Genomic DNA, 227,418 nt, shown 5'->3' with positions numbered 1-227,418 from the left:
GGGAACCAGACGCCCCAGGAGTCCGGGGCCGAGCCGACCCGGATGCGGTCGAGAGGGTCGGTCATGGGGTCACGGCTTCCCTTCCGGACCGGTCGCGGCGGGTGCGGCGAGGTCTTCCTCTTCGGGGAGCTCCTCGGTGTCGACCCCGCGCACCTGGGACAGCTCGTGCTTGAGAGCCGCGAGCTCGGCGCCGCCGGCCATGTGGTTGGTGAGTTCCTCCAGGGTGATGGCGCTGCGTTCGGCGGAGAGTTCGAGGGTGCCGAGGCGCAGGACGCTGAAGTGGTCGCCGACCATGTAGGCGTGGTGCGGGTTGTGGGTGATGAAGATGACGCCGAGGCCGCGTTCGCGGGCGGCGGCGATGTACTTCAGGACCACGCCGGACTGCTTGACGCCGAGGGCGGCGGTCGGCTCGTCCAGGATGAGGACGCGGGCGCCGAAGTAGACGGCGCGGGCGATGGCCACGCACTGCCGCTGGCCGCCGGAGAGGGTGCCGATGGGCTGGTCGAGGTCGTCCAGGATGATGCCCATGTTGCGCAGTTCGCGGTCGGCGGTCTCCTTCATCCGCGCGATGTCGAGCCGGCGCACGGGCCAGGGGCCCTTGGTCATCTCGGAGCCGAGGAAGAAGTTCCGCCACACCGGCATCAGGGGGACGGTGGCGAGGTCCTGGTAGACGGTGGCGATGCCCTTGTCGAGGGCCTCGCGCGGGGTGGAGAAGCGGACCGGGGTGCCGTCGACGAGGAAGTCGCCCTCGGTGTGCTGGTGCAGCCCCGAGATGATCTTGATGAGGGTGGACTTGCCGGCGCCGTTGTCGCCGAGGACGCAGGTCACCTGGTTCGGGAAGACCTTGAGGTCGACGCCGTGCAGGGCGCGGATGTTGCCGTAGGACTTGCCCGCGCCGCGCAGTTCGACGATCGGGCCGCCGTCGGTGGGCGCCTCGTCCTGGAGGACGGCCCCGTGGGTTCCGGTGGTGTTGTCTGTCATCGGGTCACCTCCTGGTCGCGGTCCGCTGGACCCACAGGTTGATCATCACGGCGCCGAGCAGCATCACGCCGAGGAAGGCCTTGAACCAGTCGGGGTTCCAGCCCGCGTAGACGATGCCCTGCTGGACCATGCCGAACATGAAGGCGCCGAAGACCGGGCCGATCGCCGAACCGGCGCCGCCGGTGAGGAGGCAGCCGCCGATGACCGCGGCGGAGATGTAGATCAGCTCCTGGCCCACGCCCTCGCCGGACTGCACGGTGTTGAAGGAGAAGAGCTGGTGCATGCCGACGAACCAGGCGCCGAAGCCGACCAGCATGAACAGCGAGATCTTGGTGAAGTTCACCGGGACGCCGACCGCGCGGGCGCTCTCCTTGTTGCCGCCGACCGCGAAGATCCAGTTGCCGTACTTGGTGCGCAGCAGCACCCAGGTGGCGATGGCCGCGAAGAACAGCCACCAGAAGATGGTGATCTTCACCTGGACGCCGCCGATGTCGAAGGACGACGCGAAGACCGCCTTGACCTGGTTGAAGCCGTCCATGTTGCTGATGTCGTCGGTGGCGACGTTGCCGGTGACCAGCTTGGTCACCGCGAGGTTCACGCCCTGGAGGATCAGGAAGCTGCCCAGGGTGATGAGGAAGCTCGGCAGGCCGGTCTTGACCACCAGCCAGCCGTTCAGGAAGCCGATGCCCAGCGACACGAGGAGCGCGACGATGACACCCGCCCACACGTTGAGGGTCAGCTGGTAGCTGAGCATGGCGGCGGTGAGCGCCGAGCTGACCACCGCGACGCCGGCGGAGAGGTCGAACTCGCCGCCGATCATCAGGAGGGCCACCGGCAGCGCCATGATGCCGATGGTCGACGACTGGTAGAGGATGTTCGCCATCGAACTGGCCTCGCGCACCGGCGGTGCCGCGATCAGGAAGAAGACGTAGACCGCGACCGCGCCGAGGAAGACGCCGACGTCCGGCCGGGCCAGGATCCGCAGCGCCAGGGGGCGCTGTGCGGTCCGCCCGTCCTTCTCCTTGGGGCCGGGAGCCGGCGGTGTCGCCACCGCCGGCTGTGCCTGCTGACTCATACCGATCACCGGGTGCCCTTCGCGGCGAACGCGGCGACCTTGTCGACGTTGGACTTGTCGACGAAGGCCGGGCCGGTCAGCACCGGCTGCTCGCCGCCGCCCATGTAGTTGCCGTTGTTCTTGTAGAGCCACAGCGAGTCGACGGCCAGGTAGCCCTGGAGGTAGGGCTGCTGGTCCACCGCGAACTCGATGGTCCCCTTGCTGATGGCGCCGGTCAGGTCCTTGTTGAGGTCGAAGGTGGCGATCTTCGCCTTGCTGCCCGCGTCGGACACCGACTGCACGGCGATCAGCGCGATGGGGGCGCCGAGCGTGACCACGTGGTCGATCGCGCTGTCCTGCTTGAGCTTCGCGGTGATCGTCGACTTGACCGAGGTCGGGGACGTGCCGTCGACGTACAGGGTCTCCGTCGTGCCCGAGAACGTCTTCTTCACGCCGTCACAGCGCTGGGTGAGGCCGACGTTGCCCTGCTCCTGGATGACACAGACGACCTTCTTCGCGCCCTCCGTGTTCAGCCGGTTGCCGAGCGCCTCGCCGGCGACCGTCTCGTCCTGGCCGAAGAACTCCATCAGGCCGAGCTTCTTCCAGTCGCTGACACCGGAGTTGAGCCCGACGACCGGGATGTTCGCCGCGGTCGCCTTGGAGATGACGTCCTTCATGGCGTCCGGCTTGGCGAGGGTGACGGCTATCCCGTCGACCTTCTGGTCGATGGCGTTCTGCACCAGGTTGGCCTGGTTGCCCGCGTTCGGGTCGGCGGAGTAGACGAGCTTGACGTTGTCCTTGTCGGCGGCGGCCTGGGCGCCCTTGCGGACGATGTCCCAGAAGGTGTCGCCCGGCGACTGGTGGGTGACCAGCGCGACCGTCATGCGGGGGGTGGACGCCTTGCCCGCGGAGGCCGCCGCTCCTCCCTCTTCGGACTTCTTTCCTCCGGAGCTGCTGGAGCAGCCTGCGAGGGTCAGGGCTGCCGCCGCGGCGACGGCCACCACGGGGACCAGCCTGCGCGAACGGGAGTGGGAAGAGCGGTCCATCCTGCACCTCACTGTGCGACCGGGGAAAGGAAGGGATCCGGCGGATCCCCGTGCCCGGGCCGTCGGAAGTGGCCCGGGTCACTGCTGTGCGTTGGGACGGGATACAAGTCCCTGTGAGGCCCGCTGTCAATACTTTGTTAAGACATCATTTCACATTCAGGTCCGAATGTAAGTACAAACCATTGACAGCGCGACCTTCCCCGATCTACACCTGAGGGGCACTGCCCAACCCGCTCCGAAGGCGATCTCTACCCGCTCCCGTCGGGCGTACCCCTCACCCGGGCGGAGCGGGCCGCCGGCCCGACCCTCTCCACCACCCCGTCCGAATGAGGTCCCCATGAGCCAGCCGACCACCCGCCTGACCGTCGCCCAGGCGCTGGTGCGGTTCCTGTCCGCCCAGTACACCGAGCGCGACGGCGTCCGGCACCGGCTGATCGCCGGCACCTGGGGCATCTTCGGCCACGGCAACGTGGCGGGGATCGGCCAGGCACTCCTCGAGTACAGCGACGTCATGCCGTACCACCAGGGCCGCAACGAGCAGGCGATGGTGCACGCCGCGGTCGGGCACGCCCGCCAGCTGGACCGGCTCTCCGCGCAGGCGGTCACCACGTCCATCGGGCCGGGCGCCACCAACCTGGTGACCGGCGCCGCCCTCGCCACCATCAACCGGCTGCCGGTCCTGCTGCTCCCCGGCGACTACTTCGCCAGCCACGCGCCCGACCCGCTGCTGCAGCAGCTGGAGCACCCGACCGAGTTCGACGTGTCGGTGAACGACACCCTGCGCCCGGTCTCCCGCTACTTCGACCGGGTCACCCGCCCCGAGGCGCTGATCCCCTCCGCGCTGAACGCCATGCGGGTCCTCGCCGACCCGGCCGAGACCGGCGCGGTCACCCTGGCCCTCCCCCAGGACGTCCAGGCGGAGGCGTACGACTGGCCGGAGGAGTTCTTCGCGGAGCGCGTGTGGCGGGTCCGGCGGCCCGCCCCCGACCCCCTGGAGCTGGCGGACGCCGTGAGCGCCGTGCGGGCCGCTCGGCGGCCGTTGATCGTGGCGGGCGGCGGAGTCCACCACAGCCGCGCCGAAGGCGCTCTGAGGGCCCTTGTGGAGGCCACGGGCATCCCCGTCGCCTCGACCCAGGCGGGCAAGGGCTCGCTGCGCCACGACCATCCGGCCGACCTGGGCGGGATCGGGCACACCGGGACCGCCGTCGCCGACGACCTGGCCCGCACCGCGGACCTGGTCATCGGCGTCGGCACCCGGTACACGGACTTCACCACGGCCTCCGGCACCCTCTTCCGGAACCCGGACGTCCGCTTCCTGAACCTGAACATCACCGGCTTCGACGCCCACAAGCTGGCCGCGCGCACGGTCGTGGCGGACGCGCGGGCGGCCCTGGAGGCGCTGGCGGCGGCGCTGTCCGGGTACCGCGTGGACGGCGCCTACGAGGACGAGTACCGGGCCGGCAAGGAGCGCTGGGACGCGGTCGTCGAGGCCGCCTACCGTGCGGACGACGAGGACGCCGTGCCCACACAGACTCAAGTACTCGGGGCCCTTGACGCCGTCGTGGGCGATGACGACGTTGTCATCAACGCGGCCGGCTCGCTCCCCGGCGACCTCCACAAGCTGTGGCGGGCCCGCTCGCCGCGCCAGTACCACCTGGAGTACGGCTACTCCTGCATGGGCTACGAGATCCCGGCCGGCATCGGCGTCCAGCAGGCGGCCCCGGACACGGTGGTGTGGTCGCTGGTGGGCGACGGCACCTATCTGATGATGCCGACCGAGATCGTCACCGCGGTCCAGGAAGGGCTGCCCGTCAACCTGGTCCTCATCCAGAACCACGGGTACGCCTCCATCGGCGGCCTCTCCGAGACGGTCGGCGGCGAGCGGTTCGGCACCGCCTACCGCTTCCGCTCCGCCGACGGGACCTTCGGCGGGGCGCCGCTGCCGGTTGACCTCGCCGCCAACGCGGCCAGCCTCGGCATGGAGGTGCTGCGCGCCAAGACCGTGCGGGAGCTGCGCGAGGCGCTCGCCGCGGCCCGCGCGAGCGACCGGCCGACCTGTGTGTACGTGGAGACGGACCCGGCGCCGACCGCTCCCGGGGCGGAGGCCTGGTGGGACGTGCCGGTGGCCGAGACCGCCTCCCGCGAGTCCGCCGTACGCGCCCGCGAGGAGTACGACCGGCAGGTCGCCGACCGCCGCCGGCACCTGTGATCCCCCGAACCCCGGAAGGAGGTGTTCCGATGGCCCGTACCGGTGATTCCGCCCGCAGCGCGACCGCCTCGGCGCTCGACACCCTGGACTTCGCCCTGGACCGCGGCAGTCCGGTCCCGCTCTACTACCAGCTCGCCCAGCAGCTGGAGGAGGCCATAGAGCACGGGGTGCTCGCCCCGGGCAACCTCCTGGGCAACGAGATCGACCTGTCGGTGCGGCTCGGCCTGTCCCGTCCCACGGTCCGCCAGGCCATCCAGTCCCTGGTCGACAAGGGGCTGTTGGTGCGCCGCCGGGGCGTGGGCACCCAGGTGGTGCACAGCCAGGTCAAGCGGCCGCTGGAGCTGAGTAGCCTCTACGACGACCTGGAGTCGGCCGGGCAGGGCCCGACCACCCGGGTGCTGCGCAACGAGCGGATCCCGGCGACCGCCGAGGTGGCCGCCGCGCTCGGGATCGCGGAGGGCGCGGAGGTGGTCGTCCTGGAGCGGCTGCGCTGCACGCACGGCCAGCCGGTGGCGTTCCTGTGCAACTACCTGCCCGCCGCCCTGCTCGAACTCGACACGGAACGGCTGGAGTCGACCGGCCTGTACCGGATGATGCGCACGGCCGGCATCACCCTGCACAGCGCCCGGCAGACGGTGGGCGCCCGCAGCGCCACCGCCGAGGAGGCCGTCCGGCTCGACGAGAAGGAGGGCGCCGCCCTGCTCACCATGCAGCGCACCGCGTACGACGACACCGGGCGGCCGGTGGAGTACGGCAGCCACGTCTACCGGGCGTCCCGGTACGCCTTCGACTTCCAGCTGCTGGTACGGCCGTAGAACGTGCCGTGCCGGGCCGGTTGCTGCGGGTTTAACCGCTGGTCCCGCCACCCGAAACCAACACGCCCGCACACGAGCCCCCACGGAGTTTGTCCCGTGGGGGCTCCGTCGTACCGCTTTGTTCAACAAACCGGCAGGCGACCATGTCGATTACGTTTCGGGCAAGAGACGGGCGAGAGAGACGCAGGCTATTGACGCATGAGCGGACAACCGGCTGTTATTGCGCCCACGATGTTCGGCCGAGTTGGTTTCTGATCGGTTTCGGGACCTTTCGAAGATCAACTCTTCCCCTTGCCGAACCCTGTTACTCAGGAGCCGCCATGCGCATCTCCCCGTCCGGTCTTCACGTGCCGGGTCCGAGCCGCCGTAACGTCCTGCGCGGTGCCGGTTCGGCCGCCCTCCTCGCGGGCGCCGGCATACCCCTGCTGTCCGCCTGCGGCGGCAGCGGGTCCTCCTCCGACCCGAAGACCGTCAGCCTCGGCTCCAACTCGTCCGACGCCGTGCCGAAGAAGGCCTTCGCGGAGATCTACGCCGCCTTCACCAAGCAGTCCGGCATCAAGGTCGACGTCAACACGAAGGACCACAACACCTTCCAGGAGCAGATCAACTCCTACCTGCAGGGCACGCCGGACGACGTGTTCACCTGGTTCGCCGGCTACCGCATGCAGTTCTTCGCGGCCAAGAACCTGGCCTCGCCGATCGACGACGTGTGGGCGAAGATCGGGGACAACTTCCCCGACGCGATGAAGCAGCTCAGCAAGGGCGAGGACGGCAAGTACTACTTCGTCCCGCTGTACACGTACCCGTGGGCGATCTTCTACCGCAAGAGCGTCTTCCAGGCCAAGGGCTACGAGGTCCCCACCACCTGGGACGCGTTCGTCGCCCTGTGCAAGAAGATGAAGAACGACGGCCTGGTCCCGATCGCGTTCGGCGACAAGGACGCCTGGCCGGCGATGGGCACCTTCGACCAGATCAACTTCCGCCTCAACGGCTACGACTTCCACAAGTCCCTGATGGCGGGCAAGGAGGCGTGGACCGACCCCAAGGTCAAGGCCGTCTTCGACCACTGGGCCGAGATCCTCCCCTACCACCAGGACGGCTTCATGGGCCGCACCTGGCAGGACGCCGCACAGACCCTGGTGTCCAAGAAGGCCGGCATGTACGTCCTCGGCTCCTTCGTGGCCCAGCAGTTCACCAACAAGTCGGACCTGGACGACCTCGACTTCTTCGCCTTCCCGGAGATCAACTCCGCGTACGGCCAGGACACCGTCGAAGCGCCCACCGACGGCTTCATGGTCAGCAAGTCCCCCAAGAACCACGACGGCGTCGTCAAGCTCATGGAGTACCTGGGCACCCCCGAGGCCGAGCAGATCTACCTCAAGGCCGACTCCAGCGTGGTGGCCGCCTCCAGCAAGGCCGACACCTCGTCGTACACCGCGCTGCAGAAGAAGGCGTACACGATGATCAGCGGCGCCAAGAACCTCACCCAGTTCATGGACCGCGACTCCCGCCCGGACTTCACCTCCACGGTGATGCAGCCCGGTCTGCAGAAGTTCCTGCAGAACCCGAAGGGGATCGACAACCTGCTCTCGTCCATCGAGCGCCAGAAGAAGACGATCTTCGCGTCCCAGTGAGCTCCCGAATGTCGACTGACACCCCCACGAAGTCCCAGGAGGCGGCCGCCGTGCCGCCTCCTGGGCGCGCGTCCGAGAAGAAGCGGGTTCAGCAGGGCCACAAGCGCCTGCTGACCCGCCGTGACCGGATCACCCTCGCCTTCATGGCGGGCGTGCCGACGATCCTCCACGTACTCCTGGTCTGGGTGACCGCCCTGGCCTCGATCCTCCTGGCCTTCACCTCCTGGGACGGCATCGGCTTCGACTCCATCAAGTGGGTCGGGTTCGACAACTTCCATCAGCTCTTCACCGACAACCCGCAGTTCTGGCCGGCCGTCCAGCACAACGTCATCTGGTTCGTCGTCCTCATCCTGATCCCGACGCCGTTCGGCCTGTTCCTGGCCGTGCAGCTGGACAAGAAGATCAGGTTCAGCCGGGTCTACCAGACGGCGTTCTTCCTCCCGGTCGTCATCTCCCTGGCCTGCATCGGGTTCGTCTGGCAGCTGATCTACAACCCGGACACGGGCCTGATCAACAGCATCATCGGCGCCAACAAGCCGGGCCACTACATCGACTGGATCGGTGACCCGAACCTCAACCTGTGGGCGGTCCTGGTCGCCGCGTCCTGGCGGCACACCGGCTACATGATGATCCTTTACCTGGCCGGCCTCAAGAGTGTCGACCCGTCGCTGCGGGAGGCCTCGGCCCTCGACGGCGCGAACGAGTGGCAGACGTTCAAGAGCGTCATCTTCCCGACGCTGCGGCCGACCAACACCATCGTCCTGGTCGTGACCATCATCGAGGCGCTGCGCGCCTTCGACCTGGTCTTCGTCTTCAACAAGGGCGCCCAGGGCACCGAGTTGCTCTCCATCCTGGTGACCAACAACATCATCGGCGAGTCCAGCCGCATCGGTTACGGCTCGGCGATCGCGGTGGTGCTGCTGTTCATCTCCCTGATCGTGATCATTCCCTACCTGATCGCGACCTTCCGGAAGGAGCGGCGCGCATGAGCACCGTGAGCGCGCTGGCCAAGCAGCGCACCCCGATCCGTCCGGCCCGCGTCCTGCTGCACACGTTCCTGGCCCTGACGGCCCTGGCGTGGCTCGCCCCGCTGCTGTGGGCGATCTTCTCCGCCATGCGCCCGTACAGCGAGACCAGCGACCGCGGCTACGTGTCCTGGCCGCACACGCTGAACTTCGACAACTTCAAGAACGCGTTCACGCAGTCGGACATGACCCACTACTTCACGAACACGTTGATCATCGCGGTCCCGGCCGTGCTGCTCACGCTGTTCCTGTCGTCGATGGTCGCGTTCTACGTCGCCCGCTTCGACTTCCGGGTCAACCTGTTCCTGCTGCTGGTCTTCACGGCCGGCAACCTGCTGCCGCAGCAGGTCATCATCACCCCGCTGTACCGGATGTACCTTCTGACGAACCTGCCGGGCATCACCGCGAGCGGCAAGCTGTACGACTCGGCGCTCGGCCTGGTCCTGATCCACGTGGCGTTCCAGTCCGGGTTCTGCGCGTTCGTGCTGTCGAACTACATGCGCTCGCTGCCGCACGAGCTGACCGAGGCGGCGCTGGTGGACGGCGCGTCGGTGTGGCGGCTGTACTGGCAGATCACCCTGCCGCTGTGCCGGCCCGCGATGGCGGCCCTGGCGACCCTGCTGTCGATCTGGATCTACAACGACTTCTTCTGGGCGCTGGTGCTGATCTCGACCGGTGAGAACATGCCGATCACCTCGGCGCTGAACAACCTCTCCGGCCAGTACTTCACCGACCCGAACCTGGTCGCCGCCGGGTCCCTGCTCACCGCGATCCCGACGCTGGTCGTGTACTTCGCGCTGCAGAAGCAGTTCGTCAGCGGTCTGACCCTGGGCTCCGCCAAGGGCTGATCCGGCCCCGTCCGAAAGAGAACCTCGTGCACAACCCGTTCACCCCGGTCGCCTCCGTGCCCGTGGACACGCGCACCGCCCGTGTCCACGAGGAGGGCTGGCAGTCCTGGTCGCCCAGTGGCTCCTACGCCCTCGGCACGGCCCCGTACCGCCCGACGAACGCCAACTGGGCGACCGTGTGTTACCGGCCCGGCCGCAGGGTGCCCGCCGGGGCGTTCCAGGGCGAGGGCCTGCTGGCGGTCGACCCGGGCGACGGCTCCCCGGTCCGGCTCTGGGCGGCGGCCGACCCGCTGCACGAGGTTCCGTCGGTCCGGCTGACCGTCGCGGCCGGGGTCGCGGAGGTCGAGGCCGACGGCCCGGTCAAGGAGTGGACCGGCCCGGACATCCAGTCCGTGCTGGCCGACTGGGCCGGCGCCCTGGCCGTGCCCGCCCCCCGCCCGGCGCCCACCGTCTGGTGCTCCTGGTACGAGTACTTCACGGCCGTCACCGAGGACGACATCCACGAGAACCTGCGGGCGATGGACACCCTCGACCTGCCGATCGACGTGGTACAGATCGACGACGGCTACCAGAGCGCCCTGGGCGACTGGCTGACCCTCTCCGGCCGCTTCCGCTCACGGCGGGGCATCGCGGACGCCATCCGCGCCCGCGGCCGCCGGGCGGGCATCTGGACGGCGCCCTTCCTGGTCGACCCGGCGAGCGCGCTCGCCGAGACGTACCCGGACTGGCTGGTCCGCGACCCCGACGGCAACCCGCTGCACGCGGGCCGCAACTGGGGCCACGACCTGTACGTCCTGGACACCACCCACCCGGCCGCCGCGGCCTACCTGACCGACGTCTTCGCGACGCTGCGCGCGGAGGGCTACGACTACTTCAAGGTCGACTTCCTCTACGCGGGCGCGATGGACGGCGTACGGCACTCGGGCGCGGACGCGCTCACGGCGTACCGGCTGGGCATCGGCCTGATCCGGGAGGCGATCGGCGCGGACGCCTACCTGCTCGGCTGCGGCGCGCCGATGCTGCCCTCGATCGGCCTGTTCGACGCGATGCGGGTAAGCCCGGACACGGCTCCGCACCGGCGGCCCGAAGCCGACGACTTCAGCCAGCCGGGCCAGGATCCGGCCGAGTTCACCGGCGTCGGCCGCCAGTGGCAGCACGGCCGCCTCTGGGTCAACGACCCCGACTGCCTGATGGCCCGCCCCGCCGTGGAGACCCGTGCGCGCTGGGCGGCGCACGTGGAGGCCGTCGGCGGCCTGGTCGCCTCCAGCGACCGGCTGCTCTCCCTCGACCAGTGGGGCGTGGAGACCACCCGCCGCCTTCTCACCGGAGCCACCGGAGTCACCCGATGAACGACCGCACCCTCTCCGTCCCGGGCATCGCCTACGGCGGCGACTACAACCCCGAGCAGTGGCCCGAGGAGGTGTGGGACGAGGACGTCCGCCTGATGCGGGAGGCGGGCGTGAACATGGTCAGCGTCGGCATCTTCTCGTGGGCGCTCATGGAGCCGTCCGAGGGCGTCTACGACTTCTCGCGCATGGACCGGATCCTCGACCTGCTGCACGAGAACGGCATCGCCGCCGACCTCGCCACCCCGACGGCCGCCCCGCCGGCCTGGTTCTTCCGCGCCCACCCCGAGGCGCTCCCGGTGGACCACGACGGCCGCACCCTGTCGTACGGCAGCCGCCAGACCTTCTGCCCGAGCAGCCCCGCCTACCGCGAGGCCGCGCTCAGGATCGCGGGCGCGCTCGCCGACCGGTACGCGAGCCACCCGGCCGTCCGGATGTGGCACGTCCACAACGAGTACGGCTGCCACAACGCGGCCTGCTACTGCGACACCAGCGCGGAGTCCTTCCGCCGCTGGCTGCGGGCGAAGTACGCCGACGACCTGGCCGCCCTCAACGACGCCTGGGGCACCACCTTCTGGAGCCAGTGGTACTACGACTGGGACGAGATCCTGCCGCCCCGCGCGACCGGCGCCGTCCCCAACCCGACGCACCAGCTGGACTGGCGGCGGTTCTGCTCGGACGAACTGCTGTCGCTGTACAAGGCGGAGCGGGACGTCCTGCGGGAGGCGGCCCCAACGATCCCCGCCACCACCAACTTCATGGTGATGTACAACTTCGACGCCCTCGACTACTGGCGCTGGGCCCCGGAGCTGGACGTGGTGGCCAACGACCACTACCTGATGTCGGCCGACCCGGAGTCGCAGATCGACGTCGCGCTGAGCGGCGACCTGATGCGCTCGCTGGCGGGCGGGCCGTGGCTGCTGATGGAGCACTCGACGGGCGCGGTCAACTGGCAGCCCGTCAACCGGGCCAAGACCGCGGGTGAGTTGCGGCGCAACGCGCTCGCGCACGTGGCGCACGGCGCGGACGGCGTCTGCTACTTCCAGTGGCGGGCGGCGAAGGCGGGTGCCGAGCAGTGGCACTCGGCGATGCTGCCGCACGCCGGGACCGACAGCCAGATCTGGCGGGACGTCGTCCGGCTCGGCGCCGACCTCCGGGCAATCTCCGAGGTCCGCGGCAGCACCGGCACGGCCGAGCTGGCCGTCGTCTGGGACTGGGACGCCCGGTGGGCCGTGGAGCTGCCCTCGCAGCCGAGCGAGAAGCTGCGCTACCTGGACGTCGTCCGCGCCTGGTACGAGCCGCTGTGGCGGGCCGGCGTGGCGGTGGACTTCGTCCGGCCGGACGCGGACCTGTCGGCGTACAAGGTGGTGCTGGCCCCGAGCCTGTACCTGGTGGACGACGCGGGCGCGGCGAACCTGACCGCCTTCGCGGAGGGCGGCGGCACCCTGGCCGTCGGCTTCCACAGCGGTGCGGTGGACGAGAACTGCCATGTCCGGCTGGGTGGTTACCCGGGCGCCTTCCGGGAGCTGCTCGGCGTGTACACGGACGAACTGTTCCCGCTGCTGCCCGAGGAGCGGGTGACGCTCGGCGACGGCGGCACGGGCTCGCTCTGGTCCGAGCGGGTGCGGCTCGCGGGCGCGGCGGCGGTGACCTCGTACGCCGACGGACCGCTGGCCGGGGTGCCGGCGGTGACCCGGCACGGCTACGGCGCGGGCACCGCGTGGTACGTCGCGACGCTGCCGGACGCGGACACCCTGGCGGGGCTGCTCGGCCGGATCCGCGCCGAGGCGGGCGTGCCCGCGGGCCGCACCGTCCCGGCCGGTGTGGAGGTCACCGTGCGGCGCGGTGCGGACGCGGACTACGTCTTCGTGATCGACCACACCGGCGAGGGCGCCGAGGTCCCGGTCGCGGCCGGGTCGGTGGAGCTGCTGTCCGGCAAGCCCGCCGACGGCACGGTCGCCGTGGCGCCGGGCGAGGTCGCCGTCGTACGGGAGCCGCGCGGTCAGTGAGCCGCGTCCAGGCGGGCGCGCTGGCCGGGCGTCAGCTCCAGGTCCACGGCGGCGAGGTTCTCCTCCAGCTGGGCCACGGACGACACCCCGGCCAGCGGGACCACCGGCAGCGACCCGCCCAGCAGCCAGGCCAGCACCACCTGGTTGCGGGTCGCCCCGGTCTCCCGGGCCACCTCGTCCAGTGCGGCGAGGCGGGCCGGGGTGCCGGGGTGGTCGTGGTCGGCGGGGAGTGTCCTGCCCCGCTGGGTGTAGGCGCCCTTGAGGAGCGGTGAGTAGGCGACCAGGGTGAGGTCCGGCTCCGCGCGCAGATAGCTGCGGAGCTGGGCGTCCGTGCCGCCGAGGCTGCCGTCCGGGAACAGGTCGTCCGGGACGTCGGTGCGCGGGCGCAGGTAGCTGTGCTGGTACTGGAGCACCTCGTAGCCGGGCAGGCCCTCCGCGGCGGCGAGGGCGCGGGCGCGTTCCAGCCGCCAGACGGCGTGGTTGCTGGCGCCGAGCAGGCCGACGGTGCCCTCCGCGACGAGCGCGGCGAACCCCTCGACGGTCTCGCGGAGCGGGACGGCCGGGTCCTCTATGTGGGCGTACAGCAGGTCGAGCCTCTCGACGCCGAGGCGTTCGCGGCTGCGTTCGGCCGACTCCCGGATCACCTTCGCGGACAGGCCCTCCGGATGGTCGGTGTAGCCGGTGCCGGGGGCGAGGGGGCGGGCGCCGAGCTTGGTGGCGATGACGACCTCGTCGCCGATCCCGCGGCTGCGCCGCCAGCGGCCGAGCAGTTCCTCGCTCTGGCCGCCCTGGCTCCCGTCCTCCCAGAAGGCGTAGTTGTCGGACGTGTCGATGAAGTTGCCGCCGGCCTCGACATAGCGGTCGAGGACGGCGAAGGAGGTCTGCTCGTCGGTCCGGGACCCGAACAGCATGGCGCCGAGCGCGAGGACGCTCACCTCACGGCGGGTGCCCGGGTCGGTGCCGATGGTGCGGTACTTCATGCCGTCTCCTCCGTCCGCGCACCCGGGGGTTCGGGTGCACGGAGGCGAGTCTTCGGCTTGAAGTGCGCTTGAAGTCAAGGGTGCCGGGCGAACGGTCCGTCCAGGGCCGCCCACTGCAGCAGCATGATCGTCTTGGCGTCGGCGATCTCGCCCGTCCGGATCATCTCCAGGGCGCGCCGGAAGGGGAGTTCGAGGATCTCGATGTCCTCGCCCTCCTCGTCCAGGCCACCGCCCTCGTGGGTGCGCGTCGAGGGGCCGTAGGCGGCCGCGTAGAAGGAGATCCGTTCGGTGACCGAGCCCGGGCTCATGTAGACGTCGAAGACGTGCTCGACCTCGCCGACGGTGTGGCCGGTCTCCTCGACGACCTCCCGGCGGACCGCGTCCTCGGGGTGCTCGGCCTCGTCGTCCAGGAGCCCCGCCGGGGTCTCGACCAGCATGCCGTCGGGGTGGCCGTTGACGTACACCGGGAAGCGGAACTGGCGGGTGAGCAGGACCGTTTCGCGCCCGGCATCGTAGAGGAGGAGCGTGGCGCCGTTGCCCCGGTCGTGGGTCTCGCGTTCCTCGGTGTGCCAGGTGCCGTCGGCGTGCTGGAGGTCGAAGGTGGTGGCCCGCTCGACGTACCAGTGGCTGGACAGGAGTTTCACCTCCCGGACCTTCACGCGCGGGTTGCCGGTCAGCTCCAGACCGGTGCGGTCGAGTCCGGTACGGCCCCGGCGGTCGGGGGTGTCGATCCCGGCGGTCATCACAGACCGTCCGGGCGGGTGAGGGCGTTCAGGTGACTCATGGTCACCTGTCTACCACCCGCCCGCAACAGCGCCCCGAAGGGGCGCTGGGGGTACCCCCGGCCGAAGGCTGGGGGAGGGACTGCGCGACCAGCCACGACGGCGCCGCACCCAACCGACAACGCGCCCCCGGCTCCCCCAGCGAAGCGCCTAGTGCACTTCGGCAGGCCGCGGCCCCTCATCGAGGAACCCACCCGACTGGTGCTGCCACAGCTTGGCGTACGCGCCCTCCGCGGCGAGCAGTTCGTGGTGCGTGCCCTGCTCGACGATCCGGCCGCGGTCCAGGACCACCAGCCGGTCCATGGAGGCGACCGTGCTCAGGCGGTGCGCCACCACCAGCGCCGTGCGGCCCTCCATGAGCCGCCACAGCGCCTCCTGGACGAGGATCTCGCTCTCGGAGTCCAGCGCGCTGGTCGCCTCGTCCAGGAGCAGGATCGGGGCGTCCCGGAGGATCGCCCGGGCCAGCGCGACCCGCTGGCGCTGGCCGCCGGAGAGCTTGACGCCGCGCTCCCCCACCATCGTGTCGAACCCGTCCGGCAGCGCGTCGGCGAACTCCGTGACGTGCGCGGCCTCGGCGGCCAGCCGGATCTCGGCGTCGGTGGCGTCCGGCCGGGCGAAGGCGATGTTGTCCCGCAGGGTGCGGTGGAACATCGCCGGGTCCTGCGGGACGTAGGCGATCTGGCTGCGCAGGTCGGCCTGGCGCAGCCGGCTGATGTCCTGGCCACCGATCATGATCCGGCCGGCGTCGATGTCGGTCATGCGCAGCAGCAGCCGGGTCAGCGTGGTCTTGCCGCCGCCCGACCGCCCGACGAACCCGAACTTCGACCCGCTGGGCACGTCCAGCTCCAGCCCCTCGAACAGCGGTTTGGCGCCCGCGTGGGTGAAAGAGACCTTCTCGAAGCGGACGTCGGCGGCCCGGGGCGCGAGCGGCTCCGGGGCCGGGGGGTCGATGACGGTCGGCGGTTCGAGAAGCAGTTCGGTGAACTGGGCCGCCTCCGTCATCGAGCTCTCCATGCGCCGGTAGATCTGGTTGAACTCGAACATGATCCGGGTCGCGTTGGTGAAGTAGGTGAAGGCGACCACGACCGCCTCCACGCTGTGCCCGCCGCCCGCCAGCGTCACCGCGAGCAGCAGGCCCACCGCGTTGGTCGCCACGGACATCGGCGCGACGAACGTGTCGATGCGCAGGTTGCCGTAGTCCCAGGAGCGCAGGGTGCGCCGCCTCGACTCGGCGACCCGCGACCGGTGTTCGGCGGCCTCCCGCTTCTCGGCGGCGAACGCCCGGACGGTGTCCATGTTCATCAGACTGTCGGCGACGTGCCCCGACACCCGGGCGATCGCCTCCTCGCGCTGGTCGACCAGCCGCTGGCGGCGGCGGATCAGCGGGAACACGCACACCGCCGTCACCGCGATCATCGCGAGGAGCGCGACGACGAGCAGCGGCTCGTACCGCCACAGCACCACCGATCCGAACGCCAGCGGCACGAAGCTGCCGACGATGTTGAAGGTCAGCGTGTCGCCGAACTCCTCGAACCGGGTGGCGAAGCTCAGTACCCGCTTGGTGAGGGAACCCGCGAAGTTGTCGTGGAAGAACGCGGCGTCCTTCGCGAACAGTTCGTCCATGCCGATGACGTACAGGTGCTCGATGCCGAGGGCGTCCAGACGGTTCAGGCAGTGCAGACCGACCCGCCAGAACGCCTCCGCCAGCAGCAGGACACCGGCGAAGCCGAGGACGTACGGCAGTGCGGCGCGCAGGGCCAGGCCGTGGCCGTCGGCGATCCGGCCGATCAGCTTGGCCACGACCAGCGGGGCCAGGTAGTTGATTCCGATGTTGCCGAGCGCCGGCAGCAGCATCCCGGGCAGCGTGAGCCACCTGAGCCGGACCAGCTCCCGTCCGTAGTAGCGAAGCGCGAGCAGCACCGCGCCCTTGCGCGGTCCCGTCGCAGGTAAATCGACAGAGGATGTCATCTCAACCCTGTGTAGTCGTCGCGCGGCATGCCGAGTCGGCCGCCGCATGGTCCGCGGCGGCCTGGAATCGGCAGGTCAGGAAAGGGAAGTGTCCCGCGACGACGGTCGCCCGGTCCACGTGTTTTTTCGTCGGCGACTACGGAGCGAACACATGACCGACGGCACTGCCCGGCAGCGGCGATCCGGGCCCCGCGAAGTGGCCCGCTCGATGGGAAGGGAAATGGCCCAGGGCTGCGGGCCGGTTGCGTCGTAGGGTCGAGGGCGTGACGACGCGGGAGCCCGCGGGCTCCCCCCGGTCCGCCGCCGTCCGCGGTGGCAGGGCCCGACGCGGGGCGCTGAGATGGGTCACGACGGGCGGTGCCCGCTCGTCACCGCGACTCCCCCACTTCTCTGCGAGGAACCCTTCATGCCCCTCCCCGAGGAACCCCTCATGCAAGCAGTCACCGTCAGGGACCGGGACGCCGGGGTCGGCGGCCTCGCCCTCACCGAGCTGCCGCACCCGCACGCCGCGGAGAACGACGTGATCGTGCGCGTGCACGCCGCCGGGTTCACGCCCGGCGAGCTGACCTGGCCCGCCACCTGGACCGACCGGGCCGGCCGCGACCGCACGCCGAGCGTGCCCGGCCACGAGCTGTCCGGCGTGGTCACCGGGCTGGGCTACGGCACCACCGGACTGAGCGTCGGCCAGCGGGTGTTCGGGCTCGCCGACTGGGCCCGCGACGGCACGCTCGCCGAGTACACCGCCGTCGAGGCCCGCAACCTCGCCCCGCTCCCGGCCGACGTCGACCACGTCACGGCCGCCGCCCTGCCGGTCTCCGGGCTCACCGCCTGGCAGGGCCTCTTCGACCACGGCCGCCTCGCCACCGGGCAGACCGTGCTGGTCCACGGTGCCGCGGGCGGCGTCGGCTCCGTCGCCGTGCAGCTGGCCCGTGAGGCGGGCGCGCGGGTGATCGGCACCGGGCGGGCGGCCGACCGCGACCTCGCCCTCGACCTGGGGGTGACCGCCTTCGTGGACCTCCAGGCCGAGCGGCTGGAGGACATCGGCGAGGTCGACGTGGTGTTCGACGTGATCGGCGGCGAGATCCTCGACCGCTCCACGGCACTGGTGCGCCCCGGCGGCACGCTGGTCACCATCGCCCGTCCGGTCACCGTCCACCCCACGGACGGGCGGGCGGTCTTCTTCGTCGTCGAACCCGACCGCGCACGCCTCACCGACCTCGCCGCACGGCTGCGGGACGGGCGCCTCAGGCCGGTCGTCGGGGCGGTCCGGCCCCTGGCCGAGGCGATCGCCGCGTTCACCCCGGAGAAGCGCACACCCGGCCGGACGATCATCCGGGTGACGGAGGACTGAGGGCCGCCGGTACGAGGGCGGCCCGGCGCCTCGCTGGTTCCGTCGCCTCGACCGGCTAGCTTCGAACGGTCTCGGAGCCCTCCCGCCGCCAGTCCCGGTCCGGGAGTTCCAGCAGCCGGGCGATGTCCGCCGCCTCGGGCAGAGGTCCGTGATCCCCCGTCACCTTGAGCGCCGAGACGGCGGTGAGGTGCCCGAGCCGGAGGGCACGGGGCAGCGGCTCCGCGCGCAGCAGCCCGGCCAGGAAGCCCGCCGCGAACGCGTCGCCCGCCCCGACCGGTTCCACCACGGCCGTCCGCAGCGCGGGCACCGTACAGGCGCCGTTCGCGGTCAGGGCGGTCGCGGCCCGGGCGCCGTCCTTGACGACGACGATCCGCGGCCCGGGCAGCAGGTCCCGCAGACCGGCGACGGTCAGGTCGCCGCCCCACAGCTCCTGGGCCTCGTCCAGGCCCACGAAGACGATGTCGGCGCGGTCGGCGAGGGCGCGCAGCACCGTCGGGGCGGTGCCCTCCGGCCACAGCGCGGCACGGTGGTTGACGTCGAAGCTGACGGCGTACGGCCGTTCGGCGGCGGGCGGGTCGAGGGCCCGGGTCACCAGGGCGCGGCAGGAGGCGGAGAGGGCGGGGGTGATGCCGGTGAGGTGCAGGAGGGCGGCCGAGCCCAGGGGTTCGCCGTCGAGCAGGCCGGGGCCGAGGGCCGAGGCCGCCGAGCCGCTGCGGTAGTAGTGGACGCGGGTTCCGGCCGGGCCCGGGTTCTTGAGGAGGAGGCCGGTGGGCCGGTGCGAGTCGGTGCGCACGTGCGTCACGTCGACCCCGGCGGCGGCGACCGCGGCGCGCACCCGGCGGCCCAGCGGGTCGTCGCCGACGGCCGAGAGCCAGCGGGCCGGGACGCCGTGGTCCGCGAGGTACATGGCCACGTTCGACTCGGCTCCCGCGACGGAGAGCCGCAGTTGGCCGGCGTCCGCCAGTGGCCGGGGCGGGTCGGGGGCGAGGGCGGCCATGGTCTCGCCGAGGCAGACGACCGGTCCCGGGGCCGGACGCCAGGCGGCCGTCACGCGGGCCCCTCCTCCCGCACGGCGGCCCGGAACACGCGGGCCCGGTCGCGCAGGGCGGTGATGCTGCCGCCGTCCGCCGCGTCTCCGACGAGGGGGGAGCCGACGCCGACCGCGATGGCCCCGGCGGCCAGGTAGGCCCGCGCGGCCGGCACGTCGACGCCGCCGACCGGGACGAACGCCGCGTCGGGGAACGGCCCGCGCAGCGCCTTCAGATACGCCGCTCCCCCGGCCTCGGCGGCCGGGAAGAGCTTCAGGGCGGCCGCGTTTCGGGCCTGCGCCGCGATCACGTCGGTGGGGGTCAGCACACCCGCCAGGACCGGCATGCCGAGCTGCCGCGCGGTGTCGGCACCGGCACCGAGGCCGGGGGTGACGGCGAACGTGGCGCCCGCGCGGTGGGCGGCGTGCGCGTCGGCGGCGGTCAGCACCGTGCCTGCGCCCAGCGGACGGCCGGGCCCCAGCTCCTTGCGGGCCCGGGTGAGGACGGTCAGCGCGTCCGTGCCGCTCAGCGACACCTCGATCAGTTCGATGCCCTCCTCGGCCAGGGTCAGCACGGTGCGCAGGGCGGCGTCCGGGTCGCCGCCGCGCACGATGGCGAGCAGGCGACGGGCGGCGAGGGCGGCTCGCAGATCCACGAGCGGGGCTCCTTCCATGGTCAGTGGGGGCAGCGGCAGTCGGCGGTCACGGTGAGCCGCCAGCGGACCTCGCCCGAGGCGGGGACGCGGGCGGCGTCGTCCGGGCCCGCGTCGGCGAGGTCGAAGACGCGGCCGAGCATCGGCTCGACGCCGGTACTGCGGTAGGGCCGGCCGGCGGGGAAGCCGCCGAGGTTGCGCCACAGGGCGACGGACAGCGGCTGCCCCTCCGCCTCGACGGCCAGGGCGAGCCGGTCCGCGCCGTCGTGCACACAGCACCGGCTGCCCTCCACCACGGCCCCGACCGCCGTTCCGTCGTCCGGCCCGAAGCGGTCGAGCCGCAGCCCCCGGGGTGCCGGCCAGTCACCCTGCACCCAGGGGGCGCCGTCCGGCCAGGGGCGGCCCAGCAGGGGCGCCGCCTCCGGGAACAGCCGGGTGGGCGCCCCCTCCCGGGCCCGCACGACGGCCTCCGCGGAGAGGTCCAGCAGCGCGTGGGCGGCCCAGAGGAAGCGGAAACCGGGCTCGGCCGTGAGCACATAGGCCGCCTCCACACCGTCGTCCGTACCGCGCAGCGTGCGCGTCAGGGCGAAGCGGTCGCAGCGGACGGTCTCCCCGACGCCGTCCTCGGCGCGCGTCCATGGCCGGGACCAGACGTCCCCGTGGTCGGGGGTGCCGCGCACGGTCGGGACGCACTCCTCCAGTCCTCCCGCGTCCACGAACGTGTCGCCCGGTGCGGCACCATCGCGTTCGGGGCTCTCCCGCCGCCACAGCCATTCCCGGCCGCCGTGGCGCAGCGAGGTCCAGCGGCCGCCGTGCGCGAGGTCGGTCACGACGGCGAGGGGCAGTGGCATGGTCACCACTCCGCGAAGGAGCCGTCGGCGTGCCGCCACACCGGGTTGCGCCACCGGTGCCCGGCGCGGTCGGCCGCGCGGACGGCCGCCTCGTCGAGGGTGATGCCGAGCCCGGGGGCGTCACCGCGGTGCGCGTGCCCGTCCACGAAGCGGAAGGGTTCGGGGTCGACGAGGTAGGAGAGGAGGTCGGCGTCCTTGTTGTAGTGGATGCCCCGGCTCTGCTCCTGGATGAGGAAGTTCGGGGTGGCGAAGGCGACTTGGAGACTGGCGGCGAGGGCGATGGGGCCGAGCGGGCAGTGCGGGGCGAGCTGGGCGCCGTAGGTCTCGGCGAGCGAGGCGATGCGGTGCACCTCGGAGATGCCGCCGGCGTGGGAGAGGTCCGGCTGGGCGACCGCGATACCGGCGGCGAGGACGGGCAGGAACTCCGCGCGCGAGTACAGGCGTTCGCCAGTGGCCAGCGGCACCGGGCTCGCGGTGACCAGGCCGGGCAGCAGGTGGCCCTGCTCGGGGACGACGGGCTCCTCCACGAACAGCGGGTGCAGCGGGGCGAGTTCGGTGAGGACGCGGCGGGCGCTCGCGGCGGTGAAGCGGCCGTGGAAGTCGACGGCGACGTCCCGGTCCGGGCCGAGGGCGGCGCGGGCGGCGCTCACCCGGGCGACCACGGCCGCCGTCTCCGCGGCCGTCGCCACCGGCGAGGTGGCCCCGGCGGCGTTCATCTTCACCGCGGTGAAACCCGCCGCCACCTGCGCGGCTATCTGCTCGGTCAGCTGGGCGGGTTCGTCGCCGCCGACCCAGGCGTAGACCCGCACCCGGTCGCGCACCGCACCGCCCAGCAGGGCGTGCACGGGTGCGCCGTAGGTCTTGCCGGCGATGTCCCACAGGGCCTGGTCGAGGCCCGCGACGGCGCTCGACAGCACCGGGCCGCCACGGTAGAAGCCGCCCTTGGTGAGCACCTGCCAGTGGTCCTGGATACGCAGCGGGTCCTGCCCCACCAGGTACTCGGCGAGGACGTCGACGGCCGCGCGGACGACCTCGGCGCGCCCCTCGACGACGGGTTCGCCCCAGCCGACCACTCCGTCGTCGGTCTCGACGCGGCAGAACAGCCAGCGCGGCGGGACGAGGAAGGTCTCTATCCGCTCGATCTTCACCGGCCGCCGCTGCCTTCCGTGTCGTCGGCCCCGGCCGCCTCGTGCGAACCGGTCGTTTCCTCGGGGCTGTCGAGCCGTGCCAGGTCGCGGCCCGCCTGGTCGAGCAGGGCACGCATGGCCGTCTCGGCCGCCTGCGGGTCGCGGTCGCGTACGGCGTCCAGGACGGCGCGGTGGGCGGGGACGGGGTCCTCGCTGTGCGGGGAGCTGTGCACGATCCGGTCGCGGTGGGCGAGGCCCGACTCGATCACCATCTCCATGCGTTCGAGCAGTTCGTTGTGGGTGGCGGCGAGCAGGGCCCGGTGGAAGGCGAGGTCGGCGTCGACGGCGTGGCCCGGGTCCGCCTCCTCCCGGCCCATCGCCTCCACGGCCGTCTCCAGCAACAGCAGGTCGGACTCGGTGCGGCGCTCGGCGGCGAGCCGGACGGCGGCCGGCTCGATGATGGCGCGCACCTCGGCGAGGTTGCGCAGCAGCGACCGTTCCGCGCCGGTCGTCCCGCCGCCCTCGAACTGCCAGCGCAGCACGTCGGCGTCGAGCAGGTTCCAGTCCGCGCGGGCCCGTACGAAGGTGCCGCGTTTCTGGCGGGCGTCGACCATACCCTTGGCGGCGAGCACCTTGAGGGACTCGCGCAGTGCGGTGAGGCTGACGTCGAGCTCGCTCTGCAGCGCCACCAGGTCCAGCGTGGCCCCTTCCGGGATCTCGCCGCCCAGGATGCGGCGTGCCAGGGCCTCCACGGTCTGGCCGTGCACACCGCGGCGGGCGTAACGCGTCATGTCGTACAGCCTTTCTCTTCCACGCTGGGGTCCGCGTTCTGGTCCAAGGGCATCATGCGGAAGCCTTCACCACGCTCCAGCCGCCGTCCACGACGAGACTGGCCCCGGTGATGTAGGAGGCCTCGTCGGCGCAGAGGAACGCGATGGCGGCGGCCACCTCCTCGGGGGTGCCGAAGCGGCGGGCGGCCGTTCCTGCGACGCTGCGTTCCCGTTCCGCGGGCTCCACCCGGTCCCAGGCCGCGGTGAGGATCGGCCCGGGGAGCACCGCGTTGACGCGCACCTCGGGCCCGTACTCGACGGCGAGCTGCCCGCACAGGGACAGCAGGCCGCCCTTGGCCGCGGCGTAGGCGGGGTGGCCGGGGATGCCGGCACGGGCGTGCACCGACGAGGTGAGGACGACGGCCCCGTGGCGGGCGCGCAGGTCGGGCAGGACCGCGCGGACGCCGAGGAAGCCGCCGGTGAGGTTGACGGCGAGCTGCCGCTGCCAGGACGGCAGGGACATCTCGTGGGCCGGCACGACCTCGACGGTGTAGGCGTTGGCGACGAGCACGTCGACGGGGCCGAAGGCGTGGGCGGCGGTGACGATCCGCGCCCAGTCGTCCTCGGCGGCGACGTCCGCGTGCACGTACCGGGCCTGGCCGCCGTCCTTCTCGATCCCGTCCACCACCGCCTGGCCGCGTTCGTCGGCGATGTCGGCGAGCACGACGGCGGCGCCCTCTGCGGCGAGGCGTGCGGCGGTGGCGGCTCCGATGCCGGAGGCGGCGCCGGTCACCACGGCGGTGCGGCCGGTGAAGCGGGCACCGTACCGTCGTACGGACTGGTCCATCGGGCTCCTTAGAGGGTGAGCTGCTGGAAACATATGCGTCCTACCGGCGGCTCAGCACCACCAGGTCGGCATCGTGCTCGGCACTCCACGCGAACGGCAGGCCGTGGTGGAGCAGATGGGCACCGCTGTACGACGTTCCGGTGGCCGTGTCCCGGTAGCGCGCCGCCGGGTCCAGGCCGCGCAGCCGGAGCCGGTCGGGGCGGCCGGGCAGCAGCGGCGCGCCGTCGAGGCGGCCGGTGGAGAGCGCGGCGACGACGGTCCGGTCACCGGCGTCGTACTGCACGCCGCAGGTCGGGTCGTCCGGCGTCCCGAGCAGCCGGGCCTCGCCGTGGTGGACGACGTCCCGCACCTCCTTGTAGCGGGCGGTCCACCGGGCGGCCTCGGCCCGTTGCTCCGGGGTCCAGGCGCGCAGGTCGGCGCCGATCCCGAGGACTCCGCACATGGCGTTGACGAAGCGGAAGGCGAGGCTGCGCGGGCGCGGGTCGAAGAGGCCGGGGGCGTCGGTGACCCAGGAGCTCATGACGTGGGGCGCGTGGGCGTGCAGGAAGCCGTGCTGGATGCGCAGCCGGTCCATCGGCGCGGTGTTGTCGCTGGGCCAGACGACGTCGGTACGGGCGAGGGTGGCGTGCTCGATCCGTCCGCCGCCGCCGGCGCAGCCCTCGACGGTGACGTCGGGGTGGGCGGCGCGCAGGTGGTCGAGGACCCGCAGGTATCCGGCGACGTGCTCGGCGTCCAGGTCGGCCGGGGCGGCGGATCCGGTGCCGGGGCGGCCGCGTTCGGTGGGCGGGCGGTTCATGTCCCACTTCAGGTAGCCGATGCCGTAGGCGCCGAGCAGCCGGTCGAGGGTGCCGATGACGAAGTCCTGGACGTCGGTCCGGCCCAGGTCGAGGAGCAGCTGGTGGCGGACGAGCCGGGCCGGGCGGCCGTCGATGCGGTAGACCCACTCGGGGTGTTCGGCGTACAGCCGGCTGCCGGGGCTGACCGCCTCCGGCTCCACCCACAGGCCGAAGTCCAGGCCGAGCGCGCGGACTTCGTCGACGAACCGGCCGAAGCCCTGCGGGAACGCCGCCGGGTCCGGGTACCAGTCGCCGAGGCCGCCGGTGTCGTCGGCGCGGCCGGTGAACCAGCCGTCGTCGACGACGAACAGCTCGGCCCCGATGTCCGCGGCCGCCTTCGCCAGCTCCAGCTGGCCGACGGCGTCGACGTCGAAGCCGGTGGCCTCCCAGGAGTTGTAGAGGACCTTGCGGGTGCGGTGCAGCCGGTCGCCGGCGAGGCGGCGCTCGTAGCGGTGCCAGACCCGGGACAGACCGTCGAGGCCGTCCGGGCTGAAGGCACAGGCGAGGCGGGGGGTGGCAAGGGTTTCGCCCGCGGCCAGGAGTACGGCGCCCTCGTGCGGGACCCGCCCGGCGCGGACCCGTACGGCACCGCCCGGCTCGGCCTCCGCCGTGATGTGCCAGTTGCCGGGCCATTCGAGGGCGACGCCGTAGGTGGCGTCGCCGTCCTGCACGGCGAGCCAGGGCGCGTACGCGTGGCCGGGCGCACCCTGCAGGCTGCCGATCCGGAACGTGCCCCTGGAGAGGTCGAGCCGGGTGTGCTGGAACTCCTGCGACCACTGGCCGGAGAGATACGTCAGCCGGGCCGCGCCCCTGACGGGGACGGTGACGGCGGCCGAGTCGAGCCGTTCCAGGCGGAGTTCGGCCGTGGCGGTGAACTCGGCCCAGCGGAGGATCACGTCGGTGCCGGGGACGGTCCGGTAGCAGAGGACGGTACGCAGGCCGATCAGCTCGTCCGTGAAGGCGAGCCGAAGAGACCCTTCCGTCTCCTCCGCCCCGTCGAACTCCCACCACACGTAACGGCCTTCACCCGCCACCAGTTCGGATCCCGTGAACGGCCGCAGCCCGTAGGGCAGATACTCGGCCGGGGCCGCGTCGGCGGACGTGATGAAGTGGGTGCGGTGGGACCAGTCCAGGGCGGACGGGCCGTCCTCGACCCCCAGCGGTCCCCAGGCGTCCAGCTCCGCCCAGGGACCGTCCGGGGAGAGGCGGACGGTGTAGCTGGTGTGCTCCGTGCGCAAGGTCCAGCGCGGGTACGTCACTTGACCGCTCCCAGGTTGAGGCCCGCCACGAAGTGCCGCTGGAAGCGCAGGAAGACGGCGACCGTGGGGGCGGCGGCGATCACGGACCCGGCCGCGATCACGTTCCACATCGACACGTACTGGCCCTGGAGTCCGATGAGGGCGGCGGTGATCGGCATCTTGGTGTCACTGCGCAGGACGGTGATCGCCCAGAGCAGGTCGTTGAAGATCCAGGTGAAGGACAGCGCGCTGAGGGCGGCCAGGGCGGGGCGGGTCAGCGGGAGGATGATCCGCCAGAAGATCTGCCAGGGTCCGGCGCCGTCCACGACGGCCGCCTGCTGGATCTCCACCGGGATCGACCGCATGAACCCGTGCAGGACGAAGACGTAGAAGCCGACGCCGAAGCCGATCTGCACGCCGATGAGCGCGGGCAGGGTGTCGTAGACGCCCATCACTTCGCTGAGCTTGGACACCGGGATGAGCAGGATCTGGGGCGGGAGCAGGTTGCCGCCGAGCATGAGCAGCAACAGGGAGCGGCGGAAGGGGAGTTCGTAGCGGCTGAGGGCGAACGCGGCCATCGCGGCGAGGGCCAGGGTGACCAGGACGCAGGGGATGGTGACGAGCAGGCTGTTGATCAGGGCCTGCTGCTGGCCGCCGTCGGTCCAGGCCTGGCCGAAGTTGCCCAGGGTGAAGGAGTGGGGCCGGCTGCCCAGGCCGTGGGCGGCGATGTCGTCGAAGGAGCGCAGGCTGGTCACCACGACCAGGGCGATGGGCAGCAGCCACAGGACGGCCAGGGCGCCGGCGCCGAGGTGGAATCCGGCGGTGGCCGCTCTTCTGCGGCGCAGCGCCGTGGAGTCGGCGGACATCAGTCGGCCTCCCGGAAGGCGCGGACGAGGTAGGAGGCGATGACCCCGAAGGCGAGGACGAAGATGACGACGGCCAGGGCGGAGCCGTAGCCGAGGCGCAGGGACTGGAAGGCGGTCGAGTACATGTAGGTGCTCAGCAGCTCGGACGAGTGGTAGGGGCCGCCGCGGGTGAGGGACCAGACGACGTCGAAGGAGCGCAGCGAGTCGATGATGATGACCGACAGGACGACCGCGTTGACGCTGCGCAGTTGGGGCAGCGTGACGTGCCGGAAGCGCTGCCAGGCGCTCGCGCCGTCGACCTTGGCGGCCTCGTGGAGCGCCGGGTCGATGCCCTTGAGACCGGCCAGGTAGAGCACCATCACGTAGCCGATCTGGCGCCACAGCGCGGGCACGATCACCGCGTACAGGGCGGTGTCCTGGTCGGCGAGCCAGGCGTGCTGGAGGCTGCCGAGGCCCACCCCTTCCAGCACCCGGTTCAGGACGCCGTCGGGCTGGTAGACCGCCTGCCAGACAAGGGCGGTGGCGACCAGCGAGAAGACGACCGGCAGGAACAGGGCGGCCCGGTAGAAGCCGACCCCGCGCCGCTCCTGCTGGAGCAGCAGCGCGGCGGCGAGCCCCAGTACGGCGGACAGGCCGCCGAAGAGAACCAGCCACAGGACGGTGTGCCCGAGCGCGCTGCGGAAGACGTCGTCGTGGGCCATCTCCCGGAAGTTGTCCAGGCCGACGAACTGCGGCGGGGACACGCCGTCCCACTTGGTGAGGGCGAGGTAGAAGCCCTGGAGCGCGGGCCAGAACACCCACAGGGCCTCGGCGAGCAGCGGGACCAGGACGAAGGCGAGGACCAGCGGCGGGGTGCGCCGGGGGCCCCGGGGCCGCCTGCCGCTGACGGGCAGGCGGGCCGGGGACTTCCGGTCGGGGGCGGTCAGCACAGCCACGTCAGACGTTCCAGATCTTCTGGGCATCGCGCTGCCAGTCGGTCAGGATGCTGCCGATCTGCCTCGGCCTGGCCAGGAACTTGGTCAGGGCGGTGTCCGCGGTGGGCTGGAGGGCGTCGCTGGAGTCCCGGTTGAAGAACTGGGTGATCTCGGCGGCCTCCGCGACGTGCGCGCGGCCCTTCTTCACCAGCGCGGTCCCGGCGTCCTTGGCGTCCGGGTTGCAGGGCAGGACGGTGCCGGAGGAGCCCTTGATGTAGATCTCCTGGGCCTCGGCGGTGGCGAGGTACTTCATCAGGTCGATGACCTGGTCCCGGCGGCCGGTGCGGGCGCTGGCGAAGTAGCCGTCGACCGGCGCCTCCTCGGCGAGCGGGACCTTGGAGTCGATGACGGGGAAGCGGAAGAAGTCGATGTCGTCCAGGGCGCTCCTGGGTGCCGAGTCGGCGAAGAAGGTACCGATGAGCATCATGCCGGTCTTGCCGCCCAGCAGGGCGGTCGTGGCGTCCTGGAAGGCGAGGGCGGTGCCGTTCGGGTCGAAGTACGGCAGCACCTCCTGCCAGCGGTCGAAGATCTTGCGCACCTCGGGGTCGTCGAACCGGTGCTTCCCGGCGAGGAGTTCACGGTGGTACTGGGCGCCGTTGATCCGGATGTCGAGATAGTCGAACCAGGCCGACGCCACCCAGGGGGTGTTGCCGCCGGCGCCGAGCCCGATCGGGGCGACGCCCTTCTTCTTGAGCTTGTCGCACAGGTCGAGGAAGCCGTCCCAGCTGGTGGGCTCGCTCACGCCCCACTTGGCGAACTGGGACTTCCGGTAGAACATGCCCCACCAGTAGTAGGTGTTGGGCACGAAGACCTTCTTGCCGGAGCTCGCGGTGCAGAGCGTGTGCAGCGCCTTGGTGTACCGCTTGAGGTCGGGCGAGGAGCTCCACGCCTCGTCGAGGTCGAGCAGCAGGTTCTTCTTGGCATAGGCGTCCGCCACCGAGCCGGGGTACCAGGTGTACACGTCCGGCGGGTTGGCCGAGGTGAGGTAGGTCGGCAGCTGGGTGCGGAAGGTCTCGGCGGCGATGGTGTTGAGGCCGGCCTTGCCGGACCCCTTCTTGCCGTACGCCGCGACCAGGTCCTCCATGGCGGTCTTGGCCTGCGGGGCGGACAGGTTGGACTGGAGGGTCACCGCGCCTGTCGAGGAGCCCTTGCCGGAGGAGGTGGAGGTGACGCAGCCGCTGAGCAGCGCCGCGGTACCGGTGGCGCCGAGTCCGGCGAGGAACCGCCGTCTGCTGGTCTGGGGGTTGGCCATGGTGGATTCCTCGTTCACTTGAATCGGGTCCGGTACACGTGGCCGTCGACGCCGCGGAAGGCCGCGTCCACGGCTCCGTCCGGGCCGGCGACCGCGCCGAGCGCGCCGTCGAACGCGGCGCTCGGGAACTCCTGCCGCTTGCTCCAGCCCTGCCAGGCACCGTCGGCGTACCGCTGCTGCCAGAGCGTGTAGTCGGCGGCCCGCGCGTACAGCAGCACCGCGTCGCCGACGGCGACCAGCGTCGGGCTGCCGCTGACGGTCCCGCCGAGCGAGGTCCAGTCGGACCACTCCCCCGACGTGTCCCGGGTCCGCGTCCACATGTCGTCCGCGGCGGTGCGTACGGCGACGTGGACGCGTCCCTGGGCGTCGACGACGGCGGACGGACGGCCGTACACCGTCCGGCCCCCGGGTTCGCCGAGCGACGACCAGCCGGACGCCGGACCGCGCTGTACGACCGTGCCGTCGGCGCCGCGCGCGAACAGCGTCCAGTGGGCGGGATCGGTGAAGGCGACGGACGGCGCGTCGGTCAGCTGCCCGCCAAGGGACTGCCATTGACCCCAACGGCCGTCGGCGTAGACCCGCCGGTACGCCTGCGAGTCGGCGCCGCGCACGAAGACGTCGACCCGGCCGTCGGCGGAGGCGTACGCGGCGGGCTGGCCGAGGATCTTGCCCTGCGCGGGACCGCCGAGGTCCCGCGTCCTCCCGCCGGTGTTCTGGACGAGCGAGCCGTGCGGCCCCCGGAAGAACGTGGAGCCGTCGCCCGCCACGGCCGGGCTCGCGGTGGCCGTCACGCCCAGGTCCGTCCCCGGCAGCGCGTCGGCGCCGGTCAGCTTGAGGAAGGCGGTGCCGTGCGCGGGGACCTCGACGGTGTACGACCCGGTGTGCGTGCCCCGGTCGGCACGCGCGCGCAGGTCACGGACCTGGACCGGGCCGCCGAGACCGGTGTCGGCGAACTGCACGGTGCGCTCGGCCGGTTGGTCCGAGCGGTTGAGCAGGACGACCGCGCGCTGCCCGTGCCCTTGCAGGACCTTGCTGTAGACGTCGCCGACCGGGTCGGTCGCCACCCGTACGCCCTGGACCGCGAGGGGGTCCTGGTCGACGGCGATGATCTCGGGGTTGCGGAGCGTGGCGAGCATCGAGTCGGACAGCGTCCGCGGATCGGAGCCCAGCATCAGCGGCGAGCCCATCTCGGCCCACATCACGAACTGCGTGGTGGACTCCTCCTGGGTGAGCTCGTACGTCCCGTCGGTCATCTTCCGCATGGGGATGAGGTAGTCGGGGTCGTTGTAGTGGCCGGGGCCCTGTGCCTCGGGGTGCCAGGCGTTGGCGTCCATGTTGCGCAGGATGTTCGGCCACTCGCCGGGGCTGGGGGTGCCCCAGGCGATGTCGGTGCCGGTGCGCCAGGAGTCGGCGATCGCCGGGGCGTAGACGTAGGTGTTGTGGGCGTCCTGCTCGGGGGTGTGCGGCAGGCCCCAGTCGTCGGTGAGCGGGTTGCAGAGGTTGAGCAGCATCCTGCGGCCGGACTTGGCGACCGCGTCGCTGAACTCCTTGTAGGCGGGACCCGGATCGAGTTTCGCGCCGATCCCGCACAGGAAGTCGACCTTGATCGCGTCGATCTTCCAGCTCGCGAACTGCCGTGCGTCCTGGTCGTAGTACCCACGGCTGCCGAGACCGCAGCTCCGGCCGCCGTCGTAGGTACCGGCGTCGGTGTAGATGCCGGCCCGGAGTCCGCGTTTGTGCAGGTAGGAGACGAGGGCCGGGATACCGGAGGGGAAGCGGTCCGGGTTGGCCGTCAACCGGCCCCGGGCGTCCCGGGGGTTGTCGGCCTGCCAGCCGCCGTCCAGCCAGACGATGTCGTAGCCGGCGTCCCGCAGCCCGCTGCTGACCAGCCTGTCGGCGACGGAGCGCACCTCCTTCTCGGTGGGCGCGCCGAGCCCGTAGTAGGTGTTCCAGCCCATGTAGGGCGTGGGTGCGAGGCCGCTGTCGTAGGCGGCGGGCGCACCCTGGTCGGCTGCCGTCTGCGCGACGGCGGCGGGGGTCGCGGTGGCGGCCAGGACCACCGCGACGGCGGCCGCGAGGGCGGGCCGGGTGAGCCGGTGGTGCCGGGGTCCGGCTGCGGGCGGGTGCGAAGTCATCTGTGTCTCCCGGGGGTTGGGAAGCAGGAGAACGAGACGCGGGCCGCGCTGCCGGAGCGGGCCACGACGTCACGGCGACGACTGTGGCCCGTGGCCGAAACGGTGTCAAGATTAATTACTAATTTACTAGAAGCCGGATGAGGCTGCGGCGAGGAGAGCGCACACCACGAGTACCGGCGGGAGCACACCGGCCCAGCCCGACGCCGTCCGCAGTACCGCCATGCAGGCCGCCGCGCCCGCGAACAGGCCTGCCAGCCGGACGGGCACCCAGCGGTTCGGGCGCCCCGCCCCCACTCCCTTGACGATGAAGGTGGCCAGGGTGCCGGTCAGGTAGGTGGTCGGCGCCGCGGCCCGGCCGGCCGCGACCATGGCTCCCGACTGGATGCCCATCGTGAGCGCGGCCCCGAACTGCAGGACGTCCCGGGCCGTCCGCCCCGGCGCTCCGCCCAGGACCGCCCAGACCACCGCACCCGCGGCCAGCAGGAGTGCCTCGCCGGCGAGACAGAGCACCACCGGCCGCGGCCAGTGCCTGGCGGTGCCTTCGTACCCTCGGACGAAGCGGGCGGTGACGGCCGCACCCAGCCCGAACCCCGCCAGCGCCAGCACCGCCGCGGTCACGCCCGTGGCCTGGGCGCGGCCGACCGCCATGCCGAGCAGGGCCAGGTTGCTCGTCATGACTCCGGCGAAGACATGGTCCAACGCGGTGAAGGAGATGGTCTCCACCGCCCCCGAGGCCGCCACCAGAAGCACGACGGCGACGCGCAGCGCGGTCCCCGGTTCCGCCGGCGGCCGCCCGGGGGTCTCTGTCGCTTGCTTGCGCGGCTCATCACTCACAGTCCCCGAGCGTAACGCCGGGTGAGAGTTCGATCCCCGGCTACGCGGAGGCGGCGCGGACCAGGCCGTCCAGCCAGGCCTGGTGGCCGTTGAGCATGGGGTTCGGGCGCTCGTTCGCCAGGGCCGCGGCCGGTTCGCCGATCTGGGTCTCCTGGGTGAGGATGCGCACCCGGCCGCCCGGCAGGTCCTCCACCAGCCAGGCGTGCAGCACGTCCAGCCGTTCCGCGGGCCCGCCGTCCTGCTTCGCCGTCCAGGACAGCCGGCCCGGGACCGCCGCGGAGGGGGCCCGGAACTCGACGACATGGGCGTCCAGGGGCGGGAAGCCGAAGGTGCCGAAGCAGAAGACCTGGTCGTCCGTCAGCCGCGGGCCGCCGCCCTGGGGGAAGGAGATGTCGGCGACGTTGTCGTAGTAGCCCTCCCACTCGGAGGTGTCGGTCAGGTAGTGCCAGATCCGGGCGGCCGTGAGGCCCTTCACGATCACCTCGTTGGAGACGAAGTTGTCGCCGGTGCCGGGGAGGTACTTCTCGGGCCAGTTGATCGCGTTCTGCGTGGTCATGGAGGTGTCCTTACGGTGAAGTGCGTGGTCGGGAGAGCTTCGGCCACGACACGACCGTAGGCCCGCAGACCATCGGTCTGCCAATAGGAGACCCGATCTCTGCAATCGGAACTCCGATGCCTGGTCCGGATACGATGGCGGCGTGAAGAAACGGACGCCCGTCACCGTCGACGCCGTGGCCGGCCTCGGCGGGCAGCTGCCGGCGCACGCCGACCTGAACCTGCTGCGCACCTTCCTGGCCGTCTACCGCGCCGGTACGTTCACCGCCGCCGCGCCCGTGCTCGGGCTGTCCCAGCCCACGGTGACCGCGCAGATCCGCACCCTGGAGCAGCAGACCGGTCGCGAGCTGTTCACCCGGCTGCCCCGCGGTGTGCGGCCCACCGCCCTGGCCCACGAGCTGGCCGCCCGGATCGCGAGCCCGCTGGACGCGCTCGCCGCCCTGGAGAGCGGCTCCGTGGCCGACCACGCCCTGCCCGTGCACCTCGCCGGCCCGTCGGAACTGCTGTGCGTCCGTGTGCTGCCGGCCCTGAGTCCCCTCGTGGCGGACGGCATTCAGCTCCGGGTCGCCCAGGGACTGCCCGAACCGCTGCTGGAGGAGCTGCGGACGGGCCGCCACGACCTGGTGATCGCCACCCGGCGGCCCCGGGGTCGTGCCCTGGAGTCCGTGCCGCTCACCGACGAGGAGTACCTCCTCGTCGCCGCTCCCGCCTGGGCCGAGCGCATCGCCGCGCACGCGCCGCCGGACGACCCGTGCGGCCTGCACGCCGCCCTGCGCGAGGTCCCCCTGGTCACCTACGCCGACGACCTGCCGATCCTGCGGCGCTACTGGCGGACCGTCTTCGGCAAACAGCTCACCGGGCACGCCGCGGTCACCGTGCCCAACCTCTACGCGGTCCTCTCCGCGGTCAACGCCGGGGCCGGCGTCAGCGTGCTGCCCCGCTCGCTGTGCCAGGACCACCTCGACTCCGGCCGGCTGGTCCTGCTGCACGACCCGGAGGAACCTCCCCTGAACACCCTGTTCCTGGTCCAGCGGCCGGGCGCCGAGGCCAACCCCGGCGTGATCCGGGTGCGCGACACCCTGCGTCGGGCGGCCGGCGACTGGTAGCCGGACCCGCCCCCGGTCTCCGTGCGTGTCAGGGGCTCGCCGTCCGCCCCGGCCGGGGGTGTCGCCCGGTGCGGGCCCGGGTCGGCGGCGCCGTACGCCTCCCGGACGCGTCGGTCGCTGACGCGGAGCGCGAGGAGGGCGGCGCACAGGCACAGGGCCGCCAGGGTGAGGAAGGCGACCCGGTCGGCGAACGCGCTGCCGGCGCCGTCCGGCGGGGTGAGCGAGGCCGCCAGGGTGCCGGCCAGGGCCACTCCGAAGGCACCGGCGGTCTGCCGCTGCACGTTGAGGAGGGTGGTGGCGTCGGCCGTGCGGGAGGGCGGGATCGTGACGAAGGCGGCGTTCTGGGCGCTCGCGAAGAGGAGGCCCACGGATGAGCCGAGCAGGTACATCGCCGGGTACAGGGCGAGGGGATGCGGGGCGGCGGTGAGGACCGCCAGGAGGACGATGACCAGCACGGCTCCGGCGCCGCCGCCCACCGTCAGCCGGCGCGGGCCGACCCGGTCGTGGAGTCGGGGCACGACCTGGGAGGCGGTCAGCATGCCGAGCGCCTCCGGGAACGTGGCCAGGCCCGAGTGGAGGGCGTCGTACCTCAAGTCGGTCTGCAGGAACTGGGGGTAGAGGTACAGGACGCCCATGAAGGCGGCCCCGGTGGGCAGCAGGACCAGCTGTGTCGTGCGGAACAGCTGGTCCTCGACCACCCGGAGGTCGACCACGGATCTCCTGGTGCGCAGTTCCCACGGCACCAGCACGGCGAGGGCGAGCGCGCCTCCCACCAGCGCAACCAGTGTGCCCGCGCTTCCCCAGCCCCGGTCCGGCGCCCCGGTGAGGGCGTAGAGGACGGCTGCGAGACCGCCGCCCGCCACGACGAAGCCGGGCACGTCGAACCGGGGCGCTCCCGGCCCGGGGCAGTCGGGCAGCGCACTCAGCCCGAAGACCAGCGCGAGCACTCCGACGGGCATGTTGACCAGGAACACCCAGTGCCAGGACGCGGTGTCCACTGGCCAGCCGCCGAGGACCGGCCCCAGCGCGGGGGCCACGGCGGTCGGCAGCATGACGTACTGCTGTGCGCGCAGCCGCTCGGTCCCCGATCGCCGCCGGCAACACCGCCGTCCCCAAGCCGGCCGAGGACGCCCCGCTCACGGCGCTGTACCTGGCCCGGCTGGCACTGGAGGCGGGCATCCCGCCCGGCGTCCTCAACGTCGTCACCGGATACGGCGACGAAGCCGGCGCCGCGCTGCCCGCCCACCCGGGCATCCGCAAGATGAGCTTCACCGGCTCGCCCGCCACCGGCACCGCCGTCATGGAGGCCTGCGCCCGCAACCTCATCCCCCTGCAACTGGAGCTGGGCGGCAAGTCCCCGCAGCTCGTGCTGCCCGACGCGGACCTGGACCGGGCCGTACCGGCGATCGTGCGGAGCATCGTGATGAACAGCGGCCAGGTGTGCGCGGCCGGCTCCCGCGTCCTGGTGCACTCCTCGCGGCACGACCGGCTGGTGACGGCGCTCGCCGAGGAGTTCCGCACCGTGCGGGTCGGCCGCTGGGACGAACCGGTCGACATGGGCCCGCTGATCAACGCCCGGCGGGAGAAGCGGGTGCTGGACTACCTCGCGATCGGCAGGGAGGAAGGCGCCGAGGTCGTCGTGGGCGGCGGCAAGCTGAGCGAACCGCCGTACGCGGACGGCTACTTCGTCGAGCCGACCCTCTTCGACCGGGTCCGCCCGGGGATGCGGATCGCCCAGGAGGAGATCTTCGGTCCGGTGCTGTCGGTCCTCACCTACGAGGACGAGGAGGAGGCCGTCGAGATCGCCAACGGCACCCGCTACGGGCTGACCGCGACGGTCTGGACGCGGGACATCGGGCGTGCCGTACGGTTGGCCCGCCGCGTCCAGGCCGGTCAGATCGCCGTCAACACCCTGGGCGACGGCGGCCCGGCCGGTGCCATCGGCGCCCCCTTCGGCGGCTACAAGCACAGCGGCTTCGGCCGCTCGATGGGCCCCGACTACGTGGAGGACAGGACGCAGGTCAAGGCGGTGGTCATCAACGCCGGTTGATTCGGCAGCGCCCCCGAAGGGGCGCGAGGAACTGCGCGACCAGCCACGAAGGCGCCGCAGTCGGCAGACGGCAGACGGCAGACGCCACATCACGGCGCTCCCAGCGAAGCGCTCACGCGGTCTTCGCCGCCCGGGCCCGATGGGCCGCCACCGTCGTCCGACTCGCGCACGCATTGGAACAGAACCGGCGCGTCCGGTTCCGCGACTGGTCCACGAAGTAGTTTCCGCACCCGGCCGCGGCGCACCGCCCGAGCGTCACCGCCGGGTCCCCGGCCACGACCAGGGCGAGCTTGGCGGCGATCAGCTGGCCGGCCCAGCGCTCGGCCGGGGTGCCGTTGCGGCTGAAGTGGATGTGCCAGCCGAGGCCGTCATGGTCGGACAGGTGCATGTCCGGCGGATAGTCGCGCAGCAGACGGTGCACGGCTTCGGGGGCGGTGCCGTCGACCGACTGCGCAAGGGCCGCGCGCACCAGGACCGGCAGTTCGCCGTAGTCGCCGTCCGGCGGCGGAGTGACCTCGTGCTCCGCGAAGAACTCGGCGACCAGTTCGCCGTGCGGGTCGAGGGTCCCGGTGTTGGCCAGTTCGACGGCCAACCGCGTCACGTTCCCGATGTAGTCACCGTATTGCACTTGACCGCCTACATAGCCGCTTTTACTGTAGGCGCCATGCTAGCCGATGACACCTACATAGCCCGCCGTCTGCTGCTGCTCGGGGAGTGGGACGCAGCGCTCGCCGCCCTGGGCCCGGACGGCGAGCCGGAGTTGCGTGCGGAGATCGCCGTCGACCGCTGGTTCTTCAGGATCGACGGTCACGAGGAGGCCGAGAAGGCGGTCGCGGCGCTCGATCCCGCGTCGCCGACCGCCCATCTGCTCACAGCTCGACTCGCCTACAGCCGCCTGCTGTTCCGGCGCGCCCCCCGCGCCGACGACCGTGCCGTGGCCGAGTCCGGCTACCGCGCGGCGGCCAGGACCGGCGACGAGAAGCTGCGCGGCTGGGCCGAGTACCACTGGGCCGTCCTGCTGGACAACATCGACGAGGACCCGGCAGGCGCCGTCCCGCGCTACGAGACCGCACTGGAGATCGCCACCAGGACCGGCGACGGCTACTTCGAGTCCTACATCATCCGGCACCTCGCACCGCACAAGGAGCCCGCCGAGCGCATCGCGATGCTGCGCCGCTCACTCCACCTGCGCGCCGCACTCGGCGCCCGGCCCCAGACCGTGGCCGCGCAGGCCCTCCTCGCCGACAACCTCCCCGAGGACGACCCCGAACGGGCCGAACTCATGCGGACGTTCCGCCCGGGTGCGGAAGAACTGCGCATCGGCTGGCTCCTGTCCGGGAGCTGATGCGCCGGGCACCCGGCCCCGCGCAGAACACGGCGGGGTCGAGCCGGTCTCGGCCCGCCCGGAAACATCACCTGAGCGCTCCACCTGCACAGGGGTGCCCCGAGGACGCCGTCCCCGGTTGTCCGGGAGCGGACGGCGTGCTCCGGCTGCAGCCGACGGTGCCCCGCGGAGAGGCCGTCGTGACGGCCTCTCGGTATGACCCGCCCGCGGCCGCTCTCCTTCGGCGGACGCGAGTGGATCGTGTTCGCGAAGAAGGACGACCGTGAGCTGGTCGTCGCCAAGGACGACCTCACCGACGCCGCGTACAACAGCGCGTACAACCCGACCACGGGCCAGGCGCTCTACACCACCTGGGAGAACAGCGAACTCCGTTCCTACCTGAACGGCACGTTCTACGACACCTTCAGCGCCGACGACCAGTCGCAGGTCATCAGCACCCGGATCGGCAACTCGCCGAACACCGACTACAAGACGCTGGCCGGGAGCGACACGACGGACGACATCCTCCTGCTGTCACGGCAGGAGTACGAGACCTACATCGGCTCCGACCAGACGCTGGTCAGCGCCCTGAAGCATCTGGTGGAACGAGCCCACTCGTCAGCCTCAGCCCAGGGACTTCACCAGGCGTTCGATGCGGGCGGCGACCTTCTCGGCTGTGCCCTCGACGTAGAAGCCGTCGCGGGCCTCGTAGGTGTAGTGGTCGTAGTTCCAGCGGTCGGGCATGTTCTTGGCGCCGCCCTCGAACATCGACATGACGAACGTGCTGGGGAAGTGGGAGGCCTTGCGAATGGCCGTGGCGGTGCTGGTGGACAGCTCCGGCTCCACGCCGGCGAAGACGCCCTTGCCCACCTGGAAGACCCAGAGCGGGATGTCGACGCCGGTGGTCGGGGTGTAGGTCGCGGACTCGACCGGACCGGTGGGGCGGTCCGTGGTCATCTGGGTGGTGGTGACGGAGTCGGTCAGGAGGCGGACGGAGACGTTCTTGCCGCTCTCGTAGCGGCTGATGGCCTGGGCGACCCGCACGATCTCGTTGCCGAGACGCTCGCTCTGCGCGGTCAGCAGGGCGAACCCGGCATCCTGGAGGTCGACGCCGTACGTCCACCCCTTGTCCTTGTCGATGGTGTACCGCTTGGATCGATAGGCGGGGAACTGGTCACCGCAGGCGCCGACCAGCCAGAACCCGATCGCTCCGGAGTACTGCGCCTCCACATGGGCCATCGCCGCGCCGGCGAGGTCGGCGGTGATCGGCAGGTTGCCGTCGGCCATCTTGGAGTCCTGCATGACACAGGACTGCACGTTGTAGTTGGTGAGCACGGCGATCGGGTTGCCGTCGAGGTCGTTGAAGCGGGCCACGTACACGCCGTCGTCCGATTCGCCCTGCTCGTTGACGCCGAGCCAGTAGCCGTCCGCGGTGGAGACGTTGCGGTTGACGTTGACGTCGGCGGAACCGGAGCCGTAACCGACCTGGGCGTCCTGCAGGTTCTTGACGGCGGCGGCGACCGCGGTCCTGGTCGCGTCCGCGATCCCCTGCACGTAGGCGGCGGCTCCGGCCGACGAGGTGCTGTCGGCGACGTGCGGTGCGGAGAAGCAGTGCGTCACCGTGACCATGATGTCGGCGGAGGCGATCCCGGTGGCTGCCGCGATGGCCGTGCGCATCAGCGCGATCGCCTCCGCGCTGATCGAGGTCAGGTCCAGCACGGCCAGCGCGAAGCTGCGCGATCCGGACTCCACCAACAGCACGCGGACGTACAGGTCGTCGTGGACCGAGGTGAAGGTGTCCAGTGGAAGGACGGAGGCAGCCGGCGTGAACGCCGCCTTGCCCGCGCCGACTTTCAACGTGCTCGGCGCCTTGTCGGCGGCCCCGGCCGGGGCGGCGACACCCACGACCGCCGAGACCGCCGCCGCAGCGACCGCCGTCGTCGCCACGAAGGTGCGGCGGCTCACGTCGACCGCAGAGCCGGAAACCTCGATCTCACTGGCCTGTCCCTCAAGCATTGCAAACCTCCACAAGAAAAGTGGGTCGCGCGCCGTGATTTTCGCTGCCCGCACACGGTGAACGTCACGCCGGCAGCAGCGCCGTAACACTGACGAAGCATCACATCGGTTCAGGAAGGCAGCAATTCGCGGGCTGCAAACTGAGGTTTCATACGGTGTGTGTTGACGGTGAACAGTGCGGCGAGGACTCTTCTGGCCGCAGGACGGGAAATTCGAGATCCGATGATCAACACCCCTGGCGAATCACATGGATCTCACAGGCAATTCATCAGCGGTATTTCACAGCACTTTCATCGGTCACGGCCAGTCGTGTGCCAGAAATGCGGTGGACCATGACCCTGACTACGCCTTGGCCACCGATCATCACATCCGAGTCGCAAGGAGTCAGTCTTGACAAGCAGGCGTGCATTTATCGCGGGATCCGTCGGAACGGGACTCGCGGTCGTCGGCGGTGCGACCTTCCAGGCGTCCGCGGCCGGCGACCGGAACACGCTGGCCGCCGGCGGTTCGGGCCACGTCCGGAGCGTCACCGCGATCACCGAGGTGTACGGGGACGGGCAGAAGTTCGTGGCGGTGGCGCTGGAGTACGGCCACGACGTCGTAGACCGCCACCTGACCACGTCCACCTTCACCGTCAGCGGCCGCACGGTCACCGACGTGTACGCCAACCGCGCAGCCGAGCGGGCGACGCGCGGCGAGAACGGCCGGTTCGTGGTCGTCGAGCTGTCTCCCGACGACTCGGGCGCCGCCCTCTGGTCCACCGGTGGGGGTGGTGGGGGCGGCACGCCTCCCGGCTCCCCCGCCCCGACGGCCACCCCGACGGCCCCCCCTTCGGCGAGCGCTTCGGCCGGCGGGGCGGCGAGCGGCCCGACCATCCTCACGCCGTCGGCCACCGTGACGCAGGCCGGAACCGTCTACACCACCGCCGGCCGCCGTTACGAACCCGACGGAACCGCGCTGACCACCGACCGAGTGGTCAACCCCGTGGTGGACGACTTCGTCCAGCGCACCTTCGCCGATCCGGTGACCGGCGAGAGCCTGCCCTACAACCTCTTCGTCCCGCGCGACTACAACCCGCACAAGAAGTACCCGCTGGTGCTGTTCATGCACGACGCCAGCGTCGTCGGAGCTCCCGTGCTCGGACCACTGGTCCAGGGCCTGGGCGCGGTCTGCTGGGCGACGCCCGAGGACCAGGCCAGGCACGAGTGCTTCGTCCTGGCCCCGCAGTACCCGTCCGTGGTCGTCGAGGACGACTACAACCCGACGGCCCTGTTCGACACCACCATCAACCTGGTCGAGCACCTGACCGATGCCTACAGCATCGACCCCAAGCGCCGCTACACCACCGGCCAGTCGATGGGCGCGATGATGTCGCTGGGCTTCGGCATCCGCTACACCGACGTGTTCGCGGCCCTGTACATCGTGGCCGGCCAGTGGCCCGCGGCACAGGCCACGCCTCTGGCCTCGAAGAAGATGTGGGTCCACGTCTCGCAGGGTGACGCCAAGGCCTTTCCCGGCGAGAACGCCATCATGCAGGTCGTCGAGGCGGAAGGTACCGAGATCGCCACCGCGGCCGGCTGGGACGCCCAGTTCACCCAGGCCGAGTACGCCGCCGCCGTCCGAGCGATCGAGGCCCAGAAGGCACCGGTGCAGTACACCACCTACCTCGCGGGAACCGTCAGCGGAGCGGGTGCCGACGCCGGCGCCGAACACACGGGGACCTGGCGCTATGCGTACACCATTCCCGGAATTCGGGACTGGGTCTTCCGGCAGTCGCTGTAGGAGGCGCCGTCGCCGCAAAGGATGCCCGCGGTCCGTGCCCCTCGATGTCGCCCGGGGCACGGACCGCCCGTTCCGTCCGGAGCGGGATTTCCCGCAATCGGCGGCCCACCGTCGCATGATGGCGATTCCAGCCCGTCGTCTGTTTCGCCACCGTGTACACGACCCCGTCCCCAATGACGCAGTCCGGCGTATTTCCAGAGCGACATCGGCGAATTCGCGCCATGATTGGCGTTCCGGAGCACACCGTCCAAAGGACGTTCCGCAAACAGCCTTCTGGTTGATTCGGCCGCGGCGTGCCCGGTCATGGCCACCACCATGTGAACCGGCGCCGGACCGCGCCGGCGGGGATCGGCCGAGAACTACCCCCGAGGCACCGCGGCAACGCGCCCGTCGAGGTACATGAGGGCCAGCTTCGCGGCATCCGCGCCGGAGGTGACCGCGCCGTCCGCCCAGCCGATCCAGCGTCGTGACAGGTCTCCGCCGGCGAACGGCAGCAGGGGCTCATGGGACGACAGCTCCTGTCTCGCGGCGGCGCTGGACTTCCCTGAACTGCTTTGCTGAGGCCCGCGCGACGGGTTCCACATCCAGGCGGACGGCCGTAGCGCCTCCACACCCTCCGGGCGTGTGCCGCGCCCCCGCCCGGCGCACCCTGCTCACGGCAGCCGGTTCGCCCACGGCTGCCGTGAGCGAATCCCGCCCGCGCACGGCCCGTCACAGCGGCTTCAGGCGACAGTGACCGTCTCGGCCGCGGCCGAGGCGGCCCGCAGGGCGGCCGCGAGCTGTTCGAGGTACTCGCGCATCAGCCCGACGAGGTCGAGCGAGCCGCCGCTGAGCACCCACTGCAACTGCAGTCCGTCGCTCATCGCGATGTAGCGCCGCGCAACCGCCACGTAGTCGACGTCGTCGCGGAGGAACCCCTTGTCGGCAGAGATCCGGAACTCCTCGGCGACCGCCTGAACCACCTTGTCGTACTGGGTGGCGTACAGAGCGTGGGCGGGACCGGCGGGGTCGCACGGTCGGCTCGGCGACGCCCGCGGACGTCGCGAAGGCCACGGAGCGCGCGGCCCAGGCCCAGCGGGAGTGGGCCGCCAGGCCGTACACCGACCGTGCCGCGGTGCTGCGCCGTGCCGCGGCGCTGTTCGAGCGGCATCAGCAGGAGATCGAGACCTGGCTCGTGCGCGAATCCGGCGCCATCCGCCCGTTCGCCACGTTCCAGACCCTCGGCGGCGGCGCCGACGAGTGCCACGAGGCCGCCGCCCTGGCCGCCGCGCCCTACGGCGAAGTGCTGCGGACGGCACAGCGACGGCTGTCCTTCGCCCGCCGCGTGCCTGTCGGCGTCGTCGGCGTCATCGCCCCTTTCAACGCACCGCTCATTCTGGCGGTACGTGCCGTGGCCCCGGCGCTCGGGCTCGGCAACGCGGTGATACTGAAGCCGGATCCGCGGACCCCGGTCTCCGGCGGTGTCGTGTTCGCCCGCGTCTTCGAAGAGGCCGGGCTGCCCGACGGGTTGCTGCACGTCCTGCCCGGGGGTGCGGAGACCGGGGCGGCGCTGGTGGAGGACCCGCAGGTACCGGTCATCGCGTTCACCGGCTCCACCCGGGCCGGACGGGCGATCGCCGCGGCGGCGGCCGACCGGCTCAAGCGGGTGCATCTCGAACTCGGCGGGAACTCCGCGCTGGTCGTGTGCGCGGACGTGCTGGTGGAGATCCTCACCGCGCTGCCGCGGGACATCGTGATCGGCCGCGAAGTACCCATGCTCTCCGCGGCCGAGGCCGGAGAACCCACCCTGGTTCGGGTCCGTCGGCGCGTACGCGCGGTCCGCGACGTGCCGGCCGCCGCGGGCGTCGGACGACTCCCTCCCGGGAATGCGTAGCCGACCCGGTTTCGCCGCCCTCTCAACCGACTTCGAGGAGACGACGTGGCACCACCTTTCATGGACGTGTACGGGCCGTGGGCCGTCGTCGCCGGCGGATCCGACGGCGTCGGTTCCGCCTTCGCGCACAAGATCGCTGCCCGGGGCCCGGACGTCGTGCTCGTGGCCCGCCGCGTCCCCGTGCTGGAGGCGTCGGCCGCCGAGATCCGCGAGAAGTACGGTGTCCGGGTGCACACGGTCGCACTCGATCTCAGCGTCCCGGACGCCGCCGCGGACCTCGTCAAAGCCACCTCCGATCTTGAGATCGGACTCTTCGTCTTCAACGCGGGTGCCGACGACGCCGGCGTCCCGTTCCTGCACAAGAACGTCGAGACCCACGCCTTCCTGATCCGGCGCAACTGCAGCGCGGTGATGGAGACGGCCCACCACTTCGGCGCCCCCATGACGGCGCGGGGACACGGCGGACTGATCCTGGTGACGTCGGGCGCGGCCTGGGCGGGCGGCGCGACACTGTCCGTCTACGGAGCGACGAAGGCGTTCGACCTCCTCCTGGCCGAGGGCCTGTGGGCGGAGTGGCACGAAGCGGGCCTGCACGTCCTCGGCCTGGTGCTCGGCCGCACCGACACCCCTTCCCTGCGACGGACGCTGAAAGGCAAGGGTGAGGGCGTCCCCCAGCGAGCTCGCCGACCCGAACGACGTGGCGGAAGCGGCACTGGAGCACCTGGCCGACGGTCCGGTCTGGATCTACGGCAGCGCCGACCCAACCGGCGCCTCACCACTGGGCATGTTGAGCCGCCGTGACGCCGTACTGCTGATGAGTCGGTCCTGGTCGGCCAAGTCCAGCTGAGAGACCACCCGACTCCCGCAGCTGACGGCCTGGAAAATAGGGTGCGGTCGGCTGAACTGGGGTGGTAGGCACGAGATGTGACAGAGAGTCTTGAGTATTCCTCCCTGCTGCAACTGATCGACGAGCGGTCGGCCGCGTTCCGGAGTGCGGTTGCCGCCGCGCCCAGCGTGGACGCGCCGGTCCCGTCCTGCCCCGAGTGGACGTTGTTCGATCTGGTGCAGCACCTGGGTACGGGCCAGCGCTGGTGGGCCGCGATCGTCGCCGCGGGCCCGGCCGAGGCTCCGCCGGCCAAGGATGCCGCAGAGGTGCCGCGCGAGCTCGAGGCGCTGCTGGCCTGGTACGCCGAGTCGAACGAGCTGCTGCTGAGTGCGCTGCGCGAGGCCGGCCCGGAGCGCGCGTGCTGGGCGTGGTGGGGCGCCGGCGTGTCGCCGGCGAATGCCTGGGGCGTTGCCCGGCGCCGGGTGCACGAGGTGCTGGTGCACACCTACGACGCCCAGCTCGCCGCAGGCGCCGTGCAGCCGATGCCGGCGGACGTCGCGATCGACGGCGTGGCCGAGTTTCTCGACACCTGCAACTCCACCCCGGCGGCCTGGCCGCACGAGGCCGCCACCATCCACTACCACGCCACCGAGGGCCGCTCCTGGCTCCTCGCGCTGGACGGCACCGGCGCCTGGCCCGCACCCCTCACGGACGACGTCGCGCCCGCCTCCGCTTCGGCCACGGGCACGGCCGAGCAACTGCTCCTCTTCGTCTGGGGCCGCCTCACGCTGAGGGACCTGAAGATCGAGGGCGACCAGCAGGTGTTCGAGCAGCTGATCGCCTGGGAGCCCGAGGAGTAGCCAGCCAACACCGCCGGCGGACGACCTCGACCCACGCGCGCCGGCCCTGCCTCACTGGGAAACCCTCGTCGTACTGGCCGACGCGCTCGTGGCCGCTTCCCACGACCAGTACCGCGGGTGGGGAGACGTGCGGCGGCAGACCACCCCCGCGCCCGGCGGGCTGACCGACAAGGGCACCAAGGGCGAACGGGCCCGCAGGGTTCCAGTCCACGTGCACGTCCTGCGCAGGATCGCCGGCCACTGGTCACTGACCACCACCCAGCGCTACCTGCAGCCGGACGTACACAAGACGACCGCCGCCGGACCAGCACTCTCCGCGCACTTCAGCGTGCTTCGGGCGCCCCGTTCCCTGCCAGGCCTGATCGTCATGGCCCACTGACCCCGGTCAAGGGCGCTGGTCCCCAACTGGTCCCCGAGAATGATCAAAGGCCGGTTTCGGATCGCTCCGAAACCGGCCATGACCTGTGACTGTCTCCAGTCGGGACGACAGGATGTGAACCTGCGACCCCTTGACCCCCAGTTGGGTGGTCAGTGAGCGGCGTGCGACGGGTCGTTCTTCGAGGTCAGTGTTCAGCGTACTCGGCCGAGTAAAGGAGTCTGTGTTATCAGATATGCAGGTATACCGAAACAGTTGTCGGTCCGGCTGCCGACGGCCTGGCCGCGCCCCGCATCGGCACCCGTCAGCGTGGCGGACGTGGTCGACGGAGTCGTGACAGCCGTGACCGGGCGGCCGGTTGGCGTCTTTCGAGTCTTCGCAGGCACTTCGCCGGGGCTGTGCGGCGCGAGGGTGATGAGTCAGCCGCAGTGAGCCGCGCGAACGGTGGCGCAGCCGGCCCCGACGACTGGCCGGGCATGGTGCCCGACGACCCCCATGTTCCCAGCGGCACCCCCGCAGTCGGCCTGCGCACTGTGACGGGCCAGGGCGGGTGAAGGACGCGGAGCGCCCCCGTGCCGTGAGTCCGCGCGAACGGTACCCGGCTTCCGGAGCGGCATACATTCCAGATCTCACGAAGTACCGGGGAAATTGAGCGAATCGGTTCGACGTAAGCGCTTCGACGGGAGGTCACGACCGGTGATGCGTGGGGCCGATGGCATGCCGCGCGGCGAGTGCGGCGCCGACGTGACGGTCGACGTCCGACCGCTTCGGCCGGTGTCCCGCTAACCGGCGCTCGGTGGCCCGTCTGTTGGGCTGCATCCCCTGCTCAACCGCCTGATGGTGGGTCGGCCGAGCGATCCGGGCTAGGGCGCCGGGCACATCCGCGACTGCCTCATCGTTCGAGCGACAGGCGGCCACACCGTCGTACCGCTGCTGCCACACCGCAACTTTTCGAGCACGCAGAGAGCTTGCGCACCGCGGGAATCAGCAGTCGAATCGATTCCGCAACAGGGTTCGCAGCAGGGGGCTCCACACCCGTGACAGCCCCGCGAAACCGGGAGCACCGTCTCCCCCCGAAACCTCTCCGCAATCCCACTGCACCACGGCACGCTCAAGCGCTTCGGCATGTGTCAGCGCCGCCACCACGACCCGAGCGGGTTGCGCCGGCACGGTAGGGAGATCAGATGGGAACCACACGTACAACACGCCACCTGTCGTCCGGGCGTGGTGGCGTCGCGCGGTTACTCGCGACGGTACGACACCGTGGCGGGCCCGGGAACGCGCCGTCCCAGGCGCACGTTCCTTCGCCGGCCCGCTCCCGGTGGAAGTCGTTCGCCCGGGCGGGGGCCGCGGCCGCGCTCGTCGCGGGAGCTCTGGCCGGCGCCACCGCCACGGCCGGCACGGCCCGAGCCGCCACGTCCGGACCCTGCGACATCTATGCGACAGGCGGGACGCCCTGCGTGGCGGCGCACAGCACCACGCGAGCCCTGTACGCCTCGTACAACGGGCCGCTCTACCAGGTCCGCCGTGCCTCGGACAACACCACCCGCAACATCGGCGTCCTGAGCGCGGGCGGGTACGCCGACGCCGCCGCCCAGGACTCGTTCTGCTCGGGGACGACCTGCCTGATCACGATCATCTACGACCAGTCGGGCCGTGGGAACAACCTCACCCAGGCACCCGCCGGCGGCGCGGCGGGCGGCCCCGACAACCTCGCGAACGCGACCGCCGCACCCACCACGGTGGGCGGCCACAAGGCGTACGGCGTCTTCGTGGCACCCGGCACGGGCTACCGCAACAACCACACCACCGGCATCGCCACCGGGGACAACGCCGAGGGCATGTACGCGATCCTCGACGGCACGCACTACAACGGCGGCTGCTGCTTCGACTACGGCAACGCCGAGACGGACAGCAACGACGACGGCAACGGCACCATGGAGGCCATCTACTTCGGCAACATCAAGGTCTGGGGCTACGGCAGCGGCAACGGTCCATGGATCATGGCCGACCTGGAGAACGGCCTCTTCTCCGGGGTCAATCAGCGCTACAACGCGGGCGATCCGACCATCAACCACCGCTACACGACCGCCATCATCAAGGGCGGGGCGAACCACTGGGCGATCCGCGGCGGCAACGCGCAGTCCGGTGGCCTGTCCACCTTCTACGACGGTCCGCGTCCGAACGTCGCCGGCTACAACCCGATGCGCAAGCAGGGGGCCATCATCCTGGGCACCGGCGGCGACAACAGCAAGGGCGCCCAAGGCACCTTCTACGAAGGCGTGATGACCTCCGGATACCCGTCGGACGCCACCGAGAACGCCGTCCAGGCCAACATCACCGCGGCCGGATACAGCAACTCGTCCGGCGGGACGGGCACCGGCGCGCTGCACGCGGTCGGCGCCGGCAAGTGCCTGGACGTGCCCAACTCGTCGACCACGGCCGGCACGCAGCTGCAGATCTGGGACTGCAGCGGCGGGGCCAACCAGACCTGGACCCGCACGTCCTCGGGGCCACTCACGGTGTACAGCGGCAGCAGCCAGATGTGCCTGGACGCGTACAACAACCAGACGGCCGCCGGTACCAAGGTGGTGACCTGGCCGTGCAACGGCGGCGCCAACCAGCAATGGCAGGTGAACGCCGACGGCACCGTCACCGGCACCCAGTCCGGGCTCTGCCTCGACGTCACCGGCGCATCCACGGCCAACGGCGCCCTGGCGGAACTCTGGCCGTGCAACGGCGGGTCCAACCAGCAATGGAGCCTCAACTGACCTGATCTGACCGGCTCCGGCCCGTGGCCGGGCACACCGCCGACCACGGGCCACCCGCCACCAGACGCGCCGCCACCGGAGGATGACCATGCTCAGAGCCGGAGCGCTCCGCGGCCTGTGGGCCGCTCCCACAGCTCTGCTCGCCCTGCTCGCCGGCAGTCCGGCCACCGCCGGGGTCGCGTACGCGGTTCCGGTGGAACGCCAGGCCGCGTCCGCCGACCTGTACGTGGCGCCGAATGCGGCTCCCGGCGGAAACGGCACCGCCGAGCAGCCGTTCGCCACCATCGATCAGGCAGAGCAGCCCGCGCACCGGCTCTCGGCCGACTCGGACGTCGTCGTCCACCTGGCCGGTGGCACCTACCGGCTGACCAAGCCACTTGCCTTCGGCTCCGGCGACGGCGGCCAGAACGGCCACACCATCACCTACCAGGCCATGTCCGGGCAGCAGCCGGTCGTGACCGGCGCCCAGCAGATACCGGATTGGCAGGTACATGATCAGACGAAGAACATCTGGTCGGCCCACGTAGGCCCCGGCGTGAACACGCGCCAGCTGTACGTGAACGGCAGGGAAGCACCGCGAGCGGCGATCCAGGTGCCCCGCTCCGCCTTCACCTTCACCCAGACCGGCCTGACCGTCACCGACTCCTCCCTCGACTACCTGGCCGGCCTCTCGGACCAGCACCACATGGAAGTCGAGAGCCTCAACTCCTTCACCGACCGCTATGCGCCGGTCCAGTCGATCAGCGGCAGGACCGTCACCATGCAGCAGCCCGCGTGGAACAACAACTCCTGGGGCTACGACACCATCAACGCGCCGTTCGCCGGCGGGACGATGTACCTGGAGAACAACTACGCGTTCCTGCAGCAGTCCGGACAGTGGTACCTCGACTCGTCCACCGGTGACCTGTACTACCGGGCCCAGCCGAGGCAGAACCCGAACAGCCTCGACGTCGAACTGCCCCGGCTGCAGAACCTGCTCGGCATCAGCGGCAGCTACGGCTCACCGGCCGCCGGTCTGGGCTTCAGTGGCATCCGGTTCACGGGAACCTCCTGGCTCGGACCCAGCGGACCCGACGGCTACGCGGACCAGCAGAGCGGCGCACACATCACCGGCGCCTACGCGATGCCCGCCAACTGGCTGAGCACCTGCACGTCGGGATGCACACAGTTCGAGGCCACCCGCAACCACTGGGCGCAGATGCCCGCGGCCGTCCAGGTTTCCGCCGCCACCGGCATCACGTTCTTGGGCGACACGTTCTCCGAACTGGGACAGGCCGGACTGGGCGTGGGCAACGACGCCGTCGCCACGGCCTCCGGCACCGGACTCGGCGCGAACGGCGTCACCATCACCGGCAACACGTTCACCGACACCGCCGGCAGCGGCATCCAGGTCGGCGGGATCCAGCCGGACGCGCACCACCCCGGCAACCCGCAGATGACCAACCAGAACATCACCATCAGCAACAACAAGGTCAGCGGGGTCGGCACCGACTACAAGGAGACCGCTGCCATCCTGTCCACCTACGTCACCAACGCCACCATCACCCACAACCAGTGCGACCACCTGCCCTACGACGGCATCGACATCGGCTGGGGCTGGGGCGCCAACGACCCGGGCGGCAGCCAGGACTACGTCAACCGGGGCACGTACAACTACCAGCCCGTGTACGGCACCCCCACGACGCTGAAGAACAACACCGTCACCCACAACCTGATCTTCGACACCAAGAACGCGATGTTCGACGGCGGCAGCATCTACAACCTGTCCGCGAACCCCGGCTCGGTGATCTCCGACAACTACATGTACGACAACCACCGCACCACCGCGCTGTACCTCGACGAGGGCTCCCGGTATCTGAGGGTGTCGAACAACGTGGTGCAGGACGCTGGCAACTGGGCGCTCACCAACGCCAACGCGAACAACCACACCGACGACAGCACGTTCTCCGGCAACTGGTACAACGGCGGCAACACGTACGTGGCCACCGGGCCGCCGCACAACAACGTCCTGACCGGCAACGTCCGGGTCAGCGGCACCAGTTGGCCGCAGGGCGCGCAGCAGGTCATCCAACAGGCGGGCGTCCAGTCCTCGGGCGGCGGTGGCGGCTTCCCCACCGGCTCCCACCAGCTGGTGATCGGCAGCGACAGCCTGTGCCTGGACGTGTACGGCAACTCCGGCAGCGCGGGCGCCGCGATCGACCAGTGGACGTGCAACGGGCAGGGCAACCTGCAGTTCCGGTTCGTGCCGGCCTCCGGAGGTCACGGGCAGCTGCAGGCGCAGAACTCGGACCTGGTGGTGGGGGTTTCGGGCAGCCTCACGGCCGCCGGGACGCCGGAGATCGTGCAGCAGGCGTCGAGCGGGGCGACCGGCGCCCTGTGGCTGTCGGTACGGCAGTCCGACGGCTCGTACTCCTTCCAGAACCAGAGCAGCGGCCTGTGCCTGGACGTCTACGGCGGCGGCAGCAGCCTCGGCCAACAGCTTGACCAATGGCCCTGCAAGAACACGGCCGGCAGCAACCAGGACTTCACGCCGCGCTGACCCGACTCGATTCTCGGCACCGACTCGTGGTCGGTGTCTCAACTCCCCCCACCCACAAGGAGATTGATTCATCATGTCCTGGCTCAACGAAGGGCCCCGTCTGCGCACGGTCCTGGTCCTGGCCGCCGGACTGACGACCGGCACGGCTCTGGCCCTGGCCGGCCCGGCGAGCCCCGCCGCCCACGCGGCCTCCGGCACGCTGGGCGCGGCAGCGGCCGACAGCGGCCGCTACTTCGGCACGGCCGTGCCCGCCGCCAAGCTCGGCGACTCGACGTACTCCACGATTCTCGACCGGGAATTCAACATGATCACCCCGGAGAACGAGATGAAGTGGGACACCACCGAACCGTCCCGCGGCAACTTCAACTTCGGGCCCGGCGACCAGATCGTCAACCACGCCGCCGCGCACGGACAGAGGATGCGCGGGCACACCCTCGTCTGGCACTCCCAACTCCCGTCCTGGGTCAGCTCCATCAGGGACGCGAACACCCTGCGCGGCGTGATGGACAACCACATCACCACCGAGATGAACCACTTCAAGGGCAAGATCTACGCCTGGGACGTGGTCAACGAGGCGTTCGCCGACAACGGCAGCGGCCAGCACCGCAGTTCGGTGTTCCAGGACGTGCTGGGCAACGGCTTCATCGAGGAGGCGTTCCGCACCGCGCGGACGGCCGACCCGGCGGCCAAGCTCTGCTACAACGACTACAACATCGAGAACTGGAGCGACGCCAAGACCCAGGGCGTCTACAACATGGTGCGCGACTTCAAGTCGCGCGGCGTGCCCATCGACTGCGTCGGCTTCCAGTCCCACTTCGGCACCGGCGGTCCGCCCGCGAGCTTCCAGACCACGCTGTCGAACTTCGCCGCGCTCGGCGTCGACGTACAGATCACCGAGCTGGACATCGCCCAGGCGTCACCGACGGCATACTCCAACACCGTCAAGGCATGCATGAACGTCGCGCGTTGCACCGGCATCACCGTGTGGGGCATCCGGGACAGCGACTCCTGGCGCAGCGGCGAGAACCCGCTGCTGTTCGACAACAACGGCAACAAGAAGCCCGCCTACGACGCGGTCCTGTCCGCGCTGGGCGGCGGCGGTTCGGGGAACCCGGGCGGCGGCATCGTCTCGGGCCAGGCGTACCAGGTGAGCGTGGCCTCCGCGGGGCGGGTGCTGGACGTGCCCAGCGGGCAGACCGGGAACGGCACGCCGGTGCAGGTCTGGGACGCCAACGGGAGCGCCGCGAACCAGCAGTGGCGGGCGAACCAGAACAGCGACGGCTCGTACACGTTGACCAACATCGCCAGTGGGCGGGTGCTGGACGAGCCCGGTGGCCAGACCGGCAACGGCACGCGGATGACGATCTGGGACAACAACGGCGGCGCGAACCAGCACTGGCGGGCGAGCCGGAACGGCGACGGTTCCTACACCCTGACCAATGCCGCTTCCGGCCGGGCGCTGGAGGTCCCCGCGGGGCAGAACGCCAACGGGAGCCCCGTCCAGATCTGGGACTCCAACGGCGGTGCCGACCAGCACTGGAACTTCAGGTGAGGCGACCGGCACCCAACGCTCGCACCTGATCCCCCGACGAACGCCGCGTCCGGCACTCCGGTCATCGCCGGACGCGGCTTTCGGCTGCCCTCAGACTGACCTGACCAGGCAAAACATGGGATGGATCACGCCCGAAAGAGCTCGGAAACTTCTATTGACAGGGCCATGTCCCTGTGGGATCACTATGCGACATGGGATGTCTGAGGGCTCCCTGTGCGTGCACGGCACTCTCCGTCCCCTCCCTCCCCCGCATATCCGAGGACACAGAATGCAGCCTCCATCCGCTCCGCACCGCAGCCCCGCGGCTCGCGCCTCGCGCTTACCGGCTGCGGCCGCCGTATCCGTGATGGCGCTGCTGGCCATGCTCCTGGCGACCGCACCGACCTGGTCGGCGCCGACGTCCGCGGCAGCCCTGGTGAGTTCGGCGTCGGGGCGGTGCCTGGACGTCAAGGGCAACGTCGACACGCCGGGCACGGGTCTGGAGATCTGGGACTGCAACGGCCAGACCAACCAGGCGTTCGAGTTCACGGCGGCGGGCGAGCTGAGGACGATGAACGGCACCCGGTGCGTGGACGCCTACGACACCCGGACGGCTCCCGGAGCCCCGGTGGTCATCCGGGGGTGCGACGGGCGGGCGACCCAGGTCTGGCGACAGAACTCCGACGGGTCCGTCACCGGAGTCGCCTCCGGATTCTGCCTGGACGTGAGCGGGGCGGGAACGGCCGACGGCACCGCGGTCATCCTGTGGACCTGCAACGGTCAGAGCAACCAGAAGTGGACCACGTCGACGCCTCCGCCTCCGACCGGTGGGACGGGCCCGTGCGACATCTACGCCGCGGGCGGTACGCCGTGCGTGGCCGCGCACAGCACCGTGCGGGCGCTCTACGGTTCGTACCACGGTTCCCTCTACCAGGTCAGGCGCGCCTCGGACAACGCCACCAGGGACATCGGCGTCCTGGCGGCGGGCGGCTTCGCCGACGCGGCGGCGCAGGACGCGTTCTGCGCGGGCACCTCGTGCGTGATCACGGTCGTCCGCGACCAGTCCGGGCACGGCAACGACCTGTGGTACCAGGGATCGGCCCAGGTCCCGGGCTCGAGTCAGAGCAGTCCCGCGAAGGCGACGTCCGAATCGCTGACGGCCGGCGGCACCAAGGCGTACTCGCTGTACATCAACCCCGGCAACAGCTACTGGCGGGACGGCCATCTGACGGGCGTGCCGACCGGTGCCGCACCCGAAGGGGCGTACATGGTGACCAGCGGCACCCACGTCAACAACGGCTGCTGCTTCGACTACGGCAACAGTGAGACGACCAGGAAGGCCGACGCCGCCGGGGCGATGGACGCGATCAACTTCGGCACCCAGTGCTGGTTCGGCGGCTGTTCGGGCAGCGGCCCCTGGGTGCAGGCCGATCTCGAATGGGGCCTGTACCCCGGCGGCAGCCAGTCCTGGAACCCCGACCAGCGGGCGTTTTCGAGCAAGTTCGTCACCGCGATGCTGAAGAACAACGGCACGTCGTGGTTCGCCCTCAAGGGCGGCAACGCCCAGTCCGGCGCCCTGACCACCCTGTGGGACGGCGGGTTGCCCGGCGGATACAGCCCCATGAAAAAACAAGGGGCCATCGTGCTGGGCAGCGGCGGCGACTGCTGCAAGCCCGGCGGCGGCGCCAACCTGAGCGCCGGCACCTTCTACGAGGGAGCCATGGTCGCCGGCTACCCCTCCGACGCGACCGACAACGCGGTACAGGCCAACATCACCGCCGCCGGCTACCGCTGACCCGCACCCAGCTCCCCAACTCGCCCCAGGAGTCGATGACTTATGCCCATGACAGCTGCGAGAGCCAGGCGTCCCCGATCGCTGCCCCCGCTGCGCTCCCTGCGCAGAACCCTCGCGCTGGCCTTCTCGGCCGTGCTGCTCACCGCGACCGCACCCCTCCTCTCCCTCGGCACGGCAGGGCCCGCCGCCGCACTCGGCAACGGGCTCGCACCGACCCCGCAGATGGGCTTCAACGACTGGAACGCCTACGGCTGCAACGTCTCCGAGTCGCTGATCAAGTCCACCGCGCAGGCGATGCACACCAACGGCATGCAGGCGGCCGGCTACACGTACGTCAACATCGACGACTGCTGGATGACCCAGAGCCGGGACTCCGGCGGCCACCTGGTGCCGGACCCGGCGAAGTTCCCCGACGGCATCAAGGGCACCGCGGACTACGTGCACTCGCTGGGGCTGAAGCTGGGGATCTACGAGGACGCGGGCACCGCGACCTGTGCGGGATACCCGGGCAGCCTGGGCCACGAGACCACGGACGCGCAGTCGTTCGCGGCGTGGGGCGTGGACTACCTGAAGTACGACAACTGCAACAACACCGGTGTGCCGGCGCGGACCCGGTACACCGCGATGCGGGACGCCCTGGCGGCCACCGGACGGCCGATCCTGTACAGCCTGTGCAACTGGGGCCAGGAGAACGTGTGGACCTGGGGCGCGGACGTGGGCAACAGCTGGCGCACCACCGGGGACATCAGCCCGAGCTTCTCCAGCATGCTGTCGATCTTCCACAGCAACGTGGGACTGGCCTCCTACGCGGGCCCCGGCCACTGGAACGACCCGGACATGCTGGAGGTCGGCAACGGCTCGATGACGGCCACCGAGAGCCGCAGTGAGTTCAGTCTGTGGGCGGAGATGGCCGCACCGCTGATCGCGGGCACCAACATCCCCTCGGCCGGCGCCGACACCCTGTCCGTCCTGACCAACTCCCGGGTGATCGCGGTCGACCAGGACTCCCTCGGCAAGCAGGGGACCATGGTGTCCTCCTCGGGCGGCCTGGACGTGCTGGCCAAGCCGCTGGCCAACGGGGACGTGTCGGTGGCCCTGTTCAACGAGACGGGCTCCACGGCGACCATCACCACCACCGCTTCGGCGATCGGGAAGACCGGAGCGTCCGCCTACACCCTCACCGACCTCTGGTCGGGCGCGTCCTCGACCACCTCCGGCACCATCAGTGCCTCGGTACCGGCGCACGGCACGGTCATGTACCGGGTCGCGGGCGGCACCAGCGGTGGCGGCGGCACCGGCGTGACCGGCCCGCTGCACGCGGTCGGCTCGGGCAAGTGCCTGGACGTGCCGAACTCCACCACGACCGCGGGCACCCAGGTGGAGATCTGGAGCTGCAACGGCGGCGCCAACCAGACGTGGACGCACACCACCTCCAACCAGCTCACCGTCTACTCCGGCAGCGGTCAGATGTGCCTGGACGCCTACAACAACCAGACCACACCGGGGACGAAGGTGGAGATCTGGCAGTGCAACGGCCAGAGCAACCAGCAGTGGACGCTGAACTCCGACGGCACGATCACCGGCGCCCAGTCCGGCCTGTGCCTCGACGTCACCGGCGGGGCCACGGCTGACGGAACCCTCGCCCAGCTGTGGACCTGCAACGGCGGCAGCGGCCAGCGGTGGACGCTGGGATGACCCCGTCCTCCCCACGGCCACCGGCAGCTTCGGTGCCGCCGTACGGCGGCACCGCCACCCAGGAGGTCTCCTTGCCCGGCTCAGCAACCGATCGCCGACGAAGGCGTTTCCCGGCCGTGCTCCTGATCGCCCTGGCGATGGCCCTGGCCGCGCTCGGGACACCCTCGTTCGCCACCTCCGCGCGGACCGGGACACCTGCCGGCGTCCACGCGCCCGTGCCCGCGGCGGACGCGTCGCTCCCGTGCGACCTCTACGCGGCGGGCGGTACGCCGTGCGTCACGGCGCACGCCACCACCAGGGCACTCTTCGCGGCGTACAACGGGCCGCTGTACCAGATCCAGCGGTCCTCCGACCACAGCTACCGCGACATCGGGGTGCTCGCTCCGGGCGGGTACGCCGACGGCGCCTCCCAGGTGTCGTTCTGCGCGGGCACGTCGTGCACGATCACGAAGATCTACGACCAGACCGCCAGGCACAACGACATGCCGATCTCCTGGGGCGGCTACTGGAAGGGCCCGGGTCCGAACGGATCCGACGTCGGGGCGGACGCCATGGCCCTGCCGGTGACCGCGGCCGGTCACCAGGTGTTCGGCGTCAAGGTCACCCCGGGCGTCGGTTACCGGCTCGACCACGCGAACGGCGTGCCCACCGGCGCCCAGCCCGAGGGCATCTACATGGTGACCTCGTCGAACTACACGAGCCAGTGGTGCTGCTTCGACTACGGCAGCGGCGAGAACTCCCACACGGACACCGGCAACGCCACCATGAACGCCATCTACTGGGGCACCGCCTGCTGGTTCGGCGGCTGCACGGGCAGCGGCCCGTGGGTCGAGGCCGACCTGGAGAACGGCATGTTCCACACCAACACCGGCTCCAACAAGGACCCGAACAACCCCGGCGTGCACTATCCGTTCGTCAGCGCGTGGCTGAAGAACAACGGCACCAGCAACTTCACCCTCAAATACGGCAACGGCACGAGCGGCGGCCTGACCACCACCTTCTCCGGTCCGCTGCCGAACGGCTACTCGCCGATGAAGGTCGACAGTTCGGTCCTGCTCGGCACCGGGGGCGACAACAGTCCCAATGGCGTGGGCGAGTTCTTCGAAGGCGCGATGACGGCGGGCTACCCCTCCGACGCCACCGAGGACGCCGTACAGGCCGCCATCACCGCCGCCGGCTACGGCACGGGAAGCGGCAGTGGCACGACGGGTGCCGTGCACGCGGTGGGTGCGGCCAGGTGTCTCGACGTGCCGGGCGCCTCCACGACGGCGGGTACGCAGCCGCAGATCTGGGACTGCAACGGCGCGGTGAACCAGACGTGGACCGCGACCGCGTCCCACCAGCTCACCGTGTACTCCGGCAGCAGCCAACTGTGCCTGGACGCCTACAACAAGGGCACCAGTCCGGGCACGAAGGTCATCACCTGGCCCTGCAACGGCCAGACCAACCAGCAGTGGAACCTCAACGCCGACGGCACCGTCACCAGTGCCCAGTCCGGCCTGTGTCTGGACGTGTCCGGCGCCGCCACCGCCAACGGCAGCCTCGTACAGCTGTGGACCTGCAACGGCGGATCCAACCAGAAGTGGTCGCTGAGCTGACCTGAGCGGACCCGATGAATCGCTGTATCGCCGAATCGCTGTATCGCTGAACCGCTGGCTCATAGGAGGTCCGTATGAGGACGCGAGCGAGGGACCGCCGTGTGCTGCTCGCCGTCGGCGTCGTGTTGGCGTTCGTGCTGCAGCTGCTGTCGGCGGCCGGGAGCCGTGCCGCCGCGGGCGAGGCGCTGAGCGTGAACCTGGCGTCGACGCGAGGCCCGTCGACCGGTGTGGGTGAGGGGTTCCTCTACGGCTTCACCCAGGACGGCAGCCAACCCGTGGACCAGTTCATCCAGCCGCTGGGGATCAACGCCTTCCGCGGCGGCGGCTGGTTCTCCGGCGGCTGGATCAAGGACAACTACCAGTACGGTGCGGCCAGTCGGGCCGACGTCGACTCGATCACCGCGCAGGCGAAACGGCTGACCCGGCCGCCGTACCACGCGCAGTACCAGGTGCTCGTCAGTGACATCTACGGCGCGAACGGCGGCCAGCCGTCCAGCACGACGTACCCGTGCGACAACGGCAACTGCGCGAACTGGATCAGCTTCATCGACTCCACCGTGGGAGCGCTCCAGGCGTCGGGACTGAAGTTCTCCTACGACATCTGGAACGAGCCCGACATCTCCTACTTCTGGACCCGGGGTGTCAACAGCGCCCAGTACTTCCAGATGTGGGACACCGCCTACCGGGAGATCCGGCGCATCGCCCCCGACGCGCAGATCGTGGGACCGTCCCTCGCGTTCACCCCGCAGCGCAACCCGGGTGAATGGCAGACCTGGCTCGCGCACGTGAAGGCGGCCGGGACTGTGCCGGACATGATCACCAACCATGACGAGGGCGACGTCGACGACCCCGTCACCGTCTCGCAGTCCCTCAACAGTGCGCTCAGCTCGGCGGGCATCGGGGCGCGGCCGCTGTCCGCCAACGAGTACCAGCCCGCCGACCGGCAGACCGCCGGGGTGACAGCCTGGTACCTGGCGCGGTTCGCGCAGTCCGGCTACGCCAACGCGATGCGCGGCAACTGGGTGTGCTGCGTCACCCCCAACCTGACGGGAGTCCTCACCCAGAGTGGCGGCAGCTGGCAGCCGACCGGCAACTGGTGGGCTCTTCGGGACTACGCCGACATGACAGGCACCCTCGTCGACACCTCCGGCCAGGTCGGCTCGACGGCCATCGCGGCCTCCGAGGACTCCGCCGCCGGGCGCGCGGTGGCTGTCATCGGCGACTCCAACGGCTACACCGGCGCCGCATCGGTGACCTTCAACGGGCTGTCGTCCGTCCCGTGGCTGACGAACTCCGGCAGCGTCCACGTCACCGTGCACCGCATCCCGGACCAGGCGCCGCTCGCCGCCCCACAGACCGTGTACGACCAGAACGTCAGCACCTCCGGCGGCTCGGTCACCGTGCCGTTCACGTTCCAGAGCGCGCACGACGCGTTCGCCGTCTATCTGACCCCGGCATCGTCCGGCGGCGGGAGCTTCCCGGACGGCTACCACCAACTCGTGGTCGCGAGCGACCAGTTGTGCCTTGACGTGTACGGCGACTCCGGCACCGCGGGCGCCGCGATCGACCAGTGGACCTGCAACGGGCAGGGCAACCAGCAGTTCCGGTTCGTGCCGGCCTCGGACGGCTACGGCGAACTGCGCGCCCAGAGTTCCGGCCAGGACGTGGCGGTCGCCGGCGGCTCCACCGCGGCAGGCACCCCGGACATCGTCCAGCAGGCCCCCGGCACGGCGGCGAACGCCCTCTGGCTGCCCGTGCGCCAGTCCGACGGGACCTACGCCTTCCAGAACCGCAACAGCGGTCTGTGCCTGGACGTCTACGGCGCCGGCGGCACCGCGGGACAGCAACTGGACCAGTGGCAGTGCAAGAACGCGCCCGGCACCAACCAGGACTTCGCCGTCCGCTGATACCGCACCCGACGCGGACCCCACCGACCGCGAACCCCACCGACCTGCGAAAGGAACCCCCACCGTGTCAGCATCCAGACGGCTGTTACAGCGCCTGCGCGCCTCGACGGCCGTGCTCGCGGGCCTCGTCCTGGCCGCCGGCGGCCTCGTCGGCACGGCAGCCGCCACGGCCCACGCCGCCACCTCCATCACCGTCAACGGCGCGTCCGGCGGACGGACCTTCGACGGCATCGGCACGATCAGCGGCGGAGGCGGCAACAGCAGACTCCTGATCGACTACCCCGAGCCCGAACGCGGCCAGGTCCTCGACTACCTCTTCAAGCCCGGTTACGGCGCCTCCCTGCAGATCCTCAAGGCCGAGATCGGCGGAGACACCAACTCCACCTCGGGAGCCGAGCCCAGTCACCAGCACACCCGCTCCGACCTGAACTGCGACCGCGGCTACGAATGGTGGCTGATGGAGCAGGCCAAGGCCCGCAACCCGAACATCAAGCTGTACGGCCTCGCCTGGGGCGCCCCCGGCTGGATCGGCGGCGGGAACTTCTGGTCCACCGACATGGTCGGCTACCTGGTCTCATGGCTGGGTTGCGCCAAGCAGCACGGCCTCACCATCGACTACCTCGGCGGCTGGAACGAGCGCGGCTACAACATCTCCTGGTACGAGCAGCTGCGCAGCGCGCTCAACTCCAACGGCTACGGCAGCGTCAAGATCGTAGCGGCCGACTCGGACTGGAACGTGGCGGGCGACGTCGACTCCGACCCGGCGTTCGCCGCCGCGGTGAACGTCATCGGCACGCACTACCCCTGCGGCTACCGCTCCTCCCAGTCCAACTGCTCGGTGCCGTCGGCCGCCACGTCGTCCGGAAAGTCGCTGTGGGCGAGCGAGAACGGCTCCGACGACTACAACGCGGGAGCACCGGCCATGGCCCGCGGGATCAACCGCGGATACATCGACGGCCGCATGACCGCGTACCTCAACTGGCCGGTGGTCGCGGCGATCACGCCCAACCTGCCGTATCCCACCATGGGCCTCGCCCTGGCCGCACAGCCGTGGTCGGGCCACTACGCGATCGGCAAGAACACCTGGGTGATGGCGCACACCAGCCAGTTCACGGCCCCGGGCTGGAAGTACCTCGACGCCTCCAGCGGCTACATCGGCGGCAACCGGAACAACGGCAGCTACGTCTCGCTGAAGTCCCCGAACAACTCCGACTACTCCACGGTCATCGAGACCATGGACGCCGGCAGCGCCCAGACGCTGAACTTCGACGTCACCGGAGGGCTGTCCACCGGAGCCGTCCACGTCTGGTCGACCGACGTCAACTCCGGCAACCAGGCCGATTACTTCGTGCACGCCACGGACATCACCCCGTCCGGCGGCGGCTTCAGCCTGACCGTGCAGCCCCATCACGTCTACACCCTGACCACCACGACCGGCCAGGGCAAGGGCACCGCCACCGGCCCCGCCCAGGGCACCATGAGCATGCCGTACAGCGACTCCTTCGACGGCTACGCCACCGGCACCGAGGCGAAGTACCTCATGGACTGGCAGGGCGCCTTCGAGGTGGCGGCCTGCGGCGGCGGCCGCAGCGGCAAGTGCGTGCGCCAGATGAGCCCGCAGAAGCCGATCACCTGGGACGCGCTGTCCGACCCACACGCCCTGCTCGGTGACACCGGCTGGAGCAACTACACCGTCTCGTCCGACGTGCTGCTGGAACAGCCGGGATACGCCGAGCTGATCGGGCGCGCGGGCGGCCAGGACTACAGCAGCACCGGAGGACTGAACGCCTACCACCTGCGGGTCAGCGACACAGGCGCCTGGTCGATCCTGAACTCCAACACCAACGGCAATGTCTCCACCCTCGCCCACGGCACGACCGCGGCACTGGGCACCAACCGGTGGCACACCCTGGCGCTGACCTTCTCCGGCACCACCCTCACCGCCGCCGTCGACGGTTCCACGGTCGGTTCCGTCAGCGACCGCACCTGGGCCTCCGGACAGGTCGGCTACGCGACCAGCCAGGGCGAGACGGCACAGTTCGACAACCTGTCCCTCACCCCCGGCAGCGGCGGACCCGGCGGCGGCACGACCGCCACGATCGTCGGGACCGCCTCCGGCCGGTGCGTGGACGTGCCGAACCAGTCGCAGACGTCCGGCACCCAGGTGGAGCTGTGGGACTGCAACGGCGGCAGCAACCAGCAGTGGACGAGCACCCCGGCCGGTGAACTGCGGGTCTACGGCAACGCCTGCCTGAACGCCTCGGGCGGCGGCACCGGCCCCGGCACCAAGGTCGACATCTGGACCTGCGACGGCGGCAGCAACCAGCAGTGGACGCTCAACACCGACGGCACGATCACCGGCGCCCAGTCCGGCCTGTGCCTGGACGCCACCGGCGCGGGAACGGCCAACGGCACCCTGCTGGAGCTGTGGACCTGCAGCGGCGGCAGCAACCAGAAGTGGACGCGCAACTGATCCGGTGACCGCTGAGATCCGAGACCACCCACCCCGTCAATGACGCCGAGAGGCCCGCATGACTTCCTCCCCCCTTCCGATCAGCCGGCGCCGGCTGCTGGCGGCGACCGGCGCGGCAACGGCCCTCGGCCTGCTGCGGTTCGCCCCCGAGGCCGCCGCGACCGACGGCCCCACGAGCTACACCGCGAGCTGGTCCTCCGTGGACCAACACCCCCCGGCTCCGGCCTGGTTCAAGGACGCCAAGTTCGGCATCTACTACCACTGGGGCGTCTTCAGCGTCCCCGCGTTCGGCAACGAGTGGTACCCGCGCAACATGTACGTGGGCGGCTCGGCCGAGAACCGGCACCACATCGCCACCTACGGCGACCCCTCGGCGTGGCCGTACAACAACTTCATCGACGGAGCCCGCGACAAGGCGGGCAACTTCGTGCAGTTCGCCCCCAAGCTCGCCTCGCAGGGCGGCCACTGGGACCCGGACGCCTGGGCGCGGCTGTTCAAGGCCGCGGGCGCGCGCTTCGCAGGACCGGTCGCCGAGCACCACGACGGCTTCTCCATGTGGAACAGCCGCGCCAACCCGTGGAACTCCGTCCGGCACGGCCCCGGACTCGACCTGGTGGGGCTGCACGCGCAGGCCATCCGCGGGCAGGGCCTGAAGTTCATGGCGTCCCTGCACCACGCCTACCACTTCAACGGCTACTACGACCACGTGCCGCCGCAGTCGGACCCGGCCCTGCGCATCCTCTTCGGCCAGCAGGGCTCGGCCGCGGAGAACAAGCTCTGGTACGACAAGCTGGTCGAGGTCATCGACACCTACCAGCCGGACCTGCTCTGGCAGGACTTCGACCTGAACCTGGTGCAGGAGTCCTACCGGCTCCAGTTCCTCGCGCACTACTACAACCAGGCCGTCTCCTGGAACAAGGACGTGGCCGCGACCTACAAGGACGGCCTCGACAACAAGGGCGAGGTCTTCGACTTCGAGCGCGGCGGCCCGGCAGGACTGCTCACCCCGTACTGGCTGACCGACGACAGCATCTCCTCCTCCAGCTGGTGCTACACGGTGGGCATCGGCTACTACTCGACGCAGGCACTGCTGCACTCGCTGATCGACCGCGTCAGCAAGGGCGGCACCATGCTGCTGAACATCGCCCCGACGGCCGACGGCACCATCCCCTCCGGACAGCAGTCGATCCTGCTCGCCATGGGGGACTGGCTCGGCCGCTTCGGAGAGGCGATCTACGGCACCCGCTCCTGGACCAGTTACGGCGAGGGCCCCACGCCGATGGGCGGAGGCTCGTTCAGCGGCCCGGTGGCCGGCACTCCGAAGGACATCCGGTTCACCCGCAGCCAGGACGACAAGGTGCTCTACGCCACCACGCTGGGCTGGCAGGGCGGCACCACGACCATCACGACGCTGAACTCCAACCGGTTCAACCTCAGCAGCCTGACCGGCGCCCAGCTGCTCGACGACACAGCCGGCACCTACGTCAACCTGCCCACCCCGACGCAGGACGGCACCGGCCTGCACCTGGCCATGCCCTCGTCGAACCCGCCGTTCAGCGCCCTGGCGTACACGGTCAAGCTCACCTTCTCCGGTGAGATTCCCGTCCTGGGCGCACCGGGCGGCTCGACGACCTGGGTGAAGATCGCCAACGTGACCAGCGGGCTGGTGCTCGACAGCGGGGGCAATGTCGCCTCCGGCTCCAACCTCAAGCAGTGGAACTACGACGGCAGCGCCAATCTGCAGTGGCAGCTGATCGACCTCGGCACCGGCTACTACCGCATCATCAACCGCGCCAACGGCATGGCCGCCGACAGCTGGGGCAACTCCGCCGACGGCGCTCCCGCCCGGCAGGAGACGTGGAACGGCGGCAACAACCAGCAGTGGTCGCTGGTCGGCGTCGGCGGTGACCGCTACCAGATCGTCAACCGCGGCACCGGCACCGCGCTCGACGGCAGCGGCAGCACCACGGTGGGCTCGACCACGGTGCTGTGGACGCCGAACTCCAGCACCAACAACGCATGGACCATCACCGGCGTGTGAACCGCCCCGGCGACCGACGTCCCTGTGCAACCCCCCACCACGGAAGAAGGAGTGCATGAAACGCACACCACACTTGACGTCGATCGCGGCGGCCTTACTTCTCGTCCTGTCAGCTGCGGGCTCCTCGTTCAGCAGCGGCCTCGGGACGCCCGCGTCGACCACGACCACCGGCGCCCTCGGGGCGACCGCCGGCTGCGGCAGGGCTCCGGCCCTGACCAGTGGCACCCACACGATCCAGAGCGGCGGCCAGATACGCAGTTACATCCTGCGCGTCCCCGCCGGGTACGACAACAACCACCCCTACCGGCTGATCTTCGGCTTCCACTGGCGGGGCGGCACGGCAGGCGACGTCGATTCGGGCGGAACGGACGGGTACAACTGGTCCTACTACGGCCTGCGGCGCCTGGCGGACAACGCGAACAACGGCACGATCTTCGTCGCCCCCCAGGGCAACGGCAACGGCTGGGCCAACCCCGGCGGCCAGGACGTGGCCTTCGTCGACGCCATGGTCAGCCAGCTCGAAGCAGGTCTGTGCGTCGACACCACCCAGTTGTTCTCCGCCGGCTTCAGCTACGGCGGTGCGATGTCCTACGCCCTCGCCTGCTCACGGGCGACGGCCTTCCGTGCGGTCGCGGTCTATTCCGGCGCGAACCTCAGCGGGTGCAACGGCGGCAATCAGCCCATCGCCTACATGGGTCTGCACGGCATCAGGGACAACGTGCTGCCCATCTCGTCGGGACGGGAACTGCGCGACACCTTCGTCCGGACGAACGGCTGCACCACGCAGAACCCGCCCGAGCCGGCCTACGGAAGCCTGACGCACATCATCACCACCTACTCCGGATGCCGGTCCGGATACCCCGTCGTCTGGGCCGCGTTCGACGGAGCGGGCCATGACCCCGGTCCCATAGACGGCTCCACCGGTGACGGCTGGCACACCTGGACGTCGGCAGCCGTGTGGCAGTTCTTCACGCAGTTCGGCTCGAACCAGCCGCCGCCACCGCCCTCCGGCAACCAGGAGATCGTCGGGCAGCAGTCGGGGCGCTGCCTCGACATCAACAACTCCACGACGGCCAACGGCACGCAGGCACAACTGTGGGACTGCAACGGCGGCTCCAACCAACGGTGGACCTACAACACCGGAAAGCAGCTGATGGTCTACGGCAACAAGTGCCTGGGCGTCGGCCAGTCCGCGGGCAACGGCACCCCCGCGGCGATCTGGGACTGCACCGGGCAACCGGACCAGCAATGGAACGTCAATCCCGACGGCACGATCACCGCAGCACAGTCGGGACTCTGCCTGGACGCCAACGGCCAGGGGACCGTGAACGGGACGAAAGTCCAGCTGTGGAACTGCACGGGCGGTGCGAACCAGCACTGGCAGCTCGAGAACTGACCCGCCGGGGCCAGGCATGACCCCATGCCGGCCTGGCCCCGTGCCGTGCTGCCGAAAAACGGCACCGGGGTGGGAAGCCTGTCTCGAAGCCCACTACGTTCGTCCGCTACCGCTACCGCTACCGCGACCACGTCCGCGCCGACCTCATCCCGGCCTTCGGGCGCATCGCCCTTCAAGATGTTCGTCCGCGGCACATCACCGCTTGGCAGGAGGCCGAGTTCGCTCGCGAGCGGGGTCGCACCACCGTCTACCGGATCGGCGCCACTCTCAGGCACCCTCGGCTCCGCCGCGCGCGCACGGCTGATCGCGGACAACTCGTGCCGGTACGCGATGGCGCCCAGGCCCACGGCGCAGGAGCGGATGTGCTGGAACCCCGCCCAAGCGGCCGCGTTCCTTCGCCACAACCACACCCGTCACGGCGACCAGCCGGCCGACCTGTTCGAGCTGCTGCTCGGCACCGGTATGCGCCGTGGCGAGGGCCTGCACTGGACGGATGTCCACCTGTCCGAGAAGTCCCTGCTGGTGCGCTGGAACCCAACGGCTGTCAACAACCACCGGCTCTGTCTCGGCCATCCGAAGACCAAGGCGAGCCGGAACTGGGTGAGCCTGTCCCTGCGTGTCGCGGCCGCGCTGGAAGGCCTGGTCTTCTGCCAGCCGGACGGTTGCCCGCTGCGCCCGCAAGGTGTCCTGACCGAGCTGCGCCGACGCTCTGAGGAGATCGGCCTGCCCCGGATCGGCGTCCACGACCTGCGGCACACCGCCGCCACCATCATGATCAGCTCGCGGGCCCCGCTGACCGTGGTCTCCAAGACGCTGCGCCACTCGACGCTGTCCACCACCGTCAACCTCTACGGCCACCTGCTACCCCACGCCGCCCGCGACGCCGTCACCGCCATCGACAAAGCCCTGACCCGCTCCGACCGCGAACACCGCCAGAGCACCTCGGCACCAGAAGACCGGGCAGCTTGAGACCGGCTGCCGAGCGTCTCTCGATTGCCATCACGCCGCCATCACGTGTCACACGAACGCACCCAGCGGGCCTGCCGTTTCCGGCAGACCCGCTGGTGAACACCGTCGGGACGACAGGATTTGAACCTGCGACCCCTTGACCCCCAGTCAAGTGCGCTACCAAGCTGCGCCACGTCCCGATGCGCTCCCTCGCGGTGACCCGCGTGATCGCGTGAAGAGAACCTTACCCCACGTCCGCGGGCGGGCAGAAAGAGGGCGGGGGCAGTGGGGGGACAATCGGTCGTATGGGAGACGCGGAGACAGGGGCACGGGACCGGGATGCCGAGGGGCGGGCGCGCAGCGCCCGGCCGCGGGACGGGCTGGGTCGGCCGCTCCCGTACGGCGCGCCGGGTGTCGAGCGGCAGCCCGAGGGGGTCGTACGGACTCCGCAGGAGACGGTCGCCGAGGCGCAGGCGCTGCTGGACGCCGGGAAGCCGTTCCACGCGCACGAGGTGTTCGAGGACGCCTGGAAGTCGGGGCCCGAGACGGAGCGGACGCTGTGGCGCGGGCTGGCCCAGCTTGCGGTGGGGCTCACGCACGCGGCCCGCGGGAACGTGACCGGCGGGGCGCGACTGCTGCGGCGGGGCGCGGGCGCGGTCGAGGAGTGGGTGGCCGGGGGCGGGGAGCGGTGGCCGTACGGGATCGATGTCGACGGGCTCGCGCTGTGGGCGCGGGAGCTGGCCGGGCGGGTGGAGGGCGGTGCCGGGAGCGTCGAGGCGAAGGGCGAGGCACCCCGGCTGCGCGGCTCCCGGTAGCACCGGGGTGACCCGCTGTCAGTGGCATACGGCAGACTCGGGTGCGTGCGAGAGATTCATGTCATCGGTATCGGCGCGGGCGACCCCGACCAGCTCACCCTCCAGGCGGTCCGGGCGCTGAAGAGCACGGACGTGTTCTTCCTCCTCGACAAGGGCGAGGTCAAGAGCGACCTGACCCGACTGCGCCGGGACATGCTCGACACGCACATACCGGACGGCGGTTACCGGCTGGTCGAGGCGCGGGACCCGGAGCGGGACCGGGCCGCGGGCGGCGGGGCGTACTCGCCGGCCGTCGGTGACTGGCGCAGCGCCCGCGCGGACATCTACGAGCGGCTGATCCGCGAGGAGTTGGGCGAAGGGCAGACCGGCGCCTTCCTGGTGTGGGGCGATCCGTCGTTGTACGACAGCACGCTGGCGATCCTGGAGGAGGTGCTGGCCCGCGGCACGGTGCGGTTCGGGTACGACGTGGTGCCCGGGATCAGCAGTGTCTCGGCACTGGCGGCCCGGCATCGTACGGGGCTGAACCGGGTGGCCGGGCCGGTGCAGATCACCACCGGGCGGCGGCTCGCCGAGGGGCTGCCGGACGGGGTGGACGACGTGGTGGTGATGCTCGACGCGCACCAGGCCTTCCGCCGGTACGCGGACGAGGACATCGACATCTACTGGGGTGCGTACCTCGGCACCCCTGACGAGATCCTGGTCTCCGGTCCGATCGCCGAGGCCGGTCCGCGCATCGAACGGCTGCGGGCCGAGGCACGTGAGCGCAAGGGCTGGATCATGGACACGTATCTGCTGCGCCGCCACCCGGAGGTTCCCAAGGAGGGCTGATGGTCAGGCCGGGTCGAGCCCGAGCCGTTCCAGGACGCCGGCGACGTCCGGCACCGCCGTCACACCGTCCGGCAACGGGGGCCGTCGTACGACGACCACGGGCAGCCCGAGCTCCCGTGCGGCCGTGAGTTTGGCGGCCGTGGCCGCTCCCCCGCTGTCCTTCGTGACCAGGACGTCGATCAGGTTCCCGGTCAGCAGCGCGGTCTCGTCGGCGACGGTGAACGGTCCGCGCGCCAGCAGCACTTCGGTGTGCCTGGGCATGGGCGGCTCGGGGGGTTCCACGGACCGCACGACGAAGTGCCGGTCCGTCAGGTGGGCGAAGGCGGACAGGCCCAGGCGGCCGGTGGTGAGGAAGACACGGGGGCCGAAGCGGGGCAGGGCGGCGGCGGCCGCGGGCAGGGACGGGACGGGGTGCCAGTCGTCGCCGGGGCGCGGCTGCCAGCCGGGGCGGCGCAGGACGACGGCGGGGGTCCCGGTGGCCCGGGCGGCGCCGGCCGCGTTCGCGGTGATCGTCTCGGCGAAGGGGTGGGTGGCGTCCACCAGGGCGTCCACGTGGTGTTCGCGCAGCCAGTCGCCGAGGCCGGCCGCCCCGCCGAAGCCGCCGGTGCGCACCTCGCCGGCGAGCGTGCCCGGCCGTGCGACCCGGCCCGCGAGCGAGGTGGTGACCCGGACCCCGGGGCGCCCCGACAGCTCGGTGGCGAGGCGGCGGGCCTCGGTGGTACCGCCGAGGATCAGGACGTGCGGGGACATGGGACGAGCGTACGGGGCCTTCGCATCGGGTGACGCCGTGGGGCCGGGCGGCCGGCCGACGCCGTGACGCACGAGGGCCGCCCGGACGGATCGCCGGGCGGCCCTCGTGGGACGGGACCTCTGTCAGCCCTGACGGGCCTTGAAGCGGGGGTCCTTCTTGTTGATCACGTAGACCACGCCCCGCCGGCGGACCACCTGGGCGCCGGGCTTGGCCTTCAGTGAGCGCAGGGACTTGCGGACCTTCATGGTGCTGTTCTCCTCGGGTCGGCCGCCGGGCGGGGTCAGCCGCGGGCGGCGGCGGTGCGGCCGTAACGGCGTTCGAAACGCTCCACTCGGCCGGCGCTGTCCAGGACCCGCGCCCTGCCGGTGTAGAAGGGGTGCGACGCGGACGAGATCTCCACGTCGATCAAGGGGTAGGTGTTGCCGTCCTCCCACTCGATCGTCCGGGACGAGTCGGCGGTGGAGCGCGTCAGGAACGCGGTGTCCGCGGCGCGGTCCCGGAAGACCACGAGGCGGGACGCGGGATGAATGCGGGCCTTCATGGGGTTTCCTCTCTTGGTTGCCGGTGCGCTTGCGGTCGGCTTCAGCGCTCTTCGCGGAAGTCGACGTGTGCGCCGGCCACCGGGTCGTACTTGCGCAGGACCAGCCGGTCGGGGTTGTTCCGGCGGTTCTTGCGGGTCACGTAGGTGACGCCGGTTCCGGCCGTCGACTTCAGCCTGACGACCGGACGCGCGGTGCTGCGTGCCATGAGGTTCTCCCTTCGCCCACACCCGGGATCTTTGATCCGAGCATGTCATTCACGACCTCTGCAACAACGCCTCCCGCCGTCGCATTCCCGGGTCGCCGGACCGGCCGGGGGTTCCCGGACCGACCGGTCAGCGCAGGAGGAGCTGGAGGCCCCCGACGATCGTCGCGGCGATGACCAGCTGCTCGAAGAGGCGCTGGTTGATCCGGTGCACGGCCCACTTGCCGATGAAGGCGCCGGGGACGACGAACGCGACGAGCGCGGCGTCCAGGAGCAGCGAGTGGCCGTCGATCAGTCCGAGGCCGGCGCTGAAGGGGACCTTGGAGAGGTTCACGATCAGGAAGAAGAACGCCGAGGTACCCAGGAAGCCGAGTTTGCGGAAGCCGGCCGACAGCAGGTACATCGACATCACCGGGCCGCCCGCGTTGGCGACCATCGTGGTGAAGCCGCCGAGCACGCCGTACGAACCGGCCTTGGCCCGGCCCGCGCGGGTGGTGACCTGGTCCGGGTCGTCGGGGCGGTCGGCCGTGCGGCGCCGCCACAGCGTGACCCCGGCCATCAGCAGCAGGATCGCACCGATCGAGGTCCGTACGACGCCGTCGTCGGCCCAGACCAGGAACAGCGTGCCGATCACCACGCCGACCGCGACCGCCGGGAACAGCCGCCACAGCGTGGGCCAGTGGGCGTGCCTCCGGTAGGTCGCCACGGCCAGCACGTCGCCCGCGATGAGCAGCGGGAGCAGTACGCCGGTGGAGGCGCGGGCCGGGAGGACCGCGGCGAAGATGGCGAGACTGACGGTGTTGGCCCCACTGACGGCGGTCTTGGAGAAGCCGACGAGCAGGGCGGCGAGTGCCAGGGCGGCGAACTCCCAGCCGGATATGTGCCAGAGCGTCATCGTGTCCATGCGGGGACCGATGCTATGTCCGGACAACCGGATGGTGTAAGTACCGTCTCGCTGGTTGGCTCCGGCCCCCTCCCGGGGCGGGTGCCGGCCCTGTCCGGGGTGCGCGGCCGTGCGGGGCCGCTGCGTTTGCGGGCGATCCGCCAGGGCACCCGCGCAGCGATGACGGCACAGCTCAGAAAGGAGACGCACACCATGTCCGTGGTGAGGAACACACTGCCCGACGAGGCGCTCAGGATCACCGGCGGTGCCCTCCAGGAGACCTTGGTGGATCTGCTCGGACTGTCACTGATGGGGAAGCAGGCCCACTGGAACATCGTGGGCCCGCGGTTCCGCTCGATCCATCTCCAGCTCGACGAGGTGGTCGCCGCCGCGCGCGCCCACTCGGACACCGTCGCGGAGCGCGCCGCCGCCCTGGGCGTGCCGCCGGACGGCCGTCCGGAGACCGTCGCCGCGGCCTTCTCGCTGCCCGGCGCCAAGGACGGCTGGCTGCGCGACGACGAGGTCGTCGACCTGATGGTGCGGACCCTGGAGGCGGCGATCGGGCGACTGCGCGAGCGGATCGCCGCGACCGACGAGCCCGACCCGGTCACCCAGGACCTGCTGATCTCGATCACCGCCGACCTGGAGAAGCAGCGCTGGATGTTCGCCGCCGAGAACAACTGAGCCCACAGAAGGCTCACTTGGACCGATCCGGTCGGTCCGATCCATCCGGCCGGTCCAGTCGGTCGGGTCGGTCGGGTCGGTCGGGTCGGTCCAGCCGGTCCGGTACGTCCGCTTCGAGCGCCGCCGCCCGCAGGGCGGCCGCCACCCGGGTGACCGCCTCCGCGGGCGGGTGCGGCAGCCGGGCCAGCAGCTGGCGGCGCTGCTCCTGCGGTCCGCCGCGCACCGGCAGGATCCGGACACCGGCCGGCGCCGCGGAGGCCAGGGCGGCCGGTACGGTGGTCAACCCGCAGCCGGCGGCGACGAGATGGAGCTTGGCCAGCCAGTCGCGCGCGACGTGGGCGATCTCCGGCCGCTCGTCCAGGCCGGGCCACACGCCCATCAACCGGTCCTCTCCCGAGGCGGAGCCGGCGATCCAGCGCTGCCCGCGCAGATCGGCCACGTCGACGAAGTCGCCGCGAGCCAGGGGGTGACCGGCCGGCAGCGCTAGGCACAGGGCGCGCTCGGTGAGGGTCTGGAGCACCAGCGGGGGCGACTCGGCGTCCGGCGCCCGGAACGGCGGCGCCGACGCGAGCAGGGCCAGGTCGATGCTGCCGGCGCGCAGGGCACGCACCAGTGCGGGGGTGGTGCCCTCGCGGCCCACGACCCGGAGGCCGGGGTCCGTCCGGCGGAGCGCGGTCAGGGCGTGCGGGACCAGCACGGCTCCCGCGGTGGGGTACCAGCCCAGACGGACCGTCCCGGCCTCTCCGGGCAGCCCGGACAGTTCCCTCGCCGCCGCCTCGATCTCGTCGAGCACGGTCGTGGCGCGCCGCATGACGACCCGTCCGGCCGCGGTGAGCCGTACTCCGTCACGCCGCCGCTCGAGGAGCTCCGCGCCCGAAGCCCGCTCGATCGCGGCGATCTGCCGGGACACCGCGGACTGGGTGTAGCCCAGCGAGGCCGCGGCGGCGGTGAAGGTTCCCTGATCGGCGACCGCGCGGAAGACCCGCAGCGCGGTCAGTGACACATCGTTGAAGTCCATGACGCTCACGCATACTAGCCGTGCGTAACTTTCGTTGGACTCATGGACGCGCCGTTCCTAGCGTGGGATGCATGAACGCTCCCCGCATCGCCCTCGTCACCGGCGCCAACCAAGGACTCGGCCGCGCCCTCACCGAAGGCCTCGCCGCCCGGCTGGGCCCGGACGACCTGGTTCTGCTCACCGGACGCGACCCGAGGCGGGTGCCGGACGCCGCCGCCGAGGTCGCGCGCCGGCCCTCGACGCGCGCCCGCGTCGAGGGCCGGGTCCTGGACGTCACCGACACCGACGCGATCGACCGGCTCGCCGACGAACTCGGGGCCCGGTACGGCGGGGTGGACATCGTCGTCTCCAACGCGGTCGCCCGGGTCCTGCCCGAGGACTCGCAGTCCGAGCGGGCCGACGAGTTCATCGACGTCTCGAACACCGCCACCCACGCGGTCCTGCGCTCCTTCGGCGCCGTCCTGCGCCCGCGGGGCCGGCTGCTGGTGGTGGCCAGTTCGCTCGGCACCCTCGGCCACCTCGACCCGCGGCTGCACCACCTGTTCGACGGCGCGAGCCTCGACCAGGTCGAGTACGCCGTCGAGTCCTGGCGCAGCGCCGTCCACAACCGCACCGCCGCCGAGGCCGGCTGGCCCGTGTGGCTGAACGTGCCCTCGAAGGTGGCCCAGGTGGCCGCCGTCCGCGCGGTCGCCGCCGAGCGCCGCGAGCAGGACCTGGCGACCGGCACCCTGGTCGCCTCCGTCTGCCCCGGCATGGTCGACACGGCCACGTCCCGCCCCTGGTTCAGCGACTACAGCGGCGCCCAGTCCCCCGCCGAGGCCGCCCGTGCGGTGCTCGACCTCGTCTTCGCGGCGGATGTCGACCCCGGGCTCTACGGCGAGCTGATCCGCTTCGGCAAGCCGCTGCGCTGGCAGGACGGCACCCCTCCGGTGGAGCAGGACCGCCTCGTCAAGCCGTGAGCGCCGGATCCGGCGCCGTCTGTCGGCACACGGACCCGCCGGCGCCGGCCGAGCCCTCAGCCTCTGCCCAACGGGAAGAGTGCCCGTACCGTCCAGCCGCCCACCGCCCCCGGCCCCGCGTCCAGCGTGCCGCCGAGGGCGGTGACGCGTTCCGTGAGGCCGACGAGGCCGAAGCCGCCGCCAGGCCGGTCGACGCACCACCCGCCGAGCCCCTCACCGGCCGCGAGCTGGACGTGGTGCGGCTGGTCGCCGTCGGCCGCACCAACGCCGAGATCGCCGCCGAGCTGTTCGTCTCGCTGTCCACGGTCAAGACGCATCCGTCCGGCGTCCAGCTCAAGCTGTCGGCCCGGAACCGGGTGGAGATCGCCGCGTGGGCCTGGCGCGGCGGCCACGCCTGAGCGGGCTCCGGCACCGCACGCGCCGCCCGGGACTCCGTGGCCGCCGGGACCGACTCCCCGGCGCCGGTAGCGCAGTTCGGCGCGGTCGGCGTGAAACCCTGGCCGGGACGCGTGCATCCGAGCCCGTCGAGGAGGACGTCGTATGCCACCCCTGGTCGACCCCGTACCCGGCGGGAGCCCCGGCGATCTGGCCCGGGCCCATGCCCTCGCCCACGAGCTGTCCGCGCAGGGCGTGCGCGGGATCGTGCTGGCGTATGTGGACACCGCCGGGATCTGCAGGGTGAAGACCGTTCCCTGGCAGGGGCTGCAGCCTGCGGTGGCCTGGGGCGTGGGCATGTCCCCGGTGTTCGACACCTTCCTGGCGAACGACGCGATCGTGCGCACCGACGTGCTCGGCTCGCCCGACGGCGATCTGCGTCTCCATCCGGACCTGGACCGGCTGGTGGTGCTGGCCGGGCAGCCCGGCTGGGCGTGGGCGCCCGTCGACCGGGTCACTCAGGAGGGTGAACGGCATCCGGGGTGCAGCCGCACCTTCCTGCGCCGGGTCGTCGCCGACGCCGAGGAGCGGCACGGTGTCACCTTCCGAGCGGGCGTCGAGCTCGAGTGGGTGCTCGGCCGGGCCGCCGCGCCGGCCGACGAGTTCGCGCCGGCCACGTCGGGTCCCGCGTACAGCGCCGCCCGGCAGATCGAACTGAGCGACTACACCGCCGACCTGCTCGCGGCCCTCGAGAAGCAGGAGGTGCCGGTCGCCCAGCTCCACCCCGAGTACGCGCCCGGCCAGTTCGAGCTCTCCACCGGTGCCCTGGACCCGGTGGCGGCGGCCGACCAGAGCGTGCTGGTCCGGCAGACCGTCCGCGCGGTCTCGCAGAAGTACGGCCTGCGCGCCTCCTTCGCCCCGGCCGTCGTCGAGCGGGGCGTCGGCAACGGCGGCCACCTGCATCTCTCCCTGTGGCGCCACGGGGTCAACCTGCATGCCGGGGGCGATGCCCGGTACGGCATGACGGCCGCCGCGGAGTCGTTCATCGCCGGGCTGCTGACGCACCTGCCCGCGCTGACGGCGGTGACCGCGCCGAGCCCGGCCAGCTATCTGCGGCTCAGGCCCGCCCAGTGGGCGGGGGTGTACACGGCCTGGGGCCGGGAGACCCGCGAGACCGGGATCCGGGTCATCACCGGCACGGCCGGCCACCAGAGCCAGGAGGCCAACCTGGAGGTCAAGCCGGTCGACCTGGCCGCCAACCCGTACCTGGCCCTCGGCTGCGTCATCGCCGCCGGACTCGACGGGCTGGCCTCGGCCGCGCCGCTGCCCGAGGAGGTAACCGACGACCCGGCCCGGCTGATCCCGGACGAGGCGGTGGCCCGGGGCGTGCGCCGACTGCCGGCCTCCCTTCCCCAGGCCGTCGAGGAGTTCCGCGAGGACGAGGTGCTGCGCACCGCGCTCGGCCCGGTCCTCGCGGACGCGGTGATCGCCGTACGCGAAGGCGAGACGGCGGCCGTCGCGGGGCTCGACGACGCCGGGGTGGCGGCGGCCTACCGCTGGAAGTACTGATGCCGGGTCAGGTCCGGGAGGCGCTCGACGCGCTCCCGCTCGTCGACCACCACTGCCACGGCGCGGTCACCGCCGACCTCACCGAGCCCGAGTTCGCGTCGCTGCTGACCGAGGGCGAGGCGTGGCCGGGCGTCTCGCCGTTCGACAGCCCCGCCGGTATCGCCGTACGCCGGCACTGCGCACCCCTGCTCGGCCTGGACCGGCACGCGCCCGTCGCCGACTACCTCGCGCGGCGGGCCGAACTGGGCTGGCAGGAGGTCAACCGCCGGTTCCTGACGGCCGCGCACACGGAGGCGTTCTGCGTGGACACCGGCTACGCCCCGCACCCGGTCACCTCCCCCGCCGAACTCGCGGCGGCGGCCGGCGCGCGTGCGTACGAGGTGGTACGGCTGGAGGGCGTCGCCGAGGCGGTGGCCGCACGGGGCATCGACGCGGCCGAGTACGCGGGCGCCTTCCGGGCGGCGGCCGAGGAGGCGGTACGGCGGCCGGGTGTGGTCGCGGTCAAGTCCGTGGCCGCCTACCGCACCGGCTTCGCCCTGGACCCGGCGCGGCCGACGTACGCCGAGGTGACCCGGGCGGCGGCGCTGTGGTTCTCCGCGGGCGGCAGGCTCACCGACCCGGTCCTGATGCGTCATCTGCTGTGGACCGCCGTCGGGCTCGGGCTGCCGCTCCAGCTCCACGCCGGTTTCGGGGACTCGGACCTTCGGCTGCACCACGCGGACCCGGCCCTGCTCACCGACTGGCTGCGGCTGACCACCGGCACCGTCCCGGTGCTCCTGCTGCACTGCTGGCCCTACCAGCGCCAGGCCGCCTACCTGGCGGCGGTGTTCGAGCACGTGCACCTCGATGTCGGGCTCGCGCTGCACCATGTGGGTCCGGCCCGGGCGGGCGCGGTGCTGGCGGAGGCGATGGAGATCACCCCGTTCCGCAAACTGCTGTACAGCTCGGACGCCTATGGTGTGGCCGAGTTCCACCACCTCGGTGCGCTGTCCTTCCGGCAGGGGCTGGCCGGAATGCTCCAGGCCCGGGTGGACGCCGACGAACTGAGCCCGACCGACGCGGTGCGGATCGCCGCCTGGACGGGACGCGGCAACGCCCGTCGTCTCTACGGGCTTCCCGCATCCGACCCCGGCCGCGACTGACCGCGCGCCCTGTCCGGAAAGTATGATCAAGCAATGTCTGACATGACCGAAACCACGCCGGGTTGGCTGTCCTCCGACGAGCTGGAGATGGCGCGCGCCCGCATGCCGATCCTGTACGTGGAGGCCGTGCCCGTCCGCGTCGACGACAGCGGCGAAGTCACCAGCATCGGCCTGCTGCTCCGCATCGGCCCGGACGGAACGGTCAGCCGGACCCTCGTCTCCGGCCGTGTCCTGCACCACGAGCGGGTCCGTGACGCCCTGCTCCGCCATCTGGAGAAGGACCTCGGCCCGGTGGCGCTGCCCCGGGTGCCGGCCTCCCTGCAGCCGTTCACGGTGGCCGAGTACTTCCCGACGCTGGGCGTCACCCCGTACCACGACCCGCGTCAGCACGCGGTGTCGCTGGCCTACATCGTGCCGGTCACCGGTGACTGCCGGCCCCGGCAGGACGCCCTGGACCTGGTGTGGTTCAGCCCGCAGGAGGCCATGCTGGAGGCCGTGCAGAGCGAGATGCCAGGTGGTCACGGGGTGTTGCTGAAGCAGGCCCTGGCCCATGTGGGGTTCGTGAGCTAGGGAGCCGCCCGCGACCCGGCCGGTGGGCCGCCGACGGGGTTCGACGTCGACGGATCCGGCAGGACATCCCGGCTTCGGCCTGTCACCTGTGGAGTATCGACGTGGCCCGGCCCCGGACTTCGGCCTGCCCGGAGCCGTTCGGGATGTCCTGCTCGGTCCAGATGCACTTGGCGCCGCTGAGGTAGCGGGCGCCCCAGCGCCGGGACAGCGCGGCGACCAGCTGGAGGCCGCGGCCGCCCTCGTCGGTGTAGGTGGCGTGGCGGATGCGCGGGGTGCTCAGGCTGCCGTCGTAGACCTCGCAGGTCAGGATGCGGCTGCGCAGCAGCCGCATCCGCATGGGGCCCCTGGCGTGCCGGATCACGTTGCCGACCAGCTCGCTCACCAGGAGCTCGGTGGTCGCCGACAGGTCGTCCAGGCCCCACCGGGAGAGCTGGCCGCGGACGAGTTCACGGGCCTGGCCGGCCGCCCGGGGGTCGTCGGGCAGGCCGAAGGAGGCGATGTCGTCGGCGGGCATGGCCCGGGTGTGGGCGATGAGCAGGGCCGCGTCGTCGGTGGTCCGCTCCCGGTCCGGGAGCAGCTCCGAGACGACCGTGTCGCACAGTTCCGCCAGGCCCCGGGCGTCCTCCTCCTGGTCGGCGCCGGTGAAGCGGGCGGGCCGGACCGCGGCCCGGCGCAGGACGCGCACCAGCTCGACCAGTCCCTGCTCGGCGTCCTGGGCGTCGGACTCGATGAGCCCGTCGGTGCACAGGACGACCAGGCTGCCGTCCGGGAGCACGAGTTCGTGCACGGCGAACGGCGGGGTGGCGGCTCCGAGCGGCGGATCGGGGCTCACGACGGGGCTGAGCACGGTGCCGTCGGGATGCACGAAGACCGGCGGCGGATGCCCGGCGAGTGCGTAGCAGCAGGTCCGGCCGACCGGGTCGTAGACGGCGTAGAGGCAGGTGGCGTAGAAGTCCTCGCCCAGGTCGCTGACCAGGTCGTTGAGGTGGCCCAGCAGTTCGTCCGGGGCCATGTCGAGGTCGGCCAGGGTGCGTACGGCGGTGCGCAGCCGGCCCATGGTGGCGGCCTCGGCGATGCCGTGGCCCATCACGTCGCCGACCACCAGGGCGACCCGGTCGGCGGAGAGCGGGATCACGTCGAACCAGTCGCCGCCCACCTGCTCGCCCCGGCCCGCCGGCAGGTAGCGCGCGGCCGCGACGGCGCCGGGCAGCCGGGGCAGGGTCCGGGGCAGCAGGGCGCTCTGCAGTTCCTGCGCGCGGGCGTGTTCGAGGTCGTACAGGCGGGCCCGCTCCAGTGCCTGGCCGACCAGAGCACCGAGGCCGGTCAGGCGGGTGCGTTCCTCCGCGTCGAAGGGGCGCGGCTGGTTGTAGGACAGGATGGCCACACCGATGGCCCGCCCGGAGGCGATCAGCGGCAGGAACGCCCACGCCATCTTCGGCGAGGTCCCCATCAGGATCCTGTCCGTGACGGCGGGATAGCGCTCGTACATCTGGGCCGGCGACTCCATGAACTGCGGCCTGTGGGTCCGGAGCACGTCGGTGACGGGCAGGCCGGCGTTGAGCGGGCCCTCGAACCGTTTCAGGTAGTCGGCGGGGTAGCCGACCTCGCCGACCCTGGTCAGCCGGCCGTCCTCGAACACGGAGACGACCAGTCCGTCGGCGCAGAACGGTGACAGGACATGCTGCGCCACGGCCTGTACGACGTCCTGGACGGTCACGGCCTCGGCGAGCGTCGCGGTCAGCTCCTCCGTCCGGACCGTGCGCTCGCGCCCGGGCGCGGGTTCCCCGTGCGGAGGCTTCCCGTCGGCGTGCTCCAGGCGCTCCGCGGTCCAGGCCGCCACCGCGTGCAGGAAGGACAGCTGTACGTCGTCGGGTCCGCCGCTTCCGGACAGCAGCACCGAGAGCGCGCCGACTGGCCCGTGGGCCCCGGTCAGGGGGACCGCCACCGTGCCGGCCGCGCCGGTCCCGAGGCTGTCCCCGGCCACCCGGACGAGGACACCGCGGCGCAGCGCGCGGGCCGGCGGTACGTCCTCTTCCTCGTCCAGCTCCGCCCAGGCCCGCGCCGTCCCGGCGTCGACACCGTCCACCGCCACCAGGGTCAGCCGGCCGGCGCCGGGATCCCACCGGTGCAGCAGGGCGCCTTGTCCGCCGACACCTGCCGTCGCCTGCCGAAGGGCCAACGCCAGTGCCCGCGCCCGCGCACCCGTGGCCGGGGACGGGTCGGATTCGACCCCTTCCGGACGGTTCGGGCACATAACGACAGGTTAACGCGGCAGGCCGGGGCGACCACCGGGGCCTGGCATGGCCGCCTGGCTAACCCTGGTCCAGGGCGGCGCGCAGCGCCTCGTCGATACGGGGCTGCCGGAACGTGAAGCCCGCCTTCAGCAGGCCCTCCGGGACGGCCCGGCAACTGCCCGTGATGCCTTCGGCGAACTCGCCGAGGACGGTGCGCAGCGCGAAGGCGGGGACGGCGGCGAGGGTGGGCCGGTGCAGGATCCGGCCCGTCGCACGGGTGATCTCGCGGTTCGTGAGCGGTTCGGGGGCCGTGAAGTTGAGGGGACCGGCGACGTCCTCGTGGTCGATCGCGTGGCGCAGGGCGGCGATGTGGTCGGGCAGCGAGATGAACGGCCAGAACTGGTCGCCCGAGCCGAGCCGGCCGCCGAGGCCGTACCGGAAGAGCGGGAAGAGCTTGCCCCAGGCGCCGCCGTCGGCGGAGACGACGAGACCGGTACGCGGGTGCACGACGCGGACGCCGGCCCGCTCGGCCGGCGCGGCGGCGGCCTCCCAGCCGACGCAGACGGAGGCCAGGAAGTCGTTTCCGGCCGGATCGGACTCCGTGACGACACGGTCGCCGGTGTCGCCGTAGTAGCCGGTGGCCGAGGCCGAGATCAGCACCCGGGGCCGCTCGGCGGCCTCGGCACAGGCGTCGGCGATGGTCTGCGTCCCCTGGAGGCGGCTGAGCCTGATCTCCTGCTTGTACGCCGCGGTCCAGCGCCGGTCGCCGACCCCGGCACCGGCGAGGTGGACCACGGCGTCGACGCCGTCCAGGACGGCCGGGTCCAGCCGGGCGCCGGGCTCCCACGCCGCGGATTCGCTGCCGTCCGCCGCCCGGGCCACGGTCCGGCCGCGGGTCAGACGCAGCACGCGGTGTCCGTCGGCGAGGAGGGAACGGGTGAGGGCGGAACCGATGAGTCCGGTGGATCCGGTGATCGCGACGCGCATGACGTTCTCCGATGAGCGAATGTTTGAGAGTTCAAACTCCCACTCTCAGACTACTCCCGCCGGATGTCCGCACGGCGTAAGCGACCGGGCCACCGAGGTCGGCCCGGAGGCCCTGTCTCTCCTCCCGACGGCCGCTCGACCGGACAGGCGCGCTGCCCCCTCCACCCCGAGTCGGTCGGTCCGCACCCCGAGGGTGGGCCCTCTGCGCGGGTGAGGTCATCCATGGCCTGGATGCCCGGCTGTACGGGATTCGGATCGCGCGGAGGATGGCGGGCGGTCGGCGGACCGCCCATAGTCGTGCGTACCCCGCACGCCGCTGTCCGGACAGCCGCTGCCGTGCGGCCGTCCCCTGCATGCCGTGCACCTCTCGGCGCCCGCAGGCATGCCCGCTCCGCTCACCGTTCCTGGAGTCGTGATGCCCGGTTCCGTTCCGCCGCCGTCCGCCACCGCGGCCGACGACACCGCCCCGCCGCCCATGGCCGTCTCCGGCCCCGCCCATCTGCTGCGGGTGACCCTGCTGATGGCGGGCAGTTGTCTGCCCATCCTCGGGGCGGTGCTGATCGCCCCCGTCCTGCCGAAGATGCAGGACCACTGCGCAGCCGTGCCGGGTGCCAAGGCGCTGGTGCCGCTCGCGCTGACCGTGCCGGCCCTGGCCCTCGCCGTGCTGGCCCCGTTCGCCGGGGTGATCGTGGACCGGCTCGGCCGCAAGCGGCTGCTGGTCGTGGCGACCCTGCTGTACGCCGTGTTCGGCACGGCCCCGCTCTGGCTGGACCCGCTCGGCGCGATCATCGCGAGCCGAGCCCTGGTCGGGGTGGCCGAGGCCGCGATCATGACGTGCTGCACCACGCTGATCGGTGACTACTACTCGGGGCAGCGGCGGGTGAAGTACCTGGCCCTGCAGACCATGTGCGCGTCCGCCTCGGCCACGGCCTTCTTCGTGCTCGGCGGCGCGGCGAGATCGGCCGGCTGACGCGTGCCGTTCTTCGTGTACGCCGTGAGTCTGCTGCTGGCCCCGCTGATGGCGACGGCGCTGCCGAGCCCGGCCCCCCGCGCGGTGGCGACCGGGACGCCGGCCGACAGGGCCCGACGCCCGTTCCCCTGGACGCAGTTGGGTGGGATCTGCGCCCTGGCCTTCTTCGGCGCGATGGTCTTCTACACGGTCCCGGTCGAGATGTCGTACCTGCTCGACGACCTCGGGGTGCAGAACTCCGGGGTGATCGGACTGGCCACGGCCGTCGCCAGCGCGGCGACGGTGGGCGGCGCGGTCGCCTTCGCCGGTCTGAAGCGCTCGCCGGAGCCGATGCTGCCCGTGGTCCTGGCGGTGTGCGCGGTGGGCTTCGGGCTGATGTTCCTGGCAGGCAACGCGCCGCTGCTGGTCGCCGGGGCGGTCGTCAACTGCGTCGGCACGGGGATGCTGCTGCCCGCCCTGCTGACCAGCGCCATGTCCCGGCTCGCCTTCGAGGACCGCGGCCGCGGCACCGGGCTGTGGATGGCGGCCTTCTTCGGCGGCGAGTTCGTCTGCCCGCTGGTGCTGCTCGCCGGAGAGGCCGCGGTGGGGAGTCTCGCGGGGGCGGTGGGGATCCTGGGCTTGGCAGCAGCCCTGGTGGCGGGCGCCCTGGCAACAACTGGCAGAACGGCAACTCCCTAGGGGCGCGGGGCAGTGTCGATGTGCGGCTCCGCCGCGTGGGCGCGACCAGCCACAACGTAGCCGCACCCGCCCCACAACCTTGCGCGGCACTCACATCAACGCGGCCCCCACCTCCGCCGCCTTCTGCCGCAACCAGATGCGAGCCGCGTCCTGCGTGTGCACCGGGTGCCACCACATGGCCTCCTGCACGGGTACGGCCTCGAAGGGACACGGCAGGACGCGCACCGCCGCCGAGCTCGCCGCCCTCCGTGCCAGCCGTTCCTGGATCATCGCCACCCGCCGCGTTCCCTCGACCATGATGGAGGGGAGCTGTTACACGCTGAGCCATGCTGAGCGGTGCGGTGTTCGCCGGCGTCGAAGGCCGTCCGGCAGTCGGATGCGGGGGCGCGCGCATGGACGATCGCCAGCAGCACTCGTCGCCGGGGTCGCGGACGCCTTCCGCTCGGTGCGGGTGGGGTTGTGGAACCAGCCGCTCGACATGGGCCCCCTGATCAACGCCCGGCAGGAGAAGAGGGCGCTGGACTACCTGGTTGATCAGCCGGGAAGAGGGCGGCGAAGTGGTCGTGGGGGCGGCAAGCTCACCGGCGAGCTGTACGACAGCGGATACTTCGTCGAACCCGCCCTCTTCGACCGGGTCACCCCTGCGATGCGCATCGCCGAGGAGGAGATCTTCGGCCCGGTGCTCTCCGTGCTCGCCTACGAGGACGAGGAGAAAGCGGTCGCGGTCGCCAACGGCACCCGGTACGGACTGACCGCCACCGTGTGGACGCGAGACATGACCGAGCGGGGACATCGGCGCTTCCTTCGGCGGCTACAAGCACAGCGGCTTCGGCCGCTCCATGGGCCCCGACTACCTGGAGGACTGGGCCCAGGTGAAGGCAGTGGTCACCAGCGGCGGCTGCAGGGCCACTCGGGAGGGTATCCGCATCGCCGACGGGACCGACACCCCGGACGAGGTCCGCGCGATGGCCGCCAGGCACCACGACGATGAGCAGCTCATCGCCCTGGTGTCCCTGATCGCGGCCATCGCTCCGTTCAACCGGCCAGCGGGAAGTGGCAGGCCACCTGGCGGCCGGCGGCGCCCGGTGCGAGCCGTGGGCGTTCCGCCGCGCACCGCTCCTGGGCGTAGGGGCAGCGGGTGCGGAACGGGCAACCTGTGGGTTTGTCCACCGGGTTGGGCACCTCCCCGGTCAGGACGATCCGTTCCCGGGGCGGCCCGTCGTCCGCGAGCGTGCCGTCGTCGATGTCCGGGACCGCCGACAGCAGGGCCTGGGTGTACGGGTGCGCGGGGGCCGTGTACAGCGCCTCCGTCTCGGCGAGTTCGACGATCTCGCCGAGGTACATGACGGCGATCCGGTCCGACACGTGCCGTACGACTCCGAGGTCGTGCGCGATGAAGACGTAGGTGAGGGCGAACTCCTCCTGGAGGTCGGCGAACAGGTTCAGCACCTGGGCCTGGATCGACACGTCGAGCGCGGACACCGGTTCGTCGGCGACGATCAGCTTCGGGCTGGTGGCCAGGGCCCGCGCGATGCCGATGCGCTGGCGCTGACCGCCGGAGAACTCGTGCGGATACCGGTCCAGATGGGCCGCCGCCAGTCCTACGACGTCGAAGAGTTCGGCGACCCGCCGGCGCACCGCGCCCGCGTCGCCGTACCGGTGTACGAGCAGCGGCTCGGCGACGATGTCCCCGGCGCGGCGGCGGGGGTTGAGGGAGGCCTGCGGGTCCTGGAAGACCAGTTGCATGCCCGGCCGCACCGGGCGCAGGCGGCGCGTGGAGAGGGTGGAGATGTCCTGCCCGTCGAACTCGACCCGCCCGCCGGTGAGTTCGGTGAGCCGGACCAGACAGCGGGCCAGCGTGGACTTGCCGCAGCCCGACTCGCCGACGACACCGAGGGTCTCGCCGCCGCGCACCTCCAGAGAGACACCGTCGACGGCGCGCAGGACCGGGCGCGCGCCCCGGAGGGGGTAGTGCTTGGTGATGTCCGTGGCGCGCAGCAGTACGTCGTGCGCGGGGACGGTCGTACCGTCCTGTGCTGTCGTCACGACGCCACCTCCGCGTCCTGGTCCCTGCCTTGCTTCCCGTCGGCCGCTCGTGCGGTCAGCCGCAGTCCCGCGCGGTCGTCCGGTGCGAGCCAGCACGCGTCCAGGTGCGAGGCGTCCTCGCCGCCGGGGGTCAGCACGGGCCGCTCCGCGCACCGGTCGTGGCGAAATCGGCAGCGCGGGGCGAACGCACAGCCCTCCGGAAGGGCACCGGGCGAGACCGGCATGCCCGCGATGGTGGGCAGCCGCCGCAGCCGGGGGCCGCCCACGCGGGGCACCGAGTCCAGCAGGCCCCAGGTGTACGGGTGCCGCGGGCCGTGGAACACCGCCCGCCGCGGGCCCTCCTCGGCCACCCGGCCGCCGTACATGACGAGGACCCGGTCGGCGATCTGCGAGACCACGCCCATGTCATGGGTGATGAGCACCATCGCCGAGCCGCGGGCGTTCAACTCCCGCATCAGATCGAGGATCTGCGCCTGGACGGTGACGTCCAGCGCCGTGGTCGGCTCGTCCGCGATCAGCAACGCGGGATCGCAGGAGAGGGCCATCGCGATGACCGCGCGCTGGCGCATGCCGCCGGAGAACTCGTGCGGGTAGGCATGCGCCCGGGAAGCCGCGTCGGGGATGCCCACGTCGGAGAGCAGCCGTACCGCGCGGGCCCCGGCCTCCTTGCGGGAGACTTTCTCGTGTGCCCGGATCTGTTCGGCGATCTGCCAGCCCACGGTGTAGACGGGGGTCAGGGCGGTCATCGGGTCCTGGAAGACCATGGCGATCTCCCGGCCGCGCACCGCCCGCATCTCCTTGTCGGGCAGGGTCATCAAGTCCCTTCCCCGGAAGCGGACTTCGCCCGACACGGTGACGTTCGGGTTGGTGAGCAGCCGCAGCACGGCCAGCATCGACACGCTCTTGCCCGAGCCCGACTCGCCCACCACGCCCAGGACCTCGCCGGGAGCGACGGAGAAGGAGAGTCCGTCGACGGCGGTGACCAGGCCTTGGCGGGTGCGGAACCGTACCCGCAAGTCTCGTACGTCCAGCAGGGGTTCAGGCATGGCGGGCCCTCGGGTCGAGTCGCGCGTACAGGATGTCCACCAGGGCGTTGGCGAGGACTACGAAGAACGCCGCGTACAGCACGGTCCCCATGATCACCGGCAGGTCGAGGTTCTGGAGGGCGTCGTAGGTGAGCTTGCCGATGCCGGGCAGGCCGAAGACCACCTCGGTCAGCAGCGCGGCCCCGCCGACGAGCGCACCGAAGTCCAGGCCGAACAGCGACACGATCGGGATGAGGGAGCAGCGCAGCGCGTGCCGGAGCAGGATCCGCCGTTCCGAGAGGCCCTTGGCGCGGGCGGTGCGGACGTAGTCCTCGCCGAGCGCGGTGACGACCTCGCCCCGCAGCAGCCGGGCGTAGATCCCGGCGTAGAGCAGGGCCAGGGTCAGCCAGGGGAAGAGCATGTGCAGCGCCCACTGGCCGGGGTCCTGGCCCAGGCCGACGTAGCCGGGCGGCGGCACCCAGGAGAAGAGGGAGTCGTGGAACTGCTTCTGGGTGAGGAGGTTGACGACCTCGCCGAGCCAGTAGGCGGGGAGGGAGACGCCGACGACACCGACCAGCATGATCAGCGGGTCGGCGGCCCTGCCGCGCAGGGTCGCCGCCGCCGTGCCCATGAGGATCCCGGCCGTCATCCAGATCAGGGCCGCGCCGATGACCAGGGAGAGGGTGACCGGGGTGGCCTGCACGATCTGCGGGATGACCTTGGAGCCGCGGTTGACGAACGACTCCAGGTCCCGGTCGATCAGCAGGTGCCGCATCATCAGCAGATAGCGGACGGGCAGCGGCCGGTCGAGGCCGAAGGAGTGCCGCACCTGGGCGAGGGTGGCCGCGTCGGCGTTGCGGCCCGCGATCCGGGCCGCCGGGTCGACGCCCGGGGTGGCGAAGAAGATCAGGAACACCAGCACGCTGATCGCGAACATCACCAGCAGGGCCGAGCCGAAGCGTTTGAGGGCGAAGACGAGCATGGTCACACCCCTCCGCGCAGCCGGGCGCCCGGGTCGAGGGCGTCGCGCACCCCGTCGCCGAGGACGTTGAGCGCGGCCGTGGTCAGCGCGATCAGCAGACCGGGGGCGATGGTCACGGTGGGACGGGTGTAGAGCAGTCCCAGACCGTCCTGGATGATCGTGCCCCAGCTGGCGTCGGGCGGCTGGACACCCACCGACAGGAAGGACAGCGCCGACTCGGTCAGCATGGCCAGCGCGGTCATCAGCGGCACGAAGACGATGGCCGTGGGGACGACGTTCGGCAGCACCTCGCGGCGCAGGATGCGCAGGGTGGGGGCGCCGGAGCCGATGGCCGCCTGGATGTACTCCTTGTTCCGCAGGACCAGCACCTGACCGCGCAACGGCCTCGCGATGTACGGCACGTAGATCGCCGCGATGATCGTGATCGGCAGCCAGAGGCTGCCGGCCTCCACGGTGACAGGGCCCAGCTTGAGGCCGTTCGTGAGCAGGACCACCGACAGACAGATCGCCAGCAGGTACACCGGGAACGCCCAGATGACGTCCAGGATCCGGGAGATGACCGAGTCCACGACCCCGCCCGCGTACCCGGCGACCACACCGACGGCCGTCCCGACGGCGCAGGACAGCAGGGCCGCCGTCACCCCGATGAACAGGCTCGTGCGGCCGCCGTACAGCAGGCGGGCCATGACGTCGCGGCCCTGGTTGTCGGCGCCGAGGAAGTAGTGAGCGGGGTCCCAGGTCGGGCCGATGGGCGTGACGCCGAGGCCGAGGCCGGTGCTGCTCGGGGTGAGCACCGGCACGGTCTTGCCGTCGATGACCGTGGTGCCGGAGACATGGGACTGGAACGGGTCGGTGCGGGCGATGTGGTCCGCGTAAAGCGGTGCGCACAGAGTCGCCAGCACGACGAGGAGCAGGACCGCGGCGGCGGCCAGCGCCGACCTGTTGCGGAGCAGGTCGGCGGCGGCCGTCCGCCAGGGGCCCGGCGAGCGCCGGGCCTCGGTCGACGGGGCAGGGTTCACCGCGGGGGCGACTGCGGGGGTCATTTCACCCACAGTTGCCCGAGCAGCATGTAGAACTGCTTGCTGAACTGGTAGTTGCCCACCCGGGTCGAAGTGAAGTCGATCAACTTCGGGTTGATCAGCGGGACCACCGGCGACTCACCCATGATCTCCTGGTCGATGGCGCCCCACTGCTTGTCCGCGGTCGCCTGGTCGGTCTGCGCGGTCTTGATCGCCGTCTGCATCTTGGCGTCGACGCCCTTGTCGCAGAACCCGGAGATGTTGATGCTTGAGTCGCTGCCGGGGTGGTAACTGGCGCAGGACAGCAGGACGTTGAGGAAGTCGGAAGGCGCCGGATAGTCCTGGTACCAGGACGTGAGGGCCAGCTGCACCTTGTTCTTGGTGTTCTGGATGTAGGTGAACTGGATGTTCGCCGACAGCGGCTTGAGCGTCGCCTTGTAGCCGAGTTGGGTGAGCAGGCTCTGGAGGTACTGCCCGATCGATTTGTTGACGTCGTCGTCCTGGACGACGATCCCGACCTCCTGACCGGCCGTACCGGACTTCTTCACCAGCTCCTTGGCCTTGGCGAGGTCCGCGGCCTTCCAGGTGGTGCCGCCGCCCTTGGTGTAGTCGCACGTGTCGACGTGTCCGGGGAAGCCCGGCGGGAGGATCGTGCAGGCGGGGGAGGCGAGGTTCGCGCCGCCGTACAGCCGGACGACGGCGGACCGGTCGACCGCGTAGTTGATCGCCTGGCGGGCCAGTTTGTTGTTGAACGGCGCCATGTTGACGTTGAGAGTGGCGTACCAGAACGCGGTCAGCGGATTCACATGCGCCTGGGAGGCGTACTTGGTCCCGATCTCGTTGAGGCGGTCGGCGGGCGGCGGGTCGTACATCCAGTCCGCCTGGCCGTTCTCCACGGCGGTCACCTCCGACTCGACCGTCTGGCCGAAGGTGTAGTCGATGTCCTCCGGGTAGCCCTGCGGCTGCGCCTCGCGCGACCATTCCTTGAAGTGCGGGTTACGCACCAGCTTCAACGCCCGGTTGGGGTCGTACGACGCCGCCATGTAGGGGCCCGTCGTCGGGAGCGGCTTGGTACCCGCGTCCTTCGCCGGCGAGTCCTTCGGGACGATGCTGGCGTGCGGGACGGCCAGCTTGTACGCGAACTCCGGGTCGGCGGCGGTCAGGTTGATGGTGACCGTGCCCGTCTTCGCGTCGCCGATCACGCCCTTGGGCAGGGTGCAGGAGGCCGGCGTCTTCAGACAGGCGTCGGCGCCGACGATGCCGTTGTAGAAGGTGCCCGCGGTGGGGCTGGAGACCTTGAAGATCCGTTCGAAGGACGCCACCACGTCGTCGGTGGTCAGGGCCTTGCCGTTGGAGAAGGTGACGCCCTTGCGGAGCGTGAAGGTGTAGGTCTTGCCGCCGTTGCTGACCTTCGGCATGGCGGTGGCCAAGTCCGGGACGACGGTGAAGGACTCCTGCCCGTTCACCTTCTTGAAGGCCAGCAGTCCGTCGTACATCGACTGGTACAGCTGCCAGTACTGGAGTGTGTAGTTGACCTGCGGGTCGAAGCTGCCCGCCGCCGCGTGGGCGACCAGCTTCAGGGTGCCGCCCTTGTGCTGTGACTGGAAGGCGGCGGAACTCGAGCCGGAGGCGGAGCTGCTCGGGTCGGAGGAGGATCCGTCGTCGGAGGACGAACAGGCGGCGGCGGTCAGGGCGAGCGCGACGGTGGCGGCGGCGAACGCGCTCCGTCTGGCGCGGTGCGGTAGGGCGCTGCGAGGCATGGCGGTGAACTCTCCCGGTCTCGGTCGGGGATCAGTCGGTGGAGTCGAGGAACTCGCCGACGACCCGGAGGTAGAGCTCCTCTTCCTCGACGTGCGGCATGTGGCTCGAATGCTCGAACATGTGCCAGCGCACATCGGGGATGCGGTCGGCGAAGGGGCGGAGGGTCTCGGGAGTGGCCTCGTCGAACCGTCCCGACACCAGCAGGGTCGGTGCCTCGATCAGGTGCAGCCGGTCGATGACGGACCAGTCCTTGAGAGTGCCGACGACGTGGAACTCGTTCGGGCCGTTCATCGTGTGGTACACGGTCGGGTCGGCCTCGATGTTGTCCCAAGTCGCCTGGACCTCTGGCGGATTGGGGGTGAGGCGGCAGACATGGCGGTTGTTGAAGACCTGTTCGGCCGCCCGGTAATCGGGGTGGTCCGTGGTCCCGGCCTCCTCGTGGGCGAGCAGGGTCCGCTGGACCTCCTCCGGCAGTTCGGCGCGGAGTTCGGCCGCCGCCTTGAGCCACAGCTCCATGGACGCGGGGGAGTTGGCGATGACCAGACCTCGCAGCCCGGGTGGGCGGCGCACCGCGTGCTCGGCGGCGAGCATGCCGCCCCAGGACTGGCCGAGGATGTGGTACGCATCGGCGATGCCCAGTTCCCTGAGCAGGTTGTCGAGTTCGTCGAGGAAGAGCTGGACGGTCCAGAAATCGGCCCCCTCGGCGGGCAGATGGGTGGAGTGTCCGGTGCCGAGCTGGTCGTAGTGGATCACAGAGCGGCCCTGTCGGGAGATGCCCGCGATGCTGAGGGTGTAGTTGTGCCCGGCGCCGGGGCCGCCGTGCAGGACCACCAGGGGTGTCCTGCCCGGTTCGCCGGTGATCCGGTACCAGGTGGAATAGCCGTTGAAGTCGGCGGTTCCGGTGTGGTTCGGTTCAGGGATCGCCACGGGGAAGCCTCCCAGACCGGCCGGAATCAGCCGACCGCTGTCTGAAAACGTTGGGGGTGACGGATGAGTGAGATAGTGATGGGGAAAAAGGTCAGCCCACAAGACCTTTTGGTCGGGCCAGGGCAAGACGTAACGGCGGGTTTACGTGGGTCGCCTGCGTTTACAGAAGCGACGATTTTCGGGAGGACACCTGACATCCGCATCAGAGTCGGCAGAGTCACCTGACTCGCTCGGGCCTTCGGGAAGCGGTGATGAGTACGCGCGCCTGATCGACCGCGTCCTCCTCGGTGGCAGCCTCTCGTCCACGCTTCGCCCGGTGCGGGTGACCTCGGCCGTCGACGAGGTCGCCGACCGGCTCCTCACCGCGATCGCCGTGGGCGACTTCCTGCCCGGCGAACGGCTCCCGGCCGAGCGCGAACTCACCGGGCTGCTGCACGTCAGCCGCCCCACTGTGCGCGAGGCCGTCGGGCGGCTCCAGGCCCTCGGGATCATCGAGATCCGCCGGGGCCGCAACGGCGGGGCGTTCGTGCAGGACAGCTGGAGCGAGTCCTCCGGGGCCGCGGTCCGACGGACCCTGCTGCCCCGCTGGGAGGAGTTCGAGCAGCTCTTCGACCTGCGCGGGCTTGTGGAGGGCATGGTGGCCGCGACGGCCGCCCGGCGCCGGCGGCCCGAGGACCTGGCGCCGATGCGGGAGGCCCTGTCCGCGCATCTCTCCGCGAGCACGCCCCGCGAGGAGCAGGCCGCCGACAGCGCCTTCCACCGCGCCATCTGCGAGGCCACCCATAACCCCCAGATCACCCGGCTCAGTCGCGAACTGCTGACCCGGATCAGCCTCGGCTTCCCGATCGAGCCGTGGGGGAAGGGCGAGCGCAGCCACTTCCACCGGGCGGGCGAAGGGCACGCCGCCCTCTACGAGGCGATCGCGGCGGGAGAGCCGGAGCGGGCGGAGGAGATCGCCCAGGAGCACTTCATGATCAGCGCGGAGATGATCCGGGAGGTACTGGCACGGGTGAGCGGGGAACGGGCTGGGTGAGGGAAGGGCGTGGCGAGGCCGAGCCGAGCGGGCGGAGGGGACGGTCACGTCCCCGAAGACGAGGAGCATCGTTCCCTGTACTCGCCCCCGCGCGCACGACGCCGCACCATTGCTCTCCGACGTACCCGGACTCCCGCGGAACGTACGCGCGTGCCCCGCCCGTCCGACGGCCTGCCCACGGTGACCGCCCATGACACCGCCACCGGCCATTCGGGCTCGCCACAGCCGGGAGCGGACCTCGCTCATCCCTGAGCCGCTAGCCGCCACCCTCACCATCGCCGCCGGCGTCCCCTCACCGAAGTCGCCAAGACACTGCGCCACTCCACCCTGTCCACCACGGCCAACACATACAGCCACCTCACCCAGCAAGCCGCCCGAAAAGCCGTCGGCACCATCGAGCGGACCCTCACACAAGCCGAACAGAGAGCCGACCGGCAGGCCCGGCAGAAGCAGCCGCGATCACCACGCGACCACATCCAACGGCTCCGCGAAGCCCTCCATCGGCTCCGCTCCCCCGCCCCGCCGTCCTTCAGCGCCACCGCAGCCCAGCCCCGAACCCGGCCTGCGACCACACTGCGACCACCAGCCGTCCAGAAACGCGAAAGGCCGCCCTCCCGCAAACGAGAGAACGACCTCCGACCTGCAACAAAGCTGGTCGGGACGACAGGATTTGAACCTGCGACCCCTTGACCCCCAGGAGTAAGGGGCAAGGGTATTTTTCTGGATAGTACGGATCTGATCAGGACGCATGATGTGCGCAGCAGGATCCCTCGTGCGCCATCGCGCACACTGTGTGGTCCCCAACTGGTCCCCACCGACGGTCATAGCTCTGCCGCCAGACGCTCCCTGAAACGTGTCGACGCCATGGCCAGGTCCACCGGCTGGACGCTGCCGCACAGGTGCCGTCTCCCCGAGGGCGACGTCTTCTCTCTGGTGAACTACGCAAGCCTTCGGTCAATGGTCTGCGACGCGCTGCACGAGTCCGGTCTGCATCGCATCGCCTATCGCACAACGGAGGTGCGCGCAGAGCGAGGGGTGAACCGCCGGGTTCGGTAGAGATCTCAGAGGGCCGGCGCTGTCGGCGAAGTACACAACGCCGGTGCCGGTAACGGCGATGCCTCGATCGGGGAGTCGTTGGGCAGTGTCCAGCGTCGCTGTCGGGTGTCCGCGTCGACCGCCACCAGATCGAAGAGATCATCATGGACATGGACGGCGCCGTCGGCTATGGCCGGCGTCCGGTAGGGAATGCCCCCGCCGGGTACCTTCCACAGCGGTCTGTCGCCGACGTCGACACCAGTCATCGCTCCCCCTGCGCAGGCATCGTTGGCCTTCCGCGTTCACCCGGCGCCCTTGTACGCGACCAGACCGCGCAAACCGGCAATGAAACGAACCCCGGCATGTCGCTTTTGGGCGGCGCAACCGTGAATCCGCGTGCTCCTACAGCCCGTTGGCCTCGCCCGGCCTCGCAACTCTCGGGTCCCGTCACGGTCGAAGCCGACGCGAGACGGCTACGACGGATCGATGGGACAACGCGGACCGGCCGGAGAGTTGGACGCCGCACGGGCGGTGAACTCCCGGCCCGGCGCCGCGGGACGGCGTCCTCAGCCGATGCAGCGCGGCGTGCCCGCCCATCCCGTCCGTGGCCGGACGAGCCGCGCGGGGGGCGGTATCCGCGAGGCTCGGGCCACAGGCACCGGCCTGTCGCGCACGTCGCGCGGTTTCTCGGCATCCGTCCCGAGGCTCCGCGCGACGGGGTGAGACGGGTCTCGGCTGAACGCGTTCATCGTCTGGTGAGCGGGAGGCTGAGGACCCCGCGGTCGTGCCCGACGATCAGATCCGGACCCGCGGTGGCCAGACAGGCGAGCACCACATCCAGGGCGATGTGCCCCACCGCGCCGGTCTCCGGTTCCCATACCCTCAGCCGGTGACCGTGACGGGTGCCGGTGACCAGGACCGTGCGGCCGTCGTGCAGGGTGGAGGCGGTGATGACCGGCAGGCCCCCGGTGCCTGTCGAGGCGGGCAGACCGTCGCCGACCGGGGCACCGGTGGCAAGGTCCCACAGCATGACCACGCCCTGGTTGTCTCCGGTGGCCAACATGGTTCGGTCGGGTGTGGGCACAGCCGCCACGGTTACCACCCGGTGGTCGGCATCGGCGAGGGCACTGGCGCTCAACTGCACGGCCGCGCCGTTTTCCCAGGGGTCCTCGACGGCCGGGTCCCACACATGAAGGCGGCCCGCGGTGTCCGCGGCCGCGATCAGTGTGTGGCCGGCGGCGATCGGGACGGCGGCGATCGACTGGATCGGACTGCCATAGGGGTTGAGGCGCCCGACGCACTCACCGGTTTCCGGATCCCACAGCCGGACCGCGCCTTTGGGGGTGGCGGTGACGAGCAGGGTGCGGCCGTCGGGGACGATGGCGACACACATTCCGGTCACCCCGCCGGGCCAGTCCCCGGCCGGTTCGCGGATCGGCTGCCCGGTGACGGGGTTCCACAGGGCGATCGTCCCGGTGTCGCCTCCGCTCGCCAGAAGGACGCGGCCGTCGGGCAGGGGCAGGGCCGTCATCGAGCGGATACGGTCACGATGTCCTGGCAGCGGGGCATGGACGAGCCGGGCGTCGGCCACGTCCCACAGGCACACCACGCCCCTGTCCCCGGCGCCGGCCACGAGCGTCGGCCGACCCGGGCAGGACACCACCGCCAGCGCGTCGACACCCCCGGATGAACCGGGCGCCGAATCGGAGAACACCGACATACGGCCCCAGGGGGTGCCGTCGGCCGCGAGCACCGCGTTCCCGTTCTGCCGGAACCGAGTCGCCGCTTCACCTGTTCGTCCGGGCGCCGTCGACTCCACCGTGGCGGCCGACTCGTCGGAGTCCGCCCGCGCCTCCGTCGGACGGTGCCGGGGGCTCGCACCGGCCGGGTTCTCCGCCAGGCCGTCGGCGATCGTCCACGTCCGCTCGCAGTCCCAGCAGCGGAAGTCTCCGGTGAGCGCCATCAGTTGGCGGGCCAACTCCCTTGCGTCCTGTTGCGGGGTGCCCGCGACCGCCACCATGCCGACGACCAGACACAGGACGGCTTGCCCCGGTGTTTCGGGGGGTAGCCCGGCCATCGCGACCTCACGTGCCACCCGCAGGAAGGGCTCCCACTCCTCTCCCACCGCTTCCTCGCGCAATGCTGCAGCGACCTCGCGCCAGGTATGTCCTCCCTGCCTGACATGGGCGGGATCAGGGAGCCCCGGAGCCTCGGCGGGCGGACGTGCCGGGTCGACGAAGAAGTCGGGGATCTCGGTATCACTCTCGCACTCGGGACATATCAGCAGGAGGTCAGCTTCCCGGGGATCGGGGAACCGCCACAACGCTTCGCCCATGTGGTGGCCGGCGAAGGCCACGCAGGCGAGCACGAGGTGGGCACAGACCTGCGGAGCAGTATCGGCGGCAAGGAGGCTTCGGGTGGCCGCCCGCTCGGCCAGACGCAGTGCGGCGCCGAACCCCGTCTCGAGATCGGCCGGGACGGGGGGCCTGTCCTCCGCGGTCACGATGCATCCCAAGTCCACCCAGAAGTCGGCGGTCTGTCCCGGAGGCAGGGCCGCTGCCGCCTCGACGAGATGCGGCAGAGCGGCATAGGCCCCGTCGAAGACGGTCCCGTCGTCCATCAGACCGCCGGCCAGGTACGTCCAGGTCTGCCTCCATCCATCGCCGCTCCCGGCGGCAGCCGCGGAGGACAACTGCTCCAGGAGTGCTTTCACCTCTTCGACCTTCACACCGTCGAGGTCAAGCCAACGAGGGCTGTGCAAGGGCAGCTTCGGAATCATGGAACGAGTCTCGCAGGCAGCACTGACAGGAGGCTGCCCCGGATCAGCTCATCATCTGATCGGCGACCACTGCCACGGAACGGGGCACGATCCGCTCCAGGACCGGCAGAACGGGATCCCAGTCGCCCGCAACCCTCACGGCCTGCGCGGCGAGCCTGCGGGCGTGGGACGGCTCGGACAACTCCACGAGTGCGGCCAGGGCGCGGGCTCGTGTCGCGCGGTGGGCGATCGAGCGGGTGAGAGCCTCGGCCCGGGTGTGATCGCCGTGCCGGGCCGACTCCCGGACGACCGCGACCAGTGCCTCGCCCTGCGCCCAGCGGTCGTCGATCGAGTGGACGAGAGCCTCGGCCCAGCCTGGATCGCCACCCCGGGCCAGCTCCCGGACCACTTCGATCAGCGCCCTGTCCTGTGCCCTGCGGTCGTTGATCGTGTGGGCGAGAGCCTCGGCACCGCCCGTGTCACCGGACCGGGCCAGTTCTCCGACGATGTCGGCCTGCCGCGCCACGGACAGATCGGGGTCGAGACGGCCGGCGAGGGCCATAGCCCGCTCGACCTGCCCATGCCTGGCCAGCAGGAGTGTCACGGACCTCAGCAGAATGTCGTGATCACGGCCGTAGCCGGTCTCGAGCAGTGTCTCGGCCCGGTCGGCAAGGGCCAGGACCACGTCCTGGTCGGCGCTGTGAACGACCGCGTCCAGCACACAGGCCATGTCCCAGGCGTCGAGCGGGGATCCGGGAGGGAACGGGCGAACGGCGGCCTCGTCCAGGTCTCCTTCCGGGACCACCATGTCCTGTTCGGCGGCTTCGCCGAGCGCCCACCCGCATACCGTGCCCCCGGCGCCGACGGCTGGTCCGGGCGGGGTGCGCAGGAGAGCATCGAGCCGGTCAAGGTCTCCCGTCAGCGCCTCGCGGGCCAATACCACCGCCAGGGGCCGTGGCTCGGACCACCCCGTCGAGTTGCGGGACAGGGCGATGTCCTCCACGCGGTCGGCAAGTGCGGCGGCCCGGTCCTGGTCGCCGCTGGCGACGGCCACCTCCATGAGGAGGGCGAGCACCTGTTCCGTCCCGTCGGCGGCGTAAGAACTCACCACGTCGTCGGCGCGAGCGGCGAACCTGAGCGCCTCGTCGATGTCGCCGCTGTCCGCCACTGCCTTCGCCAACAGGGCCCAGGCCCACCCCCAGTTGTGCGGGTAACGGATCCTCTCCGCCAGAGCGACGGCCCGGTCACGCTCACCGGCACGGGCCCACGCCGGCACGAGGGCGACCAGTGCCCGGTCCCGCACCTGCCGTAGGGGAATCGACTCGGCCAGCGCCTGAGCGCCGCCCAGGTCTCCCGCGCCCGCCGCGGCCCGCACCAGCTCCAGTAGTTCCGTACCCTGCTGGAGCTCGTCACTGATCGTGTACGCCAGCTCGGCCGCGCGGACGAGGTGGCCGGTGCGGGCAAGCGCCCTTGGGAACCACCCACTGGTGAGACCGGTGCTCGAGTGCCTGCCCACCGACAGCCGCAGAAGGGTCAGCAGGCAGGGCTCGAACCCCCCTTGCGCGATGTCCCTTCCCACGTCGTTCTCGGGTGCCAGGCCGCGACGCAGCTCCCGTTCCCGCGTCATGAAAAGCTCTGGCCCCCACTGGGCCAACCCCTCTGACATGCCTGGTGCCCCCCTTGGCGAAGCCCCTCAACTGCGCACCTGCGCAGGCGGCCCAACAGTAACGGGGCCCCGGCCTGACGGAGTCTCGCCAGTGGCCTGGCCGAAACGCTGGTCCCGTTGGTGCGCAGGAGGGCGACAGCGCGCCCGCGCAGCTGAATCGCCGCAGAGATCCACGCACCCGCTGAGCCCGTTATTTCAACAGGGCAGCGGTGAACATCGCGTGGCTCTCAGCTCGGACATCAGCTTCGACGATGCCTCGGCTGCGTGATTTCCCCGATGCGGTGATCCCTAAGAGCATCTACAGTCGTCTCGGTCACATTTCTGGGGGGCGTATGAAATATCGAATGCTGACCGCCGGTGTGGTGAACCTGCTTATGGGAGACGGGGAGACAACTCCGAAGGGCATCGAGACCACCGCCCTGGAAATGGTCCGCACAGGCCGACTGCAGGGTGAGGAGAAGGCCGACGGTACGGTGACCGTACGGATCGTCCCGCAGACCGCCGACTCGGCACCGCTGCGGCCCGTCGAGGAACTGGTGGTCGAACGGATCCGCCGGCGCTGCCGAAGCGGTGTCGACCGCGTACCGATAGGCGCCCTCGGGCCGGGCGACGGCGACGAGTTCTGGGTATGGTGGCGCGGCTTTCAGAACAGCGTCCGCAACGAGGCGACCGTTCTTGGCCTCATACGGCCGGCCCGGAACAAGTACGTGACGCTGCTGTATCGGGGTGCGACCCTCGCGGCCTGGTTCGGCGCCCTGTGGGCCGGCGTTTCGTTCAGTCCCGAGGGGATGCGGATCATTCTCAGAGCGGTCCTCGTGCTCAGCCTGTTGGGGCTGGTGCGACTGTCAGACGTCCCGCTCGCATCCGGGCCCAGGTTGACGGCCGCCGGACGGCAGGCCGCGCGCGAGTGGCGGACCCACGACCGCGCTGGAGAGCATCGGCTGCCCAAACGCCAGGTGGGAGCGGCTGGTCCCGAATCGGCGCTTCCCGTACGCGAGCCGCAGCGGATCTGGTCCGCGTACGGCAGATCGTGGCACGTCGTGGACGCCGGGCCGCTGGACACCCCGCGCTGGGGACACCTGCGGCAGCTCGTGCTGCTGGCCGTGGCCGTGTGCGCCGCCTGTGGCGTCCTGGTCGCGGTGACCCTGACCGCGCACCGCCCGGCGTTGGCCTGGGAATGGGACACCGCTCCGCTGCTCACCGGCGTACTGCTGTGGGGTTTGTGGCTGCCGGCCCGCCGCCGGGTCCTGGCCGTTCCCGACGAGGCGAGCTTTCGCGGTGCCGTCATCTCGCGCTGGGACTACGACACCCACTACGACGACCCGCCCACGGACATCACGCACTACTGCTGCTCCATCGAGGACCCGGCGACGCGGAAAGCCTGGTCCTTCGAGGTCGACCAGTGGAGCCGACCGATGTTCTCACGCGAAGGGAACCCGGAGCTCAAGGACCGGTTCCGGGTAGGGGACGTCGTCGATGTCCACTGCAGCCCGCGGCGGCGCAAGATCCAACAGATCAGTGTGGTCGAGGCCGTGTCGCGGACCGACTGACGATTCCAGCGACGAGGCGTCGTAACCGCTATCGGTTCGAACTACCACGCAGCCGTAGACGCTGGGTCGGCCAGAACCTCCGGGTACGCGTCCAAGATGGAGGCACAGAGGAAGCCCAGCAGCGGACTGGTCGGTACAAAGCGGTACTTCCCACCAGACGGTGGCGACGAGCCTCGCGCCTCGACCGTCCGCCGGTCCCTGCGTCCAGGGCGCGAGCCATACCGCAACGCGGGCATCCTCCAACCGAGTTGTGCCGGACCCCCAAGACGGGCCTCTAGGTGCCGGATGGCCCCTGTCTCACGCCGGCCCAAGCCGCACTCGTCCACGTCGACCCTTGAAGCCACCACTCCCGAGACCTACTTGACAGTCGGCGCCGACGACCTGCTCCACCACTGACCGACGTCGAGGCCACCGGCACGGTGAAGTTCGCAGACCATGCATGCACATGCCGCAGGGAACCTCGTCGCCGCTGGGGGCTCCCTGGACCTTCTTGGGCCGTCCGGCTGCATCAACGGGCGGCATCAGGGTTCAACAGCCGTAATTGGCACGAGTCAGCAGGCCCATCGACATCCGTGCCACACGCTGCCTCAGGGCCAAACCGGCGCGATGCCAGACGTCGATAGCTGCCAGCCTCCGGGAGGTCACGTCCGATGAAGTGGTGTACCGACGGCCACTCCACGAGACGGGCCCCGCCGCCATCATCTGTCCGGGACGCACTAGAAAATCACAGGTCAAACCATGTATCCGCGCCACCGCCCTGCCATCTGTGGCGCACCTTGACTGGGTCAAGGTGCACCACAGCCCCTTCAACGTGAACTGGTCCCCAAGCGGTCCCCAAGAATAATCAAGGGACCGCTTCAGATCTCCTCTGAAACGGCCCCTGACCTGCGACTTCGCAAAGTCGGGACGACAGGATTTGAACCTGCGACCCCTTGACCCCCAGTCAAGTGCGCTACCAAGCTGCGCCACGTCCCGATGCCCGTTTGACCTGGGGTTTCCCTGGTCGAAACGTGCAGGGAAACAATACCGCACTCGGCTCGGTGGTCGTGCACGCATTTCGTCCGGGGCGGGTGATCGCTTGACCTCAAGTTTGGTTGAGGTCGCACGATCCACGGTATGACGACCACCGAGGAACAGACACGCGGGCATGCCGGTCTGCCCGCCCTGATGAGCCTGATGACCGGCGACGAGAAGCACGGACCGGCCGCGACCTCCACGCTCGACGTGCTGTGGGTGCTCTACGACCGGGTGCTCAGGGTGACCCCGGACCGGATCGACGACCCGGCCCGGGACCGGTTCCTGCTGAGCAAGGGGCACGGGCCGATGGCGTACTACGCGGTGCTCGCCGCCAAGGGCTTCGTCCCGGTGGGGTGGCTTTCGGGCTTCGGCTCCTACGACTCCCCCCTCGGTCACCACCCCGACCGCACCCTCGTCCCGGGCGTCGAGATCGGCAGCGGTTCACTGGGGCACGGGCTGCCGATCGGGGTGGGGACGGCTCTCGGCCTGCGCCTCCAGGGGCTGGACGAGCCCCGGGTGTGGGTGCTGACCGGGGACGCCGAGCTGGACGAGGGCAGCAACCACGAGGCGATCGCCTTCGCCGGGCCCGCCGGTCTGGAGCGGCTGCACACCGTCGTCGTCGACAACTCCTCCGCCCGGCACGCCCGGCCCGGCGGGATCACCGCGCGCTTCGAAGCGGCCGGCTGGTCGGCGATGACCGTCGACGGACGCGACCACGAGGCGCTGTACGAGGCGTTCACCGCCCCGCATCCGGGCCGCCCGCACGTGGTGGTGGCCCGTGTCGAGACCAAGTCCCTCTGACCGGCCGTCCGGCACTTCGCACAGGAAGGGCACTGTTTTCCATGGACACCATGCGTGACCGTTTCGTCCCCGTCGTCTCCCGGCTCCTCGACGAGGATCCGCGGGTCGTGGTAGTCCTCGCCGAGATCGGCGCGGCGACCCTGGAGGAGACACGCCGGCGTCATCCCGACCGGGTGATCAACGTCGGCATCCGCGAGCAGTTGCTGGTCGGCGCGGCGGCCGGGCTGGCGCTGACCGGTCTGCGGCCGGTGGTGCACACCTTCGCCAGTTTTCTGGTCGAGCGGCCCTTCGAGCAGGTCAAGCTGGACCTCGGCCACCAGGACGCCGGTGCGGTGCTGGTCAGCGCGGCCGCCTCCTTCGACTGGCCCGCGGGCGGCTACACGCACATGGCGCCCGGTGACGTGGCGCTGCTCGACACCCTCGACGGCTGGACCGTACACGTGCCGGGGCATCCCGACGAGGCGGAGACCCTGCTGCGGCACGCGGTGGCCGCGGGCGACGAGAAGGTGTACGTGCGCCTGTCCGCGCAGGCCAACCGGGAACCGCTTCCGGTCGACGGACAGCGTGTCCGTACCGTCCGTCAGGGCCGCTCCGGCGTGGTCGTCGCCGTCGGCCCGATGCTGGACGCCGTCCTGGACGCCACCGGAGACCTGGACGTCACGGTCCTGTACGCGACGACGGTGCGTCCCTTCGACGCCGCCGCGCTGCGCCGGGCCACGGAGTCGGCGGGCACGGACGTCGTGCTGGTCGAGCCGTACCTGGCGGGGACGTCCACGCCCGCCGTGAGCGAGGCGCTCGCCGAGGTGCCGCACCGGGTGCTCGGGCTGGGCGTGGGACGGCGCGAGCTGCGGCGCTACGGGACGGTCGAGGAGCATGTGGCCGCGCACGGGCTGGACGCGGGGAGCCTGCGGGACCGGATCACCGCGTTCGTCGGGGCACCGGCCCGCGGGTGATCAGCCTTCCTCGCCGAGCAGCCCCAGCTCCGGGTAGGAGTCCAGGAGCCGGGGCGGGGCGGCCTGCCGCCAGGAGTCGGCGAGGATGTCGCGCAGCTCGCCCTCGTCCTCCAGTGCGGCGAGCCGGACCCGGACCCAGGCGAACTGGGCCTCGTGATCGGCGATCCAGAACTTGCCGGGCTCGGCGAGCACCAGTTCGTCGCGCTCCTCCTTGGGGCAGCGCACGGCGATGGAGGTCTCGTCCTCGGGCAGCGTGGCGAACATCTTCCCGGCGACCCGGAACGTGGGCATGCTCCAGGCGATCTTCTCGCTGGTGTCCGGCAGGGACAGGGCGACACGGCGTACGTCTTCGGCTTCCGGCATGCCCCGAACCGTAGCCCGCGCCACTGACAGTCACCTGGCCGGAGCGTCCACGTGCTTGTAGTAGAGGGTCGTCGGGCGCAGTACGCCGGCGGGGTCGAGGGCGTAGTCGGGGATGACCCCGGCGCGGGTCCAGCCGGCCGAGCGGTAGAGGTGTTCCGCGGGGCTGTCCGTCTCGGTGTCCAGATGGAGCAGGGTGATCCCGGCGGCGGCCGCGGCCTCCTCGGCGACGGCCAGCAGCCCGCGTCCGATGCCCTGGCCCCGCGCCTCGCGGTGGACCATCAGCTTCACCAGCTCGGCGCGGTGCGGGCTGTTGGGTTTGCCGGGGTAGGGGAAGGCGAGGCCGACCGTGCCGACGGTCCGGCCGGTGCCGTCCAGCGCGGCCCAGACGGCGAGCTGCCCTGCGGCCACGGCGGCCACCCGCTCCCGCCACCAGGCGACTGCCCGCTCCCGCTCGAAGGGGGCGAGGAAGCCGACGGACGCCCCGCCGTTCACGGTGTCGGCCAGCAGCTCGGCCAACTCCCCCACCCGCTCGGACAGTTGATCCGCCTCCAGACGCAGTGTCCTCATGGCCGCACCACCGCCAGCACGTATCGGGTCTGCGCCGGTCCCGCGCACCGGAACCGGGTCGACCCCCACACCCGCAGCCGCAGGCAGTCCCCGGCGTCCAGGAGATGCTCGGCTCCCTCCGCCGTCACCGCCAGGCTCCCGTCGAGCACCCAGATGTGCTGCTCCAGGCCGGGCAGCGGCGGCCGGTCGTAGGCGATGTCCGCCCCCGCAGCGAGCCTCCCCTCGACGAGTTCGCCGCGCAGCCCGCCGTGCGGCGGCGACACGGACCGGCGTACGAAACCGGAGGCGCGGTCCTCCCACACCTGCTGCTCGGCGGCGCGCAGCACGGGCGCGGGTGCCGCCTCGACCTCGCTGAGCAGCTGGGACATGGTCCGGCCGTAGACGTTGCAGAGGCGATTGAGGAGGGCTGCCGTCGGGCTGGTCTCGGCCCGTTCGGCCCGGGACAGGGTGGACTTGCCGACTCCGCTGCGCTCCGCCAACTCGCCCAGGGACCAGCCGTGTTCGGCCCGCAGTTCGGCGAGGCGGCGGCCGAGCCGGGCGTCGACGGGGTCGGGGGCGACCGTCGCTTCACGTTCCATATCCGGGACGATATCCCTGATATGGAACGCCGGTGTTAAGGAAGGCTCACAGCCCCGCCGCCTCGCTCAGGGCGTCGAGCACCGGGCGGATCAGCGGATGGTCCTCGGCTCCGCGCCGTACGGCCGCAAAGACGCGGCGGGTCGGGGCGACGCCGTCGACGGGGCGTACGACCACGCCGGTCAGGTCCATGCCGCGCAGCGCGCTGCGCGGGACGAGGGCCACCCCCGCGTCGGCCGCGGCGAGGGCCACCACGGCCCGGAAGTCGTCGGAGGAGTGTTCGAGGCGGGGCTGGAAGCCGGCGCTCTCGCAGGCCAGGACGACCACGTCGTGGCAGGGGTTGCCGGGGTACGGGCCGATCCAGGCGTCCTTGGCCAGTTCGGCGAGAGGAACCTCGCAGGCCTCGGCCAGCCGGTGGTGGAGCGGGACGACGGCGTCGAACGGCTCGGCGTACAGCGGCACGTGGGTGAGCCGGGGGTCGTCGGCGGGCGGGGCCCCTCGGTACTCGACGGCGACCGCGACGTCGACCTGCCGGTCCAGGACCATCGGGAGGCTGGCGTCGCCCTCGGCGTCCTGGACCCGGATGCGGATGCCGGGGGCGATGCGGGCGAGGTGGGCCACGGCCGGGGCGACCACCTCGGCGATGCCGGTGGCGAAGGCGGCGACGGTGACCGTGCCGGCCTCGCCGGAGCCGTAGGCGGCCAGCTCGGCCTCGGCCCGCTCCAGCTGCGCGAGGACCGCGTTGGTGTGGGCGAGCAGGATCTCGCCGGCCGCGGTCAGCCGTACGCCCTTGGCGCTGCGCTCGACCAGGCGGTGGCCGGTCTCCTGTTCGAGTGCCGTCAGCTGTTGGGAGACGGCCGAGGGGGTCAGATACAGCGCGGCGGCAGCCGCAGTCACCGTGCGGTGGTCGGCCACCGCACGGAGGATGTGGAGCCGCCGCGCTTCGATCATGAGGTTGATTATCGCAATATGTCCGAGCCACCCGGACCGTCGGTGCCGTTCAGCCCTTCGGTGCCGCTCAGCCCGCCGGTTCCCTTGTTCAGCCCGCCAGCTCAGCGCGGGCCGCGACGAAGGCGTCCACCGCGCGGTTGACGTCGTCCGTCGAGTGGGCGGCGGACAGCTGGACGCGGATCCGGGCCTGCCCCTGCGGGACCACCGGGTAGGAGAAGCCGATCACGTACACGCCCCGCTCCAGCAGCAGCTCGGCCATCCGGCCCGCCTGTGCCGCGTCGCCGATCATCACGGGGGCGATGGCGTGGTCGCCGGGGAGGATGTCGAAGCCCTCCTCGGTCATCCGGCGGCGGAACAGGGCGGTGTTCTCGGCGAGCCGGACCCGCAGGTCGTCCGCCGCCTCCAGCAGGTCGAGGACCTTCAGCGAGGCCGCCGCGATCACCGGCGCAAGGGTGTTGGAGAAGAGGTAGGGGCGGGAGCGCTGGCGGAGCAGGGCGACGATCTCGGCGCGGGCCGCGACGTAGCCGCCGGAGGCGCCTCCGAGGGCCTTGCCGAGGGTGCCGGTGATGATGTCGACGCGGTCCATCACGCCGTGCAGCTCGGGGGTGCCGCGGCCGGACGGGCCGACGAAGCCGACGGCGTGCGAGTCGTCGACCATGACCATCGCGTCGTAGCGGTCGGCGAGGTCACAGATCTCGCGCAGCGGGGCCACGTAGCCGTCCATGGAGAACACGCCGTCGGTGACGACCAGCCGGCGCCGGGCGCCCTGCGCCTCCTTCAGCTGCCGTTCCAGGTCGGCCAGGTCGCGGTTGGCGTAGCGGAAGCGGCGCGCCTTGGAGAGGCGGATGCCGTCGATGATGGAGGCGTGATTGAGGGCGTCGGAGATCACCGCGTCCTCCTCGCCGAGGAGGGTCTCGAAGACACCGCCGTTGGCGTCGAAGCAGGAGGAGTAGAGGATCGTGTCCTCCTGGCCGAGGAACGCCGACAGGCGGGCCTCCAGCTCCTTGTGGACCTCCTGGGTCCCGCAGATGAAGCGGACGGAGGCCATGCCGTAGCCCCAGCGGTCCAGTGCCTGGTGGGCGGCGGCGATCACCTCGGGGTGGTCGGCGAGGCCCAGGTAGTTGTTGGCGCAGAAGTTGAGGACCTCGCCGGGGCGCCCGCCCGCGGTGACGGCGACGGTCGCGGACTGCGGGGTGCCGATCACGCGCTCGGGCTTGTGCAGGCCGGCGGCGCGGATCTCGTCGAGGGTGGCGCGCAGGTCGTCGCGCACGGAGTCGAACATGCCAGAAGCTCCCAGGGAATGACGCGAGGAATTACACGGTCCAGTCGAGGATGACCTTGCCGCCGCGGCCACTCGCCGCGTCGGCGAAGGCCGCCTCGAAGTCGCGGTGGCCGTAGCGGCCGGTGATCACGGGGGCGAGGTCGAGTCCGCCTTCCAGGAGGACCGACATCGCGTACCAGGTCTCGAACATCTCACGGCCGTAGATGCCCTTGATGGTGATCATCGAGGTGACGATCCGGGCCCAGTCGACGGGGAACTCCTGGGCGGGCAGGCCGAGCACCGCGATACGGCCGCCGTGCGTCATGTTGGCGATCATGTCGCGCATGGCCTCGGGCCGGCCGGACATCTCCAGGCCCACGTCGAAGCCCTCGCGCAGGCCCAGCTCCCGCTGTCCGTCGGCGATATCGGCCTGCGACACGTTCAGGGCGAGGCTCACACCGATCTTGCGGGCGAGGTCGAGGCGCTCCTCGCTGACGTCGGTGATCACGACGTGCCGGGCACCGGCATGCCGGGCCACGGCGGCGGCCATGAGACCGATCGGCCCCGCGCCGGTGATCAGGACGTCCTCGCCGACCAGCGGGAAGGAGAGGGCGGTGTGCACGGCGTTGCCGAACGGGTCGAAGATCGCGGCCACGTCGAGGTCGACGGGGACCCGGTGCACCCAGACGTTGCCGGCGGGCAGCGCGACGTACTCGGCGAACGCGCCGTCCCGGCCGACGCCCAGACCGACCGTGGCCCGGCACAGGTGGCGCCGCCCGGCCTGGCAGTTGCGGCACTTGCCGCAGACGAGGTGGCCCTCGCCGCTGACGCGGTCGCCCGCCTTGATGTCGGTGACGTCCCGGCCGGTCGCCACGACCTCGCCGACGAACTCGTGCCCGACCACGAGCGGGGTGGTGATCGCCTGCCGGGCCCAGCCGTCCCAGGCCCGGATGTGCAGGTCCGTGCCGCAGATGCCGGTCCGCAGGACCTTGATCAGTACGTCACCGGGACCGACCGTGGGCTCCGGCACGTCCGTGAGCCACAGCCCGGGCTCCGCCTTCTCCTTGACCAGCGCCTTCAACGCTACGGCTCCTGTGCGTGAGGTCCCGGCCGCGGGGACGCCGAAGCGGCCCGCGGCCGGGGAGGGGGGTGGAATCTCACAGCAATCTGCCGCACCCCGGCGCATCGGTCCATCGAGGATTTCTTAAGCGCCGCCACAGCTCGGCTTCACACCCCCGGAACACCCGGCAGGAGACGGCTAGTCGAGCCGGGAGACCTGGTAGTGGGCGATGTGCCAGTCCTCGCCCGTCCGGGTGACGAGGACGGAGAGTTTCACGTCCAGCGGGGGCCGGTCCGTGAAGGAGAACTCGACGGCCAGGTAGCCGAGGACGACGCCGTCGGCGGGCCGCCGGGTCTCCAGGACGCGGTACGCCGCCTTCATCCCGAGGGGCTGGGAGTCGTAGTAGGCGGCGACGCCCTGCCGTCCGACGCTGTAGGGGTGCAGGCCCTGGAAGACGGCGTCCTCGGTGAACTGGGCCGCGACGCGCTCGGGTCGGTGTGCGTCGACGGCCGCCTTCCACCGGTCGAGGACCCCGGTCAGGATCGCCGTGTCGTCCGCCGTGCTGGTCATGTCCGCTCCTTTGGGTGTTTCCGGGCGAGGTGCTGGGTGACGTGCCGTGCCGTCAGTGTCCGGCGCTCATACCGCCGTCGACATGCAGGATCTCGCCGGTGACGAACGGCGCGCTCTCCAGGAAGAGCACCGCGTCGACGATGTCGCTCACTTCACCCATCCGGCCGACCGGGTGCAGGGCGGCGAGGAACTCGTGGGTCTCCGCCGGGTGCATGGGAGTCTTGATCGTGCCGGGCGACACCGCGTTGACGCGGATGCCACGGGTGGCGTACTCGATCGCCAGGGACTTGGTCGCGGACTGCAGGCCACCCTTGGTCAGCGAGGCCAGGACGGAGGGGACCCGGGCGTCCGCGCTGTCGACCAGGCTGGTGGTGACGCTGACGACGTGCCCGCCGCCCTGGGCGAGCAGGTGCGGGACCGCCTGCTGGGTGAGGTGGAAGAAGCCGGCGACGTTGATGCCGGTCACGGCGGCGTAGTCCGCGGCGGTGTAGTCGGTGAAGGGCTTCGCGACGAAGATGCCCGCATTGTTGACCACGGTGTCGATCCGGCCGAACCGCTCGACGGCGGCGGCCACGACCCGCGCGGCGGTCGCCGGGTCCGCGATGTCGCCCTGGACGGTCAGGACGTCGGCGTCGTCGGCGGGGGCGATGGTGCGCGAGGTGGCGACGACCGCGTAGCCGAGCTTGCGGTAGCCCTCGACGAGGGCGGCGCCGATACCCTGGGACGCACCGGTGACGATCGCGACCTTCTGCTGCTGCGTGCTCATGATGATGACCTTCTCCGTAGTGGCTGACCGGTCACTAGCCGACCGGTCGACTATTTGGAAGGTAGGCCGGGCCCGTCGCAGGTGCCAGGATCGGTTTCCTCCTGGCTGGGAGGCGCAGCCTCCCAGCGCAGCTCAGCCGTGGAGCGCGTACGGGTCGCCCGCGGGCAGCCAGGCGTCCGGGGCGTGGATCCCGAGGTCGCCGACGCCGTCGCACAGAGCGTCGACGGCGGCCAGGACGCCGGCCCGGTCCTCGCTCGCGCGCCAGACCAGGGACCAGGTCCAGTACACCTTCGGCGCGACGATCTCGCGGCGGACCAGGTCGGGCGGGAGCGGATCGGTCTGGCCCTTGGGCGAGTTGAGGACGGGCCGGGTACAGCGCCGGACGTGGTCGAAGTAGGCGGGGCCGGTGACGGCGCCGTCGGAGATGCGCACCGGACGGGCGCCGACGGCCTGCGTGAGCTCTTCGGCGTACACGTTCCAGGAGGCCCAGGAGGTGACGTCCTCGTCGATCAGGATGTCGGTGTCCCGGGCCGGCAGGTCGCTCGTGTCGGTGCCCTTGGCGACGGCGTACAGCCGGTCCGCGCCGATCAGCCGGGCCCGCAGCCCGAGCCGTTCGAGGTCCTCGGCACGCACCCAGCAGACGGCCAGATCCAGGCTGCCGTCGGCGACCCGGGCGGCCTGGGTGTGGGACGGCGCGACCCAGGCGTCCACATGCACCCGGGCCACCGCGGCCGTCCGCGAACCCAGGTCCGGTGGCAGCCAGTTGACGTAGCCGAGCCGTACCGCCTGGGAGCCCGAGAGGCGGCCCGCCCGGCGTTTGAGGTCGTCGGCCCGCTCCAGCAGGTCCCGGGTGTGCGGGAGCAGCGCGGCGCCGGCGGGGGTGAGGGAGACCGAGCGGCGGTCCCGGTCGAACAGCCGGACGCCCAGGTCCCGTTCGAGCGCCTTGATCTGCTGGGAGAGGGAGGGGCCGGCGATGAGCAGCCGCTCGGCGGCCCGGCCGAAGTTCAGCTCCTCGGCGACCGCGACGAAGTACCGCAGCTGGCGCAGTTCCACGCGCGTCATGCTACGCGCGCTGGGAGGCCGCGCCTCCCAGCAGCGAGTCAGCCGGTCGTGGCGGCGGTGCCGGCGGCGGCGCACGATGGACTCACCAACGACGGAGGGAGCACATCGTGCGAGAGTTCCTGGTCGAGATCACCACGCACATCCCCGAGGGCACGGGCCAGGACGAGGTCGACCGGCGGCGGGCCGCGGAGGCCGTGCGGGCGGGGGAACTGGCCGCGACCGGTCACCTGGCCCGGCTGTGGCGGCCGGTGGGCGAGTCGCGCAGCATCGGCGTCTGGCGGGCCGCCGACGAGGAGGAACTCCACGAGAAGGTGCTTGGCACCCTGCCACTGCGCCCGTGGATGACGGTCACCGTCACTCCGCTGGAGTCCCACCCCAACGACCCGGGCCGGGTCGAGGACGCCCGATGACCCCCGCCGCGGGCATGGGTCAGGACACGGAGATAATAGACCAGTCGGCTGGTAGAAGGGCTGTTCCCGTCGTTACAGCAGCGGCAGACCGTCTGCCTCGCGGCGCTCGATGCGGGCCACCAGGTCGGCCGCCGACGACTTGATGGTCTCCAGACCGGGCCGGCCCCAGGGCCGCGGGTCCACGTCGACCACGCACACGGTGCCGAGCACCGTCCCCGTGCTGTCGATCAGCGGGGCGCCCAGGTAGGAACGGATGCCGAACTCGTCGACGACCGGGTTTCCCGCGAACCGCGGGTAGTCGCAGACGTCCTCCAGGACCAGCGCCCTGCGCCGGACCACCACATGGGGGCAGAAACCATGGTCGCGGGGCAGCGCACGGCCGAGGACCGGGGTGCTGCCGTCGGGCCGTACCACGGGCGGCGCCACGTCCGGCAGGTGCAGGCCCGCGAAGAACTGACGGTTCAGGTCGATGAAGTTGACCATGGCGTACGGCGCCCGGGTGACCTCTGCGAGCCGGTCCGCGTAGGCGTCGAGGGCGGGGTCCGGGTCCGCGCCCAGGCGCAGTTGGCCGAGGCGCCGGGTGCGCTCGGGGGCCTCCTTGTCCTCCGGCGTGAGCAGCAGCCGGCCGGCCGGGCGCGGTGGGTCGTACCTCATGCGCGGGCTCCGTCGCAGTGGACGTGGGTCATATACGGGCTCCGTGAGGGGTGTATGGGGTTCACATGTGGGCGCCGTGGCTCGGCGCGGAGACCGGAGCGTGGGCGATGAGATGGCGGACGAGGGTGAGCAGGGTCTGGACCCCGGAGCTGGAGATACGGGCGTCGCAGCGGACCACCGGGACCTCCGGGTCGAGGTCGATGGCGGCGCGCACCTCCTCGGGGTCGTAGCGGTAGGAGCCGTCGAACTCGTTGATGGCGACGATGAAGCCGAGGCCGCGCTCCTCGAAGAAGTCGACGGCCGCGAAGCAGTCCTCCAGGCGCCGTGTGTCGGCGAGGATGACCGCACCGAGCGCGCCCTCGGACAGCTCGTCCCACATGAACCAGAACCGCTCCTGTCCGGGCGTGCCGAACAGGTAGAGCACGTGCTCCGGGTCCAGGGTGATGCGGCCGAAGTCCATGGCCACGGTCGTCTCGACCTTGTTCTCGATCCCGTCGAGGCTGTCGGTCGCGGCGCTGACCGTGGTGAGGAGTTCCTCCGTGGACAGCGGCGCGATCTCGCTGACCGCGCCCACGAAGGTGGTCTTGCCGACCCCGAACCCACCGGCCACCAGGATTTTCAGCGCGGTGGGGAAGGGATCAGAGCTGTCGTCGTAGTCCATCGAGCACTGCCTCCAGGAGGGACCTGTCAGTGGGGTTGTGGTGGAACACGGGGGGCTTGGCGGTCAGCGCCCCGCAGTCGACCAGGTCGGAGAGCAGCACCTTGGTGACCACGGCGGGCAGTTTGAGGTGCGCGGCGACCTCGGCGACCGAGACGGGGGCCCGGCACAGGTCGAGGGCCTGTGCGTGTTCGAGGCCGAGGTAGCCGAGGGGCGTGGACCCGGTCGCCATCACCTGCGACATGAGGTCGAGGGCGATGCTGGGCTCGGTCCGGCCGTTGCTGACCGTGAACGGGCGCACGAGGCGTCCGGCCGCGTCGTCGAGCCAGGGCCCGTCGCCGGCTGCCGCCACCCTCAAGGCCTCATCGCCGTGGATTCGACGGCGTGCTGCCGGGGCGCGGTGACGAGGTACGGGCGGACGCTCTTGACCAGCATCGCCATCTCGTAGCCGAGGACGGCCGCGTCGGCCTCCCGGCCCGCCAGCACGGCGAGACAGGTGCCGGAGCCGGCGGTGGTGACGAACAGCAGCGTCGAGTCGAGTTCGACGACGACCTGGCGGACGTCCCCGCCGTCGCCGAACCGGACGCCCGCGCTGCGGCCGAGCGAGTACAGGCCGGAGGCGAGCGCCGCCATGTGGTCGGCGCTGTCCGGGTCTAGGCCGTGGACGGACTTCACCAGTCCGTCGCAGGACAGGAGCACCGCACTGGTGGTGTGCGGCACGCGCTGCACCAGGCCGCTCATCAGCCAGTCGAGGTCGGATACCTGGGCGGTCGGCGCATCGCTCGCCATGGTGGATCGACTCCTTGGGGTACGAAGATCAGCGGGAGCGCTGGGGGTGGGGGTGGGGGTGGGAACGGTGCTGGTCATCCGGCCGGTGCGCTCCCGTCGGGCCGGGCGGTGAATTCGGAGGTGTGCACCGGGCGCAGGGCCTGGGAGTACGACTGGGACCGGGACGCGGACTGGGTGTCGGCGGGGTCCCGGTGGGCTCGGCTCATGTGCGTGGGGGCCATGTGGTCTGTGGGGGCCATGTGGTCCGTGGCCGCCGGGTGGCCTGTGGCCATGTGGCCCGAGGTCGTGTGGCTGGAGGCCATGTGCCCCGGAGCCAGGGGGTCCGGGGCCAGGGGGTCCGGCGCCAGGGGGTCCGGCGCCAGGGGGTCCGGCGCCAGGGGTTCTGGGGTCATGCGGTCCCGGGCGGACTGGTCCGGCGCCGTGTGGTCGGAAGCTGTGTGGTCGGAAGCGGTGTGGCCCGGGGTCAGGTACCCGGACTCCACGTGTGCCGCCTCCATATGCGCGGCCTCCATGTGCGTTGCGTCCATGTGCGTGGCATGGGACGTGTTGGGCGGCCGATCGCCGGATCCGTCACCAGCGGCCATGCCGGCGAAGCCCACGGTGGTGAATCCGTTATGGGGGGACGCGCCATGTGCCCCGCCCACAGGCTCGGCGGCGGTCGGCTCCCCCTCGGTGGCCTCCAGGTGTTGCTGGGCCTCGGCGAGGCCGATGCCGCGCTGGAAGGCCGCCATCAGGCCGGGGTCGTGCCCGGCCGGGTTCTCGTTCTCCTGGCGGGGCGCGGGGCCGCCGCGCAGCTGGGGAACGATGTGCTCCTGGGCGCGCCGGCGCGGCAGTTGGGGCTTGCCCATCGTGCCGCGCACGGCGCCGACCCGCGGTACCGGCGGGGCACCGGCGTGCTCGGCGACCGCCGGCCGATCCTCGGGCCGGATGCCGGGCAGCGCCTCGGCGGGGTTCGGGCGGGTCTCCTGGGCACCGCGCACCGGCAGCGGCGCGGGCGCGCTCCCGTGCTGCGCGTGCCGGCGCCGTCCGCCGGCGGCAGCCGTGGCGGGACCCTGCTGCTGCCCGGGCCCTCGGCCGGCCGGCGGCCCGCCCGCGGTAGCCCTGCCTCCGGCTCCCGTGTCCGGCCCGGCGGCGCCGCCCGGGACGCCCGCCGGCGTCCCGGTGCCGTCGGACGGCCGGGCTCTCCCGGCTCCGGGCGCACCGGTCGGCGCCCCCGGCGCACCGCCCCCGTGCGCCGGGTCGCGCGGCTGCGGTACCGAACCGGGAGTCCCGGGTAGGCCCGGTGCCGTACCCAGCAGGCCCTGCGGGACGACGAGTACGGCCTGGACGCCGCCGTAGATGTTGGTCTGGAGACGGACGTTGATGCCGTGGCGGCGGGCGAGCTGGGAGACGACGAAGAGGCCGATGCGGCCGTCGGCCAGCAGGCTGGCGACGTTGACCTGGTCGGGGTCGGCGAGCAGGGCGTTCATCTTGGACTGTTCACCGACCGGCATGCCGAGTCCGCGGTCCTCCACCTCGACCGCGAGGCCGGAGGTGACGAGGTTGGCGCGGAGCAGCACCTGGGTGTGCGGGGCGGAGAACACCGTGGCGTTCTCGACGAGTTCGGCGAGGAGATGGATGACGTCGGCGACGGCGTGCCCGCGCAGTTCGCCGTCGATCGGCGGGACGAGCTTGACCCGGGAGTACTGCTCGACCTCGGCGATGGCGGAGCGCAGCACCTCCGTCATGGAGACGGGGTTGCTCCACTGCCGCCTGGACACGGCGCCGCCGAGGACGGCGAGGTTCTCGGCGTGCCGTCGGATCCGGGTGGCCAGGTGGTCGACGTGGAAGAGGCCCTTGAGGAGGTCCGGGTCCTCGATCTCGTTCTCCAGTTCATCGAGGATCGAGATTTCCCGGTGCACGAGGGACTGAAGCCGCCGCGCCAGGTTGACGAAGACCTCCAGCTTCTGTTCGCTGCCGGCCTGGCTGGAGAGCTGGGCCGCCTGGACGACGGCGGTGACGGCGCCGTCGTGCGCGCGGGACAGGTCGGCGGCGAGCAGCTCGAAGTCGTCCGCGTCCCCGGGCGGTCCTCCGCGCGGCTTGCGCGGGGGCGGGGTCTCGCCGCGGCGCAGTGCCTCGACGAGGGCCAGCAGATCTGCCTCGCCGCGTGCGGCGTTGCGGCGCAGGACGCCCACACGGTCGCTGACCGAGCGGGCGGCACGGCCCGCGGCCACGGCGGCGATCACGATGCCCGCGGCCGTCACCGAGACCGCTCCGGCGAGCACGGCCAGCAGGGTGAGGCTGGGCCGGGCGCCGGTGGAGCGGACGGTGAACAGGACGGCCGCACAGCCGCTGAGCGCCACCGCGACCGGGGGCAGCACCGCCAGTCGCATGAGCTGAGGCCGTATGTGGGTCTCGGGCAGCGCGGGAACGGGTCGGGCGACCGGTCGTCCGTGCCGGCCGCCCTCACGGCGGTCGGCACGGGCGGCCGGTGCGCGGAGGTGAGACATCTGCGTCCTCGTACTGGTCCGTCGGGCCTGGTTTCTCGCGCGGGTCGCGCGAGTCGGGCATGCGCCATCGCGGTGCCGGGCGTGGGGACCGCAAAAGAATTCGGCCCCGCGTCGTCCGACGGACACTCACAGTAGTCGCCGACGCATCATGTGCGGTGGGCAGTTGACAAAGTCCCCCGGAGATGGTCCCGCTCTGGTATGAGCCGTCGTACGAAAGACCGATAACCCCCTCACCGCCCCACCCTCGAACAGTCAACCGACGATCCGACCTGCTCAGAAACGGTCAGACACAGAAGATGCGGGTCGCGGCTTCCGGCGCTCCGCCCCACTCGCCTCCCCTCGGTGCGCGCACCCTCGGCCGGCCCGCCGGGGCGGCCGCAAGGTCGTCCACACCCTCTCCACCACCCCCCAGAGCGTCACCCACGGTGACCGTCTTGGCTCCGGCGGTCCTTCGTCGGGGCGCGGGGCGGGCCGTCGTGGGTGTCGATGCCCGTCACGGCGTCGGTCGCGGCCCGGGCCAGGTCCGGGCGGCTCAGGAGGTCCGCGCTGTCGATGAACTGGTCCACCGCGCCGGCCCTGCGCAGCTCCCGTATGTCCGGGTCCTTGATGCGGGCGGCGAGGGCCCGGGTGAAGCGGTCGGCGCGCAGCACCCGGTAGGGGCGGGAGTGGTAGGGGCGCGTGGCCGGGTCGACCCGGTCGGTGAGTTCCAGTTCGTTGTGCAGGTGGGCGACGATCTCGTACGCCTGCGCCAGGTGACGCTCGCGCAGGTGCCAGTCGGTGGCGGCGAGAACGGCGGTGAGTTCGGAGGTGAGCCGCGGGGCCGCGGGGGTGCGGGCGAAGGCACTGCCGAGCCATTTGCCGTACGGCGGGTAGCGCCGGTCCATCAGCAGGCAGAGCCGCATGAGGTCGCGGACCAGGCGCGCGGCCTCGACGGCGGAGCCCAGCTCGTCGCCGACCTCGCCGCAGCGGCCGACGAAGGCCTCCTCCTGGGAGACGCGCTGCCACTGGCAGGCGAGGACGTGGAGCCAGAGGTCGTGGGGGTACCAGCGCAGGGCGGCGCGGGCCGGGGTGAGCGTGTGGAGGCCGTCGTGGAAGACGGCGCCCGCGGTGACCTCGGCGAGGAGCTGGGTGGGCAGGGCGAGCCAGTCGGTCGGGGTGACCCCGGAAGCGGGGTCGAGGCCGAGGGTGGCCCGGAACCAGGAGGAGACACCGGTCACTTCGACGCGGTGGTGTACGGGACCGTCGGTGACCCGCATGACGCCGATGTCCCGGTCCCCCGTGGCGGCGAAGTGGGTGGGCCAGCCGTGGAAGGTCTTGGGGAGGTGTTCGGCGAGCACATGTCTGATGCGTCCGGCGTGGCGGTTCACATCGTGGGAGTGGAGGAAGAGCTGGAGCCGCGGGCCCCATTCGTGGTCGGCGGAGCGCTCGGTGTCGTAACCGAGCACCTCGGAGCCCGCGCCGATGCGGGCGGCGGAGTGGGGTATGCCGGGAGCGGCCTCCTCCAGGAGAGGGCGGACGACCTCGGTGTAGAAGCGCCGGGAGAGCTCGAGTCCCGGTAAAAAAGCGGGACTTGGCATATGTGCATGGCTCATGACGGTGCCCCTGCCCAGGTTGTGCAGGGGCATGCACGCCACTTTCACGTCACCGCCACAGCGGTGCCGAAATCACCGGTCTTTCGTCACGTTCCTCACCGACAGCCAGTCGTCACAGTTCGCCCGCGAGACCGAGGTCCCCCTGCCCGGGGGCGCCCTCCGGCCGCTTCTCGCGCTGCCAGGGCCGGGCGACCGGCGCCGAGACCGCACGCCACCAGGGGTCCGCGGGCAGCTTGCCGGACGGCTCGAAGGGCTCGCCGGGACGCGGCAGCGCGACCGCCTGGCCCGCCTCGTCGCCGGCGTCCTTGGTCCACTCCCCCGGCTCGGCCCAGGCGTGCGGGGCGAGGTTGAAGGTTCCCCAGTGGATCGGCAGCAGCACGCCGTGCGGCTGGCCGCCCTGGAGGTCGAGGTGGGCGCGCATGCCCTCCTGGGGCGTCATGTGTATGTCGGGCCAGAACTCGCTGTACGCACCGATCTGGATCATCGTCACGTCGAAGGGGCCGTGGTCGGCGCCGATGTCCTTGAAGCCGTCGAAGTAGCCGGTGTCACCGCTGTGGTAGATCCGGTGCTCCTCGCCCGCGACGGCCCAGGACGCCCACAGGGTGTGCTGGGTGTTGCGCAGTCCCCGGCCGCAGAAGTGGCGGGCGGGTGTGGCCGTCAGGGTGAGTCCGCCGATCTTGGTCTCCTCGTGCCAGTCCAGCTCGCGCAGCCGGTCGGCGGGCACTCCCCAGTGTTCGAGGTGGGCGCCGACGCCGAGCGGCACGGCGAACACGGTGTCCGTGCCGGCCAGCGCCTTGATGGTCGGCAGGTCGAGGTGGTCGTAGTGGTCGTGCGAGATGACCACGACGTCGACCGGGCCGAGCGCGGCGAGCGGCAGCGGAACCGGGTGCAGCCGCTTGGGCCCGGCGAACGGGAACGGGGAGCAGCGTTCGCCCCAGACGGGGTCGAACAGGACGCGGTGTCCGTCGATCTCGGCGAGGACGCTGGAGTGGCCCATCCACGTCACCCGCAGGCCGGTGGCGGCGGGCCGGCCGAGGTCGGCGACGGTGGTGGGGTGCACCGGGACCGTGCCCCGGGGGGCTCTGCGGGCGCGCTGCTCCTTCTCGAAGTAGGTCTTGGCGAACTCCAGCATCGACCCCGAGGGCCGCATCCGGGTGGTGCCGCCGGGGTTCTGGAAGACACCGTCCGCGAAGTGCGGGGAGCCCTGGATACGGGCCAGGCGCGCGCCGCCGGGGTCCGCGCCGAAGGCAGCGGGCCGCAGCACGCGGAGCCCGGAGCTCAGGGAACGCAAACCGGTCACGGTACCTCCAGTGGTGTCGCCGAGGTCCCCATTATGGTCGGCCTTTCGGACAGTCGGCGTTGACACCGCACCGTCCGCCTCCCGATACTGACCCACTGTTCAGTAACACCGCTTCTTCACACCGCTCCCGAGGAGCCCCCGTGACCGCTCCCCTGATGTCCCTCGTCTGGACCGACCACGTCACCGGCCGCCAGGGCTTCCTGGTCGTCGACCGGCTGGTCCGGGGCGTGGCCAGCGGCGGTCTGCGGATGCGGCCCGGCTGCACCCTGGAGGAGGTGACCGGGCTCGCGCGCGGCATGACGATGAAGGAGGCCCTGCACTACAACCCCGAGGGCCGCTACATCCCGCTGGGCGGCGCCAAGGGCGGCATCGACTGCGATCCGCAGGACCCTGGGTCGTACGCCCTGCTCGTCCGCTACCTGCGCGCCATGCGGCCGTACGTGGAGGGTTTCTGGACCACCGGCGAGGACCTCGGGCTCACCCAGGACCTGGTGGACCGGGCGGCGGCCGAGGCGGGGCTGGTCTCCTCGATCCAGGCCGTGTATCCGCTGCTGGACGACGAGGCGGCGGCCCGGCGGCGGCTGGCGGACGCCTTCGCCGTCGAGGTGGACGGGATCGGTCTCGACGAGCTGGCCGGCGGCTGCGGGGTCGCCGAGTCGGCGCTGACGGCGCTGGACCGGGCCGGGGTGCCGCACGCGGGGACGCGGGTCGCCGTGCAGGGCCTCGGCACGATGGGCGGGGCCACGGCACGGTTCCTCGCCCGCGCGGGGCTCACGGTCGTCGCGGTCGCCGACGTCAAGGGCACGATCGCCAACCCGGCGGGTCTGGACGTGGAGGCGCTGCTGCGCGCGCGGGACGCCTACGGCACCGTCGACCGCGCGGCGCTGCGCCCCGGGGACGTGGAACTGCCGGGCGACGCCTGGCTGTCCGCCGACGCGGAGGTGCTGGTGCCGGCGGCGGTGTCGTACGTGGTCGACGCCGCCAACGCACACCTGGTCACCGCCCGCTGGATCGTGGAGGCGGCCAACATGCCGGTGCTCCCCGAGGCGGAGGAACGGCTCACCGCGCGCGGGGTGACCGTGCTGCCGGACGTGGTGGTCAACTCGGGCACCAACGCCTGGTGGTGGTGGACCCTGTTCGGCGACGTCGGCCCCGCCGCCGACGAGGCGTTCGCCCACATCCGCCGCTCGATGCGGGCTCTGGTGGAGCTGATGCTGGACCGTGCGGAGTCCGACGGCACGACTCCGCGGGCCGCGGCCCACGCCCTGGTGACCGACCGGCTGCCGGTGATCGCGGAGCGGTTCGGCTGGTACCGGTGACGACCTGCCGTCAGCGGCGTCCGAGAGCGGCGGCGAGGAGCAGCGCGCTCAGGGCCGTGAGGCTGGTGTCCCGCCAGCCGAGCGCGTCGAGCAGGGGCGCGGCGACGGCCGTACCGAGGGCCCCGATCGTGAAGTACACCACGAGGTAGACGCTGCTGAGGCTGCCGGAGCGGGCGGGGTCGAGGGCGATCACGCGGCTCTGGTTGGCCGCCTGGGCGGCGAAGCAGCCGGCGTCGAAGAGGGCGAGGCCGAGGGCGGTGTGCCAGGGGGTGTCCAGGCCCGTGGCCAGCAGGGCGGTACCGGCCGCGGCCGCGAGCACGGCGGCGGTGATCACCGTGCGCGGGCCGTACCGGTCGGTGAGGCGGCCGGTGAGCGGGAGCGCGGCGAAGCCGAGGAGCCCGGCCAGGCTGTAGAGGCCGATGGCGGCCGGTCCGAACGAGTGCGGTGGCTGGGCCAGGGCCAGGGTCAGGGCGATCCAGACGAGGTTGAAGGCGAAGTACCAGAGCGCGCCGGTGGCCACCGCGCGCCGCAGCCCCGGCTGATGCAGCAGCAGCGGCGGGAGGGCTCTCAGGGTGGCGCGGTAACCGCGGGAGGCGTGCGGCCGTTGCCGGGGCAGGAGCGTGGCGGCGGCGAGCGCGCCGAGCAGCGCGACGGCGGCGAAGACGAGGAGCATCCGCCGCCAGCCGAGGGCGTCGGTGAGGGCGCCGCCCGCCAGCCGGCTGAGCAGGATGCCGGCCGACATGCCGGCGGCGACGAGGGCGACGCCGGTCCCGCCGCGGCCCCGCGGGGCGTGCCGGCCGGCGATGTTGCCGGCCTGGGCGGCCACACTGGCGGCGGCGCCGACGAGCAGGTAGGCGGTCAGCAGTACGAACTCGTCGTGCGCGGTGGCGGCGAGCCCGAGGGCGGCGGCCAGGGCCGTGAGCTGTGCGGCGACCAGGCGGTTGGGGGCGAGGTGGTCGGTGAGCGGGAGCAACAGGGCGAAGCCGGTCATGCAGCCGGCGAGCGCGGCGGTCGGCACCAGGCCGATCACGGAGAGCGGCACGTCCAGGTCGGTGGCGACCGCGGTGAGCGCGGGCTGCACGGCGTAGTTGTTCGCGATCGCCGTCCCGGCTGTGGCGGCCAGCAGGAACGTGCCGCCACGGGGCAGCGGCCGGCTCACGGCCGGGTGTCGCGGGTGAGGACGACGGCGTAACGGCACTCGGCGTCGGTGGTGTTGGCGAAGACGCGCTCGACGGGTGCGCCGAGTTCGACGGTGTCGCCGGCGTCGAGTTCGTGGACCGTGTCGCCGTCGTGGAAGGTGAGCTTGCCGTCGAGGACCCAGACGAGCTGCCGTACGAAGGCGAAGGCCGCGGCCGGGTAGGGCACCCGGGCTCCGGCGGGCAGCCGGATCTCGGCGATCTCCGCCGGGAAGCGCGGGCCGGTGATCTGGCGGCGCCGGTAGCCGGTGCCGGGGTCGCGCCACTCGGCGGCGTCGGCGCCGCGCCGCACGCCCGGGGTGTCGGCCAGGGGTTCCTGTGCGCCCTGCATGCCCTCGGCGAGGGCCAGCAGCGAGGCGACGCCGATCTGGAAGGCGGCGGACAGCTTGCCGAGGACGACCGCGGTGGGGCTGCTCTCGCCGCGTTCGATCCGGCTGATCATCGCCGGGGAGACACCGGAGGCGTCCGCGAGCTGCGCCAGCGTCCAGCGGCGGCGCTCCCGTTCGGTGCGGACCCGGGCGGCGATCTGCCGCACCAGCGGGTCCACCGGTGGTTCTACTATGTTGGACATGAATCCAATATACGAGAGATGCGTGGTGGCGGTGCGCCCGGCCCGTCCAGGTGACGAGGAGGCCGTCCGCGCGATCCGCAATCACGCGATCGAGCACTCGACGGCCCTGTGGACCGAGACCCCGCAGTCACCCGCCGAGGGCGCGGCCTGGTTCGCCGCCCACCTCGAACGTGGCTCGGCGCTCGTGGCCGAGGTCGCCGACGCGCCGGGAGAGGTGGCCGGGTTCGCGGTCTACGGCCCGTGGCGCGCCCTGGACGGCTACCGGCACACGGTGGAGAACTCCGTCTACGTCCGCGAGGGCAGCCAGGGGCTCGGCATCGGCTCCGCGCTGCTTGGCCCACTCATCGCCGCGGCGCGCGAGGCCGGCCACCATGTGATGATCGCCGGCATCGAGGCCCGGAACGCCGCGTCGATCCGGCTGCACGACCGGTTCGGGTTCGAGCACGTCGGCACGGTCCGGGAGGTGGGCACCAAGTTCGGCCGCCGGCTGGACCTGACGATCATGCGGCTGCCGCTGGCCTGAGACGGCGACGCGGACGGGGGAACGACCGATTAGGGTGACCGCGTGGCGAGAGTGCGGTTGAGCGTGGCCGAGCGGCGGGAGGAACTGCTGCGGGCCGCCATCGAACAGATCGAGGCGCGGGGCGTGGCGGCGGTGCGGATCGCCGATGTGGCCTCGGCGCTCGGGGTGAGCAACGCGCTGGTGCTGTACCACTTCTCGACGAAGGAGAAGCTGGTCGCCGCCGCCTTCACCTACGCCGCCGAGGACGACCTGGCGCATCTGCGCAAGCTGCTGGGCCGCCGTACGTCGGCGCTGCGCCGGCTGCGGGCCGCGGTGCGCTGGTATGCGCCGACCGGGCAGGCCAAGGGCTGGCGGCTGTGGATCGAGGGCTGGGCGGTGGCGTTGCGCGAGCCCGCGCTACGGGACGTCACCAAGGGCCTGGACCAGCAGTGGAAGGCGGCGATCGCCGAGGTCATCGCCGAGGGGGTGGCCGCGGGCGAGTTCGGCTGCCCTGACCCCCCGGCTGCGGCGCTGCGGCTGACCGCGCTGCTCGACGGGCTCGCCGTCCAGCTGACGTCGTATCCCGGTGCCGTGGCCCGGTCCAGGGCCCAGGAGTGGGCCGACGAGGCGCTGGCGCGCGAACTGGGGCTGTCCGGGCAGCAGTAAGGGGCGGCCCGCAATGCGGCCACCCCTTACCCGCCGGTTCCGCCTCAGGCCACGGAAGCGATCCGCATCTTGATGTCGTCCGGGGAGAGCGCTCCCTTGGCCGTCACGTGGTCGCCGGACGACTCCCCGCGCAGCCGGCGCCCGATCCAGGGGACGAGGTACTCGCGGGCCCAGTGCACGTCGTCGCGGCGGACCTCCAGGGTGCCGCGGGGCGGCAGCGGGGGCCACGGCTGGTCCGGGTCGGCCGGCACCTCGACGCCGAGCACCTGGCCCGCACGCAGCGCCACGCGTGTGTGCCCCTCGGGAGAGAGGTGCAGCCGGTCGTCGTCCCAGGCCCGCCGGTCCTGAATGGTCTTCAGGGACCACAGGTCCAGGACGGGGCAGCCGTACCGGTCGGCGATGGCCCGGACATGTCCGTTGTACGTGGCGATCTTGCCGCGCATGTGCTTGAGGACGGGCACGCCCCGGGTGTCGAAGCCGGTGGTCACCAGCACCGTACCGACGGCCTCGGTCAGCCGGGCCACGGCCCGCTCGAACCGCTCGGCCACCTCGTCGGGGTCGGTGCCGGGGCGGATGATGTCGTTGCCGCCCGCGCAGAAGGAGACCAGGTCCGGGGCGAGTTCCAGGGCCTGCGGCACCTGGTCCGCCACGATCTGGTCGAGCAGTTTCCCGCGCACGGCGAGGTTGGTGTAACCGAAGTCGCCCTCGGGCCGCCGGTCGGACAGCAGTACCGCGAACCGGTCGGCCCAGCCGACGAACGCCCCGTCGGGGCCGGGGTCTCCCACGCCCTCGGTGAAGCTGTCCCCCACCGCCGCGTACGACCCGATCACTGATGCATTGTCATTCTTCGAATCGTCTCCCACGTCGGACCATGATTCACCTTCGGTTGTGACCTACGCGACCGTAATAAGGGGTTGACGCTCGGTGAGATAAGACACTTTTAAATACTTTGCCAACCTTGGAATAAGGCCCTGAACACCGACGTTGAAGCGTCGGTCGTAGGGCCCCTGGTCAGCCGACGGCGACACCCTTGGAGCGGAGATAGGCGACCGGGTCCACGTCCGAGCCGTAGTCGGGGGTGGTGCGGATCTCGAAGTGCAGGTGCGGGCCGGTCACGTTGCCGGTCGCGCCGGAGAGACCGACCTGCTGGCCCGCGGTCACGGTCTGGCCGACCGAGACGGAGAGGGCGGAGAGGTGGCCGTACTGCGCGTAGTAGCCGTCGGCGAGCCGGATGACGACCTGGTTGCCGTAGGCGCCGCCCCAGCCGGCCGTGACGACCGTGCCCGCGCCGACGGCCTTGACCGGGGTGCCGGTCGGGACGACGAAGTCGACGCCCGTGTGGTAGCCGCTGGACCACATGCTGCCGGCCACGTGGTAACCGGTGCCGACGGCGCCGGCGGCGACCGGGAGGTTGAAGCCGGAGGTGGTCGCGACCGAACCGTCGGAGCCGTCCGCGGAGGAGGACGAGGACGAGGAGGACGAGGAGGCCGAGGACGAGGAGGAGGAATACGACTGCGGGTTCGACTGCGTCTGCGGACGGGAGCCGGAGTCCGTCGTCGTGGTGTGCCGGCCACCGAGGGTGAGCTTGAGTCCGGGGTGGATCAGCGAGGGGTTGTCGCCGACCGCCTGCCGGTTGTCGGCGTAGAGCCGGTGCCAGCCGCCGCGGACGTTCTGCTCGCGGGCGATCTTCGAGAGATAGTCACCGGGCACCACCGTGTAGATGCGGTGCGCGAAATGCGCGGCGCCGGAATTCCCCGCGGGCGCCTCCTTCACCGCGGTCTTCCCGATCACGGGAAGCGTCTGGGCGGCCTTTTCGGAAACGGACTGCGTAGTGGCCGCGTGGGCGCCGGTGGCCCCCATGAGCGGCAGAGCCAGCGCGGCGCCACCGGTTCCGGCGACGGCCATCGAGCGGGTGAAACGCTGGGACTTGGGGCGGCGGTGCTTACCCTTCGCGGGCATGGCGCATTCCTCTCCGGCGCCTGCGAGGTGAGCTGTCGGGTTCGGGCTGGAGCTGCCCGGCCACGGCGGAAAGCGTGGCTGTACCCCTAGCCGTCCCGGGAACCGGAACAGGCGGTCTTACCTGGTGGGTCCCCCGCTCCTGCCGGGCACGGGTGAGTGTGTGTGGGGACTCCGGGCGGCGGCAGGATTCGGCGTTCCGTCCGGATGTGTGGCGAACGTAAGCGAGTAGGACGGACGTGGACAAGCGTCCGGTTCCGGCCGTCCGGGTTTCACTTGATCCGTTACCGGAAATCCCGGTCACTCTCCGTGAATTCCGGCCTGTTCGCTTTTCCAATCCGCTTACGGAACACCGGGATTACGTGAGCATGACGCGCGACGGACGGTCACGAATATGACGCTCCTCACGCACGTCATGCCACGTCCCCTTATTACACGCCGAGTTGTAATGAAGGCACCTATTCGGGCATATGTGTCAGATCCGGCGAAGCCGGATGACTGCCGCATCCAGGTCGCCCTTCAGTCCGGTGCGCAGCCCGTGGTGCAACAGGACGGCACCCCGGTGCACTTCGCCCGTTTCGCGGCATTCGTATGACGCTGTCGGATCGAGCCCCTGCAGCCTCAGCGCCGGCGCCGGCTCGCCGTAGCTCTGGGCCTGCAGCCAGGCGAGGACGACGGTCTCGTCGCCGAGCGTGTACTGCACCGCGCTGAGCCCGCCGGCCGGCGGCCGCAGCCGGAACTGATCGCCGCGCTGCACCTGGTGCCGGATCTCCTTGTAGAGCTCCACCCAGCGGCCGGCCTCGGCGAGCTCCTCCTCGGTCCACTGCGAGAGGTCGCCGCCGATGCCGAGCGCACCGGCCATGGAGCTGACGAACCGGAAACGCAGGCTGCTGACCCGGCCGTTGAGCTGGTGGTTCGGGCTGTCGGTGACCCAGGCCGACATCACCCGGGCGGGGTGGATCTGGCTGAAACCGTGCTGGATGGCGAGCCGGTCCAGCGGGTCGGTGTTGTCGGAGGTCCACACCTCGTCGGTACGGCTCATGATCCCGAGGTCGATCCGCCCGCCGCCGCCGGAGCACGACTCGATGGCCACGTTCGGGTGGGCCGCCCGGATCCGGTCGAGCAAGGCGTACAGCCCGCGCACGTGGTCGACCCACAGGCGCTGCGGGTAGGGCTCGCCGGGCCAGCCCGCGTCCGTGAAGCAGCGGTTGAAGTCCCACTTGACGTAGTCGATCGGAGCGCTGGACAGCAGGGCGTCGAGCTGCTCCCACAGGTACTCCTGGACGTCCTCGCGGGCGAGGTTGAGGACGAGCTGGTTGCGGAGTTCCGTCCGCTTCCGTCCCGGCTGGTACTGCACCCAGTCGGGGTGTGCGCGGTACAGGTCGCTGTCCGGGTTGACCATCTCGGGCTCGACCCAGATGCCGAACTGCATGCCGAGGGCGTGCACGTAGTCGGCGAGCGGCTTGAGACCCTTCGGGAAGCGGTCCGGGTTGGGCGTCCAGTCGCCGAGCCCGGCGCGGTCGCTGGTGCGGGCGCCGAACCAGCCGTCGTCCACCACGAACAGCTCGACGCCGATCGCGGCGGCCCGGCGGGCGAGGGTGGCCTGCTGCTCCTCGGAGATGTCGAAGGTGGTGGCCTCCCAGGAGTTGAACAGCACCGGCCGGTCCTGATCGGCGTCCGGGATGATGTACGCCCGCTGGTAGGCGTGCCAGGCGCGGCTCGCCCCGCCGAAACCGCCGTCGGTCCACAGGCCCGCGAAGACGGGGCTGGTGTACGACTCGCCCTCGGCCAGCATCAGCAGGCCCGAGTCGTCGTAGCCGGCGCCGCCGGTGATCTGCACGCGCGCGTCCGGGAGCTGGGCGACCGCGATCCGCCAGGAGCCGGACCAGCCGAGGGCGCAGCCCCAGACCTCGCCGCGCTCCTCGGTGGCGTCGGTGTCGAGGGCGACCCAGGGCAGGTGCTGGTGGCCGGTGTGGCCGCGGCGGCTGCCGATGACCTTCTCGCCGTAGGTGAGCGGGGTGCTGGTGAGCCGGGACTCCGCGGCCCAGCGGCCGTGCAGCTGGGAGAGCCGCCAGCCCTCACGGTCGGGGAGCGTCCAGGTGGCGGGGTCGGCGCGCAGCAGCTCCACGCGCGTGTGCCCCTCGTTGTCGACGGTCACCCAGCGCTCGACGACGTCGCCGCGCATCCGGTAGTGCAGGGTGATGACGATGCCGTCGTCCGTGAAGCGCAGCCGGAGCTCGTCCTCCTCGACCTCGTAGGAGTCGAAGGTCCACTCGGTGCCCCGGCGCTCCTCGGTCCGCACGGACAGGGCGGGGCGGACGAAGCGGGGGCCGCCCTCGACGGGATACTCCTCGCGGCCGTCCAGCGGGGACTCGAAGGGCCAGTAGCCGGGCAGCCCCCGGGTGCCGAGCTCCTCGGCGTCGGCGAGCCGGATCCTCGGCCCCCAGTGCAGGTGGAGCAGTTCGTCGGACTCCGTCAGATGCAGCGCGTAGCTGCTGGCGGGGCCCGACAGGAGCCAGGTACGACCGTTTTCGGCGATGTCCACCATCGAGAAACCTCACACAGGTGCCAACAGATCCGCTCAAGCCCCAACATCATCAAGGGCCGCGGGCTCCGGAAGCAAGGGCCATGGGCCGCCGAGACGACGCCTGTGGACAACTCATTGCCCGTGGAAACCGATGTCGTATGGTCGGTCCAGTGCCCGTCGACGAGCAGCGCCGACGGGGCCGACCGGGAGGAGCCCCCCGTGACGCAGCAGGTCCCGTCGACCGAGCCCGAGCTCGCCGGCGTGCGCAACTTCCGTGACGTGGGTGGCCTGCCGACCGTGGACGGGCGCCGGGTGCGGCCGGGCGTGCTGTTCCGCAGCGGCCATCTGGCGCACGCGACGGAGCAGGACGCGGAGTTCCTCGCCTCGCTCGGCCTGCACACGATCTTCGACTTCCGCAACGCGGCCGACCAGAAGCTGGAGGGCCCGGACGTCGAGCTGCCCGGCGTGCGGAACCTGAACCTGCCGCTGACCGACCCGGCGCACGGCGCGGACTTCTGGAAGATGGTCCGCGAGGGGGAGATCGACCAGCTGCGCGGGCTCCTGGGCGACGGCAGGGCCGCGGCCCGGATGGTCAGCTCGTACCGCACCATCGTCAAGGACCGCACCGACGAGCACTCGCGCGTGCTGCACGCGCTCGCCGAGGACAGCGTCCCGGCGCTGATGCACTGCGCGGCCGGCAAGGACCGGGCGGGCATCTCCATAGCCGTGACGCTGCTGGCGGTGGGTGTGGAGCGGGACGCGATCCTCGCCGACTACCTGGAGTCCAATGCCAAGCACCGCCGCTACAAGGTGCGGCGCAGCGGCGGCGGGGACGGCGCCTACAGCCCCGAGGTGATGGACCTGCTCAGCCCGCTCTTCGACGCCCGCGCGGAGTACCTGACGGCGGCCTTCGAGAGTATCGCGGAGATGTGGGGCGAGGTCGACACGTACCTGGAGCAGGGCCTGAAGCTGGCCCCGGAGACCCGGGAGCGGCTGCGCGAGCGTCTGCTCGACTGAGGCCGGGCGGAGGGCGGCGGCTCAGCCCTTGCCGCCGAGGGCGAACAGCAGGTAGAGGAAGCCGGCCAGGGCGTGCCCGACGGCCAGGTAGATGACCAGCCGGATCCACAGGGACCGGGGGAACTTCTCCTCGATATTGCTCACGGCAGCTCTCCAGTGATCGGTCCCAGGCACAGCGTGGCCGTGGGACTCTGCAGCAGGGTGTGGACGAACAGGAGCTCGACCCCGTCCTGGTCCTCGGCGGCGAGCCGGTGCGGGGTCAGGGAGTCGAAGTGCGCGCTGTCGCCGGGCGCGAGCACATGGGTGGTGTCACCGAGGCGCAGCCGGAGCCGGCCGCGCAGGACGTGCAGCCACTCCTCGCCGGGATGCACCCGCACGATGTCGCCCTGGGAGCCGTACGGCACCCGGACGCGCAGCGCCTGCATGCCCCGGCCGGACGCCCCGGCCTGCCAGTAGGTCCAGCCGCCGGCGCGGGTCGGTTCCATGTCGCCGGCGCGCACGATCGCGTCCCGGTCGGCGACGGTCTCCCCCAGCAGATCCGATACCGTCGTACTGTAGACACGCGCGAGCGCGAGCAGCATCGGCAGCGAGGGCTGCCGCTGTCCGGTCTCCAGGCGGGACAGATGCGCGGGCGACAGCCCGGCGTCGCGGGCGGCGGCCTCCAGGGTGAGACCGGCGCGGCGGCGCAGGGCGCGCAGCTGCGGGGCGACGGCAGGCAGGTCGTCGACCGGCCCGCCCGCCCGCTCGTTGTCGGAGGAGCTCATGCCTCCATTCAGCCGCAGCTTTGCCTAGGAGGCAATTTTTTTGCCTCAGAGGCAAAAGGCTAGCGGTTGGCCACCGCCTGCTTGATCAGCGTCTTGCCGAAGTCCCACATCAGGCCGCCACCGCTGTGGGCGTCGTCCATGACGTCCGTGAAGGCGTCCACGAAGCGGTCCACGTCCGACTCGTCGAGGACCAGCGGCGGGATGAGCTTGATCACCTCCAGGTGGTCGCCGGACACCTGGGTGAGGATCCGGTGCCGCTGCAGCAGCGGTACGACGACCATCTGGGCGAACAGGCCCCTGCGGGCCGCCTGCAGCATGGTCCAGCGGCTGCGCAGCTTCAGCGAGCTGGGCCGGCCGAACTCGATGCCGATCATCAGGCCCCGGCCGCGCACCTCGGCGAGCAGCTCGTACTTGTCGGTCAGCGCGGCGAGCCGGGACTTGAGCTGCTCCCCCACGGCCCGGGCGTTGGCGACGGTCTGTTCGTTCTCCATGACCGACAGGACGGCGAGCCCGGCGGCCATGGCCTGGGCGTTGGCGCCGAAGCTGGCCGAGTGGACCAGGACACGGTCCATGGAGGAGTAGACCTTCTTGAAGATCCAGTCCTTGCCGAGGGTGGCCCCGACCGGGACGTACCCGCCGGACAGCGCCTTCGCCACGCACACCAGGTCCGGCTCGACGCCGTCCTCGTGCTGGTAGGCGTAGAAGTCGCCGGTGCGGCCGAGGCCGGTCTGCACCTCGTCGGCGATCAGCAGCGCCTTGTGCCTGTGCAGCAGCTCCTGCGCGGCGCGCAGATAGCCGGGCGGTGCCTCGTGCACGCCCTTGCCCTGGATCGGCTCGACGATCAGGGCGGCCACGTCGCCCTTCTTCAGCTCGCGGGCGAGCGCGTCGAGATCGCCGAGGGGTACGGCGGTGTCGGGCAGCAGCGGGGCGAAGCCGTCCCGGAAGCCGTCCTCGCCGTTGACCGACAGCGAGCCGGTGGTCAGGCCGTGGAAGGCGTGGTCGCAGTAGAGGACACGGGGTCTGCCGGTGGCGAAGCGGGCGAACTTCAGGGCCGTCTCGACCGACTCGGTGCCGCTGTTGCCGAAGAACACCCGGTCCAGGTGCGGGCTGTGCACGAGGAGCCGCTCGGCGAGCAGCCCGGGCAGCGGCTGGCAGTCGAAGCGGGTGAGGTCGGCCAGCCGGGCGTCCAGGACGTCGTGCAGGGCCTTGCGGACGACGGGGTGGTGGCGGCCCAGCCCCATCACCCCGAACCCGGCGAGCATGTCCAGGTAGTCGTTGCCGTCCGCGTCCCAGAAGTGCGCACCCTCGGCCCGCTCGTAGACCTTGTCGAAGCCGATGGTGTGCAGCATGCGCGGGAGCTGGTGGTTGAGGTACTTCGCATGCAGCTCGTAGCGCTCGGCTCCGCGCTCGGCCAGCAGTGCGCCGAGGTCGAACTCCGTACTCATTGCCTCTCCTTGTCAACACCCTCGGCATCAGCGCCCCTCAGGGGCGCGGGGATCTGCGCGACCAGCCCGGACGGCGCCGCACCCGCCACACGACCCCCCGCGGCACCCCCGTAGGCACCGTCGGCCCCCCGCCCCGCGAGGCTCGCCCCGATCCGCCCCGCGATCTCCACCGGCGTGAGCCCGATGTCGGCCAGCACCTCCGCCCGCTTCGCATGCGCCAGGAACTGCTCCGGAATCCCGAACCGCCGCACCGGCACGTCCACTTCCGCGTCGCCCAGCGCCAGCGCCACCGCCGCGCCCACCCCGGCCGCCCGGCTGTTGTCCTCGACGACGGCCACCAGATCGTGCCGGGCCGCCAGCACCGGCAGCGCGGGATCCACGGGCTTGACCCAACGGGGGTCCACCACCGTGCAGTTGATCCCCCGGGCAGCCAGCAGCTCCGCGGCCTGCAGGCACACCGGCGCCATCACGCCGACCGCGACCAGCAGCACCGCCGCGTCCTCCCCGCAGTGCAGGACGTCGATCCCGCCGACCCGGTCGACCGCCGGGATCTCCGGGCCCACCGACTCCTTCGGGAAGCGGACCAGGGTGGGCGCGTCGTCCACGGCGACCGCCTCGCGCAGCTGGAGCCGCAGCTGTTCGGCGTCGCGCGGGGCGGCGATCCGCAGGCCGGGGACCACCTGGAGGACGGACATGTCCCACATGCCGTTGTGCGACGCCCCGTCGACTCCCGTCACACCCGCGCGGTCCAGGACGAAGGTCACCCCGCACCGGTGCAGCGCCACGTCCATCAGCAACTGGTCGAAGGCACGGTTCAGGAACGTGGCGTAGACGGCGACGACCGGGTGCAGTCCGCCGGTCGCGAGGCCGGCCGCCGAGACCGCCGCGTGCTGCTCGGCGATGCCCACGTCCCACACCCGGTCGGGGAAGCGCTCGGCGAACTTGCCGAGGCCGACCGGGTGCAGCATGGCCGCGGTGATCGCCACGACGTCGTCCCGCTCCTCGCCGATCCGGACGATCTCGTCGCCGAACACCGAGGTCCAGGAAGGGCCGTTGGACGGCGCGAGCGGCTCGCAGGTGAGCGGGTCCATCACGCCGACGGTGTGGAAGTGGTCCTCCTCATGGGCGAGGGCGGGCTCGTAGCCGCGCCCCTTCTCCGTGAGGCAGTGCACGAGCACCGGCCCGTGGAAACGTTTCGCGCGCCGGAGCGCCGACTCCACGGCCTTGATGTCGTGGCCGTCGATCGGGCCGACGTACTTGAGGCCCAGGTCCTCGAACATGCCCTGCGGGGCGAAGGCGTCCTTGAAGCCCTTCTTGGCGCCGTGCAGGGACTCGTAGATGGTGTTGCCCACGAGCGGGGTGCGCAGGAGCACGTCCTTGCCCCAGGCCAGCACCTGCTCGTAGCTGTCCGTCGTGCGCAGCGTGGCGAGGTGGTTGGCGAGACCGCCGATGGTGGGGGCGTACGACCGCTCGTTGTCGTTGACGACGATGATCAGCGGCCGGTCCTTGGCGGCCGCGATGTTGTTGAGCGCCTCCCAGGCCATCCCGCCGGTCAGCGCGCCGTCGCCGATCACCGCGACGACATGGCCCTTCTCCCCCTGCACCTGGCGGGCCTTGGCGAGGCCGTCGGCCCAACCGAGCGCGGTGGAGGCGTGGCTGTTCTCGATGACGTCGTGCTCGGACTCCTCGCGCGAGGGGTATCCGGACAGGCCGCCCTTGCCGCGCAGCTTGGAGAAGTCTTGACGGCCGGTCAGCAGCTTGTGGACGTAGCTCTGGTGGCCGGTGTCCCAGAGGATGCGGTCGGCCGGGGACTCGAAGACCCGGTGCAGCGCGACGGTCAGCTCCACGACGCCCAGGTTGGGCCCGAGGTGGCCGCCGGTCCTGGCGACCGCGTGCACCAGGAACTCGCGTATTTCTTCGGACAGTTCGCCGAGTTCCGCCTCGGACAGCGCCTTCAGGTCGCGTGGTCCCCGGATGGTCTCCAGAATCGTCACGCTCGGCCCCCTCTCGGTCCGTGCTGTTCAGCTCACCGTGACGGCGGGTGCTCCGGACCCGGCGCCGTCCTGCTCCATCTGCTCGGCGATCTTCATCGCTTCCTCGATGAGGGTCTCCACGATCTTCGACTCGGGCACGGTCTTGACGACCTCGCCCTTCACGAAGATCTGGCCCTTGCCGTTGCCGGAGGCGACCCCCAGGTCGGCCTCCCGTGCCTCGCCGGGACCGTTGACCACGCATCCCATGACGGCGACGCGCAGCGGCACCTCCATGCCCTCAAGACCTGCCGTCACCTCGTCCGCCAGCTTGTAGACGTCTACCTGGGCGCGCCCGCAGGACGGGCAGGAGACGATCTCCAGGCGCCGCTGCCTGAGGTTCAGCGACTCCAGGATCTGGATGCCGACCTTGACCTCCTCGGCGGGCGGGGCGGACAGCGAGACGCGGATCGTGTCACCGATGCCCTGCGAGAGCAACGCCCCGAAGGCGACGGCCGACTTGATCGTGCCCTGAAACGCCGGGCCGGCCTCCGTGACGCCGAGGTGCAGCGGGTAGTCGCACTGGGCTGCCAGCTGCCGGTACGCCTCGATCATCACGACAGGGTCGTTGTGCTTGACCGAGATCTTGATGTCCCGGAAGTCGTGCTCCTCGAAGAGCGAGGCCTCCCAGAGAGCGCTCTCGACCAGCGCCTCGGGGGTCGCCCTGCCGTGCTTCTCAAGGAGCCGGCGGTCGAGCGAGCCCGCGTTGACCCCGATGCGGATCGGGGTCCCGTGGTCCTTGGCGGCCCGCGCGATCTCCCGCACCTGGTCGTCGAACTTCTTGATGTTGCCGGGGTTCACGCGGACCGCGGCGCACCCGGCCTCGATGGCCGCGAAGACGTACTTCGGCTGGAAGTGGATGTCCGCGATCACCGGGATCTGGGACTTCCGCGCGATCGTCGCCAGGGCGTCCGCGTCGTCCTGCGTGGGGCAGGCGACGCGGACGATCTGGCAGCCGGACGCGGTGAGTTCGGCGATCTGCTGGAGGGTGGCGCCGATGTCGGAGGTGCGGGTCGTGGTCATCGACTGCACCGACACCGGGGCCCCGCCGCCGACCGCCACGGGCCCGACGTGGATCTGCCGGGACACGCGCCGCTCGGCGACCGGCCGGGCCGGGACCTCCGGGAGGCCCAGGGAAACCGCGGTCATGCCGTCACTCCCGGTTCCCGGAGACCGTCTCGCGCATCGCGCGGAGCGACTCCTTGAGCGACCCCATGGTGGCGAGGACGGCGGTGGGCTCGTAACCGCAGTGCGCCATGCAGTTGGCGCAGCGCGGGTCCTTGCCGCGGCCGTACTTGTCCCAGTCGGTCTTCTCGATGAGTTCGCGGTACGTCGGCACGTACCCGTCACTCATCAGGTAGCAGGGGCGCTGCCAGCCGAAGAGCGAGTAGTTCGGGATCGCCCAGGCCGTGCACGGGAAGTCGACCTTGCCCTCCAGGAAGTCCAGGAAGAGCGGGGAGTGGTTGAGCCGCCACTTCTTGCGGTTGCCGCCCGCGAAGGCCTTCTTGAAGAGCTCGCGGGTCTGTTCCACGCCGAGGAAGTGCTCCTGGTCGGGGGCCTTCTCGTAGGCGTAGGCGGGCGAGATCATCATCTCGTCGACCTTGAGGTCGTCGTTGAGGAAGTTGAGCACCTCGATGATGGTCTGCGGGGTGTCCGTGTTGAAGAAGGTCGAGTTGGTGGTCACCCGGAAGCCGCGCCGCTTGGCCTCCTTGATGGCCGCCACCGCCTCGTCGAACACGCCTTCCTTCGCGACGGACTCGTCGTGCCGCTCGCGCAGCCCGTCGATGTGCACCGCGAAGGCGAAGTAGGGCGAGGGCGTGAACTTGTCCATCTTCTTGCGCAGCAGCATGGCGTTGGTGCACAGGAAGACGTACTTCCGCTTCGCCACCAACTGCCGCACGATCTCGTCGATCTGAGGGTGCATCAGGGGTTCGCCGCCCGCGATGGACACCATCGGCGCACCGGACTCCAGCACCGCCCCGACCGCCTGCGCGACCGGCATGCGCTGCTTCAACACCCCCGCCGGGTGCTGGATCTTGCCGCAGCCCTCACATTTCAGGTTGCACGCGAACAGGGGTTCCAGCTCCACGATCAACGGGAACTTGTCCCGCTTGCGGAGCTTCTGTTCGGCCAAGTAAGTAGCGACCTTGATCGACTGACGCAGCGGCATGGCCATCTGGCTCACCTCCGGGGGAGCAGCAAAGAACGGTGCCATTCGAAGAAAGCTGGAAGAACGGATCGAAGAACGCGGAAAGCAGATATTCCACCGCGCACCGTGCCGATCCGGACGAGTTCATGTTCAGGAGCGTCCACGACCACCCTGACGGCCGCAACCGGGCGCTCGCCCGCGTGCACGGCGCTCAGGAGCGTGGCCGCCGATTCCATGTCGACCGCGATTGCGCCGGTCGCGAGCAGATCCGACCGCTCGTGACCGCGGACGACGTGATCGGAGCCGGTGACGGGTCCGGTGTGGACGGTGCGGCCGGGCAGGGTCCGTACGAGTTCCTTCACGAGGAGTTCGGTGCCCACGCACGGGACGCTGCCGCGGGGGTCCCGGGTCTCCTCGGCGACGACCAGGTCGCCGGGGTGCATGCCGGGGGCCAGTCCCGCGCAGAAGCCCGTCGCCAGCACCGCGGCACCGGCCAGCGCGGGGTCGGCCAGGACCCGGGTGACGGACCGTTCCGCCGCCCTGGGGCCCATGCCGGTGCGCAGCACGGTGACGGGTCCGCCCGCGCCCCCGCGTTCGCCGGCGCGCAGGGCGAGGTGCTCGATGCCGAGGGCGCAGGCGATCAGCAGCGGGGCCGGCGCGGGCGTGGCGCTCATCAGTCCCCCTCTGCCTCGGGGGCGGGTTCACCGTGCACATAGCGGCCGAGCGCGGTGAGCGGGAAGACCTGCCGGTAGAGGTGGTAGTTGATGGAGAAGTCCCAGGGGAAGCCGGTGCCGGTGAAGTAGGGCTCGTCCCAGGAGCCGTCCTCGGCCTGCGTCTCGGCGAGCCACCGGACACCCCGCTCGACGGCCTTGGCGTCCTTCTCCCCCGCCGCGAGCAGCGCCATCAGCGCCCAGGCCGTCTGGGAGGCGGTGGAGGCGCCGCGGCCGCTCCAGTCGCCGGCGTACTTGTAGGAGCGCAGGTCCTCGCCCCAGCCGCCGTCCTCGTTCTGGACCTGCTCCAGCCAGGTCACCGCACGACGGATCGCCGGGTGCGAGGCGGGCAGCCCGGCGGCCGTGAGCGCGGGTACCACGGATCCCGTGCCGTAGACGTAGTTGACGCCCCAGCGCCCGAACCAGGCGCCGTTCGGCTCCTGTTCGGCGAGCAGCCACTCGATGCCGCGCCGGGTGCGCGGGTCGTGGGACATGCCCTCGAAGGCGAGCATCTCCACGACGTGCGCGGTGACGTCGGCCGACGGCGGGTCGATGACCTCGCCGAAGTCGCAGAACGGCAGCCGGTTGGGGAACGGACTGGTGTTGTCGACGTCGAAGGCGCCCCAGGCCCCGTTCTTCGACTGCATGCCGAGGTTCCAGCGCACCCCGCGCCCGATCGCCTTCTCCATCCGCTCCGGGTCGTGGTGCCTGACCCGGCGCAGCGCGAGGACGACCTCGGCGGTGTCGTCGATGTCGGGGTAGTTGTCGTTGTGGAACTCGAACGCCCAGCCGCCCGGCGGGAGCTGGGGCCGTTTGACCGCCCAGTCGCCGGGGCGGACGATCTGCTCGCCGAGCATCCAGTCGGCCGCCTTGACCAGCTGCGGGTGGTCGGCGGGGAGTCCGGCGTCGGCGAGGGCGATGGTGGCCAGACAGGTGTCCCACACCGGGGACTGACAGGCCTCGATCATCCGGGCGCCGTCCTCGCGCCACACGGCGTAACGATCCAGCGACTCCAGCCCCGCGCGCATCACGGGGTGTTCGAGGTCGTACCCGAGCAGGTACAGCGCGATCACCGAGTAGACGGCCGGGGGCTGGATGCCGCCCCAGGCGCCGTCGTTCTCCTGGCGCTCGACGATCCAGCGGGCGGCGGACTTCAGGGCGGAGGAGCGCAGCCGTCCCAGCGCGACCTTGCGGTAGCCGCGGACAACCTTGTCGAGCCGCTGGAAGACGCCCTCCCAGCTCACCACCGGGGCAAGGGGCTGGGGCGGGTTGGGGTCGGCCGGGTCGGTGTGGAGCTCGTCCAGCGGGAAGGGGGCCGGGCGCACCGGGCGCTTGGCCGAGACCACGGTGAGCGGCACGATGGTCTGGCGGGCCCACTGGCCGAAGTTGTAGATGCTGAGCGGGAACCACTTGGGGAAGTACAGGAGTTCCGGCGGGAGTTCGGGCAGGTCCTCCCATTTCCACCAGCCGAACAGGGCCAGCCAGATCCGGGTGAAGACCCTGGCTGCGGCGATCCCGCCGCGCTCGCGGATCCAGGCCGACGCCTTCGCCATGTGGGGCGCGTCGGGCGCGTCCCCGGCCAGCCGCAGGGCGACGTACGCCTCGATGGTGGTGGAGAGTTCGCCGGGGCCGCCGTAGAAGGTGGCCCAGGTGCCGTCCTCGCGCTGCTCGCCGCGGATGAAGAGGGCGGCCGCGGCGGTCGTGGACTCGTCGCGGATCCCCAGGAACTGGCGGAGCAGCAGGTCCTCGGCGTCCATGGTGACGTTGGTCTCCAGGTCGCCCTTCCACCAGCCCTGCGCGTCCTGCTGGGCGAGCAGATGGTCGGTGGCACGCCGTACCGCGCGTTCGGCGGCTTCTTGTACCCCGGCCGCCACGGGGGTGGTGAGTTCGGTGCTGGCCGAGTCGGCCCGGGGCGGCAGGGTGGCCCCGGTGCTTCCGTCGGTCGTCGCTGTCATGGCTTCCCCTTCGTGCAGTCGTGCGAAATCGTTCTGCTGTGGGTCCGCCGTCGGCCGGTGCTGGCTGCGCGTTCGCACCGGCCGGCGACTACGCGAGGACTATTCGACCGATAATGATCATCTCTTCCGTACGACGACGAAGTCCGCGAGCGCCGTGAACTGTGCCCGTACCCGGTCGGGCATGTCGACGGCGTGCAGGGCCTCGATGGCGATGGTGTGCTGACGGCGCGCCTCTTCGGCGGTCCACTCGCGGCCGCCGGCCTCCTCGATGAGGGCGGCACGGGCGGCGAACTCCTCCTCGGAGAAGTTCTCGAAGTCGCTGCTCTTGGCGTCGGCGGCGAGGATCTCGCCGAGCCGCTCGGAGGCGGGGCCGCCCGCGGCGAGCGCGGCGACGACCGGCAGGGACTTCTTGCGCTGGCGCAGGTCGCTCCAGGTCTGCTTGCCGGTGGACTCCGGGTCGCCCCAGATGCCGAGCAGGTCGTCGACGGCCTGGAAGGCGAGGCCGAGGTGGTAGCCGTACTTCTCCAGGGTGTCGGCGGTGCGGTCGTCGGCGCCGCCGAGCACGGCGCCGATGGAGCTGGAGGCGGCGAGCAGGGCGCCGGTCTTGTTGCCCTCCATCTCCAGGCACTCCTCGACGCTGACCCGGTCGCGGTGCTCGTAGGAGATGTCCTGGGCCTGGCCGTCGATCAGGGCGCGGGTGGCGGTGGTGATCCGGCGGGTGGCGCGGCCGGCCTCGACGGTGCCGAGCTCGAGCAGGATCTCGTTGGCGAGGGCGAACAGGGCGTCGCCGACCAGGATGGCCTGGGCGGGGCCGTGCACCTTCCAGACGGTGTCGCGGTGCCGGCGCTGTTCGTCGCCGTCCATCAGGTCGTCGTGCAACAGGGAGAAGTTGTGGACGAGCTCGACGGCGACGGCACCCGGGATGCCGACCTCGGGGGCGGCGCCGGTGACCTCGGCGGAGAGCACGGCGAGCGCGGGGCGCACGGCCTTGCCGCCGTCGCCGTCGGCGGGGTTGCCCTCGGCGTCGATCCAGCCGAAGTGGTAGGCGGCTACGGTGTCCATGGGGGAGGCCAGGCGGTCGACGGCCGCCCGCAGTACCGGTGTGGCAAGGGTCCGGCCGCGCTCCAGAAGCGCGGTCACGTCCACTGCGGTCTCTCGGGCGCCCTTCGAGGCCGGGGGCACAGTGGGCACAGTTTCTCCTCTTGTTGCGGTACCGGGGGTGCGGAGGCCTGCCGCCTGCTGATCGAGCGTCACGCCGCCTCCTCGACATCGAAGAGGTGACGGGGGCGGGGCCGGCCCAGAGTGCTCAACGCGGCATCGGCCGCGCTGACACCGCTGCGGACCGCACTCTCCATGGTCGCGGGCCACCCGGTGGCGGTCCACGCTCCGGCCAGGTAGAGGCCGGGTGCCTTGGTGCGGGCGCCGGGCCGCAGCCGCCCGACGCCGGGGGTGGGGGCGAACGTCGCGGTGCGCTCCCGGGTCACGAAGAAGTCCTGCACCCCGGCGCCACGCGCACCGGGCAACAGCCGTTCCAGCTCGGGCAGATAGCGCTCGCGCAGGTCGGCCACGGGCATGTCGATCTCGTCCTGGGCGGCCGACTGGGACAGCGCGAGGTACTGTCCCGCCCGTCGCCCGCCGCCACCCTTATACGGAGGCCCTTCGGGCCCGCCTTTCAACAGCCCGGAGGCGTGGGTGCGGTCGAACACCCACTGGACGGGGGTGCCGAGAGCCGCGAAGAACGGCTTGGTGAGCACCGTACGGTCGTACACCACGTGGACGTTGAGGATCGGCGCGGTGCCGATCTCCAGCAGGTTCTCCGGGGCGTCCAGGGCACCGGAAGGCAGCAGGTCGTAGGCCTCGCGCTGGGCGACGGCCAGCACGACGGCGTCGGCGGTGAGCGTCTCGCCGGGAACCTGAACGCTCCACGTCCCGTTCTCGTTAGTGGAGACGGAGGTGACGCGTGTACGGACCTCGGTACGCACGCCCGCGGAGTCGAGCGCCTTGCGGGCCAGCCGGTCGTGCAGTTCTCCCAGCGGCACATGGGCCCAGCCGATGTCGGCCGCGCCCGGGTCGGACAGCAGACCGGTCTTGAACACCATCGCGGCGAGCCCCAGCGAGGCGTCGCCCGCGACCGCGTTGAGGGTGGCGACCCCGACCAGGTCCCACAGGGCCTCGACGGCACGCGCCGACTGGCCGTGGGCGGCCAGCCAGCTGCCGAAGTCCTGTGCGTCCAGGCTCGGATCGGCGAGGTCGAGCCCCTTGAGCGCGAGCGCGGCACGCCCCACCGCGGCCCGCTCGGCGAGCGAGAGGTGCGGATAGGCGGCCAGGCTGCGCCCCAGATGCAGGGGCACGGGCAGCGGGTCGCGACGGAGCCTGCCCAGGCGCCGCCCCTCGGGCTTGTCGAGATCGAGCACGGGCACGTCGAGGCGGTCCTGCAGCGGTGCCAGCGCCGTGCCCTCGATGCGGTCGAGGAACCAGCGGTAGGCGGTGCAGCAACGCAGGTACACGTGCTGGCCGTTGTCCACGGTCAGGTCGCCGCGCTGGAAGGAGAAGGCGAGCCCGCCGAGCCTCGGCCTGCCTTCGAGAAGGGTGACGCGTACGCCCGCGTCGGCGAGCGCGAGCGCGGCCGTGACACCCGCGAGGCCGCCGCCGATCACGACGGCGGTGCGCCCGGACGCGGTGTCGTCGTGCGTCCGCTCGGATCGCGTGCCGTCGGTCATCGTGCTTCCTCCCCTGCCCGCCCGCCGTGCCGGTGGAACGGGGCAGGTCGGGCCGTCGCAGTCAGGGACGCCACGCCGTGCCGGAGGGTTGCCTGCCGTTTTTCTCCGGTGGAGTCACCTTGACCCACTCTGTCCATCAGGCGCGCCTCCTGACGGTCAGGCGGGAGGTGTGGCGCCGGGTGTCGAGCCCGGACAGACCACGCACGGCGACGTACGCCTTCTCGCGTCCGGGCAGCGAGACCCGGCCGCGCAGTACCGCCTCCGGCTCGCGCTCGATGCGGTCGAGGAGGCGGCGGTAGATCCCCGCCATGGCGGCGACACAGGCGCCGCTGCGCCGGTCGAGCATGGGCAGCAGCCGGTAGCCCTCGGCGAAAAGGGCACGGGCGCGCCGTACTTCGAAGTGCACGAGCCCCGCGAAGTCCGAGCCCTCCGGCGGCGTCGGCCCGTGGAACCCGGCCGAGCAGCCGAACTTGGCGAGGTCGTCGGAGGGCAGGTAGGTACGGCCGTTGCCGGCGTCCTCGCGGACGTCTCTGAGGATGTTGGTGAGCTGGAGCGCGAGCCCGAGTGTGTCGGCATACTCCGGCGCACGCTCGGCGCCGCGCGCCCCCGGTTCCGTACCGAACACGCCGAGCGAGAGCCGGCCGATGGCGCCGGCCACACACCGGCAGTAGCCCTTGAGGTCGTCCCAGGTCTCGTAGGTCTCGCCGCGGACGTCCATCAGGACGCCGTCGATCAGCTCGTCCAGGCCGCCCAGCGGAATCGGGAAGGCCTGGGCGGCATGGGCGAGGGCGACCGCGACCGGGTCGGTGTCGTCCTCGGCGACCGCACCGTCCTGGACCCGGGCGAGCAGCGCCCGGGTGTCCTCCAGGCGGGCCGCCTTCACGTCGCCCGCCAGCTCGCCGTCGCCGATGTCGTCGACACGCCGGGAGAAGGCGTAGAGCGCCGACATGGCGCGCCGCTTGGGCGTCGGGAGCAGCCGGATGCCGTAGGCGAAGTTCCGTGCCTGCTGTCCGGTGACCGTCTCGCAGTAGCTGTAGGCGGCGAGTACCGGTGCGGACACGTGTGTGGGAGAGTCCACGGTCCGGATCACCCCTCTCCTCGCAGAGTCACGCCCACCTCACGCAGCAACCGGCCCTTGCCGGGCTTGGGCGGGCCGGGAAGTACGTCGTATTCGGCGGCGGCGATCGCGTGGACCGCCGCCCTTCCCCCCGCCACGAACCCCGCAAGCAGCAGCTTCAACCTGCCGTGGACGCTACCCACAAGGGGGGCGCCTTCATTCAGGAGATCGCGGGCGCGTTGTGCTTCGTATGCAACCAGTGCACGCACCGATGCGCCCGCGGTTTTCCTGGCGAGATCCGCCTCCTGGACGTGAAAGCGCTTCATGTCCTCGGCGGGCAGATAGATCCGGTCGCGGCCGAGGTCCTCGGCCACGTCCTGGAGGTGTTCGACGATCTGGAGTGCGGTGCAGATCGAGTCGGAGAGCCGGATCCGCCCGGGGGTCGAGGTACCGGTGACGGCGAGGACCAGGCGGCCGACGGGGTTGGCGGACAGCTCGCAGTAGGCGAGGAGGTCGTCGTAGGTCTCGTACCGCTTGACGAGCTGGTCCTGGCGGTTGGCGGCGATCAGTCCGAGGAACGGCTCGGGGGCCAGTCCGCAGCGACGGACCGTGGGCTGGAGACGGCGCAGCAGGGGGTGGTGCGGGGTGGCGTCGAAGACGCGGCGCAGGTCGGCCTCGAAGGCGTCGAGCAGGACCAGGCGGTCCTCGGCCTGCGCCGGGGAGACCCCGAGGAGGCGGGCGTCGGCGCCGCCGGGGGCCAGGTCGCCGTCGCCGATGTCGTCGACGAGGCGGGCGAAGCCGTACACCGCCATCAGGTCGGCACGCCAGGCTTTCGGCAGGAAGAAGGGGGCCACGGGGAAGTTCTCGTCCGCGGCCTTGTCCAGGGTGCCGCGCTCCGGGTCTCCGGTGCGCGCCGGGCCGGTTGCCGTCACCGTTCGCTGCCCGGGGCGGGGACGGCGCGGCCTGCGTTGAGCTGGGGAGTTTCCGTAGCCATTGCCGTCACATCTCCCGTTCTACACTGCCGACCCAATACACACTATTTCGGACACGCCGCCCAGCAGTCCGCGGGGCGGCCCGGCGAAGGGTGTCGCGCATTATCGCCCCACTTGCCGCTTTCCGGGACCGGTACAGCTTACGTTGTACAACGCATCGAGGTTCGTCGGGGTGTCCCGCAGATCACAACAACACACCGATTGGTGTCAAGATTCCTAAGGCGAGCCCGAGTTGACGTTTCCTTTGCAGACGCGGGCCCCGCCGGAAAGGTTCCGGCGGGGCCTGGGCCGGACGGGGCTACTTGCCCGTGAACTTCTCGTACTCCTTGAGCACCTCTTCGGTCGGGCCGTCCATGCGCAGCTCACCGCGTTCCAGCCACAGGACCCGGTCGCAGGTGTCGCGGATCGACTTGTTGTTGTGACTGACCAGAAACACCGTGCCGGCGTGCTCGCGCAGTTCGCGGATCCGGTCCTCGGAGCGCTTGCGGAAGGCCGCGTCACCGGTGGCCAGCGCCTCGTCGATCATGAGGACGTCGTGGTCCTTGGCGGCGGCGATGGAGAAGCGGAGGCGGGCCGCCATGCCGGAGGAGTAGGTGCGCATCGGCAGGGTGATGAAGTCGCCCTTGTCGTTGATGCCGGAGAACTCGACGATCTCCTGGTAGCGGGCCCTGATGTCCTCGCGGGACATGCCCATCGCCAGGCCGCCCAGGATGACGTTGCGCTCGCCTGTGAGGTCGTTCATCAGGGCCGCGTTGACGCCGAGCAGCGAGGGCTGGCCGTTGGTGTAGACCCTGCCCTTCTCCGCGGGCAGCAGGCCGGCGATGGCGCGCAGCAGGGTGGACTTGCCGGAGCCGTTGGAGCCGATCAGGCCGATGGCCTCGCCGCGGTAGGCGACGAAGGAGACGCCGCGGACCGCGTGCACCTTGCGGACGCCCCGCTCGTCGCCGCGCTTGAAGATGCGGCTGAGGGCGGCTGTCGCGCTGCCCTTGCCGGTCTTGGCGCCATGGACGCGGTAGACGATGTGCACGTCCTCCGCGATGACGGTGGGGATCCGCTCCCCTGTGGTCTGCTCAGCCACGGCCGTACCGCTCCTCCGCCTTCCAGAAATACACGAAACCGCCGGCGAACACGACCACCGCCCAGGACAGCGCGACGGCCCAGACGTGCGGCGGCAGGTTCGAGGCGCCGTAGCCGTCGATGAGGGCGAAGCGCATCAGGTCCATGAAGACGGTGGCGGGGTTCACCTGGAGGAGCGTGCGCGCCCACTCCGGCCGGCCCTCCATCATCTTGGTGATCGAGAACATCACACCCGACATGTACATCCAGGTGCGCAGTATGAACGGCAGCAGCTGGGCGAGGTCCGGCGTCTTGGCGCCCAGCCGGGCCACGATCAGGGCCAGGCCGGTGTTGAAGAGGAACAGCAGGAACAGGATCGGGACGACCAGCACCCAGGACAGGCCCGGCCGGCTGCCGAACCCGACCACCACGGCGACCATGACGATCATCGAGAACAGCAGCTGCTGGAGCTGCTGGAGCGCGAAGGAGATCGGCAGCGAGGCGCGCGGGAAGTGCAGCGCGCGCACCAGACCGAGGTTGCCCGAGATCGCCCGCACGCCCGTCATGATCGAGCTCTGGGTGAACGTGAAGGTGAACACGCCGGTGACCAGGAACGGGATGTAGACGTCCTGCGACATGCCCCGGCTGGCGTGCAGGATGACGCCGAAGATGAAGTAGTACACGGCCGCGTTCAGCAGCGGCGTGGCCACCTGCCAGAGCTGGCCGAGCTTGGCCTGGCTGTACTGGGCCGTGAGCTTCGCCTGCGAGAAGGCCAGGATGAAGTGGCGCCGCCCCCAGAGCTGGCGTACGTACTCGGCCAGCGAGGGGCGTGCGCCGCTCACCGCGAGCCCGTACCTGGCGGCGAGCTGCGCCGCCGTGAGGCCTTCGTCGGGCGACGGCACCGCGCTCACCGCGATCCCGCCGTCATGCGTTGTCTCACTCAAGGGTCGGAGCCTTCGTCCTCAGATTCGTCTTACGTTCGTCTTACGGAATTGTGCTACCGGGCGCGACATGTATCCGCCGTCGGACACAATCCCGGGGGTGTCCGCACGCCGTACGCGCGGACACGCACCTCCGAGCTTGTCAGATCACCGGGGGACGGCCCAGTCGCGTGAGTTTCCACACGGTCCGCCAGCGCATCGGGCGGCGAGGCCCGCACGGGGTGGTCCAGCCCTCCCGGAAGCCGGCGAACCAGGCGTGCAGGGCCGGGCGGGAGGGGCGGCGCACCAGGGTCAGCAGCATCCACACCCCGAGGTAGACCGGGACCAGGAGGGCGGGCAGGTTGCGGCGGGCCAGCCAGACCCGGTTGCGGGCGACCATCCGGTGGTAGACCGCGTGCCGGGAGGGTGCGGTCGTGGGGTGGTTGAGGACCATGTCGGAGCGGTAGTCGATCATCCAGCCGGCGTCCAGGGCCCGCCAGGCCAGGTCGGTCTCCTCATGGGCGTAGAAGAACTCGTCCGGCAGGCCGCCGACCTCGGCGAGGACCTGGGTGCGGACGGCGTTGGCGCCGCCGAGGAAGGTGGTGACCCGGGAGGAGCGCATCGGGTCGGAGGCCCGGAGCCTGGGCACGTGCCGGCGCTGGGTCTGCCCGGTGTCCGGGTCGGCGATGCGGAAGCTGATGATGCCGAGCCGCTGGTCGGCGGCGAAGGCCTGGCGGCACAGCTCGGCGGTGTCGTGCTCGGCGAGCAGCCCGTCGTCGTCGAGGAAGAGCAGTATGTCGACATCGCGGCCGCTGGGGCCGAAGGCCTCTATGCCGACGTTGCGGCCGCCGGGGATCCCGAGGTTCTCGGGCAGTTCCAGGGTGCGGACGCCGTCCGGCACGTCCGGGACCGGCGAGCCGTTGCCGACGACGACCACCTCGACCCGGTCGCCGTCCTGCTTGGCGACGGAGTCGAGGAGGGCGCGCAGTTCGTCGGGGCGGTTGCCCATGGTGATGACGACCGCGCCGACCTTCAGCCCGGCGCTCACCGCAGCCTGCTCGACGCGAGGACCGAGACCAGGTGCAGCAGGGTCTGCAGCAGCGCGATGCCGGCCAGCACGGCGGTGCCGAGCCGGGTCCAGAAGAGGTCGCCGTGGAAGTGGTCGGCGACGGCGAGCAGCAGGATCAGCAGCGAGGCCTCGATGCCGAGGATCAGCCGGTGGAACCGGAACAGGGCGGCGGCCCGGCGGGCCAGTGCCATCCCGGAGGAGCGCATCTCGGCGGCGGCCTCCTTGACCACCGGCAGGCCGGCCTGGTGCCGGGCGACGCCGACCAGGTCGGTCTCGGCCTTGATCAGGATGGCGCCGAGCGCGGCCAGGGTGCCCAGGAAGGCCCACAGCCAGTCGATGCGGCCGCTGCCGAACAGGTCGGCGGCGCGCAGCCCGAGCCCGACCAGGACGGCCGCGTCGGTCAGGTACGCCCCGACCCGGTCGAGGTAGACGCCGCCCAGCGAGTACTGCTGCTTCCAGCGGGCGACCTCGCCGTCGACGCAGTCGAGCAGCAGGTACATCTGGACGCACACCACACCGAGCACGGCGCCCCAGATGCCCGGCACCAGCAGGGCCGGGCACGCGAGCACGCCGAAGACGGTCATCAGGTACGTGAGCTGGTTGGGCGTGACCCTGGTGTTCACCAGGTAGCGGTCGACCCGCAGGGACACCTCACGCATGTAGAGGCGCCCCATCCAGTGCTCACCGCTGCGCCGGTCCTTGACCCCAGCGGGGTGCACGACCGGACGGAGTTCAGCTACCGATGGCCTTGACATAGTCGACGTAGAAGTCCTTGATCTGGTGGGTCTTGAGGTCGAGGTGTTCGAGGATGGTGTAGCGGCCGGGCCGGGTCTCCGGGGCGAACTCGACGACCCGGACGAACTCGTCCACGGTGAAGCCGATCTCCTCCGGCAGCACCGGCAGTCCGTGCCGGCGCAGCACATCGGCCATGTACACGGACTCCTCGTGGGCTCCGCGCAGGTACATCGCGAAGGCCGCGCCGAGCCCGCACTGCTCGCCGTGGCTGGCGGCACGCCTCGGGAAGAGCAGGTCGAAGGCGTGGTTGATCTCGTGGCAGGCGCCGGAGGACGGGCGCGAGTCGCCCGACACCGACATGGCGATCCCGCTGAGCACCAGCGCCTCGGCGAGCACCTGGAGGAAGTCGTTCTCGCCGATGCCGCCGGGGTGGCGCAGCACCGCCTCGCCGGCCTGGCGGGCCATGGCGGCCGCCAGACCGTCGATCTTCTCGCCGGTGACACGGTGGGACAGCTCCCAGTCCGCGATCGCCGAGATGTTGGAGACGGCGTCGCCGATCCCGGAGCGCACGAACCGCGCCGGGGCCTCCCGGACGACGTCGAGGTCGATGACGACCGCGATCGGGTTCGGCACCCCGTAGGAACCGCGGCCCGCGTCGTTGTCGAGGGTGGCGACGGGCGAGCACAGGCCGTCGTGCGCGAGGTTCGTCGGTACGGCGACCAGCGGCAGGCCCACCCGGGCCGCCGCGAACTTGGCGCAGTCGATGATCTTGCCGCCGCCGAGGCCGACGACCGCGTCGTAGTGGCCGGCCTTGATGTCGCCGGCCAGCCGGATCGCGTCGTCGAGCGTGCCGCCGCCGACCTCGTACCAGGTGGCGCCGGGCAGGCTCGGCGTGACGCGCGCGCGCAGCTTCGAACCGGAGCCGCCGCTGACGGCGACGGCGAGCCGGCCGGAGTGCGAGATGCGTTCGTCGGCGAGCACCCCGGCGAGGTCGTCGAGGGCACCCGGGCGGATGTCGACGACGACCGGCGAGGGGATCAGCCGGGTCAGTACTGGCACGCGATCTCCCGTCCCCTGGCGAGGTCGTCGTGGTTGTCGATCTCGACCCACCGGACGTCCCCGATGGGCGCCACGTCGATCCGGAAGCCGCGGTTGACCAGCTCCTGGTAGCCGTGCTCGTAGAACTGCTGCGGGTCGGTCTCCCAGACCGCCTTCAGCGCCTCGGCCAGCTCGGGCGCGGCGTCGCCCTCGATGAGGGTGACGCCGATGTACTCGCCGGTGGCCTCGGCCGGGTCCATCAGCTTGGTGATCTTCGTCATGCCCTTGTCGGCGTCGACGACGACCTTCATCTCCTCGTCCGCGAGGGACTTCACGGTGTCCAGGGCCAGGATGATCCGCCTGCCCTCGCCGCGGGCGGCGAGCAGCGTCTTCTCGACGGAGACCGGGTGCACGGTGTCGCCGTTGGCGAGGATCACGCCGTCCTTGAGGGCGTCACGGCCGCACCACAGGGAGTAGGCGTTGTTCCACTCCTCGGCCTTGTCGTTGTCGATGAGGGTGAGCTTGAGACCGTACTTGGCCTCCAGGGCGGCCTTGCGCTCGTAGACGGCCTCCTTGCGGTAGCCGACGATGATCGCGACCTCGGTCAGGCCGATCTCGGCGAAGTTGCCGAGGGTCAGGTCGAGCACCGTGATCGAGTCCTCTATCCCGGCAGGCCCCACCGGCACCAGCGCCTTGGGCAGGCTGTCGGTGTAGGGGCGCAGACGCCGGCCGGCGCCGGCCGCCAGCACGAGGCCGATCATGCGGGTTCTCCTTCGTCGTGTACGGCGGGCGCCCCTGCGGACACCCAGAAGCGGATGCTCTCGACGAGCACCAGCCCGGCCACGACCACGGCGAGGACCGTGAGCGCGACCTTGAACTGCGCGGCCGTGAGCAGCGCGGCCAGGACGGTGACGAGCAGCGTCCGCCCTTCCTGCCCCCCGATGGCACGTACCAGCCAGGCCGGCGGCGCCCCGGCGTCGCCGCGGATGCGGTACACCGTGTCGTAGTGATGGTAGGCGACGGCGGCCACCAGACCGAAAGCCGCGGGAAGGGCTCCGTTCACCCCGGATTTGCTTGCGAGGACGAGGACGGTGCCGTACTCGGCGGCCCGGAAGAGAGGCGGGACCAGCCAGTCGAGGGCGCCCTTGAGGGGTCGGGCCAGGGCCTGGCCGGAGGCAAGGGCGTAGACGACGGCACCCGCGACCGGGGCCCAGGTCACACCCGAGAAGAGGGACACGGTGAGAACCGCCACGCCGGCGAGGGCCACCAGGAGGGGGGAGCCGAGCGGGGCGCGCAGGGTGCGGGACACGAACCCGGCGAGCGGACCGTTGTCCGCCAGGTCCGCGAGCGCCTTCGCCGCCCGGTCAGTCCGCCTCGCCTTCCGGGTCAGCGACCGCAGCACCCGCCCGGCCGTGGTGTACGTGGCGGCGAAGGTGCAGCCGGCCAGCAGCACGTAGAAGGTGAGGCGCGGGGTGGTGGCGGCCGTGAGGACGGCTATCAGTGCCCATCGTTCGCCGATGGGCAGGACTATCATCCGGCGCACCCAGACCGTCCAGCCGACGCTGTCGAGGCGGCCGGAGAGCGCGGCGGTGGGGCTGGTGTTGGCGGTGGCGTCGTGGTTGGCCTCGTTGAAGGAGAAGTCGACCACGTGCCGGCAGGTCTGCAGGATCATCGCGCCCAGGGCGAGGGCCCACACGTCGTCGCCGCCCCGCGCGGCGCCCAGCGCCAGGCCGGCGTAGTAGGCGTACTCCTTGGCCCGGTCGAAGGTGGCGTCCAGCCAGGCGCCGAGGGTGGAGTACTGGAGGGAGTAGCGGGCGAGCTGGCCGTCGGTGCAGTCCAGGACGAAGGACGCGATGAGCAGGACGCCGGCGGCGACGAACCCCGCGCGCGTGCCGGTCGCCGCGCAGCTCGCGGCGATCAGGGCGGTGAGCAGCGAGGCGGTGGTGACCTGGTTGGGGGTCAGTCCGCGCCGGGCGCACCAGCGGGCGAGGTAGCGGGAGTACGGGCTGACGAAGAAGGTGGTGAAGAAGCCGTCCCGGGACTTCACGGCCGACTTCAGGCGTACGGCCTCGTCGTCCACGGCGGCGACGGCCTGCCGGGCCTCGTTGCGGGCCTGCGGGTCGGCGGGGACGGCGGCGACCAGGCTGCCCAGCTCGGGGCGGTGGACGTCGGCGTCCAGGGCGGTGACCAGGCCGTCGACGGCGAGGTCGGTGGCGCCGCCCGCGGCGGCCTCCCGGGCCAGCGCCCGGGACAGGGCCGGACGGGCGGCCGGCTGGGCGGTGACGGCGCCGGGGATCGCGGCGAGCGGGAAGCGGGGGTCGGTGAGGCCCAGGCGCAGGGCGTGCACATGGCCGACGAAGCGGGCGTCGACGACGGCGACCCGCCGGTCGGCGGGTACGGCCGTGAGCAGGGCCTCGGCCTCGGCGGTGTCCGACGCCGCCCGCACCTCGAAGCCGAGTGCCCGCAGATCGCTCTCCAGTGACGATCCGGGGACCGGCGGACCGGTGACGATGGCGGTCGACAACCGAACTCACTCCCTGGGTGCCGGCGTCCGGGCGCCGGTCTACTGCGTGGTGGGGCGGGGTGTGCCTGGTGGCCCCCGGACGGCATTCGGCAGAGGTTATCGGATGGTGAGGACTGCTTGTTCACCGGCCGTTCATGGCACGGTCGGCCTGCTCTGTCCCTGCCTTTGCCGAGATCATCATCCGCGATCCGGGCCCCGGCCCACAAATGGCGCTCGCAGAACGGGCATTGGGGACACCGGTCCAGGGCGGGACAGCCGGCCACCCGCGGGCCCCGGTACGGCACGGAAAGTTAACTGAGGCTGCCCTGACCTGGGATTCGTTTCCGCAGGTCAGGGCACATGACAACGGTGTTCAGTGCCGCGTTGCCGGATACCCCCCACCCGTAGTTCACTGTGATCCCGGGCGAACACAGGAGGCGTATCTCATGGGGGCAGGGCACGACCACGGCCACGGGCACACCCACGGGCCGCCCACCGGTACGGCCGCGGCGGCGTACCGCGGCCGGCTCCGGGTGGCGCTCGCCATCACCCTCGGGGTGATGGTGGTCGAGATCGCCGGCGGCCTGGTGGCCGACTCGCTCGCACTGATCGCGGACGCGGCCCACATGGCGACCGACGCGCTGGGCCTCGGCATGGCCCTGCTGGCGATCCACTTCGCCAACCGCCCGCCGAGCACCAACCGCACCTTCGGCCTCGCCCGGGCCGAGATCCTCGCCGCCCTGGCGAACTGCCTGCTGCTGCTCGTGGTCGGCGGCTACGTGCTGTACGAGGCGGTCCAGCGGTTCCTCACGCCCGCGGACACGCACGGCGGCCAGATGATCGTGTTCGGTCTGATCGGCCTGGTCGCGAACATGATCTCGCTCACGCTGCTGGTGCGCGGCCAGCAGGAGAGCCTGAACGTGCGCGGCGCATTCCTGGAGGTGGCGGCCGACGCGCTGGGCTCGCTCGCGGTGCTGATCTCGGCCGTGGTGATCCTGACCACCGGCTGGCAGGCGGCCGACCCGATCGCCTCGCTGGTCATCGGCCTGATGATCGTGCCGAGGACGCTGAAGCTGCTGCGGGAGACCCTGGACGTCCTGCTGGAGGCGGCGCCGCGGGGTGTCGACATGGCGGAGGTGCGGTCGCACATCCTGGCCCTTGACGGCGTGGAGGACGTCCACGATCTGCACGCCTGGACGATCACCTCGGGGATGCCGGTGCTGTCGGCGCACGTCGTGGTCCGCTCGGACGTGCTGAGCGCCATCGGCCACGAGAAGATGCTGCACGAGCTGCAGGGCTGCCTGGGCCACCACTTCGACGTGGAGCACTGCACCTTCCAGCTGGAGCCGAGCGGGCACGCGGAGCACGAGGCCCGGCTCTGCCACTGACCCGGTACCGCCCGGGGTCCCGGAACGCAGCGCTCCGCACTCCCCCGGCGTCCTTGTGTTCGAGACCCCCGGACGGTTCCCTCCCGCACCCGTAGGGCACGATCAAGTACCGGGTCCCTCTTCCGGCGTGCCCGCGCCGGGAAGTGCCGGGAGTGTCGGATTCGTACGGCAGACTTGGTGCGAAGACCGAGGCGAAGGATGGGTATGCCGATCACACCTGCCACCGCGACGCACAGCACGTCGGAAGGGACCGCAGACGCGATTTTCCTTGAACTCGTCGACGAGAAGGGTGTGACCATCGGCACCGCGGAGAAGCTGGCCGCGCATCAGCCCCCCGGACAGCTGCACCGGGCGTTCTCCGTCTTCCTCTTCGACGAACACGGCAGGCTGCTGCTCCAGCAGCGGGCCCTGGGCAAGTACCACTCCCCAGGAGTGTGGTCCAACACCTGCTGCGGCCACCCCTACCCCGGCGAGGCGCCCTTCGCGGCGGCGGCCCGGCGGACCTTCGAGGAGTTGGGGGTCTCCCCGTCGCTGCTCGCCGAGGCGGGCACGGTCCGCTACAACCACCCGGACCCGGCCTCCGGCCTGGTCGAGCAGGAGTTCAACCACCTGTTCGTCGGCATGGTGCAGGCGCCGCTCGCGCCGGACCCGGAAGAGGTCGAGGCGACCGTCTTCGTGACGGCCGCCGAGCTGGCCGAGCGGCACGCCCAGGACCCCTTCTCGTCCTGGTTCATGACCGTGCTGGACGCGGCCCGCCCGGCGATCAGGGAGCTGACGGGGCCGTCCGCCGGCTGGTGAGAATCCTCACGAGGCCCTCACGGGGCCTCACGGCAGCGTCGCGGGTTTGAGCGGCAGGGCGGCCCAGATCACCTTGCCGCCACTCGACGTGTGCTCCACGTCCACGACCCCGCCCGCCTCCCGGGCCACCTCCCGCACCAGCAGCAGTCCCCGGCCGCCGGTCTGGCCGTGGTCGGCCTCCAGGGCGGTCGGCCGGTAGGGGTGGTTGTCCTCCACGGACACCCGCACCCACTCGGCGCCGACGGCGACCTCGACGGCGAGCACCGGCGACAGCAGCGCCGCGTGCTTGACCGCGTTGGTGACCAGCTCGGAGACGATCAGCAGCAGCCCGTACACCAGGTCCTCCGAGACCGGGACGCCCTGGCGCTGGAGCAGGTCCCGTACGGCGCGCCGGGCCTGCGGGACCGAGGCGTCCACGGCGGCGGCGGTGAACCGCCAGACTCCTTCGTACGGCAGCGGATCCGGCGGCGGAGCGCCGCCTCCCTCTGGACGCGGGTCGTGCCCGCGCCCGTGGTTCTCCATCGTCCGGTCGCCACCCTCGCGCTCGATTGTCACCACACGTCGAGTGTTGGTAACGCCCCCCTCCGCTCCGTAGGACTGAACACAAGTCAGCAAAAATCGAGCGGATCTGACCGTTGGCGTATGACAAGGTCAGTTGTGGAACGACTCTTGCCCTCCTCGGTGCCGACTTCGCGAACTATTCGGGTTGTACGGGTATGAGAACTTTCCGAGGTGGATGCGTGCGGGCGCGGATAGCATCACGCACCATGGAGCCCCGTCTCGACCACCAGGTCAGCAGCGCCGTTGCCACGGTAGTCATCGGCAACCCCGCCAAACGCAACGCGATGACAGCGGAGATGTGGCGCGCCCTCCCGCCGCTCCTCGACGGTCTCGCGGCCGACCCCGCCGTGCGGGTCCTGGTGCTCACCGGCGAGGGCGGCACCTTCTGCGCCGGCGCCGACATCTCCACCCTCCAGGGCTCCCCCGCCGAGGCGCAGTCCCTCGCTGTCGCCGCCGAAGAGGCCCTGGCCGCCTTCCCCAAGCCGACCCTCGCCGCGGTGCGCGGCCACTGTGTCGGCGGCGGCTCGCAGCTCGCCGCCGCCTGCGACCTGCGGTTCGCCGAGGAGGGCGCGCTGTTCGGGGTGACACCGGCCAAGCTCGGCATCGTCTACCCGGCCGCCTCCACCCGCCGCCTGGTCTCCCTCGTCGGCCCGGCCGCCACCAAGTACCTGCTCTTCTCGGGCGAGTTGATCGACGCGGAGCGCGCGCTGCGCACCGGTCTGGTCGACGAGGTGCTGCCGGAGGGCGAACTGGACAAGCGGGTGGCCGAGTTCACCCGGATCCTGGCCGCCCGCTCGCAGCTGACGCAGGCCGCCGCGAAGGAGTTCGCGAACGGCCGCACGGACCGGGACGGGCACTGGGCGGAGCAGGCCCGCGGCAGCGGCGACACCGCCGAGGGCGTCGCCGCGTTCCTGGAGCGTCGCCGGCCGCGGTTCACGTGGGCAGTTCCGCCCCGAGGATGAACCGGCTCATCGAGCGGAGCAGGCCGACGACCTCGGCGGGCGCCTTCTGCGGGGAGCCCGCGTCGTAGGGCGGCTGCGGGTCGTACTCGATCCCGAGCTGTACGGTCTGGGCGACCGCGTCCCCGGAGATCCGGCCGATCAGGGTGAGGCCCATGTCGATGCCGGCGGAGACGCCGGCCGCGGTGACGTACTTGCCGTCGGTGACCACCCGCTCCCCCGTCGGCTCGGCGCCGAACCCGCGCAGTTCGTCGAGGGCCAGCCAGTGCGAGGTGGCGCGGCGCCCTTCGAGGAGGCCGGCGGCGGCGAGCAGCAGGGAGCCGGTGCACACGGAAGTCGTCCAGGTGCTGGTGGCGTCCGCCGCGCGGATCCAGTCGAGGAGGGCCCGGTCCGTCATCTGCGCCGACTGGCCGGGGCCGCCCGGGACGACCACGACATCGGGGTGCGGCACCTCGGCGAAGGTCTTCCCCGCGGTCAGGGCGAGCTGCCCGTTGTCGGTGCGGACGGGGCCGGCCTCCTCGGCGACGAAGACGACCTCGGAGTCCGGGATCCGGCCCAGGGTCTCGTAGGGCCCCACGGCGTCGAGGGCGGTGAAGCGGTCGTAGAGGGCGATCGCGATCTGCATGGCTCTCCTAACGGGGTGGGCCGACGGTGGCCGGGCTGAACCTGCGCCGGTATTCGGCGGGCGTCGTGCCGAGGGCCCTCAGGAAGGCGCGGCGCATCGCCTCGGGCGTGCCGTAGCCGCTGGCGCGGGAGACCTCCTCGACGCCGTCGCCGGTGTCCTCCAGGAGCCGGCGGGCGTGTTCCAGCCGGACCCGGTCGACGTAGCGGCCGGGCGTGGTCCCCGTCTCGGCCTGGAAGGCGCGGGCGAAGTGGCGGGGCGAGAGCGCGGCGCGGGCGGCCAGGGCCTCGACGCTCAGGTCGTCGTCCGGGTGCTCGGTGATCCACTGCTGGACCTCCCGCAGCGGTGCGCGCTGTGCGGTCTGGGCGGCGAGCTGGGCGCTGAACTGCGCCTGGTTGCCGGGCCTGCGCAGGAACACCACGAGGTGCCGGGCGACGGTGAGCGCCACGTCCCGGCCGAGGTCCTCCTCCACGAGCGCGAGCGCGAGGTCGATGCCGGAGGTGACGCCCGCCGAGGTGGCGATGCGACCGTCCCGGACGTAGATCGGGTCGGGGTCGACGTCGACGGCGGGGTGGTCGCGGGCCAGCTTCTCGCAGTACGCCCAGTGGGTGGTCGCCCGGTGGCCGTCCAGGAGCCCGGCGGCGGCGAGCAGGACGGCGCCGGTGCAGACGGACACCAGCCGCCCGGCGTGCGGCCCGTGCACCCGCAGCCACGCCACCAGCTCCGGGTCGGGCCGCCGGGTTCCCTGACCGCCGGGAACGAGCAGGGTGTACGGGTCGGACGCGTCGGCCAGGGTCTGGTCCGGTACGACGGTCAGCCCGCTGGAGGTGCGCACGGGAGCGCCGTCCAGGGAGGCGGTACGGATCCGGTAGCTGCCCGGGGCGTGCGCCTCGGCGCCCGTGAAGACCTCCACCGGGCCGGTGACGTCGAGGCTCTGGACGCCGTCGAAGAGGACGACGAGAACGGTTCGGTGCGCCATGCCCTCGATTGTCGGCCGGTCCGGCGATGGCCGCAATGACGAGCAGCCCACCTTTCCTGCCATGCCGGATGGAGTGCCGGGCCGGTATCCGGCCGGACACTGGAAGTCCGTACCAACCAGTAAGTAGCGTGCCGCCATGACAACCGCCGTCCTGGAGCCGCGCGCCGGCCGCCGCTGCCACAACCTGCTCAATTCCCTGCACGCGACCCACTTCTTCAGCCCCGAGCTGGCCGAGGAACTGGCCGCGCTCGGGGTCACCCATCCGCGGGCCGTCAACTTCGCGGTGCGGGCGGCCGCGTTGGGGCCGGTCGGGGCCGGCACGGTGACGGCGACGTTCTACAACTACAAGTACGACCTTGTGGCCCGGCACGTGCCGGCCGTCTGGGAGACCGCGTCCCCGAAGGACGTCCTCGCCGCACGCGCGCGTGCGGTCGACGCGTCGATGCGGCGGCTGCTCGGCGCGGACGCGGTGGTCTCCGACCCGATGGCCGAGGCCGCGCGGCTCGCGCTGCGCGCCACCGAGGCCTGCTCGCGCTCCGGCCGCCCGCTGTACGCCGCCCACGCCGACCTGCCGGTGCCGCAGGAGCCCCACCTCGCTTACTGGTACGCGGGCACGCTGCTGCGCGAGCACCGCGGCGACGGGCACCTCGCGGCGCTGCTGGTCGCCGGTCTCGACGGGCTCGAGGCGGTGGTGACGCACACGGCGACCGGCAAGGGCATGGCTCCGAAGTGGGTGTTCGCCACGCGCGGCTGGAGCCAGGACGACTGGGACGCGGCGGTGGAACGGCTGCAGGAGCGCGGCCTGCTCGACGCGGCGGGCGAGCTGACCGAGGCGGGGGTGGCCCTGCGGGTGGAGATCGAGACGGAGACGGACCGCCTGGACCGGGCACCGTACGAGCACCTGGGCGCCGACGGAGTGACCCGGCTGACAGAACTGGCGGCGGGCTTCGCGAGGGCGGCGGTGGCCGCGGGGGCGTTTCCCGCGGATCTCCTCGGCAAGGGGTGACGCAGGGGGCAGCGCCGGCGGCGGGCCATCGAGACGGGGCGATCCCTTCGCCTGATTCATTCAGGTGTGCGACCGGATCCCCGGGTGTGCGAGGGATTCGTGGTGAGTTCGTGTCGCGTAACGGCGCCCTGGCGCCCGGTTGTCGGTGTCACCTGCCACAATTGCGGCGCAACCTCAGTGGAGAAGGCGGTACGGGATCGTGACGACACCCGGGTCCCTGGTTCCAGGGTCCATCGAAGGCAGGATCGCCGAGGAGCTCGGCGTACGGGAGCGGCAGGTCAAGGCTGCCGTGGAGCTGCTCGACGGCGGTTCGACGGTGCCCTTCATCGCCCGCTACCGCAAGGAAGCGACCGAGATGCTCGACGACGCGCAGCTGCGCACGATCGAGGAGCGGCTGCGCTACCTGCGGGAGCTGGAGGAGCGGCGGAGCGCGATCCTGGAGTCGGTGCGGGAGCAGGGCAAGCTCACCGCCGAGCTGGAGGCGCAGATCCGGGGCGCCGAGACCAAGGCCCGGCTCGAGGACGTCTACCTGCCGTACAAGCCGAAGCGGCGGACCAAGGCGCAGATCGCGCGGGAGGCCGGTCTCGAACCGCTGGCCGAGGGGCTGCTCGGGGATCCGGGGGTGGAGCCGCTGGCGGCCGCCGCCGCCTTCGTCGACGCCGACAAGGGTGTCGCCGATCCGCAGGCCGCCCTGGACGGTGCCCGCGCGATCCTCACCGAGCGCTTCTCGGAGGACGCCGACCTGATCGGCGAGCTGCGCGAGCGCATGTGGGTGCGCGGCCGGCTCGCCGCGAAGGTGAAGGACGGCAAGGAGGAGGCCGGCGCGAAGTTCGCCGACTACTTCGAGTTCGCCGAGCCGTTCACCGAACTGCCCTCGCACCGCATCCTGGCGATGCTGCGCGGCGAGAAGGAGGAGGTCCTCGACCTCGTCCTGGAGCCGGAGGAGCCGACCGAGGGCCCGTCCTCGTTCGAGGGGATCGTCGCCCACAGGTTCGGGATCGCCGACCGGGGCCGACCGGCCGACAAGTGGCTGTCGGACACGGTCCGCTGGGCCTGGCGCACCCGGATCCTCGTCCACCTCGGCATCGACCTGCGGCTGCGGCTGCGCACGGCCGCCGAGGACGAGGCGGTCAACGTGTTCGCGGCGAACCTGCGCGACCTGCTGCTCGCCGCCCCGGCCGGCACCCGGGCGACGCTGGGCCTGGACCCCGGTTTCCGGACCGGCGTGAAGGTCGCCGTCGTGGACGCCACGGGCAAGGTGGTCGCCACCGACGTCATCTACCCGCACGTCCCGGCCAACAAGTGGGACGAGGCGATCGCCAAGCTGGCCCGGCTCGCCAAGGAGCACGCGGTCGACCTGGTCGCGATCGGCAACGGCACGGCGTCGCGCGAGACCGACAAGCTCGCCGGTGAGCTCATCACCAGGCACCCGGACCTGAAGCTCACCAAGGTGATGGTGTCCGAAGCCGGCGCGTCCGTGTACTCGGCCTCCGCCTTCGCCTCCCAGGAGCTGCCCGACATGGACGTGTCGCTGCGCGGCGCCGTCTCCATCGCCCGCCGGCTCCAGGACCCCCTCGCGGAGCTGGTGAAGATCGACCCCAAGTCGATCGGCGTCGGCCAGTACCAGCACGACCTGTCCGAGGTGAAGCTGTCGCGGTCGCTGGACGCGGTGGTCGAGGACTGTGTGAACGGCGTGGGCGTGGACGTCAACACGGCGTCGGCCCCGCTCCTCGCCCGGGTCTCCGGCATCACCTCCGGGCTCGCCGAGAACATCGTGGCCCACCGCGACGCCAACGGCCCCTTCACCTCCCGCGGCCAGCTGAAGAACGTGGCCCGGCTCGGCCCCAAGGCGTACGAGCAGTGCGCGGGCTTCCTGCGCATCCGCGGCGGCGACGACCCGCTGGACGCGTCGAGCGTCCACCCCGAGGCGTATCCCGTCGTACGGCGGATGGTGAAGACGTCGGGCCAGGAGGTGGCCGCGCTCATCGGCAACACGGGGGCGCTGCGCTCGCTGCGGCCGTCGGACTTCGTGGACGAGACGTTCGGTCTGCCGACCGTCACCGACATCCTCAAGGAGCTGGAGAAGCCGGGGCGCGACCCGCGTCCGGCCTTCAAGACGGCCACCTTCAAGGAGGGCGTCGAGAAGATCTCCGACCTGTCCTCCGGGATGGTCCTGGAGGGGGTCGTGACGAACGTGGCGGCCTTCGGTGCGTTCGTCGACGTCGGTGTGCACCAGGACGGCCTGGTCCATGTCTCCGCGATGTCCAAGACGTTCGTCAAGGACCCGCGGGACGTGGTGAAGCCCGGTGACATCGTCAAGGTGAAGGTCCTCGACGTGGACATCCCGCGCAAGCGGATCTCGCTGACGCTGAGGCTGGACGACGAGGCCGCGCCGGCCTCCGGCGGTGAGCGCCGACAGCAGCAGCGGAGTGGCAACGGGCGTCCGCCGCAGCAGCGACAGCAGCAGCGGCAGGGGGGCGGCGCCCGTCAGGCGTCGGCGCCTGCGCCCGCGAACAGTGCGATGGCCGATGCTCTGCGCCGGGCCGGCCTGCTGGGCGGGAAGGACGGCAAGCGCTGACGACGCCTTCCGGGGGCGGTGGGGAGCTGCGGGTCGGTTGTGGCTGGTCGCGCAGTTCCTCCCCCTGCCTTCGGCCGGGGGTACCCCCAGCGCCCCTGACGGGGCGCGGTTCGCCCGCCGGTGTGTTCCGGTGCGCCTAATTCGGTGGACGAAGATCCGTCGGTCCGGACACTGGGCCCATGACTGGATCAGACTTCAAAACCGATCTCCAGACCTATCTCCAGGACGCCCGTGACGTGCTGTTGTGGAAGCTGGAGGGGTTGTCCGAGTACGACATCCGGCGGCCGCTGACTCCCACCGGTACGAATCTGCTGGGGCTGGTCAAGCATCTCGCCGGTGCCGAGGCCTGGTACTTCGGGGCGACGTTCGGGCGGCCCTTCGACGGGGCACCGAGGTTGTGGTTCACCGGCGACACGGAACCCAACGGAGATCTGTGGGCGCGGGCCGACGAGACGCGGGCGGAGATGGTCGGCGTGTACCGGCGGATCTGGACCCACTCGGACGAGACGATCACCGCTCTGCCGCTCGACGCGGTCGGGCGACTGCCGGCCGACCCGCCGAAGGACATCACCCTCCACCGCGTCCTCACGCACATGGTCGCCGAGACCCAACGGCACGCCGGTCACGCCGACATCGTGCGTGAGCTCGTCGACGGGGCGACGGGGCAGCGGGCGGACGGCGCCAACATGGCGCCCGGCGACGCGGCGGCCTGGGCCGAGCACCGGGACCGGGTGGAGCGGGCGGCCGAGGAGGCCGGGCGGGGTGGCCGGTGAACGTCAGACGAAAGGGGCATGTCAACTCGGCGTCGTATCTGTGGGCGCCCCGTGATCGTGCATAGCGTTCCGGTCATACGCACACGGGGTGGAGGACAGGTTCTGGTGGCCGGCCTGCTGGGCGCCCCGCCCGCCGTCCTGCTCGCCCCGGGTCACACCACGTCGTTCGTGCTGCACGCGGACGATGCGTGCCCGGGGGTGGGCGCCCGCTACGGCGTGGACATCCGCCTGCCCGGCGGCTCCCGGCCGCTGACCCTGGTGGCCGGTCCGAACCTCTCCCCGTGCGACGAAAAGCTCGGCGTCACCACTTTTGGCTCCGCTGCCTGACCCGGACCGCAGATCATGTCCCCTGCGGAGGCTGGGCGGTGCCGTTCATCCGGGCGCGGTTCTCCGCGAGCACTTCCTGGACGTGCCGCTCGACCTCCACGGGGTCGACGCCGAGGGCCCGGCCCATGTGGATGGACCACACCTCCGAGCGCACGTTGGTCTCGAAGTCCAGGTCGGCGCGGACGTTCTCGCGAGCGGCCTGGCGGTTCTGGCTCACCATCACGAAGGTGGACAGGAAGATCGCCTCCAGGCTGACGATCATGGTGAGCAGGCCGAAGGGGAACGGATCCCAGATCGCGCCCACGCCGAACACGCCCTCGTTGCAGACGATCCAGACCGCGAACCACAGGGCGTGCAGGTAGACGAACGTCATGGTGCCGGCGAAGGCGGTGATCGCGTCCGCGATGCGGTCCTGGGTGCCGCGCAACTGCGCGAGGACGTCCTGTTCGTTCACGATCCGCAAGGCCGGGCGCTTCGGTGTGCCCATGGTCCCTCCCTGCCGTTGTCCGACGATGATCGCAGCGTACGGTGAGGACGCGGGGGCGCCTTCGGTCAGGGCGCTTTCAGCGTTCCGTCACCTTGCCCGCCGCAACCTCCAGGCGGCGGGTGACGCGGACCGCGTCCAGCATGCGGCGGTCGTGGGTGACGAGGAGGAGGGTGCCCTCGTAGGCGTCGAGAGCCGACTCGAGTTGTTCGATGGCGGGCAGGTCGAGGTGGTTGGTCGGCTCGTCCAGGACGAGGAGGTTGACGCCCCGGCCCTGGAGGAGGGCCAGGGCGGCGCGGGTGCGTTCGCCCGGGGAGAGGGTGGCCGCCGACCGGAGTACGTGGTCCTGTTTGAGGCCGAACTTGGCCAGCAGGGTGCGTACTTCGACCGGTTCGGTGTCCGGTACGGCCGCGCAGAAGGCGTCCAGCAGGGACTCGGTGCCGTGGAAGAGCTTGCGGGCCTGGTCGACCTCGCCGACCAGGACGCCCGGGCCGAGGGCCGCGTGCCCGCCGTCCAGCGGCACCCGGCCCAGCAGCGCGGCGAGCAGCGTCGACTTGCCCGCGCCGTTCGCGCCGGTCACCGCGACCCGGTCCGCCCAGTCGATCTGGAGGGACACCGGGCCGAAGGTGAAGTCGCCGCGCCGTACCTCCGCGTCCCGCAGGGTGGCGACGACGGCGCCGGAGCGCGGGGCAGCCGCGATCTCCATGCGCAGTTCCCACTCCTTGCGGGGCTCCTCGACGACCTCCAGGCGCTCGATCATGCGCTGGGTCTGGCGGGCCTTCGCGGCCTGCTTCTCGCTGGCCTCGCTGCGGAACTTGCGGCCGATCTTGTCGTTGTCGTTCGACGCCTTGCGCCGGGCGTTCTTGACGCCCTTGTCCATCCAGGAACGCTGCATCTGGGCCCGGTCCTGGAGGGCGGCCCTCTTGTCGGCGTACTCCTCGTAGCCCTCGCGGGCGTGCCGGCGGGCCACGTCGCGTTCCTCCAGGTAGGCGTCGTAGCCGCCACCGTAGAGGTGGATCTGCTGCTGGGCGAGGTCGAGTTCGAGCACCTTGGTGACCGTGCGGGTGAGGAACTCGCGGTCGTGGCTGACGACGACCGTGCCGGCGCGCAGGCCGGTCACGAACCGTTCGAGGCGTTCCAGGCCGTCCAGGTCGAGGTCGTTGGTGGGCTCGTCGAGGAGGAAGACGTCGTAGCGGGAGAGGAGGAGGGAGGCGAGGCCGGCGCGGGCGGCCTGGCCGCCGGAGAGGGCGGTCATCGGCTGGTCGAGGTCGACGGCCAGGCCGAGGGAGTCGGCGACCTCCTCGGCCCGCTCCTCCAGGTCGGCGCCGCCGAGGTCGAGCCAGCGCTCCAGGGCGGTGGCGTAGGCGTCGTCGGCGCCCGGTGCGCCGTCGACCAGGGCCTGGGTCGCCTCGTCCATCACGCGCTGCGCCTCGGCGACCCCGGTGCGCCGGGCGAGGAAGGCGCGCACGGTCTCGCCCGGCCGCCGCTCCGGCTCCTGGGGCAGGTGGCCGACGGTCGCGGTCGGCGGGGAGAGGCGCAGTTCGCCCTGGTCGGGGGCGGTGAGCCCGGCGAGCAGCCGGAGCAGGGTGGACTTGCCCGCGCCGTTGGCACCGACCAGACCGATCACGTCACCGGGCGCGACGACGAGGTCGAGCCCGGAGAAGAGCGAGCGGTCGCCGTGCCCGGCGGCGAGGTTCTTGGCGACGAGGGTGGCAGTCATCAGAACGCCGATCCTAATGTGCCGGGCTGCCCGTCCTCAGCCCTGTTCTTCCCCGGTCAGCGCTCCAGCGCCGCCACCAGCACGCTCCCGGAGGTGCGGGCCACGACGAAGGAGCCGCCCTTGGCCGCCCTGCCGTCCAGCGGGATGCGGTGGCGGCCGGGTTCCAGGACGCCGTCGAAGACTTCGTGGGTGCGGGGCCGCGCGAGACGGTCGAGGCGGTACGCCGTGAGCCGCACCCGGCAGGGCGAGGTGACCTCGATGCCGGCGGTGCCGTCGGCGGCGGCCAGCCCGGCCAGCCGGCGCTGCGGGAGCGGGCTGCGGTCGAGGGCGTGCTCGATCTGGGCGACGAGGAGCGGGACGATCGGGGCGAGTCCGTCGACGTGGGCCACCGCCACGCCCGCCCGCTCGAACGCCCGGCGTACGGCGGTCCGCTCGGCCTCGCCGACCGCGGGGCCGAAGACGACGGCCGCGTAACCGCGGAGTTCCTCGGCGGGGACACCGTCGGCGTCGCGGGTGATGTCGGCTCCGATGCCGATGGTGCGCAGGGCGGCGGCCAGCTTGGCGAGGAGGGCGACGCGGGCGCCGATCAGCAGCACCCGGCGGCCGGGCGGCGGGCCGGAGTCCGCCAGGAGCGCGCCGAGGGCTTCGCGGTACTCGGGGCCGTGGAAGCGGAACGGGCCGATGCCGTGGTAGCCGTTGAGCTCCAGGTCGGCGTGTTCGGAGGTCTGCCAGGCGAAGTCACGCCAGACGTAGTCGTCGCCGTCGCGCTCGATGACCGCGGTGACCGCGCCGCAGGCCAGGTCCTCGCACTCGGGGCAGCCGTAGACGACGTACCGGCCGTCGGGCAGCGGGGCCTCGGACTCCAGTAAGAGGCTGCGGACCTGGGCGGTGAAGATCGCGGGCGGGACGTCGGAGGCGAGCGGTGAGACGGCGTCCAGGTCGGAGAGCTGGAACAGCAGCGGGTGACCGTCGACGACGAAGTCCACGAAGTCCCGGTGGAGCTGGTAGCCGCCGTCGGCGAGGACACCGCCGGCGCGCATCGCCGGGGCCAGGCCGAAGGTCGCGTATGCGGCAGACATGCTGTGAGTATCCCCAGAGCGGGACGATCTGAGCGCGGCATGACATATTCCGCTAACGTCACGGTGTGCAGCCTGAGCTGAGTGACGAGGTGATCGTGGTCGGCGGCGGGGTCGTCGGACTGACCACGGCGGTGGTGCTGGCCGAGGGCGGGCGCCGGGTGCGGGTGTGGGCCCGGGAGACCGGCGGGCGTACGACCTCGGCGGTCGCCGGCGCGCTGTGGTGGCCGTACCGCATCGAGCCGGAGGCGCTGGTCGGGGAATGGGCGCTCGCCTCCCTCGTCGTGTACGGGGAGTTGGCGACTCGGCCGGAGGAGACGGGCGTACGCCTGGTCGAGGGCGTACACGACGGCCTGCGGCTGGACGGGCTGGGCGCGTGGGCGGCGGAGGTTCCCGGGCTGGCCGAGACGGGTGAAGGTGTGACGGCCCGGCTGCCGTTGATCGACATGCCGGTCCATCTGGCGTGGCTGCGTGGGCGGTTGGAGCGGGCGGGCGGGACGGTCGAGGAGCGGGTGGTGGCGGCGCTGGGCGAGGTGCCCGCGCCGGTCGTGGTCAACTGCACCGGGCTCGGGGCCCGTTCGCTCGTCCCGGATCCGGCGGTGCGTCCGGTGCGTGGGCAGCTGGTCGTGGTGGAGAACCCCGGGATCACCACCTGGTACACGTCCGACGAGGTGGCGGGGGGCGCGTCCGCCTACTTCTTCCCGCAGCCCGGCGGGCTGCTGCTCGGGGGTACGGCGGAGGAGGACGCCTGGTCGCTGGAGCCGGATCCGAAGGTCGCGGCCGGGATCGTGGCGCGCTGCGCGGCGGTGCGGCCGGAGATCGCCGGGGCGCGGGTGCTGGCGCACCGGGTGGGGCTGCGGCCGTACCGGTCGGCGGTCCGCCTGGAGCACGAGCTCCGGCCGGACGGCGGAGTGCTGATCCACAACTACGGGCACGGCGGGGCCGGGGTCACGGTCGCCTGGGGATGTGCGCGGGAGGCGGCCGGGCTGGTGGACACCGGCCCGGCCGCCTGAGCGGTCAGCTCGCGGGGACGCGCTGGACGGTGCGCGGGGCGCGGACGCCGCGCAGGGCGGTCTTCTCGGGGGCGGTCCAGCGGGCGGCGGTCGCGCGGGTGAACGCGGCCGCGCCGCCGACCAGCGGGACCCTGGCCGTCGTACGGGACAGGTCCACGGTGAGCGTCGGGGTGGTGGACGGCGGATCGATGAGGTCCTTGTCCGTGCCGGCGACGATCAGTGCCAGGCGGTGGCCCTTGGGTACGACGTGGTCGGTGGCCGCCAGGTCGAGTGTGATCGTGTAGGCCCTGCCCGGGGTGAGCGGGACGCCCTTGCCGGGGTCGGCGTAGGTGCCGAGGTCGGCCCAGCCGCGGCTGAAGACGGTGTAGTCGACGGCCTTGGTCTTTGCCTCGGTCTTCAGGAAGCAGGCGCTGTCACCGGCGGTGCTCTCGCCCCAGCAGGTGCGGTCGGTGAGGGTGGTGATGCCCTCGGCCGCGTCGGCGTAGTCCCGGACGGTGTCCGGGCCGAGGTCGACCAGGACGGCCGTCAGGTGGGCCGTCGAGGTGGTCGGGGTGGCGGTGACGGTCACCTTCGACGAGCCGGACAGCCGCAGGTCCCGGGTGAGCGGCGCGGTGAGGAAGCCGGCCTTGTCCGAGGTCGGGGTGGCGAGTTGGGCGGCCCAGTCGGTCTCGCTCTGCTGCGGGTCGTCCGTGAAGGTCTCGGTGCCGGATCCCTTGCGCAGGCCCAGGGTGCCGACGCCGGGCCGGGTGCCGGTGGCGGGGCGCAGGGTGGTGGTCCCGGTACCGCGCGGCGGCCAGACGGACGAGGTCACCCACTGGTCGGGGTGGCGCTCGATGTCGGCCGTCGGCTCGCGGTCGATGCCGTTGTCGTAGCCGAGGAGCTCGTGGTCGAACCAGCGGTGCAGGGTGTCCACCCAGGCGCCGCGCCGGTAGTCGAAGGGGTCGACGTGCCCGGTCTGGGAGAGCCAGATCTTGCGCTCGACGCCGTTCTTCGCGAGGGCGTCCCACCACTGGCCGAAGTGCTTGGTGCGGACGTTGAGGTCCTGCATGCCGTGCACCAGGAACACGCTGGCCTTCACCTTGGCGGCGTCCTTGACGTAGTCCCGCTCGGTCCACAGGCCGGTCCAGTCGCCGTTGCGCGGGGCGCCGTCGACGAGCTTCTGCTGGACGGCACCGCACTTGGCGTAGGCCGCGTCGCTCTCCACCGCGCCTGCCAGCCAGTCCGGCCCCGAGTCGTACAGCGGGGCGCCCTGGGCGAAGTAGTAGTCGTACCAGGAGGAGATGGCGCTGATCGGGACGATCGTTTTGAGCCCCTTGACGCCGGTGGCGGCCACGCCGTTGGCGATGGTGCCGTCCCAGCTCTTGCCGATCATGCCGGTCTTCCCGTTGGTCCAGGTCGCCTTGACCGTGGTGGTGCCGGTGCGGCTGCTGTAGGCCTTCGCCCGGCCGTTCAGCCAGTCGATGACGGCCTTCGCGGACTGGATGTCGGAGCGGCCGCCGACGTCCACACAGCCGTCGGAGCGGTTGGTGCCGGCCAGGTCGACGCCGACGAAGGCGTAGCCGCGGGGCACGAAGTAGTTGTCGTAGAAGAGCGGCATCTGGACGACGTTCCCGTTGGCGTCGTACGTCTTCAGCTGGCTCTCGTTGCCGCGTCCGCAGCAGGAGTAGTAGGGGCTGGCGTCCATGATGACCGGCACCTTGCGGCCCTGTGCCGCGGGTTCGGCGGGCCGGACGATGTCGGCGGCGACCCGGTCGGTCTTCCCGTCGCCGTCGGAGTCGAGGCCGGTGTCCACCCAGACGGCCTCGCGGATGGCGTTCGCGTACGAGTAGACCGGCCGGCTCTCGCGCGGGGCGCCGGCGGCCTGGGCCGCGGCCGGGGTGAGGAAGGCGGCGATCAGGGCTGCGACGGCCGCGACGGCGAACGGTCTCCAGATCGTGAAGCGCGTGCGTTTCGGCATGCGGCGGACGCTACCCCGGTCAACTCCTGTGCAGAAGGGGGCATCTGGGGGACCGTCAGGACTGATTGCGGCCGAATGGCGATCGTGTGACAGCAGGTGCCATGGACAGGCCAGGGGACACAGGGACTGAATAGGCTCCGAACAGTTTCGTGCTCCATCGACTTGGCGCGGCCCGCCGCGGTGTGGCGGACGCGCCTCGGCCCCCTACCGACCTGGAGTTCTCGTGCACCGCAGAATCCTCGCGCCGGGCGCCCTCGCGGCGGCCTCCCTGCTGCTGGCGATCCCGGCATCGGCCGCGAGCTACAGCCCCGGCGCGCCGGGCATCGGCGACCCCTACTACCCGTACTACGGCAACGGCGGTTACGACGTCTCCCACTACGACCTCCGGTTGCAGTACCAGCCGGCCACGGACGAGCTGGCCGGTACGGCGACGATCCTGGCGCGCACCACGCAGGACCTGTCCAGCTTCGACCTGGACTTCCTGCTGGACGTGAGCGAGGTGCGCGTCAACGGGGTGAAGGCGGACTTCGCCACGTCCGGTCAGCACGAACTGGTCGTCACCCCCAGGTCGCCGCTGGCGAAGGACACGCCGATCACCGTGGTGGTCCGCTACAGCGGGGTGCCGTCGGCCAAGAGCGCGTACGGCTTCAACACGTGGCACCGCACGCCGGACGGCGCGGTCGCGGCGGACGAGCCCGAGGCCGCCTGGTGGTGGTACCCGAGCAACGACCACCCGCTGGACAAGGCGACCTACGACGTGTCGGTGGCCGTCCCCGACGGTACCCAGGTCATCTCCAACGGCCAGCTCCAGTCGACGAGTTCGAAGCTCGGCTGGACCCGGTACAACTGGCGGCAGAACAAGCCGCAGGCGACCTACCTGACCACCCTGGCGGTCGGGAAGTTCGACATCACGACGAGCACCTCCGAGGGCGGGGTGCCGGTCGTCAACGCCTACAGCAAGGACCTCGGCGACAACGACGGGGCGGCCCGGGCGAGCGTGGAGCGCACCGGGGAGCTCGTCGACTGGCTCTCCGGCTACTTCGGGCCGTACCCCTTCGGCTCGGCCGGCGGGTACGTGCCGAACACCACCACCGGGTACGCGCTGGAGACGCAGACCCGCGTCTACTACAGCCCGAAGCAGTTCGCGAACGGTTCCAACACGTCGGTGGTCGTGCACGAGCTGGCCCACCAGTGGTACGGCGACGACGTCTCCCTCAAGGGCTGGAAGGACATCTGGCTCAACGAGGGCTTCGCCCGGTACGCGCAGTGGCTGTGGTCCGAGCACGAGGGCGAGGGCACGACGCAGGAGCTCGCCGACTACGTGTACGCGTCGCATCCGGCCGACGACGCGTTCTGGACGGTGAAGCCGGGGGATCCCGGTCCCGACGACCAGTTCGACATCGCTGTCTACGACCGGGGGGCGCTGGCGGTCCAGGCGTTGCGGAACGCGGTCGGGGACGACGCGTTCTTCGCGATTCTGAAGGGGTGGCCGAAGGAGCACGCGTACGGGAACGCGTCCGTGGCCGACTTCGAGGCGTATGCGGAGAAGGTGTCGGGGAAGTCGCTGTCCGGGTTGTTCGATGCGTGGCTGTTCCAGCCGGCCAAGCCCACGGCGCCTGCATTCAGGGCCGCGGTGGCTCCGGTCCAGCCGAAGTCGTGGAAGCGGATCGAGGCTACGAACGACGTGCACTGAGCAGGTGCCGGGTGCGGTGAGTGGGGGGCTGCGGGCCGTGTGTGGCTGGTCGCGCAGTTCCTCCCCCAGCCTTCGGCCGGGGGTACCCCAGCGCCCCTAAAGGGGCGCTTCATCACCGTGGTCGTACACGGTGACCGCGACACCCCGCCCCGCCAGCCGCTCCTTTATCAGGGGCTCGATCCGGGACCATTTGCCGCCCGCCAGGCCGCAGCCGATGCGGGGCATGTGCACGGACGCGCCGCGTTCGATCACCTCGTCGGCCAGCTTGCCCAGCGCCGTGTCGATCGCCTCGTAGCGGACCGGCACGCCCTTGCTGCCGGATCTGGTGCCCCGTTGGCCGATCATGTTGGCCACCCAGATGTAGCGCTCGACGCGGACCAGCTGGACCGCGCCCAGGGCGAAGCCGTTGTTCGCGCGGTCGCGGTGCCAGGCGCGGTACGCCTTCTCGGGCTCCGGCCAGCGGCGGGAGAGGGCCAGGACGAAGCCCTTTCCCCAGCCCCCCAGGTCGTTGCAGACGTGGGCGATGACCTTGACGCCCTTGCCCGACGGTGTGGTGGCGTCGCCCCGGATGTATGTGATCTCCCCCATGACGCCACCGTAGGCGATGCCACTGACAACGGCTCTGAGCCGCTACTTCCCGAGCTGTGAGAGCTCCCTGTCGGCCGTCCGGGAGACCCGGCGGCGGACGCCGAACCAGCCGGCCACCAGCAGGGCGGCGATCACCGGGATGAGCAGGAGGGTCTTGCGGCCGACCTCGGGGTCGTTCCCCATCATGCCGAGGCAGACCAGCAGGAAGGCGATCGTGGCGATCTCGGTCGCCGGGCTGAAGCGGAGGCGGAACGCCGGGCGGTCGACCAGGCCCGCCTTCGCGCGGCGGACGAAGATCAGGTGGCAGAGCATGATGATCACCCAGGTGCTGATGATGCCGAGGGAGGCGACGTTCAGCACGATCTCGAAGGCCTGGCTGGGCACCAGGTAGTTCAGGCCGACGCCGAGCACACAGACCGCGCAGGTCAGCAGGATGCCGCCGTAGGGCACCTGGCTGCGGTTCATGCGGGCGGTGAACTTCGGGGCCGAGCCGGCCACCGCCATGGAGCGCAGGATGCGGCCCGTGGAGTAGAGGCCGGAGTTGAGGGAGGACATCGCCGCGGTGAGGACCACCAGGTTCATCACGTCACCGGCGCCCGCGACGCCGATCTTGGAGAGGACGGTGACGAAGGGGCTCTCGTCGGCCGAGTAGACCGAGCCGGGGAGGAGGAGGGCCAGGAGGACGACCGAGCCGACGTAGAAGAGGCCGACACGCCACATGATCGAGTTCACCGCGCGCGGGACGACCTTCTCGGGCTCGGCGGTCTCGCCCGCCGCTACACCGACCAGCTCCAGGGCCGCGTACGCGAAGATCACGCCCTGCATGACCAGGACGACCGGCATCAGGCCGTGCGGCAGGACACCGCCGTGGTCGCTGATGACGCTCACGCCCGGGGTCTGTCCGTCGACCTTGTGCTGGGTGGCGAGCAGGAAGATGCCGATCAGCATGAAGCCGACGAGGGTGGCGACCTTGATGATCGCGAACCAGAACTCCATCTCGCCGAAGATCTTCACCGAGATCAGGTTCACCGCCAGGACCACGGCGAGGGCGATCAGCGCGAGCGTCCACTGGGGGATGCTCGTGAACATGCTCCAGTAGTGGGTGTAGAGCGCGATCGCGGTGATGTCGGCGATGCCGGTGGTCGACCAGTTCAGGAAGTACATCCAGCCGGCGACGTACGCGCCCTTCTCGCCGAGGAACTCGCGCGCGTACGACACGAAGGAACCGGAGGAGGGGCGGTAGAGGACCAGCTCGCCGAGGGCGCGGACCACGAAGAAGGCGAAGACCCCGCAGACCAGGTAGGCGAGGGCGAGGGCCGGGCCCGCGTTGTGGAGGCGGCCACCGGCGCCCAGGAAGAGGCCGGTGCCGATCGCGCCGCCGATGGCGATCATGTTGACGTGGCGGGCCTTGAGGTCCTTGCTGTAGCCGGCGTCGCCCGCGTCCGCGGGCGCCTGGGCCACGTCGGTCCGGGTGGCGGCAGCCTGTGCCGTGTCCACGGCGTCCTTGCTCACAGGTGGTTCCACTCTCTGGTGCGCCCGAGCGGGTCGCGCTCGGGTGTCCGGACGTAGTCGGTCGGCGCGCTCGGTGGTGTGCACAGACCAAGGCGCCACCTTCCCCCGGGCAACAGTGCGCAAGCGATGATGTGGATCACAGAGCGGAACTTCTCACAAGATGATGACCTTGTCGTAAAGATGAACATCTGGCGAACACAACGTATGTGCCGCCAGGTGTCACAGTGCCGGTGTGACAGCGATACTGCTCCACATGACGACCGACACCGACGGCGACTCCGGGGAGCCGGCGCTCACCATCGACGAGCTGGCCGCGCGGGCCGGCACCACGGTCCGCACGGTCCGCTTCTACGGCACCAAGGGGCTGCTCCCGCCGCCGGTGATCGGTCCGCGCCGGGTGGGCCACTACGGGCGGGATCACCTGGCCCGGCTGGCGCTGATCGAGGAGTTGCAGCACCAGGGCATGACGCTGGCGGCGATCGAGCGCTACGTGCGGCAGCTGCCGCCCGGTCTCAGCCACCACGACCTGGCCATCCACCGGGCCGTGGTGGCCTCCTGGGCCCCGGACACCGAGGAGACCGTGACGGCCGGGGAGCTGCGGCGGCGGGCCGGGCGGCCGCTGGACGAGGAGGACGTCGAACGGCTCGTCGCCATGGACGTCGTACGGCCCGACGGGGACGGCTACCGCATCGACCCCGGCCTGCTCCGGCTCGCCGTGCAGCTCCTCGACGTACCGCTGTCCGAGAAGGCGATCCTGGCCGCGCGCACGGTCCTGACCGAGCACGCGCGGGCGGCCGCGCACGAGCTGTCCCTGCTGTTCCGGGCCGAGGTGGCGGAGCGGACCGAGGCGGACGTGAAGTCCCTGTCCGCCCACATGCAGCCGCTGGTGGTCCAGGCGCTGCTGACCGCCTTCCAGCGGTCGCTCAGCGCGGAAGTGCACCAGTGGCTCGACGGCTCCTGAGGAGGATCCGCTCCGCGCACCCGGCTCGGCGTCGGCTCAGCGGCCGTCCGTGAAGGTCTCGCCCTTCTCCGCCTTCGCCACCAGCAGCGCGGGCGGGGCGAACCGCTCTCCGTAGGTCTCGGCGAGCTCACGCGCGCGTGCCACGAAGCCCGGCAGGCCTCCCCCGTATCCGTTGATGTACTGCAGGACGCCGCCGGTCCAGCCGGGGAAGCCGATACCGAAGAGCGAGCCGATGTTGGCGTCGGCGACCGAGGTGAGGACGCCTTCCTCCACGAGGCGGACCGTGTCGAGGGCCTCGGAGAAGAGCATGCGCTCCTGCATGTCCCGGAACGGGATCTCGTGGCCGGGCTTGGTGAAGTGTTCGCGCAGACCGGGCCAGAGCGCGGCCCGGCTGCCGTCCTCGGCGTAGTCGTAGAAGCCCGCTCCCCCGCTGCGGCCGGGGCGGCCGAACTCGTCGACCATGCGGTCGATGACCGCCTCGGCGGGATGTGCGGTCCAGGTGCCGCCGGCCTCCTCGACGGCCAGCTTCGACTCGCGGCGGATCTTCTGGGGGAGGGTCAGGGTCAGCTCGTCCATCAGGGAGAGCACCTTGGCCGGGTAGCCGGCCTGGGCCGCCGCCTGCTCGACGGAGGCGGGCTCGATGCCCTCGCCGACCATGGCGACGCCCTCGTTGATGAAGTGTCCGATGACGCGGGAGGTGAAGAAGCCGCGCGAGTCGTTGACGACGATCGGCGTCTTGTTGATCTGCCGGACCAGGTCGAAGGCGCGGGACAGGGCCTCGTCGCCGGTCCGCTCGCCCTTGATGATCTCGACGAGCGGCATCTTGTCGACGGGCGAGAAGAAGTGCAGGCCGATGAAGTCGGCCTGGCGCTCGACTCCTTCGGCGAGGGCGGTGATGGGGAGCGTGGAGGTGTTGGAGCAGAGCAGGGCGTCGGGGGCGACGACGGACTCGATCTCCTGGAAGACCTTGTGCTTGAGGGCGGTGTCCTCGAAGACGGCCTCGATGACCGCGTCGCAGCCTGCCAGGTCCTGCGGGTCGGCGGTGGGCGTGATCCGGGCGAGCAGCGCGTCCGCCTTCTCCTGGCTGGTGCGGCCCTTGGCGACGGCCTTGGCACAGAGCTTCTCGGAGTAGCCCTTGCCCTTGAGGGCGGCCTCCGCCGACACGTCCTTGAGGACGACGTCGATGCCCGCGCGGGCGCACGAGTAGGCGATGCCGGCGCCCATCATGCCCGCGCCGAGCACGGCGACCTTGGTGACCTTGCGGGGTTCGATGCCCTTGGGACGGTTGGCGCCGGAGTTGACGGCCTGGAGGTCGAAGAAGAACGCCTGGATCATGTTCTTCGAGATCTGCCCGGCGGCCAGCTCCACGAAGTAGCGGGCCTCGATGACCTGGGCGGTCTCGAAGTCGACCTGGCTGCCCTCGACGGCGGCGGCGAGGATGCGGCGCGGCGCCGGGTAGGGGGCGTTGTTGGTCTGCTTGCGCAGGCTGGCCGGGAAGGCCGGCAGGTTGGCGGCGAACTTGGGGTTGGCGGGCGTGCCGCCGGGGATCCGGTAGCCCGGCTTGTCCCAGGGCTGCTGGGACTCGGGGTGCGCGTCGATGAAAGCGCGGGCCTTGGCGAGGAGGTCCTCGGGACTGTCGGCGACCTCGTGGATCAGGCCGTTCTCCTGGGCCCGGCGGGCGTTGTACTGGGTGCCCTGGAGGAGGACCTTCAGCAGGGCGTCGGCGATGCCGAGGAGGCGGACCGTGCGGACGACCCCGCCGCCGCCCGGAAGCAGGCCGAGGGTGACCTCGGGGCAGCCGATCTTGGTGCCGGGGGTGTCGAGGGCGACGCGGTGGTGGCAGGCGAGGGTGAGTTCGAAACCGCCGCCGAGGGCCGCGCCGTTGATGGCGGCGACGACCGGCTTGCCGAGGGTCTCGATGCGGCGCAGGTTGCGCTTGACGGCGAGGCCGCCGTCGAAGAGGTCCTGGGCGGTCTCGGGGGTGACCCGGATGAGGTCGCGCAGGTCGCCGCCGGCGAAGAAGGTCTTCTTGGCTGAGGTGAAGACGACGCCCCGGATCGAGTCCTGCTCGGCCTCCAGTCGGTCGGCGACCGCGGCGAGGGACTCGGCGAAGGCCGCGTTCATGGTGTTGGCGGACTGGTTGGGGTCGTCCAGGACGAGGGTGACGACGCCGGTGTCGTCCTGTTCCCAGCGGATGGTGGTGCTCTCGGTCATGGCTCGTGTCTCCGTGAAGTCTCTTGGTTCCGCGGGGATTTCAGACGCGCTCGACGATGGTGGCGATGCCCATGCCGCCGCCCACGCACAGGGTGGCGAGGCCGTAGCGCTTGTCCTGACGCTCCAGTTCGTCGACGAGGGAGCCGAGGATCATCGCGCCGGTGGCGCCGAGGGGGTGGCCGAGTGCGATGGCGCCGCCGTTGACGTTGACCTTGTCCAGGGACAGGCCCATGTCCTTCACGAAGCGCAGGACGACCGCCGCGAACGCCTCGTTGATCTCGACCAGGTCGATGTCGTCGATGGTGAGGCCGGCCTTGGCGAGGGCCTTGCGGGTGGCGGGCGCGGGGCCGGTGAGCATGATGGTCGGCTCGGAGCCGGAGACGGCGGCCGAGACGATGCGGGCGCGCGGGGTGAGGCCGTAGCGCTCGCCGATCTCCTTCGAGCCGATGGCGACCAGGGAGGCGCCGTCGACGATGCCGGAGGAGTTGCCCGCGTGGTGGACGTGGTCGATCTTCTCGACCCAGTGGTACTTCTGCAGGGCGACCGCGTCGAAACCGCCCAGTTCGCCGATGTCGGCGAAGGAGGGCTTCAGCTTGGCGAGGGAGTCGGCGGTGGTGCCGGGCCGCAGGTGCTCGTCGTGGTCGAGGACGACAAGACCGGCGCGGTCCTTCACGGGGACCACGGAGCGGTCGTAGCGGCCCTCCTTCACAGCCGTCGCCGCCCGCTCCTGGGAGAGCGCCGCGTACTCGTCGACGTCCCGGCGGGAGAAGCCCTCGATGGTGGCGATCAGGTCGGCGCCGATGCCCTGCGGCACGAAGTTGACGGCCAGGTTGGTCATCGGGTCGTTGAACCAGGCGCCGCCGTCCGAGGCCATCGGCACCCGGGACATCGACTCGACGCCGCCCGCGAGGACCAGGTCCTCGAAGCCGGAGCGGACCTTGGCTGCGGCCATGTTGACGGCCTCCAGCCCGGAGGCACAGAAGCGGTTCTCCTGGACGCCGGCGACCGTGTCCGGCAGTCCGGCGGCGATCGCGGCGATCCGCGCGATGTCGGAGCCCTGGTCGCCGACCGGGCCGACGACACCGAGTACGACGTCGTCGATGGCGGCCGGGTCGAGGTCGGGGAAGCGGTCCCGGATCTCGTGGATGAGTCCGACGACCAGGTCGATGGGCTTCGTGCCGTGCAGGGCGCCGTTCGCCTTGCCGCGGCCGCGCGGGGTGCGGATCGCGTCGTACACGTACGCTTCGGTGCTCACTGACAAGCCTTTCAACGAGGGTTTTTGCGCGGTGGAGGTCAGCGGGGGGATCAGAGCCAGTTCTTGACGGTCTCGACCAGGCGGGCCGGGTCCGGGCCGACGGGGGTGATGTCCAGCATGGTCACGCCGGCCTCGCGGTGGGCGGCGATGCGGTCGCGGACGTAGCCCTCCGGGCCGCACAGGGATATGAGCTCGCAGAACTCGTCCGGTACGGCCGCCGCGGCATCCCGGTGCCGGCCGTCGAGGTACAGCTCCTGGATGAGCCGGGCCTCCTTCTCGTAGCCGTAGGCGACGGCGAGGTCGTTGTAGAAGTTCTTGCCGGGCGCTCCCATGCCGCCGACGTACAGGGCGATCCGGGGGCGGACCTGGTCGCGTACGGCGGCCGCGTCCTCGCCGATGGCGAGCAGCCCGCCGGCGACGATCTGGAGGGGGCCGAGGGCCGGGTCACGGCGGGCGGCGCCCTCCGCCAGGGGGGTGCCCCAGACCTGGTGGGCCTTCTCGGGGATGAACAGGGTGGGCAGCCAGCCGTCGGCGATCTCGGCGGTCATCCGGACGTTGGCGGGGCCGAGGGAGGCCACGTAGAGCGGGACGTCGGGGCGGACCGGCTTGGTGAGGATCTTCAGGGGCTTGCCGAAGCCGCCGGGGCGGGGCATGTCGGTGATGCCGTGGTGGTCGATGGTCTCGCGGCGCAGGATCCGCCGGGTCAGCTCGATGGTCTCGCGGGTACGGCCGAGCGGCTTGTCGTAGGCCTTGCCGTGCCAGCCCTCGACCACCTGCGGGCCGGAGGCGCCGAGTCCGATGATCGCGCGGCCGCCGGAGACGGCGTCCAGCCCGGCGGCCGTCTGGGCGATGAGGGCGGGGGTGCGGGAGTAGACGTTGAGGATCGCGGAGCCGATCTTCATCCGTTCGGTGCGGGCGGCCAGGTAGCCCATGATCGTGGGCGAGTCGAAGCCGTAGGCCTCCGCGACCCATACCGCGTCGAGGCCCGCCGACTCCAGCGCGGCCGCCCGGTCGGCCGCCGCGCGCGGGTCGCCCGCGTAGTCGAGGAAGGTCGAGAGCTCCATCAGGTGCCGTCCTTGTCGTGGTCGTCGAGGAGTGCCGGTACGTCCCAGTCGCCGGCCACCGCGGCGGTGTCGGCGCCGGGCCGGGCGGGAGGGGTGCGCACGGCCGTGGGGGTCGCGGAGAAGCGCGGGGCGGGGGCGGGCTGGGTGATGCCGCCGTGGTCGGTGAAGGTGCCGCGGACTGCCAGATGGGGGTGGTGCGGGGCCTCCCGGAGGGAGAGGACGGGGGCCACGCAGGCGTCGGAGCCCTCGAAGACGGCCGTCCACTCGTCACGGGTGCGGGACTTGAAGCGGGCGGCGACCCGCTCGCGCAGCTCGCCCCAGCGGGTCCAGTCCTTGCGGGCGTCGGCCAGGTCGTCGAGGCCGCCGAGCAGCCGGAGGAACTCGGCGTAGAACTGGGGCTCCAGGGCGCCGACCGCCATGTACCCGCCGTCGGCGGTCTCGTAGGTGCCGTAGTACGGGCAGCCGCCGTCCAGCAGGTTGGCGCCGCGCCGGTCGTGCCAGCCGCCGGCGGCCACCATGCCGTGGATCATCGCGGCCAGGTGCGCGGTGCCGTCCACGATGGCCGCGTCCACGACCTGGCCGGTGCCGGTCGCGCGCGCGTGGTGCAGGGCCGCCAGGACGCCGACGACGAGGTAGAGGGAGCCGCCCGCGTAGTCGCCGAGCAGGTTGGCGGGGACGGCCGGGGGTTCGTCGGGGCGGCCGATCATGCCGAGGGTGCCGGTGAGGGCGATGTAGGCGATGTCGTGGCCCGCTCGGTGCGCGAGGGGCCCCTCCTGGCCCCAGCCGGTCATCCGGCCGTAGACCAGGCGGGGGTTGCGGGCGTGGCAGTCTCCGGGGCCGACGCCGAGCCGCTCGGCGACGCCGGGGCGGTAGCCCTCGATGAGGATGTCGGCGTGTGCGGCGAGGTCGAGGACGCGGGCGGGGCCGTCCGGGGACTTCAGGTCGACGAGCACCGAGCGCTTGTTGCGGTTGGTGACGTCGTACGCCGGGTCGACCGCGAGCCCGGGGCCGCCGGGCCGGTCGACGCGGACCACGTCGGCGCCCAGGTCGGCCAGGAGCATGGCGGCGAACGGGCCCGGTCCGATGCCGGCCAGCTCGACCACGCGCACGCCGGAGAGCGGGCCGTGTCCTGGCGTCCCTGCCGTGGTCATGCCGCCCCCAGTCATGTGACACAACTGATGTAACACCGACGATGCTAAGAACACGTTCCACTGGGCACAAGAGTGGACGAGCAAGCGCTTAGTCAAGATACCCGGTGGGGGTGCGTCCGCACTCCTCACGCTAGCCTCAGCCACCCACAACGGCACGGGTTGCGCGACCGAGAGGTGTCATGAGCAGGATGAAGACGACGGACCGTCCCTACGACCTCGTGCTCTTCGGAGCCACCGGCTTCGTGGGCGAGCTCACCGCCGAGTACCTCGCCGCGCACGCGCCCGAGGGCCTGCGCTGGGCGCTCGCGGCCCGGGACGAGCGCAGGCTGCAGGCCTTGCGCGAGCGGCTGCCGGGCGGCACGGCGGTCGGGGTGCTGCGCGCCGACGTCACGGAGCCCGCCACGGTCCGCGCCCTCGCCGAGCACGCGCGCGTGGTGGCCACGACGGTCGGTCCCTACGGCCGTTACGGCGAGGACCTGGTCGCGGCGTGCGCGGACACCGGCGCCGACTACCTGGACCTGTGCGGCGAGCCGGAGTTCGTGGACCTGATGTACGTCCGGCACGACGCACGCGCGCGTGAGACGGGTGCCCGCCTGGTGCACGCGTGCGGCTTCGACTCGGTCCCGCACGACCTGGGCGCGTACTTCACGGTCCGGCAGCTGCCGGAGGGCGTGCCGCTGACCGTGGACGGGTTCGTGACCGCGGACGCGACCTTCTCCGGCGGCACCTTCGCCTCCGCCCTGGACCAGTTCGCGCGCCCCCGGCAGCTGCTCGCCGCCGCGCGGGACCGCGCCCGGCACGAGCCCCGGCTGATGAACCGCCGGACGAGCGCGCCGACGGGTGCCCCTCGGTTCGCGTCCGAGGTCGGCGCCTGGGCGCTGCCGCTGCCCACCATCGACGCCCAGATCGTGCGCCGCTCGGCGAAGGCCCTGGACCGCTACGGCCCCGACTTCCGCTACCGGCACTACGCGGCCGTCAGGCACCTGCCGATGGCGCTCGGCGGGGTGGCGGCCGTCGGCGCGGTCGCCGCGGCGGCCCAGCTGCCGCCCGCCCGGCGCTGGCTGTCGGACCGGCTCAGGCCCGGGGAGGGGCCGGACGCCCAGAAGCGGGCCCGCAGCTGGTTCACGGTCCGGTTCGTCGGCGAAGGCGGCGGACGGCGGGTGTTCACGGAGGTCTCGGGAGGGGATCCCGGCTACGGCGAGACGGCGAAGATGTTCGCCGAGGCCGCCCTCTCCCTCGCCTTCGACGAGCTGCCGCCGACGGCCGGCCAGGTCACCACCGCGCAGGCGATGGGCGACGCGCTGACCGAGCGGTTGCGCGCGGCCGGGATCGGCTTCCGGGTGGCGGCGACCCGCTGACCCCCTAGGACTGCCACTGGATCACGGTGTAGACCATCCCGGCCATCCACCCGAACCCCACCACCACGGCGAGGACCAGGGCGGCCGTCACCGTGCGCTCGACGGGCTGGGCGGAGGCGGCGACGGACTGGGGGACACGGTGTGTGGTCATGCGGCCAGCCTGCCGCCGGACTGTAACGGCGGCATCCGTACTCGTACTCAGAATCGCTACTCAGGCCTGAGCTTCACGCAGCGCGCTGCGGCACAGCGCGTCCGCGCGGCGGGTGGTCTCCGGCAGGCGGTACTTCGGGGTGAGCGCGAGCGTGTGGGCGCAGGCGTTGTCGAGACTCACCCGGTGGCCGACGGAGACAAACACCGGCTTGACGGCGTCCCGGGTGCGCAGGGCGCGGCCGACCTCCTCGGCGCCCGCGAGCAGCGGCGCATCGCTGCCGCGCGGGGTGTCCGGGTCGTCGTACGCGAAGGTGAACGGGTTCTTGGCGACGCCGATGGTGGGCAGGCCGGTGAGGACGCCCAGGTGGCTGGCGAGGCCGAAGCGGCGCGGGTGGGCGAGGCCGTAGCCGTCGCAGACGACCAGGCCCGGCGGGCAGGACAGGGCGTCCAGGGCGGCCCGGACGGTCGGGATCTCGCGGAAGGCGAGCAGTCCGGGCACGTACGGGAAGGACACCCGGCCGACGGCGGTCGCCTCCGCGACCACCTCCAGGGTCGCCGCGTCCAGGACGACGGCCGCCGCGGCGACCAGGTCGCGCTCGTCGTCGTAGGCCACGTCGACGCCGGTGACCTGCCCGGTGCCGGGCGCCGGGCCCGGCTCGTCGAGGACCACCCTCCCGCGCAGCTCGTCCTGCACGGCCAGGGCCTGTTCCTCGGTCGCGGGCCAGCCCGCGGGTACGCGTACGGTCGTCGTCATGGTGGGCACGAGCGTACGGCGTGCCACGCGCGCGTGCGGTGACGGGCGTGACGGAACCCGGCCTACGGCCCTCCTGTCGGCCGGGTCAGCCCTTCTTGGCGTTCAGAGCGCGTTGCAGCTGCGCCTTGTTCATGTCCGAACGGCCCTCGATGCCGCGCTGCTTGGCCTCCTCGTAGAGCTGGTCGTAGGTCGGGCCGCCGGAGCCGCTGTGGGACCGCTTCCCGCCGCGCCGGCCGGACGACATGTCCTGGGTGGAGGTACGGCTGGCGGTCTCGGACTCGCCGGAGCGGGCGCGCTCCTTGTTGACGGTCCGGGCGGCGATCTCCTCGGCGCGCCCCTTGCTCTCGCCCCGGTCGAGCGCGCTCTCCTTGATGTGCTCGTACTGGCGTTCCCGCTTCGGGCTGGATCCACGTGGCATGACCACCGCTCCCTTCGTGGGTGTGCCGTCAACGGGTACCCCCGGGTCAGTTCTCCAGGCGTGCCGCCCGCCCCTGCTCGCCGGCCGCCCAGCAGCTCAGGTCCGGTGTGCAGGCCACGGTGTCGTACGAGCCGGTGTCGACGGTGCGCCAGGTGCGGCCGCCGTCGGTGGTCAGGTCGGTGCCGGTGGGGCCGACCGCGAGGGCCGTGGTGCGGCTGTGCGGGAGCCACGCGACGCCGGAGCGGTAGGCGGGCGGCGGGGTGGCGGCGGACCGCCAGCTGCGGCCGCCGTCCGGGGTGACCGCGGCCGCCTGCGGCGAGGCCTGGTCGGCGCGGTAGTCGCCGCCGACCGCGAGGCCGTGGCCGCGGTCCCGGAAGGCGACGGCGAAGACGCCCTTGGCCGGATCGCCCGCCGGGATCGTGGTGTCGGCGGCGGTCCAGGTCAGGCCGCGGTCGGCGGAGTGCAGCACGCGCGCGTGGGCACCGCCGCCGGTGGCCAGCCAGGCGTCCTTCGGCCCGGAGGTGACCAGGCACTGGCCGCTCGCCGCGAAGCCCGCCTCGCCCGCCAGCGCGGCCGGCATGCCGTCGTCCGGCAGTACGCGCCAGGAACGGCCGCCGTCACCCGTCGACAGGATGCGGAACTTCCCGTCGACCGGGTCGCTCATGGCGAGGCCGTGGCGGCGGTCGAAGAAGGCCATGCAGTCGTAGAAGGCGGCGGGGTCGGTGTTGCGGAAGGACTCCGTCCAGGTCCGGCCGCCGTCGTCGGTGCGGTAGACCCGGGACGCCTCGCCCTCGCCGATGGCCAGCACCACCGCGCGGCGCGCGTCGAACGCCTCGACGTCCCGGAACTGGAGGTCGCCCGCGCCCGGCGGGGAGACGTTCCGCCAGCTCGTCCCGCCGTCCGTGGTGCGCAGCACGGTGCCGCCGGTACCGGCCAGCCAGGCGGTGTGCCGGTCGACGGCGGCCAGGCCGCGGAACCGCACTTCCGGGGCGCCGGTGTCCTTGAGCGCCCAGTGCGGTGCCCGTGCGGTGGCCTGCGCGGGACCGGCGGTCAGCGCGGCCAGCGCCGCCGTGCACGCCACCCCCACCGCGACCGCTCGGCCGGTACGTCGGGCTCGTCCTGTGCGTCGCGTGCTCCCCAAGCGCCTCATGGCGCGCGAAGCTAGCCGACCGCCGCGCCGCCGTCCAGAGGGCCCCGCAGCCCCAGGCGACAGGTAAGCCCCAGGTGTGAATAAGGCCGGTGACAGAGGTCACTCGCCCTTCGCGTGCACGGATCGGCCACTTCCTTCGTCTCTTCCAGTGCCAGGTCTCACACGCCCCGAAATTCGTACCACCGTCACGAGGGAGCAAGGCGTTGTCCATCGTCATCGAGCAGCCCGTAGAGGCTCGACTGGTCGCCGCGTCACCGCGCATGCCGAGCATTCCCGCCACCCTGCGCTACGACCGCGAGGACCCCTTCGCCGTGCGCATGACCTTCCCGGCCCCGGCCACCCTGGAGGGGGTCGACGTCTGCTGGACGTTCTCCCGCGAGCTGCTCGCCGCCGGACTCCACGCGCCGGAGGGCAACGGGGACGTCCGGGTGCGGCCGTACGGCTACGACCGGACCGTGCTGGAGTTCCACGCCCCCGAGGGCACCGCCGTCATCCATGTGCGCACCGGCGAGATACGCCGCTTCCTGGAGGCGACCGGCGACCTGGTCCCCACCGGTCTCGAACACCTCCAGCTGGACCTCGACCACGACCTGGCCGAGCTGATGCGGGACGCCTGCTGACCTGGTGCTCCCGCCGCGGTTAATTGCGTTGACACCCCATGTGACCCCTTCTAGCGTGTACGACGGTTCTGTTGCCGTCGATTGGAGAAGGACGTTGCTCGTCTGAGGTCCTGAGACACCGCGTCACACCCGTGAGGTGTGTCTGTGGCGTTCGACCTCGGCGTGTGAGCCGTCCTCCCGGCGCAGGATCTCCTCCTGGCCCTTTCGGCTTCTGCCTCGCGGTGTCTCGACACGCGTCCCCCGACACCGCAAGCAACCGCGAGGCGCCCATGTCTGCATCCGTCACCGTCACCTCCCTGTCCTTCGCCTGGCCCGACGGCTCCCCCGTCTTCGACGGCCTGGACATCTCCTTCGGTCCCGGCCGCACCGGCCTGGTCGGTGTCAACGGATCGGGGAAGTCGACCTTGTTGAAGCTCGTCGCCGGCGAGCTCACCCCGGCCGACGGCTCCGTGAAGGCGGCCGGTGAGGTCGGCCACCTCCCGCAGAACGTCACGCTCGACACCGCGCTCTGCGTCGAGGAGGTGCTCGGCATCGCTTCCCGGCGGGCCGCGCTGCACGCCATCGAGGCGGGTGACGTGTCCGAGCGGCACTTCGAGGCGCTCGGCGACGACTGGGACGTCGAGGAGCGCGCCCTGGTCACCCTCGGCGAGCTCGGGCTGGGCCACATCGGCCTGGACCGGACCGTCGGCGAGGTGTCCGGCGGCGAGTCGGTGCTGCTGCGGCTGGCCGCGCTGCTCCTGCGGCGGCCGGACGTGCTGCTGCTCGACGAACCCACCAACAACCTCGACCTGTACGCCCGCAAGCGGCTGTACGGGGCCGTCGCCTCCTGGCCGGGCGTGCTGATCGTGGTCAGCCACGACCGCGAACTCCTCGACCTGGTCGACCAGATCGCCGACCTGCGCGCCGGTGAGGTCACCTGGTACGGCGGCAACTTCTCGGCGTACGAGGAGGCGCTCGCCGTCGAACAGGAGGCGGCCGAGCGCATGGTGCGGGTCGCCGAGGCCGATGTCCGCAAGCAGAAGCGCGAACTGTCCGACGCCCAGGTCAAACTGGCCCGCCGCAAGCGGTACGGGCAGAAGATGTTCGAGCAGAAGCGCGAGCCGAAGATCGTCATGGGGGCGCGCAGGCGGGCGGCGCAGGAGTCCGCGGGCAAGCACCGCATCATGCACGAGGAACGGCTCGCCGAGGCGAAGGAGCGGCTGGACGAGGCGGTGGAGGCGGTACGGGACGACGACGAGATCCGCGTCGAGCTGCCGTACACCACTGTTCCGCCGGGCCGGAGGGTGATGACGCTGGAGAACCTGGAACTCGCGCACGGCTCGCGGGTGAAGGGGATCCTCGACCTGCGCGGGCCCGAGCGGATCGCGCTGGTCGGACGCAACGGCGCGGGCAAGACGACGCTGCTGCGGACGGTCGCCGGGGAGCTGGCGCCGGTCGCGGGCGAGGCGCACACGCACGTGCCGATGCGCTTCCTGCCCCAGCGGCTGGACGTTCTCGACGACGAGCTGACCGTCGCCGAGAACGTGGCCCGGTTCGCACCGGACGCCGGCAACAACCGCATCCGGGCGCGACTGGCCCGCTTCCTGTTCCGGGGCGCCCGCGCCGACCAGAAGGCGGGGACGCTCTCCGGCGGCGAGCGCTTCCGGGCGGCGCTGGCCGCGCTGCTGCTGGCGGAGCCCGCGCCCCAGCTGCTGATGCTGGACGAGCCGACGAACAACCTCGACATGGCGAGCGTCCGGCAGCTCACCACGGCCCTGGAGTCGTACGCGGGCGCCCTGGTCGTCGCCAGTCACGACCTGCCGTTCCTGGAGTCGATCGGGATCACGCGGTGGCTGCTGATGGCGGACGGGGAGCTGACCGGCACAACTCCGGACGAGGTGGCGCGTCTCGGTGAGGGCACAGCCTGACAACAGGGGTTTTGTCGACACCGATCCGCCCTGCATGATGGCGGTCCGGCGCCCCCACCAATGGGCGCCGGACCGAATCACCGACCCCGGAGACCCGTCGTGCCCAGCAAGAAGGCCCTCATCCGCCGCCCCAGCCCGCGCCTCGCCGAAGGCCTGGTGACGCACATCGAGCGGGAGAAGGTCGACGTCGAGCTCGCCCAGGAGCAGTGGGAGGCGTACGCCGAGACGCTGCGCGCGCACGGCTGGGAGACCGTCGAGGTGGACCCGGAGGACGACTGCCCGGACTCGGTGTTCGTCGAGGACACGGTCGTCATGTACAAGAACGTGGCTCTGATCACCCGGCCCGGCGCCGAGTCCCGGCGCGAGGAGACGGCCGGCGTCGAGGAGGCGGTGGCCCGCCTCGGCTGCTCGGTGAACTGGGTCTGGGAGCCGGGCACCCTGGACGGCGGTGACGTCCTCAAGGTCGGCGACACCGTCTACGTCGGCCGCGGCGGGCGGACCAACGCGGCCGGGGTGCAGCAGTTGCGGGCCGCGTTCGAGCCGCTGGGCGCGCGGGTGGTCGCCGTACCCGTCAGCAAGGTGCTGCATCTGAAGTCGGCGGTGACCGCGCTGCCCGACGGAACGATTCTGGGACACATCCCGAACGTGGACCGGCCGTCGCTGTTCCCGGGCTTCCTGGCGGTGCCCGAGGACGCGGGCGCCCATGTGGTGCTGCTCGGCGGCGGCAAGCTGCTGATGTCGCAGAGCGCCCCGAAGACCGCGGAGTTGCTCGCCGACCTCGGCCACGAGGTGGTCACGGTCGACATCTCCGAGTTCGAGAAACTTGAGGGATGTGTGACGTGCCTCTCGGTGCGGCTGCGGGAGCTGTACGCCTGACGGGTGATCGTTTCACCTCTTCAGCCCCGGGACCTGCGGGTCCCGGGGCCGCTTGGCATGTCACGATTCGCCGTGTGCACCGGGCCTGATCAGCAGTCTTTACAGCACACTTAACCTACGGCTTCGTAACCTACGGCTTCGTAGCCTACGATCACGTAGGTTTCCGGCCCCGCTCGCCGGTCTTCTCCCGTTCATCCGCTCTTGTTCGGCGTCCCCCTGGAGTTCTCGTGACGATCACTTCTCCCCACCTCGGCAGCCCGTCCGTGTGGACCGACGCGCGGCTGCTGTACGCCCTGGAGGAAGTGGTCGAGAAGGAGCTGAACCGCCATCTGAAGGTCGCCAAGGACTGGATGCCGCACGAGTACGTGCCCTGGAGCGACGCCCGTAACTTCCCCGGTTTCTTCGAGGACGGCGAGGCCTGGGGCAAGGAGCAGTCCAAGGTCACCGAGATCGGCCGGATCGCCCTGGTGGTGAACCTCCTCACCGAGGACAACCTGCCCAGCTACCACCACGAGATCGCCTCACTGTTCGGCCGCGACGGCGCCTGGGGCACCTGGGTGCACCGCTGGACCGCCGAGGAGGGCCGGCACGGCATCGTGATGCGCGACTACCTGCTCGCCTCCCGCGCGGTCGACCCGGACAAGCTGGAGCAGTTCCGGATGTCGCACATGAGCGAGGGCTTCGAGTCCGACAACCGGCACTCGATGCTGCACTCGGTCGCCTACGTCGCGTTCCAGGAGCTCGCGACCCGGATCTCGCACCGCAACACCGGTCACCAGTCCGGCGACCCGGTCTGCGACCGCATGCTGTCCCGCATCGCGACCGACGAGAACCTGCACATGGTCTTCTACCGCAACCTTCTGAAGGCCGCGTTCGAACTGGCCCCCGACCTGACCATGCAGGCGGTGCGGGACGTCGTGGTCAACTTCCGCATGCCCGGCCACGGGATCCCCGGCTTCGAGCGGGCCGCCGCGCAGATGGCGATCGGCGAGGTCTACAACCTGCGCATCCACCACGACGACGTCCTCCAGCCGGTGCTGCGCCACCTGAAGGTCCTGGAGATCGACGGTCTCGGCTCGGAGGGCCTGCAGGCGCAGGAGGAACTCGGCCTGTTCATGGGCGGGCTGAACGCTGAGGCGTCGAAGTTCGACGAGAAGCTGGCCGCGCGCAGGGCCCGGATGGCGGCGCGCGCCGGCGCGTGACACCACGCCGGACGGGCGCCCGGACCTCCCGGTGCGCCCTCTGCGCTACGTCCGGCCGCGTCCCCGGAGGGTAGCCGGGCCGGGGTCTGGGGTCGTACCGCCTTTTCCGGCGGGTGCGGGTTCAGCGGGAGGCACGGCGCAGTTCCAGGCGTTCCTTCTCGGACAGGCCGCCCCAGACGCCGAAGCGTTCGTCGTTGTCGAGCGCGTACTCCAGGCAGGCCGAGCGCATCTCGCACATACCGCAGATGCGCTTGGCCTCGCGTACCGAGCTGCCGGGCTCGGGAAAGAAGAAGTCCGCCCCGGTCTGCGCGCACAACGCCTGCGCCTGCCAGGCCGGGACGGGCGTGCGGGGCGGGGTGATGGTGTCGAAGTGCATGGCCAGGATCGTGCCGGGCGACGAAAAACGTTCGCTCAACGCCCGCTCAACGTCCCGGCGACAGAGCGCTTCAGCCTCGATCCTGCTCCTGCGCGCCACGCCCGCGCACGGCGGCGCGCGGAACGGATCCGAAACTCGGCGATTGCGTCGGGTGACCCACGGTAACCGGGCTGCGGTGGGCGTGGTCGGGCAGCGATTGTCAGTGGGCGGTGGAAGACTCGGCGCAGCAGAGGACAGGACCCTTCCGAGGAGGGCGATGATGCTCACCACCCGTTTCGTCAACGGCGCTCCCAACTGGATCGACCTCGGCACGCCCGAGATCGAGGGCGCCGTCTCCTTCTACAACGGTCTCTTCGGCTGGCAGTTCCGGTCGGCGGGTCCCGACGCCGGCGGTTACGGTTTCTTCCAGCTGGACGGCAAGACCGTCGCCGGCGGTATGCAGACCACCCCGGAGCAGGGTCCGCCCTCCTGGACGGTGTACTTCCAGAGCGAGGACGCGCAGGCCACCGCGAAGGCGGCCGAGCAGGCGCACGGCAGCGTCCTCGCCCAGCCGATGGACGTGATGGGCCGGGGCCACCTGGCGATCCTCGCCGACCAGGCAGGCGTTCCCTACGGCATCTGGCAGCCGGCGCTCACCAAGGGCGTCGACGTGGCGGGCGATCCGGGCTCGCTGTGCTGGGTCGAGCTGTACACCCCGGACATCGCGGCCGCCGCGGCCTACTACCACAAGGTTCTCGGCCTGGAGACCTCCGGCGTGCCCTTCCCCGGCGGCACCTACACCTGTGTCAACCCGGCGGGCGGTGACGACGCGTCGATGTTCGGCGGGATGGTGCCGCTGGCCGAGGACCCGGCCGAGGCGCAGGCCGGCGCGTACTGGCTGCCGTACTTCGAGGTCGAGGACCCGGACGCGGTGGTGGAGAAGGCCCAGCAGACGGGCGGCAGGGTGCGGATGCCGGCGACCACGCTGGAGGGAGTGGGCCGGATGGCCAAGCTGGCCGACCCGTACGGCGCCCGCTTCGCGGTGATCAAGGGCGAACCGCAGGAGAGCTGAGGCGGGAGCCGGGACCCGTCAGGCGGTCGCGCGCCGTATCAGCGTCGTGGGCAGGACGACGCTGGACGGCGCGCCGCTCGCCGACTCGTCGCCGGTCAGCGTGGCCAGCAGCAGGCGGGCCATCAACCGGCCCATCTCCTCGATGTCCTGACGGACCGTCGTCAGCGGCGGCTCGGTCTGTTCGGCGACGGGCAGCACGTCGTCGAAGCCGATCACGGCGACGTCCTCGGGCACCCTGCGGCCACGCTCACGCAGGACGCGCAGGGCACCGAGGGCGGTGAGGTCGTTGGCGGCGAACACGGCGTCCACGTCGGGGCAGTGGTCGAGGAGTCGGCTCATGGCCCGCTCGCCGCCGGAGGGGGTGAAGTCGCTGGCGACGACCAGCCGTGGATCGGTCTCCCCCATGACGTCCCGGTATCCCTGGAGACGGTCGGCCGCCGACGTCTGGTCCAGCGGTCCGGTGATGTGCGCGATCCGGCTCCGGCCGAGGCCGACGAGATGGCGTACCGCGTCCTCGGCGCCGCCCCGGTTGTCGCAGTCGACGTACACGGCGGTGTTCGTGCCGTCGCTCCAGCCGGGCCGGCCGCCGAACACGGTGGGGACGCCGGCGCCCTCGATCAGACCGGGCAGCGGGTCGTCGAGGTGGAGGGAGAAGACCAGTGCGCCGTCGACATGGCCGCCGGCCAGATAGCGGGCCACCCGGGCGTGGTCGTCCCGACCCTCGGTGAGCAGCAGGACGAGCTGGTTGTCGTGGGCGGTCAGTTCCTTGCTGATGCCGCGCAGCTGGAGGGCGAAGAAGGGGTCGGTGAAGATCCGGGTCTCCGGTTCGGCGATGACGACGGCGACGGCGTCGTGCCGTTTGGTGACGAGGCTGCGGGCCGCCTGGTTGGGGACGTAGCCGAGTTCCTCGACCGCCCGCCGCACCCGTTCGACGAGGGGCTCGCGCACGCCGTCCCCGCCGTTGACGACCCGTGACACGGTGGCCCGGGACACTCCGGCCCGCGCGGCCACGGCCTCCAGCGTGGGGCGCGACACTGCCTCGGACACCTCGGCCCTCCTCCTCGGCGGCTGGCGATCAGCATAGTCCCGACCGCAGACCGCAGACCGACCGCCGGCCACCGACCGGCGGTCACCGGCGAGGGCGTCCCGACTCCCGCCGTCAGGAGTGCTGTTCGGGCCGTGCCCGGCTCGGCTGGACGCGCTTGGGCTCGCCCGGCATCTTCGGGTACTCCGGCGGATAGGGCAGGTCGCCGAGGCCGTGCTCGTCCTCGTCGCGGCGGGCGAGTTCCAGGAGGGCGTCGAGGGAGTAGGCGTGGTCGTCCATGTCGGCGTGCACGTCGCCGACTTCGGCGAACCGGACCGGCATCGTGACCAGGTCGAAGTCCGCGGGCTGCACCTGGTCGACCTCCTCCCAGCGCAGCGGCGCGGAGACGGGGGCGTTCGGGCGGGGCCGCAGGGAGTAGGCGGAGGCGATGGTGCGGTCGCGGGCCGTCTGGTTGTAGTCGACGAAAATACGCTCGCCGCGCTCCTCCTTCCACCACTTGATGGTCACCCGGTCCGGCATCCGGCGTTCCAGCTCGCGGCCCACGGCGATCGCCGCGCGCCGGACCTGGGTGAAGGTCCAGCGGGGTTCGATGGGCACGAAGACGTGCAGCCCGCGGCCGCCGGAGGTCTTGGGCCAGCCCCGCAGTCCGCCGAACTCGTCCAGGACGGCGCGCAGTTCGTGAGCCGCGCGGACCGCGTCGGCGAAGTCGGTGCCGGGCTGCGGGTCGAGGTCGATACGGAGTTCGTCGGGACGGTCGACGTCACCGCGCCGCACCGGCCAGGGGTGGAAGGTGAGCGTGCCGTACTGCGCGGCCCACACCACGGCGGCCTCCTCCGTGGGGCACATCTCGTCGGCGGTGCGGCCGCTGGGGAAGGTGATGTGGGCGGTGGGGATCCAGTCGGGCATGCCCTTGGGAGCGCGCTTCTGGTAGAACCACTCGCCGGTCACACCGTCGGGATAGCGCTGGAGGGTGGTGGGGCGGTCGCGCAGGGCGCGCAGGATGCCGGGGGCGACGGCCGCGTAGTAGCGGGCGACGTCGAGCTTGGTGAAACCGCGCTCCGGGAAGAACACCTTGTCCGGGCTGGACAGCCGTACGGTCCGGCCGGCCACCTCCAGTTGCACCGCATCGCCCATGCGGCCACGGTAGGCGCACCACCCCCACCCCGCATATCGGCTCGACACGGTCGCCGGGTCCGTACCGAAGCGTGCCGTGTGACGAGCGGACGCCGGGGAGCGCTCGTAGAGTCGTGGCATGGATCTGCCGGTGATGCCACCCGTGAAGCCGATGCTCGCCAAGTCGGTGGCGACGATCCCGCCGGACATGCAGTACGAGGCGAAGTGGGACGGCTTCCGCGCGATCGTGTTCCGGGACGGTGCCGAGGTGGAGTTGGGCAGTCGTACCGGGAAGCCGTTGACCAGGTACTTCCCCGAGCTGGTGGCGGCGCTGAAGGAGCGGGTGCCCGAGCGGTGCGTGCTGGACGGGGAGATCGTGATCGCGCGGGAGGGCCGGCTGGACTTCGACGCGCTGACCGAGCGGATCCATCCGGCGGACTCAAGGGTGCGCACGCTGGCGGAGCGGACGCCCGCCTCCTTCGTCGCCTTCGACCTGCTGGCGCTGGACGACGAGTCCCTCCTCGACGTCCCGCTCACCGACCGCCGCGCCCTGCTCACCGGAGCCCTGGCCGACGTGACGCCTCCGGTGCATCTGGCGCCTGCCACGACCGATGTCGAGGTGGCCCGGCAGTGGTTCGAGCAGTACGAGGGGGCCGGCCTCGACGGGGTCGTCGCCAAGCCGCTCACCCTGCGCTACCGGCAGGACGAGCGTGCCATGTTCAAGGTCAAGCACGAGCGGACGGCCGACGTCGTGGTGGCCGGTTACCGCTTCCACAAGAGCGGCCCCGTGGTGGGTTCGCTGCTGCTGGGCCTGTACGACGACCGGGGCGCCCTCCAGCACGTGGGCGTGTCGGCCGCGTTCCCGATGAAACGGCGGGCCGAGCTGGTCGAGGAGCTGGAGCCGCTGCGCATGGAGGACGTCTCCGGGCACCCGTGGGCGGCCTGGGCGGAGGAGGCCGCCCACGAGTCGGCCCGGCTGCCCGGCGCGCCGAGCCGCTGGTCGGGCAAGAAGGACCTGTCCTGGGTGCCGGTGCGGCCGGAGCGGGTGGCCGAGGTGGCGTACGACCACATGGAGAACGGGGCCCGCTTCCGGCACACGGCCCGGTTCCGCCGCTGGCGCCCGGACCGCACGCCGGAGAGCTGCACCTACGCGCAGCTGGAGGAGCCGGTGCGCTACGACCTCACGGAGATCCTGGGGTCCTGACCGGTCCCGATCTGGTTCGACCGGGTATGGCCACCGATGACCTGTTGAGCACACAATCAAGCGAGAGCGTGAACGGGGTGGGACGAACGCGGGGGGGGCCGCGGTGGACATGCGACACGAGGCACCGACACGCCGGACCGTACTGACGGCAGCACTGGCGGCGGTCGCGACGGCGGCTTCCCTCACGGCGGGCTGCACCCGGCACGGCCCGGCGGACAACGGCCGCGCACCACAGGCCACCGCGACGCCGGGCGTGGGCACCCCCGCACCGAGCGGACAGCAGGCCACCGGATCCGTCCTGGCCGTGAAGATCGACAACGTGGCCGCGGCCCGCCCGCAGACCGGGCTGGACTCGGCGGACGTGGTGTACGCCGAGCAGGTGGAGGGCGGGCTCAGCCGGCTCATGGCGGTGTACGCCACCGAGCTCCCCGCGGTCGTCGGCCCGGTCCGCAGCGCCCGCGAGTCCGACCTGGAACTGCTGCGCCAGTTCGACCGGCCGACGCTCGCCTTCTCCGGCGCCCAGAAGAAGCTGCTCCCCCTGATCGGCCGGGCACCCCTGCGGCCGGAGTCGCCCGCGGAGGCGTCCGGCGCCTACTTCCGGGGCAGCGGCAGACCGGCCCCGCACAACCTGTACCTCCGTCCGGCCGAGGTGATGCCGGACGGGGCGCCCGGCAGGGCGGCGCTCACCACCGGCTTCCGCTACGGGCCGGCCCCGGCCGGCGGCACGGTCACCGCCGCACGCACCGTGCGGTACCCGGCGGCCCGCTTCACCTTCACCTGGTCCGGCGACCGGAACCGCTGGCTGGTGTCGATGGACGGCACACCGGCCCGGACGACGGCGAGGAAGCGGCTGGCGGCCCCGACGGTCGTGGTGCAGTACGTCAAGGTGACCACGTCCCGGTATCACGATGTGCTCGGCAACTACACGCCGTACACGGAGACGGTCGGGTCGGGAAAGGCCGACGTGCTGCGGGACGGACGATCGTTCAAGGCCACCTGGTCCCGGCCTGCGGCCACGGACGGCACGACGTTCACGGGGGCCGACGGCGCTCCGGTGAACTTCGCCGACGGACCGGTGTGGGTGGTGCTGGTGAAGGCCTAGGGCCTGGAGACGAGCGGCTCCGTGGGATTGCGCAGGCTCTCCGCCGCGTCCGAGACCCGGCGGATCAGATCGAAGAACTGCGTCTGTTCCTCGGCCGAGAGCGGGGCCAGGAAGACCTGGTTCATCCGGGCGGTGCGCACGCTGAGCTTGCGGTGGGTGCGCCGGCCGTCGTCGGTGAGGCGCAGCAGGAAGCGGCGGCCGTCCTGCGCGTCGCGCACCTTGTCGAGGAGCCCGCGCCGGCCCAGCCGGCTGATGACCTCGGCGATGGTCGACCGGTCCAGGCCCACCCGCTCCCCCACGGTCCGCTGGTCCAGTCCCGGCTCGGCGACGAGCGCGTTCAGTACGGCGAACTGCGGCGAGGTGATCTCTTCCGAGACCATCGTGTTCCACAGCAGGTAGTGGGCCTGTTGAAGTCGCCGGGCCAGGTGCCCGGGGTGGGTGGTGAGGTCCACCGCGGCCATATGCGCTCCCGTGGTCCGAATTGGTTGGTGCACTGAACGATACCCGCGGTCATCCGTCCTGTCTGTACACCCGACTGCCATCAGCCGAGGTCTTGACTGGTGCGGACGCCAGTGGCAGCGTGGCAGACATCTCGCTGAAATACTCAGTGCCCTGATTAATTCGCCTGAGAGATGAGGCTGCACGGATGGACAAGGTGGTCGCCACCGCCGCGGAGGCGGTGGCCGATGTGCCGGAGGGCGCGTCGCTGGCGGTGGGCGGGTTCGGGCTGAGCGGTGTCCCGAGCGTGTTGATCGAGGCGTTGTACCAGCGGGGGGTGGGTGGCCTGGCGGTGGTCTCGAACAACTGCGGGGCGATGGAGACGGGTCTTGCCGTCCTGCTCGCCGCCGGGCGGATCACCCGGGTGACCGGTTCCTACATCGGGGGGAACAAGGAGTTCGCGCGCCAGTATCTGGCGGGTGAGCTGGAGCTGGAGCTGATCCCGCAGGGCACCCTGGCCGAGCGGCTGCGGGCGGGCGGTGCCGGGATCCCGGCGTTCTACACCCCGGCGGGGGTGGGCACGCAGGTGGCGGACGGCGGGCTGCCGTGGCGTTACGACGGCTCCGGTGGGGTCGCCCTGGCGTCGCCCGCGAAGGAGGTGCGCGAGTTCGACGGCACCGAGTACGTCCTGGAGCGGGGCATCCGTACCGACTTCGCCCTGGTCCGGGCGGCGAAGGGCGACCGGCACGGGAACCTGGTCTTCAACAAGTCCACCCGCAACTTCAACCCGCTCGCGGCGATGGCCGGCAAGGTCACGATCGCCGAGGTGGAGGAGCTGGTGGAACCCGGCGAGATCGACCCGGACGCGGTGCATCTGCCGGGCATCTTCGTGCAGCGGGTGGTGGCCCTCACCCCCGAGCAGGCGGCGGACAAGAAGATCGAGCAGCGGACGGTGAGCAGCTGATGGCCTGGACGCGCCAGGAGATGGCCGCGCGGGCGGCCCGTGAACTGGAAGACGGGCAGTACGTGAACCTGGGGATCGGGCTGCCGACGCTGATCCCGAACTACCTGCCCCCGGGGGTGGAGGTGGTCCTGGAGTCGGAGAACGGCATCCTCGGGACCGGCCCCTACCCGGCCGAGGACGCCGTCGACCCGGACCTGATCAACGCCGGGAAGGAGACCGTCACGGTCCTGCCCGGTGCCTCGTTCTTCGACTCGGCGCTGTCCTTCTCGATGATCCGCGGCGGCCACATCGACGTCGCCGTGCTGGGTGCGATGCAGGTCTCCGCGGGCGGGGACCTGGCCAACTGGGCGATCCCGGGGAAGCTCGTCACCGGGATCGGCGGGGCGATGGACCTGGTCCACGGTGCCCGCCGGGTGATCGTGGTGATGACGCACACCGCGAAGGACGGCTCGGCGAAGATCCTCACCGAGTGCGCGCTGCCCCTGACCGGCAAGGCGTGCGTGGACCGGATCATCACCGACCTGGGCGTCCTGGACGTCACCGGTGACGGACTCGTCCTCGTCGAGACCGCTCCCGGGGTCGGCGTCGAGGAGATCATCGCCAAGACCGACGCGAAGCTCACCGTCCCGGAGGGTCTGCTGTGAACACGGTGTACATCGTCGATGCCGTCCGCACGCCGATCGGCCGCTACAACGGCGGCCTGGCGGGCGTGCGTCCGGACGACCTGGCCGCCCACGCCGTCCGCGAGCTCCTCGCCCGCACCCCCGCCCTGGACCCGGCCCGGATCGAGGACGTCTACTTCGGCAACGCCAACGGCGCAGGCGAGGAGAACCGCAACGTCGGCCGGATGGCCGCCCTCCTCGCCGGCCTGCCCACGTCCGTGCCGGGCGTCACCGTCAACCGGCTGTGCGCCTCCGGCCTGGAAGCCGTCATCCAGGCCGCCCGCGCGATCGCGGTGGGCGACGCCTCCATCGCCGTGGCCGGTGGCGTCGAGTCCATGACCCGGGCACCGTACGTCCTGCCCAAGAACGACCGGCCCTTCCCCGCCGGACACGCCGAGCTGTACTCGACCACGCTCGGCTGGCGGATGGTCAACCCCAGGATGGACCCGCAGTGGACCATCCCGCTGGGCGAGTCGGCCGAACGCATCGCCGACAAGCACAAGATCAGCCGGGAGCAGCAGGACGAGTTCGCCCTCGCCTCCCACCAGAAGGCGGCCGCCGCGCAGGAACAGGGCTTGTTCGACGGCGAGCTGGCGCCGGTCGCCGTCCCGCAGCGCAAGGGCGAGCCGGTGGTCTACGGCGCGGACGAGTGCGTACGGCCGGACGCCTCCCTGGCCGCGATGGCCAAGCTCAAGCCGTCCTTCCGTACGGAGGGCGGCACCGTGACCGCGGGCAACGCGTCGCCGCTGAACGACGGTGCGGCGGCGTTGCTGCTGACCGACGAGGAGGGGCTGCGTTCGCTCGGGCGGGAGCCGTTGGCGCGGGTCAGCGCGACCGGGGTGTCCGGGATCGACCCGGACTACTTCGGTCTCGCTCCCGTCGAGGCGGTGACGCGTGCGCTGGGCAAGGCCGGCAAGGGGTTCGACGACCTGTCGGTTCTCGAGCTGAACGAGGCCTTCGCGGCGCAGGTGCTGGGGTGTGTCGCCGAGTGGCCCGAGTTCGATCCGGCGATCCTCAATCCGCAGGGCGGGGCGATCGCGTTGGGGCATCCGCTCGGTGCCTCGGGGGCGCGGCTCGCAGGAACCGTGGCGCATCAGCTGGCGCGGCGTGGCAGCGGTACCGGTGTCGCCAGCCTTTGCATCGGCGTCGGGCAAGGGCTCGCGCTCGTTCTTGAGCGGTAGACGGACCGTGCGCACCTGCGGGTTGCGTTGTGGCCGGTCGCGCAGTTCCTCCCCCAGCGCCCCTGAAGGGGCGCTCACCACCTAGGACTTCTCATGACACTCACCCAGGCCGACATCGACCTCGAAATCGCCGCCGAGCACGCCGCCTACGAGAAGGGCGTCGCCGGAGGAGCCCCCGTCGAGCATCACCCCCGCCGGGACTACGCCCCCTACCGGTCGTCCGTTCTGCGGCATCCGAAGCAACCCCTGGTCGCCATCGACACGGCCAAGGACCCGGAGCTGGTGGAGCTGCACTCCCCCGCGTTCGGGGAGCGGGACATCACCGGGATAGACAATGACCTGACCCGGCAGCACAGCGGTGAGCCCGTCGGTGAGCGGATCACCGTCTGCGGGCGGCTCCTGGACCGGGACGGCCGCCCCGTCCGGGGCCAGCTGATCGAGATCTGGCAGGCCAACTCGGCGGGCCGTTACGCCCACCAGCGCGAGCAGCACGACGCCCCGCTGGACCCGAACTTCACGGGCGTCGGCCGTACGATCACCGACGCCGACGGCGGCTACCACTTCACCACCATCCAGCCGGGCCCCTACCCCTGGCGCAACCACCTCAACGCGTGGCGCCCGGCCCACATCCACTTCTCGATGTTCGGTACGGCGTTCACGCAGCGGCTGGTGACGCAGATGTACTTCCCGAGCGACCCGCTGTTCCCGTACGACCCGATCATCCAGTCGGTGACGGACGACGCGGCCCGCCAGCGCCTGGTCGCGAGCTACGACCACAGCCTGTCCGTGCCGGAGTTCTCGATGGGCTACCACTGGGACATCGTGCTGGACGGCCCGAACGCCACCTGGATCGAAGAAGGACGCTGACCTGCCATGACGAAGATCGACACGAGCAGCCCGGAGAACGTGCTGCCCACCCCGTCGCACACGGTCGGCCCGTTCTACGGTTACGCGCTGCCGTTCCGCGGCGGTGAGGACATCGCGCCCCTCGGGCACCCGGACACGATCACGGTCCACGGGTACGTCTTCGACGGTGCGGGCAACCCGCTGCCCGACGCGCTCCTGGAGGTGTGGGGCGCCGACCCGGACGGGAACGTGTCCACGACCGACGGTTCGATCCGCCGCGACCCGGCGACCGGCGACTACCTCGGCCGCAACGGCGTGGAGTTCACCGGCTGGGGCCGGATCCAGACGGACACCAACGGCCACTGGTACGCACGGACGCTGCGGCCCGGCGCCCGCGGCGGCAGCGCGCCCTATCTCAGCGTGTGCGTGTTCGCGCGCGGGCTGCTGGTGCACCTGTACACCCGCATCTACCTGCCCGACGACGACGCGGCGCTCGCCGCCGACCCGCTGCTCACCCGGGTGGGCGAGCGACGCGACACGCTGCTCGCCGCTGACGAGCGCCGGGGGACCTACCGTTTCGACATCCGCCTTCAGGGCGAGGGCGAGACGGTCTTCCTGGAGTTCCAGTGAATTCAGCGGAGTACGGCGGCGGTGACGCCGGGCTGCTCGGTCCCGGGTGGTCCGGTTCGGCCGCCGCGGTCGCGACGGGCGACGGCGCCTTCCTGCGGGCGCTGCTCGACACGGAGGCGGCCCTCACCCGCGCCCAGGCCGCCCTGGGGCAGGTCCCGGCCGAGGCCGCGACGGCCGTGACCGAGGCGGCCGGCCCCGGGCGCTACGACGTCGGCGCCCTCGCGGAACGCGCCCGCCGCGGGGGCAACCCGGTCATCCCGCTCGTCGCCGACCTGACGAAGGCGGTGGGCGCGGAGTACGGGCCGTACGTGCACCGGGGTGCGACCAGCCAGGACATCATGGACACGGCGACGATGCTGGTCGCCGCCCGCACTCTGGACCTCGTGCTCGCCGACCTCGACCGCACCACGCAGGCCTTGGCCCGGTCGGCCGCCGAGCACCGCGACACGCCGATGCCGGGCCGCACGCTCACCCAGCACGCCGTACCGACGACGTTCGGGCTGAAGGCGGCCGGCTGGCGCTCGCTGGTCCTCGACGCCCGGGACCGCGTGACCCTGGTCCGGGAGTCGCTGCCCGCCCAACTGGGCGGCGCGGCAGGCACGCTGGCCGCCTTCGGGGCGTACGGCGCGGAGCACGCCGAGAAGCTGCCGGCGGCGTACGCCCGTGAACTCGCCCTCTCCACACCCCTGTTGCCCTGGCACACCCTGCGCACGCCCATCGCCGACCTGGCCGGGTGCCTCGCGTTCACGGCCGGGGCGCTGGGGAAGGTCGCCGCGGACGTGCTGACCCTGTCCCGTACCGAGATCGGTGAGGTCTCCGAGGGCAGCGGGGGCGGTTCCTCGGCGATGCCGCACAAGGCCAATCCGGTGCGCGCCACGCTGATCGCGGCGGCCTCCCGGCGGGCCCCGCAGCTCGCGGCCGTCCTGTACGGCTCGATGGCCGCGGAGGACGAGCGGCCGGCCGGCGCCTGGCACGCCGAGTGGGAACCGTTGCGGGATCTGCTGCGGACCGTCGGGGGCGCGGCCCGGGACGCGGCGGAGCTGGCGGAGGGGCTGCGGGTGCACCCGGAGGCGATGCGCCGGAACCTCGGCCTCACCAACGGGCTGATCGTCTCGGAGCGGCTCTCCGCCGGGCTGGCCCCCGTGCTCGGCCGGGCCCGTGCCAAGGAGCTGCTTACCGAGCTGGCCCGGCGCACCCACACCGAGCACCGGACGCTGCGCGAACTCCTCGCCGAGGAGCCCGACTTGAAGGATGTCGACCTCGACGACCTGACCGATCCCGCCCGCTACACCGGGTCCGCCGGTGTGCTCACCGACCGTGCTCTGGAGCGACGTTGACCGAGAACCTCCTCAACCACCGCGTCGAGGGCCCCGCTTCGGCTCCCCCGCTGCTCCTCGGGCCCTCGCTCGGCACCTCGTACGCCCTGTGGGACGCCGTGGCGCCCGAACTGTCCACCGCCCACCGGGTGGTGCGCTGGAACCTGCCGGGCCACGGCGGTTCGGCGCCCGACCTGATCAAGGCGGGGGCGACCGTGGGTGACCTCGCCGGCCTGGTGCTCACGCTCGCCGACTCGCTCGGCATCGGGCGGTTCGCGTACGCGGGGGTGTCGCTGGGCGGTGCCGTCGGGCTGCATCTGGCGGTCCACCACCCGGACCGGCTGGAGAACCTTGCGGTGATCTGCTCCTCGGCCCACTTCGGCGGATCCGGGCCGTGGGAGGAGCGGGCCGGGCGGGTGCGCCGGGAAGGTGTGGAGTGGCTCGCGGAGAACGCCCCCAGCCGCTGGTTCACGCCCGGTTTCACCGTGCCGCGGCTGGTCGAGGACCAGCGGACGGCCGACCCGGAGGCGTACGCCGCCTGCTGCGACGCACTCGCCGCCTTCGACCTGCGGGACCGGCTCGGCGAGATCGCCGTCCGCACCCTGCTGATCGCCGGCCGGCAGGATCCAGCGACCCCGCCGCCGCACCTGCGGGAGATCGCGGACGCGGTGCCGTCGGCCACGCTGGTCGAGCTTCCGGGTGCCGCGCACCTGGCGCCCGCACAGTGCCCCGAGGCCGTCCTGACCGCGCTCCGTGCCCACCTCGACGGGGGCGCCCGGCGCGGGATGGCGGTCCGCCGTGAGGTGCTCGGCGACGCGCACGTGGACCGTGCCCAGGCCCGGCAGACTCCGTTCACGGCCCGCTTCCAGGACTTCATCTCGCGCTACGCGTGGGGCGAGATCTGGACCGACCCCACGCTCTCCCGCCGCGAACGCAGCATGATCACCCTCACCGCGCTGGTCGCCCACGGCCACTACGACGAGCTGGCCATGCATGTGCGGGCGGCCCGGCGCAACGGGCTCACGCCGGAGGAGATCGGCGCGGTGCTGCTGCAGACGGCCGTGTACTGCGGGGTTCCGGCGGCGAACTCGGCGTTCGCGACGGCCCAGCGGGTGCTGGCGGAGGAAGAAGGGTGACCCTGCCGGGGACAGGCACAGGAGGGGGTGCTGTGCCTACGGTGGGGGCATGTCGACCATCCTGATCACGGGTGCCACCTCCGGGCTCGGCCGCTACGTCGCCTTCGAACTGGTCCGCTCGGGACATGTCGTCCTCGCGCACGGCCGCGACCCCGGCCGTACCGAGCGGCTGGTGGAGGAGCTGCGCACCGAGGGCGACGCCGAGGCGTTCGTCGCGGACCTGGCCTCGCTGGCGCAGGTCCGCGAGCTGGGCGCACGGGTCGCCGAGGCGCATCCCGACCTGGACGTACTGATCAACAACGCGGGCGTCGGCGCCGGTGCCCCCGGCTCGGGCCGCGAACTGAGCACGGACGGCCACGAGCTGCGCCTGGCCGTCAACTTCCTGGCCCCGGTGGCCCTCACCCGAGCCCTTGTCCCCGTACTGCGCGCGAACACCCCGGCCCGGATCGTGAACGTCGGCTCGGCCGGCCAGGAGCCCCTGGACTTCGACGACCCCGAATTCACCCGCGGCTACCAGGGCTTCGCGGCGTACTGCAGGGCCAAGTTCGCCCTGGCGGCCCACACCTTCGCTTTGGCGGAGGAGTTGGCGGGCTCGGGCGTCGCGGTGAACGTCCTGCACCCGGCGACCTTCATGGACACGGCGATGGTGCGGGAGGGCGGAGTGGCGCCATGGAGCACGGTGGCGGACGGCGCGCCAGGGGTACTGGCCCTGGCGACACAGGACCTGGGCACGGGCGGTTACTTCGACGGCACGCGTCCGGCCAGGGCCCACGACGCGACCTACGACCGAGAAGTGCAGAAACGCCTGTCAGCGGTGACTGATCAACTTCTAGCGCTGTAGCGCCCCTTCTTTTCAGGGGCGCTGGGGGTACCCCCGGCCGAAGGCTGGGCGAGGAACTGCGCGACAAGCCCCCACGCACCCGCACCCCGCAACGCACCCGTCAGCGCAACCCCCGACCCGTATCCAGCACCTCCCGAGCCTGAGCAACCAACCCGTCCGCCCCACAGGACCGAGCCAACGCCAGCCCCCTGTTCAACTCGGCCACCGACCGCGCGGCGATCCCGTACTCCACCCGAGCCGCCGCGTGCTCGTACTGGCAGGGCGAGGCCTCCAGATACGCCACCGCCTGCGAGGCCAGCCGCACCTGCCGCTGCCCGGTCTCCAGCGCGGCAGCGCACCGCAACGCCTCGCCGATCGCCGTGTCCGTGCCGAACCGCTCGGCCTGCCGCCGCGCATCGGCCGCCAGCTGGGCCGCCCGCGCCGGGTCCTCGCCCGCGAGGGCCCGGGCGAGGTCGAGCGCCCAGGGCACGACCACGGGGTTGAAGTGGCCGCGCGCGGCGGCCGCCTTCTCCGCCGCCTCCAGTTCGTTCACGGCCTCGTCCGTGCGCCCGACGGCGAGCAGCAGCCGGCCGCGTACCGAGCGCGGGTCGGGCATGACGATCGTGGAGGGGTACGGCGGTGCGAAGCCGTACTGTTCGGCGGTCTCCCAGGCCTGCTGGACATGGCCGCGGGCGAGCAGCGTGTCGATGAGGTTGCAGGTGGCGGTCCAGTACAGGGGCAGTCGGCGGCCGACCCGCTCGGCGATCCGCAGGGACTCCCGCAGCGAGGTCTCCGCGTCCCGGAGCCGGCCGCGTCGCCGGTGGCCGAGGCCGACGTAGGCATGGGCGAGGGCGAGGTGGCCGCCGCTCCAGCCGGACGACTCGTAGGCGCGCAGTGCCTCGTTGTACAGGCTCTCCGCGCGGTCGAGGCGGTCGGTGTAGACGTAGGAGTTGGCGAGCATCAGCAGGAGTTCGATGCCCCACTCGGTGTCGGTCCAGCCGAGGCCGGGCGCGAGCCGGCCGTTGACGAGGGCGCGGTCGCACAGCTCGACGACCTCCTCGGCGCTCTCGCCCTGGATCAGCAGGTCGAAGCCGCGCAGCATCAGCAGGGCGCGCTCGGAGTTGTCGCGGCCGGTGCAGGTGGCGGCGAGGCCGGCGAGCCGTTCGGAGCGCCGTGGGGAGACGGCCTCGCCGGCGATGCCCTCCCACATGAACTGGACGGCCTGGAGCCGGAGTTTCGCGGGTCCTTCCTCGTGCCGGGCGGCCTCCGCCTCGACCGTGCGGACGGCCTCCTCCAGCTGGTCGTTGTGGAGGAGGGCCTGGGAGAGCCGGAAGACGGCGTCGACGCGTTCGGGACCGGAGAGACCGGGCATGCCGAGAGCGCTCTGCAGATGGCCGATGGTGACGGCGGGCTTGGTGAGCAGGGTCGCGCAGCCCAGTTCGTAGAGCACGCGCGCGTGGACGTCGGGGAGGGGCGGTTCGCGCAGGGCGCGTTCGAGGCAGCGGCGGGCCGCGTCCGGGGCGCCGACGGCGAGGTGCTCCTTGGCCGCGTCCCGCAGCTGTTCGACGAGTTCCTCGTCGTCGTCCGGGTGCACCTTCAGCAGATGGCGGGACGCCTCGGCGATGCCCCGGCCGTCGTCCAGGACGATCTGGGCGGCGATGCCGTGCATGGCGGTGCACATCGCGGCCGGGATGGAGTTGTAGACGGCGGTGGCGATCAGCGGGTGGACGAACTCCAGGTCGCCGGTGTGGGGCCGGGAGCCGGCCGGGTCGGGCGCGGTGAGGATACGGGCGGTGCGCAGGAGTTCGGCGCAGCGCTCGGCGTCGTCCACGGCCATGCTGGCGAGCTGGGCGACGAGACCGACGGAGATGCCGGTGCCGAGGATGGCGGCGGCCCAGGCGAACCGGGTGGCGTCGACGCCGAGGCCTTCGAGGCGGGTGACGAGGCCGCCGCCCCTGGCCGACCGGTTGAGGGCGCGCAGTTCGCCGGCCCGGGCCTCGACGGGTTCGACCTCGCTGTCCTGGACCTTGGCGAGGAGTTCGACGGTCTCGTAGGGGTTGCCGCCGGTGACGGCCCAGACCTCGCGGCAGAACGGGGAGTCGGCGTGCTCGCCGAGGGTGGCGCGGGTGAGGCCGGCGGTGGCGTCCGGGGTGAGGGCGCTGATGGTGCGGACGGGCCGGCCGGCCGCGGCGGCCACGGCGTCGAGGTAGCGGGCGCTGTCGCCGTTGACCTCGCCGGGGCGGCGGGCCACCAGGACCAGGACGGACAGGTCGTCGAGGCGCTCGACGAAGGCGGCGAGCCAGGCCAGCGTCTCCTGGTCGGCCCAGTGCGCGTCGTCGATCAGCAGGACCAGCGGCCAGTCGCGTTTGGCGAGCCGGCGGACGGCGGCGACCAGGCCGTCGCAGACGCCCTGCGGGTCGGCCCGGCGGTCTCCGGGGTCGGTGATGCCGAGGGCGGGGCCGGCGATCTCGTACCAGTCGCCGAGGTACTCCCGGGCCTCCTCGGGCAGCAGGGAGACCAGGGCGGGCTGTAACAGCTGCCGTACCACGTGGAAGGGGACGCTGCGCAGGGTCTCCACGCCGCGGGTGGACCAGACGGTGCAGCCCCGGCGTTCGGCGATGCGGCGGGTCTCGGCCAGCAGCGCGGTCTTGCCGAGCCCGGCCTCGCCGCGGATCACCAGCAGGTTCCCGGAGGTGGAACGGTCGGCGCACAGGACGTCGAGCGCCTCGTCGACGGCGGCGATCTCCTCCTCGCGCTCCCAGAGGGAAGCCGAGGCGCCTCCCGGGGGCTGCTCCTCCGTCATCCTGCTACCTCCCCAAGTCGCCCGAACGACGTGCAGACCACGAGCGTAGCCGTCCTGTTGGCTGTCCGGAGGCGGGTCCGGGCAGCAGTTGCCGTGACGGGTGAGAGCGGGTGCGGCAGGGCGACGCGGAAGCCTCGCGACCAGCGTTCCTGGACGTCGGAACCATCAACAGCACATGAACGTGACCGAGCCCGCCAACAGGTTCCTGCCGATCGATACGGATCGTGGTTGCAGGGCTCTGCTGGCGGGCTCGGTCGGCAATTTCATCGATTGGCCTCCTCCCCCCGCTGACACGGGAGGATTCCAACCCGGTTGGGTTGAGGTTCACGGACGCTCGACCACTGATGCTGTGTCGTCCCTCAGGCAGGCCCTGCCACGACGCCCCTAACAGGGCGCCACCAATCTAGCACGGAGTGTCAGGGACCGATGCCTGTCCTGGCGACCGCGCTGATGACGGGGGCGACGGCGCTGATCGGCGTGCTGCCGACGTATGCGCAGGCCGGTGCGGTCGCGCCGTGGTTGCCGACGTTCCTGAGGGTGGTTCAGGGGCTGTCGGCGGGCGGGGAGTTCGGGGGCGCGGTGGCGATGCTGACCGAGTTCGCGCCACCGGGGCGGCGTGGGCTGTACGGGGCGTGGCAGTCGTTCACCGTGGCCTTGGGGCTGCTGGGCGGAGCGGGGGCGGCGGTGGGGCTGTCCGTGCTGCTGACGGCCGATCAGTTCGGTTCCTGGGGGTGGCGGTTGCCGTTCCTGCTGGCGTTGCCGCTGGGTGCGCTCGCGTTGTGGCTGCGGATCGGTCTTGACGAGACACCGGAGTTCCGGGAGCCGGCCCCGGACGCCGGGCACGCCGTGCGGGTGCCGGTGCGAGCGATCGTACTGGCCGTCGCCCGGGTGATGGGCTGGTCGGCGGCCGGGTACACCTTCCTGGTGGTGCTGCCGTCGTACCTCCAGGCCGCGCTGCACCCTGGCTTCCGGCAGGCGCTGCTGGCGACCGTGGTGGCGAACCTGGGGTTCGCGGCGGCGATCCTGCCGGCGGGGCTGCTCAGCGACCGGGTGGGGCGGCGGCCGGTGATGCTGGCGGGCGCCGGGCTCGTGGTGCTGCTGGCGCTGCCGCTGCTGCACCTCCTCCGGGACCCGGGAACCCCGGCCGCCGTGAAGGGCGCGGCCCTGTGCGGTGCGGGCGCGGTGGTGGGGGCTGATGGCCGGGCCGGGGCCCGCGCTGCTGGCCGAGATGTTCCCGGCGCGGGCCCGCTGCACGGGCCTCGGACTCGCCTACGCCCTGTCCAATGCCGTGTTCTCGGGCTGTGCGGGCCTCATCATCACGGAGGCGGTGCGGCGCACCGGGGATCTCGACGTTCCCGGCTACTACGCGGCGGCGACGTGCGCGGTCAGCGTCCTCGCGTTGGTCGGGTCGCCGAAGCCGAAGACGAAGGCGGGTTGAGACATTGCTGGTGATCGGTCTGATGTCCGGGACGTCGTACGACGCGGTGGACGCGGCGGCGGCCGAGCTGCGGCTGGTGGACGGGACGCTGCTGCTGAAGCCGCTGGGGATGGTGAGCACTCCGTACGACGAGGAGCTGCGGGAGGCGCTCGCGGGGGCGCTGCCGCCGGCCGCCGTGCCGCTGGCGCGGGTGTGCCTGCTGGACACCCGGATCGGGCAGGCGTTCGCGGCGGCCGCGGTCCGGGCCGACCGTGAACTGTGCGGCGGGCGTGCCGAGTTGGTGGCCTCGCACGGGCAGACGGTCTACCACTGGGTGGACGGCGGCCGGGTGCACGGCACGCTCCAGCTCGGGCAGCCGGCGTGGATCGCGGAGGCGACGGGGCTGCCGGTCGTCTCGGACCTGCGGTCGCGGGACGTGGCGGCCGGGGGCCAGGGCGCTCCGCTGGTGAGCCTGGTCGACCTGCTGTGGCTGCGCGGGCGGCCCGGGACGCCGGTGGCGCTGAACCTCGGCGGGATCGCCAACCTCACCGCGCCCGACGGCACGGCCTTCGACACCGGGCCGGGGTGCGCGCTGCTGGACGCGGCGGTCCGGGAGTTCACCGGCGGCCGGCTGACGTACGACGTGGACGGGGCGCTGGCGGCGCGCGGCCGCCCGCACGGATCGCTGCTCGAGGAGCTGCTGACGGAGCCGTACTACGCGCTGCCCGCGCCGAAGACGACCGGCAAGGAGCTGTTCCACGCCGGGTACTGGCGGGCGCCCGCCGGGATCTCCGCCGAGGACGCGCTGGCCACCCTCACCCGGCTGACCGCCCGGACGGTGGCGGACGCGGTGCGGGGCGTGGCGGCGACGGAGGTGGTCGCCTCGGGCGGCGGCACCCGCAATCCGGTGCTGATGCGGATGCTGCGCGGCCTGCTCCCGGAGATCCCGGTGCGCGTCTCCGACGAACTCGGGCTGCCCGCGGCGGCGAAGGAGGCGTACGCCTTCGCGGTCCTCGGCTTCCTGACCGCACACGGCCTCGCGGGCACGTTCCCGACCGCCACCGGTGCCCGTCACCCGAGCATCCTGGGCTCGCTGACCCCGGGACGGAACGGACTGCGCCTGCCGCCGCCGGCACCGGGGCCGCCGGTACGGCTGCGGATCGAATGAGCCGCGCGGACTCGCCCCGTCCGAATGACGCCGGGCTCACCCCGTCCGGCCGTCCGAATGACGCCGGGCTCACCCCGTCCGGCCGTCCGCATCACGCCGACTCACCCCGTCCGGCCACCCCGATGACGCCGGATCACCTCGTTCGAACCATGCCGGATCAGGCATCCCACGCGCGCCGGATCGTCCGGTGCGAACATCGCCGGATCCTCTCATCCGACTTTCACCGATGCCTCATACGGTAGGAGCATGACGCAGGTGACTCCCCCCGGGTGGTATCCCGATCCCGGGCAGACAAGTGACGGTCCGGCCACCGAACGCTGGTGGGACGGCAAGGCCTGGACGGAGCAGACCCGGCCCGCCGGGTCGGCCGCGGACTGGGGTCCCCCGCCGCAGCCGCCGGCCGACGGGCCCGAGCCGGCCGCCGGGGCCCACCCGGCGTACCCGGCGTACCCGGCCGACGGTGCCTACCCCGCCTACCCGGGTTATCCGGGGTACCCGGCGCAGCCGCCGGCCCCCGCCAGGCGCGGGCTGCGTACCGGCATCGCCGTCGGCGTCGCCGTGGCGGTCCTCGCCGCGATCGGGGTGAGCGTGTGGGCGCTCACCGACAACGGCAGCGGCGGCCAGCAGGCCTCCCAGCAGGGCTCGGGCGGCCAGGGCGGTTTCGGCCAGGGCGGCCCCGAGGGGCAGAACGGCGGCCAGGGCTTCCCGTTCGGCGGGTCGGGCGGTGGCTCGGGTTCCGGTGGCACCGACGGGGGCGCGCCGCCGTCGCCGGGCCAGACCGAGGCGCCGAAGGTCAAGGGCGGCGGCATCGTGTCGGACTCGATCAACGCCATCAGCATCCCGGTGCCGGACGGCTGGACCGGGCAGGCGATCAGCTACGGCGCCAACGTCAGCTCCGACGACTCCTACAAGTGCCCGGGCGACACCTCGCAGACCTGCACCGCCGGCGGCGCCTACTCGGCGCCCGCGGTGGTGCTGGGCACCAAGGGGGACACGGCCGAGGAGGTCGCCAAGGCGGACATCTCGGCCAACGCCACGAAGTCGTACGGCGGCAAGACCTACGGCTCGATCACCTCGCACGAGGTGCTGGCCTCCAAGGCGGTCACCGTGGCCGGGCAGAAGGGGTACATGGTCCGCTGGAAGGCGATCACCAGCAAGGGCGCCGACGGTTACGTCGAGTCGCTGGCCTTCCCGTCGCCCGCGAACGCCCAGCAGATCGTGGTGGTCCGGTTCGGCGTCGACGTCGGCCAGCAGGAGTCGGTCATCGACACGATCACCAGCGGTATCAAGGTGTCCTCGGGCAGCGGCAGCGGTTCGAACGTCTGACCCGCACACCACACACCGGTCCCGGAACAGCAGTCGGCCGGGTGGAGCGCCCCTCCGCTCAAAGGGGCACCCCACCCGGCCGGGGGGTGCGCGCCGCCCCCGTCCCCACGGTGCGGCGCGAGCAGGTCACCGTCCAGTCATCCCGTGGACGGCGGCCTGGGTCTCAGGTCAGTCCGAGTGCGGGCAGCGCGACGGCCTCCACGAAGCGGACGAGATAGTCGGCGTCGGCGTACTCGCCGGTGAGCACGGGCCGTACCCGCAGGACGCCGAACATCATGGCGGGCACGTAGTCCAGCGCGGGATGGCCCTCGGGCACCTCGCCGCGCACGACACCGCGGTGCAGGATCTGCTGGAGCGCGGCGATCTCGGGTTCGACGAGTGCCTCGCGCAACGCCTGCGCCAGTGCCTCGTCCGAGTGGACCGCGTGGCCGAGCGCCGAGAGCAGCTTGGTGTCCTTGCGGGACCAGTCGCCCGCGACCCGCGCCACCTCACGCAGGTCCCCGGCGAGTGAGCCGGTGTCGACGCCGGCGAAGCGCACCTCGCGGTTGGCCCGCAGCGCGGCCGCGACGAACTGCGGCTTCGTCTTCCACTGCCGGTAGAGGGTGGACTTGCTGCACCGGGTGCTGGCGGCGATCCCCTCCATGGAGACGGAGTCATAGCCGCACTCGCGGATCTGTTCGAGCACGGCGTCGAAGAACTCCCGCTCACGCTCCGGCGTGATCTTGGAGCGGCGCGAGGCTGCGACCGTCTCCGGTCCGTCCGCGGCCTGCGACGTCATGTGCTCTTCTCCTCACTCGCGCATCACTTGCGGATCACTTCCGCCCCGCCCGCCGTTCGGCCGACGCGGAAACCTACAACCAGTGTGGCCTACGTCTATCGATACGCCACTGTACCGGTACTCCACCGTATCGGTACAGTGGCGTATCGGTACGCTTCCGTATCGAAGAGTTCGGGCCACCGTCCGGGACTCGCACAGCACCACCGTCAGTGAGGGGGCCTGGGATGAGATCCCAGTCCGAGCCGGCAGCAGCGGAGCCGGGCGCGATAGCCCGGCCGCCGCTCGTCCGTGAGCTCCTGCTCGTCGCAGGGCTCTTCCTCGTCTACAAATTCGGGCGCCAACTGGCCACCGGCCATACCGCCGAGGCCCTGCACAACGCCCACCGGATCTGGGACCTGGAACGGACGCTGCACCTGCCCTCGGAGGTCGACGTGCAGTCCGCACTGCTGCACGGCGACACCCTCGTCCACCTGGCCAACACCTACTACGCCACGGTTCATTTCCCGGCCACGCTGGCCTTTCTGATCTGGCTCTACCTGCGGCGCCCCGCGCACTACGTCTGGGCCCGCCGGGTCCTCGCCCTGGTGACCGCGGCCGCCCTGGTGCTGCCGTTCACCTTCCCGCTGGCCCCGCCCCGCATGCTGGCCGCGACCGGCCTGATCGACACCGCCCGGATCTACGGCCCCTCCGTCTACGGCCCGCCGAGCAGCGACCACCTTTCCAACCAGTTCGCGGCGATGCCCTCGCTGCACTTCGGCTGGGCCCTGATGGTCGCGATCGGCCTGATCGTCGCCACCCGCTCCCGCCTGCGCTGGCTGTGGCTGCTGCACCCGGCGATCACCCTCCTCGTGATCGTGGGCACCGCGAACCACTACTGGCTGGACGCGATCGTCGCCACCGCGATGCTCGGCGCCGCCCTCGCCCTGATCCGCCCCCAGACTTCGTCCGGGGGGACCCCCATCTCGCTTCGCTCGCCGCACCGCACGGCCGGGCGCGGCACCCGGCACCTCGTCTCCGAGGAGCCCGCACTGGTGGGGGCGGGCCGATGAGCGCCGCGGCCCTGATCGCCGTCGTCCTCTCCCTGGTGTCGGCCGTCGCCTACGCGGCCGCCGCCGTCGCTCAGGAGCGCCTCGCCTCGAAGACCGCCGGTGCGGGCCTGCTGCGGCTGCTCGGCTCCGGTGCCTGGTGGGCGGCGGTGGGCCTGAACGCCGGTGCCGCCCTGCTGCACGTCGTCGCCCTGAAGTACGGCCCGCTGACCCTCGTACAGCCGCTGGGCGCGCTGACCCTGGTCGCCGCCGTACCGATGGGCGCCCGGGTGGCAGGCCGCCGGGTCACCGCCGGCGAGTGGCGGGGCACCGCCCTGACCCTGCTCGGCCTCGGCGCCCTCCTGGTCACGGCCTCCGGCCCCGCACCCCACCAGGTACTGAGCCTCACCGAAGCCCTCGCGGTGGCCGGTACGACGGCCGCCCTGATCGGTGTCCTGTCCCGCCCCGGCGCGCGCCCGGGCCTGCGTCATGCCACCGCGTCCGGCTTCGCCTCGGGCGTCGCCTCGGCGCTCACCCAGACCGTGACGGTGGCGGCGACCGACCGCTCGGGTCCGGCCCTGAGCGTCGAGGTGATCGTGGTGGCCCTGCTGGTCGCCGCGTTCGCGGTGGGCGGCCTGCTGCTCTCCCAGACGGCCTACCGCGGCGGCCTGGGCGCCCCGCTCGCGGTCGTCACCCTGTCCAACCCGATGGCGGCCGCGGTCATCGGCCTGACCCTGCTGGGCCAGGGCCTCCAGGACGGAGCCTGGGGCATCCTCCTCGCCCTGACGGGAGCGGGCCTGGCCTCCTGGGGCGTGGTCCTGCTCACCCGGGTGACCCCGCCGCCGGCACCCGAACCGGACGAGGAACACCCGGTGGCGGCAGTCCTGGCCCTGGACCCCACCCTGCTCCCCCGCCAGCCGACGGAACCGAAAAAACTGACGGCCCTGTAACGCGCCCCAAAGGGGCGCGGGGAACTGCGCGACCGGCCACGAACCACCCGCAGCCGCCTGACAGCAGTCCCCCACGCCCCTTGGGCGCACTCTCACACCGTGATGATCGCCGGGTCGCTGACCCCGGGCTCCCCGTTCTCCACGTGCCCGGCGAACCGCCGCACAAAGCTCGCGTCGGCCTCGGACGTGACCGTCACGTCGTACCACCGCTCGCTGTGGTTGAGGTGCACGATGTGCGTCACCACGGCCCCCGCACGCACCGTGAACGTGCGGCCCCGGCCGCCGTACCCGTCGGCCACCGCCAGCTTCACCGTGCCGCTGCCCTTGTTGGTGAAGGTCAGCTCGATGTCGTCGCCGTGCTGCCGGGCGGTGACCTCGGGTCCCGCCACCTTGCCGGGACCCTGGAAGGAGCGCAGGAAGCCGTTCGGGCCGTGCACGGTCAGGTCGTACGAGCCGCCCGAGTACACCGAGTTCCAGGTGTCGGAGACGGACTTGCCGGCCTCCGTGGTGTAGCTCCAGGGTCCGTCGGCGCGGTTGTTGGAGGTGACCAGGAAGGCGGCACCGGCCTGCGCGCCCGACGCGAACGTGAGCGTGAACTTCCCTGCCGCCGCGTCCAGCGCACCGTCCACCAGCGGGGCGTACTTGAGCGGCCGGGTGGGCCGCGAGCCGCGCTCCTGCTTCGGCAGCGCCGGGTTGGCCGGCAGGGTGGGCACGTAGTCGGGGTGCCGGTTGCCGTCCGGCGGCCGGTAACCGTCCGTGGACGGCAGCGCGACCGGCTTGGTGTCCTTGCGGGAGAAGTCGAACGCCGAGGTCAGGTCGCCGCTGACGGTACGCCGCCAGGGCGAGATGTTGGGCTCGTGGACGCCGAAGCGGGCCTCCATGAAGCGGATGATCGAGGTGTGGTCGAGCGTCTCGGAGCAGACGAAACCGCCCTTGCTCCACGGGGAGACGACCAGCATCGGGACCCGCTGGCCGAGACCGTAGGCGCCGGCCGGGTGGCTCGCGTTGCCCGCGAAGAGGTCCAGACTCGGGTCGACCGTGGACTTGCCCTGCGCGGCGGAGGACGGCGGGAACGGCGGGATCAGGTGGTCGAAGAAGCCGTCGTTCTCGTCGTACGTGATGAACAGGGCCGTCTTCGCCCACACCGCGGGGTCGGCGGTGAGCGCGTCGAGGACCTGGGAGACGTACCAGGCGCCGTAGTTCGCGGGCCAGTTGGGGTGCTCGGTGAAGGCCTCGGGGGCGACCACCCAGGAGATCTGCGGCAGCTTGCCGGCCTTGACGTCGGCCTTGAGCCGGTCGAAGAAGCCCTCGCCCTTGGTGGCGTCGGTGCCGGTGCGGGCCTTGTCGTACAGCGGGTCGCCGGGCTGGGCGTTCTGGTACTGCTTGAAGTAGAGCAGCGAGTTGTCGCCGTAGTTGCCGCGGTAGGCGTCCTGGATCCAGCCCCAGCCGCCGGCCGCGTCCAGGCCGTCGCCGACGTCCTGGTAGATCTTCCAGGAGACGCCGGCCTTTTCCAGGCGCTCCGGGTACGTCGTCCAGCTGTAGCCGGCCTCGTCGTTGCCGAGGACCGGGCCGCCGCCCTGACCGTCGTTGCCCGTGTAACCCGTCCACATGTAGTAGCGGTTCGGGTCGGTCGAGCCCATGAACGAGCAGTGGTACGCGTCGCAGATGGTGAACGCGTCGGCCAGCGCGTAGTGGAACGGTATGTCGTCCCGGTTCAGGTACGCCATGGTGGTGGTGCCCTTGGCCGGCACCCACTTGTCGTACTTGCCGGCGTCGACCGCGGTGTGCGTGTCGTTCCAGCCGTGCGGGAGGTCCTGGAGGAAGGCGAGGCCCAGGTCGTCGGCGTCCGGGTGGAAGGGCAGGACGTCCTTCGTGCCGTTCGACTGGTGCCACACGGACTTGTTGTTCTGGGTGACCGAGCGGGGGTCACCGAAGCCACGGACGCCGTTGAGGGTGCCGAAGTAGTGGTCGAACGACCGGTTCTCCTGCATCAGGACGACGATGTGCTCGACGTCCTCGATCGACCCGGTGCGGTGGTTCGCGGGCAGTGCGGCGGCGCGCTGGATGCTGCTGGACAGCGCGGTGAACGCCGTGGTGGCGCCCGCCAGTTGGAGGAATCGGCGCCGGTTGACTTCGGGCATGGGTGAGCGACCTCTCATCCTGACGCACGGGCTGGCCGGAACTGGGCGGATTGTGCGCGGGTGCGAGTGTTCCAAGGGCATCGAACGTCAGGGAAGGGTCCGGTGGCGCGGATGTGAAACTCGGCGGTACGGGAGGTAGGTGGTCGGTAAGGAGACGGAGCCGGCCGCGACGGGGGGTGACCGCGGCCGGCCGCCCGGGGTCAGCTGATGAAGGAGCCCGCGGCGCAGGCGCTCTCCGTCACCCACTGGTGGGACATGATGTTGTCGTTCATGGGGTGGCCGTCGGTGAAGTGGTCGCGGGTGAGGTCGTCCACGTAGAGCTCGCCCGGCTTCAGGCAGCCGTAGCCGCCCTCGTAGTTGGCGTAGTAGTAGAAGGCCACGACGTCCTTGCCGCCGACGTAGCCGCTGTTCATCACGGAGGAGGCGACGTTGCCGACGCCCTGGAAGCCGCCGGCGTTGTCGGCCCAGCTGGCGTCGTTGCCCGCGCTGACGCCGAGCAGGCCGCCCGCGCAGTCCCAGTCCCGCCAGGCCCGCACGTTGCCGTCGCGGCCCGGCCACGCCGCGTTGCAGCCGGCGGAGGCGTGGGCGGTCGCCGGCACGGCGAAGCCGACGGCGGCGAGGGCCAGCGTGGTGAGGGCGAGGGTCATTTTGCGCATGATGAATCCCGTTCTGCCTCGTCGGAGGCGGTCGGTGTGGGAAGGGCCGCGGCGGGCGCCGCGGAGTCATGGGGCCGTGGCAGGTGGTGGTGTCAGGTGCGGGCGGGCACGATCCGCTCGGCGCGCTCCAGCGCCCTGAGGCGCGCCTGCCGGTAGGCGTCCAGCCGGTCGCCGTACTCGCCGTCCAGCTGGGCCAGGTAGTGGGCCTCGCGTTCCTGGCCCACGGACTCGAGGGAGACCTCGCGGGCGCAGGTGGCGTCGGCGACCGCGATCCGGGTCTCGGCGGCGAAGCTCCCGGCCTCCTCCGCCCGGGTCTGGACCGCGGGGTGCTCCCGGGTGGCCTGCCGGGCCGCGTCCGGGTCCGGGTAGGGGTGGCCGGCCCGCTCCATGCAGGCGGACCACGCGTGCACGGCCGCGGTGAACCGCCGGTCGTGCAGCAGCTTGCCGACGTACAGCGGGCGCAGGTTGCTCGCCGTCGTGTCGAGTCGGAACCAGGTCTGCGGATCGCCGTACAGCTGCCGCTCCGCCTCGCCGTCGCAGCCGCCGGTCTGCTTGCTGACCGTGCCGCCGCCCGGGACGTCGGTGCGCAGCACTTCGGCGTGCCGGCCGCCGTCGAGAGCGGTGTCGTACGCGGCCTTCCGCGCGGGGGCGAGGCCCTTGCGGTAGGCGCTGTTGGGGTTGCGCAGCCGGGCGCGGTCCTCCTTCGCCGTGATCCGGCTGCCGTATCCGTAGGTGCGGGCCCAGCGCACGTCGTCCTGGACGTAGCCGAGCGGCCTGCTCTCGGCCAGGCTCAGCGGGCGGTCCGTCCAGTAGCGGAACCCGTGGCGGGCCATGCACCGGGCGACCAGACGCTGTTCGGCGTCCGAGACCCGCAGGTCCTCCGCGTAGGTGAGGTCGCGGACCCGGTGGGCGGCGACGGGGGCCGAGCCGTCGCCGGACGCCCGGGAGCAGCCGGTGAGGGCGAGCGCGGCCACGGCGGCGACGGCGCTCAGCCGCACGGTCCTTCGGCGGAAGGCGGTGCGCTTCATCGGGCGGCTCCTTGGGCGTACGGCGAACGGCTCGGTGCTTACGGGCCGTTGACGCCGCCGGCAGGGCGTTCGTATGACATGCCGCCGCGGAGAATCTCCGGCGCCGCGGACATCGCGGCGGATCCGGGTGCGCGGTCATACGCGGGCCGGCCGCCGGCCGTCTCCCGCACAGGGGGCTCTATGGCCACCCACAGAAACCAGCCAACTGCGGCAGGAGGGAGAACGGCTCCCGCGGCGCCGACGGGGCCCGTCCCCGTTCGGCACACCGGGCCTCGCGGCGGTTCCGTCCGGCCGGTGGGACGGAACGGTTCCGGACACGACGGCCCGGTAGTCGGCCTGCCCCGACGGTGGCCGCCGATATCGTTGTCGGCATTCGCGGGGCGGCGATCGGGGACCGATGTTCGAAGTACGTCTGCTCGGCCCGGTGGAGGTCTGGGAGGGCGGCAGGCGGGCCCCGCTCGGTGGCTCCCGGCCGCTGGCCGTCCTCGCCGCGCTCGTCGTCCACCTCGGCGAGGTGATCTCCACCGAGCGTCTGGTGGACTTCGTCTGGGACGAGGAGGCACCGGCCACCGCGGGCGCCCTGGTCGCCACCCATGTCTCCGCCGTACGCCGGGCCCTGGCCCGGGTCGGCACGGCCGAGGTGGTCCGCACCCGGCCCCCGGGCTATGTCGCCGAGCTCGCTCCGGACCGGGTCGACGCCCGCCGCTTCGAGGAACTCCTCGCGGCCGGGCGGTCCCTGGGGCGTACGGAGGAGGCCGCCGACGTGCTCACCGAGGCGCTGGGGCTGTGGCGGGGCCGGGAGGCCCTGGAGGGACTCGGCCAGTCGTTCGCCCGGATCGAGGCGGCCAGGCTCGCGGAACTGCGGCTGGTGGCCGAGGAGGAGTCCTTCGCGCTGGCCCTGGACCTGGACCGCGCCGACGGCGCCATCGCGCCACTGCTCGCCCACGTGGCCGCGCATCCGCTGCGGGAGCGGCCGCGCGGCCAGCTGATGACCGCCCTGTTCCGCACCGGCCGGGTCTCCGACGCCCTGCGCGTCTACCAGGAGGGCCGGTCGGTGCTCCGCGACGAGCTGGGCATCGACCCGGGGCCCGAGCTGCGGGCGGTGCACCAGGCCGTCCTCACCCATGACACCGGTGTGCTGGGGACCGGGCGGGCCGCCCGGCCGCCGGTACCGGCTCCCCGGAGCGGGCGGCCCCGCCCCGCTCCCTCCCATCTCCCGCCCGACATCGCCGACTTCGTGGGCCGGGCCGAGCAGGTCAAGTGGGCGACGGAGCTGGTGCGGGGCGTCGGCGACAGCGGCCGGACCGCACCGCCGATCGGGGTGATCTCCGGGCGCTCGGGCATCGGCAAGACCGCCCTCGCGGTGCATGTCGGCCACCGCACCGCCGACCTCTTCCCGGACGGCCGTCTCTTCGTGGACCTGCGGGCCGCCGACACCACCCCGCTGGAACCCGCCGACGCACTGGCCCGGCTGCTGCGGGCGATGGGCGTCGACCCCGACACGCTGCCCTCCGGCGTCGAGGAGCTGACCGGCCTGTACCGCACCCACATCGGGCACCGGCGGACCCTGATCGTCCTGGACAACGCGGCCGGTGAGGCGCACCTGCGGCCCCTGCTGCCGCCGGGCCCCGGTGCCGCGGTGCTGGTCACCAGCCGCCGCCGGCTGGTGGCGCTGGAGGGCGCCGCCCATCTGGACCTCGCCGTCCCGGACGAGGCCGAGGCCCTCGACCTGCTCCGCCGGGTGGCCGGTGCGGGACGCACCTGGGCGGAGCCCGAGCAGGCCGCCGAGATCGTCACCCTGTGCGGGCGGCTGCCGCTGGCGGTGCGGATCGCCGGTGCCCGCCTCGCCGCCCGCCCGCACTGGGCACCCGGCCGGCTCGTCGTCCGGCTGCGCGACGAGCGCCGCCGCCTCAACGAACTCAGCGCCGGGGACCTGGAGTTGCGCGCCAGCCTGGAGCTGGGCTACTCGGACCTCGCCCCGCAGGAACGCCGGGCCCTGCGCCGCCTCGCCCTGCTGGACCTGCCCGACTTCGCGGCGTGGATCGCCGCTCCGCTGCTCGACATAGCGACGGAGGAGGCCGAGGAGGCCGTCGAGCGGCTGGTGGACTGCCACTTCATCGACGTGGTCGGTGTGGACGGCACCGGCCTCGCCCGCTACCGCATCCACGACCTGGCCCGCGAACACGCCCGCGAGCGCTGCCTCGTCGAGGAGAGCGCCGAGGACCGCACGGCCGCGGTGCTGCGGCTGGCGGCGAGCTGGCTGGACCTCGCCCGCAAGGCCGCCGCCCGGGGCCCCGGCGGCGCCACCCGCCACTTCCCCGAACCGGCCGCCGTCCGCCCGCTCGGCCCGGAGACCGAGGAGGCGGTCCTCGCCCGGCCCGCCGCCTGGTTCGCCGCCGAGCAGGCCGGGCTGCTGGCCGCCGTGACGCACTGCGCCGACCACGGCATGGCCCGCACCGCGCGTGATCTCGCCGGGGCGCTGATCGCGAGTTCCGCCGCGCTGTACAACCAGTTCGACGCCTGGTCCCGAGCGCACACGGCGGCCATGGCGGCGGTGCGGCGCGGCGGTGATGTGGAGGGCGAGGCCTGGCTCCTGGCCGGGCTCGGTCAACTCCGGTACGAACAAGACCGGTTCGAGGACTCCTACGCCTACTTCGCGGACGCCTTGCGGCTGTTCGGGGAGCGGCTGCCGGACGGGGCGGCCGTGGCCCTCGCCGGGATGGGCACCGCCCGCCGCGAACAGGCTCGCTATCCCGAGGCGTTGGAGCTGCTGGAGGCCGCGCTGGAGCGGTACGGCGACACGGGCGACGCCGGTGCCCGGGCGGGCGTGCTGTACGGCATCGGCTACGTGCACCGCGAGCAGGGGCGCGGCCCGCAGGCCCGGGCGGCGCTGTCCGGGGCCCTCGCGCTGTACCGGGCGGCGGCCGACCTGCACGGCGAGGGGCTCACCCTGCGCTCGCTGGCCCTGTGCGACCGGGCCGAGGGCCGGTACGCGGATGCCGAACGGCTCTTCCTCGACGCGCTGCGGATCTTCACCGGCCTGCACGACACCTTCGGCGTGATGTACACCGAACAGGCGCTGGCCAAGGTGGAGTTGCGTACCGGTCGGCCGGCGGAGGCGGGCCGGCGGCTGATGCGCTGCCTGACCGTGGCCCGGGAGCGCCAGGACCGGTTCGGCGAGGCGCTGGTGCTGCGCACGCTCGGGGAGCTGCGCCTGGCGGCCGGTGACACCGACGCGGCCCGGGAGCCGCTGGAGCTGGCGGCGGCCCTCTGGGCGGAGTTGGGGCTGCCGCTGTGGCGGGCCCGCACGGTGTGGGACCTGGCCGGGGTGTGGTCGGCGGACGGCGAGGTGGAACGGGCGCGGGCGGCGCGGGCGGAAGCGCTGGAGGTGTTCCGGTCGGTGGGCGGACGAGAGGCCTGGGAGCGGGCGGGCGACGAGACGCCGTAGCCGCGTCGCGGCCGCGCGGGCGCATGGCCGCGTCCCGGCCGCGCGGGCGCGTAGCGCCGGATCCGCGCTGCAGAAGGGCTGGTGACGCGCTTGCAGGGAAGCTGCAGAGCAATTGCAGGGGCCCCGGGCAGTCTGTTCTGCGTGACGGACATCATCACGCTCTCCGACTCCCGGGTCGCCGAGGTCACCGAGCAGGAGTGCGGTGACCCGCTGGTCGACCTGCGGGAGACACCCGGCCTGCGGATCGACCCGAGGCAGGCCGACGCCGACGGCAGCTACGCGCACCTGCGCCTCGGGGCGCTGCGCCGGCTGCTCCAGGCGCAGTCGCTGCTGCCCGCCGGGATCCGGTTCCTGGTGGTCGAGGGGTACCGGCCGCCCGACCTGCAGCGCCGCTACTTCGAGCAGTACGCGGCGACCCTGCGCGCGGCCCACCCCGAGGCCGGTCCGGACCGGATCCGCGAGCTGGCCAGCGCCTACATCTCGCCGCCCGAGGTGGCCCCGCACGTGAGCGGCGGGGCGGTGGACCTGACCCTGTGCACCGCCGACGGCACCGAGCTGCCGCTGGGCACGGAGGTCAACGCCACCCCGGAGGAGAGCGCGGGCGCCTGCCGCACCGGGGCACCGAACGTCGGCGCCGAGGCGCGCGCCCATCGCGCGTCGATGAGCCGGGCACTGACCACGGCCGGCTTCGTCAACTACCCGACGGAGTGGTGGCACTGGTCCTACGGCGACCGGTACTGGGCCCTGCTGAGCGGGGCACCGGCCGCCCGCTACGGGCCCGCCGCCGCACCCGTCCGGCCCGCCTGACCGACGGACCGGACACCTCTCTCAGACCGAAGACCAACGGGGGACGACCATGGAAAGCCACGGCGGCACGTGTACGCAGGTCCGGCGCGACGAGGTGAACGGCGTCGCCGAGTCCGTGAGCCCGGGAGAGTTCGACGCCTCCTTCACCGCCGACATGCCCAGACTGCGCAGACGGCTGCTCGCCCTGACCGGCAACCCGCACGACGCCGACGACCTCCTCCAGGAGACGTATCTGCGGCTCTCCCGGCGGGCCCGCGCCCGGAACCTGACGCCGCAGCAGCATCCGTACGCCTACACCTGCACGGTCGCGCTGAACCTGCTGCGCGACTCCTGGCTGCACCCCTCCCGCCGGGAGCGCACCACCGACCGGCTGCCGGAGGCCGGCTGGGACGGCGGACTCGGCACGTACGAGGCCTCGGCCACCGCCCTCGCGCTGCTGAGCGTGCTCTCGCCGAAGGAGGCGGCCGCGGTGATCCTCGTCGATCTGGAGGGGCTCACCCACGACACGGCCGGGGAACGGCTCGGCGCCCATCGCGGCACCGTCCAGCGCAACCGGATGCGGGCGCTGGCGAAGATGCGCGCGGCGCTGGCCGGCTGAGCTCCGGGTGCCGCGCCCCGACGGGGGTGGGGCGCGGCATCCGGTGGATCCGCCCGACCCCCGCACCCGGCTCCACGTCGACGAAGGATGTAGACCTTGAACCTCACCACGCCTGCCAGGACGTTCGCGGTGGTCGCTGCTCTGGCCATGGCTCCGCTGCTGCCCGTCACCGCGCAGGCCGCCGCCCAGGACACCTCGTGCGGGGTGCTGGCCTCCGGCGCCTCGGCCACCGCGCAGGCCGCCGTCCAGGCTGCCTGCTCCCAGATCGGCGTCTGGTACAGCTGGGGCGGCGGCCACGGCGCCACTCCCGGTGCCACGTACGGCTACTACGACGGCTCCGACCCGGACAGCCTGCACGACAACGAGCGCATGGGCTTCGACTGTTCGGGCCTGATGCGGTACGCGTACTACCGGGCGACCGGCACGGACCTGCTCAACGGCACCGCCGACGACCAGTTCCACAGCTCCCAGGCCTCGGCCCGCTTCTCGGCGGGCCAGGGCACGGCTCCGCTGGTCCCCGGTGACCTGATGTTCTGGGGCAGCGGGTACATCCACCACGTCGCCATGTACCTGGGCGCGGGGCAGATGGTCGAGGCGTACGAGTCGGGCACCCACATCCGGATGACCCCGGTCCGCACGGGCGGCGACTACGCGGGCGCGATCCGCATCAACCCGTCCGGCACGCCGGTGCCGCCGCCGGCGAACGGCGGTTCGACGTTCCAGACCTGGGGCACGGAGGTGCACACGCACTCCTCGCCGAGCGAGCACGCCTCGGTGGTCGACACCTTCGCCGGTCCCACGCAGGTCTCCGTCCAGTGCCAGGAGCACGCGGAGGAGGTGAGCGCCGAGGGCTACACCAACGACATCTGGGCCAGGCTGGCCGACGGCTCCTGGATGACCAACATCTACATCAAGGGTCCCGCCGAGCTGCCCGGCATCCCGGACTGCGGCGGCGACAACCCGACGCCGCCGAGCGGGGGCAGCACGGCGTTCCAGACCTGGGGCACGGGCGTGCGCACGCACAGCGAGCCCAACGTGAACGCCGGTGTCGTCGACTACTTCGCCCAGCCGACGACGGTCAACGTGGTGTGCCAGACGCACGCCCAGCGGGTCACCGCCGAGGGGTACGTCAACGACGCCTGGTCCAAGCTGACCAACGGCGCGTGGATGACGAACATCTACATCAAGGGCCCGGCCTGGCTGCCGGGGGTCGCCACCTGCTGATCCGAACCCGGCTGCGGGGTGCCCGACGGGACAGGCCCCCCGCAGCCACACCTATTCACTTTGTTGGCCATGTCGAGCCGCCCGCTGCTCCAGCCTCCGCAGGGCCAGGTCCCCCCACTGGAGGTTCTCCCGCTCGAAGGACATCCCGCGCAGCAGGGTGAGATACGGGCCGACGCGGTCCGCCTCGGCGAAGTACGCCTCCTCGGACCGGCCGGCGAGGAGGCGCTGCCGGATCCGCTCGTAGCGGGCGAGTTTGGCAGTGGCCCACTCCATGCGCTCGGCGACGGCCGTACGGACCGCCTCGATGTCACCGGCGTCCGCGCACTGCACCTTGACCAGCAGCTCGTCGCGGACCACCGCGGGCCGACCGGGGGGCTCGGACGTGTAGGCGCGTACCGCCTCGCGGCCGGCGTCCGTCAGCGAGAACAGTCGCTTGTTGGGCCTGCGCTCCTGCTCGACGACGCGGGCGGCGACCAGTCCGTCCGCCTCCATGCGCTCCAGTTCGCGGTAGAGCTGCTGGGGCGTCGCCGTCCAGAAGTTGGCGACCGTCGCGTCGAACCCCTTCGCGAGGTCGTACCCGGAGGCCTCTCCCTCCAGGAGGGCGGCCATCAGCGCATTCCGCAGAGCCATGGGAGCACGCTAGCATCTACCTACTCAATTTTTTGACTAGATGAGGTGGGCTCCATGCATCCCTTCCGCAAGGCCGTCGAGAGCGGTGACATGGACGCCGTGGCCGCCCTGCTGGCCGACGACGTCGTCTTCACCAGCCCGGTCGCCTTCAAGCCGTATCCGGGCAAGGCGATCACGGCCGCGATCCTGCGCGCGGTGTCGCAGGTGTTCGAGGACTTCGCCTACGTACGGGAGATCGCGAACCCGGACGGCCGCGACCACGCCTTCGTGTTCACGGCCAAGGTCGCCGGCAAGCAACTCCAGGGCTGCGACTTCCTGCACTTCGACGAGGCCGGGAAGATCGACGAGTTCACCGTGATGGTGCGCCCGCTGTCGGCCGCGCAGGCGCTGTCCGAGGCGATGGGCGCCCGGTTCGAGCAGATCGCCCAGGAGGCCGCCGCCGCGCAGTGACCCGGGCGGGGCGCGGCGGCCCCGGCTCCGGTGTCGCCCGGTCAGGGGAGGGGGTCCAGGCCGTAGCGGGTGCGGCCGCCGGTCAGTTCCCGTCCGGTGACCAGTTCCGGCTCGATGCGGACGAAGACCTCCCGCGGGGACGGAACCCAGGACCTGGGGCCGTCCCGGACGAGCCGCGCGTGCTCGCCGGAGTCCCTGACCACAGCCGCGCGGCCGGTCACGACGACGCTCCAGCCGGCCTGCGCGACGGCGTCGACCTCGTCGACCTCGAACGCGACGACCGAACCGTCGACGGCCCGCACCAGCTCCGAGGCCTCGGACGTGCGCATGACCACCGCTCCGTCGCGGTCCAGAGCGAAGTTGACCGGCAGCACGGCCGGCAGTGCCCCGCGCGTGTGGACGATACGGCCGACCGGCACCCCGCCGAGCAGCCGCAGGCACTCCCGCCGGTCGAGTTCACGGAATCCGTCGTTGGCATACATCGGCCGTCTCGTCTCTCAGCTCTCCCACGACGGCGTCCACGCGTACGACGACGCCGGCGGGCTCCTTGATGATCCGCTGCGGGACGGCCGGCAGGCAGGCCCCAGGTGGACGCCGGGAGCTCGCCGGTGTCGCCCCGCCCGTCCACTTTGTCCCGGCCCGGCGGGGTCCGCTTGGGCCGTTCGGCCCCCATCGGCCGCCGGACGGGCCCTCCGGGCCGGCGCCCCGCAAGACGGGCCGTTCGGGCCCGCCGCCGGGACGTCAAGGGGGCCGAACGGCCCTTCCGCGCGACCCGCCGGCTGGTCTTCGCTCTTTCCATGGCCGACAACCACTCGAGGTCCGCGACGTACCGCACGACCCGTACCGACGGGGGCACGACCGTCGTCACCCTGCACGGCGACCTCGACCTCCTGGCGGTTCCGGTTCTCTGCGCGGCCCTCGACCACCTGACGTCCGGTACGGAGCCCGATCTGGTGCTCGACCTGAGCCCCGTCTCGTTCATCGACTGCACCGGCCTCGGTCTCCTGTGCCGGGCCCGCAACCGGGTCCGGTACCGCGTCGGCAGACTGCGCCTGGTGACGCCGGAGGACGACTTCCGCCGGCTGCTGCGCACCACGGGGCTGGGCGACGCCTTCGAGCTGTATCCCGGCCTCCCCGAGGCCCTCGCCGGCACGGGCGCCTCCGGAGCGGTCGCCTGACCAGGACGGGACGGGGAGCAGGGACGTTCAGCCGTTCCAGGTCCAGTCGGCGACCTCGGGCAGGTCGGTGCCGTGCTCGCGGATCCAGGCCTGGTGGCGGGTGCGGGCGTCGGCCATCTGCTGGCGTACGGCCGCGGCGCGGACGGCGAGGCCGGGAACACGGTCGATGACGTCCATGACCAGCCGGTAGCGGTCCAGGTCGTTGCGGACGACCATGTCGAACGGCGTGGTGGTGGTCCCCGACTCCTTGTAGCCGCGCACGTGCAGGTGCGGGTGGCCGGTACGGCGGTAGGCGAGGCGGTGGATCAGCCAGGGGTAGCCGTGGTAGGCGAAGATCACCGGCTTGTCGGTGGTGAACAGCCCGTCGTACTCGAAGTCGGTCATCCCGTGCGGGTGTTCGTCCTTCGGGAGCAGCCTCGTCATGTCGACGACGTTCACCACCCGCACGGCCAGCTGCGGCAGCTGCCGGCGCAGCAGCTGGGCGGCGGCGAGCACCTCCTGGGTGGGCACGTCACCGGCACACGCGAGCACGACGTCGGGCTCGCGGGTGCCGTTCTCGGTGCCGGCCCACTCCCAGATCCCGGCGCCGCGCGCGCAGTGCACGCGGGCCTGGTCCATCGAGAGCCAGTCGAAGCAGGGCTGCTTGCCGGCCACGATGACGTTGACGTAGTCCCGGCTGCGCAGCGCGTGGTCGGCGACGGACAGCAGGGTGTTGGCGTCCGGCGGGAGGTAGACACGGACGACCTCGGGGCTCTTGTTGAGGACGTGGTCGACGAACCCGGGGTCCTGGTGCGAGAAGCCGTTGTGGTCCTGGCGCCAGACGTGGGACGTGAGCAGGTAGTTGAGGGAGGCGACGGGCGCCCGCCACGCCAGCTCCCTGGAGGTCTTCAGCCACTTGATGTGCTGGTTGACCATCGAGTCGACGATGTGCACGAACGCCTCGTAGCAGGAGAACAGTCCGTGCCGGCCGGTGAGGAGATAGCCCTCCAGCCAGCCCTGGCAGGTGTGTTCGGAGAGGATCTCCATCACCCGGCCGTGCCGGTCCAGGTGCTCGTCGACCGGCAGCAGCCCGGCCTGCCAGGCCTTGCCACTGGCGCCGTAGACGGCCTGCAGCCGGTTGGACGCGGTCTCGTCCGGGCCGACCAGCCGGAAGTCCCGGCGCGCCCCGGTGTCCTTCATGACCTGCGCGAGGAGGTCGCCGAGCACCCGCGTGGGTTCGTGCAGGGCCGTCCCCGGCTTGTCGACGGGGACGGCGAACTCGTCGAGGTCGGCCAGGGGCAGGTCGCGGACGAGCAGCCCTCCGTTGGCGTACGGCGACGCGCCCAGCCGCCGTGCTCCCTCCGGGACACAGGCGAGCACGTCGGCGACCGGCCGCCCGTCGGAGGTGAAGAGCTCGTCGGGCCGGTACGACCGCAGCCACGCCTCCAGCTGCCGCAGGTGCTCCGGATTCTCCCGGACGCCGGCCAGTGGCACCTGGTGGGCCCGCCAGGTGCCCTCGACGGGGACGCCGTCCACCTCGGCCGGACCGGTCCACCCCTTCGGCGTACGCAGCACGATGACCGGCCAGTGCACGCGCTCGGCGACCCCCTCCTCGCGTGCCGACCGCTGCATCACCGCGATCCGGTCCAGCGCGTCGTCCATCGCCGCCGCCATGGCCCGGTGGACCTCGTGCGGGTCGTCGCCCGTGACGTGGATCGGCTCGTGGCCGTAGCCGCGCAGCAGTTCGTCGAGTTCGGACTCGGGGAGGCGGGCCAGCACGGTCGGGTTGGCGATCTTGTAGCCGTTGAGGTGCAGGATCGGCAGGACCGCGCCGTCGTGGACCGGGTCGAGGAACTTGTTCGAGTGCCAGGAGGCGGCCAGCGGCCCGGTCTCCGCCTCGCCGTCGCCGATCACACAGGCGACCAGCAGGTCCGGGTTGTCGAGGGCCGCGCCGTAGGCGTGGGAGAGGGAGTAGCCCAGCTCACCGCCCTCGTGGATGGAACCGGGCGTCTCGGGAGCCACGTGGCTGGGCACCCCGCCCGGGAAGGAGAACTGCCGGAACAGCCGGCCCATCCCGGCCGCGTCCCGGGGAACATCGGGGTAGGTCTCGCTGTAGCTGCCCTCCAGCCAGGAGTTGGCCAGCACGGACGGGCCGCCGTGGCCCGGCCCCCACACGCACAGCGCGTCGAGGCCGCGTGCCCTGATCACCCGGTTGAGGTGGGTGTACACGAGGTTCAGGCCCGGCGAGGTACCCCAGTGGCCCAGCAGCCGGGGCTTGATGTGCTCGGGCCGCAGCGGTTCGGTGAGCAGCGGGTTGGACATCAGGTAGATCTGGCCCGCCGCCAGGTAGTTGGCGGCACGCCAGTGCGCGTCCAGGGTGCGCAGTTCCTCGTCGGACAGTACGGTGGCGTCCTGGTGTTCGACCTTGGACATCGGATGGCTCCATGGGTAGGTCATCGGGCGGTGGAGGCGGCATGGCCGGCAAACAGGCGGCGGAGCTGCCGCGCAAGGTGTACGAGGCGGAACTGCTGCGGTTGCAGACCGAGTTGGTGAAGCTGCAGGAGTGGGTGCGGGCCACGGGTGCACGTCTTGTAGTGATCTTCGAGGGACGGGACGCGGCCGGCAAAGGCGGGACGATCAAACGGGTGACCGAGCACCTCAATCCGCGGATCGCCCGGATCGCGGCGCTGCCGAAGCCCACCGAGCGCGAGCGCACCCAGTGGTACTTCCAGCGGTACGCGGAGCATCTCCCGGCGGCCGGGGAGATCGTGCTGTTCGACCGGTCCTGGTACAACCGGGCCGGCGTCGAGCACGTGATGGGTTTCTGTACGCGGGAGGAGTACCAGCTCTTCCTGAGGCACTGTCCGATCTTCGAACGGATGCTGGTCGAGTCCGGGATCCTGCTGCGCAAGTACTGGTTCTCGGTGAGCGACACCGAGCAGCAGGACCGGTTCCGCAAGCGTCTGGACGATCCGCTGCGGCGCTGGAAGCTCTCGCCGATGGACCTGGAGTCGATCACCCACTGGGAGGCCTACTCCCGGGCGAAGGACGAGATGCTCGTCCACACGGACGTCACCGACGCGCCCTGGTACGTCGTGGAGAGCGACGACAAGCGCCGGGCCCGGCTGAACATGATGGCCCACCTGCTGTCGACCGTGCCCTACCACGACGTGCCGCCGCCGGTGCTGGAACTCCCGAAGCGGCCGCCGTCGACCGGCTACGAACGCCCGCCGAGGGATCTGCAGACCTACGTGCCCGACCACGCGGCGAGCCTCTGAGAGAGTAGGCCGCCGGCCGGTACCGGCGGGCGGGACTCGGCCCGCCGGCCGGGTCCTGCGGTGGCGGTGCGAAGCACGATCTTCTCCTCCTGGGCCGTGGGCCCCGCGAGACTCCTTCGGCGGAACCGGCTCCAGCATCGCGTCCGGGGGGTGCGCAGAGCAGGGGCCACTGGTCCCGGACCGGGGCCGCTCGGCCCATGCCCGGGGCCGGGCGGCACGGCCGACGGCATCGGGCCGGCCCCCGGGCGCCGGACCCCGAAGGCCGGTACCGACGGATTCCGGGACACCGGACGCACATTCCGGGACACCGGACGGAAGGCGGCGCATGACCCACGGCAGGGGCGGACACCCGGGGTGGCACCGGCTCGTGCCCGGACTCGTCTCGCTGCTCGGCTACCGGCGCGCCTGGCTGAAGGGCGACCTGCTGGCCGGGGTGACCGTCGCCGCGTACCTGGTGCCGCAGGTCATGGCCTACGCCGGGGTGGCCGGGCTGCCCCCCGTCGCCGGCCTGTGGGCGATCCTGCCCGCCCTGGCCCTGTACACGGTGTTCGGCTCCTCGCGGCTGCTGTCGGTCGGCCCGGAGTCGACGACCGCCCTGATGACGGCCACCGTGGTCGCCCCGCTCGCCGCCGGCGATCCCGGCCGGTACGCCGTGCTGGCGGCCGGCCTGGCCGCCACCGTCGGACTGCTCTGCCTGGTCGCGCGGGCGGTCCGCCTGGGATTCCTGGCGGACCTGCTCTCCCGCCCCGTCCTGATCGGCTACCTGGCCGGGGTCGCCCTGAACATGGTCGTGGACCAGCTGCCCAAACTCACCGGAGTACCGGGGACGGGAACCGAGTTCTTCCCCCAACTCTGGTCGTTCTTCACCCACCTGGGCGAAGCACATGCGGCGACCGTGGTCTTCTCGGCGACGACGCTCGTCTTCCTCCTCGTCGTCACGCGGTACTTCCCGGTGCTGCCCGGCCCGCTGCTGACCGTGGTCCTGGGCACGGCGGCGGTGGTGGCGTTCGGCCTCGACGGCCGTTACGGCATCAGGGTCATCGGCACCGTCCCGGCGGGCCTGCCCGGCCTCGCCGTGCCCGACCCGACCGAGCTGCCGCGCCTGGTCCTTCCCGCGCTCGGGGTCCTCCTGGTGGCGTACACGGACTTCATCCTCACCGCCCGCGCGTTCGCCGGCCGCGGCCCCGACGAGGGTCCCGGGCTCGACGCCGACCAGGAGTTCCTGGCCCTCGGCGCGGCCAACCTCGGCGCGAGCGCCCTGCACGGCTTCCCGGTGAGCAGCAGCGCCAGCCGCACCGCCCTGGCCACCTCGGCGGGGGCCCGCAGCCAGGCGTACTCGCTGGTCGCCGGCGCCCTCGTCCTCGCGGTCCTGCTCTTCCTCAGCCCCCTCCTCACCCGGACGCCCGCCGCGGTGCTCGGCGCCCTGGTCGTCTACGCGGCGACCCGCATGACCGGCCTGGCCGGTTTCCGCCGCCTGGCCGCCTTCCGCCGCCGCGAACTGCTCCTCGCGCTCGGCTGCCTGGCCGGGGTCCTCGCCCTGGACATCCTGTACGGCGTGCTGGTCGCCGTCGGCCTGTCGGTGGCCGAACTGCTGACCCGGGTGGCCCGCCCGCACGACGCTGTCGAGGGCCTGGTACCCGGCGTGGCCGGTATGCACGACATCGACGACTACCCCACCGCCCGCACGATCCCCGGTCTCCTGGTCTACCGCTACGACTCGCCCCTGTTCTTCGCCAACGCCGAGAACTTCCACCGCCGCGCCCTGGCCGCCGTCGACGAACAGACGACGCCCGTCCGCTGGTTCGTCCTCAACATGGAGGCAAACGTGGAGGTCGACATCACCGCCCTCGACGCGGTGGACGCCCTGCGCCGCGAACTGACCGCGCGCGACGTCGTGTTCGCCCTCGCCCGGGTGAAGCAGGACCTGCTGGACAGCCTGGAGGCGTACGGCCTCGCGGACACGGTCGGCCACGACCGCATCTTCCCGACCCTGCCGACGACGGTGACGGCGTACCGCGCGTGGCTGGCGACACGGCCGGGCCGGTAGGACGGGGACCGGGCACGGCTGCGCGGGGCGGGGAGCGGGCCGTCCGGTCCGGGGCCGTACCGAAGGTCCCGGGCCGAGGGACCGCCCGGCCCATGGCGGGCCCGGCCCCGGCACCGCATGCTGGCCGTGGTGGCCCGTACCCACGTCCCCGTCCCGGGAGGCATGCCATGAACACCCCGTCGACCCCCGGCACGCTGCGCGTCCTGCCCGCCGACCGGCAGCGGCAGCTGATGCGGCACGCCCGGGAGGTGGCCTTCCCGCAGGGCACGCGGCTCTTCGAGGAAGGCGGTCACGCCGACCGGTTCTGGATCATCCGCACCGGCCGCGTCGAACTCGACATGCACGTCCCGGGCCGCCGTGCGGCCGTCATAGAGAGCCTCGGGCACAACGAGCTCATCGGCTGGTCGTGGCTGTTCGCACCCCCCGTCTGGCACCTGGGCGCCGAGGCCACCACGCCGGTACGCGCCTACGAGTTCGACGCCGCGACCGTCCTGGCCCTGTGCCAGGAGGATCCGGAGCTGGGCAACGCGATGAGCCAGTGGGTGGGCCAGGTGCTCGCGCACCGCCTGCGCGCGGCCCGCAAACGGCTGCTGGACCTGTACGCCCCGTACGGCGCCGGCGCGAACGTCTGACGCCGGCCGCCGGGCCTGGCGGTGGGGTCCCCATCTCGAGACCTCAGGTCTGTGTGTTCGGCTCGTTCCCTGCTACTGCTCTGAGGACTCGTCATGTGGAGCGGCTCGGCCGCGGAGCGTCACGAGGCTCAGCAGCGCTGAGAACAGTGCGGCCGAGCCACAGACGACGAAGCCGATCGAGTAGCCGTGGCCGAGCGCGTCCAGGGCGAGAGGGTGCAGGTCGGCCAGTTTCGGTGACGCCGCCGAGGCACCGTTCACCGCGAGTGGGCCGCCCTCTTCCAGCACGGCCGTGCCGGCGCCCTTGAGTGCCTGCGGCAGCGCGGAGTCGTGCAGGGAGTCGGAGAAGCTGCTCGCCGCGCGGCTCAGGGCCACGGCGCCGATGACGGCCGGGCCGAGGGTGAAGCCGAAGTCCCGCAGCAGGTTGGTGGTGGCGCTCGCCATGCCGGCCAGGTGCAGGGGAACGGTGTTGACGGCCGTCGCCGTGATCGACGAGACGGTGATCGCGAAGCCCAGGCCGACCAGACCGAGCGGCAGGATCAGCGAGGTGAAGGCGCTGTCGGTGATCGGCAGCGTGGCCGCCCAGTAGTCGCCCGCCGCGATCAGCAGCAGCCCCGCACCGAGCAGGAGCCCCGGTGCCACCGTTCTCAGCAGCCGTTCCGTCAGCGGCAGCATCGCCAAGGTGATGCCGTTGAGCAGGACGAAGGCCAGGGCCGTCCGCATCGGGGCCTGGTCCTGCACCGGGCCGAGCCGGATGCTCACGGAGTAGGCGGTGCCCAGAAAGGCGAACATCCCCACCACGGCCACGACGGAGGCCACCGCGAAGGCGCGGTTGCGGAACAGGTCCAGGCGAAGGAGCGGGGACTTCGCACGCCTCTCGGCCAGGACGAAGGCGGCGAGGAAGACGGCCGCCAGGACGAAGGCGGCGATGATCGAGGGCGAGGCCCATCCGTCCGTGGGGCCCTGGATGATGGCGTAGAGCAGGGAGAACAAGCCGAGACCGATGGTCAGTTGGCCCGCCACGTCCAGCGAGCGTCCCTCAGGCGCGCTGGAGTTGACGACGAACAGGGCGCTGACGGCGGCACTCACCGCGGCGATGGCGGTGACCACGACGAAGGACCACCGCCACGAGCCGTAGGTGGCGGTGATGCCCCCGAGCAGGGGCGCGAGGAACCCGCCGGTGGAGAGCAGGGCCGCCCACATCGCGATGACCCGGGCCCGCTGCGCGGGCGAGGTGGTGCCGGCGGCCAGGATGGCCAGCGAGGTCGGGAACAGCGCGGCGGCACCCAGGCCCGACAGGGCCTGTCCGGCCCAGAGCTGGTGGACGCCGGAGGCGGTGGCGCTGACCAGCTCGCCCACGGCGAGCAGCGAAGCGCCGCCTATCAGCAGCCGCTTGCGGCCGAAGAGATCGCCGAGCAGGCCGAAAGTCAGCTCCAGTACGGCGACCGGCAGCAGGAAGGCGTCGGAGATCCAGGTGAGCTGCGAGCCGACCGGATGCAGGTCGGACTGGAACAGCCCGTTGAGCGTGGCCGGAATGGCCAGGCCGATCTGGGCGAGGCAGACGGCGAGGAGACCGGCGACCAGGGTGCCGGTGGTCAGACCGCGGCCGACCTCGGTTCTGGCGGATGGTTCGGTCGTCATTGACACGGGGGCTCCTGAGGTGAGCGGGTTCGGGACGGGGAGAGGACGCTTGGGGATCAGCGGGTACCGGTCAGACGATTCGGCCGGTAGTCGGTGAAGGCGGCGCCGCCGAGGTCCAGTTCGTCGGCGCTCTGCTGGAGTTCGGCGGGGGTGGCGGAGTTGTCCCAGTGCCCGGTGTCCAGGCGGTGCTCCACGGCGTGCAGCCCGGCGACCACTTCGGCGGTGGTGAAGTTGCAGTGGCTCTGGCGTGCCACATAGGCCTGCCGCAGCAGCGCGGAGTCGCCGGCCCTGCGCACCCGCCCGGCGAAGGCCGTCTCCTGCTCGACGGGCACCAGTTGGTCGGCGGTGGTGTGGATGTCGAGCAGCGGCACGGCCAGTCCCTGTCCGGCCGTGGAGGTCCGCTTCAGACGGGCCACCGCGGCCGGGTCGGCCGATATGTCCGCACCGCGGGTGAGCCGGTTCAGGTCCGTCCGCAGGTCGAGCCCGGCGTCGCGGTAGAGCGCCTTGATCTGCTGGGCATGGCTGGACTTGTGCAGCAGGCCGGCGTAGTCGACGCCCTTGTTCCAGGATGTGTTGCCGCCGGCGGACTGCTCCACCGACCAGCGCGCCGGGACGATGAACCCGAGCAGGCCCTGGGCCAGCCATGCGTACTGCTGCTCCTCCTGGCCCGCGAAGTCGTCACGCGCGGGCGGCTGTTGCCCCGGAGCCCAGTCGGCCAGGTTGAGGAAGGCGGCGGCCAGGGCGATACGGGCACGCCCCGTGGAGGACTGCTGTGCCGTTTCCACAGCCTTGGTGAGCCGGTCGGCGAGGGCTGCGCCGTCGGCCTGGCTGTCCAGGTTCACGAGCTTGTCGGCGTCGGCGGGGTCGAAGAAGGTGGCCAGTGTGTACTCGGCGTCCAGCTGGTAGTTGTCCAGATCCACGCCGCCCGCGACCAGGCCGCACAGGCCGAGCGAGCCGTCGACACGTCCCGCGCCGTCGCGGGCGATCTGGGCGTTGATGAGGCCGCCCATGGACTGACCTACGGAGATGGTCCGGGTGGGCGTGCCGACCTGTCGGCGGAAGGCGGTGAGCGCCGCGAACTGATCCCGCTCTGCCGAGTCGAGTGCCCACATCGAGCCGTTCGGGTCGTAGGAGGAGCCGACGAGGGCGTAGCCGGCGTCGAGCAGGGCCTGGCGCGCCGCGGCCGACGGGGCGTCGGCAGCGGTGGTCGGTCCGAAGCCGTGGCTGAACAGCAGCAGGCTGCCGTTCCACTGCGCGGGTTTGTCCGCGATCCAGGTGGCGCCGTCGGACAGGGTGCCGGAGTAGTGATCGGCGGTGGTGGCCTGGGCGCCGGTCGCCGGCCCGATCAGGGAGGCCGCGAAGGCGGTCGCACAGGCGGCGGCGAGGGTCGAGAAACGGGGTCGGGGCATGGCGGCGGCTCCGCGAGTCGGGGGGGAGGACCGAGTGAGGGCGCGAGCTGGAAGAGCGCTGCGAATGTAGGGCTCTTTTTTCATTGCCGTCAATGGCATGCCCAATATTGAGGCAGGTGACCCCGCGTCCGGATGCGCGAGGCCTGGGTGCGGATCAGCCCAGCGGCAGGATGTCGAGCAGTCGGGCGGCCACACGCGCGGCCGGGCGCTCCCAGCGGCCGGCCAGACCACGGAAGACGGTCTCCGCCTCGGCGGCGGGCCAGTCCCCCGGAAGGTGCTCGGCGGGCAGATGCGGGTCGCGTCGCACCAGGTCCAGCCAGTCGGTGTGGAGCAGGAGCTGGCCTGCGAGTTCGTCACCGGAGACCGCCGCGGGAAGCGGGTCGGTACGGTCCCAGCGCTCCAGGAACGCCCGGTACCGGGCACCGATGGCCGGCACGTCGAAGGCCTGCTCCAGCACCTCGCGGACATCGGTCGGCGACTCCACCTCCGCCCGGAACACCCGCAGGTACGGTTCCAGGCCGAGATCCGCCACCATCTCGCGCACGTCGACACGCGCCGGTGCCACCCACAGGCCGCTCTGCAGGGGGCCGAAGCCCGCCCAGATCAGCCGGGAGCGCAGGTCGTGCCGTTCACGACTCCACGCCTCGGGCAGCGAGAAGCCCACCATCGTCCACCGGCCGTCCCAGTCCCGGTTCACCGCACCGGTGCGCCAGATGCGGTCCCTGCCGTCCGCCAGCACCTGGACGGCATGCGGAGTCAGCCCGAAGTAGGCCTTCCGGCCCTGACGATGACGCTCCAGCAGGCCGCGTTTGACCATCCGGTTCAAGGTGGTCCGCACCGCCTCCTCCGTACTGCCCGACCTTCCGAGAGCAGCGATCACGCTGCCCGACGACACGGCGATGGGCCGCCCCAGTACATGGGCACCGAAGAACGTCAGCATCAGGGACTGGGTACGCGGCTCGGGACCGCTCTCCGCGACGGCATCGGCACTGGTCATCGGCACAGCCTAGGCCCGGAGCGGGTGCACACCGTTTCCCGCGTGGCAAAAAATGTCATTTTTGTGACCGCGGTCGAAAGATTGCCGTGTGATGGCGATCGGTGGACGCAGACGGAAGGCGCGGGGAGAGCTGTTCGGCGGGCGTCAGGTGTCCGGCCGGTTGCCGGCGCCCCCGAGGAGCCCGTCTCCGTCAACGTCTTCACGCTGATCATGGGACGCCGGTCGATCGCCGGTCCGCCATCGGCGGCATCGCCGAGACCCAGGCGGTGCTCGACTTCTGCACCGCGCACGGCTTCGGCGCCGAGATCGAGGTGATCGGCGCCGACCAGATCAACGATTCACCCCCGGTCCCGAACCCCGACAGCCTCAGATATCGACTTCCTCGGCACACGTCGGCAGGCCCATGAAAGGCGTTCTCGGCTTTCCGCCGTGGAATCACATCAAGTTCCGCGAGTTCCCGCAGAGTCAGGGCCACATGCGGAAAATCCGTTCACGCTTCTGTTCTCCATCGTGTCCATTGTGCGAGAAGCACACCGATGGAGGGCAGGGCGATGCCGACCATGGAGACGTCGAGGCCGTCGAGGAACAGCACCAGCCAGAGCACGGCGAGGACGGCCCACAGGCGGGCGGTCCAGCGCGGCTCGGAGGCGGCCGAGGACGGCGTCCCGGGGCGGGACCGGGTCAGGGACATGGGGGGTGGATCTCTTTCCCGGCACATGAGCAGACAGGTCGGACGCCTCGGCGCTGAGGAACCGGTCGGAAGAGGGCCGGACCGGGGGCGGGGACGTGCGGCGCGGTCGGCCTGGTGACGAGCGTGCCAGGAGTTGCCGTACCCGAAGAAGGGAGAGCCTCGTCCCAGGCACGGGGTGCGTAGGAGAAAAGGCTCCCCCTTTGAGGGGAATAGCTTGTGAGGGGAACAGCCGGCGGGCGTCAGGCGGAGCTGCTCCTGGCCGTGTGGCTCGGGTCCGCGGCCCAGGAGGCCAGCAGGCGCAGGCTGTCGTGGGTGGGTGTGCCGGATTCGGCGGTCCAGACGATGATCTGCGGGTCGGGGTCGGCGGCCCAGGTGACGGCGTTCCAGTCGAGATGCAGGTCCCCGACGACGGGGTGGCGCAGGTGCTTGCTGCCGGTGTCCCGGACGGCGACGTGGTGGGCGCCCCACCATTGCCGGAACTGGTCGTCCCGGACCGAGAGTTCACCCACCAGAGCGGCGAGCTGCGCGTCCCCGGGGTTGTTCGTGTTGTGCATCCGCATCTGGGCGATGGCGAGCCGGGTGACGCCCTCCCAGTCCGCGTACAGCTCGCGCATCGTGGGATCGGTGATGAGCAGCCTGATGTAGTAGCGCTGCTTCTCGGGGATCTTTCCGAAGTCGGTGACCAGGGCGGCGCCCATGGCGTTCCAGGCGACGATCTCGGTGCGCGGTCCGATGACGAAGGCGGGGGTGTGCGCCATGTCGTCGAGCATGCGCTGCAACTGCGGCTGGGCCTTGGGGCGCGGCCGGCGGCGGGGCGGACGGAACTCCTCCTTGGCCGCGAGTTCGTACAGATAGGCACGCTGGTCGTCGTCCAGGCGCAGGACTCGGGACAGGGATTCCAGTACGGACGGCGAGGGCTGGATGCGGCCCTGTTCGAGGCGGGCGTAGTAGTCGGTGCTGATGGCCGCCAGTACGGCGATCTCCTCACGGCGCAGACCCGCGACGCGCCGCGGGCCGCCGTCGGGCAGTCCGACGGCGGCCGGGTCGAGCTCGGCACGGCGCGCCTTGAGGAATTCCCCCAGATCATGGCGGTGAGGATCGTGGCTCATGCCCTCACCTTGGCACCGGAGTGCGGCACTGTCAGGGGGAGGGATCTCTCCCTGGTTCAGCGGACGCGGCTCCACTGGCCGTGCAGCTGGACGAACTGGCCGCCGATGACGGAGCTGGCCATGCAGGTGCCCTCGGTGTAGTCCTCGATGTGCGTGACGTGGTCACCGGCGTCGGGCTCGGTCCAGCGCACGACGAAGAGGCCGTCGCGGAGCTGGGTGGTGGTGTACTCCATCGTCTGCTTCCGGCCCTTGGAGGAATTCCCCCAGATCATGGCGGTGAGGATCGTGGCTCATGCCCTCACCTTGGCACCGGAGTGCGGCACTGTCAGGGGGAGGGATCTCTCCCTG

At 71.7% G+C, this 227,418-nt stretch carries 194 protein-coding genes, 2 tRNA genes, 12 pseudogenes and 1 riboswitch (1 of these 209 only partly in view); of the genes and pseudogenes, 88 read left to right on the top strand and 120 right to left on the bottom strand.

The window, feature by feature from the left end; genetic code table 11:
* The 4 genes in view from ACZ4UV_RS13670 to ACZ4UV_RS13655 are tightly spaced (at most 5 nt apart) and all read right to left on the bottom strand, a layout consistent with a single transcriptional unit that may run on beyond the window.
* Positions 1-65 carry the 5' portion of a sugar phosphate isomerase/epimerase family protein gene (locus ACZ4UV_RS13670; RefSeq protein WP_451020784.1) on the bottom strand. 838 nt of this gene lie to the left of the window's left edge, so the window shows 65 of its 903 coding nt (coding positions 1-65); its start codon is at positions 63-65; its stop codon lies off the left edge, out of view.
* A 4-nt stretch (positions 66-69) separates the two neighbouring features.
* The gene (locus ACZ4UV_RS13665) at positions 70-981 is read right to left on the bottom strand and encodes an ATP-binding cassette domain-containing protein (RefSeq protein ID WP_467837856.1); all 912 of its coding nucleotides are present in this window, start codon (positions 979-981) and stop codon (positions 70-72) included.
* 4 nt (positions 982-985) lie between these two features.
* On the bottom strand, positions 986-2,056 hold the full coding sequence (locus tag ACZ4UV_RS13660; RefSeq protein ID WP_390036816.1) for an ABC transporter permease: 1,071 nt from the start codon (positions 2,054-2,056) through the stop codon (positions 986-988).
* Between the two features lie 5 nt (positions 2,057-2,061).
* Positions 2,062-3,081: a sugar ABC transporter substrate-binding protein gene (locus ACZ4UV_RS13655; protein WP_390036818.1), complete on the bottom strand. Its 1,020-nt coding sequence runs from the start codon at positions 3,079-3,081 to the stop codon at positions 2,062-2,064.
* 337 nt (positions 3,082-3,418) lie between these two features.
* Between ACZ4UV_RS13655 and iolD the strand changes: the two genes are divergently transcribed.
* The 7 genes from iolD to ACZ4UV_RS13620 all read left to right on the top strand — a co-directional run bounded on the left by iolD (position 3,419) and on the right by ACZ4UV_RS13620 (position 12,967).
* Complete coding sequence (gene iolD / locus ACZ4UV_RS13650; protein WP_467837853.1) at positions 3,419-5,290, top strand: 3D-(3,5/4)-trihydroxycyclohexane-1,2-dione acylhydrolase (decyclizing); 1,872 nt, start codon at positions 3,419-3,421, stop codon at positions 5,288-5,290.
* A 29-nt stretch (positions 5,291-5,319) separates the two neighbouring features.
* Positions 5,320-6,105, top strand: a complete 786-nt coding sequence (locus ACZ4UV_RS13645; protein ID WP_351489159.1) for a GntR family transcriptional regulator — start codon at positions 5,320-5,322, stop codon at positions 6,103-6,105.
* 320 nt (positions 6,106-6,425) lie between these two features.
* Positions 6,426-7,739, top strand: coding sequence for an ABC transporter substrate-binding protein (locus tag ACZ4UV_RS13640; protein ID WP_451020787.1), 1,314 nt, complete (start codon positions 6,426-6,428; stop codon positions 7,737-7,739).
* An 8-nt stretch (positions 7,740-7,747) separates the two neighbouring features.
* Positions 7,748-8,728 (top strand): carbohydrate ABC transporter permease, encoded by a 981-nt coding sequence (locus ACZ4UV_RS13635; protein WP_351489155.1) that lies wholly within the window; start codon positions 7,748-7,750, stop codon positions 8,726-8,728.
* On the top strand, positions 8,725-9,612 hold the full coding sequence (locus ACZ4UV_RS13630) for a carbohydrate ABC transporter permease (protein WP_451020788.1): 888 nt from the start codon (positions 8,725-8,727) through the stop codon (positions 9,610-9,612). Before ACZ4UV_RS13635 ends, ACZ4UV_RS13630 begins: the two co-directional genes overlap by 4 nt.
* Before the next feature lie 26 nt (positions 9,613-9,638).
* Complete coding sequence (locus tag ACZ4UV_RS13625; RefSeq protein WP_451020789.1) at positions 9,639-10,961, top strand: glycoside hydrolase family 36 protein; 1,323 nt, start codon at positions 9,639-9,641, stop codon at positions 10,959-10,961.
* Positions 10,958-12,967 (top strand): beta-galactosidase, encoded by a 2,010-nt coding sequence (locus ACZ4UV_RS13620; RefSeq protein WP_467837849.1) that lies wholly within the window; start codon positions 10,958-10,960, stop codon positions 12,965-12,967. Before ACZ4UV_RS13625 ends, ACZ4UV_RS13620 begins: the two co-directional genes overlap by 4 nt.
* Here ACZ4UV_RS13620 and ACZ4UV_RS13615 read toward each other — a convergent pair.
* From ACZ4UV_RS13615 to ACZ4UV_RS13605, 3 genes are all read right to left on the bottom strand, one after another.
* Entirely contained in the window at positions 12,961-13,947 is a 987-nt protein-coding gene (locus ACZ4UV_RS13615; RefSeq protein ID WP_390036830.1) for an aldo/keto reductase, read from the bottom strand. The two genes, ACZ4UV_RS13620 and ACZ4UV_RS13615, sit on opposite strands and share 7 nt — an antisense overlap.
* Before the next feature lie 74 nt (positions 13,948-14,021).
* Positions 14,022-14,690 (bottom strand): NUDIX domain-containing protein, encoded by a 669-nt coding sequence (locus ACZ4UV_RS13610; protein ID WP_390036832.1) that lies wholly within the window; start codon positions 14,688-14,690, stop codon positions 14,022-14,024.
* Positions 14,691-14,879: 189 nt separating this feature from the next.
* Complete coding sequence (locus ACZ4UV_RS13605) at positions 14,880-16,697, bottom strand: ABC transporter ATP-binding protein (RefSeq protein WP_451020523.1); 1,818 nt, start codon at positions 16,695-16,697, stop codon at positions 14,880-14,882.
* 430 nt (positions 16,698-17,127) lie between these two features.
* Here ACZ4UV_RS13605 and ACZ4UV_RS13600 point away from each other — a divergent pair, with 430 nt between their 5' ends.
* Positions 17,128-18,048, top strand: coding sequence for an NADP-dependent oxidoreductase (locus ACZ4UV_RS13600; RefSeq protein ID WP_451020522.1), 921 nt, complete (start codon positions 17,128-17,130; stop codon positions 18,046-18,048).
* 55 nt (positions 18,049-18,103) lie between these two features.
* On the opposite strand, the gene ACZ4UV_RS13595 is transcribed toward ACZ4UV_RS13600, so the two are convergent.
* The 13 genes from ACZ4UV_RS13595 to ACZ4UV_RS13535 form a co-directional block, all read right to left on the bottom strand.
* Positions 18,104-19,099 (bottom strand): sugar kinase, encoded by a 996-nt coding sequence (locus ACZ4UV_RS13595; protein WP_451020521.1) that lies wholly within the window; start codon positions 19,097-19,099, stop codon positions 18,104-18,106.
* On the bottom strand, positions 19,096-19,731 hold the full coding sequence (locus ACZ4UV_RS13590) for a bifunctional 4-hydroxy-2-oxoglutarate aldolase/2-dehydro-3-deoxy-phosphogluconate aldolase (protein ID WP_467837845.1): 636 nt from the start codon (positions 19,729-19,731) through the stop codon (positions 19,096-19,098). The genes ACZ4UV_RS13595 and ACZ4UV_RS13590 overlap by 4 nt, the downstream gene beginning before the upstream one ends.
* Before the next feature lie 20 nt (positions 19,732-19,751).
* Positions 19,752-20,579: an aldose epimerase family protein gene (locus ACZ4UV_RS13585; protein ID WP_451020520.1), complete on the bottom strand. Its 828-nt coding sequence runs from the start codon at positions 20,577-20,579 to the stop codon at positions 19,752-19,754.
* A gap of 2 nt (positions 20,580-20,581) precedes the next feature.
* Entirely contained in the window at positions 20,582-21,727 is a 1,146-nt protein-coding gene (dgoD, locus tag ACZ4UV_RS13580) for a galactonate dehydratase (RefSeq protein WP_467837843.1), read from the bottom strand.
* On the bottom strand, positions 21,724-22,497 hold the full coding sequence (locus tag ACZ4UV_RS13575; RefSeq protein WP_451020518.1) for a FadR/GntR family transcriptional regulator: 774 nt from the start codon (positions 22,495-22,497) through the stop codon (positions 21,724-21,726). Before ACZ4UV_RS13575 ends, dgoD begins: the two co-directional genes overlap by 4 nt.
* A gap of 52 nt (positions 22,498-22,549) precedes the next feature.
* On the bottom strand, positions 22,550-23,323 hold the full coding sequence (locus ACZ4UV_RS13570) for an SDR family NAD(P)-dependent oxidoreductase (protein ID WP_451020517.1): 774 nt from the start codon (positions 23,321-23,323) through the stop codon (positions 22,550-22,552).
* Between the two features lie 40 nt (positions 23,324-23,363).
* Positions 23,364-25,418, bottom strand: a complete 2,055-nt coding sequence (locus ACZ4UV_RS13565; protein ID WP_467837840.1) for an alpha-galactosidase — start codon at positions 25,416-25,418, stop codon at positions 23,364-23,366.
* Entirely contained in the window at positions 25,415-26,263 is an 849-nt protein-coding gene (locus tag ACZ4UV_RS13560) for a carbohydrate ABC transporter permease (RefSeq protein ID WP_451020515.1), read from the bottom strand. Before ACZ4UV_RS13560 ends, ACZ4UV_RS13565 begins: the two co-directional genes overlap by 4 nt.
* Positions 26,263-27,198 (bottom strand): carbohydrate ABC transporter permease, encoded by a 936-nt coding sequence (locus ACZ4UV_RS13555; RefSeq protein ID WP_451020514.1) that lies wholly within the window; start codon positions 27,196-27,198, stop codon positions 26,263-26,265. The genes ACZ4UV_RS13560 and ACZ4UV_RS13555 overlap by 1 nt, the downstream gene beginning before the upstream one ends.
* 1 nt (position 27,199) lies before the next feature.
* Positions 27,200-28,489, bottom strand: a complete 1,290-nt coding sequence (locus tag ACZ4UV_RS13550) for an ABC transporter substrate-binding protein (protein WP_451020513.1) — start codon at positions 28,487-28,489, stop codon at positions 27,200-27,202.
* 14 nt (positions 28,490-28,503) lie between these two features.
* Complete coding sequence (locus ACZ4UV_RS13545; protein ID WP_451020512.1) at positions 28,504-30,624, bottom strand: DUF8189 domain-containing protein; 2,121 nt, start codon at positions 30,622-30,624, stop codon at positions 28,504-28,506.
* Positions 30,625-30,750: 126 nt separating this feature from the next.
* Positions 30,751-31,458, bottom strand: a complete 708-nt coding sequence (locus tag ACZ4UV_RS13540) for a DUF1275 family protein (RefSeq protein ID WP_467837836.1) — start codon at positions 31,456-31,458, stop codon at positions 30,751-30,753.
* A gap of 40 nt (positions 31,459-31,498) precedes the next feature.
* Positions 31,499-32,014, bottom strand: a complete 516-nt coding sequence (locus ACZ4UV_RS13535) for an SRPBCC family protein (RefSeq protein ID WP_451019052.1) — start codon at positions 32,012-32,014, stop codon at positions 31,499-31,501.
* 142 nt (positions 32,015-32,156) lie between these two features.
* Here ACZ4UV_RS13535 and ACZ4UV_RS13530 point away from each other — a divergent pair, with 142 nt between their 5' ends.
* The gene (locus ACZ4UV_RS13530) at positions 32,157-33,119 is read left to right on the top strand and encodes a LysR family transcriptional regulator (protein WP_451019051.1); all 963 of its coding nucleotides are present in this window, start codon (positions 32,157-32,159) and stop codon (positions 33,117-33,119) included.
* Between the two features lie 311 nt (positions 33,120-33,430).
* On the opposite strand, the pseudogene ACZ4UV_RS13525 reads toward ACZ4UV_RS13530, so the two are convergent.
* Positions 33,431-34,171, bottom strand: a pseudogene (locus tag ACZ4UV_RS13525) (MFS transporter); the annotation flags it as partial.
* Between the two features lie 11 nt (positions 34,172-34,182).
* Between ACZ4UV_RS13525 and ACZ4UV_RS13520 the strand changes: the two are divergent.
* Positions 34,183-35,169 carry an aldehyde dehydrogenase family protein gene (locus ACZ4UV_RS13520; protein WP_467837833.1) on the top strand — a complete coding sequence of 329 codons (987 nt, stop codon included), beginning with the start codon at positions 34,183-34,185 and terminating at the stop codon, positions 35,167-35,169.
* 112 nt (positions 35,170-35,281) lie between these two features.
* Here the strand turns inward: ACZ4UV_RS13520 and ACZ4UV_RS13515 are convergent, their stop codons facing one another.
* Positions 35,282-35,770, bottom strand: a complete 489-nt coding sequence (locus ACZ4UV_RS13515; RefSeq protein ID WP_467837831.1) for a CGNR zinc finger domain-containing protein — start codon at positions 35,768-35,770, stop codon at positions 35,282-35,284.
* 63 nt (positions 35,771-35,833) lie between these two features.
* On the opposite strand from ACZ4UV_RS13515, the gene ACZ4UV_RS13510 reads away from it, so the two are divergent.
* The gene (locus ACZ4UV_RS13510; RefSeq protein WP_451019048.1) at positions 35,834-36,514 is read left to right on the top strand and encodes a hypothetical protein; all 681 of its coding nucleotides are present in this window, start codon (positions 35,834-35,836) and stop codon (positions 36,512-36,514) included.
* Positions 36,515-36,709: 195 nt separating this feature from the next.
* Positions 36,710-37,033 (top strand): annotated as a pseudogene (locus ACZ4UV_RS13505) (DUF6273 domain-containing protein); the annotation flags it as partial.
* A gap of 84 nt (positions 37,034-37,117) precedes the next feature.
* On the opposite strand, the gene ACZ4UV_RS13500 reads toward ACZ4UV_RS13505, so the two are convergent.
* Entirely contained in the window at positions 37,118-38,509 is a 1,392-nt protein-coding gene (locus tag ACZ4UV_RS13500) for a hypothetical protein (RefSeq protein WP_451019047.1), read from the bottom strand.
* A 390-nt stretch (positions 38,510-38,899) separates the two neighbouring features.
* On the opposite strand from ACZ4UV_RS13500, the gene ACZ4UV_RS13495 reads away from it, so the two are divergent.
* A complete protein-coding gene (locus ACZ4UV_RS13495; protein WP_467837828.1) occupies positions 38,900-40,291 on the top strand; it encodes a hypothetical protein in 1,392 nt (463 codons plus the stop codon).
* A 722-nt stretch (positions 40,292-41,013) separates the two neighbouring features.
* Here ACZ4UV_RS13495 and ACZ4UV_RS13490 read toward each other — a convergent pair.
* Positions 41,014-41,253: a TetR family transcriptional regulator C-terminal domain-containing protein gene (locus ACZ4UV_RS13490; protein WP_467837826.1), complete on the bottom strand. Its 240-nt coding sequence runs from the start codon at positions 41,251-41,253 to the stop codon at positions 41,014-41,016.
* A gap of 53 nt (positions 41,254-41,306) precedes the next feature.
* Between ACZ4UV_RS13490 and ACZ4UV_RS13485 the strand changes: the two are divergent.
* The 16 genes and pseudogenes from ACZ4UV_RS13485 to ACZ4UV_RS13410 form a co-directional block, all read left to right on the top strand.
* A pseudogene (locus ACZ4UV_RS13485) lies at positions 41,307-41,984 on the top strand (aldehyde dehydrogenase family protein); the annotation flags it as partial.
* A 225-nt stretch (positions 41,985-42,209) separates the two neighbouring features.
* Positions 42,210-42,965, top strand: a complete 756-nt coding sequence (locus ACZ4UV_RS13480) for an SDR family NAD(P)-dependent oxidoreductase (RefSeq protein ID WP_451019044.1) — start codon at positions 42,210-42,212, stop codon at positions 42,963-42,965.
* 123 nt (positions 42,966-43,088) lie between these two features.
* On the top strand, positions 43,089-43,850 hold the full coding sequence (locus ACZ4UV_RS13475; RefSeq protein ID WP_451019043.1) for a maleylpyruvate isomerase family mycothiol-dependent enzyme: 762 nt from the start codon (positions 43,089-43,091) through the stop codon (positions 43,848-43,850).
* 88 nt (positions 43,851-43,938) lie between these two features.
* Positions 43,939-44,229 (top strand): hypothetical protein, encoded by a 291-nt coding sequence (locus ACZ4UV_RS13470; RefSeq protein WP_451019042.1) that lies wholly within the window; start codon positions 43,939-43,941, stop codon positions 44,227-44,229.
* A gap of 1,181 nt (positions 44,230-45,410) precedes the next feature.
* Entirely contained in the window at positions 45,411-46,997 is a 1,587-nt protein-coding gene (locus ACZ4UV_RS13465) for an arabinofuranosidase catalytic domain-containing protein (RefSeq protein ID WP_451019041.1), read from the top strand.
* Positions 46,998-47,085: 88 nt separating this feature from the next.
* Positions 47,086-49,536, top strand: coding sequence for an RICIN domain-containing protein (locus tag ACZ4UV_RS13460; RefSeq protein WP_467837823.1), 2,451 nt, complete (start codon positions 47,086-47,088; stop codon positions 49,534-49,536).
* 73 nt (positions 49,537-49,609) lie between these two features.
* Positions 49,610-51,085, top strand: a pseudogene (locus ACZ4UV_RS13455) (glycoside hydrolase family 10 protein); the annotation flags it as partial.
* A 349-nt stretch (positions 51,086-51,434) separates the two neighbouring features.
* Entirely contained in the window at positions 51,435-52,862 is a 1,428-nt protein-coding gene (locus ACZ4UV_RS13450; RefSeq protein ID WP_467837821.1) for an arabinofuranosidase catalytic domain-containing protein, read from the top strand.
* 48 nt (positions 52,863-52,910) lie between these two features.
* Positions 52,911-54,557: a glycoside hydrolase family 27 protein gene (locus ACZ4UV_RS13445; protein WP_467837819.1), complete on the top strand. Its 1,647-nt coding sequence runs from the start codon at positions 52,911-52,913 to the stop codon at positions 54,555-54,557.
* Positions 54,558-54,673: 116 nt separating this feature from the next.
* Positions 54,674-56,155 carry an arabinofuranosidase catalytic domain-containing protein gene (locus tag ACZ4UV_RS13440; protein WP_467837817.1) on the top strand — a complete coding sequence of 494 codons (1,482 nt, stop codon included), beginning with the start codon at positions 54,674-54,676 and terminating at the stop codon, positions 56,153-56,155.
* A 74-nt stretch (positions 56,156-56,229) separates the two neighbouring features.
* Positions 56,230-58,062, top strand: a complete 1,833-nt coding sequence (locus ACZ4UV_RS13435; RefSeq protein ID WP_467837815.1) for an RICIN domain-containing protein — start codon at positions 56,230-56,232, stop codon at positions 58,060-58,062.
* Between the two features lie 64 nt (positions 58,063-58,126).
* Positions 58,127-60,535: a ricin-type beta-trefoil lectin domain protein gene (locus ACZ4UV_RS13430; RefSeq protein ID WP_467837813.1), complete on the top strand. Its 2,409-nt coding sequence runs from the start codon at positions 58,127-58,129 to the stop codon at positions 60,533-60,535.
* A 58-nt stretch (positions 60,536-60,593) separates the two neighbouring features.
* Positions 60,594-62,576, top strand: coding sequence for an alpha-L-fucosidase (locus ACZ4UV_RS13425; RefSeq protein WP_451016676.1), 1,983 nt, complete (start codon positions 60,594-60,596; stop codon positions 62,574-62,576).
* A 55-nt stretch (positions 62,577-62,631) separates the two neighbouring features.
* A complete protein-coding gene (locus ACZ4UV_RS13420) occupies positions 62,632-63,972 on the top strand; it encodes a ricin-type beta-trefoil lectin domain protein (protein ID WP_467837811.1) in 1,341 nt (446 codons plus the stop codon).
* Positions 63,973-64,004: 32 nt separating this feature from the next.
* A pseudogene (locus ACZ4UV_RS13415) lies at positions 64,005-64,172 on the top strand (tyrosine-type recombinase/integrase); the annotation flags it as partial.
* Positions 64,173-64,302: 130 nt separating this feature from the next.
* Complete coding sequence (locus ACZ4UV_RS13410) at positions 64,303-64,941, top strand: site-specific integrase (protein ID WP_467837809.1); 639 nt, start codon at positions 64,303-64,305, stop codon at positions 64,939-64,941.
* Between the two features lie 105 nt (positions 64,942-65,046).
* Here ACZ4UV_RS13410 and ACZ4UV_RS13405 read toward each other — a convergent pair.
* A tRNA-Pro gene (locus ACZ4UV_RS13405) sits at positions 65,047-65,120 on the bottom strand.
* 105 nt (positions 65,121-65,225) lie between these two features.
* On the opposite strand from ACZ4UV_RS13405, the gene ACZ4UV_RS13400 reads away from it, so the two are divergent.
* Positions 65,226-65,735 carry a DUF309 domain-containing protein gene (locus tag ACZ4UV_RS13400; protein ID WP_467837807.1) on the top strand — a complete coding sequence of 170 codons (510 nt, stop codon included), beginning with the start codon at positions 65,226-65,228 and terminating at the stop codon, positions 65,733-65,735.
* Positions 65,736-65,780: 45 nt separating this feature from the next.
* Positions 65,781-66,563: a precorrin-6A synthase (deacetylating) gene (gene cobF / locus ACZ4UV_RS13395; protein ID WP_451016680.1), complete on the top strand. Its 783-nt coding sequence runs from the start codon at positions 65,781-65,783 to the stop codon at positions 66,561-66,563.
* Between the two features lie 3 nt (positions 66,564-66,566).
* Here the strand turns inward: cobF and ACZ4UV_RS13390 are convergent, their stop codons facing one another.
* The 5 genes from ACZ4UV_RS13390 to ACZ4UV_RS13370 form a co-directional block, all read right to left on the bottom strand.
* Entirely contained in the window at positions 66,567-67,313 is a 747-nt protein-coding gene (locus ACZ4UV_RS13390; protein WP_467837804.1) for a cobalt-precorrin-6A reductase, read from the bottom strand.
* A gap of 123 nt (positions 67,314-67,436) precedes the next feature.
* The gene (gene ykgO, locus ACZ4UV_RS13385; protein WP_046728129.1) at positions 67,437-67,559 is read right to left on the bottom strand and encodes a type B 50S ribosomal protein L36; all 123 of its coding nucleotides are present in this window, start codon (positions 67,557-67,559) and stop codon (positions 67,437-67,439) included.
* A 35-nt stretch (positions 67,560-67,594) separates the two neighbouring features.
* Entirely contained in the window at positions 67,595-67,855 is a 261-nt protein-coding gene (locus ACZ4UV_RS13380; RefSeq protein WP_181808960.1) for a type B 50S ribosomal protein L31, read from the bottom strand.
* 41 nt (positions 67,856-67,896) lie between these two features.
* On the bottom strand, positions 67,897-68,061 hold the full coding sequence (rpmG, locus tag ACZ4UV_RS13375; protein ID WP_093497749.1) for a 50S ribosomal protein L33: 165 nt from the start codon (positions 68,059-68,061) through the stop codon (positions 67,897-67,899).
* Positions 68,062-68,188: 127 nt separating this feature from the next.
* Complete coding sequence (locus ACZ4UV_RS13370; RefSeq protein ID WP_467837801.1) at positions 68,189-68,962, bottom strand: sulfite exporter TauE/SafE family protein; 774 nt, start codon at positions 68,960-68,962, stop codon at positions 68,189-68,191.
* 192 nt (positions 68,963-69,154) lie between these two features.
* On the opposite strand from ACZ4UV_RS13370, the gene ACZ4UV_RS13365 reads away from it, so the two are divergent.
* Positions 69,155-69,625, top strand: coding sequence for a Dps family protein (locus ACZ4UV_RS13365; RefSeq protein WP_451016683.1), 471 nt, complete (start codon positions 69,155-69,157; stop codon positions 69,623-69,625).
* 13 nt (positions 69,626-69,638) lie between these two features.
* Here the strand turns inward: ACZ4UV_RS13365 and ACZ4UV_RS13360 are convergent, their stop codons facing one another.
* Positions 69,639-70,643, bottom strand: coding sequence for a LysR family transcriptional regulator (locus ACZ4UV_RS13360; protein WP_467837799.1), 1,005 nt, complete (start codon positions 70,641-70,643; stop codon positions 69,639-69,641).
* 71 nt (positions 70,644-70,714) lie between these two features.
* Here ACZ4UV_RS13360 and ACZ4UV_RS13355 point away from each other — a divergent pair, with 71 nt between their 5' ends.
* From ACZ4UV_RS13355 to ACZ4UV_RS13335, 5 genes and pseudogenes are all read left to right on the top strand, one after another.
* Positions 70,715-71,602 carry an SDR family NAD(P)-dependent oxidoreductase gene (locus ACZ4UV_RS13355; RefSeq protein WP_390036916.1) on the top strand — a complete coding sequence of 296 codons (888 nt, stop codon included), beginning with the start codon at positions 70,715-70,717 and terminating at the stop codon, positions 71,600-71,602.
* A gap of 194 nt (positions 71,603-71,796) precedes the next feature.
* Positions 71,797-72,000 (top strand): annotated as a pseudogene (locus ACZ4UV_RS13350) (response regulator transcription factor); the annotation flags it as partial.
* Between the two features lie 142 nt (positions 72,001-72,142).
* Positions 72,143-73,546, top strand: coding sequence for a glutamine synthetase family protein (locus ACZ4UV_RS13345; protein ID WP_467837796.1), 1,404 nt, complete (start codon positions 72,143-72,145; stop codon positions 73,544-73,546).
* On the top strand, positions 73,546-74,688 hold the full coding sequence (locus ACZ4UV_RS13340) for an amidohydrolase family protein (RefSeq protein WP_467837794.1): 1,143 nt from the start codon (positions 73,546-73,548) through the stop codon (positions 74,686-74,688). Before ACZ4UV_RS13345 ends, ACZ4UV_RS13340 begins: the two co-directional genes overlap by 1 nt.
* A 42-nt stretch (positions 74,689-74,730) precedes the next feature.
* The gene (locus tag ACZ4UV_RS13335) at positions 74,731-75,258 is read left to right on the top strand and encodes an NUDIX hydrolase family protein (RefSeq protein ID WP_181808617.1); all 528 of its coding nucleotides are present in this window, start codon (positions 74,731-74,733) and stop codon (positions 75,256-75,258) included.
* 82 nt (positions 75,259-75,340) lie between these two features.
* Here ACZ4UV_RS13335 and ACZ4UV_RS13330 read toward each other — a convergent pair whose 3' ends face one another.
* Complete coding sequence (locus tag ACZ4UV_RS13330; protein WP_467837792.1) at positions 75,341-77,512, bottom strand: ATP-binding SpoIIE family protein phosphatase; 2,172 nt, start codon at positions 77,510-77,512, stop codon at positions 75,341-75,343.
* A 58-nt stretch (positions 77,513-77,570) separates the two neighbouring features.
* Positions 77,571-78,479: a TIGR01777 family oxidoreductase gene (locus tag ACZ4UV_RS13325; RefSeq protein WP_451016687.1), complete on the bottom strand. Its 909-nt coding sequence runs from the start codon at positions 78,477-78,479 to the stop codon at positions 77,571-77,573.
* 415 nt (positions 78,480-78,894) lie between these two features.
* Between ACZ4UV_RS13325 and ACZ4UV_RS13320 the strand changes: the two are divergent.
* Positions 78,895-80,127: pseudogene (locus ACZ4UV_RS13320) on the top strand (MFS transporter).
* 90 nt (positions 80,128-80,217) lie between these two features.
* Here ACZ4UV_RS13320 and ACZ4UV_RS13315 read toward each other — a convergent pair.
* Positions 80,218-80,439, bottom strand: a pseudogene (locus tag ACZ4UV_RS13315) (LysR family transcriptional regulator); the annotation flags it as partial.
* Here ACZ4UV_RS13315 and ACZ4UV_RS13310 point away from each other — a divergent pair.
* Entirely contained in the window at positions 80,423-81,118 is a 696-nt protein-coding gene (locus ACZ4UV_RS13310; RefSeq protein ID WP_467837947.1) for an aldehyde dehydrogenase family protein, read from the top strand. The pseudogene ACZ4UV_RS13315 and the gene ACZ4UV_RS13310 overlap by 17 nt on opposite strands.
* Positions 81,119-81,162: 44 nt before the next feature.
* Here ACZ4UV_RS13310 and ACZ4UV_RS13305 read toward each other — a convergent pair whose 3' ends face one another.
* From ACZ4UV_RS13305 to ACZ4UV_RS13280, 6 genes are read right to left on the bottom strand one after another with little or no spacing between them, the layout of a single operon-like run.
* Positions 81,163-82,173: an ABC transporter ATP-binding protein gene (locus tag ACZ4UV_RS13305; protein ID WP_451016689.1), complete on the bottom strand. Its 1,011-nt coding sequence runs from the start codon at positions 82,171-82,173 to the stop codon at positions 81,163-81,165.
* Positions 82,170-83,219 carry an ABC transporter ATP-binding protein gene (locus ACZ4UV_RS13300; protein WP_467837789.1) on the bottom strand — a complete coding sequence of 350 codons (1,050 nt, stop codon included), beginning with the start codon at positions 83,217-83,219 and terminating at the stop codon, positions 82,170-82,172. The genes ACZ4UV_RS13305 and ACZ4UV_RS13300 overlap by 4 nt, the downstream gene beginning before the upstream one ends.
* Positions 83,212-84,180, bottom strand: coding sequence for an ABC transporter permease (locus ACZ4UV_RS13295; protein ID WP_467837788.1), 969 nt, complete (start codon positions 84,178-84,180; stop codon positions 83,212-83,214). Before ACZ4UV_RS13295 ends, ACZ4UV_RS13300 begins: the two co-directional genes overlap by 8 nt.
* A gap of 2 nt (positions 84,181-84,182) precedes the next feature.
* Positions 84,183-85,223, bottom strand: coding sequence for an ABC transporter permease (locus tag ACZ4UV_RS13290; protein ID WP_451016691.1), 1,041 nt, complete (start codon positions 85,221-85,223; stop codon positions 84,183-84,185).
* Complete coding sequence (locus ACZ4UV_RS13285; RefSeq protein WP_467837786.1) at positions 85,220-86,959, bottom strand: ABC transporter substrate-binding protein; 1,740 nt, start codon at positions 86,957-86,959, stop codon at positions 85,220-85,222. The genes ACZ4UV_RS13290 and ACZ4UV_RS13285 overlap by 4 nt, the downstream gene beginning before the upstream one ends.
* A 31-nt stretch (positions 86,960-86,990) precedes the next feature.
* A complete protein-coding gene (locus ACZ4UV_RS13280; RefSeq protein ID WP_451016693.1) occupies positions 86,991-87,887 on the bottom strand; it encodes a proline iminopeptidase-family hydrolase in 897 nt (298 codons plus the stop codon).
* Positions 87,888-88,203: 316 nt separating this feature from the next.
* Between ACZ4UV_RS13280 and ACZ4UV_RS13275 the strand changes: the two genes are divergently transcribed.
* A complete protein-coding gene (locus ACZ4UV_RS13275; protein WP_390982659.1) occupies positions 88,204-88,920 on the top strand; it encodes a FadR/GntR family transcriptional regulator in 717 nt (238 codons plus the stop codon).
* A 1,061-nt stretch (positions 88,921-89,981) separates the two neighbouring features.
* Here ACZ4UV_RS13275 and ACZ4UV_RS13270 read toward each other — a convergent pair.
* The 3 genes from ACZ4UV_RS13270 to ACZ4UV_RS13260 all read right to left on the bottom strand — a co-directional run bounded on the left by ACZ4UV_RS13270 (position 89,982) and on the right by ACZ4UV_RS13260 (position 94,340).
* Positions 89,982-90,221, bottom strand: a complete 240-nt coding sequence (locus tag ACZ4UV_RS13270; protein WP_451016694.1) for a hypothetical protein — start codon at positions 90,219-90,221, stop codon at positions 89,982-89,984.
* A 479-nt stretch (positions 90,222-90,700) separates the two neighbouring features.
* A complete protein-coding gene (locus tag ACZ4UV_RS13265) occupies positions 90,701-92,668 on the bottom strand; it encodes a WD40 repeat domain-containing protein (RefSeq protein WP_467837783.1) in 1,968 nt (655 codons plus the stop codon).
* A 109-nt stretch (positions 92,669-92,777) separates the two neighbouring features.
* Positions 92,778-94,340, bottom strand: coding sequence for a hypothetical protein (locus ACZ4UV_RS13260; protein ID WP_451016696.1), 1,563 nt, complete (start codon positions 94,338-94,340; stop codon positions 92,778-92,780).
* 383 nt (positions 94,341-94,723) lie between these two features.
* Here ACZ4UV_RS13260 and ACZ4UV_RS13255 point away from each other — a divergent pair, with 383 nt between their 5' ends.
* Positions 94,724-95,929, top strand: a complete 1,206-nt coding sequence (locus ACZ4UV_RS13255) for a DUF2207 family protein (RefSeq protein WP_451016697.1) — start codon at positions 94,724-94,726, stop codon at positions 95,927-95,929.
* A 901-nt stretch (positions 95,930-96,830) separates the two neighbouring features.
* On the opposite strand, the gene ACZ4UV_RS13250 is transcribed toward ACZ4UV_RS13255, so the two are convergent.
* A tRNA-Pro gene (locus ACZ4UV_RS13250) sits at positions 96,831-96,904 on the bottom strand.
* 141 nt (positions 96,905-97,045) lie between these two features.
* Between ACZ4UV_RS13250 and ACZ4UV_RS13245 the strand changes: the two genes are divergently transcribed.
* Both ACZ4UV_RS13245 and ACZ4UV_RS13240 read left to right on the top strand, forming a co-directional pair.
* A complete protein-coding gene (locus tag ACZ4UV_RS13245; RefSeq protein WP_451023311.1) occupies positions 97,046-97,747 on the top strand; it encodes a transketolase in 702 nt (233 codons plus the stop codon).
* A 41-nt stretch (positions 97,748-97,788) separates the two neighbouring features.
* Positions 97,789-98,700, top strand: coding sequence for a transketolase family protein (locus tag ACZ4UV_RS13240; protein WP_390036946.1), 912 nt, complete (start codon positions 97,789-97,791; stop codon positions 98,698-98,700).
* On the opposite strand, the gene ACZ4UV_RS13235 is transcribed toward ACZ4UV_RS13240, so the two are convergent.
* The 9 genes from ACZ4UV_RS13235 to ACZ4UV_RS13195 form a co-directional block, all read right to left on the bottom strand.
* The gene (locus ACZ4UV_RS13235; protein WP_390036947.1) at positions 98,701-99,063 is read right to left on the bottom strand and encodes an MmcQ/YjbR family DNA-binding protein; all 363 of its coding nucleotides are present in this window, start codon (positions 99,061-99,063) and stop codon (positions 98,701-98,703) included.
* 30 nt (positions 99,064-99,093) lie between these two features.
* Entirely contained in the window at positions 99,094-99,630 is a 537-nt protein-coding gene (locus ACZ4UV_RS13230; protein ID WP_467837780.1) for a GNAT family N-acetyltransferase, read from the bottom strand.
* Positions 99,627-100,208: a helix-turn-helix domain-containing protein gene (locus ACZ4UV_RS13225; protein WP_467837778.1), complete on the bottom strand. Its 582-nt coding sequence runs from the start codon at positions 100,206-100,208 to the stop codon at positions 99,627-99,629. The genes ACZ4UV_RS13230 and ACZ4UV_RS13225 overlap by 4 nt, the downstream gene beginning before the upstream one ends.
* A 46-nt stretch (positions 100,209-100,254) precedes the next feature.
* Positions 100,255-101,157, bottom strand: coding sequence for a LysR family transcriptional regulator (locus ACZ4UV_RS13220; RefSeq protein WP_390036950.1), 903 nt, complete (start codon positions 101,155-101,157; stop codon positions 100,255-100,257).
* 88 nt (positions 101,158-101,245) lie between these two features.
* On the bottom strand, positions 101,246-102,439 hold the full coding sequence (locus tag ACZ4UV_RS13215) for a glycine C-acetyltransferase (RefSeq protein ID WP_390036951.1): 1,194 nt from the start codon (positions 102,437-102,439) through the stop codon (positions 101,246-101,248).
* 31 nt (positions 102,440-102,470) lie between these two features.
* A complete protein-coding gene (gene tdh, locus ACZ4UV_RS13210; protein ID WP_467837775.1) occupies positions 102,471-103,499 on the bottom strand; it encodes an L-threonine 3-dehydrogenase in 1,029 nt (342 codons plus the stop codon).
* 177 nt (positions 103,500-103,676) lie between these two features.
* Positions 103,677-104,048, bottom strand: coding sequence for a YybH family protein (locus ACZ4UV_RS13205; RefSeq protein WP_390036954.1), 372 nt, complete (start codon positions 104,046-104,048; stop codon positions 103,677-103,679).
* 52 nt (positions 104,049-104,100) lie between these two features.
* Positions 104,101-104,814: an SDR family NAD(P)-dependent oxidoreductase gene (locus tag ACZ4UV_RS13200; RefSeq protein WP_467837773.1), complete on the bottom strand. Its 714-nt coding sequence runs from the start codon at positions 104,812-104,814 to the stop codon at positions 104,101-104,103.
* 132 nt (positions 104,815-104,946) lie between these two features.
* The gene (locus ACZ4UV_RS13195) at positions 104,947-105,876 is read right to left on the bottom strand and encodes a LysR family transcriptional regulator (protein ID WP_451019803.1); all 930 of its coding nucleotides are present in this window, start codon (positions 105,874-105,876) and stop codon (positions 104,947-104,949) included.
* A gap of 107 nt (positions 105,877-105,983) precedes the next feature.
* Here ACZ4UV_RS13195 and ACZ4UV_RS13190 point away from each other — a divergent pair, with 107 nt between their 5' ends.
* On the top strand, positions 105,984-106,286 hold the full coding sequence (locus ACZ4UV_RS13190; RefSeq protein ID WP_451019802.1) for a muconolactone Delta-isomerase family protein: 303 nt from the start codon (positions 105,984-105,986) through the stop codon (positions 106,284-106,286).
* A gap of 72 nt (positions 106,287-106,358) precedes the next feature.
* On the opposite strand, the gene ACZ4UV_RS13185 is transcribed toward ACZ4UV_RS13190, so the two are convergent.
* The 7 genes from ACZ4UV_RS13185 to ACZ4UV_RS13155 all read right to left on the bottom strand — a co-directional run bounded on the left by ACZ4UV_RS13185 (position 106,359) and on the right by ACZ4UV_RS13155 (position 113,768).
* Entirely contained in the window at positions 106,359-106,940 is a 582-nt protein-coding gene (locus ACZ4UV_RS13185; RefSeq protein WP_451019801.1) for a GAF domain-containing protein, read from the bottom strand.
* Positions 106,941-107,001: 61 nt separating this feature from the next.
* Positions 107,002-107,601: a GTP-binding protein gene (locus ACZ4UV_RS13180; protein WP_351495158.1), complete on the bottom strand. Its 600-nt coding sequence runs from the start codon at positions 107,599-107,601 to the stop codon at positions 107,002-107,004.
* A complete protein-coding gene (locus tag ACZ4UV_RS13175) occupies positions 107,579-107,950 on the bottom strand; it encodes a DUF742 domain-containing protein (protein WP_217552435.1) in 372 nt (123 codons plus the stop codon). Before ACZ4UV_RS13175 ends, ACZ4UV_RS13180 begins: the two co-directional genes overlap by 23 nt.
* 2 nt (positions 107,951-107,952) lie before the next feature.
* Positions 107,953-108,387 carry a roadblock/LC7 domain-containing protein gene (locus tag ACZ4UV_RS13170; RefSeq protein WP_089107225.1) on the bottom strand — a complete coding sequence of 145 codons (435 nt, stop codon included), beginning with the start codon at positions 108,385-108,387 and terminating at the stop codon, positions 107,953-107,955.
* A gap of 74 nt (positions 108,388-108,461) precedes the next feature.
* A complete protein-coding gene (locus ACZ4UV_RS13165) occupies positions 108,462-110,876 on the bottom strand; it encodes an ATP-binding protein (RefSeq protein WP_467837769.1) in 2,415 nt (804 codons plus the stop codon).
* A 416-nt stretch (positions 110,877-111,292) separates the two neighbouring features.
* Positions 111,293-112,453, bottom strand: coding sequence for a DUF4037 domain-containing protein (locus ACZ4UV_RS13160; protein ID WP_467837945.1), 1,161 nt, complete (start codon positions 112,451-112,453; stop codon positions 111,293-111,295).
* A gap of 127 nt (positions 112,454-112,580) precedes the next feature.
* Positions 112,581-113,768, bottom strand: a complete 1,188-nt coding sequence (locus ACZ4UV_RS13155) for an MBL fold metallo-hydrolase (RefSeq protein WP_451019799.1) — start codon at positions 113,766-113,768, stop codon at positions 112,581-112,583.
* A gap of 140 nt (positions 113,769-113,908) precedes the next feature.
* On the opposite strand from ACZ4UV_RS13155, the gene ACZ4UV_RS13150 reads away from it, so the two are divergent.
* Positions 113,909-115,087 carry a glutamate dehydrogenase gene (locus ACZ4UV_RS13150; RefSeq protein WP_467837767.1) on the top strand — a complete coding sequence of 393 codons (1,179 nt, stop codon included), beginning with the start codon at positions 113,909-113,911 and terminating at the stop codon, positions 115,085-115,087.
* A gap of 10 nt (positions 115,088-115,097) precedes the next feature.
* Here the strand turns inward: ACZ4UV_RS13150 and ACZ4UV_RS13145 are convergent, their stop codons facing one another.
* Positions 115,098-116,246 carry an MFS transporter gene (locus tag ACZ4UV_RS13145; RefSeq protein WP_351490644.1) on the bottom strand — a complete coding sequence of 383 codons (1,149 nt, stop codon included), beginning with the start codon at positions 116,244-116,246 and terminating at the stop codon, positions 115,098-115,100.
* Entirely contained in the window at positions 116,243-116,854 is a 612-nt protein-coding gene (locus ACZ4UV_RS13140; RefSeq protein WP_451019797.1) for a helix-turn-helix domain-containing protein, read from the bottom strand. The genes ACZ4UV_RS13145 and ACZ4UV_RS13140 overlap by 4 nt, the downstream gene beginning before the upstream one ends.
* On the opposite strand from ACZ4UV_RS13140, the gene ACZ4UV_RS13135 reads away from it, so the two are divergent.
* Both ACZ4UV_RS13135 and ACZ4UV_RS13130 read left to right on the top strand, forming a co-directional pair.
* Entirely contained in the window at positions 116,853-117,377 is a 525-nt protein-coding gene (locus ACZ4UV_RS13135) for a GNAT family N-acetyltransferase (RefSeq protein ID WP_451019796.1), read from the top strand. The two genes, ACZ4UV_RS13140 and ACZ4UV_RS13135, sit on opposite strands and share 2 nt — an antisense overlap.
* 42 nt (positions 117,378-117,419) lie before the next feature.
* Positions 117,420-118,022, top strand: coding sequence for a TetR/AcrR family transcriptional regulator (locus ACZ4UV_RS13130; RefSeq protein WP_451019795.1), 603 nt, complete (start codon positions 117,420-117,422; stop codon positions 118,020-118,022).
* Positions 118,023-118,066: 44 nt separating this feature from the next.
* Here ACZ4UV_RS13130 and ACZ4UV_RS13125 read toward each other — a convergent pair whose 3' ends face one another.
* From ACZ4UV_RS13125 to ACZ4UV_RS13115, 3 genes are all read right to left on the bottom strand, one after another.
* Positions 118,067-118,852: an SGNH/GDSL hydrolase family protein gene (locus tag ACZ4UV_RS13125; RefSeq protein WP_351490655.1), complete on the bottom strand. Its 786-nt coding sequence runs from the start codon at positions 118,850-118,852 to the stop codon at positions 118,067-118,069.
* Positions 118,853-119,033: 181 nt separating this feature from the next.
* Entirely contained in the window at positions 119,034-119,981 is a 948-nt protein-coding gene (locus ACZ4UV_RS13120; protein WP_467837764.1) for a M23 family metallopeptidase, read from the bottom strand.
* 4 nt (positions 119,982-119,985) lie between these two features.
* Positions 119,986-120,146: riboswitch (cyclic di-AMP (ydaO/yuaA leader) on the bottom strand.
* 307 nt (positions 120,147-120,453) lie between these two features.
* Complete coding sequence (locus ACZ4UV_RS13115; RefSeq protein ID WP_467837762.1) at positions 120,454-122,526, bottom strand: alpha-galactosidase; 2,073 nt, start codon at positions 122,524-122,526, stop codon at positions 120,454-120,456.
* A 198-nt stretch (positions 122,527-122,724) separates the two neighbouring features.
* On the opposite strand from ACZ4UV_RS13115, the gene ACZ4UV_RS13110 reads away from it, so the two are divergent.
* Entirely contained in the window at positions 122,725-123,522 is a 798-nt protein-coding gene (locus ACZ4UV_RS13110) for a tyrosine-protein phosphatase (RefSeq protein ID WP_451016818.1), read from the top strand.
* Between the two features lie 21 nt (positions 123,523-123,543).
* On the opposite strand, the gene ACZ4UV_RS13105 is transcribed toward ACZ4UV_RS13110, so the two are convergent.
* From ACZ4UV_RS13105 to ACZ4UV_RS13010, 20 genes and pseudogenes are all read right to left on the bottom strand, one after another.
* Positions 123,544-123,666 (bottom strand): DUF6126 family protein, encoded by a 123-nt coding sequence (locus ACZ4UV_RS13105; protein WP_293992196.1) that lies wholly within the window; start codon positions 123,664-123,666, stop codon positions 123,544-123,546.
* A complete protein-coding gene (locus ACZ4UV_RS13100; RefSeq protein ID WP_467837759.1) occupies positions 123,663-124,286 on the bottom strand; it encodes a helix-turn-helix domain-containing protein in 624 nt (207 codons plus the stop codon). The genes ACZ4UV_RS13105 and ACZ4UV_RS13100 overlap by 4 nt, the downstream gene beginning before the upstream one ends.
* A gap of 59 nt (positions 124,287-124,345) precedes the next feature.
* The gene (locus ACZ4UV_RS13095; RefSeq protein ID WP_451016817.1) at positions 124,346-125,731 is read right to left on the bottom strand and encodes an aspartate aminotransferase family protein; all 1,386 of its coding nucleotides are present in this window, start codon (positions 125,729-125,731) and stop codon (positions 124,346-124,348) included.
* The gene (gene dxs, locus ACZ4UV_RS13090) at positions 125,728-127,725 is read right to left on the bottom strand and encodes a 1-deoxy-D-xylulose-5-phosphate synthase (RefSeq protein ID WP_467837757.1); all 1,998 of its coding nucleotides are present in this window, start codon (positions 127,723-127,725) and stop codon (positions 125,728-125,730) included. Before dxs ends, ACZ4UV_RS13095 begins: the two co-directional genes overlap by 4 nt.
* A 27-nt stretch (positions 127,726-127,752) precedes the next feature.
* Complete coding sequence (ispG, locus tag ACZ4UV_RS13085; RefSeq protein ID WP_390036992.1) at positions 127,753-128,910, bottom strand: flavodoxin-dependent (E)-4-hydroxy-3-methylbut-2-enyl-diphosphate synthase; 1,158 nt, start codon at positions 128,908-128,910, stop codon at positions 127,753-127,755.
* Between the two features lie 4 nt (positions 128,911-128,914).
* Positions 128,915-129,937, bottom strand: a complete 1,023-nt coding sequence (gene hpnH, locus ACZ4UV_RS13080; RefSeq protein WP_132887281.1) for an adenosyl-hopene transferase HpnH — start codon at positions 129,935-129,937, stop codon at positions 128,915-128,917.
* 5 nt (positions 129,938-129,942) lie between these two features.
* Entirely contained in the window at positions 129,943-130,584 is a 642-nt protein-coding gene (locus ACZ4UV_RS13075; RefSeq protein WP_351490674.1) for a phosphorylase family protein, read from the bottom strand.
* On the bottom strand, positions 130,584-132,575 hold the full coding sequence (shc, locus tag ACZ4UV_RS13070) for a squalene--hopene cyclase (protein ID WP_451016815.1): 1,992 nt from the start codon (positions 132,573-132,575) through the stop codon (positions 130,584-130,586). The genes ACZ4UV_RS13075 and shc overlap by 1 nt, the downstream gene beginning before the upstream one ends.
* A 117-nt stretch (positions 132,576-132,692) precedes the next feature.
* Complete coding sequence (locus ACZ4UV_RS13065; protein WP_351490679.1) at positions 132,693-133,766, bottom strand: polyprenyl synthetase family protein; 1,074 nt, start codon at positions 133,764-133,766, stop codon at positions 132,693-132,695.
* Positions 133,767-133,825: 59 nt separating this feature from the next.
* Positions 133,826-135,364: pseudogene (gene hpnE, locus ACZ4UV_RS13060) on the bottom strand (hydroxysqualene dehydroxylase HpnE); the annotation flags it as partial.
* A pseudogene (locus tag ACZ4UV_RS13055) lies at positions 135,355-135,432 on the bottom strand (DUF6380 family protein); the annotation flags it as partial. The pseudogenes hpnE and ACZ4UV_RS13055, both read right to left, overlap by 10 nt.
* A complete protein-coding gene (hpnD, locus tag ACZ4UV_RS13050) occupies positions 135,432-136,385 on the bottom strand; it encodes a presqualene diphosphate synthase HpnD (protein ID WP_467837754.1) in 954 nt (317 codons plus the stop codon). The gene hpnD and the pseudogene ACZ4UV_RS13055, both read right to left, overlap by 1 nt.
* A complete protein-coding gene (hpnC, locus tag ACZ4UV_RS13045) occupies positions 136,382-137,284 on the bottom strand; it encodes a squalene synthase HpnC (RefSeq protein ID WP_451016813.1) in 903 nt (300 codons plus the stop codon). The genes hpnD and hpnC overlap by 4 nt, the downstream gene beginning before the upstream one ends.
* Before the next feature lie 358 nt (positions 137,285-137,642).
* A complete protein-coding gene (locus ACZ4UV_RS13040) occupies positions 137,643-138,422 on the bottom strand; it encodes an ABC transporter ATP-binding protein (RefSeq protein WP_390037001.1) in 780 nt (259 codons plus the stop codon).
* Positions 138,415-139,344: an ABC transporter permease gene (locus tag ACZ4UV_RS13035; protein WP_451016812.1), complete on the bottom strand. Its 930-nt coding sequence runs from the start codon at positions 139,342-139,344 to the stop codon at positions 138,415-138,417. Before ACZ4UV_RS13035 ends, ACZ4UV_RS13040 begins: the two co-directional genes overlap by 8 nt.
* A 139-nt stretch (positions 139,345-139,483) precedes the next feature.
* Positions 139,484-140,356: a glycosyltransferase family 2 protein gene (locus ACZ4UV_RS13030; protein ID WP_351490793.1), complete on the bottom strand. Its 873-nt coding sequence runs from the start codon at positions 140,354-140,356 to the stop codon at positions 139,484-139,486.
* Positions 140,357-140,364: 8 nt separating this feature from the next.
* Complete coding sequence (locus tag ACZ4UV_RS13025) at positions 140,365-141,108, bottom strand: CDP-alcohol phosphatidyltransferase family protein (RefSeq protein ID WP_351490693.1); 744 nt, start codon at positions 141,106-141,108, stop codon at positions 140,365-140,367.
* A 13-nt stretch (positions 141,109-141,121) separates the two neighbouring features.
* Positions 141,122-142,183: an iron-containing alcohol dehydrogenase family protein gene (locus ACZ4UV_RS13020; protein ID WP_451016811.1), complete on the bottom strand. Its 1,062-nt coding sequence runs from the start codon at positions 142,181-142,183 to the stop codon at positions 141,122-141,124.
* On the bottom strand, positions 142,171-142,923 hold the full coding sequence (locus ACZ4UV_RS13015; protein WP_351490697.1) for a phosphocholine cytidylyltransferase family protein: 753 nt from the start codon (positions 142,921-142,923) through the stop codon (positions 142,171-142,173). Before ACZ4UV_RS13015 ends, ACZ4UV_RS13020 begins: the two co-directional genes overlap by 13 nt.
* A complete protein-coding gene (locus tag ACZ4UV_RS13010) occupies positions 142,920-144,686 on the bottom strand; it encodes a DUF5941 domain-containing protein (protein WP_467837750.1) in 1,767 nt (588 codons plus the stop codon). Before ACZ4UV_RS13010 ends, ACZ4UV_RS13015 begins: the two co-directional genes overlap by 4 nt.
* 425 nt (positions 144,687-145,111) lie before the next feature.
* Between ACZ4UV_RS13010 and ACZ4UV_RS13005 the strand changes: the two genes are divergently transcribed.
* Positions 145,112-146,053 carry a cation diffusion facilitator family transporter gene (locus tag ACZ4UV_RS13005; RefSeq protein ID WP_451016809.1) on the top strand — a complete coding sequence of 314 codons (942 nt, stop codon included), beginning with the start codon at positions 145,112-145,114 and terminating at the stop codon, positions 146,051-146,053.
* A 204-nt stretch (positions 146,054-146,257) separates the two neighbouring features.
* Positions 146,258-146,851 carry an isopentenyl-diphosphate Delta-isomerase gene (gene idi, locus ACZ4UV_RS13000; protein ID WP_351490704.1) on the top strand — a complete coding sequence of 198 codons (594 nt, stop codon included), beginning with the start codon at positions 146,258-146,260 and terminating at the stop codon, positions 146,849-146,851.
* 27 nt (positions 146,852-146,878) lie between these two features.
* On the opposite strand, the gene ACZ4UV_RS12995 is transcribed toward idi, so the two are convergent.
* Entirely contained in the window at positions 146,879-147,373 is a 495-nt protein-coding gene (locus ACZ4UV_RS12995) for an ATP-binding protein (protein ID WP_390037622.1), read from the bottom strand.
* Between the two features lie 245 nt (positions 147,374-147,618).
* Between ACZ4UV_RS12995 and ACZ4UV_RS12990 the strand changes: the two genes are divergently transcribed.
* Positions 147,619-148,374: an enoyl-CoA hydratase/isomerase family protein gene (locus ACZ4UV_RS12990; protein ID WP_451016808.1), complete on the top strand. Its 756-nt coding sequence runs from the start codon at positions 147,619-147,621 to the stop codon at positions 148,372-148,374.
* On the opposite strand, the gene ACZ4UV_RS12985 is transcribed toward ACZ4UV_RS12990, so the two are convergent.
* Together ACZ4UV_RS12985 and ACZ4UV_RS12980 are read right to left on the bottom strand one after the other, a co-directional pair.
* Positions 148,346-148,996: a DJ-1/PfpI family protein gene (locus ACZ4UV_RS12985; protein ID WP_451016807.1), complete on the bottom strand. Its 651-nt coding sequence runs from the start codon at positions 148,994-148,996 to the stop codon at positions 148,346-148,348. The two genes, ACZ4UV_RS12990 and ACZ4UV_RS12985, sit on opposite strands and share 29 nt — an antisense overlap.
* A gap of 7 nt (positions 148,997-149,003) precedes the next feature.
* Positions 149,004-149,972 (bottom strand): GlxA family transcriptional regulator, encoded by a 969-nt coding sequence (locus ACZ4UV_RS12980; RefSeq protein ID WP_451016806.1) that lies wholly within the window; start codon positions 149,970-149,972, stop codon positions 149,004-149,006.
* Positions 149,973-150,108: 136 nt separating this feature from the next.
* Here ACZ4UV_RS12980 and ACZ4UV_RS12975 point away from each other — a divergent pair, with 136 nt between their 5' ends.
* The 4 genes from ACZ4UV_RS12975 to ACZ4UV_RS12960 all read left to right on the top strand — a co-directional run bounded on the left by ACZ4UV_RS12975 (position 150,109) and on the right by ACZ4UV_RS12960 (position 154,656).
* Positions 150,109-150,978, top strand: coding sequence for an SCO6745 family protein (locus tag ACZ4UV_RS12975; RefSeq protein ID WP_451016805.1), 870 nt, complete (start codon positions 150,109-150,111; stop codon positions 150,976-150,978).
* Between the two features lie 199 nt (positions 150,979-151,177).
* Positions 151,178-153,556 (top strand): Tex family protein, encoded by a 2,379-nt coding sequence (locus ACZ4UV_RS12970; protein ID WP_467837747.1) that lies wholly within the window; start codon positions 151,178-151,180, stop codon positions 153,554-153,556.
* Between the two features lie 179 nt (positions 153,557-153,735).
* A complete protein-coding gene (locus ACZ4UV_RS12965; RefSeq protein WP_451016803.1) occupies positions 153,736-154,329 on the top strand; it encodes a DinB family protein in 594 nt (197 codons plus the stop codon).
* A gap of 105 nt (positions 154,330-154,434) precedes the next feature.
* Entirely contained in the window at positions 154,435-154,656 is a 222-nt protein-coding gene (locus ACZ4UV_RS12960) for a hypothetical protein (RefSeq protein WP_451016802.1), read from the top strand.
* Positions 154,657-154,669: 13 nt separating this feature from the next.
* On the opposite strand, the gene ACZ4UV_RS12955 is transcribed toward ACZ4UV_RS12960, so the two are convergent.
* From ACZ4UV_RS12955 to ACZ4UV_RS12945, 3 genes are all read right to left on the bottom strand, one after another.
* Positions 154,670-155,143 carry a DUF1003 domain-containing protein gene (locus tag ACZ4UV_RS12955; RefSeq protein WP_451016801.1) on the bottom strand — a complete coding sequence of 158 codons (474 nt, stop codon included), beginning with the start codon at positions 155,141-155,143 and terminating at the stop codon, positions 154,670-154,672.
* Between the two features lie 76 nt (positions 155,144-155,219).
* A complete protein-coding gene (locus ACZ4UV_RS12950) occupies positions 155,220-156,860 on the bottom strand; it encodes an ABC-F family ATP-binding cassette domain-containing protein (RefSeq protein WP_451016800.1) in 1,641 nt (546 codons plus the stop codon).
* A 56-nt stretch (positions 156,861-156,916) separates the two neighbouring features.
* Complete coding sequence (locus ACZ4UV_RS12945; protein WP_451016799.1) at positions 156,917-157,939, bottom strand: oxidoreductase; 1,023 nt, start codon at positions 157,937-157,939, stop codon at positions 156,917-156,919.
* A 65-nt stretch (positions 157,940-158,004) separates the two neighbouring features.
* Here ACZ4UV_RS12945 and ACZ4UV_RS12940 point away from each other — a divergent pair, with 65 nt between their 5' ends.
* Entirely contained in the window at positions 158,005-158,949 is a 945-nt protein-coding gene (locus ACZ4UV_RS12940; protein WP_451016798.1) for an FAD-dependent oxidoreductase, read from the top strand.
* Positions 158,950-158,953: 4 nt separating this feature from the next.
* Here ACZ4UV_RS12940 and ACZ4UV_RS12935 read toward each other — a convergent pair whose 3' ends face one another.
* Positions 158,954-160,906 carry a Xaa-Pro dipeptidyl-peptidase gene (locus tag ACZ4UV_RS12935; protein ID WP_467837743.1) on the bottom strand — a complete coding sequence of 651 codons (1,953 nt, stop codon included), beginning with the start codon at positions 160,904-160,906 and terminating at the stop codon, positions 158,954-158,956.
* A gap of 223 nt (positions 160,907-161,129) precedes the next feature.
* On the opposite strand from ACZ4UV_RS12935, the gene ACZ4UV_RS12930 reads away from it, so the two are divergent.
* A complete protein-coding gene (locus tag ACZ4UV_RS12930; protein WP_451018593.1) occupies positions 161,130-162,599 on the top strand; it encodes a M1 family metallopeptidase in 1,470 nt (489 codons plus the stop codon).
* A 96-nt stretch (positions 162,600-162,695) separates the two neighbouring features.
* Here the strand turns inward: ACZ4UV_RS12930 and ACZ4UV_RS12925 are convergent, their stop codons facing one another.
* Both ACZ4UV_RS12925 and ACZ4UV_RS12920 read right to left on the bottom strand, forming a co-directional pair.
* Positions 162,696-163,187 carry a macro domain-containing protein gene (locus tag ACZ4UV_RS12925; protein WP_451018592.1) on the bottom strand — a complete coding sequence of 164 codons (492 nt, stop codon included), beginning with the start codon at positions 163,185-163,187 and terminating at the stop codon, positions 162,696-162,698.
* 42 nt (positions 163,188-163,229) lie between these two features.
* The gene (locus tag ACZ4UV_RS12920; RefSeq protein ID WP_390037036.1) at positions 163,230-164,699 is read right to left on the bottom strand and encodes an amino acid permease; all 1,470 of its coding nucleotides are present in this window, start codon (positions 164,697-164,699) and stop codon (positions 163,230-163,232) included.
* Positions 164,700-164,952: 253 nt separating this feature from the next.
* On the opposite strand from ACZ4UV_RS12920, the gene ACZ4UV_RS12915 reads away from it, so the two are divergent.
* Positions 164,953-165,660, top strand: coding sequence for a MerR family transcriptional regulator (locus ACZ4UV_RS12915; RefSeq protein ID WP_351490797.1), 708 nt, complete (start codon positions 164,953-164,955; stop codon positions 165,658-165,660).
* Between the two features lie 36 nt (positions 165,661-165,696).
* On the opposite strand, the gene ACZ4UV_RS12910 is transcribed toward ACZ4UV_RS12915, so the two are convergent.
* Genes ACZ4UV_RS12910 through ACZ4UV_RS12895 form a run of 4 tightly spaced genes read right to left on the bottom strand, consistent with a single transcriptional unit; the run spans position 165,697 to position 171,344 of the window.
* The gene (locus ACZ4UV_RS12910; RefSeq protein WP_467837739.1) at positions 165,697-167,874 is read right to left on the bottom strand and encodes a 3-hydroxyacyl-CoA dehydrogenase NAD-binding domain-containing protein; all 2,178 of its coding nucleotides are present in this window, start codon (positions 167,872-167,874) and stop codon (positions 165,697-165,699) included.
* 40 nt (positions 167,875-167,914) lie between these two features.
* The gene (locus ACZ4UV_RS12905) at positions 167,915-169,129 is read right to left on the bottom strand and encodes an acetyl-CoA C-acetyltransferase (protein WP_451018590.1); all 1,215 of its coding nucleotides are present in this window, start codon (positions 169,127-169,129) and stop codon (positions 167,915-167,917) included.
* A 50-nt stretch (positions 169,130-169,179) separates the two neighbouring features.
* Complete coding sequence (locus ACZ4UV_RS12900; RefSeq protein WP_451018589.1) at positions 169,180-170,193, bottom strand: LLM class F420-dependent oxidoreductase; 1,014 nt, start codon at positions 170,191-170,193, stop codon at positions 169,180-169,182.
* Complete coding sequence (locus ACZ4UV_RS12895) at positions 170,193-171,344, bottom strand: CaiB/BaiF CoA transferase family protein (RefSeq protein WP_390037046.1); 1,152 nt, start codon at positions 171,342-171,344, stop codon at positions 170,193-170,195. The genes ACZ4UV_RS12900 and ACZ4UV_RS12895 overlap by 1 nt, the downstream gene beginning before the upstream one ends.
* 179 nt (positions 171,345-171,523) lie before the next feature.
* On the opposite strand from ACZ4UV_RS12895, the gene ACZ4UV_RS12890 reads away from it, so the two are divergent.
* Positions 171,524-172,702: a saccharopine dehydrogenase family protein gene (locus ACZ4UV_RS12890; protein WP_390037048.1), complete on the top strand. Its 1,179-nt coding sequence runs from the start codon at positions 171,524-171,526 to the stop codon at positions 172,700-172,702.
* Between the two features lie 4 nt (positions 172,703-172,706).
* Here the strand turns inward: ACZ4UV_RS12890 and mmpA are convergent, their stop codons facing one another.
* The 4 genes from mmpA to ACZ4UV_RS12870 all read right to left on the bottom strand — a co-directional run bounded on the left by mmpA (position 172,707) and on the right by ACZ4UV_RS12870 (position 175,174).
* Positions 172,707-172,853, bottom strand: a complete 147-nt coding sequence (gene mmpA / locus ACZ4UV_RS12885; RefSeq protein WP_451018588.1) for a morphogenic membrane protein MmpA — start codon at positions 172,851-172,853, stop codon at positions 172,707-172,709.
* Between the two features lie 60 nt (positions 172,854-172,913).
* On the bottom strand, positions 172,914-173,606 hold the full coding sequence (locus tag ACZ4UV_RS12880; RefSeq protein WP_451018587.1) for an endonuclease V: 693 nt from the start codon (positions 173,604-173,606) through the stop codon (positions 172,914-172,916).
* Positions 173,607-173,691: 85 nt separating this feature from the next.
* On the bottom strand, positions 173,692-174,024 hold the full coding sequence (locus ACZ4UV_RS12875; RefSeq protein ID WP_351490758.1) for a plasmid stabilization protein: 333 nt from the start codon (positions 174,022-174,024) through the stop codon (positions 173,692-173,694).
* 46 nt (positions 174,025-174,070) lie between these two features.
* Positions 174,071-175,174, bottom strand: coding sequence for a WD40/YVTN/BNR-like repeat-containing protein (locus ACZ4UV_RS12870; protein WP_467837734.1), 1,104 nt, complete (start codon positions 175,172-175,174; stop codon positions 174,071-174,073).
* A 203-nt stretch (positions 175,175-175,377) separates the two neighbouring features.
* Between ACZ4UV_RS12870 and ssgD the strand changes: the two genes are divergently transcribed.
* The 4 genes from ssgD (at position 175,378) to ACZ4UV_RS12850 (ending at position 179,779) form a co-directional block, all read left to right on the top strand.
* Positions 175,378-175,794, top strand: a complete 417-nt coding sequence (ssgD, locus tag ACZ4UV_RS12865; RefSeq protein ID WP_351490762.1) for a spore wall synthesis regulator SsgD — start codon at positions 175,378-175,380, stop codon at positions 175,792-175,794.
* 269 nt (positions 175,795-176,063) lie between these two features.
* The gene (locus ACZ4UV_RS12860) at positions 176,064-177,701 is read left to right on the top strand and encodes an ABC-F family ATP-binding cassette domain-containing protein (RefSeq protein WP_467837731.1); all 1,638 of its coding nucleotides are present in this window, start codon (positions 176,064-176,066) and stop codon (positions 177,699-177,701) included.
* Positions 177,702-177,800: 99 nt separating this feature from the next.
* Positions 177,801-178,577 carry a dimethylargininase gene (gene ddaH / locus ACZ4UV_RS12855; protein WP_451018584.1) on the top strand — a complete coding sequence of 259 codons (777 nt, stop codon included), beginning with the start codon at positions 177,801-177,803 and terminating at the stop codon, positions 178,575-178,577.
* 227 nt (positions 178,578-178,804) lie between these two features.
* Positions 178,805-179,779, top strand: coding sequence for an acyl-ACP desaturase (locus ACZ4UV_RS12850; protein ID WP_451018583.1), 975 nt, complete (start codon positions 178,805-178,807; stop codon positions 179,777-179,779).
* A gap of 121 nt (positions 179,780-179,900) precedes the next feature.
* Here ACZ4UV_RS12850 and ACZ4UV_RS12845 read toward each other — a convergent pair whose 3' ends face one another.
* Positions 179,901-180,155, bottom strand: a complete 255-nt coding sequence (locus ACZ4UV_RS12845; protein WP_174856072.1) for a WhiB family transcriptional regulator — start codon at positions 180,153-180,155, stop codon at positions 179,901-179,903.
* Between the two features lie 259 nt (positions 180,156-180,414).
* Between ACZ4UV_RS12845 and ACZ4UV_RS12840 the strand changes: the two genes are divergently transcribed.
* A complete protein-coding gene (locus ACZ4UV_RS12840; protein ID WP_451018596.1) occupies positions 180,415-181,206 on the top strand; it encodes a VOC family protein in 792 nt (263 codons plus the stop codon).
* 18 nt (positions 181,207-181,224) lie between these two features.
* Here the strand turns inward: ACZ4UV_RS12840 and ACZ4UV_RS12835 are convergent, their stop codons facing one another.
* Together ACZ4UV_RS12835 and ligD are read right to left on the bottom strand one after the other, a co-directional pair.
* Positions 181,225-182,253, bottom strand: coding sequence for a LacI family DNA-binding transcriptional regulator (locus ACZ4UV_RS12835; RefSeq protein WP_451018582.1), 1,029 nt, complete (start codon positions 182,251-182,253; stop codon positions 181,225-181,227).
* Between the two features lie 112 nt (positions 182,254-182,365).
* On the bottom strand, positions 182,366-183,385 hold the full coding sequence (ligD, locus tag ACZ4UV_RS12830) for a non-homologous end-joining DNA ligase (RefSeq protein WP_467837728.1): 1,020 nt from the start codon (positions 183,383-183,385) through the stop codon (positions 182,366-182,368).
* Between the two features lie 118 nt (positions 183,386-183,503).
* Between ligD and ACZ4UV_RS12825 the strand changes: the two genes are divergently transcribed.
* On the top strand, positions 183,504-184,568 hold the full coding sequence (locus ACZ4UV_RS12825; protein WP_451018580.1) for an ATP-dependent DNA ligase: 1,065 nt from the start codon (positions 183,504-183,506) through the stop codon (positions 184,566-184,568).
* Positions 184,569-184,677: 109 nt separating this feature from the next.
* Complete coding sequence (locus tag ACZ4UV_RS12820; protein ID WP_451018595.1) at positions 184,678-185,670, top strand: DUF3048 domain-containing protein; 993 nt, start codon at positions 184,678-184,680, stop codon at positions 185,668-185,670.
* Here the strand turns inward: ACZ4UV_RS12820 and ACZ4UV_RS12815 are convergent.
* Entirely contained in the window at positions 185,667-186,131 is a 465-nt protein-coding gene (locus ACZ4UV_RS12815) for a MarR family winged helix-turn-helix transcriptional regulator (protein ID WP_390037068.1), read from the bottom strand. The genes ACZ4UV_RS12820 and ACZ4UV_RS12815 overlap by 4 nt on opposite strands.
* 185 nt (positions 186,132-186,316) lie before the next feature.
* Between ACZ4UV_RS12815 and ACZ4UV_RS12810 the strand changes: the two genes are divergently transcribed.
* From ACZ4UV_RS12810 to ACZ4UV_RS12775, 8 genes are all read left to right on the top strand, one after another.
* Positions 186,317-187,072, top strand: coding sequence for a CoA transferase subunit A (locus ACZ4UV_RS12810; RefSeq protein ID WP_451018579.1), 756 nt, complete (start codon positions 186,317-186,319; stop codon positions 187,070-187,072).
* Positions 187,072-187,716 (top strand): CoA transferase subunit B, encoded by a 645-nt coding sequence (locus ACZ4UV_RS12805; RefSeq protein ID WP_390037072.1) that lies wholly within the window; start codon positions 187,072-187,074, stop codon positions 187,714-187,716. Before ACZ4UV_RS12810 ends, ACZ4UV_RS12805 begins: the two co-directional genes overlap by 1 nt.
* A complete protein-coding gene (locus ACZ4UV_RS12800) occupies positions 187,713-188,915 on the top strand; it encodes a thiolase family protein (protein WP_451022596.1) in 1,203 nt (400 codons plus the stop codon). The genes ACZ4UV_RS12805 and ACZ4UV_RS12800 overlap by 4 nt, the downstream gene beginning before the upstream one ends.
* A gap of 93 nt (positions 188,916-189,008) precedes the next feature.
* Positions 189,009-189,782, top strand: coding sequence for a protocatechuate 3,4-dioxygenase subunit beta (gene pcaH / locus ACZ4UV_RS12795; protein WP_467837725.1), 774 nt, complete (start codon positions 189,009-189,011; stop codon positions 189,780-189,782).
* A 6-nt stretch (positions 189,783-189,788) separates the two neighbouring features.
* Positions 189,789-190,391: a protocatechuate 3,4-dioxygenase subunit alpha gene (gene pcaG, locus ACZ4UV_RS12790; RefSeq protein WP_467837723.1), complete on the top strand. Its 603-nt coding sequence runs from the start codon at positions 189,789-189,791 to the stop codon at positions 190,389-190,391.
* Complete coding sequence (pcaB, locus tag ACZ4UV_RS12785) at positions 190,388-191,728, top strand: 3-carboxy-cis,cis-muconate cycloisomerase (RefSeq protein WP_467837721.1); 1,341 nt, start codon at positions 190,388-190,390, stop codon at positions 191,726-191,728. Before pcaG ends, pcaB begins: the two co-directional genes overlap by 4 nt.
* On the top strand, positions 191,725-192,843 hold the full coding sequence (gene pcaDC, locus ACZ4UV_RS12780) for a bifunctional 3-oxoadipate enol-lactonase/4-carboxymuconolactone decarboxylase PcaDC (RefSeq protein ID WP_467837719.1): 1,119 nt from the start codon (positions 191,725-191,727) through the stop codon (positions 192,841-192,843). Before pcaB ends, pcaDC begins: the two co-directional genes overlap by 4 nt.
* A gap of 49 nt (positions 192,844-192,892) precedes the next feature.
* A complete protein-coding gene (locus ACZ4UV_RS12775) occupies positions 192,893-193,684 on the top strand; it encodes an SDR family NAD(P)-dependent oxidoreductase (RefSeq protein WP_451022601.1) in 792 nt (263 codons plus the stop codon).
* A 100-nt stretch (positions 193,685-193,784) separates the two neighbouring features.
* On the opposite strand, the gene ACZ4UV_RS12770 is transcribed toward ACZ4UV_RS12775, so the two are convergent.
* A complete protein-coding gene (locus tag ACZ4UV_RS12770; RefSeq protein WP_451022541.1) occupies positions 193,785-196,466 on the bottom strand; it encodes an ATP-binding protein in 2,682 nt (893 codons plus the stop codon).
* Between the two features lie 175 nt (positions 196,467-196,641).
* Here ACZ4UV_RS12770 and ACZ4UV_RS12765 point away from each other — a divergent pair.
* The 3 genes and pseudogenes from ACZ4UV_RS12765 (at position 196,642) to ACZ4UV_RS12755 (ending at position 200,377) form a co-directional block, all read left to right on the top strand.
* Positions 196,642-197,904 (top strand): annotated as a pseudogene (locus tag ACZ4UV_RS12765) (MFS transporter).
* Positions 197,905-197,908: 4 nt separating this feature from the next.
* Positions 197,909-199,051 carry an anhydro-N-acetylmuramic acid kinase gene (locus ACZ4UV_RS12760; protein ID WP_467837717.1) on the top strand — a complete coding sequence of 381 codons (1,143 nt, stop codon included), beginning with the start codon at positions 197,909-197,911 and terminating at the stop codon, positions 199,049-199,051.
* A 246-nt stretch (positions 199,052-199,297) separates the two neighbouring features.
* Positions 199,298-200,377 carry a DUF2510 domain-containing protein gene (locus ACZ4UV_RS12755; RefSeq protein ID WP_451022543.1) on the top strand — a complete coding sequence of 360 codons (1,080 nt, stop codon included), beginning with the start codon at positions 199,298-199,300 and terminating at the stop codon, positions 200,375-200,377.
* Positions 200,378-200,540: 163 nt separating this feature from the next.
* Here ACZ4UV_RS12755 and ACZ4UV_RS12750 read toward each other — a convergent pair whose 3' ends face one another.
* Positions 200,541-201,155 carry a TetR/AcrR family transcriptional regulator gene (locus tag ACZ4UV_RS12750; RefSeq protein WP_467837714.1) on the bottom strand — a complete coding sequence of 205 codons (615 nt, stop codon included), beginning with the start codon at positions 201,153-201,155 and terminating at the stop codon, positions 200,541-200,543.
* A gap of 224 nt (positions 201,156-201,379) precedes the next feature.
* Between ACZ4UV_RS12750 and ACZ4UV_RS12745 the strand changes: the two genes are divergently transcribed.
* Both ACZ4UV_RS12745 and ACZ4UV_RS12740 read left to right on the top strand, forming a co-directional pair.
* Entirely contained in the window at positions 201,380-202,204 is an 825-nt protein-coding gene (locus ACZ4UV_RS12745) for a phosphatase PAP2 family protein (protein ID WP_451023203.1), read from the top strand.
* Positions 202,201-203,130, top strand: coding sequence for a DMT family protein (locus ACZ4UV_RS12740; RefSeq protein ID WP_451023202.1), 930 nt, complete (start codon positions 202,201-202,203; stop codon positions 203,128-203,130). Before ACZ4UV_RS12745 ends, ACZ4UV_RS12740 begins: the two co-directional genes overlap by 4 nt.
* Before the next feature lie 92 nt (positions 203,131-203,222).
* Here the strand turns inward: ACZ4UV_RS12740 and ACZ4UV_RS12735 are convergent, their stop codons facing one another.
* From ACZ4UV_RS12735 to ACZ4UV_RS12725, 3 genes are all read right to left on the bottom strand, one after another.
* Positions 203,223-205,271 carry a phosphocholine-specific phospholipase C gene (locus ACZ4UV_RS12735; protein ID WP_467837712.1) on the bottom strand — a complete coding sequence of 683 codons (2,049 nt, stop codon included), beginning with the start codon at positions 205,269-205,271 and terminating at the stop codon, positions 203,223-203,225.
* Positions 205,272-205,471: 200 nt separating this feature from the next.
* Positions 205,472-205,927, bottom strand: coding sequence for a hypothetical protein (locus tag ACZ4UV_RS12730; protein ID WP_451016736.1), 456 nt, complete (start codon positions 205,925-205,927; stop codon positions 205,472-205,474).
* A gap of 92 nt (positions 205,928-206,019) precedes the next feature.
* Entirely contained in the window at positions 206,020-206,955 is a 936-nt protein-coding gene (locus tag ACZ4UV_RS12725; RefSeq protein ID WP_451016737.1) for a hypothetical protein, read from the bottom strand.
* Positions 206,956-207,352: 397 nt separating this feature from the next.
* On the opposite strand from ACZ4UV_RS12725, the gene ACZ4UV_RS12720 reads away from it, so the two are divergent.
* From ACZ4UV_RS12720 to ACZ4UV_RS12705, 4 genes are all read left to right on the top strand, one after another.
* A complete protein-coding gene (locus ACZ4UV_RS12720; protein ID WP_451016738.1) occupies positions 207,353-210,403 on the top strand; it encodes an AfsR/SARP family transcriptional regulator in 3,051 nt (1,016 codons plus the stop codon).
* 141 nt (positions 210,404-210,544) lie between these two features.
* The gene (locus tag ACZ4UV_RS12715) at positions 210,545-211,210 is read left to right on the top strand and encodes a M15 family metallopeptidase (protein ID WP_451016739.1); all 666 of its coding nucleotides are present in this window, start codon (positions 210,545-210,547) and stop codon (positions 211,208-211,210) included.
* A 49-nt stretch (positions 211,211-211,259) separates the two neighbouring features.
* A complete protein-coding gene (locus ACZ4UV_RS12710) occupies positions 211,260-211,808 on the top strand; it encodes an RNA polymerase sigma factor (RefSeq protein ID WP_467837709.1) in 549 nt (182 codons plus the stop codon).
* Between the two features lie 147 nt (positions 211,809-211,955).
* Positions 211,956-213,032, top strand: a complete 1,077-nt coding sequence (locus ACZ4UV_RS12705; protein WP_467837943.1) for a C40 family peptidase — start codon at positions 211,956-211,958, stop codon at positions 213,030-213,032.
* A gap of 51 nt (positions 213,033-213,083) precedes the next feature.
* On the opposite strand, the gene ACZ4UV_RS12700 is transcribed toward ACZ4UV_RS12705, so the two are convergent.
* Positions 213,084-213,662 (bottom strand): PadR family transcriptional regulator, encoded by a 579-nt coding sequence (locus tag ACZ4UV_RS12700; RefSeq protein WP_451016741.1) that lies wholly within the window; start codon positions 213,660-213,662, stop codon positions 213,084-213,086.
* 54 nt (positions 213,663-213,716) lie between these two features.
* Between ACZ4UV_RS12700 and ACZ4UV_RS12695 the strand changes: the two genes are divergently transcribed.
* Positions 213,717-214,112: a nuclear transport factor 2 family protein gene (locus tag ACZ4UV_RS12695; RefSeq protein ID WP_451016742.1), complete on the top strand. Its 396-nt coding sequence runs from the start codon at positions 213,717-213,719 to the stop codon at positions 214,110-214,112.
* Positions 214,113-214,153: 41 nt separating this feature from the next.
* On the opposite strand, the gene ACZ4UV_RS12690 is transcribed toward ACZ4UV_RS12695, so the two are convergent.
* A complete protein-coding gene (locus ACZ4UV_RS12690; protein WP_451016743.1) occupies positions 214,154-214,594 on the bottom strand; it encodes a pyridoxamine 5'-phosphate oxidase family protein in 441 nt (146 codons plus the stop codon).
* Positions 214,595-214,909: 315 nt separating this feature from the next.
* Here ACZ4UV_RS12690 and ACZ4UV_RS12685 point away from each other — a divergent pair, with 315 nt between their 5' ends.
* Positions 214,910-215,290 (top strand): STAS domain-containing protein, encoded by a 381-nt coding sequence (locus ACZ4UV_RS12685; protein WP_467837706.1) that lies wholly within the window; start codon positions 214,910-214,912, stop codon positions 215,288-215,290.
* A gap of 27 nt (positions 215,291-215,317) precedes the next feature.
* On the opposite strand, the gene ACZ4UV_RS12680 is transcribed toward ACZ4UV_RS12685, so the two are convergent.
* Positions 215,318-217,702: a phosphoketolase family protein gene (locus tag ACZ4UV_RS12680; protein WP_451016745.1), complete on the bottom strand. Its 2,385-nt coding sequence runs from the start codon at positions 217,700-217,702 to the stop codon at positions 215,318-215,320.
* 41 nt (positions 217,703-217,743) lie between these two features.
* On the opposite strand from ACZ4UV_RS12680, the gene ppk2 reads away from it, so the two are divergent.
* The 3 genes from ppk2 to ACZ4UV_RS12665 all read left to right on the top strand — a co-directional run bounded on the left by ppk2 (position 217,744) and on the right by ACZ4UV_RS12665 (position 221,226).
* Positions 217,744-218,547: a polyphosphate kinase 2 gene (gene ppk2 / locus ACZ4UV_RS12675; RefSeq protein ID WP_390037119.1), complete on the top strand. Its 804-nt coding sequence runs from the start codon at positions 217,744-217,746 to the stop codon at positions 218,545-218,547.
* Between the two features lie 325 nt (positions 218,548-218,872).
* Positions 218,873-220,594 (top strand): SulP family inorganic anion transporter, encoded by a 1,722-nt coding sequence (locus ACZ4UV_RS12670; protein ID WP_467837703.1) that lies wholly within the window; start codon positions 218,873-218,875, stop codon positions 220,592-220,594.
* Between the two features lie 167 nt (positions 220,595-220,761).
* Positions 220,762-221,226 carry a Crp/Fnr family transcriptional regulator gene (locus ACZ4UV_RS12665; protein ID WP_451016747.1) on the top strand — a complete coding sequence of 155 codons (465 nt, stop codon included), beginning with the start codon at positions 220,762-220,764 and terminating at the stop codon, positions 221,224-221,226.
* Between the two features lie 72 nt (positions 221,227-221,298).
* On the opposite strand, the gene ACZ4UV_RS12660 is transcribed toward ACZ4UV_RS12665, so the two are convergent.
* The 6 genes and pseudogenes from ACZ4UV_RS12660 to ACZ4UV_RS12635 form a co-directional block, all read right to left on the bottom strand.
* Positions 221,299-222,864 carry an MFS transporter gene (locus tag ACZ4UV_RS12660; RefSeq protein ID WP_451016748.1) on the bottom strand — a complete coding sequence of 522 codons (1,566 nt, stop codon included), beginning with the start codon at positions 222,862-222,864 and terminating at the stop codon, positions 221,299-221,301.
* A 56-nt stretch (positions 222,865-222,920) separates the two neighbouring features.
* Positions 222,921-224,273 carry an alpha/beta fold hydrolase gene (locus tag ACZ4UV_RS12655; protein WP_467837700.1) on the bottom strand — a complete coding sequence of 451 codons (1,353 nt, stop codon included), beginning with the start codon at positions 224,271-224,273 and terminating at the stop codon, positions 222,921-222,923.
* Positions 224,274-224,427: 154 nt separating this feature from the next.
* Entirely contained in the window at positions 224,428-225,276 is an 849-nt protein-coding gene (locus ACZ4UV_RS12650; protein ID WP_451016750.1) for a PaaX family transcriptional regulator, read from the bottom strand.
* A gap of 526 nt (positions 225,277-225,802) precedes the next feature.
* Positions 225,803-225,961, bottom strand: a pseudogene (locus ACZ4UV_RS12645) (MFS transporter); the annotation flags it as partial.
* Between the two features lie 239 nt (positions 225,962-226,200).
* On the bottom strand, positions 226,201-227,070 hold the full coding sequence (locus tag ACZ4UV_RS12640) for a helix-turn-helix transcriptional regulator (RefSeq protein WP_467837698.1): 870 nt from the start codon (positions 227,068-227,070) through the stop codon (positions 226,201-226,203).
* Between the two features lie 56 nt (positions 227,071-227,126).
* Complete coding sequence (locus ACZ4UV_RS12635; RefSeq protein ID WP_467837696.1) at positions 227,127-227,342, bottom strand: MoaF-related domain-containing protein; 216 nt, start codon at positions 227,340-227,342, stop codon at positions 227,127-227,129.
* Positions 227,343-227,418 lie beyond the last annotated feature (76 nt).

The organism is Streptomyces sp. NPDC028289 (assembly GCF_055565975.1).
This window is presented reverse-complemented; position numbering and strand designations above follow the sequence as displayed.

Excerpts from the sequence above, each read along its gene's own strand:
- ACZ4UV_RS13665 (WP_467837856.1), bottom strand. The coding sequence starts at position 981 with ATGACAGACAACACCACCGGAACCCACGGGGCCGTCCTCCAGGACGAG.
- ACZ4UV_RS13660 (WP_390036816.1), bottom strand. The coding sequence starts at position 2,056 with ATGAGTCAGCAGGCACAGCCGGCGGTGGCGACACCGCCGGCTCCCGGC.
- ACZ4UV_RS13655 (WP_390036818.1), bottom strand. The coding sequence starts at position 3,081 with ATGGACCGCTCTTCCCACTCCCGTTCGCGCAGGCTGGTCCCCGTGGTG.
- iolD (WP_467837853.1), top strand. The coding sequence starts at position 3,419 with ATGAGCCAGCCGACCACCCGCCTGACCGTCGCCCAGGCGCTGGTGCGG.
- ACZ4UV_RS13645 (WP_351489159.1), top strand. The coding sequence starts at position 5,320 with ATGGCCCGTACCGGTGATTCCGCCCGCAGCGCGACCGCCTCGGCGCTC.
- ACZ4UV_RS13640 (WP_451020787.1), top strand. The coding sequence starts at position 6,426 with ATGCGCATCTCCCCGTCCGGTCTTCACGTGCCGGGTCCGAGCCGCCGT.
- ACZ4UV_RS13635 (WP_351489155.1), top strand. The coding sequence starts at position 7,748 with ATGTCGACTGACACCCCCACGAAGTCCCAGGAGGCGGCCGCCGTGCCG.
- ACZ4UV_RS13630 (WP_451020788.1), top strand. The coding sequence starts at position 8,725 with ATGAGCACCGTGAGCGCGCTGGCCAAGCAGCGCACCCCGATCCGTCCG.
- ACZ4UV_RS13620 (WP_467837849.1), top strand. The coding sequence starts at position 10,958 with ATGAACGACCGCACCCTCTCCGTCCCGGGCATCGCCTACGGCGGCGAC.
- ACZ4UV_RS13615 (WP_390036830.1), bottom strand. The coding sequence starts at position 13,947 with ATGAAGTACCGCACCATCGGCACCGACCCGGGCACCCGCCGTGAGGTG.
- ACZ4UV_RS13610 (WP_390036832.1), bottom strand. The coding sequence starts at position 14,690 with ATGACCGCCGGGATCGACACCCCCGACCGCCGGGGCCGTACCGGACTC.
- ACZ4UV_RS13605 (WP_451020523.1), bottom strand. The coding sequence starts at position 16,697 with ATGACATCCTCTGTCGATTTACCTGCGACGGGACCGCGCAAGGGCGCG.
- ACZ4UV_RS13600 (WP_451020522.1), top strand. The coding sequence starts at position 17,128 with ATGCAAGCAGTCACCGTCAGGGACCGGGACGCCGGGGTCGGCGGCCTC.
- ACZ4UV_RS13585 (WP_451020520.1), bottom strand. The coding sequence starts at position 20,579 with ATGCCACTGCCCCTCGCCGTCGTGACCGACCTCGCGCACGGCGGCCGC.
- ACZ4UV_RS13575 (WP_451020518.1), bottom strand. The coding sequence starts at position 22,497 with ATGACGCGTTACGCCCGCCGCGGTGTGCACGGCCAGACCGTGGAGGCC.
- ACZ4UV_RS13570 (WP_451020517.1), bottom strand. The coding sequence starts at position 23,323 with ATGGACCAGTCCGTACGACGGTACGGTGCCCGCTTCACCGGCCGCACC.
- ACZ4UV_RS13560 (WP_451020515.1), bottom strand. The coding sequence starts at position 26,263 with ATGTCCGCCGACTCCACGGCGCTGCGCCGCAGAAGAGCGGCCACCGCC.
- ACZ4UV_RS13550 (WP_451020513.1), bottom strand. The coding sequence starts at position 28,489 with ATGGCCAACCCCCAGACCAGCAGACGGCGGTTCCTCGCCGGACTCGGC.
- ACZ4UV_RS13545 (WP_451020512.1), bottom strand. The coding sequence starts at position 30,624 with ATGACTTCGCACCCGCCCGCAGCCGGACCCCGGCACCACCGGCTCACC.
- ACZ4UV_RS13535 (WP_451019052.1), bottom strand. The coding sequence starts at position 32,014 with ATGACCACGCAGAACGCGATCAACTGGCCCGAGAAGTACCTCCCCGGC.
- ACZ4UV_RS13510 (WP_451019048.1), top strand. The coding sequence starts at position 35,834 with ATGCTAGCCGATGACACCTACATAGCCCGCCGTCTGCTGCTGCTCGGG.
- ACZ4UV_RS13500 (WP_451019047.1), bottom strand. The coding sequence starts at position 38,509 with ATGCTTGAGGGACAGGCCAGTGAGATCGAGGTTTCCGGCTCTGCGGTC.
- ACZ4UV_RS13465 (WP_451019041.1), top strand. The coding sequence starts at position 45,411 with ATGGGAACCACACGTACAACACGCCACCTGTCGTCCGGGCGTGGTGGC.
- ACZ4UV_RS13460 (WP_467837823.1), top strand. The coding sequence starts at position 47,086 with ATGCTCAGAGCCGGAGCGCTCCGCGGCCTGTGGGCCGCTCCCACAGCT.
- ACZ4UV_RS13450 (WP_467837821.1), top strand. The coding sequence starts at position 51,435 with ATGGCGCTGCTGGCCATGCTCCTGGCGACCGCACCGACCTGGTCGGCG.
- ACZ4UV_RS13445 (WP_467837819.1), top strand. The coding sequence starts at position 52,911 with ATGACAGCTGCGAGAGCCAGGCGTCCCCGATCGCTGCCCCCGCTGCGC.
- ACZ4UV_RS13435 (WP_467837815.1), top strand. The coding sequence starts at position 56,230 with ATGAGGACGCGAGCGAGGGACCGCCGTGTGCTGCTCGCCGTCGGCGTC.
- ACZ4UV_RS13425 (WP_451016676.1), top strand. The coding sequence starts at position 60,594 with ATGACTTCCTCCCCCCTTCCGATCAGCCGGCGCCGGCTGCTGGCGGCG.
- ACZ4UV_RS13420 (WP_467837811.1), top strand. The coding sequence starts at position 62,632 with ATGAAACGCACACCACACTTGACGTCGATCGCGGCGGCCTTACTTCTC.
- ACZ4UV_RS13410 (WP_467837809.1), top strand. The coding sequence starts at position 64,303 with ATGGCGCCCAGGCCCACGGCGCAGGAGCGGATGTGCTGGAACCCCGCC.
- ACZ4UV_RS13400 (WP_467837807.1), top strand. The coding sequence starts at position 65,226 with ATGGGAGACGCGGAGACAGGGGCACGGGACCGGGATGCCGAGGGGCGG.
- ACZ4UV_RS13390 (WP_467837804.1), bottom strand. The coding sequence starts at position 67,313 with ATGTCCCCGCACGTCCTGATCCTCGGCGGTACCACCGAGGCCCGCCGC.
- ykgO (WP_046728129.1), bottom strand. The coding sequence starts at position 67,559 with ATGAAGGTCCGCAAGTCCCTGCGCTCACTGAAGGCCAAGCCCGGCGCC.
- ACZ4UV_RS13380 (WP_181808960.1), bottom strand. The coding sequence starts at position 67,855 with ATGAAGGCCCGCATTCATCCCGCGTCCCGCCTCGTGGTCTTCCGGGAC.
- rpmG (WP_093497749.1), bottom strand. The coding sequence starts at position 68,061 with ATGGCACGCAGCACCGCGCGTCCGGTCGTCAGGCTGAAGTCGACGGCC.
- ACZ4UV_RS13370 (WP_467837801.1), bottom strand. The coding sequence starts at position 68,962 with ATGGACACGATGACGCTCTGGCACATATCCGGCTGGGAGTTCGCCGCC.
- ACZ4UV_RS13365 (WP_451016683.1), top strand. The coding sequence starts at position 69,155 with ATGTCCGTGGTGAGGAACACACTGCCCGACGAGGCGCTCAGGATCACC.
- ACZ4UV_RS13360 (WP_467837799.1), bottom strand. The coding sequence starts at position 70,643 with ATGGACTTCAACGATGTGTCACTGACCGCGCTGCGGGTCTTCCGCGCG.
- ACZ4UV_RS13355 (WP_390036916.1), top strand. The coding sequence starts at position 70,715 with ATGAACGCTCCCCGCATCGCCCTCGTCACCGGCGCCAACCAAGGACTC.
- ACZ4UV_RS13345 (WP_467837796.1), top strand. The coding sequence starts at position 72,143 with ATGCCACCCCTGGTCGACCCCGTACCCGGCGGGAGCCCCGGCGATCTG.
- ACZ4UV_RS13340 (WP_467837794.1), top strand. The coding sequence starts at position 73,546 with ATGCCGGGTCAGGTCCGGGAGGCGCTCGACGCGCTCCCGCTCGTCGAC.
- ACZ4UV_RS13335 (WP_181808617.1), top strand. The coding sequence starts at position 74,731 with ATGACCGAAACCACGCCGGGTTGGCTGTCCTCCGACGAGCTGGAGATG.
- ACZ4UV_RS13330 (WP_467837792.1), bottom strand. The coding sequence starts at position 77,512 with ATGTGCCCGAACCGTCCGGAAGGGGTCGAATCCGACCCGTCCCCGGCC.
- ACZ4UV_RS13325 (WP_451016687.1), bottom strand. The coding sequence starts at position 78,479 with ATGCGCGTCGCGATCACCGGATCCACCGGACTCATCGGTTCCGCCCTC.
- ACZ4UV_RS13310 (WP_467837947.1), top strand. The coding sequence starts at position 80,423 with ATGATGGAGGGGAGCTGTTACACGCTGAGCCATGCTGAGCGGTGCGGT.
- ACZ4UV_RS13300 (WP_467837789.1), bottom strand. The coding sequence starts at position 83,219 with ATGCCTGAACCCCTGCTGGACGTACGAGACTTGCGGGTACGGTTCCGC.
- ACZ4UV_RS13295 (WP_467837788.1), bottom strand. The coding sequence starts at position 84,180 with ATGCTCGTCTTCGCCCTCAAACGCTTCGGCTCGGCCCTGCTGGTGATG.
- ACZ4UV_RS13290 (WP_451016691.1), bottom strand. The coding sequence starts at position 85,223 with ATGACCCCCGCAGTCGCCCCCGCGGTGAACCCTGCCCCGTCGACCGAG.
- ACZ4UV_RS13285 (WP_467837786.1), bottom strand. The coding sequence starts at position 86,959 with ATGCCTCGCAGCGCCCTACCGCACCGCGCCAGACGGAGCGCGTTCGCC.
- ACZ4UV_RS13270 (WP_451016694.1), bottom strand. The coding sequence starts at position 90,221 with ATGACTGGTGTCGACGTCGGCGACAGACCGCTGTGGAAGGTACCCGGC.
- ACZ4UV_RS13260 (WP_451016696.1), bottom strand. The coding sequence starts at position 94,340 with ATGACGCGGGAACGGGAGCTGCGTCGCGGCCTGGCACCCGAGAACGAC.
- ACZ4UV_RS13255 (WP_451016697.1), top strand. The coding sequence starts at position 94,724 with ATGCTGACCGCCGGTGTGGTGAACCTGCTTATGGGAGACGGGGAGACA.
- ACZ4UV_RS13245 (WP_451023311.1), top strand. The coding sequence starts at position 97,046 with ATGACGACCACCGAGGAACAGACACGCGGGCATGCCGGTCTGCCCGCC.
- ACZ4UV_RS13240 (WP_390036946.1), top strand. The coding sequence starts at position 97,789 with ATGGACACCATGCGTGACCGTTTCGTCCCCGTCGTCTCCCGGCTCCTC.
- ACZ4UV_RS13235 (WP_390036947.1), bottom strand. The coding sequence starts at position 99,063 with ATGCCGGAAGCCGAAGACGTACGCCGTGTCGCCCTGTCCCTGCCGGAC.
- ACZ4UV_RS13230 (WP_467837780.1), bottom strand. The coding sequence starts at position 99,630 with ATGAGGACACTGCGTCTGGAGGCGGATCAACTGTCCGAGCGGGTGGGG.
- ACZ4UV_RS13225 (WP_467837778.1), bottom strand. The coding sequence starts at position 100,208 with ATGGAACGTGAAGCGACGGTCGCCCCCGACCCCGTCGACGCCCGGCTC.
- ACZ4UV_RS13220 (WP_390036950.1), bottom strand. The coding sequence starts at position 101,157 with ATGATCGAAGCGCGGCGGCTCCACATCCTCCGTGCGGTGGCCGACCAC.
- ACZ4UV_RS13215 (WP_390036951.1), bottom strand. The coding sequence starts at position 102,439 with ATGTTCGACTCCGTGCGCGACGACCTGCGCGCCACCCTCGACGAGATC.
- ACZ4UV_RS13205 (WP_390036954.1), bottom strand. The coding sequence starts at position 104,048 with ATGACCAGCACGGCGGACGACACGGCGATCCTGACCGGGGTCCTCGAC.
- ACZ4UV_RS13200 (WP_467837773.1), bottom strand. The coding sequence starts at position 104,814 with ATGAGCACGCAGCAGCAGAAGGTCGCGATCGTCACCGGTGCGTCCCAG.
- ACZ4UV_RS13195 (WP_451019803.1), bottom strand. The coding sequence starts at position 105,876 with ATGACGCGCGTGGAACTGCGCCAGCTGCGGTACTTCGTCGCGGTCGCC.
- ACZ4UV_RS13185 (WP_451019801.1), bottom strand. The coding sequence starts at position 106,940 with ATGAGGTACGACCCACCGCGCCCGGCCGGCCGGCTGCTGCTCACGCCG.
- ACZ4UV_RS13180 (WP_351495158.1), bottom strand. The coding sequence starts at position 107,601 with ATGGACTACGACGACAGCTCTGATCCCTTCCCCACCGCGCTGAAAATC.
- ACZ4UV_RS13170 (WP_089107225.1), bottom strand. The coding sequence starts at position 108,387 with ATGGCGAGCGATGCGCCGACCGCCCAGGTATCCGACCTCGACTGGCTG.
- ACZ4UV_RS13165 (WP_467837769.1), bottom strand. The coding sequence starts at position 110,876 with ATGTCTCACCTCCGCGCACCGGCCGCCCGTGCCGACCGCCGTGAGGGC.
- ACZ4UV_RS13160 (WP_467837945.1), bottom strand. The coding sequence starts at position 112,453 with ATGCCAAGTCCCGCTTTTTTACCGGGACTCGAGCTCTCCCGGCGCTTC.
- ACZ4UV_RS13135 (WP_451019796.1), top strand. The coding sequence starts at position 116,853 with ATGAATCCAATATACGAGAGATGCGTGGTGGCGGTGCGCCCGGCCCGT.
- ACZ4UV_RS13140 (WP_451019797.1), bottom strand. The coding sequence starts at position 116,854 with ATGTCCAACATAGTAGAACCACCGGTGGACCCGCTGGTGCGGCAGATC.
- ACZ4UV_RS13120 (WP_467837764.1), bottom strand. The coding sequence starts at position 119,981 with ATGCCCGCGAAGGGTAAGCACCGCCGCCCCAAGTCCCAGCGTTTCACC.
- ACZ4UV_RS13115 (WP_467837762.1), bottom strand. The coding sequence starts at position 122,526 with ATGGTGGACATCGCCGAAAACGGTCGTACCTGGCTCCTGTCGGGCCCC.
- ACZ4UV_RS13100 (WP_467837759.1), bottom strand. The coding sequence starts at position 124,286 with ATGAGCTCCTCCGACAACGAGCGGGCGGGCGGGCCGGTCGACGACCTG.
- ACZ4UV_RS13095 (WP_451016817.1), bottom strand. The coding sequence starts at position 125,731 with ATGAGTACGGAGTTCGACCTCGGCGCACTGCTGGCCGAGCGCGGAGCC.
- ispG (WP_390036992.1), bottom strand. The coding sequence starts at position 128,910 with ATGACCGCGGTTTCCCTGGGCCTCCCGGAGGTCCCGGCCCGGCCGGTC.
- hpnH (WP_132887281.1), bottom strand. The coding sequence starts at position 129,937 with ATGGCCATGCCGCTGCGTCAGTCGATCAAGGTCGCTACTTACTTGGCC.
- ACZ4UV_RS13075 (WP_351490674.1), bottom strand. The coding sequence starts at position 130,584 with ATGAGCGCCACGCCCGCGCCGGCCCCGCTGCTGATCGCCTGCGCCCTC.
- shc (WP_451016815.1), bottom strand. The coding sequence starts at position 132,575 with ATGACAGCGACGACCGACGGAAGCACCGGGGCCACCCTGCCGCCCCGG.
- ACZ4UV_RS13015 (WP_351490697.1), bottom strand. The coding sequence starts at position 142,923 with ATGATCGGCCTCGTGCTGGCGGCCGGCGCCGGCCGGCGTCTGCGCCCC.
- ACZ4UV_RS13005 (WP_451016809.1), top strand. The coding sequence starts at position 145,112 with ATGGGGGCAGGGCACGACCACGGCCACGGGCACACCCACGGGCCGCCC.
- idi (WP_351490704.1), top strand. The coding sequence starts at position 146,258 with ATGCCGATCACACCTGCCACCGCGACGCACAGCACGTCGGAAGGGACC.
- ACZ4UV_RS12995 (WP_390037622.1), bottom strand. The coding sequence starts at position 147,373 with ATGGAGAACCACGGGCGCGGGCACGACCCGCGTCCAGAGGGAGGCGGC.
- ACZ4UV_RS12990 (WP_451016808.1), top strand. The coding sequence starts at position 147,619 with ATGGAGCCCCGTCTCGACCACCAGGTCAGCAGCGCCGTTGCCACGGTA.
- ACZ4UV_RS12985 (WP_451016807.1), bottom strand. The coding sequence starts at position 148,996 with ATGCAGATCGCGATCGCCCTCTACGACCGCTTCACCGCCCTCGACGCC.
- ACZ4UV_RS12980 (WP_451016806.1), bottom strand. The coding sequence starts at position 149,972 with ATGGCGCACCGAACCGTTCTCGTCGTCCTCTTCGACGGCGTCCAGAGC.
- ACZ4UV_RS12975 (WP_451016805.1), top strand. The coding sequence starts at position 150,109 with ATGACAACCGCCGTCCTGGAGCCGCGCGCCGGCCGCCGCTGCCACAAC.
- ACZ4UV_RS12965 (WP_451016803.1), top strand. The coding sequence starts at position 153,736 with ATGACTGGATCAGACTTCAAAACCGATCTCCAGACCTATCTCCAGGAC.
- ACZ4UV_RS12955 (WP_451016801.1), bottom strand. The coding sequence starts at position 155,143 with ATGGGCACACCGAAGCGCCCGGCCTTGCGGATCGTGAACGAACAGGAC.
- ACZ4UV_RS12950 (WP_451016800.1), bottom strand. The coding sequence starts at position 156,860 with ATGACTGCCACCCTCGTCGCCAAGAACCTCGCCGCCGGGCACGGCGAC.
- ACZ4UV_RS12945 (WP_451016799.1), bottom strand. The coding sequence starts at position 157,939 with ATGTCTGCCGCATACGCGACCTTCGGCCTGGCCCCGGCGATGCGCGCC.
- ACZ4UV_RS12935 (WP_467837743.1), bottom strand. The coding sequence starts at position 160,906 with ATGCCGAAACGCACGCGCTTCACGATCTGGAGACCGTTCGCCGTCGCG.
- ACZ4UV_RS12925 (WP_451018592.1), bottom strand. The coding sequence starts at position 163,187 with ATGGGGGAGATCACATACATCCGGGGCGACGCCACCACACCGTCGGGC.
- ACZ4UV_RS12915 (WP_351490797.1), top strand. The coding sequence starts at position 164,953 with ATGACGACCGACACCGACGGCGACTCCGGGGAGCCGGCGCTCACCATC.
- ACZ4UV_RS12910 (WP_467837739.1), bottom strand. The coding sequence starts at position 167,874 with ATGACCGAGAGCACCACCATCCGCTGGGAACAGGACGACACCGGCGTC.
- ACZ4UV_RS12900 (WP_451018589.1), bottom strand. The coding sequence starts at position 170,193 with ATGGAGCTCTCGACCTTCCTCGACTACGCGGGCGACCCGCGCGCGGCG.
- ACZ4UV_RS12895 (WP_390037046.1), bottom strand. The coding sequence starts at position 171,344 with ATGACCACGGCAGGGACGCCAGGACACGGCCCGCTCTCCGGCGTGCGC.
- ACZ4UV_RS12890 (WP_390037048.1), top strand. The coding sequence starts at position 171,524 with ATGAGCAGGATGAAGACGACGGACCGTCCCTACGACCTCGTGCTCTTC.
- mmpA (WP_451018588.1), bottom strand. The coding sequence starts at position 172,853 with ATGACCACACACCGTGTCCCCCAGTCCGTCGCCGCCTCCGCCCAGCCC.
- ACZ4UV_RS12880 (WP_451018587.1), bottom strand. The coding sequence starts at position 173,606 with ATGACGACGACCGTACGCGTACCCGCGGGCTGGCCCGCGACCGAGGAA.
- ACZ4UV_RS12875 (WP_351490758.1), bottom strand. The coding sequence starts at position 174,024 with ATGCCACGTGGATCCAGCCCGAAGCGGGAACGCCAGTACGAGCACATC.
- ACZ4UV_RS12870 (WP_467837734.1), bottom strand. The coding sequence starts at position 175,174 with ATGAGGCGCTTGGGGAGCACGCGACGCACAGGACGAGCCCGACGTACC.
- ACZ4UV_RS12860 (WP_467837731.1), top strand. The coding sequence starts at position 176,064 with ATGTCTGCATCCGTCACCGTCACCTCCCTGTCCTTCGCCTGGCCCGAC.
- ACZ4UV_RS12845 (WP_174856072.1), bottom strand. The coding sequence starts at position 180,155 with ATGCACTTCGACACCATCACCCCGCCCCGCACGCCCGTCCCGGCCTGG.
- ACZ4UV_RS12840 (WP_451018596.1), top strand. The coding sequence starts at position 180,415 with ATGCTCACCACCCGTTTCGTCAACGGCGCTCCCAACTGGATCGACCTC.
- ligD (WP_467837728.1), bottom strand. The coding sequence starts at position 183,385 with ATGGGCGATGCGGTGCAACTGGAGGTGGCCGGCCGGACCGTACGGCTG.
- ACZ4UV_RS12825 (WP_451018580.1), top strand. The coding sequence starts at position 183,504 with ATGGATCTGCCGGTGATGCCACCCGTGAAGCCGATGCTCGCCAAGTCG.
- ACZ4UV_RS12820 (WP_451018595.1), top strand. The coding sequence starts at position 184,678 with ATGCGACACGAGGCACCGACACGCCGGACCGTACTGACGGCAGCACTG.
- ACZ4UV_RS12815 (WP_390037068.1), bottom strand. The coding sequence starts at position 186,131 with ATGGCCGCGGTGGACCTCACCACCCACCCCGGGCACCTGGCCCGGCGA.
- ACZ4UV_RS12810 (WP_451018579.1), top strand. The coding sequence starts at position 186,317 with ATGGACAAGGTGGTCGCCACCGCCGCGGAGGCGGTGGCCGATGTGCCG.
- ACZ4UV_RS12805 (WP_390037072.1), top strand. The coding sequence starts at position 187,072 with ATGGCCTGGACGCGCCAGGAGATGGCCGCGCGGGCGGCCCGTGAACTG.
- pcaH (WP_467837725.1), top strand. The coding sequence starts at position 189,009 with ATGACACTCACCCAGGCCGACATCGACCTCGAAATCGCCGCCGAGCAC.
- pcaG (WP_467837723.1), top strand. The coding sequence starts at position 189,789 with ATGACGAAGATCGACACGAGCAGCCCGGAGAACGTGCTGCCCACCCCG.
- ACZ4UV_RS12775 (WP_451022601.1), top strand. The coding sequence starts at position 192,893 with ATGTCGACCATCCTGATCACGGGTGCCACCTCCGGGCTCGGCCGCTAC.
- ACZ4UV_RS12770 (WP_451022541.1), bottom strand. The coding sequence starts at position 196,466 with ATGACGGAGGAGCAGCCCCCGGGAGGCGCCTCGGCTTCCCTCTGGGAG.
- ACZ4UV_RS12755 (WP_451022543.1), top strand. The coding sequence starts at position 199,298 with ATGACGCAGGTGACTCCCCCCGGGTGGTATCCCGATCCCGGGCAGACA.
- ACZ4UV_RS12750 (WP_467837714.1), bottom strand. The coding sequence starts at position 201,155 with ATGACGTCGCAGGCCGCGGACGGACCGGAGACGGTCGCAGCCTCGCGC.
- ACZ4UV_RS12745 (WP_451023203.1), top strand. The coding sequence starts at position 201,380 with ATGAGATCCCAGTCCGAGCCGGCAGCAGCGGAGCCGGGCGCGATAGCC.
- ACZ4UV_RS12740 (WP_451023202.1), top strand. The coding sequence starts at position 202,201 with ATGAGCGCCGCGGCCCTGATCGCCGTCGTCCTCTCCCTGGTGTCGGCC.
- ACZ4UV_RS12735 (WP_467837712.1), bottom strand. The coding sequence starts at position 205,271 with ATGCCCGAAGTCAACCGGCGCCGATTCCTCCAACTGGCGGGCGCCACC.
- ACZ4UV_RS12730 (WP_451016736.1), bottom strand. The coding sequence starts at position 205,927 with ATGCGCAAAATGACCCTCGCCCTCACCACGCTGGCCCTCGCCGCCGTC.
- ACZ4UV_RS12725 (WP_451016737.1), bottom strand. The coding sequence starts at position 206,955 with ATGAAGCGCACCGCCTTCCGCCGAAGGACCGTGCGGCTGAGCGCCGTC.
- ACZ4UV_RS12720 (WP_451016738.1), top strand. The coding sequence starts at position 207,353 with ATGTTCGAAGTACGTCTGCTCGGCCCGGTGGAGGTCTGGGAGGGCGGC.
- ACZ4UV_RS12710 (WP_467837709.1), top strand. The coding sequence starts at position 211,260 with ATGGAAAGCCACGGCGGCACGTGTACGCAGGTCCGGCGCGACGAGGTG.
- ACZ4UV_RS12705 (WP_467837943.1), top strand. The coding sequence starts at position 211,956 with ATGGCTCCGCTGCTGCCCGTCACCGCGCAGGCCGCCGCCCAGGACACC.
- ACZ4UV_RS12700 (WP_451016741.1), bottom strand. The coding sequence starts at position 213,662 with ATGGCTCTGCGGAATGCGCTGATGGCCGCCCTCCTGGAGGGAGAGGCC.
- ACZ4UV_RS12695 (WP_451016742.1), top strand. The coding sequence starts at position 213,717 with ATGCATCCCTTCCGCAAGGCCGTCGAGAGCGGTGACATGGACGCCGTG.
- ACZ4UV_RS12690 (WP_451016743.1), bottom strand. The coding sequence starts at position 214,594 with ATGTATGCCAACGACGGATTCCGTGAACTCGACCGGCGGGAGTGCCTG.
- ACZ4UV_RS12685 (WP_467837706.1), top strand. The coding sequence starts at position 214,910 with ATGGCCGACAACCACTCGAGGTCCGCGACGTACCGCACGACCCGTACC.
- ACZ4UV_RS12680 (WP_451016745.1), bottom strand. The coding sequence starts at position 217,702 with ATGTCCAAGGTCGAACACCAGGACGCCACCGTACTGTCCGACGAGGAA.
- ppk2 (WP_390037119.1), top strand. The coding sequence starts at position 217,744 with ATGGCCGGCAAACAGGCGGCGGAGCTGCCGCGCAAGGTGTACGAGGCG.
- ACZ4UV_RS12670 (WP_467837703.1), top strand. The coding sequence starts at position 218,873 with ATGACCCACGGCAGGGGCGGACACCCGGGGTGGCACCGGCTCGTGCCC.
- ACZ4UV_RS12665 (WP_451016747.1), top strand. The coding sequence starts at position 220,762 with ATGAACACCCCGTCGACCCCCGGCACGCTGCGCGTCCTGCCCGCCGAC.
- ACZ4UV_RS12660 (WP_451016748.1), bottom strand. The coding sequence starts at position 222,864 with ATGACGACCGAACCATCCGCCAGAACCGAGGTCGGCCGCGGTCTGACC.
- ACZ4UV_RS12655 (WP_467837700.1), bottom strand. The coding sequence starts at position 224,273 with ATGCCCCGACCCCGTTTCTCGACCCTCGCCGCCGCCTGTGCGACCGCC.
- ACZ4UV_RS12640 (WP_467837698.1), bottom strand. The coding sequence starts at position 227,070 with ATGAGCCACGATCCTCACCGCCATGATCTGGGGGAATTCCTCAAGGCG.
- ACZ4UV_RS12635 (WP_467837696.1), bottom strand. The coding sequence starts at position 227,342 with ATGATCTGGGGGAATTCCTCCAAGGGCCGGAAGCAGACGATGGAGTAC.